The sequence below is a fragment of the Burkholderia stabilis genome (assembly GCF_001742165.1).
GTDB classification, from domain to species: domain Bacteria; phylum Pseudomonadota; class Gammaproteobacteria; order Burkholderiales; family Burkholderiaceae; genus Burkholderia; species Burkholderia stabilis.
The window spans coordinates 572836-802617 of the sequence record NZ_CP016444.1; the positions used below are offsets into that span (position 1 = coordinate 572836).

The window sequence follows — 229782 nt, forward strand, 5'->3', positions numbered from 1 at the left end:
ACCGCATAACGGTCGTCGTGCGTGCGCAAGCCGTGATCGCCGACGTTCTTCGCGCCGCTTTCCAGGTAGGACGTGACGATGTTCCAGGCGAGCCGGCCCTTGGTGTGATGGTCGGCGGTCGACAGGCGGCGCGCGAACGTGTACGGGTGCTCGAACGTCGTCGACGCGGTGATGCCGATGCCGAGATGCTCGGTCGCCATCGCGATCGGCGCGGCGAGCTGCAGCGGGTCGTTGACCGGGATCTGCGCGGCCTGGTGCAGCGCGTGGTAGTTGCTGCCCTTGTAGACGTCGTAATAGCCGATCACGTCCGCGATGAAGATCGCGTCGAAGATCCCGCGCTCGAGTATGCGCGCGAGATCGGTCCAGTAGTCGAGATCCTTGTACTGCCACGAACGGTCGCGCGGGTGCGCCCACAGGCCGGGCGACTGGTGGCCGACGCAGTTCATCTCGAACGCATTGAAGCGGATGGCCTTGCTCATTGCGCGACTCCCGGTTCCGTGTTCGCGTGCGTGGCGCCGCCGACGCGCCAGACGAACGGCGGCGTACGGCCGTTGATGATCCAGTCGCCGACGATCCGCGCCTTGTAGACCAGCGGATTATGCGACGACACCGTGCGCGCGTTGCGCCAGTGGCGGTCGAGCGCGGTCGTGCTGCGCGTGGCGGATGCGCCGAGTGCGTCGAACAGGCGCGTCGCGGCGCGCAGCACGAGTTCGGACACGACGAGCTGGCTCTGGGCGGATTCGATTTCCGCCGCGACGTTCGCCGCATGTTCGGCCGCTTCGTCGCCGCCGAAGCGCGCTGCGTAGGCAAGCTGCAGCGGCTGCGCGGCGCGCAGCGCGAGCGCGTCGGCCGCGTAGGCCCACGACGCGATCTCGCCGATCACCTGCTGCAGTTGCGCGTCGTCGCCGGCGCGCTGCGCGTTGCCGTGGCTGTACACGCGCGTGCGGTTGCGCACGAGCTCGCCCGCGTCGCGCACGATCGCGTGACCGATGCCGGCCAGCGTCGCGACGTGGAACAGCTGGTAGAACGCAGTCTGGTACTTGAAGCGGCGCGCGAAGTCGATCACGTTGTCGGCGTCGACCGCCGCATTCTCGAACCGCGTCGTGCCGCTGCCGGTCGTCGTCTGGCCGAAGCCGTCCCAGTCGTCGTCGCGGATCACGCCGGGCTGCGCGGTCGCGACGGCGACGATCACGTCGCTGCCGTCGTGCGCGCGCTGCGCGAATACGTCGATCCAGTCGGCGAAGAGGCTGCCGGTGCTGTAGAACTTGCGGCCGTTCAGCACGAGTTGCCCGTTGTGCTCCGACACCTTCGTGACGGTCTGGCCGAGCGGCACGTCGCCGGCCTCCGACCATGCGTTGCCGACGAGCTGGCCGCTTGCGAAGCGGTCGAACCAGGCCGTGTGTTGCGGCCCGGGCGGCGCGTTCAGCCAGTCCTCGACGAACGCGAAGTGTCCGCGCAGCGCCTGCGGCAGATTGGAATCGGCGGCGGCGAGCTCGATCAGCAACCGGAACAGCTGCGGCAGCGATGCGCCGGCGCCGCCGTCGCGTACCGGCAGCCGTATCGCGCCGAAGCCGGCTGCCTTCAACCAGCCGATCGCTTCGTGCGGCAGCTCGCGGCGGCGCTCGCGTTCGGCGGTGCCCGCGGCGATACGGTCGAATATCGGCCGGAACCGGGCCGCGAGCGTGTCGTAGTCGGTGCCGGTGGAAAGGTCGGGGTCTGCGTGCGATGAAGTCATGCGGTTTTCCTCGAAGGGCGGGGCCGTTTACCGGGCAGGCCAGTATAGGAAGCGCGACGCGGGTGTTCCAATAATCGATTCGCAGATCGTTATCGTCGATGGGCATTACGCGGACAGGCCGGGGACACATCGACGCCCGGGCATCGATTGCGACGCCGAAGCGCACGCTCGCCGAGCGGGAATCACGATGTCATTTGTTATCCGAAGGAATATCGTTACGAGAATCGCTCGGTTTGACGGCCTGCGATGCGCTGCTAGATTGAATGCTTTCGCCATTCGACAGGAGAGCCCGATGCCAGAGACGAGCACCACGATTCAGGAGCGGCCGGCCGATGCGAAACCGCAGGTGGCCCGGGTGATCGCCGACGACGCGCAGGCGATCGCCGCCGCGCGCGGGCTTGCGAAGCGGCTCGCGGAAGGCGCGGCCGAGCGGGATCGGGAGCGCCGGTTGCCGCGCGACGAGATCGAATGGTTCTCGCAGTCGGGGCTCTGGGCGATCACGGTGCCGAAGGCATACGGCGGCGCGGGCGTGTCGCATGTGACGCTCACGGAGGTGGTCAGGATCATCGCGGCCGCCGATCCGTCGCTCGGCCAGTTGCCGCAAAATCATTTCGGGCTGGTCGACGTGATCGCGCTGACCGGCACCGATGCGCAGAAGCGCCATTTCTTCGCGGAAGTGCTGAGCGGCAAGCGGTTCGGCAACGGCTTCTCGGAGAAGGGCACGAAGCACGTGCTCGATCTGAAGACGCGCGTGCGGCGCGACGGCGGCGACTACGTCGTCGACGGCACGAAGTTCTACTCGACGGGCGCGCTGTTCGCGCATTACGTGCCGGTGCTCGGCCTCGACGACGCGCAGCAGGCGTGGCTGGCGTACGTGCCGCAACCGACGCCGGGGCTGACCGTGATCGACGACTGGTCCGGGTTCGGTCAGCGCACGACCGCGAGCGGCACGGTGGTGCTCGACGGCGTGCGCGTGCCCGCGTCGCATGTGCTGCCCGCGCAGCGCGTGTCGGACGAGCCGACGCTCAACGGCCCGCTGTCGCAGATCATCCAGGCGGCGATCGATGCCGGTATTGCCGAGGCGGCCATCGACGATACGCTTGCGTTCGTGCGCACCCGTACGCGGCCATGGGTCGACAGCGGCGTCGAGCGGGCGGCCGACGATCCGCTGATCGTCCGCGAGATCGGCCTGCTGCACATCCGGCTTCATGCGGCGCAAGCGCTGCTCGAACGGGCGGCGCGCACGCTCGACGAGATCGGCGCGCGCGGCACGGTGACCGAGGACGATGTGGCGCGTGCGTCCGTCGCGGTTGGCGAAGCGAAGGTGCTGACGACCGAGATCGCATTGCTCGCAAGCGAGAAGCTGTTCGAGCTGGCCGGCACGCAATCGACGCTCGCCGAGCACAACCTCGACCGGCACTGGCGCAATGCGCGCACGCACACGCTGCACGATCCGGTGCGCTGGAAATATCACCTGGTCGGCAACTACTACCTGAACGGCGTGCGTCCGGCGCGCCATGCGTGGAATTGAATCGCTCGCGCGTGCGCGCGATGTCTGGCATGCGGCATACGATGCGGGGCACGGTGCGGAGGATTTCACTTCGATCCTGACGATCGTCGCGGAGCAAGGCGGCGCCCGCGTGCGCGGGCGGACCGCTTGAATTCGCGGTAGCGCGCGCACCGGCCAATCCGCACGCATGCCGTCACGGTTCGTAGCGAAACTCACGAAGCAGAATCTCCAGATCGAGTGCGGCCTGCTTGAGTGCCGGCACGATGCGCCGCCTGACGGCGCCGATATCCGGATCGAACCGGACCGCGCCGCAGCTCAGCGACATCGGTGTTGCGGCGCGGCCGACGCTGACCGGCAACGCAATGCCGTATGCGTCGCGCTGGAACTCGCCGAACGACATGCAAACGCCGTTCGAGCGGAGATCGTCGAATGCGCTGTCGATTCCGGCTCGCATCGCGTCGCGCTGCGGGCCGGCGGCGTCCAGCAAGCGCGCGACGTGCTGCTGCCGTTCGGGTTCAGGCAACGTCCAGAGCCACGCGCGCCCGATCGCCGTCAGGCCCATCGGCAGCAACGAACCCACGCCGAGCCGCAGCGTCGCGATGCGCGCACTCGTCCGATGCGCGATATACAGCATGTCGAGCCCGTCGGGCGCGGCGAGCGCGACGGACACGTCCAGCTGGTCGGCGAGCCGCTGCATCAGCGGGTTGGCGAGTCGCGTGACCGGATTGGTTTCGAGGTAGGCGTACCCGATGTCGAACACGCTCGTCGCCAGCTCGAATTGCGCGCCGCCGGCGACACGGCGGATGTACCCGAGATGAATCAGCGTCGACGTCAGGCGGGAAACGGCCGATCTGGACATCCCCGTGCGATGCGCCAGTTCGCCGTTGGTCAGCGGCGCGCGTTCGGCGTGGAATGCGCGCAGTATCTGAAGGCCGCGATCGAGCGTCAGCGTGACCTGAGTGGGTTCGGGCATCGTGAGGCCGGATTGATCGGGTTGCCTTGCCATGGTGATCCCGCGCGTTCAGGCACGGGGCGGCACGCGCTCGCGCAGCGTCTGTGCGATCGCGACGAGCCGGGGGCCGAGTTCCCGTTCGAGGCGGGCCTGTGCGAGGCGGGCCGTGCGCCCGACGCAGCCGAGCACCAGTGGCGGTCGATCGGGAAGCGGCACGGGCGCGGCGACACACGCGAGCTCCGGCTCCCAGTCTCCGTGCAACATGCCGAACCCGAGTTCGCGCACCTGTGCGACCTTCTCGACCATGCGGCGCCCGATGGTCGGCCAGTTGTCGTCGGCTCGCCGCTCGAGCTCGCCTTGCAGGTAGCTGCGTTCCGATTCGGGCAGGACGGCCAGCAATGCCCACCCCATCAGCGAATACGCGATATGCATGCGCATGCCGGGCCGCAACCGCAGATCGAGCACCGTGCGGCTGCCGATCTGGGTATCCAGGATCAGGATGTCGAGGCGGTCGCGCGTGCCGAGCAGGACGTAGGTATCGGTCGCCTCGGCCAGTTTCCGCATTTCGATGCTGGCGAGCCGTTGAAGGTCGGGATCGGCGACGGCCGCGTAGCCGAGCGCCAGCGACGCGGACGCGAGCGCGTATTTCCGGCTGCCCTTGTCGTGGTGCAGGTAGCCGAGCGCGACCAGCGAGCGTAGCAGCCGCAGCGCGGTGGGAGGGGGAATGCCGGTCGCTTGCGCGATTTCCAGATTGCCGAGCCAGCCCTTGTCGGGACCGAATGCAGACAGGATCGACAGCCCGCGCGCGAGTGGCGTCACCATCGCGCTGCTCGGTGCGCGTTCACCGCGAGGCAGTTTCGGCCACGCGGTGTCGACGCCATGCGGGCCATTGCCGGACCTCGCGTCGACGTGTGTCGGCAAGGATCTACCGGGTTGCATGCGTGTCTCCGTCTGTTTCTTCGATGGCGGACCGTGTTCGGGGCCGGCGCGCGTGCGCATGCCCACGCGGATCGTACTACCGTCGCGCCGATCATGCAGTCGGGACGTGCCCGAGATCGGGCGGCATGGCGCAACGTCGCAGATCAGTGCGGCGCACGCGCGACGAGGCTGCGGAGCCGGTCACAGATGAAGCCCAGGCCGGTGCGGCTTCCGGGCAGAATGCCAATCATCATGAGAAAGCCGTGCATCTGACCCTGTGCGCGCAGATGATGAACCGGCACCCCGGCTTGCTCGAGGCGCAGCGCGTAGGCTTCCCCTTCGTCGCGCAACACGTCGTGCTCGGCGGTGACGACGATCGCCTCCGGCAGACACGAAAGGTCGGTTTCCCGCAACGGCGATGCGAGGCTCGAGCGCCGGGCGTCGTCGGTCGGCACATAGTGGGTCCAGTACCACATCATCGCGTCGCGATTGGTCAGGAGCTGATTGTCGGGCGCTACGTACGAAGGCCGATCGAATACGCAGTCGGTCACCGGATAGACGAGCAACTGGCCGGCGAGCGATACGGTTTGCTCGTGTCGGGCGAGCATCGTCACCGCGATCGCGAGGTTCGCGCCCGCGCTGTCCCCGCCGACGAACAAGGGCAGTGTCGTGCCGAGCAGGGCGGGCTGCTGCGCGACGAGCCACTGCGTGGCCTGCCATGCGTCGATGACCGGCCCCGGAAACGGATGTTCCGGTGCCTTCCGGTATTCGACGAGCGCAACCGCGACACCGGCGCCGACGGCGATTTCGCGGCAAAGCGGCGTGAATTCGTCGATTCCGCCGACGACCCAGCCGCCGCCGTGAAAATACACGAGCAGCGCTTGCGGACGTTCGTCCGGTACGAACAGGCGCGCGCGGAGCGTGCCGCCGTCAACGGGGATGTCGAGGGGAATGGTGGCGCGCACGTCGGCGCCCGCGGACAGGATCGTGCTGATGCGTGCGAACGCGGCGCGCGCCTCGTCCGGCGTCATCAGATGACGGGGTTTCGACGCCGTCGCGGCGAGCGTGTCCATGAAGGCGCGGGTTTCGATATCGAGGCTCATGATGGCGACTTTTCAGCGGTGCGATGCAGTGTGGCGCAGTGATGCGTAATGGGGCGAACGCTCGACGCAGTCGAGCGGTGCATGGAACGTGTCGGTGAATTCGTCTGCCGAATGCACTGCCTGCCTGCGAAAACGGCCGGCAGCGCGCCCGGCGTGTCAGCTCAAGCCGATTTCAGCCCGCAGCGCGAACACCGGATCGTGCTGATCGCGGCGGCCGAGCGTCCAGGCCGGGTTCAGCGTGTTGTCGGCCGCATCGACGAGGTGCGACTGGATGGCGTCGAACACGGTTCGGCGACGCGCGACCCGCCATTCGCCGTTGCGCTTCTCGAAGCGGTCGACATAGCGTCCGAACACTTCGACCCGGCTGTTGTGCGTGCTGCCGGCATGTTTCGCGTCCAGCATCGACCGGTGTTCGCTGGCCTGTGGCGCGAGTTCCAGCCGTGCGACGAAATACGTTTCGACTGCGGCGACGCTATCGGACGCGAATTCCACGAGGCAGTTGCCGAGGAAGTGCGTGGACGTCAGCAGGCTCGGGGCATCGTGCCGCTCCCTGACCCACGCGATGAATTCGTCCCGTGTGCCCTTGAAGTCGGCATGGTCGTCATGGCAATCCTCGAAGAACGTGGCGCGGACGCATTCCCAGTCGCGCCGGTCGACGCCGCGCGCGTAGCGAAGCATCGCGTCGCGAATCAGGTCCTTGTCGATCAAGCGCTGCATGGCGGCAGACATGGCACGGCATTCCTTTCGTTTTCCTGTCTCAACGATGAAGAATCGGCATGGACTACGTCAACTCGCGCGATACGAGTGTGCCGTACTTTGGAATTTCGACCGGTCGTGCGAAGCGGTGACCGATACGGCCGGACGCGCAGCGCGCCGGTCCGGCCCGTTGATGGCAGGTGTCGGGCAGGCATGACGGCGATCCCGACATCGGCCCGCATGCGCCGCGAGCCGATTTCAATGTACGGGAAGGCGGCGCTGTCGCCATTGATGCGGACCGGCACGCGATCATTCAATAGATTCCTGAGAAACATAAATTTCCAGGAGACAACCCAAATGAACCAACATCCAGACGTGCTGGACGCCGTCATCGTCGGCGCCGGCTTTGGCGGGCTGTATGCGATCAAGCGGCTCGACGATGCGGGATTTCGTATCCAGGCGTTCGAGTCCGGCGAGGGTGTCGGCGGAACGTGGTACTGGAATCGCTACCCGGGCGCACGCGTGGATCTCGAGTGCTGGGACTACTCGTATTCGTTCTCTCCCGAACTCCAGGACGAGTGGGACTGGCCGGAGCGCTATCCGACGTCCGCGGAGCTGATGCGGTATCTGAATCACGTGGCCGATCGCTTCGATCTGCGTCGGCACGTCCGCTTCAATACGCGGGTCGAATCCGCCGTGTTCGATGAGAAACAGAATCTCTGGAGCGTGACGACGTCCGACGGGAAAGTCACGCGCGCCCGCTTCTTCGTGCCGGCGACGGGGGTCCTGTCGGTGCCGAAGCCGCCCGAGATCGCCGGGATCGAGACGTTCGCGGGTGAAAGTCATCACACCGGCCGCTGGCCGCATCACGAAGTCGATTTCAGCAACAAGCGGGTCGGCGTGATCGGCACCGGCTCATCGGGTATCCAGGTGATTCAGGCGCTTGCCGGCAAGTGCAAGCACCTGACCGTGTTCCAGCGCACGGCAGTCTACGTCGTGCCCGCGAAGAATCATCCGTTGACGCCTGACATGCGCACACGTGTGCGGGCGACTTACGCGGAGCGGCGCGAGATCAGCCGCCTCACGCGCTTCGGCATCGCGGTGCCGTTCCCGGTCGAGTCCGCGCTCGACGCCACGCCGGACGAGCGCAGCCGGAAGTATGAGAACGCGTGGGAAAACAGCCAGTTGCTCGGCTTTCGCATGTGCTACGGCGACATCCTGTCGAACGACGCCGCCAACGAGACGGTGTCCGAGTTCATTCGCGGCAAGATCCGCGAGACGGTGAAGGACCCGGCCGTTGCCGAGAAACTGATGCCGCGCGGGTTTCCGTTCGGCACGAAACGCCCGTGTCTCGGCGATACCTACTACGGCGTCTACAACCGGGACGATGTCACGCTCGTCGACCTGAAGGCGACGCCGATCGATCGCGTGGTGCCGGAGGGGATCGTGACAAGCGACGGCCTGCACGAACTCGACGTGCTGATCTACGCAACCGGTTACGACGCGCTGACGGGCGCACTCACGCATATCGACGTGCGCGGCGTGGGCGGCCTCAGGCTGAACGACAAGTGGGCGGCCGGCGCGAAGACATACATCGGCCTGATGACGAGCGGCTTTCCGAACCTGTTCACCGTGACGGGGCCCGGCAGCCCGGGGCCGCTCGCGAACATGTCGATGAGCATCGAGCAGCACGTCGACTGGATCGCGCGATGCATGGCCGATCTGCGCGAAGCGGGCGTCGACCGGATCGACGCCGAACCGCAGGCGGAAGAGGACTGGATGCAGCACGTTCAGGACGTCGTGTCGAAGACGCTCTATCTGAAGGCGAAGTCCTGGTATGTCGGCGCGAACGTGCCGGGCAAGCCGCAGGTGTTCCTGCCGTATCTGGGCGGGCACGGCACGTATCGCAAGAAATGCGACGACGTCGCGGCGTCCGGCTATACGGGTTTTGTGCTGACGGGCGTCGGCGATCGCAAGACCGCATCGCTGAACGCAACGGTCGAAGACGAAGCATGAGCGACATCACCGGGTGAGTGGTCGGAAAGGCTGCCTGCATCACAGGCGCAGGCAGCCCTTCGACGACTACGGACTCGACGACATATCGATGATGTCTTGCGCGACATGCGTGTGCGCGATCGAGGCGGCCGTCGGGATCAGTGGCCCGACGGGAATCATAATTAACTGCATGAAGGAGACATGAAATGGGCAGGCTGGACGGCAAGGTCGCGTTCGTGACCGGAGCGGGGGGCGGCATCGGCGCCGCCATCTGCAAGCAATTCATTGCAGAAGGCGCGCGCGTACTGGCGGGCGATATCCATCCGGATCTCGCCGAGGCGGCCGCCGAAGCCAGCGGCGGCGGGGAACGGATCATTCCGCTCAGGCTCGACGTCACCGACAAGGAGGATGTCTGCGCCGGTCTGGCGCATGCCGCGGATGCCTTCGGAAAGATCGACGTCCTGTGCAATACCGCTGGCGGGTCGACGCCGGATGACGCGCGCGTGACCGACGCGACGGAGGAGGAATTCTGGCGGGCGATCAAACTGGATCTGTTCGGCACGTTCCTCGTATGCAAATACGGCATCCCCTATCTGCAAAGCGCGGGTGGCGGCTCGGTCATCAACTTCTCGTCGATGGTTGCGTTGATGGCGTTGACCGATCGCGATTGCTATACGGCGGCGAAGGGCGGCGTTCATGCGCTGACGCGTTCGATGGCGCCGGAGTACGCGCCTGATCGCATCCGCGTGAATGCGATCGCGCCGGGGCTGACACTTTCGGAGCGGGTGCGCCATCTGGTCGATGAACGGGCAGAACTGCGCAAGCTGGCGGACCAGTGCCTGCTGGGACCCTGCGAGCCCATCGACATGGCGCATGTGGCGGTCTATCTGGCATCGGACGAATCACGGCATACGACGGGGCAGATCATTCCCGTCGACAGCGGGGTCACGGTTTATTGACCGGATCGACGGCAACGCAAGCGGTTCTGGCAGGTGTGATCTCCCTATCCTTCGGAGACCTGCTGAAAGCCATTCGCGAGCACAAATCTCGCACGATGCCGTGCAAGAACGCCATCAACGTAAAAACAACCTGGTTTCAACCATGGAGGAGAAACGATGCTGATCGGAAACAAGACGGCAGTGGTGACCGGCGCTGCGTCCGGGATCGGCGCCGCCATCGCCGAGCGTCTGGCCGAAGAAGGCGCGCATGTGATCCTGACCGACGTGGATGACCCGCGCGGCAACGAACTGACAACGAGACTGATCAGGCGCGGACTGAAGGCCAGCTACGTCCATTGCGACAGCAGCAACCTCGAATCGATCTCCACGATGACGGCCAGGGCCATTGCGCAGAATGGCCGGGTCGACGTGCTGGTGAACAACGCAGGCGTGACCCGGAAGATCAAGCTGCTCGACTTGACGCCGGAGGATTGGGACTGGATCCAGAACATCAATACGCGCGGCCTGTTCTTCACCATGCAGGCTTTCGCGCGTCACATGGCGGAGGCGGGCGGTGGCGCGGTCGTCAACATCGCATCGATTGCGGGCAAGGGTGCGAGGGGCACCTCGAACGCGTGTTATGCGGCCTCCAAGGCCGCAGCCATCGTGATGTCGCGTGTGGCCGCGACCGAACTGGGCGGCAGCGGCATACGGGTGAACGCGGTCTGCCCCGGCGCAACGCGTACCCGGTTGCTGGACGATCTGGAAAAGGCCAATCCGGTCGGCTTTCGGAAGATGCTGGATGACACCGCGCTCGGCCGTTTCGCCCGCCCGCGCGACATCGCCGACGCAGTTCTGTTTCTGGCCTCGGATTTGTCGAGCAGCATGACCGGTCAGTCGATCAACGTCGACAACGGCTTGATGTGGGACTGACCGGTGATGCGTCATTCGCCGGGGCGGCTTGCGATGTGCGTGGCTGCGTCACGCAACCGGTCCGGTTGCAGGCGTGCATGTCGGTTACCTCGTGCCGGCCGGATATTTCAAAGTACGGAAGGCCGATCGGGAATGCGTTGCACGGGATTCGGTCGGCCGCTACGGTGTCCGGAATTCGTGATGACTCGAACCCGCCTGACGGCCGGCCGGAAACAGGCCGTGGCAGCTGCGGGTGGCTGCGTTGCTTCGATTCGGCTCGCGAGGAACGGCAACCCGGCGGATGATCGATCGGAAAAGTGGTGGTCCCGACGGGCGCCGCGTCGGGAATCGCGCCGCGCACGTTGCTCACATTCGGTGGAATAGGCAACGTTTTCCCATTTTCGAGTATTGCCGGCGCTGGCGGCGCGGACTTATATTTTTCACGTTACCGCCAGCCTCCCCATGCAGGCGTTCGCCATTGCGAGCGCGTGTATCGATGCATCGCGCACGACAGCGCACCGGCCTCACTCGTGCATGTCAGTCGCGACACGACGCCCGCGGCAAGTCGAGCGCGGCGTTCGTGCGTGACACAGCCGGTCGTCCAACCGGGCACCCCACACAAGAGATCGAACAGAATGACAGACATCACCATAAACGGTCAGCGACATCAGTTCGCTGGCGATCCCGACATGCCGTTGCTTTGGTACCTGCGCGACGAACTCGACATGACGGGCACGAAATTCGGTTGTGGCATGGCGCTGTGCGGGGCCTGCACGGTTCACGTCGATGGTCAGCCGGTACGCGCGTGCGTGACGCCGGTCGGCACGCTTGCCGGCCGCAGCGTCACGACGATCGAGGCGGCGCATGAGGCAAAGATCGGCCAGGCCGTGCAAAAAGCCTGGATCGACGAGCAGGTGCCTCAATGCGGCTACTGTCAATCCGGTCAGGTGATGTCGGCGGTCGCGCTGTTGACGACGAAACCCGATCCGACGGATAGCGACATCGATGCCGCGATGAGCGGGAACATTTGCCGATGTGCGACCTATCAGCGGATTCGTGTCGCGATCCACAAAGCCGCGGAGAGCCTGAAAGCATGAGACATTCTGCTCGCTCCCCGCAGTCGGCGGACCTGCCCGAATCCGCTGACGACGTCGCATCGCCGTCGCGTCGAAGCTTCCTCGGCAACCTGGCCGCGCTGACGCTCGCGGTCGGATTCGGCGGCGAGATCGCCGTCGCCGCGTCGGTCAACCCGGCGACGGCGCGCGTGCCGTTCGAGGTGAACGCGTTCATCCGGATCGGCGCGGACGGTATCGTCAGCGTCGTGTCCGAGTACCTCGAAATGGGCCAGGGCACCTTCACCGGTGTCGCGACACTCGCGGCGGAAGAACTCGACATCGGGCTCGACAAGGTCCGCGTCGTGCCCGCGCCCGCCGATGTGAAGCGCTACGCGAACCCGATGTTCGCGAAGATGGGCTGGAAGATCCAGGCCACGGGCGGCAGCACCGCGATGACCGGCTCGTGGACCGTGATGCGCGAAGCGGCCGCGTCGGCGCGTGCGATGTTGCTGTCGGCGGCCGCCAGGAAGTGGAAGGTCGATCCGTCATCGCTGCGCGTCGAGGATGGCACGATCATCCACGCGGCCTCGGGCCGTCGCGCCGGCTACGGCCAGTTCGCTGCCGATGCCGCGCGCGAGCCGGTGCCGTCGAAGGTTGCCGTCAAGCAGCGCGCCGATTTCAGGCTGATCGGCAAGCGTTACACCCGACGTGTCGATATTCCCGCGAAAGTCGATGGTTCCGCGATCTATACGCAGGACGTGAAGCTGCCCGGGATGCTGGTCGCGGTGATCGCGCATCCGCCGCGGATGTGGGGCAAGGTCCGTCATGTCGACGCCAGCAAGGCGAAGGCGATTCCGGGTGTGGTCGCGGTCGTTCAGGTGCCGGGCGACGACAACCTGCAGGGCGGCGTCGCGGTGCTGGCGCGCAACACCTGGGTTGCCCGTCAGGGGCGCGATGCGCTGAAGATCACATGGGATGAGACGCATGCGCTCGCGGTCGGCTCGGCCGAGATCGCGCAGCGGTACCGCGCGGCGCTCGACAAGCCGGGCGTGATCGCGCTGACGCGTGGCGAGGTCGCGAGCGAAGCGCCGTCCGGCGGCAAGTTCATCGACGCGGTCTACGAACAGCCCTATCTGTCGCACGCGCCGATGGAGCCGCTGAATTGCGTCGTGCACCTGCACGCGGACCGCTGCGAAATCTGGAACGGCGAGCAGTGGCATACCGGCGATCAGGTCATCGTCGCGAAGGAAGTCGGCCTCAAGCCGGAACAGGTGACGATCAACCAGCTCTACGCGGGCGGCAGCTTCGGCCGCCGCGCGAATCCGGTCAGCGATTACGTGTGCGAGGCGGCACGGATTGCCCGCCTGGCGCGTGCGCAAGGTATCGATGCGCCGATCAAGCTCGTGTGGATGCGCGAGGACGACATGCGTGCCGGCTTCTACCGGCCGGCGACCGTTCACCGGGTTCGGCTCGCGGTCGACAAGTCGGGGAACCTGGTGTCGTGGAACCAGAATGTGGTCGGGCAGAGCTTCTTCGCGCCGCTGCCGTCGGGCGTCGATCCGACGCTTGTCGAAGGGTCCGCCGATATTCCTTACGACATCCCGAACGTCAAGGTGACGCAGCATATACAAAAGCTCGCCGTGAAGACGCAATGGATGCGTTCCGTCGGCCATACGCACGCGGCGTTCGTCGGCGAGACGATGATGGACGAGGCAGCGCGTGCGGCCGGCAAGGATCCGTACACGTTCCGCCGCGCGTTGCTCGCGAAGCAGTTGCGTCATCGCGGCGTCCTCGATCTGGTCGCGCAGAAGGCCGGCTGGTCGACGCCGTTGCGTGACGGTGCGCCCGGCACGAAGCGCGGACGCGGGATCGCGCTGCAGTTCGCATTCGGCACGTACGTCGCGCAGGTCGCGGAAGTGACGGTGCTGCAGGACGGCACGTTCACCGTCGATCGGATTGTCTGCGCGGTCGATTGCGGCTCCGTCGTGAATCCCGACATCGTTGCGTCACAGGTGGAGGGCGGGATCGGCTTCGGCCTGACGTTCCTGCGCGCGGCGATCACGCTGGAGAACGGGCGCGTGCAGCAAGGGAACTTCAATGACTACCCGGTGCTGCGGATGAACGGGATGCCACGCGTCGAAGTGCACACGGTGCCGTCGCAGGAAGCGCCAAGCGGCATCGGGGAACCCGGCGTGCCGCCGGCCGCGCCCGCGGTGGCGAATGCGCTGACGGCCGCCACCGGGACCACGTTCCGGTCGCTGCCGATGCGCGGCACGCTGCGCCCGGCCTGACTTTCCGCTTCCACCCAGTTTCAGAGAACAATCCATCGTGAAAATTCGTCGAGTCATCGGCTATGCCGTCGCGGCCGTCGTTGTGGTCGCAGCCGGTGCGGCTGGCCGCGCGTGGCTGACGCCGGGCGGCGCCGAACCCCAACCGCCCGTCGCCGGCACGCCGGCCGATCTGCTGGCAACCGTCGCGCGCGGCGAGTATCTGGCGAAGGCTGCCGATTGCATCGCATGCCATACGTCCGTGGGCGGTACGCCATATGCAGGCGGTCGGCCGTTCAAGCTTCCGTTCGGACAACTGTATTCCACCAACATCACGCCGGACAAGGAAACCGGCATCGGCAACTGGTCGGACGATGCGTTCGTGCGCGCGGTACGCGAGGGCGTCGGATCGCACGGCAATCTGTATCCGGCGATGCCCTATACGTCGTACGCGGAAATGAGTCGCGACGACGTCATTGCGATCAAGCAGTACCTGATGACGCTCGAACCGGTGCATCAGGCGCCGCTCGAGAACGACCTGTCGTTCCCGTTCAACCAGCGCTGGGGGCTCGCCGCATGGAACGCGGTGTTCTTCCGCGGGCAGCGTTTTGCGCCGGACCCGAAGCAGAGCGTCGAATGGAATCGCGGCGCGTATCTGGCCGGCGCGCTCGGACACTGCGGCGAATGCCACACGCCGCGCAACGTCGGCTTCGCGATGAAGTCGCGCGACTATCTGTCGGGCGCCGAAATCGAAGGCTGGAAGGCGTACAACACGACATCGGATCAGGCATACGGCCTCGGGTCGTGGACCGACGAGCAAATCTCGCAGTATCTGTCGCGCGGACATGCGCCGGGGCGCAGCTCGGCGTCCGGCCCGATGGCGGACGTGGTCGAGCACAGCCTGCAGTACCTGACGCCGCACGACATTGCGTCGATGGTCGTCTATCTGCGCGGCGTGAGTCCGGCCTCGGGCGAACAGGCGGGCCGGATCGATCTCGAGCCCTCCGCAGCACGTGCATCAAACGCGGTACTGCCAGGCGCGGCATCGCTGCCGCAGGCGCTCGAGCGCGGTCAGCGGCTGTTCGCCGGGGACTGCGCGGGCTGCCACCAGTGGAACGGCGTTGGTCGACAGAGCGAATATGCGTCGCTCGTCGGCGCACATGCGGTCAACGATCCGTCCGGCGCTGCGCTCGTGCAGGTGCTGCTGCACGGCACCAGCCTGACGGTCGGCGGTCGCACGCAACAGATGCCGGGTTTCGGCGCTGCGTATGGTGATGCCGATATCGCCGCGGTCGCGAACTTCGTATTGAGCCATTTCGGCTCGAAACAGGGTGGGGTAACCGCCGAGCAGGTCAGCAAGGCACGGGCCCAGTAACACCTCGAATGCCTGCGCGATCGTTGAAACGGATAGCGATGCGGTTCAGGTGATGCCGTCGGGCACGCGTGCGTTCGACGCCCTGACGGTACTGGCCGCGACCGCTGCCGGATTCGACACGACATCCGGCGATGACCGCTCCGGAATCGCGATCGCGCGGTGCATCGTTGCCGTCGCCGGAGGCCGTTGTCGCGATCAGCGCAGGCAGTGCGCGGCCCACCCGCATGCAACCCGTGACACGGAGAACAGGAGGAGACACGATGGATATGGGAATCGCAGGGCAAAGCGTACTGATTACCGGCGCCGCGCAAGGCATCGGCGAAGGGCTGGCGAGATCGTTTGCCCGGGAAGGCTGCAACGTGTTGCTGGTTTCGCGGTCGGCCGAGAAGCTGGACGCGCTGGCCGGCGAACTGCGATCCGCGCACGGTGTGGATGCGGGCGTGCTGGCACTCGACATGACGCAAACGGGCGCGATTGCCGACATCGTTTCGTTCGCGGGCCATGCCGACATCCTGGTGAACAACGCGGGCGCGATTCCGGGCGGCACACTGTGGGATGTCGACGAGGACGCGTGGCGCAAGGGCTGGGAGCTGAAGGTGTTCGGCTATATCAACCTGACGCGCGCGATGTACACGAAAATGAAGGCGCGCGGGCACGGCGTCATCCTGAACAACATCGGCAACGGCGGGCAAAACTTCGACTTCAACTACATCGCGGGTTCGACGGGCAATGCCGCGCTCATGGCTTTCACCTGCGCGCTGGGCGGGCGTAGCCTGGAAGACGGAATCCGCGTGCTGGGCGTCAATCCCGGGCCGGTGGGAACGGAGCGTATTGCCAAAGTCCTCCGGAATCACGCGTCGCGGTTGCTGGGTGACGAAACGCGCGCCGATGAACTCATGGCGGGTTATCCGTTGGGCCGCGCCGCGACCGTGGCGGAAGTCGCCGACCTGTTCGTCTTTCTGGCGTCGCCTCGCTCGAGTTACACCAGCGGCACGATCGTCACGGTGGACGGCGGCATCACATCGAAACGATCGGTGGCCTGAGTATGGGCGAGCGTGCTTTCCCGCCAACCCGGATTGGCGCGCTCGCGATTTCCAGCCGTATCGTGCGTACGGCGCAGGCCGCGCGCATCGCCAATCTTCGCCCGATTACCTGATCTGCCGCTGCACCAGTGCGATCACACCGCCTGCGAGCGCGAGCCCCACGATCATCTCGAAGCCGTCCAGCACGCTCAGGAAACTGGCCTGGTGGGCGGCCATACCCGCCAGTTGACCCAGCGACAGGCCGCGTGCCGCGCCTTCGCCCAGACCTTGCGCCTCGAACGCGTGCGTCATCGTTTCAAGCGCGCTCTGGAACACCGGGTTATACGGGCTCGCGAATTCGACGAGACGTGTGTGATGCACGGCCGTGCGATGCTGATCCACGATGATGAACGTCGCGGTGGACAGCGAGTAGGCCATCTGCTTGACGACATTCTTGAAGCGGTAGCCGTGCGTGAATTCGTCGTTCGAGAAGATCTGAAACGCGGCGCTCGCCGTCGGCAGCGCGATGAACATCAGCAGGAAGCCGCGCAACATCAGCGGCGGCAGCAGCCAGCCCATGCTGGCGTCGGGCGGCAGGTTGAGCATCCAGATGCCGATCGTGGCCGCCATGATGAAGCCCGGGACGATCAGCCATTTGCGCTTGATGAAACGTGAGTACTTGAAATACGCGATCGCCATCGGAATTGCCGCGAGCGAAGTGAACCCGACGATGCGCCCGGCATTTTCCACCGGGTAGCCCAGCCCGCTTTCCAGTAGTCGAGATACCAGAAAGCCGATCCCATTGCTGATGAAGTAATAGAACGCATAGAGCACGATCCCTTGCCGGAAAGGCCCCTCGCGCAGCGCATTCAGACGCACCAGCGGGCGTGGATCATGCCACTGATGCCAGGCGAACCAGCCGATCACGGTCAGCCCCGCAACGGTGGCCAGCGGCATCAGGGGCGTCGTGCTGAACACTTCGAAGCGCAGTTGCTGCGCGACGATCTGCAACGCTCCGAGGGCAATGGCGAACACCAGATAGGGCCACAGGTGAGCTGCGCTGCGCCGCTCGACCGGGCGCCTGCCGATGTGCGGCACCACGACGAATGCAAACGCCGATAGCGCGGCCCCGCCCACCGTCGAGCACAGGAACAGCGCGCGCCAGTCGAAGCACGCAACGAGATAACCGCCCGCCATCGGCGCGAGCGCGCTTGCGAGCAGGATCATGATCAGGAAGATGCGCGTGGCCGGCGCGCGATCCTGCGGCGTGAAGCCGGTTTGCAGCATGATGCGGCAGGTGCCGAGCATCGGTCCGATGAAATAGCCCTGAAAACCGCGCGCCATCGCGAGCGAAAGCGACGATTCACTGAGAGACGCGGCCAGCGATCCCGCCGCGAACATCAGCAGGCAGCCGCTCAGGTAGCGCCGGAAGCCGAGACGCTCGATCAGCCACTGCTGTTGCACGATGCCGAGCACGGAAGCGGTCGCATAGGCCGTCGACGACCACACCAGCTCGTCCGGCGATGCATTGATGCCGCCCGCGATATAGCTCGTGAAGAACGAAAAGATCGTGTTGTCGAAGTAGTCGATACCGACCGCCAGCGCGATCGCCCACGGCAGCAGATCGCTGCGTAAATGTCTGAGCGTGAACAGGCGGGCGCGGGCGGGCGTGATTTTCATGATGCCGCCACTTCGGGCACGCGCGTCGACGGCATTGGCCGGCGCGGGAATCCGGCTGGAGGAAGGGCGCGCACACGGAACGTGGCACCGGTGCGAACGTGACGAAACACCTGGACTCCGGAATGAATCGGATGAGAAACCCGGGCTGGAACAGCAGACGGAACGAACCTTGAGGACGCCGCCAGTTGAAGGTGCAGGTGGCGATCCTCATGAACGCAGCACCGCCGGTTGCTTCCGGAAGCAATGACCCGGGCGTGCAGGAGCGCAACACGAACAAGGTTCGAGTCGGCGCAACACGACGGCTGAGCGGCTGGCGGCCGGTTATCGCGGCCGCCGTGGCTTCGGCGAAAGTCACCGTGGCTGAAATAGTGGCCGCAAAGTGTCATCGACTACCGATCGTCCGGGGCATCCTCGCCGAGAGACGACGAAGGCGCGAGCAGCGCATGTGAAGGGATTGCAGCCCTCGCAGTTCATTCCGCGAGGGGCAGTGTCACGGACGATTATTCCGGGCGTCGCGGGTCGACATCAAGGGTTAACACGCATGTATTCCGTGCTTTGAAATTAGCGCGTGAAGTCTCCTGGCGGTGTCGTCGAAGTTGTGGGTTCACCGAGACCGTGCCGGACATGCGATCGGGGGCCTCGAACCGGTCAGCCCGGCAAATCAATGCGCGCCCGACGCCGCATCGGATGATTCGCCTTTCATCGGCCGCGTGATCCAGATCAGCGGGATGATGCAGATGAAAATGAATGTCGACAGATAGAAGAAGTCGTCGAGGCCCAGAATGGCCGCCTGGGCGTTGACGATCGTATCGAACAACGCGTGTGCCGACGGCGTATCGAGGTTCAGCAGCGAGTGCATCGTGCTGATCTGTTCGGTGAAGACGGGATTGTTCACGCTCGCCTGCTCGGTCAGGTGTGCGTGGTGCATGATGGTCCGGTTGTTCCATATCGTGCCGGCGATGGATGTGCCGGCGGCGCCGCAGAAGATCCGGACGAAATTCGACAGGCCGGCGGCCGCGGGAATGCGTTCCGGCGGCAGGCCCGACAGGATGATCGCGATCAGCGGCACGAACCACAGTACGGCCGGGATGCCCTGCAGCAAAGTCGGCATGACGAGATGCCACGTGTCGATTTCGGTGATGTACTGCGTGCGCATGAAGAACACGCCCGCGAAGCCGACGAATGACAGTGTTGCGATGATGCGCGCATCGATCGCCCGCAGCAAACGGCCCATGAACGGGGAAAGCAGCACCGTGAAAATGCCGACCGGCGCGGTGACGAGCCCGGCGTCGAACGCCCGGTAGCCGAGATCCTCCTGCATCCATTGCGGCAGCAGCACGAGATTGCCGAAGTAGAGCGCATACGAAACCGAAATCGCAATCGTGCCGCCCAGGAAATTGCGCTGGGTGAACAGCCGCAGGTCGACGATCGGATTGTCTTCGGTCAGCTCCCAGATGAGGAACAGCGCGAAACAGATCAGCGCCGCGATGGTCAGCCCGATGATGACGGGTGACGAAAACCAGTCGAGGTCCCGGCCTTTGTCGAGCATGATCTGCAAGGTTCCGACCCACGCGATCAGCAAGACGAGCCCGACGATGTCGATCGGCATCTTCTTCGTCGGCGTTTCGCGGTTGCGGTAGATCACCCAGATGACGCTCGCGGCGAGCAGGCCGACCGGGATGTTCACGTAGAAAATCCACGACCAGCTGTAGCTGTCGGTGATCCAGCCGCCGAGCAGCGGGCCGGCGATCGGGCCGACCGTGGCGGTCATCGCCCACAGAGACAGCGCGGTGCCGGATTTTTCCTTCGGATACGAACTGAGCAGGACCGCCTGGGACAGCGGGATCAACGGGCCCGCCACGATCCCTTGCAGGATCCGTGCGGCCAGCAGAAACGGCAGCGTCGGCGCGATCCCGCACAGCCACGACGCGAACACGAACATCAGGATGGCGCCGACGAAGAGCTTGATCTGGCCGATGCGCTGCGTGAGCCAGCCTGTCAGCGGAATCGACACGGCGTTGGCCGCGGCGAACATCGTGATGACCCACGTGCCTTCATCGACGGAAACGCCGAGATTGCCGGAGAGGTTCGGGATCGCCACGTTGGCGATCGACGTGTCGAGTACGGTCATGAAGGTGGCGAGTGCCACGACGAAGGTAGCGACAACGAGCTGGCCCCCTCTGAGAGGAGGATGCTGGATGGATGTCTGAGTCATAAGGAAACTGTATTGCGGGCGTCTTGTGGACGGAATCGATCTTGCCGGGAGGATGTTGGTGCTGGTGGGTACGTCGTTTTTTGGGGCGTTAATAAATAAATTCGTTAGGAAACTATCAATTTGAACGTAGCGAGTGACCGAGAATTTTCTGCATTGTGCCCGTAGTTTTCCGATGGTGCAGCGAAGCGACGTGCTGCGTGATGCCGCTGGAGAATCGGGCAATGCCGGTCGCCTCGTCCGGCCCGGAAGGGGGCGGTTCCGTACGCATGCAGGGCCGGTCGGGCAGCTGGCGGGGGGATGTGTGAGGGCGGCTACGGCGCGCCGTATCGCGATGACACGATCATCGATTCCGTACCTCGGAAGTCATGCGGGGCAGGTGAAATCGGTCATGTGGCCGGGGGAGCGTACGCGGCGCGCAAAAGGCACGGCGCGACCATTCCAAAGTACGGGACAACAGCCGGTTCGACATTGACGCGTTTCCGTGCGCCGCACACGATTGACGTTGATATCGATCGCGTCCTGCCACACCGTCCGTGGCGTCGTCCCGCGAGTTCAACAGAGAGTGGAGCGTCATGTCAGAAAGCCGGCAGGAAGAAGTCGTCTATGCGTCGTATTCGAGTCTCGCGTTCGATTGGCCTGCGAAAGGCGTCTTGCGCATCACGCTGAATCGGCCGGAGCGACTCAACGCACTCGACGCGCGAGGGCACGATGAACTGGCCCGGGTGTGGCGTGACGTCGACGAGGATCCGCGTGTCGCGGCCGTGATTCTGTGCGGCGCCGGCAAGGCGTTCTCTGCCGGCGGTGATTTCGACATGGTCGAGGAAATGATCGATTCCTTCGACGCGCGCGTGCGTGTATGGCGCGAATCCAAGGATCTCGTCTACAACATCATCAATTGCTCGAAGCCGATCGTGTCTGCCATCCACGGCTCGGCAGTGGGGGCGGGGCTGGTTGCCGCGCTGCTCGCGGACATATCGGTTGCCGGCCGCTCTGCACGGCTCGTCGACGGTCATACGCGGCTTGGCGTCGCGGCAGGAGATCACGCGGCGATCGTCTGGCCGCTGCTGTGCGGCATGGCGAAGGCCAAGTATCACTTGATGCTGTGCGAACCGGTGAACGGCGAGAAGGCCGAGCAGATCGGCCTCGTTTCCGTTGCCGTGGACGATGCGGACGTGCAGCAGACGGCGCTGTCGATCGCAATCCGGCTTGTGAACGGCGCGCCGTCTGCGACGCGCTGGACCAAGTATGCGCTCAACAACTGGCTGCGCCAGGCGGGGCCGACGTTCGATGCTTCGCTGGCGCTGGAGATGCTTGGGTTCGGCGGAGAGGAAGTGCGCGAAGGCGTGAAATCGTTCAGGGAAAAACGCGCGCCGGAGTTTCCCATCGATACGCCGGTGTCTCCAACACGACGCAAGTGAGTGGAGATCACGCCTGATCGAACCCGGCAGCCCGGGTCCGGAAGCCCTCGTGCACATCGAGCCGTGTCGACGTTCGCGTACCGCCCCCGCCGACTGCCGGAGGTATGAGCGATTGGCGGAGACCGGACGGCGTCATCCGGGGAAGCAATACGTCGTAGTCGTCGACGGTCTTTGCCAGCGGGTGACGCTGGAGCAGCCAGACGAGGTATCGGTACGGCTCGATACCGTCAGCCTTGCAGGTCTCGACCAAGGTAGGGAGGCTGCGCCAGTGAGGAATCAACTGAAGTGATGGCTGAGTTCGAGCCACAGCGTGCGGCCATACGGCATGTAGTAGCCGACGGTGTAGTACGGCCAGCCGACGGAATCGTCGTGTTTGATCGTGTTGAACACGTTGTTCATCACGAAGGTCAGCGACGTGTCGCGCGAGAACTGGTGCGAGATGCTCAGGTTCGCGAGCGTCGTCGGTGTCAGATACGCGGTCTGGGCGGCGTTCGGCACCTTGCCGTAGCGCTCGAGCTGCACCGTCGAGGTCCACTTCGGGACCGACCACGTCAGGCTCAGCATGAGCTTGTCCGGCCATTCCGGGTTGCCTGTCGGGTTGGCGAGCGAATGCAGGAGGTCCTGTACCGGGCTATTCGCGTACTGCTGGTACTTGTGGCTCAGGACCTTCGTGAAGTTGGCGCTCAGCAGGAACGTGCCGGCGCGGCCGAGGCGAAAGCGCCATTTGCCGCCGAGATCGAAGCCCGTCGTCTTTTCCATCGCGGCGTTGATCGGATTCACGAGGATCGTGTTGATCGCGCCGGGGTCGAGCACGGCCGTCAGCGGGTTGCGGATCACTCGACTCAGCGCGTCCACGCAGTTGGGCGAACTGGCGCCCAGTTGCCCGGCACGGCATGCGGCTTCGGTGCGCAGCAGATTGTCCGGGTCGATGGTCGTGACGAGATTGTCGATGCGGATGTTGTAGTAGTCGGCGGACAGGTCGATGTCCGGTGTGGGTGCAAGCACGAAGCCGGCGCCCCACGATTTGCCGTTTTCCGGCTTCAGGTTCGCATTGCCCTTCTGAATGAAGTTCGAACCCGGCGACACGTTCGCGTATTCGCACGATGCGAGCGATTTCCCCGACTGGTTGCAGCGGAAGTAGTCGGTGGTCGATTCGAAATAGCCCTTCGACTGGCTCATGAAGATGTAATTCATGTCCGGCGCGCGGAAGCTCGTGCCGTAATTGCCGCGAAGCAACAGCTCGCGCAGCGGCCTGTATTCGAGCCCCAGGTCGTAAGTGAGTTTGTTGTTGCGGGTGCCGGCGAACGAGTAGTCGTCATAGCGCGTGGCGACGTTTGCGGTCAATTGGCTCAGGATCGGGATGCGTAGTTCGACCGCGGCCGCGTAGCGCTTGCGATTGCCGCTCGCACCGGTCGCGCCGGCGGAGTTGTAGTACACGCCCTGGTTGAGCGCGGGATCGATCGAATTGCTGAAGCCCTGCGTGCCGTATTCGATCACGCCGGCGGCCCGCACGGGGCCGGCCGGTAGCGAGAGCAGGTTGCCGTTGGCGGCGAGGCTGAAGGTCTGCGTCCACGTGGCGTTCCTGCTGGTCGATTCGCCATACATCGACGCGAACTGGTTCGGCGTGAGCGGGGTTGCGAAGCGTGCGGCGTTGGGTGCGTAGATCGGCGCACCGTCGGTGGCGGTGCCGAGCTGCGGGCCGAGGTAGTAGCGGTCGACGTTCGACAACAGGCGCGGCACCGTCGCGCGGCTCTGGTAGCCGGATGCGCTGTACGTGAGCTCGTAGTTCCAGCTGCTGTCTGGCAGCTTGCCGCGCAGGCCGGTGATCAGGTTGCCCGCGACGTCGTCCCAGCGCTTGTTCCATACCGATGCGCCGCCGATCTCCTGCGGCGCGATGCGCTTGGTCCACGCCTCGTTTGCGCCCGTTTCCTGATTGAAGAAATAGCCGGTCGTCGCCGCGGCCGATGTCCAGCTCGGGCCGCGCGTGTTGTTCTCGGTCTGGTTCCAGGCGGTCGACACGGAGCCGAACAGCGTGACGAGATCGCTCAGCCGGTATTCGACCCCGCCGTACAGGTTCTCGCTGACGTTGTTCGTTTGCGTCGTCCAGTACGACGGCTGCGCGCCGCCGCTGCCGCAGTACGCGCCATTGCGGGAGTTGACGGTAGCGGTGCCGCCGAATGCGCCGATGCCGGCGAGCGCGCCGCACGCGCCGGCGGCGCCGACGTAGCGTCCGGTGTCGAGATTCTGGCGTGCCCAGGTCTTGGTCGGCGGCTCGCCTTCGAGCGTCGACGATGACATGAAGTCGCGCTGTCCGGACCAGACCGGATTGGTCTTGCCGATCTCGAGGCCGAACACCGTGCTCAGCGCGCCGAACGTCTTGCCGCCCGACACCTGCAACCGGCCGTTGCCGCCGCCGCCGTCCCAGGTGCGGCCGCCCTTGACGTTGACCTCGATGCCGTCGATGTGCTTCTTCATGATGATGTTGACGACACCCGCGATTGCGTCCGAGCCGTATACGGCGGAGGCCGCGCCGTTCAGGATTTCGATGCGGTCGATCATCGCCGACGGAATGTTGGCCAGATTGACGAAGTTGACGTTGCCGTCGTACGCGATCGGGTAGTCGGCCACGCGCCGGCCGTCGACGAGGACGAGCGTGTGGTTCGGGCCGAGGCCGCGCAGGCTGAGCGCATTCGCGGCCGGCGTGAACGTGTTGCCGTAGTCGGCGCCTTGCGTGAAGCCGGTGTTCTGGGTTTGCGACTGGAGCGCGTCGAAAACGTTTCGGTACCCTTTCGATTCGAGATCCTGACCGGTAATGACGGTGACGGGCGTCGCGCCTTCCTTCTCGGAGCGAGGAATGCGCGATCCCGTCACGACGAACGTCTTCAGCGATGCGGCGGCGCTGGCCGCATTGGGCGGCGCGGTGACGGTGGCGGTGCTCGATGCGGCTTCCTGAGCCGCGGCGGGCATCCACGATGTCGCCAGGCCGGACAGGCAGAGCGCGATCGCGCTCCCTCTCTTGATATAGAGCGACGTGTTTTGCATCTTCAAGTTGTGTTGACGAGCAAGTTAAATGGCTGGCCGTTGCCGGGCATCCATGCCGTTTGTTGCGGCATATCAACTCGCAACGCCCTGTCGTTCGCGCAATTCCAGTGTCCGATTCAAGTACTCGGAATGACGAGTGCGGTCTGAAAATCCGGTAGGCGGATCGATTTTTCTTTCAGTTGCCGTAACCGGTACTAATGGCTGGCCGTGTGGCGGGAGACTTTATCGATCGCCTTTGGGTTGGGCAAATGATAGTTACGTATATTGATGTGGTAGGCGGAAGGAAATGGAAATCTCCTGCTAATTCTATTTGTCATTCTTGATAATGGGAAAGGCATCAAGCTCTATGTGGCGCGTGGTGTCGCGGCAGGTCATTGGCTTCGGGGTCGCCCCAATCGGGCTGCATTTCGCAATCGCCGATCATGCGCCTGAAACCTGTGCGACGACGACCGGATCGGTCGATTGCTTCGATCGCCAACCTGCGATCCGTCCGAATCTACGACGCGTGCAGTACTCGGGGGCGAATGGATGCCGGCTCCGTTCGAGTGGATTCTTGTTTCATGAAGTATCGCTTCGTGGCGAATAAAATAATGTGAAAGTTTGATGTGATCAAACTTTTATGGATTATTCAATGCACTTGAGGCGGCGATGTTTGATGCAATTAAACTTTTAAATTCTTGTGGTCTATTCATTAAGTTTGATGCAGTCAAACTTTTGGTTTTTCATCAAAAAAAGTTTGACGCTCAAAATTTTTTCTTGATATCTTCCGTAATCAAGTGATGCCGATTTTTTGAGGTATTCATTTCTTTACGAATGTCTTTCGCCTGGATCCGCGTGATTACGATTGGATCGCGGCTCCGCCGACCGTTGTTCTGGCGGACGGGCATCCGTTTTATTTTCCGGAATCTAATCAATTTCGATAAGAAGGTATTTTCCCGCGTCGAGCAATCGGCGGGCGGGCATTTTATTTTCGGGAATAAGTAATTCGGGTTTTATGGATATTGAATCAAACACTGCCGTCATACGGGCCGTGGGGCATCGTGCATCGGCGACATTCACGTTGGGGGACTGAAGGTGGGTATCAAGATCGAGGACGGCGTGTTCGCGTCCGGCGGCGGGCCGGCGAGGCCCGGACGCCCGCGGCAGTTCGGCGGGAAACAGCGGAACCCGGTGCGCCGGTTCGGTGGCATCGCGGCCGTGTTGCTGCTGCATGTGTTGTTGGTCTATGCGCTCCTCAATGGCCTCGCGACCAAGGTCGTGCAGGTTATTCAGCATCCGATCGAAACCCGCATCATCGAGCCGGTGAAGCCGCCGCCGCCTCCGCCGCCTTTGCCGGTGGTCAAGCTGCCGCCGCCGAAGGCGACGCTGCCGCCGCCACCGTTCGTACCGCCTGCGGAGGTGCCGGTCCAGGCGCCTCCCCAGGCGACGATCACGCATCAGGCCGCACCCGTGCCGTCCGCGCCGGCCGTGCAGGCGCCGGTCGTCGCGCCGCCGGCGCCGGCGGCGAAGCCGGTCAGCCACGAGGTGGGGGTGGTCTGCCCGAATTCCGAGCAGATGCGAGCATCGATGCAGTATCCGAAGGAAGCGCAGGAAAACAACATCACCGGCGACGTCACGATCGAATTCGTCGTCGATGCCGACGGCAACATCACCAACGTGCGCGTGGCGCAGTCGGCCGATCCGGTCCTCGATCGCGCTGCCTACAACACGGTCAAGCGATTCAGGTGCGTGGCGCAAGGGCAGCCGGTGCGCGTCCAGGTTCCGTTCTCGTTCAACCTGAACTGACCTGGCGCCGGGCCGGCTGGCCTGGAATTTCAATCGATCAGTTTAACGAAACAACTGGAGTAGGTATGGCAAAGCGTTCACTGGCTGCACTGGCGGCTTGCATGTTGATTTCCACCGTCGCGCTCGATGCGCTCGTCGTGCCGCAGCCGGCGTTTGCCGAGGCGAGCGGGCCGGTGGCCGTGGCCGCGACAGCGTCCGCGCCGCAGGCGGCCGCGGACGAACCTTCGCCGCCGCCCGCGCCGGCGGCGACCAAGGCCGTCGAGAATCCGTACGGGCTCGGCGCGCTGTGGAAGAACGGCGATTTCGTCGCGCGATTCGTGCTGATTCTGCTCGTGATCATGTCGATGGGAAGCTGGTACATCATGATCGCCAAGTTCCTCGAGCAGTTCCGCGCGAACCGCCGCGCGAAACTCGCCGACGAGCAACTCTGGTCGGCCCCGTCGCTGTCGGCCGGCGCGAGCCTGCTCGATGAGGCGTCGCCGTTCCGCTTCATCGCGGAGACCGCGATCGAGGCCGGCGAGCATCACGACGAGGCGCTGCTCGAGGCGGTCGATCGCAACACGTGGATCGACGTCTCGGTCGAGCGCGCGATCACCAACGTGTCGAACCGGCTGCAGGATGGCCTTGCGTTCCTCGCGACGGTCGGCTCGACCGCGCCGTTCGTCGGGCTATTCGGCACCGTGTGGGGCATCTATCACGCGCTGACGGCAATCGGTATCGCCGGGCAGGCGTCGATCGACAAGGTCGCGGGCCCGGTCGGCGAAGCACTGATCATGACGGCGATCGGGTTGGCGGTCGCCGTGCCGGCCGTGCTCGGTTACAACTTCCTGGTCCGCCGCAACAAGTCGGTGATGGAGCGGGTGCGCAACTTCGGCGCGCAGTTGCATACGGTGCTGCTCGCGGGCAGCAAGCGTCCGGTGCGGGCCGCCGGTGCGCCGACCGCGTCGCTCGTGCACTGACGCAGACGGGGGGCGAGATGGCCATGAACGTCGGGCAGGACGACAACGACGATGTGATCGCCAATATCAACACGACGCCGCTCGTCGACGTGATGCTGGTGTTGCTGATCATTTTCCTGATCACGATTCCGGTCGTGACTCATACGATTCCGCTGGAGCTGCCGAAGGAAACGGTGCAGCCGCTGGAGACGGCGCCGAAAAGCGTCGAGATCGCGGTGAATCGCGACGGGCAATTCTTTTGGGGCGAAACGCTTGTAGACGGCCCGACGCTGCTCGTCAAGCTGAAGGGCATCTCGCAGATGTCACCGCAGCCCGACGTGCACGTGCGCGGCGACGAGAACACGCGCTACGAATTCATCGGGCGCGTGGTCACTGCGTGCGAGCGGTCGGGCATCGCGAAGGTTTCTTTCATCACCGAGCCGCCGGCGCGCGGCGGATAGGAGTCGACGATGGGCATGAACGTATCTTCGGGCGGCGGCGAGCCGGACGTGATGGTCGACATCAATACCACGCCGCTGATCGACGTGATGCTGGTGCTGCTGATCATGTTGATCATCACGATCCCGATCCAGATGCACTCGGTCCGGATGGACCTGCCGGTCGGCAATCCGCCGCCGCCGGCGACACCGCCGGAAGCCGTGCAGATCGACATCGCGGCCGACGGCGCGACGACCTGGAACGGCGCGCGCGTGCTGGATCGCACGACGCTCGAGCAGAAGCTCGCACGCGTCGCCGCGGAGCCCGTGCAGGCGGAAATCCGTTTGCGTCCGGACAAACTCGCGCCGTACCGGGCCGTCGCCGGCGTGCTGACGAGCGCGCAGCGCGTCGGTGCGACCAGGATCGGCCTGATCGGCAACGAGCAGTACATGCCGTGAGGCAGGCAGCGGGGCTGGCGTCAGGCACCTCGCGTGGCTCGGCGAACATGTGACAGACGGGTCGATCCGGCGCGAGAAACGGGATTTCATATTGATCTGTAGTGCGAACAGGTGGAGGCGATGTGAAAAACGGGAAAGCCGTAACATCGAACGTTCACCGCGCGACCACGGTTTCCGCCGGTACGCAGTCGTGCTGAAAGCGCGCTGCGATCGCGTTGACCGGAGGGCGCTTTCATCAAACAGTTTCGACTACGGGTTCGTGTCTCACTATGGTTTCGCCTTCCGATGAATCGATGCTTGTTGCCACCTCGATGGGAAACAGGATTCGCCTGCTGCGCCGGCAGCTCAAGCTCACGCTGGACGTGACCGCCGCCGCGGCCGGCATTTCCAAGCCGTTTCTGTCGCAGATCGAACGCGGACGCGCGATGCCGTCGATCGTGACGCTCGTCGGAATCGCGAAGGCGCTGGGCGTCACGATCGACCGCTTCGTCGGCGCACCGCCCGACACGCCACCGGCGTGCCAGTGCGACTCGCTGCAGCACTTCGGCATCGAGTCGCTCGCGAACGCGTTTGCGCAGCTTTCGCACCTGGCGAGCGGAACAAGGCTGGATGCGCGGTTGTTCCGGATTCCGGGCGGCCAGGCCGCGCCGGAAGGGGCGTCTTACGCGGGTGAGGCGTTTCTTTACGTGATGAACGGCGAGCTCGAGCTGACGCTGGACGACCGCACCGTTGTGCTGAAAGCGGGCGATACCGCGCATTACGAGTCGACCCCGGCCCAGGTCTGGAGCAACGCCGCGAACGAAGAAGCGGTGATCGTCTGGGTCGGCGCGCCGACTGGAACCTGAGAGAAAACAAAAGCGCATCCGTTTGACCGGGCGCTTACATAAGCATTACTGATCGTTGATCGAAGGAACGTGCGAGGCGCCCGGTCGGGATAGCTACGCAGGGGCGGAAAGACGAGAACAAGTACTCGCACGGTCTTTCCGCACGCCGTTCCGGTTGGCAACGCCGAACGACGGGGCCGGCAGCGCGGGGCACGGGTGCCGTGCAGGTCGCGTTGCCGGCGGGTTCGAGGCAGTGCAGGTGGCAGGTCGGCAATAACGGGGACCGGTATGCAGACGCCCGGAAGCGGGCGGGGATTCACGAGATCCCGGGCAAAACCGGCGGGTTCTTATTGATGAACGAGTGGGGCAAGATGAAGCAGAGAGCTTTGGCGTTGGCTATCAAGAGGATGATCTGGGCGGAAATGGCGTTGACGGCGACGCTGGCGGCGCCGGCATTCGCGCAGAGTCAGCCGTCGCCCGGGGGGCAGCGGTTGCGACGGCAGTCGCGCAGGATGCGCCAGCGGCGGCCGGGCAGTCGGGCCCGGACGCCGCGACGGGCGCCGGTGCGCCGACCGGTGGCGCACCGGCGCAGGGCAAGAGCAAGGTCGCGCAGATCAAGCGCTTCGAGGTGACGGGTTCGCTGATCCGCAGCGCGGACAAGGTCGGTTTCAACCAGGTCCAGACCGTCACGGCCAAGGACATCGAGAACAGCGGCTACACGACGGTATCGGATTTCCTGCGCGGTGTGTCGGCCAACTCGTCGAGCAGCTGGGGCGAAGGCTCGGGCGCACAGGGCAGCTTCGCGCCAGGCGGAGCGGGCATCGCATTGCGCGGCCTCAGCGAAAAGTACACGCTGGTGCTGGTGGACGGGCAGCGCGTGGCGCCCTACGCGTTCGCGGTCAACGGTACCGACCAGTTCTTCGACCTGAACACGCTGCCGATCAACATCATCGACCGCATCGAGATCGTCAAGACCGGCGCCGTGTCGCAGTATGGCTCGGACGCAATCGCGGGCGTCGTGAACATCATCACGAAGAAGAACTTCCAGGGGCTCGAGCTTGGCGGCAGCTACGGCGGCGCGACGCAGGGCGGCGGCGGCGCGGGCACGACCCAGTTCAGCATCCTGGGCGGCATCGGCGACCTGAACTCGGATCGCTTCAACGTGACCGCGGCGCTCAGCTACTACAAGTCGAACGGGATTCTGGCGTCCGATCGCGACATGTCGCAGAACCAGAACTTCTCGAATTTCCCCGGTGGCCTGAACAACGAATCGCTGTCGTACTGGCGGCGCAACGGCAGCAACATTCCGCTCGGCCCATGCCCGAACGGCGGCCGGGCGGTTCCGTCGAATTCGACCTCGCAGGCATTCGGCGCGGGCGGTACCGTGTGCGGCAACAACACCGCGTACGCGTCGTCGATCTCGCCGTGGGCCGAGCGCCTGAGCGCGAAGGTCCACGCCGACTTCAAGATCAACGACGCGATGCAGGCGTTCGCCGATCTGTGGGAAAGCAACAATACGACGGTCACGAACACCGGCGTCGGTCGCCTGGGCGCCAACACGCAGACGTACGATCCGTCGACGGGCGGCGTCAGATTGATTTCGAACGTCATGCCGGGCAGCAACCCGTACAACCCGTTCGGCGCACCGACGCAGCTGCGCTATGCGTTCTCGGACGCGCAGTCTGTCCACACGAGCGCGAATTTCTGGCGCGCGGCGACCGGCGTGAAGGGCACGTTCTCGACCCCGAAGGTCGGCGATTGGGACTGGTCGGCCGCGTATTCACACTCGCAGAGCGAGGTGTCGAACAACTTCTCGAACCGGATCAACGCATCGGTGCTCGGCAACCTGATCCAGAACGGCGGGTTCGACTTCGCGAACCCGTCGGCCACGCCGAACGGGCTGAGCGGGCTGTACGGCAACACGGAGACGCAGGCGATCACGAAGCTCGACTCGATCGACGCAACGATCGCGACGCCGAACCTTTTCACGTTGCCGACCGGCAACGTCGGCCTGGGACTCGGGGCGCAGTTCCTGCACGAAACCCAGTACATCGGCACCGGCCTCGGCTGGGCCAACGGTACGTTCATCACGCCGGCGATGCAATCGGTCAACGGTCAGCGCAACGTCGCGGCGATCTATTATCAGATCGACGTTCCGATCCTGAAAAACCTCACCTTCAGCCAGTCGGGGCGCTACGACCACTACAGCGACTTCGGTGGCGCGTTCTCGCCGCGCTTTGCGCTGCGCTTTCAGCCCGTCCGTGAATTCACGACGTACGCATCGTATACGCGCGGCTTCCGCGCGCCTACTCTGATCGAGAACACATCGTCGCGTACCTTCTCGTCGCAGGGCGTGATCGACCGGCACGACCCGAACAACCCGGGCGCATACGGTCTGACGGAAGAAATCCAGGCGGGCAACCAGAACCTGCAACCCGAGCGCACGAAGAATTACAACATCGGCTTCCAGCTGTCGCCGACGCGCACGACCGACATCGGCTTCGACTGGTACAAGATCCACGTCGACAACGTGATCGGTACCGACGACGTGCAGGGCGTGGTCGACGCGAACGATCCGTCCCGCGTGGTGCGCAACCCGAACGGATCGATCGCGTACGTGGTGATGCCGTACAAGAACCTGTCGCATCTCGATACGGACGGCTTCGAGACGACGTTCCGCCAGTCGATGAAGACGGCGATCGGCACGTTCACGCTGTCGGGCGACTGGGCGTACGTATGGCACTTCAAGATGCCGGTGGGCGGTGTCGATACCGACTTCGCGGGCAACAACGGTTCGGTAAACCAACCGTTCGGCGGCAGCTTTCCGCGCTGGAAGGGCAATACGGACCTGAACTGGAACTACCGGAAGTGGAACACGACGCTGACGTGGATCTACGTGGGCCCGTACAGCCAGGCGATCCTGCCGGCCGGGAACTACCCGAACATGCAGGACAGCGTCGCGTCGTACAGCCAGTTCAACATGACCGTCAGCTATACCGGGTTCAAGCACTGGACGCTGTATGCGGGAATCAACAACATTTTCAACCGCAAGCCGCCGTTCGATCCCGTGTACATGAATGCGGCCTACCAGACTGGTTACGACACGTCGCTGTACACGTATGTCGGCCGCTTTGCGCAGGCCGGCGCGACCTACCGGTTCTGACGGCTTGAACCCGCGCATGCGGCCGGCTGTCGCAACGGCCGGTCGCATGCCTTCCCGCATTTCGAATCGACATTGCATCGGCCGCGCGCCGGTGCGACCACACGAAAACCGATGATGACAGTGTTGATGTTGCATGCGCGGCGCGCGCGGGAGACCGTGGCCCGGGGCGCGCGTGGTGCGTGCGCGGCCATGCTCGTGTACTGCGCCGCGACCGCGTGCGCCGCAGCCGCGCCGGCGATCGCGCAGTTCGGCCAGCCGAAGTATCCCGCGGGATTCACGCATTTCGCGTACGCGGCCCCCGACGCGCCGGACGACGGCACGCTCGATTTCCAGAACTACAGCGAGGCGCAGAGCTACGATTCGCTGAATCCGTTCCTCGTGAGAGGCTCCCCCGCGCCGGACATCCTGCATTTGATGTTCGACACACTGATGCAGCGCAGCTGGGACGAGCTCGCGACCGAGTACGCGTTGATCGCCGATGACGTGCAGGTTGCGCCCGACGGGATGTCGGCCACGTTCCACATCGATCCGGCCGCACGTTTTTCGAACGGCGACCCGATCACGCCGGCCGACGTCAAATACTCGTTCGACACGCTGTCGGGCGCGCAGGCGTCGCCGCTCTTTAACGCGCAGTTCGCGGTGATCCGGCGCGCGGTTGTCGTGGATGCACAGTCGGTTCGCTTCGACTTCCGGCGCCCGGCGCGCGACGCCGCGCTGATCGCGGGCGACCTGCCGGTGTTCTCGCCGAAGTGGGGCATGCGGGCCGACGGCACGCGGCCGCCGTTCGATCAGATCGCGACCGCACCGCCGATCGCGAGCGGCCCGTACCTGATCGAGCAGCGCAAGAACGACAAGCAGATCGTCTACGTGCGCAACCCGCGCTACTGGGCGGCGAACCTGCCGTCGCGGCGCGGGATGTACCGCTTCGCGCGCGTGTCGTTCAAGCTGTATCTCGACCAGTACACGATGCTCGAGGCGTTCAAGGCCGGCGACATCGATGCACGGGTGGAGTACAGCGCGACGCAATGGGCACGCCGCTACGTCGGCCGTAATTTCCGCAACGGGATGCTGAAGCAGGGCGAATTCCCGGATGGACCCGCGCAGATGCAGGGCTTTTTGATCAACCTGCGCAAACCGCAGTTCGCCGACGTGCGCGTGCGTCATGCGTTGACGCTCGCGTTCGACTACGACTGGATGAACCGGATGATGTTCTACGGGCAGTACCGCCGCACGGACAGCTTCTGGGCGGCGAGCCCGTTCGGTGCGAAGGGCATGCCTGGCGAGCGCGAGCTGGCGTTGCTCGCGCCGTATCGCACGGAGCTGCCGCCCGAGGTGTTCGGCCCGATGGTCCGACAGCCGTCGACGCTGCCGCCCGGCTCGCTGCGCGAGAACCTGAAGCAGGCGCGCGACCTGCTCGCGCAGGCCGGCTGGCACTTCCGGGACGGCGCGCTGCGTGATGCGGACGGCACGCCGATGACGATCGAGATCATCGACGACCAGCCGGGCATGGACCGGCTGATCCTGCCGTACATCCAGGCGCTCGGCACGCTGGGCATCCGCGCATCGCTGCACGAGCTCGACAGCGCGCTGTACCAGCGGCGCCTGGACAACTTCCAGTACGACATGACGTCCTTCATCTATCCGCCCGTCACGATTCCGGGCGTGGAGCTCGCACGCCGCTTCGGCAGCGCGGCGGCGCTCGAAGTCGGAGCCGAAAACTATCCAGGCGTGCGCTCGAAGGCAGTCGATGCGCTGATTCGTGCGGCCTTCGCGGCCACGACGCTGGACGATCTCGAAACGGCGATGCATGCGCTCGATCGCGTGCTGATCAACCTGTACATCCTCGTGCCGCACTACTACCTGCCGAACGCGCGGATCGCGTACAAGGCGACTTACGGGCATCCGGCGGTCGTCCCGGATTCCTACTCGTATGAGGACTGGATCATTAGCTACTGGTACCGGAAGAAGCCCGCGGGCGACGCGCTGGTTTCCGGCACATGACGGGGAGCGCAACGATGATTGCCTACATATTCCGGCGGCTGCTGATGATGATCCCGACGCTGATCGGCGTCGTGACGATCACGTTCGCCGTCACGCAATTCGTGCCGGGCGGCCCGGTCGAGCAGGTCCTCACGCAACTGCGCCACGGCAGCGCGCACGGCGGCGAGGCGGGCGGCGGCGGGGGCGGCTATCACGGCAGCCAGGGGATCGATCCGCAGCAGATCGAGCAGATCCGCAAGCAGTTCGGCTTCGACAAGCCGCCTCTCACACGCTACTGGATGATGCTGAAAGGGTACGCGCGCTTCGATCTCGGCCAGTCGTACTTCGTGCATGCGCGGGTGTGGGACGTGATCCGCGCGAAGCTGCCGGTGTCGATCACGCTCGGGATGTGGACGGTGTTCCTCACGTACCTGGTTTCCGTGCCGCTCGGCATCGCGAAGGCGGTACGCAATGGGTCGCACTTCGATACCGCGACGAGCGTGCTCGTACTTGCGGGCTACGCGATCCCGGGCTTCGTGCTCGGCGTGCTGTTGCTGATGCTGTTCGGCGGCGGCACGTTCTGGCAGCTGTTCCCGATGCGCGGCCTCACGTCCGACGACTTCGACAGGATGACGCTCGCCGGCAAGGCGCTCGACTACCTGTGGCACATCGTGCTCCCCGTTACGGCTGCGGTGATCGGCAACTTCGCGATCGTCACGATCCTGACGAAGAACACGTTCCTCGACGAAATCGGCCGGCAGTACGTGCTGACCGCGCGCGCGAAGGGCGTACCCGAGCGCGACGTGCTGTGGAAGCACGTGCTGCGCAATGCCGCGATTCCGCTGCTGACCGGGCTGCCCGCCGCGTTCGTCGGTGCGTTCCTGAATGGCAACCTGCTGATCGAGACACTGTTCTCGCTCGACGGCATGGGGCAGCTCTCTTACGACTCGGTGATCCGCCGCGACTATCCGGTCGTGCTCGGCTCGCTGTTCCTGTTCACGCTCATCGGTCTTCTGACCAAACTCATCGCTGACGTCTGCTATGTCCTCGTCGACCCCCGCATCCAATTCAACCGTCTGGACCGCTGAGCGCGCCCGCGCCGGCCAATTGACGTCGCCGTGGCGGCGCACGTGGCGGCGGTTTCGCGCGCAGCCGCTCGGCTACTGGAGCTTCGTGATCTTCGTCGCGTTGTTCGCGATCAGCCTGTTCGCCGACGTGCTGTCGAACGACCGGCCGCTCGTGCTGCGCTACGACGGGCACTACGCGTTCCCGATCGTGAAGGATTATCCGGAAACGCGTTTCGGCGGCGATTTCCCCGCGAAGACGAATTATCTCGACCCGGCCATTCGCGCGAATCTCGACGCGCACGGCAATTTCGCGATCTTCCCGCCGAACCGCTACCGCTACGACACGATCGACTATTTCGCGTCGCGTCCGTATCCGGCGCCGCCATCGGCCAGCAACTGGCTAGGCACCGATCAGTTCGGCCGCGACGTGCTCGCGCGACTGCTCTACGGCTTTCGGCTGTCCGTGCTGATGGCATTCGCGCTGACCGCATCGGGAATGCTGATCGGCGTGCTGGCGGGCGCCGTGCAGGGCTTCTACGGCGGGCGCATCGACCTGATCGGCCAGCGGCTGATCGAGATCTGGAGTGCGCTGCCCGACCTGTACCTGTTGATCATTTTCGCGTCGATCTTCGAGCCTTCGCTGGGGCTGCTGTTCGTGCTGCTGTCGATGTTCGGCTGGCTTCTGCTGTCCGACTACGTGCGAGCCGAATTCCTGCGCAACCGCGGGCTCGACTACGTGAAGGCCGCGCGCACGATGGGCCTGTCGAACCTGCAGATCATGTGGCGGCACGTGCTGCCGAACAGCCTGACGCCGGTGATCACGTTCCTGCCGTTCCGGATGAGCGCGGCGATCCTGTCGCTGACGAGCCTCGACTTTCTCGGGCTCGGCGTGCCGCCGCCGACGCCGAGCCTCGGCGAGCTGTTGAAGCAGGGCAAGAACAATCTCGATGCGTGGTGGATCTCTCTGTCGGCGTTCGCGGCGCTGGTCGTCACGCTGCTGCTGCTGACCTTCATCGGCGATGCGCTGCGCAACGCGCTCGATGCGCGCACGAGCGGGTCTGCATTCGGCGGAGGCCCGCGATGACGACACCGTTGCTGGAAATCGACGGCTTTTCCGCGCGGTTCGGCGACCGGACCGTCGTGCGCGAACTGAGCCTGTCGGTCGCGCGCGGCGAGCGGGTCGCGCTTGTCGGCGAATCGGGCTCCGGCAAGAGCGTGACGGCGCTGTCGATCCTGCGGCTGGTGCGGCAGGCGAGTCTGTCGGGGCGCATTCTGTTCGACGGCCAGGATCTGCTGTCGAAGAGCGAGCAGCAGATGCGCGGGATTCGCGGCGCGGACATCGCGATGGTGTTCCAGGAGCCGATGACGGCGCTCAATCCGTTGTATACGATCGGTCGACAGATCGCGGAGAGCCTGCGGCTGCACGAAGGGCTGCGGCCCGGTGCGGCGCGAGCGCGCGGCATCGAGCTATTGCACCGCACCGGGATTCCGGAGCCCGAGCGCCGCATCGACAGCTTTCCGCACCAGTTGTCAGGCGGGCAGCGACAGCGCGCGATGATCGCTATGGCGCTCGCGTGCCGGCCGCGCCTGCTGCTCGCCGACGAGCCGACCACGGCGCTCGACGTGACCGTGCGCCAGCAGATCGTCGACCTGCTGCTCGACCTGCAGGCGCAGGAGGCGGGCGGGCGCGGCATGGCCGTGCTGCTGATCACGCACGACCTGAACCTCGTGCGCCGCTTTGCGCAGCGCGTCGCCGTGATGGAGCATGGTGTGCTCGTCGAGGCCAACGAAACCGGCGCGCTGTTCGACACGCCGCAGCACCCCTATACGCGGCGCCTGCTTGACAGTGCGCCGCGTCGTGCGATCGAACCCGTCGCGACCGACGCGCGGACGATCCTCGACGTGCGTGCGCTCGCGGTCGACTACCGGACCACCCCGAAAGGCTGGCGCGCGATGTTCGGGCAGACCGCGTTCCGCGCGGTGCACGACGTACAACTGCGCTTGCGCCGCGGCGAAACCATCGGTATCGTCGGCGAGTCGGGCTCGGGCAAGTCGACGCTCGCGGCTGCGGTGCTGGGCTTGCAGCAGCCGGCGGCCGGCGAGATCGGGATCGACGGGATGCCGCTTGCGGCGTTGCGCGCGAGAGCGGGGCGCCGCGCGTTGTACGGGCGGCTGCAGGTCGTATTTCAGGACCCGTTCGGTTCGCTGTCGCCGCGCATGACCATCGAGCAGATCGTCGGCGAAGGGCTCGCGCTGCATCGGCCGGAATTGGCGGGTGCCGCGCGGCGCGCGCGGGTCGCGGCGCTGCTGGAAGAAGTCGGGCTGCCGGCCGACGCGATGCCACGCTACCCGCATGAATTCTCCGGCGGGCAGCGGCAGCGCATCGCGATCGCGCGCGCGCTGGCCGTGGAGCCCGAGCTTCTCGTGCTCGACGAGCCGACCAGCGCCCTCGACGTATCGATTCAGAAGCAGGTGCTGGCGTTGCTGACGAGCCTGCAGGCCCGGTATCGGCTCAGCTACCTGTTCATCACGCACGATCTGGCCGTGATGCGCGCGATGGCGCATCGCGTGATCGTGATGAAAGCGGGGCGCGTGGTCGAGGAGGGCGAGACGCTCGACGTGCTGCACGCACCGTCCCATCCGTATACGCAGGCACTGCTCGCGTCGTCGATGCTGACGCCGGAGCGCGGCTCGCAGCAAAGGCAAGAGGGAACCGATGATTGACGAGAACCGGGCGCCGGGCGCCCGAGCCATGCAGGTCGCGCAGGCGCTGCGCAGCGGCGCCGATTTCTGGTCGCTGCGCATCGTCGACGAGACGATCGACGAACATGCGGTGCGCAACGACATCGCGCAACCGTTTTCTCGCGCGCGCGAGCGCGGTGCGATGCTGACGGCCTGGGTTGGCGCGGGTGCGGGCTATGCGGCCACGCCCGACCTGTCCCTGGCCGGGCTGCAGGCTGCGCTCGACATCGCAACCGCCCGAGCGCGAGCGAGCGCGCCGTGGGCGCTGGTCGATCATCGCCAGGCCGAGCGTCCGCAGGCGAGCGGCACGTATGCGTCGCCGCATGTCGATGCGGCGCTGCCGTCGCGCGGCGAATGGATCGCGCGTCTCGCACACGAATGCGCGGCGGCGAACCTCGGCGCGCGTATCGTCGAGCGCGTGGCGAGCGTGATGATCGTGCACATCGAGCAGGGTTACGTGACGAGCGACGGGGTGCGGATCGACCAGCGGTTCCGCTTCCTGATGCCCGAACTGCGCGCCGTCGCCCACGGCGACGGCGACACGCAGATGCGCTCGCTCGGCCAATCGGGCACGCTGGCGCAAGGTGGCATCGACGTGCTGGCGCGCTACGGGTTCGACGGTGCCGGCGCGCGCGTCGCCGACGAGGCGCTGCAGTTGCTCGCCGCGCCGAACTGCCCGACCGGCCGACGCGACTTGCTGCTGATGCCGGACCAGATGATGCTGCAGATCCACGAATCGATCGGCCATCCGCTCGAACTCGACCGGATTCTCGGCGACGAACGAAACTTCGCCGGATCGAGCTTCGTCGTGCCGGAGATGGTCGGCAGCTATCAGTACGGCTCGCCGCTGCTGAACGTCACGTTCGATCCCGAACCGGCCGCCGAGGCCGCGTCATACGCGTTCGACGACGATGGCACGCCGGCGCGCAAGCAGTACCTGATTCGCAACGGCGTGCTCGAACGGCTGCTCGGCGGGGCGCTGTCGCAGCAGCGCGCGAGCTTGCCGGGTGTCGCCAACTCGCGCGCGTCCAGCTGGAATCGCGCGCCGATCGACCGGATGGCGAACCTGAACGTCGAGCCCGGCGACCAGTCGCTCGATGCGCTGATCGCGGGTACCGAACACGGAATCCTGATGCGTACCAACACGTCCTGGTCGATCGACGACCACCGCAACAAATTCCAGTTCGGCTGCGAATTCGGCCAACTGATCGAGAACGGCCGGCTCACGCAGGTCGTCAAGCGCCCGAACTACCGCGGCATCTCCGCACAGTTCTGGCGCAGCCTGCGCGCGGTAGGCGATGCGAGCACGTTCGGCATCTACGGCACGCCTTACTGCGGGAAGGGCGAACCTGCGCAGATCATCCGCGTTGGCCATGCAGCGCCGGCTTGCGTGTTCGCTGGCGTCGACGTATTCGGAGGAATGTGATGACGGGATTCGATCCGATGGTGCGCCGCGCCGGAATCGACTGGCGCGAGCATTTCACCCGGCTCGCCGACGACGCGCAACGTCTGACGGCGTCGGCGGAAACCGTATTGCTCGGCTTCTCCGGCGAAACGTCCGACTTCATCCGCTTCAATGGCGGCAGGATTCGCCAGACCGGGCGTGTCACGCAGGGGCGGCTGTCCGTGCGGCTCATCGACGGGGCGCGGCAGGCGCACTCGTCGCTGACCATCTGCGGCGATCCGGCGGCCGACCTGCCCGAACTGGCGGCCGCGTTGGCCGTGCTGCGTGACGGCCTGCGCGATGCGCCGGACGACCCGCATCTGCTGTTCGATACCTCGTCATGGGTACAGGAAACGCGCCGCACCGGGCGCCTGCCGGATGCGGACGGGCTCGCGCAGGTCGTGGCCGAATGCGCGCGCGGGCTCGACTTCGTCGGCTTTTACGCGGGTGGCACGCAGGCGCGAGGTTTCGCGTCGTCGACCGGCAGCCGCGGCTGGTACGAGGTCGAGAATTTCGACTTCAGCTGGTCGCTGTACGATCCGAGCGGCCGTGCGATCAAGACCGTCTATGCGGGCGACGACTGGAGCGATGCGGCGTTCGCGGCCAGGGTGGACGCGGCCGCCGCGCGTTTGCCCGTGCTCGGCCGCACGCCGAAGGCGCTTTCTCCCGGGCGCTACCGGACTTATTTCGCACCGGACGCCGTCAACGAGATGACGGCCCTGCTCGGCTGGAGCGGCTTTTCCGCGCGCGCGCTGGCGAGTGCCCGCAGCCCGCTGCATCGCCTGTACGCCGGCGAGGTGGCGCTCGATCCACGCGTGTCGATCACCGAGGATTTTTCGCTGGGCATCGCGCCGGCGTTCAATACGGACGGCTACCGACGCGACAGCGTGCCCCTCGTCGTCGAAGGGCGTGGCGCGGGGCAGCTCGTGTGCGCACGCACTTCACGCGAGCATGGGCGCGCCCCGAACGGCTCGGACGATGGAGAGTCGCCGCAATCGCTGACGATGACGGGTGGCACGCTCGCCGATGCCGACGTGCTCGCCGCGCTCGACACGGGGCTTTACGTCGGTAACCTCTGGTACCTGAACTTCTCGGACCCGATCGCATGCCGGATGACGGGGATGACGCGGTTCGCGACGTTCTGGGTCGAAAGCGGGCGAATCGTCGCGCCGGTCGACGCAATGCGGTTCGACGACAGCGTCTACCGGCTGTTTGGCTCGGAACTCGAGCAGCTCGGCGCGACACCGGCGTTGCTCGTGAACGACAGCACGTACGGCGAGCGGGCCACCGGCGGCGCGAAGCTGCCGGGGCTGCTCGCGCGCTCGTTCGAACTCACGCTGTAGCCCGTTCGCCGGCACACGCCGATCCATCTGGAAGCGGGACATTCCGGCATGATGTTGTCGTCGAGACCACGAGGTCATGCCGTGAATGACGAGCGCGGTAAAGCACTTCACTCGGGAGATAGTCCGGATAACTACCGGTTTGAGTGTATTTCGTCAGCGAATGAGGGTGCCTGACGTGGTTCTTCCCCGCGTGGCACCGATCATCCAATTTCCAGTTCTGGAAAAGATGCGTTGATCTCGTCGGGGGAGCACTCTCGTCCGCTGACCACTCGCGGCCTGAATTTCGCGCCCTCGGTCCCGCTTCGCTGCAAATCGGCCGCGAATGCAATATATTCCGCGGTGATCGTGGCGCGCGGCAATCGAGTCCCTTCATCGTGGAAACGTATCGCCTTCACCACTACCGACCGACACCTGAAATAAATCAGGCTCAACCATATCAGCGACTTATGTTCTCGAAGACATTCCGGACCCTCGGCGTGGTTGCCGCAATTTTCGCGCTCCATGCGCAAGCACAATCCACCGAACCGACGACGGTTCCCGAACAACTCCCGTATGACATCCCCTACGGTCCGCCCATCAAGCTGGCGCAGGCACGCACCATCATTTCGGCAGCCGAAGCAGAGGCGCGACGTCGAAACTGGAAATATGCTGTTGCCGTCGTCGATAGCGGCGGGAATCTGGTTTCGTGCGACAAAATGGACGGCACACAACTCGCATCTGTTGAAATCGCGGAAGCAAAGGCGCGAGCGTCGGTGCGTTTTCGAAGACAGACCCGGGATATGCAGAACGCAATCAACCACGGGGCGACCGGCAACCTCAGCATTCCAGGCATTCTTGCCGGAGAAGGGGGTATCCCGATCGTGATCGACGGGCAGCTGATCGGCGCCATCGGGACCAGCGGCGGTGCGGGTGTGCAGGATAGCGTCATCGCGGCCGCGGGCGCTGCGGCAATCAGGTGAGTCGCAGCGTCATTCGCCCTCGATCGCCATGCAGTGTCGCTGCCGGTTATCGTGACAGGCATGGTGTCGATTCCGCGAGAATTCTTTCAAATAAATAATAGAAATCTGACGTTTTTATTTCGATCGGTTTTTCGCTTGCTCGATGCCGATGACGGTCCGATGGATTCGGCGTTCGAACTCATCGCGAAAATACGCGAATCGGTCGATCTCGATACACTGCTGCCTTCTCGATGAAAATTCAAGCGAGTACTGGACGCACAAATGGAACCGGTTCCATAATCCGATACCCGTGCCATGTTCAGCTTGAAAGAACAAATCCGATTTACACGACGTATGCAATACTTTGCTCAACCGGCAACGGTCGTTTGACGGTGCGTCTGGATGGGCGGAGCAGTGCCGTGGAGGGGGCAGGTCGGCTGTTGCGGCCCGAAGCGACTCCCGTCGCGGAACATTCGGAAGAATGAAAGCATGCGAGCAACCTCTCGCGAAAAAGACGAAAACCACATGCCCTCACACGATCATGAAAGGCGCGTCACTGCGCGCGCCGGCGTTACCCGGAGAGCGGCCCTGAAGGTCATGGCGGCGGCGCTGACGCAAGTCGGGCTGTTCACCTCTGCGCCCGAATATGCATTCGCGCAGCAGCCGTCGCTCGACGGCAAGACCTTTCTTGCGCTATCGCAAGCGCTGACCGGCCACGCGAATCTCGACCCGGCGACGGCTTTGCGCCTCGTCGACGCATTCCATCGCACGGACGCCGGTTTTGCCGCGCGTGCGGCCGCGCTGGCGCAACGCGTCCGCGCCGGCCAGACTCCCGCGCAACTGCTGGCCGATGCCGACGGCGCCGGTCTGCACGACACGGCGCTCGCGATCGTCGCTGCGTGGTACACGGGCACCGTCGGGCATGGCCAGAAGGCCGTGATGGTCACGTATGCCGAGGCGCTGATGTACGACACCGTCCACGACGGCATGAGCGCGCCGACCTATTGTTCGAACGGACCGCTGTGGTGGACCGCCGAACCGCCGCCGGCCGATGTCGCGCCGCCCCGTAAAACGGTTGCGTCAGCAACCAACCCGCACCTGCAAAAGCGCGTCTGATTCCCATGAGAACTCCCGTATTTGAATCCAGCGGCGACGTGTCTGCCGACGTCGTGATCGTGGGGTCCGGCGTAGTTGGCGGCCTGATCGCCGACCAGTTGGTCAGCCAGGGCCATTCGGTGCTGATCCTCGAATCCGGCCTGCGCATCGAGCGCGGGCAGGCGGTCGAGAACTGGCGCAACATGCCGTTCGACAATCGCGTCGGCTCGGACTTCCAGGGGCTCTATCCGCAGGCGCCGAATGCGCCGGCCCCGCTGTATTTCCCGAAGAACAACTACGTCGGCCTGAGCGGTCGTGACGGGCAGAGCTTCCAGCAGGGCTATCTGCGCACCGTCGGCGGCACGACGTGGCACTGGGCTGCTTCGAGCTGGCGGCATCTGCCGGTTGATTTCCGGATGAAGTCGACGTATGGCGTCGGCCGCGACTGGCCGATCTCCTATGACGATCTCGAGCCGTACTACTGCCGTGCAGAAGAGGAAATGGGTGTCGCCGGGCCGAGCGATCCGACCATGCAGTCGCCGTCGCAGCGCAGCCGCCCGTATCCGATGGACATGGTGCCGTGGGGGCATGGTGACCGGCGCTTTGCCGAAATCGTCAATGCGCACGGTTATCGGTCGATCCCGATTCCGCAGGCGCGCAGCACGCGGCCATGGCATGGTCGTCCGACCTGTTGCGGCAACAACAACTGCCAGCCGATCTGCCCGATCGGTGCGATGTACAACGGCATCCATCATATCGAGCGCGCGGAACGCAAGGGCGCGAAGGTGCTCGCCGAATCGGTCGTCTACAAGATCGACACCGATGCGAACAACCGCGTGACGGCCGTGCACTGGTACGACGCGTCGCACAAGTCGCACAAGGCGAGCGGCAAGATGTTCGTGCTCGCGTGCAACGGCATCGAGACGCCGCGCCTGTTGCTGCTCGCCGCGAACGAGCGCAATCCGCACGGCATCGCGAACGGCTCGGACCAGGTCGGCCGCAACATGATGGATCACTCGGGTTTCCACTGCACGTTCCTTGCGAACGAGCCGATGTGGCTCGGCCGCGGCCCCGCACAGAGCAGTTGCATCGTCGGCCCGCGCGACGGCGATTTCCGCGGGCAGTATTCGGCGAACAAGATGATCCTGAACAATATCTCGCGTGTCGGGCCGGCCACGCAGCAGGCGCTGAAGCTCGGCCTGGTCGGTCAGGCGCTCGACGAGGAAATCCGGCGCCGCGCGATATACGGCGTCGACCTGTCGATCAGCCTCGAACCGCTGCCGGATCCGAACAACCGCCTGACGCTCAGCAAGACGCGCGTCGACCCGCTCGGCCTCGCATGCCCGGACATCCACTACGACGTGGGTGACTACGTGCGGGACGGCTACGCCGCCGCATGCAAGCAACTCACGCACATCGGTCGCCTGTTCGATGCAGTCGAGTTCAACATCACGACGACGCTGAACGCGAACAATCACATCATGGGCGGCACCATCATGGGCTCCGATCCGAAGAATTCGGTCGTCGACGGAGACTGCCGCACGCACGATCACGCGAACCTGTGGCTGCCGGGCGGCGGCGCGATGCCGTCGGCATCCGTCGTCAACACGACGCTGTCGATGGCGGCGCTCGGCCTGAAGGCCGCGGATTCGATTTCCGCAAGCCTCACGAAGGGTTGATTCGATGAAACACACGATTCAACGACAACTTCGGCTGCTGCGCAGCGCTGGCTATCGCACGGCCGTCGCACTCGGACTGTTCGGCATCGTTTGCGGGTCACCCGCGTTTGCGCAGGAGGCCGCGGCCGGTACGACATCGGCCGACGCCGCGCTGATCGACAAGGGCCGTCAGATCGCGGTCGCGGCGGACTGCATGGCATGCCATACGGCGCTCGACGGCGGCAAGCCGTTCGCGGGCGGGTACGGCATTGCGTCGCCGATGGGGCAGATCTATTCGAGCAACATCACACCGTCGAAAACAGCCGGCATCGGCAATTACACGGAGGCGCAGTTCGCGCGCGCGCTGCGCGAAGGCGTGCGCGCGGACGGCGCACACCTGTATCCTGCGATGCCGTATACGTCCTACAGCGGCCTCAGCGACGACGACGTGCACGCACTTTACGGCTACTTCATGCATGCCGTGAAGCCGGTCGACGAACCCGCGCCGGTCACGAACCTGCCGTTCCCGTTCGGCATGCGCGTGGCGATGGCGGGCTGGAACATGCTGTTCCTGTCGAACAAGCGCTTCGAACCCGATCCGGCTCACGACGCGCAGTGGAACCGCGGCGCCTACCTGACCAACGTGCTCGCGCACTGCAGCGCGTGCCACACGCCGCGCAACGCGCTGATGGCCGAAGACTTCGGCCGTAACCTGGGCGGTGCGCAGCTCGGTGCGTGGTATGCGCCGAACATCACGTCGGACCCGGTGAGCGGAATCGGCGCGTGGACCGACGACGAGCTGGTGTCGTACCTGAAGACTGGCCGCGCACCCGGCAAGAACCAGGCGGCCGGTCCGATGGCGGAAGCCGTGCAGAACAGCCTGCAGTATCTGTCGGACGCGGACCTGCAATCGATCGTCACGTATCTGCGCAGCACGAAGCCGATCCGCGACGCGCGCGAATCCGTACCGGCATTCGAGCATGGCCGCGCGGTCAGCAGCGAAGGGACGCTGCGCGGCACGTCCGCGCTGAATGCGAACGGCACGCTGTCGACGGGTGCGGCGCTGTTCAGCGGCTATTGCGCGAGCTGTCACCGGGTCGACGGCAAGGGCAGCCCGAGCCAGGCCTATCCGTCGCTGTCGAACAATACCGCCACGGGCTCGCGCAATCCGTCGAACCTGATTGCGGCGATCCTGTATGGCGTCGATCGCGAGGCGGGTGGCCAGCATGTGCTGATGCCTTCTTTCGGCGAGGATTCCTACGTCCAGCCGCTGAAGGATGATCAGATCGCCGCGATCGCGAACTACGTGCTCGCGCAGTACGGTAATGCCGACGTGACCGTGACGCAGGAAGACGTTGCCGTCGCGCGCAACGGCGGCCCGGTTCCGCTGCTCGTGCGGGCGCGTCCGTTGATGCTGGCGGCGCCGGTCGTTGTCGTGCTGCTGATCCTCTTCGGCATCATGTTCCGGCGACACCGGGCAAGTCGCGCTGTCCGCACCGGCATCTCGCCTGACAACGCGGCTGGTCGCAGGTGACGATCGGAGCGTCGGAGATTGATTCGACATCCTGCCCGATTTGCCTGAAAGTGTTTGAAGCCCGCCGGATTGTCGTTGACGGCGAATCGCATGCCTGGCGCGAAAGCTGGGCCGAGAACAGTATCGATCGCGGCCAGGCGATGATGACGGACGGGCACGGGCTATCCAACCCGCCTGGGTTCCCGCTGTCATACTTTCCTCATCCGGCGGCAGCGGTTGCTGCCGGAGCACGACAGCGCATCGAGGATCATGTCCGACCTGTTTCACACTGACCCGCGCCGGCCGCTCGCCGAGGCGCTGCGGCCGACGACGCTTGCCGACGTGATCGGTCAGTCACACCTGCTCGGCGAGGGTAAGCCGCTATGGCGTGCGTTCGAATCGGGCAAACCTCACTCGATGATCCTGTGGGGGCCGCCAGGTGTGGGCAAGACCACGCTTGCGCGGCTCACCGCGCAGGCGTTCGATTGCGAGTTCATCGCGCTGTCCGCGGTACTGGGCAGCATGAAGGACATCCGCGCCGCGATGGCGCGTGCGCAGGATGCACTCGAGCGCAACGGCCGCCGTACGATCCTCTTCGTCGACGAGATCCATCGCTTCAACAAGGGCCAACAGGAAGCGCTACTGCCATTCGTCAAATCAGGGCTCATGACGTTGATCGGCGCGACTACGGAGAACCCGAGCTTCGAAGTGAGCCGGGCCTTGCTGTCGCACGCGCAGGTCCACGTACTGACACCGTTGACCGACGATGAATTGCGTCGCCTGTTCGAGCGTGCGCGCGGCACCGTACCTGGCGAGCTGGCGTTCGACGGCCAGGCGGTCGACACGCTGATCAGCTACGCGGACGGCGACGCGCGACGCCTGCTGAACCTGCTCGAGCAAGCCTGGTCGGCTGCGACGGCGGCAGGTGTGACTACGATCGACGCGGCTTTTGTCACCGGGGCATTGACGGTCGGCGCCCGGCGATTCGACAAGGGCGGCGAGAACTTCTACGACCAGATTTCAGCGTTGCACAAATCGGTGCGTGGCTCGAATCCGGACGCGGCGCTCTATTGGCTGTGCCGGATGCTGGACGGTGGCTGCGATCGCAAATACCTCGCGCGTCGGATCGTCGCGATCGCATGGGACGACATCGGGCTTGCCGATCCTCGCGGGCCCAGGATGGCGAACGCCGCGGTCGAAGCCTGCGAACGGCTTGGTGCGCCGGACGGCGACCTGGCGCTCGCGCAGGCGGTGCTTTACCTCGCGTGCGCGGCGAAGAGCAACGCCGGCGGCATGGCGTTCATGCAGGCGAGGGCGTTTGTTCGGCAAGACCTACCGCGCGACGTGCCGCAGCATTTGCGGGACGCGCCGGCGCAGGTGCTGCGCGCGCTCGGCCACACGTATCGCGATCCGCATGATGAACCGCATGGGTACGCGGCGGGAGAAACCTATTTGCCGGACGGAATGTACGAGCCGCATTGGTACCAGCCAGTGCCGCGTGGGGTCGAGGCGAGGATCGCCGAACGGCTTGCCTGGTTAGGCACGCTCGACCGGGGCGCAGGCAGGCGGGACTGACGCGGAGCTGCAATTAGTCAAGCGGTGTCCGGATGATTGCGTGTGAACGATGCGTTCGATTCGCGGTGTGGGTATCTGGGCGGCAGGGCGCGCACCGTGTTTCGGGACAGGCCCGTGCGCCGCGCAATCTCGCACGGCGGGACCTTCTCGCGGAAATACATCCGCCTGATCCTGGCCTGCATGCCCATCGTGATCGCCCCTGTATCCGCTGCTCAACGATTGAGCCGGGCATTCAATCACGTGGGTCGAAATTCAATGAAAACCACGAGCCCGGACGAGTCCATTACGGGTGCACGTCAACACTTGCCCCCTCACGCCTCGATCTCGACAACCCGCGCCAGCACCCGATCCAGCAACCCCTGCGCAAACGCGTACGCCGGCGTCTCAGTCGCGAACAGGATCCGGTAGACCAGCGGCGCGATGAGATAGTCCATCAAGGTCTGGCAAGTCGGTGGGGTTTCCCCGCGCGCCAGCGCCTGTTCGCGCATGAGGTCAAGCTGTTCCTCGATACAGTGCGCGCATTGCCCCGCATTGAGCGGATCGGTGCTGTTCAGCACATCACGAAGCAGCGTCCGGCCGACCTCGGACGACATCTCCTCGAGATACTGGGCCAGCCAGTTCTCCATGTCCTGTCGAAACGAGCCGGTGTCCGGCGGAAGACTGTCGGGCAGGAGATTCTCGATCGCCACGTCGGAAAGCAACTGCGGCAGGTCGCCCCAGCGCCGATAGATGGTCGACGGCGTCACGCCGGCGCGCGCCGCGATGGCCGGCACGGTCAGGCCGTCCCGGCCGTTTTCCTGCTGGAGGCCGCGGACTGCGCGATGCACGGCCTCCTGTACGCGCGCGCTGCGACCACCTGGCCGCAATCCCTTTCTCGTCGTCATGGTCGATTCAATTCCTTCATGCAACACATCGAACAACGAACGCCACTAAAGCAAAATATTTGCATTTGCGCGCGGCCGTCGTTATATTAAAGCACATTCTTTGCGTTAGTGGATCGGCCGACCTCATGTCGAATGTCACCCAAACCGAAGCACCCGCCGGCGCGGCGCCTGCTGCGACCGCATCCGCGCTGACGACCCACACGATCACGCTGGTGGGTTATCTCGCCGCGTCGAGCGTGCCGACGCCGCTTTATCGGCTCTATCAGGCGCAATGGCATTTCTCGCCGATGCTGCTGACGCTGATCTTCGGCGTGTATGCGCTGTCGCTGCTGTCCGCGCTGATCGTGGCGGGGGCGCTTTCCGATTATATCGGCCGGCGCCCGGTGATCAGCGCGGCGCTCGTTCTCGAAATGGGCGCGATGGGGCTGTTTCTGGCGGCGGTCGGCCCAGGCTGGCTCATCGCGGCGCGCGTGCTGCAAGGCGTGGCGACCGGGCTCGCGGCCGCGTCCGTGGGGGCGGCCCTCATCGATCTCGACAGGGAGCGGGGCGCGCTGATCAACGGGTTGGCGCCGATGGGCGGCATGTCGCTCGGGGCGCTCGGCTCGACCGCGCTGGCGCAGTTGGCGCCCGCGCCGCTACATCTCGTATTCGTTCTGCTGCTGGCGCTCTTCGCTTTCCAGCTGTTCCAGACGTGGCGCACGCCGGAAACGTCGGGCGGCCGGCCCGGCGCGCTGAAGTCGTTGCGGCCGAGCATTTCGGTGCCACCGGGCGCCAGGGCCGAGCTGCTGGCGATCACGCCGATCAACGTCGCAGTGTGGGCGCTCGGTGGTTTCTATCTGTCGTTGATGCCGTCGCTGATCGGCAAGGTGACCGGCGCGGCATCGGTCTGGCTCGGCGGGTTGAGCGTCGCGGCGCTGACGTTGAGCGGTGGCGTGGCCATCCTGGTCGTGCGCCTGCGCAAACCGCTCCCGGTGCTGATCGTCGGTGCGGTGGCGCTGCTCATCGGCATTCCCGCGATCCTCGCAGGCGCGGATCTGGGCGTGACGGCGATCCTGCTCGTCGGCTCGGTGATCGCCGGGATCGGATTCGGGTCAGGATTTCTCGGCGCGGTGCGCAGCGTGATGCCGCTCGCGCAACCGCACGAACGAGCGGGGCTGATGGCGGCCTTCTATGTCGAAAGCTATCTCGCGAACAGCCTGCCGGCGATTCTCGCGGGCTACATGACGCCGCGGTTCGGATTGCTGAAGGTCGCCAATTTCTATGGTGGCGCATTGATTCTGCTGGTGCTGACGGGATTGGCGTTCACGATCGCACGACATCGGAGCGATCGCGGTGTGGCCGGGTCGGCCGCGCATTGAGCTGGCACGGGATCCCGGCGTCGAGCCGGAACCGGGTTTCTGAACAGTCGAGGGGAGGAAGGTGATGGATACGCTCAGCGCACGGGGCTTCACGACGGCTGCTGCCGCTCGTTCGACGGCAGAAGTCGCATCGTTTCAGGCAGCGCCGGCCGTTTCGCCGCGTGATGCAGCGTTACTCGGCCTCGGGGCGGCCGAGGCCGTCGCCGCGATGCAGCGTGGCGATTTCACCGCGGAGCGGTACGCGACGACGCTCCTCGAGCAGGTGGACCGCTGGAGCGCCCTCAATGCGTTCCGCACGCTGGATCGCGATGCGGTGCTGCAGGCGGCCCGCTCGGCGGACGCACATCGCAGCCGGGGCGGCGTGCTCGGCCGGCTCCACGGCCTGCCGATTCCGGTGAAGGACAGCGTCAACACGCGTACGCTTCCGACGTCGAACGGCACGTTGTCGCTGACGGGCTTCAGGCCATCTGCGGACGCCGGTGTGATCGGCCTGCTTGACGAGGAAGGGGCGATCGTCATGGGCAAGACCAATCTGCACGAACTGTCGTTCGGCTGGACCAGCAACAACGAAACCTTCGGCGCGGTTCGCAATCCATACGATTTCGCGCGCAGCCCCGGCGGCAGCAGCGGCGGTTCGGCAGCCGCGGTGTCCGCCGGGATGGCGCCGCTCGCCGTGGCCGAGGACACCTGGGGGTCGATTCGTCTGCCGGCGTCTTTTTGCGGGCTCGCGGGCTTTCGTCCGAGCTGCGGACGCTACCCGGACGACGGCATCATGCCGTTGAGCAGGCGCTTCGATCAGGTCGGCCCGCTTGCCCGCCGCGTCGACGATCTTGTGCTGTTCGACCAGATTGCCGCGCGCGACGCGCGGCCGATCGAGCCGCGCGCCACGAACGGGATTCGCATCGCGATGCCGGCGGCGTTTTGGGCGGACCTCGATCCCGAAGTCGAACGGGTCGCGCGACGTGCGTTGGGGCGCCTGCGCGAAGCGGGCATATCGGTCGTGGAAATCGCCGCGTCGCTGAACGATGTGGCGCGTGCGCCCGGCGTCGTCGGGACGATCGTGGCTTACGAGTTGCGAAGCAGTGTCGCGGATTTTCTCCGACGGCACGAAACAGGCGTCTCGTTCGACGATCTGTATGCGGCGCTCGCATCGAATACGAAGAATCTGATGGATTCGATGATCCTGCCGCCGCGCGCGCCTTCGCGCGAAGCGTATGAGGCGGCGTTGCGCGAACGGAGCACGATCGCGTCGATCGTTGCTGCTCGCATGCGGATGCACCGCGTGCACGCGCTGGCATTTCCGGTTGCCACGGTGCGTGCGCCATGGATCGGTGAGGAAACCGAAGTGACGATCGACGGCGGGCGCACGGTCGACGCATTCGATGCGCTGGGCCGCAACGTCGCGCTCGGCAGTTGCGTCGGCATGGCAAGCATCGTGCTACCTGCGGGACTTGCGGGCGACGGCATGCCGGTCGGGATCGAGTTCGCCGGATTGCCGGGCGGCGACCGGGACATGCTCGCGCTCGGACTCGCGCTGGAACGGATTCTCGGCGGCGCCGAGCCGCCGGTGGCCCGGAGTTGACCGAAGGGGCGGCGCGGCGACAGGCGATTCGTTACTGCTGCGCATCGTGACTCATGAACCAACCATTCCTGAATTGAATAGCGAGGAGAATGCATCCACACGATGAGCATTGACTCCGCACGTGCCGTCGTCCGAGCGGCGGCACGTGCACGGGGAGCCGCCCCGGCTGGCTACCATGCGTAGCGGCGAGCGCAGCCGATCCGGAAGAGAGCCGGATATTCAGATCAATCCAATTCATTCAAACATTGCTTAACGCTATGGTTCGCCATTCAGGTTTTGGAAGCGCACGCCGCCTGCGGGCCGCGGGCATGCTGGTGTCGTGGGCAGGCATGCTGGTTTTGCTGGCGGGTTGTCACGGGGAAGCGCACGATGCGGCGCCGCCTGCGCCCGAGGTCGGCGTCGAGACGATCGCGCCGCGCACGGTTCACGTCACCGACGAATTCAATGGTCGCGTCGAAGCGGTCGATGCGGTCGAACTCAGGCCGCGTGTCAGCGGCTATCTCGATCGCGTCGCCTACAAGGAAGGCGATCGCGTCGCGCAAGGCGCGGTGCTGTTCGTCATTGATCAACGTCCTTACCTGATCGCGCTCGATCGAGCGAACGCGCAGCTGCAGCGCGCACGCGCGACGGCGAACCTCGCGCAGCTGCAGTACAAACGTGCGCAGACCCTGATCGCGTCGCACGCGACCTCGCAGGAAGAACTGGACAACACGCGCGCCGCCGATGCGCAGGCGCGCGCGGATCTGAGCGCAGCGGAGGCGGCCGTCGCGGACGCGAAGCTCAATCTCGGCTTTACCGAAGTGCGCGCGCCGATCGCAGGGCGGGTCGGCCGTGCGCTCGTGACGGCGGGCAATCTCGCCCGCGCGGACCAGACGCTGCTGACGACGATCGTGTCCCAGGATCCGGTGTACGTCTATTTCGACTGCGACGAGCAGAGCTATCTGCGCTACGGTGCGCAGCGCACCGATCCGCGCGGCCGCGCGATCGGCGCGAACCCGGTCAGCGTCGGGCTCGCGAACGAGACCGGCTTCCCGCACGCGGGCACCGTCGATTTTCTCGATAACCGGCTCGATCCGGCGACGGGGACGATCCGTGCGCGCGTGCGTCTCGCGAATCCGGACCACGTGTTTACGCCGGGGCTGTATGCGCGCGTGCAGCTGACGAGCGGACGCGACGATCGCGCGCTGGTGATCGACGACAAGGCGGTGCTGACCGACCAGGACCGCAAGTACGTCTACGTGATCGGTCCGGGCGACAAAGCGCTCCGTCGCGACGTGACGATCGGCCGCCAGCTCGACGGCCGGCGCATCATCGAAAGCGGGTTGAAGTCCGGCGATCGCGTGGTCGTCGAGGGCCTGCAGCGGATCTTTTATCCGGGCGCATCGGTGAAGCCGAAGGCGCTGGCCGTGCAGACCGCCGATGATTCGGCGGCGCGCGCGATTACCCGCTGACGATCGGAGGCGTGATGGATTTCTCGAAATTCTTCATCGACCGGCCGATCTTCGCGGTCGTGCTGTCGATCATCATCTTCGCGATCGGCCTGATCGCAATCCCGATGCTGCCGACGGGCGAGTACCCGGAAGTCGTGCCGCCGAGCGTCGTGGTGCGCGCGACGTATCCGGGTGCAAACCCGAAGGAGATCGCCGAGTCGGTCGCCGAGCCGCTCGAGGAAGCGATCAACGGCGTCGAAGGCATCATGTACATGAAGTCGGTTGCGGGCTCGGACGGCAGCCTGCAGGTCGTCGTCACGTTCATGCCGAGCGTGGATGCGGACACGGCCGCGGTGCGCGTGCAGAACCGCGTGAGCCAGGCGCTGTCGCGCTTGCCCGACGAGGTGCGGCAGTACGGCGTGACGACGCAGAAGCAGTCGCCGACGCCGCTGATGTATATCGGCCTGATCTCGCCGGACGGTAGCCGCGATCCGCTGTACCTGCGCAACTACCTGACGCTGCACGTGAAAGACGAACTGTCGCGCATTCCCGGCATCGGCGATGTCAGCCTGCACGGTTCCGGCGATTACGCGATGCGGATCTGGCTCGATCCGAACCGGCTCGCGTCGCGCGGGCTGACTGCGGGCGACGTGATCGCCGCGGTGCGTGAGCAGAACGTCCAGGTGTCGGCGGGCCAGCTCGGCGCGGAGCCGTCGCCGAAGGCCACCGATTTCCTCATGTCGATCAACGTCCGCGGCCGGCTGCGCACGACCCAGGAGTTCGGCGACATCGTGCTGAAGAACGGCGCAGACGGCCAGGTGGTCAAGCTGTCCGACGTCGCGCGCATCGAACTGGGCGCCGGCGACTACACGCTGCGCGCGCACCTGGATCAATCCGACGCCGCGACGGTCGGCATCTTCCTGGCGCCGGGCGCGAATGCGCTCGCGGTCGCGAAGGCGGTGTACGCGAAACTCGACGAACTGGCGAAGCGGTTTCCGCCGGGGCTGACCTACAAGCCAATGTGGGACCCAACGGTGTTCGTGCGCGAATCGATCCGCGCGGTGCAGCACACGCTGATCGAGGCCGTCGTGCTTGTCGTGCTGGTCGTGATCCTGTTCCTGCAGACCTGGCGCGCGTCGATCATTCCGCTCGTCGCGGTACCGGTGTCGGTGGTCGGCACGTTCGCATGGCTGCTGCTGCTCGGCTATTCGATCAACACGCTGACGCTGTTCGGGCTCGTGCTCGCGATCGGGATCGTCGTCGACGACGCGATCGTCGTCGTCGAGAACGTGGAGCGCAACATCGAACAGGGGCTGAGCCCGCGCGATGCCGCCCATCAGGCGATGAAGGAAGTGTCGGGGCCGATCATCGCGATCGCGCTGGTGCTGTGCGCGGTGTTCGTGCCGATGGCGTTCCTGTCGGGCGTCACGGGCCAGTTCTACAAGCAGTTCGCGGTGACGATCGCGATCTCGACGGTGATCTCCGCGATCAACTCGCTGACGCTGTCGCCCGCGCTCGCCGCGAAGCTGCTGCGGCCGCACGATGCGCCGCCGGACGCGCTGTCGCGCGTGCTCGAACGCCTGTTCGGCCGCCTGTTCCGGGGGTTCAACCGCTTCTTCCTGCGCAGCTCGGATCGCTATCACGGCGTGGTCGGGCGCACCTTCCAGCAGCGCGGCGCGGTGTTCGTCGTCTACGTCGGCCTGCTCGCGGCGACGGCGCTGCTGTTCAAGACGGTGCCGGGCGGCTTCATCCCGATCCAGGACAAGCTGTACCTGTTCGCCGGCGCGAAGCTGCCGGAAGGCGCGTCGCTGTCGCGCACCGATGCGGTGGTGCGGCAGATGGTGAAGATCGCGCACGAGACGGAGGGCGTCGAGATGATGCCCGCGTTCGCCGGCATGAATGCGCTGCAGGTCGTGAACACGCCGAACATCACGAGCTCGTACATCCTGCTGAAGCCGTTCGACCAGCGCAAGCGCAGCGCCGCGCAGATCAATGCCGACCTGAACGCACGCTTTGCCGGCATCAAGGGCGGCTTCGCGTACGCACTGATGCCACCGCCGATCCAGGGGCTCGGCAACGGCTCCGGCTACGCGCTTTATCTGGAGGATCGCGCGGGGCTCGGCTACGGCGTGCTGCAGAACGCGGTCAACGCGTTCCAGGTCGCGGTTGCGAAGACACCCGGCATGCATTATCCGGTGAGCACCTATCAATCGAACATCCCGCAGCTCGAGGTGAAGGTCGACCGGCTGAAGGCGAAGGCGCAGGGCGTCGCGCTGACCGACCTGTTCGAGGCGCTGCAGGTCTATCTGGGATCCGTCTACGTGAACGACTTCAACGTGTTCGGCCGCGTCTACCGCGTGATGGCGCAGGCCGACGCAGCGCACCGCCAGAGCGTCGAGGACATTGCAAATCTGCGCGTGCGCAACGCGAACGGCGAGATGGTGCCGATCGGCTCGATGGTGACCGTGACGCCGACCTTCGGACCCGATCCGGTCGTGCGCTACAACGGCTATCCGGCGGCCGGCCTGATCGGCGAAGCAGACCCGGCCGTGTTGTCGTCCGCGCAGGCGATCGCGAAGCTCCAGCAGATCGCGAAGGACGTGTTGCCGCCCGGCATCACGCTCGAATGGACCGACCTCAGCTACCAGCAGGTCACGCAGAGCAACGCGGCGATCGTCGTGTTCCCGCTCGCGGTGATGCTGGTGTTCCTGGTGCTGGCGGCGCTGTACGAGAGCTGGACGCTGCCGCTTGCGGTGATCCTGATCGTGCCGGTCTGCATGGCCGCGGCGCTGTTCGGCGTGTGGCTGTCGGGCGGCGACAACAACGTGTTCGTGCAGGTCGGGCTCGTCGTGCTGATGGGCCTTGCGTGCAAGAACGCGATCCTGATCGTCGAGTTCGCGCGCGAGCTCGAGATCCACGGCAAGGGCATCGTCGAGGCCGCGCTCGAAGCGTGCCGGTTGCGGCTGCGCCCGATCGTGATGACGTCGGTCGCGTTCATTGCCGGGTCGGTGCCGCTGATGATCGGCTCGGGCGCCGGCAGCGAAGTGCGCGCGGCCACCGGCGTCACGGTGTTTGCGGGGATGCTTGGCGTGACGCTGTTCGGTCTGTTCCTGACGCCGGTGTTCTATGTCGTGATCCGCACGCTGGCGGGAGGCAGGCAATCGACCGCCTGGGTCGAGCAGCCGGTGACGCTCGAAGGGGAACTCCAATGAGCGTACTGATGCGATTCCCGATGATTGCCGCCGCAATGGCGCTGGCCGCATGCGCGGTCGGGCCGGACTACGAACGGCCCGCGACGCCGGCAGCGTCGCGCTTCGTGCGTGACGAGCGGCTGGCGTCGGCCCGGCAGGAGCCGGCCACCGCATCGGCCGATGCCGACGCGGCGTTCTGGCGCGGGTTCGGCGATCCCGTGCTGGGCCACCTGATCGATCAGGCGCTGGCGGCGAACCAGGACCTGCGATTCGCGATCGCGCGCTACGACGCCGCGAACGCGTTGCTCGCGCATGCGAAGTTCGACCGCTTTCCGACGATTACCGCGAGCGGGCAGATCGGCCACCAGTTGCTGAGCAAGGATCAGGCGTTCGGCGCGCCGCGCAGCCAGCGCGATAATCCGACGTCCAGCATCGGGATCAATGCCGCGTGGGAGCTCGACCTGTTCGGCCGCGTGCGGCGCTCGATCGAATCGCAGCGCGCGGAAACGGCGGCGAGTGCGGCGGACGTGCGCGCGGTGCGCGTCGCGATCGCCGGCGAGGTGGCAAGTACCTACGTCGATCTGCGCGGCTCGCAGGAGCGGTTGCGGATTGCGCGCGACAACGCCGACAACCAGAAGCAGACGCTCGCGCTGATCAATGCGCGCGTCGGCGCGGGGCGCGGGTCCGAACTCGACGCGGCGCGCGCGCGGGCGCAATACGAATCGACGACGTCGCGGATCGCCGTGTACGAAGCGGCGATCGGCGTCGACGAGCATCGGCTCGCCGTGCTGACCGGGCAGACGCCGGATGCGCTGATCGGCCGTTTCGACTGGCCGAAGGCGGCCGTATCGCCGGGCACGCCCGTGCCGATGCCGACGCTTGCCGCCGACATCGATCCCGGCACGCCGGGCGACTTGCTGCGCAGGCGCCCCGATATCGCGGCAGCCGAAGCGCGGTTGCACGCGGCGACCGCGCGCGTCGGTGTCGCGACGGCCGACCTGTTTCCGCGCTTCACGCTGTCGGGGTTGCTCGGCAGCGCGACGAGCAGCTACGGGTTCTTCCGCGCAGGCAGCGATACGAACCTGATCGCGCTCGGCATCGACTGGTCGTTCCTCGACATCGGCCGCGTGCGCGCGCGCATCGCGGAGAGCCGCGCCGACGCCGCGGGGCAGCTTGCGCAGTATCAGCAGACGGTGCTGCTCGCGCTGGAGGACACGGAGAATGCGCTGCTGCGCGCGGCGCGCACGCGTGACGAAACCACGCATCTGGAACGTGCGGCGACGGACAGCGCACGCGCCGCGCAGCTCGCGCAGACGCGCTTCGCGGCCGGCGCGATCGATTACTACGAGGTGCTCGACGCGCAGCGCACGCTGTTGCAGGCGCAGGATGCGGCGGCAGACGGCCGGATCCGTAGCGCGGCAGCGACCGTCGCGCTGTACAAGGCGCTGGCGGGCGGATGGCAGTCGACGCCGGCGGCAGGATGAGCGCGCTTTCGGCCGGCGTATACCGCACCGTCGCGAAAGCGTGCGGGAAGACGCGTGGCCAGGTGTCGGGCTGCGGGCCGGGGCCGCGTGCTCACGCGATGCGACATGCACTGCGCGCGGCGCACGACTCGTCGTCAGGTATGCAGGAGTTCGGTGCGGGCTTGCGCGATCGGCGCAAACGCCGCGGCGTGTTCGGGATCGATGATGGGCGTCTCGCGTTGCACCGGAGCAGGGCGGGACGCGCGATGTTCCCGATAGGTCGCGGCGAGCGTGCGCAGCGCTTCGCGGGAGCGCTGGTCCGACAGCGTCGAATGCAGGACGATTCTCGATGGCGGCAACTCGGGGAGGCCGAAGCGCTCGCTGACCTCGATCGTGTCCGGCGGTGCGAGTCGGCACGAGAAGGCCGCTACCGCCAGGCCGGCCGACACGGCGGCCATGACCGCTGCGTGTCCGCCGCCGAGAAATACCTCGGTCCAGCTGATGCCCGCGTCGTTGAGGGCGCGCATCGCGATGTCGCGCACGCCGCAGCAGGGTGCCAGCGCCGCGAGCCGGAGCGGTTCGCCGGGGCGGTGAGTGAAGCCGGGCGCGGCGAACCAGCCGAAATTCTCCGGGCCGAGGTCGCTGCCGTCGCGGCGGTCGTCTCCCTGGCGGACGATCACGGCGTCGAGATCGCCGTTGTCGAAGGCATCGAGCAAGGTGCGGGAATTCATGAGACGCACCTCGATCGTCAACGCCGGGTCGCGTTCGTACAGGCGCGCAAGCAACACCGGAATTTCCGGCCCGGCCACGTGCTCGGCGATGCCGAGCCTGAAGTGGCGGCGCTCGGCGGACAGTTCAGCGACCGCGCGGTCATGGGCGGCGAGGAATTCGCGCGCGGCGTTGAGGAACAGCGCGCCCTGGGCGGACAGCCGCACGACGCGCGGAGTGCGTTCGATCAGCTTGTGGCCGAGGCGTTGTTCCAGACGTTTCAGCTTCACGCTGATCGCGCCTTGCTGCGTGCCGAGCGCTTCCGCCGCCTTCGTGAAGCTCTGGAATTCCGCGATGGTCACGAATGCCTGAATGGCGTCGACGTCCAAGATCAATTTGCTCATGATCTATAAAGAATTGCTGTCATTGTTATCTTCGATCATAGCATTGTCTGATGACGGCTCTGTTTCGTAACATGGACAACTCGACCGTCACCCGGGCGTTGTGTCGGGGCGGCGAGCCGTCGTTTATCCGTGTCGTGTTGGGGCGTAGCAGGACCTCGATGCGCGGCCGGATGAAAATTCCAAAAAGGAGAGAGTGTGAAGATCGGAATCATTGGCGCCGGCCGTATGGCGCAGTCGGTCGCATGGCTGGCCACGCGCGCCGGTTACCAGGTCATGTTGAGCAATTCGCGCGGGCCGGAAACCATTCAGGGGCTGCGCAAGTCGCTCGGCTGCGAAGTCGGGCAGGTGGAGGAGGCCGCCGCTTACGGCGATATCGTGTTCGCGGCGCTTCCGCTGCAGGCCTTTCGCGCGGTGCCGGCAGCGCCGCTCGAAGGCAAGATCGTGCTCAACCCGCAGAACTATTTCCCGTATTTCGGTCTCCTGCCCGAGCTCGAGAACGGGGCGATGACAACCGCCGACGTGCTTGCGCATCATCTGCCGAAATCGCGCGTCGTCAAGGCGTTCAATGCCATCCTGGTGGAGGAAGTGGTGCCGGACGCGCGGCCCGCCGGTGCGCCGGACCGCCGCGCGCTGCCGATCGCTGGCGACGACCCCGACGCGCGCAGCACGACGATCACGCTGATGGATCGCCTTGGCTACGACGCGGTCGATGCCGGGCCGCTGACGGAGGGATGGCGTTTCGAGCGGCGGCGGCCGGCGTACTGCGTTCCGCTCGACAAGGCAATGCTGGCGCAGGTGCTGGCCGAGACCACACGCGACTCGGTGATGCCGGAAGCGCATTGGCAGACGCATCGCGGGATGCGTGCCTGACGTTGCCGGGCACGACGTCCACATAACCTGCTCGCCGTTTCGTCGCATCGCGTTCGCGAACGGGCGGGCAGGTTCCAGATCTTCAGCGGCGCAGCCGCGACCGGCGGATTCCCGGCTGCCGGATTCCATTCCCGAGCGCATTTGTCGCGACACGCGCTGCTCGCTCTTCCGTTTGATGCCGGCGGGCTTCCGCACCGATCCGTACGCGGGCCAGCCCGGCTCAATCGCCAACTGTGGCGCGTTCCTTCACTTCCCCTTGAATTCCGATTAACCGTGCCGTGGGTGGCTGTAATGCTTTTATAAGCCAGCGATCTTTGCCAGGAGAACTATTGCATTTTTATTACTGGGTTAACCGGTGCGGACGTGAAGAAAGTCAATTAATCGCAGTGGCGAACTGTCGAATTTACGAGGTGAAAATATGGATGGCGATTATAAGCTTATTTTTTATGGTCTATTAGGTTTTGTTATCGCAGAAATTTTTATTTGTCAGATTGAAATGTTGAAACTCACTGTTATTATCCGGTTCGTTAAAGTTATGGAGTCGATATAAAATGTCCGTCGACGTATCGTTGAAAAACAAGATTGCACTTGCGGCGATTTGCTTGTCGGCAGTCATGCTGGGACTGGAAATTACCAGCGTCCCTTCTATTCTTCCGACACTGGAGCATGTATTGCCGGCTGATTTTAAGCAGCTTCAGTGGATCATGAATGCCTATACGATCGCGATGTGCTCGTCGCTCGTGGCGATGGGCGCATTGGCGGATCGTTTCGGACGCAAGCGCGTTTTCACGATCGGCATCGTGGTCTTCGGCATCGCGTCGCTGATTTGCGGATTGGCGTCCAGCGCGCCGCTGCTGATCGCAGCCAGATTCCTGCAGGGCGTGAGCGCTGCGGCGATGCTGTCGTGCCAGGTCGCGGTGCTGTCCCATCAATTCCAGAGCGGCCCGGAGCGTGGTGTGGCATTCGCGTGGTGGGGCGTCGTGTTCGGGCTCGGGCTGGGCTTCGGGCCGATCGTCGGCGGCCTGATCGCGAGCTTCGCCAACTGGGAATGGGTATTCCTGATTCACGTGCTGATCGCCGTGCTGGCCGTGTCGCTCGCCCGCGCCGGCGTGGTCGAGTCGTCCGATCCGCATGCGCTCAAGATCGATATCGGCGGGATGGCGACCCTGTCGCTTTCCGTGTTCTGCCTGGTGTATCTGATCACTCAGGGGCAGAAGCCCGAGGTCGGCAATCCGGTCGGCATGGGTGCACTCGCGATCGCCGTAGTCAGCTTCATCCTGTTCGTCGTCGTCGAGAACCGGGTTGCGCGGCCGATGTTCGACTTCAAGGCGTTTCGCGTCCGCAATTTCTCGGGTGCGCTGCTCGGCGCGTGCGGGATGAATTTCAGTTTCTGGCCGTTCGTCATCTACTTCCCGATCTATCTGCAGGCGGTGCTCGGCTACAGCAGTGTCGCCGCGGGCCTGACGGTGCTGGCGTACACGCTGCCGACGGTCGTCGTGCCGCCGGTGGCCGAGCGGCTGCTGCTCAAGCGCGGACCGAACTTCGTGATTCCCGTCGGGCTGTTCACGATCGCGGCCGGCTTCCTGCTGATCCACCTGGTCGCGACGGCCGGGCACGCAAGCTGGATCACGCTGCTGCCGGGTTGCCTGGTGGCGGGCATCGGTCTCGGGCTGACCAACACGCCAGTGACGAATACCGCCACCGGGTCGCTGCCGCCGGAGCGGGCGGGCATGGCGTCCGGCATGGAGTTCAGCGCGCGAATGATTTCGCTGGCGATCAACATCGCGATCATGGGCTTCGTGCTGGTGAAGGGCGTGTCGGCGGGTGTGGCTGATGCGCTGCCGGCGCTCGCGCAGAGCCGTCACCTGGTCGACGCGGTTTCGGCGGGCAACTTCGTGGCGGCCGATGCCGGCGGCATTCCCGTCGCCGTGGGACGCGCCGCGCTGACGCGGGGCTTCGGCTGGGTCACGCTCTACGGAACCATCGCGCCGCTGCTGCTCGGGTTTGCCGCCGCTATCGTATTCGGCCGTAAAAAGCCGGCGCCCGTCGCAACAGAACGTTCCGGCGTGGACGACAAGCAGCCGGCGCTGACCTCGATCGACTGAAAACCGGTGCCGGGATATTCCCGGCCCAACGAACGGAGCATCGACGAGGGTAGCGACGTGTAGCCAGCAATATCCAAATATTATTCAAGAGAGGGCATTGCCATGCAGTTGAATTTCGAGAACCTGAGACCCCAAATTGCAAAAGCGCTGGATATCGATCCCGCTGACCTCGAGCCGGCCACGATTTTGAGCGGTAATGAAAAGTGGGATTCTTTCGCCGTTTTGTCGGTGGTGGCGCTGGTAACCGAGCACACGGGGAAACAACTGACCCTGCCGGATGTGGCAAAGCTGGGCGCTGTTTCCGATCTCGTCGACCTGGTCCGGAAACTGAAAGGGAGTTGAACATGGCTTCCAGGACGATTTCCGGCATTTCGGTCAAGGCGATCACCGCGGCGTTGCCGTCCGGCACGATCGGCGAGGCGGAGTTCGCGGCGATCTATGGGGAACGCGAGGTCGCGCGGATCGTGCGCGGGACAGGCATCAGCTCGATCCGCACGGCGGCCGGCATGACGACGAGCGACCTGGTCGTCGCGGCCGCGGCGCACCTGATGCACGGCTGGGGAATCGACGCGGGCGAGATCGACGGGCTGATCGTCGTGACGCAGACGCCGGACGACTGGAGCCCGGGTTGCGCATACGCGGTGCATCACCGGCTCGAGCTCCCGACCGACTGCTTCGTCGTCGACGTCAACGCCGGCTGTGCGGGTTACGTGAGCGGTCTGGTCCAGGCTGCTTCGCTCGTCGCGTCGGGGGCGTGCCGGAACGTGCTGCTGTGTACCGGCGACATCAATACGCGGCTGGTCGACGATCAGGATCATCAGGTCCGCATGTTGTTCGGCGACGCGGCGTCGGCCACGCTGATCACGGCGGGCGACGAGACGCTGCATTTTGTGTCCGGCGCGGACGGCAGCGGCCGGAGCCTGCTCGGCGTGAACCTTCAGTACGAGAAGACAGGGGAGCGCACCGGCACGATCCGCTGCCTGAAGATGGACGGCGCCGCGGTCATGAGCTTCGCGCTGCGCCGCGTGCCCGAAGTGATCGATACGCTGCTCGGGAGCCAGGGCAAGCGCCTCGAAGACGTCGATCTGTTCGCGTTGCACCAGCCGAACCGGTTCATCCTGGATTACATCCGCAACCGGCTCGGCGTCACACCCGAGCGGCTGCCCGTCGACGTCGACGGCATCGGCAACACGAATTCGACGTCCATTCCGCTGCTCCTGTCCCGTCGTCACGAGGAGGACGACGAGGCGCGCCGCAGTGTCGTGATGTGCGGATTCGGCGTGGGACTGGCGTGGGGCGCGCTGCTGGCGGACCTGTCGAAGACCCGGGTGCTGGCGCCGGTGGAAGTGGCATTGGAAGTCGCGTAGCAACAGTCGCAGGCGGTCGCGTTTCGCGAGGACGAAACGGGATGGCGAAGCAGGAACATGAAGCGGTAGAGAGCACGAATAATACTTAGATTAACTAAATTATGGGGCGAATATGTGCGGCATTGCCGGCTGGATCGATTTCAAACGAAATTTTCCCGAACCGAGTCGCCTCATCGAGGCGATGACGGATTCGCTCGTGCATCGCGGTCCTGATGCGCACGGCACGTGGCTCGACGGGCACGTCGCGCTCGGCCATCGGCGGCTCGCGATCATTGACCTCGCCTATGGCGCGCAGCCGATGCATGCCATCGATCGCGCAGGGCAGAAGGCGGTGGTGTCCTTCTGCGGCGAGATCTTCAACTTCAAGGATCTGCGCGCCGAACTGCAGCGCGCCGGTTATACGTTCGAGACCAACAGCGATACCGAGGTGCTGCTGAAGGGCTATCTGCACTGGAAGGAGGACGTCGCGCGTCACCTGAACGGCATGTTCGCCGTCGCGATCTGGGACAGCCAGCGCGAGCGCCTGATCCTGATCCGCGATCGTCTGGGGGTGAAGCCGCTCTATTACTTCCCGACCGACGGCGGGCTCGTGTTCGCGTCGGAGCCGAAGGCGCTGTTCCAGCATCCGCTCGTGAAGCCGCGCGTGACGGCGAACGGCTTCCGGGAGCTGCTGGACATGATCAAGACGCCGGAGCTGACCGTCTACGACGGCCTGTTCGAGGTCCGCCCGGGCGACCTGGTGATCCTCGACCGCAGCGGGCTCAGGAAGGAGACCTACTGGCGCCTCGAGGCCAACGAGCATCGCGACGACCAGCAGACGACGATCGCGACCGTGCGCGACATCCTGTCGGACACGATCCAGCGCCAGATCGTGTCCGACGTGCCGATCTGCACGCTGCTCTCCGGCGGTCTCGATTCGTCGGCGGTGACCGCGATCGCGGCGCGGCAGATGGCCGACGGCGCGCTGGCGTCGTACTCGGTCGACTTCCAGCACAACGTCGACGCGTTCACGGCCGACGGCGTGCGGGGTTCGCCCGACGCGCCGTTCGCGCGAGATCTCGCTGCGCACGCGAGCACGCGCCACACGGAACTGCTGCTGCGCAGCGACCAGATGCTCGATGCATCGGTCCGCGGCAGCATCCTGAACGCGGTGGATGCGCCGCCCGCGTACTGGGGCGACATGTGGCCGTCGCTGTATCTGCTGTTTCGCGAGCTGTCCGAGCATTCGACGGTGGCGCTGTCGGGCGAGGCGGCGGACGAGGTGTTCGGCGGCTATCAGTGGTTCCGGAATCCGGCCGCGCTGAAGGCGGAGACGTTCCCGTGGCTGACCGCCGGTTCGTCGCGCTATTTCGGCGGCATCCAGCTGCTCGCGCCCGACTTCGTGGCGTCTCTCGATCGCGATACCTATCGGGCAGATCGCTATCAGGACGCGCTGCGCGAAGTGCCGGTGCTCGACGGCGAATCCGAGCAGGACCGCCGGATGCGGGAAGTGTCGTATCTCGCGCTGACGCGTTTCCTGCAGACACTGCTGGATCGAAACGACCGGATGAGCATGGCGGTCGGGCTGGAAGTGCGCGTGCCGTTCTGCGACCACCGGCTGATCGAGTACGTGTTCAATGTGCCGTGGCACATGAAGACGTTCGACGGGCGGGAGAAGAGCCTGCTGCGCGAGGCCGTCCGTCCGCTGCTGCCGGACAGCGTCCTCAACCGGGTGAAGACGCCGTACCCGGCGACGCAGGACGGCGCGTACGAGCAGGGGCTGCGCGCCGAGCTGGCCGACGTGCTCGACGATCCGGCCGCGCCGATTCTCGACCTGATCGATCGCGCGAAGGTACGCGCACTGCTGGAGCGCGCACCCGCCGAAATCAGTCAGCCGTATAACCGCGGCGGTCTGGAGATGGCGCTGTGGATGAATCGCTGGATCAAGGAATACAACGTTGAAATCGCACTGTAGAGCAGAAAGATGACCAGCACGACGACAATCTCTCCGAAGCTCCTTCACAAGAATTCGACCAACGACGTCCTGTTGACGCGTCCGCGCAAGGTCTTGCCGTCGCGACTGGTGTCGCCGGCGGCGCGCGAACACCCGGACGGCGACGTGGCCGCGCTCGAACGCCTCTACGAATCCGATGGCGCCGGCGGGCGCATCCTGCGTGCGGCGCCGGAGCGCGGATTCGCGACCGGGCAGCCGTTCGCCGATGTCGCGAAGGAAGACGTCATTCGCGGCGTGCCGCACCAGGTGATCGACAGCCTGCGCACGCACGCGGACGTACCGGTCGGCGACGATGCGATCGAAGGGTTCCTGACGCACCACGGCGTGTCGGCGCGCTCGACGAGCTTCGAATTCGTCAATCTCGCGGATCACTACTTCTTCTACCGGAAGCCGCACGAGCACGTGCCCGGCATCATGCTGCTGGAAGCGGCGCGGCAGGCGATCTATTACCAGCTGTACACGTACTCGAAGCATGCGCTCGGCAAGGTGACCGTGAGCCTCAGCGAGCTCAACGCGAAATTCCTTGCGTACGCGGAGCTGATGTATTCGATCGAGATCGTGATCGACGACCTGACCGGTACGGACGACCTGCAGCCGCACGAGGTGCGCTACTCGTCGTCGTTCTATCAGCGCGGCGCGCTGATCGCACGGATCGATTCGGTGGCGCCCGTCATCGGGCTCGACAAGTTCAAGCTCGCGCGCAATGCGTGCCTGTTCGACGCCGAGCATTTCGCGCCGCTGCCGAGCGCGCCGGTCATCTCGCTGCTCACGTCGGACGGGCTGGGACAGTCGATCGTCGCGCTCAGGAAGATCGGCAAGCAGTCGTGCGTGACCAGCGCCGCCAAATTCGGCGACGCGTCCAATGCGCTCCTGACGGTCATCTATGACGGCGACATCTGCTTCAAGGCACCCGTCACGCGCGCAGGCCAGGACGAGGACGGCATCACGTGGGATTTCGGTCACGTCGAGTACGCGGAGCTGGAGCGCCTGAAGGAAATGATCAAGCGCGGCTTCGCGGTGCGTTGAACGGATGGTCGAGCACGCTGCCATGCCAATGAGTCATTTTGAGAACCTGACGATGCCGCTCGCGATCGGGTCCGGCCTGATCGTACCGAACCGGATGTACTTCTCGTCCGTCGGTTTCGACGTGTGCGATCCGACGGGGCGTCCGCTGCCCGAATTCTTCGACATCTACGCGTCGATCATGCAGGGCGGATGCGGCTTCGGATTCCTCGGCAATTCGTCGGTCGATCCGGATTCGCAGTACACGGACCGGAGCCTGAAGCTGACGTCCCCGTCGCACGCCGACGATCTGCGTCCGGTCTTCGAGGCCGCGCGGCGCCTCGGCTTTCCGCTGGGCGTCCAGCTTCAGCATTACGGCGTTCACGCGCCCGCGACCGGCGACGGTGGGCACGCGGTGGAAGGCGACGTCACGTCGGTGGGCGACGAACAGATCGGCCAGTACATCGACCACTTTTGCGAGGCGGCTCGCCAGGCGCTGTCGATCGGCGCGCCGGTGCTGCAGATCCACGCAGCCAACGGTTATCTGCTGAGCAGCTTCCTGTCGCCGCGAACGAATCGTCGCACCGACCGATGGGGCGGGTCGCCCATTGGCCGCGCGCGGATTCTGCTGGAAATCGTGCAACGCGTGCGTGCGCTGGCCGCCGATCGCGCAGCGATCTTCGTGCGCCTGCAGATCGACGACGGCTTTGGCGAGGCCGGGTTGCAGGTCGAGCAGCTGGGCGACGTGGTCGCGGCGCTCGAGGAGGCGGGCGCCGACGCGATCACCTGCGCGACCGGCGTGGCCGGAACGTTCGGGAAGTTTCTCGCGGACCGCGACTACTCGCTGGCGCTGTCACGCCATGCGGTGCGATTCCTGAAGCGGACGACGCGGCTGCCCATCGGCTTCGCGGCCAACCTCGACAGCCTTGCGACGGCCGAGGCGATTGTCGCGAGCGGCGATGCCGACTTCATCGGCTTCGGGCGCGCGATCGTTGCGGATCACCATTTCGTGTGGAAGGAATTGTCGGGGCGCGCGGCCGAAGTCGATCGCTGCCGGTGGGATTCGTATTGTCTGCGAGACAAGAAGGAGCCGCTGGCGGATCGGGTCTTCTGCTGCGTCAACCCTCGCTATCTTCGGCCTCAAATCATTCAGATGAAATACCAGGAGAACTGAACATGACATTTAACGGAAAAGTTGCACTGATTTCGGGCGGCACGCGTGGCATCGGCCTGAGCGCCGCGCAGTCGCTGGTCGACGCGGGCGCGTTCTGCTACGTGACCGGACGCAACGAGGACGACGGCCGTCGTGCGCAGGAACTGCTCGGCGAGAACGGACGCTACGTGGCAACCGACGTCACCGACGAGAACGCGGTTGCCGGCCTCTTCGACCTGATCGAATCCCGCCATGGCCGCCTCGATCTCGCGGTCAACAACGCCGGCGTGACGACCAAGCGCGCCGCGGTTCGCGAGCTGGACCTGAAGGAATGGAAGCGCGTGCTGGACATCAACCTGGTCGGCCCGCTGTTGCTGATGTCGCATGAAATCCGCCTGATGGCGCGGCACGAGCGCGCGTCGATCGTCAACGTGTCGTCCTGTGGCGGTGTGCTCGGCCAGCCGCGTCAAAGCGCGTATTCGACCAGCAAGGCGGCGCTGAACATGCTGACCCAGGTTGCCGCGATCGAGAGCGCGAATCCGACGGAAGGCCAGAACGTGGTGCGCGTGAATGCCGTGTGTCCCGGCCCGACGCTCGGCGGCATGAATACCGAGGAGCGGCTGCGCGCGAACCCGGAATCGACGCAGGAGAAGATCCAGTCGACCGCGATGAAGCGCTTCGCGAACCCGGAGGAAATCACGGCCGCGATTCTGTGGCTGCTGAGCGAACAGGCTTCGTACGTGACGGGCACGCTGTTATCCGTCGACGGCGGATTCGTGGCGGGCAAGTTTTGAGCACGATCGCTCAGGGGCGGGATGGCAGGCATCGGAACGACGGAGGGTGACGTGGCGAGCGTTTTCATTTCCGGCGTCAGCGACGGGATCGGGCACGCGCTGGCCGCGCACTATCTGGATCGAGGCTGGACCGTGTACGGGCTTGCCCGGCGTCGACCCGATGCTTTGCTGGCGCACGCAAGGATGGTTTTCAGGCAGTGCGACCTGCAGACGCTCGACGAGACGACGGACTTGTTCGACGGGGCGTTCGCACCCATCGCGCAAGACGGTGTGTCCGTCGTCTACCTGAATGCGGGCGTGTCCGGGGCGGCGCCCCGGCGCGCTCGTGAATGTTCGCTCGACGAGATTCAACGGACGCTGACCGTGAACACGGTGGCGAACAAGCTGCTGCTCGATGCGTTCATGGCGCTGCCGGTGCGTCCCGGGGTAGTGGTTGCGTCCGCATCGATCGCGGGGGTGCGGTTTCGCGCCGGGATGCTGCCGTACAGCGTATCGAAGGCCGCGTTGCTGGCGTTGTGCGGGGTCTACGCCGAGGAGTATCCCGACGTGTTTTTCGCGGTGCTGGGCATGTGCAACGTCGATACCGCGCTATCGCGCGAGATCGTGTTCAGCCCGCGCATCGCGGAGTTTCCGGAGCATGCCCGATTGAACGAGCGATTCCGCACGCCGGGCTATGCGGTATCGCCGGAGCGGCGTGCGGCAGATGTGTTCGACCTCATTCATCCGGCGCCGGATGAACGCCTGACGAGCGGCCGGTTCGTCGAGATTCGGGCGCTGCTCGCTCCGCACGGATCGGAGCAACGTGTCGCCGGGTAATCTTTTTCCAAAATTTGAACGTAAGGAGCACGACCATGCAGGATCAACTGAATGCAATGCTGACCGAGGCGATCAAGAGCCAGGACCCGTATCTCGAGCACCCGGTCGATCTGTCTCTGGGGCGCGACGCGAAGCTGTACGCGGAAGCGGGGCAGCTCGACTCGCTGAGTCTCGTGACGATCATCGCCGATCTCGAAGAGGCGATCTTCAAGAGCCTGGGCGTGCGCCTGCAACTTGCCAACGAGCGCGACCTGGCCGTCGAGAACTCGCCGTTCAACACGTTCGGGCGGATGATCGACTATATCGAGGAGCGAGTCCGCGAAGCGTTGCAGAAGGCCACCGAGGCCGCGTGAGCGTCACGGGGGCGCGTGCGATGCAGACGCACGGCACAGGTTCGGTATGGCCCGAGCCGGGCTGCCCGCCGCTGTGGGATACAGCCCGGGCGGGGACTGTGCTGGTGCGTTACGCTGACGCGCGCCCGTTGACGGTGACGTGGGCCAATCTGGCTGGCGCGCCCGCCGGCGACGAGCGGGTGCTGTCGGATGCGGAATGGGCCCGTGCGCGGGACATCGACGACGACGGCCGCCGCGCGCGCTTCGTCGCCGGGCGAGCGTTCGTGCGTCGCGCGCTCGGGGGCTGCATCGACGGCGAGCCTTATGGCGGCGAGTTCGTCGCGGGCAAGTTCGGGAAACCCGGTTTGCCGTCGCCTCATTCGTCGCTTGGCTTCAACGTGTCGCATGCCGGCGACCTGATCGTCGCGGCGATCAGGCCGGGGGGCGCGATCGGCGTGGACATCGAGCGGCGCGACCGCGCGATCCCGCCGAAGCTGACGGATATCGTCTTCAACCGCGACGAACAGGACTGCCTGTCGCGATGCGGCGACTGGCGTGTCGCTTTCCTGCTCGGTTGGACATGCAAGGAAGCGGTGCTCAAGTGCGTGGGCTGCGGACTGCTTCGCGATCCGAAGCGCATCAAGGTATTCGTCGACGACGACGGCGTGCGGGATGCGATTGCGTACGAGTATTCCGAACAGGGCGAGCTGGTCGGAACTTACCGGATCATTCCGCTGCCTTGGGTGCGGGACATGCTGGGGGTGATGGCGATTCGATGCGAGTGACGCGCGGGCGCGGTCACGGGTCAAGCCGGTTCGCGTCAGCCGCGCTCCATGCGGTATCGCATCGCTGACGAGGCCTCCGTCAGTGAGTTACAGCCTCCCGACGAATTCCCGATAACGCCAGTCAACGCGACGACGCCGTCTCGGTAAAGTTCTCGGCGGGCATCGGCCGCCCGAGCAGATAGCCCTGTAGCGAATCGCAGCCGAGTTCCGTCAGGAATTTCTGCTGTGCAACGGTCTCGACGCCCTCGGCAACGATCGTCAGGTTGAGCGTTCGGCCCAGCGCGATGATCGCGGACACGATCGCAGCGTCCTCGGTATCGTGCGTGAGGTCCCTGACGAAGCCGCGATCGATCTTCAGTTCGCTGGCCGGTAGTCGTTTGAGATAGAGCAGGCTCGAATAACCGGTCCCGAAATCGTCGATCGAAATCCGCACGCCCATGCCTTGAAGCTGCTGCAGAATGCACAAGCTCGCGTCGGCGTTGCGCATCGCGGTCGATTCGGTGATTTCCAGCGTCAGACAACCCGGTTCCAGCGCGTGGCGTTCGAGCGCTTCACGGACGGTTTGCACGAGCCGCTCGTGGTTGAACTGCAGCGCGGACAGGTTGACCGCGACATTCCAGCCCGTGCGCCCCGCATCGCGCCATTCGCGCATCTGTCGGCATGCTTCGTCAAGTACCCACGTGCCGATCGGCACGATCAGCCCCGTCCTTTCCGCGAGCGGAATGAACTGCGCCGGCGAGATCAGCCCGCGAGCCGGATGCATCCAGCGCAGGAGTGCCTCGACGCCGACGATCGGGCCATCCGGCGCCTCGAACTTGGGCTGGTAATGGAGCACCAGCTCGCGGCGCTCGAGCGCGAAACGCAAATCCTGAACGAGTTGCAACTGCTCGTGCACGTTCGCGTTCATCGATGCTTCGAAGAGGCAATACGCATTGCGACCGCTTGCCTTCGCGTGATACATCGCGGCGTCGGCATTGGTCAGGAGGTCGTGTTGCCTGGTACCGTTGAACGGGTAGAACGCAATGCCGATGCTGGTCGACACGCGCAGTGCGTGATTCGCGATGTCGAACGGCTGCTGGATCGCCCAGATGAGCTTCTCCGCGACCACGGCGGCGTCAGCCGGGTCGCCGACGTTCACGATCACGACGAATTCGTCGCCGCCGACGCGCGCGACGGTGTCCTGTGCACGAACGGTCTCCTCGATGCGCCGTGCGACCTGAACCAGCAGCAGATCGCCGACGTGGTGGCCGTATGCATCGTTGACGGCCTTGAATCCGTCGAGATCCATGAACATCAGCGCAAAGCTCGCGTTCGAGCGATTGGCAACCTGGATCGCCTGATCGATACGGTCTTCCAGCAGCATCCGGTTGGGGAGCCGGGTCAGGTTGTCGTGCAGCGCCAGGTAGGTCAGGTTCCGGTTGGCTTCGGCAAGCGAATGCGCGAGCACCGAAGTTCGTTCCTCGAGCCGCAGATTCAACACCGAGGTCAGCAGTGCGATGGCGAGCACCGCCAGCGTCACGATAACGATCAGAATTGCCAACCAGTTGTTGTTTACACTGTTTCGTATCGCGCCACACACGCTGCCGGCCGGAAATTGCGCGGCAGCCATGCCCGTGTAGTGCAGGCCGACGATCGCAGTCGCCATGACGATCGCGGCGGCCATCCGAAAGATCCACGCCATCGACGCGTGGCGACGCAGCGTGAGCGTAATCCATAGCGCCGTACCCGACGCAACGATCGCGATCAGGATCGACAGGCAGAAGACGGCGGGAACGTATCGAATGCCGGGCGACATGTCCATTGCGGCCATACCGGTGTAGTGCACGCCTGCCACGCCGAATCCCATGAGCAACGCACCGCCACAGAGGCGCGGCCGCGTCAGCGTATCCCGGGTGATCAACCATAGCGCGAGCCCGGATAACGCGATCGCAATCAGCAGCGACAGCAACGTAACGGCCGGGTCGTAACCGAGCGGAATCGGCAACGTGAAGGCCAGCATGCCGATGAAGTGTGTCGACCAGATGCCGATGCCCATCACGAACGTACCGCCGGCGAACCACCAGTGCGCCGCGCGCCCTCTGGCGGTACCGATCCTGCCCGCTATGTCCAGCCCGGTATACGAGCAGAGAATGGCGATCAGTACCGATAACAGGACGAGTAGAGGGTTGTGGCTGCCGTGGAGCATCGGGTGATTTGTTTCATTCTTGAGTCGGCGGTTCTGCCGGACATGAATCGGGCGAGCAGCGCAGCGTCAACGTGTCGAGAAGCATTCGAATGCTGCCATATCGGCAACTTTTCGTGCAACTTTACTCGCGCCGGATTGATTGGCGACGCGCGCCACGCGCTCGCCGACGACCGGCGATCGGGTCTGCAGTTTTGCTCGCGGCGGTACGGGAGCACAGTCCGCGGGTGTCATGGCGCATTCGGGGCAAGGCAGTACAGTTCACCGGCGATGACAGGTAGTCGCTCCTGAAAGATCGCCATGATTCGTATCGGCAATTGCCCGATTCGTCGGCATGGCCGCCGCTGGCGACCTGTCACCGGTAGCATTTGAACGAGCTACGCGCTCGTGGTGAACTTCACGGCTCTGGAAGAGCGAGGACGCTAGTCGACGCTGCGCGGGAACACAAGCCGCCAGGTCATCGCGTTCCGTAAAATGAAACGACCCGGTTGGGCACGCAGGCACAGCCCGCTTGAGCGCGGCCGCGATCTGCTCCACCGAGTATTGCTTGCGCTTCATCGCCAACTTCCCGTTCCTGCCGGGAAAACTGCCTTCGCAACACCGACACTCATTTGCGTCCAGGATTTCGAGCGCAGATCAGTCCATCGACCACGAGGTCTTTCAGACTGTCGTGACCGCGATGCTCTTCGAGCGCGAATGGCTTGTCCGGTATCGACCGGATCGAATTATTTCGGCGCCGGGTAACGTGCTCGGCGGTTGCATGCCAATCAAGTGAAGCGGGTAAAGAAATGAAGCGATTGGCCGTTAACAACAATCGTTGACGGCGTAATAACGCATGGCGAGTGTGCGTCGAGCAGCGAGCGTTCGGCTTTCAACCAGGCTCGAAGTACTCGCAAAAACCGTTGGCGAGCTCCAACCAGAACGAAGAGACAATATGACGCGACTCAGTACGGCAACGGGGAAAAAGCAGTTTGAATACCGGGGAAACGCAGAAACCGGCGTTGAACTCTTTTACGGAGACGGGTTGAAGACTTCCGGGCGCGTAAGCGCGGAAACAATCCGTGCGCTCCTCGTCGAGTTTGCATCGAGGCCCGGGCCGGTTCATGTCGGAACCAGCTTCAACGACCCGCGACTTGGCAGCATTGGTGACTGGTTGCTTAACCGCGAAAGGCAGAATCTCGCATGCTATCTGGTTCCGACGCTGGAGCATCTCGGCCTGGGCGCGTATGACGCCACTCGCCGGCGGTTCTCGTTCGTCGAGCATAGCGGCAATGGAAGTGCAGACACGTCGGACGCACGGACATCGTTGATGCCGACCGAGAGTTTCGACGGCGGGTCGCTGGCAACAGAGGCCGGAAAAATGATGTCGCGTATTGCCGAAGAGGTGAGCAGGCTTGCGCTGCCTCCCGTCCGGCGGATCGAGTGTTCGCTGTCCGACTTCGCCGATGCCGAGGCATTGCGTTTGCGCTTGAATGACTGGAACCTTCCTGAAAGCGGCGAGTTCGTCGTATACCGTTTCCAGACCGAGGCGCCGGAGGCATTCCACGCTGCGTTCCCTGACAGGACGGCTTGCTCGTACAAGCTCAGCCGCAAGAATGAACTGACGGATGATGGCGTCACGCTCTATGTCGGAAGTTCAAGAAGCTTCGCAAGCAGGCTGCAGCAGCATTTCGGCTTCGGTCCCGAGGGAACCTATTCGCTCCACCTGAAGCGTTGGGTTCCGGAAACGCTGTGCCGTACGCCGCTGGTGCTCGAGTATTGGACCGTGCTTGACGGCAAGCAGACGCGGCCTATTGTGCTCCAGGCGCTGGAAGATTATCTCTGGGACCACAGCCAGCCTGTATTCGGCCGGCGCGGCTCGAAATAGTGATGTCCGATAGCGGCGCGCCCGTCATAGAGTCCCGAGACATTTCGCCGTAAGGTAGACGTCTTTCCTGGGCACCGATGCGGCCAGAGCGAACTCGGCGGCGCAGGCAGCCTGACGGAACCTGCTGCCTGCCAACGGCCACGAGACTCAAGGTGACTACACACGCGACACCCGACTCATGGCCAAGCGCCCCGACACACTGAATACGACCATTCTCGCGATTGAATTGCTACGACGCATTCCGAGGAACAGGAAGGTCACGGCCGCCGAACTACATGAACAGCTACAGCATGCCGGACTTGACCGCGACCTCAGAACAATTCAGCGCCAACTCGAAACGCTTTGTGAACATTTCGACATTGAGTGTGATGACCGAAGCAAGCCGTACGGGTATTGCTGGAAGTCTCAATCGAGCGGGCTGTCACTGCCTGTACTCAGCGAGCAGGAGGCATTGCTCCTGCTGTTGGCGCAGGCGTACCTGAACCGTTTGCTGCCGGCCGGCGTCATGAAGTCCATGGACGGGTTCTTCGAGCAGGCGCGGAGGAACGTCGGCCCCGCCGTCGCGGAAAGACCCAGTCAGCAGTGGCTGCAGAAGGTTCGGGTCGTCAGCCCGACGCAGCCGACATTGCCGCCAAGAATCGAGGATGGCGTGTTTGACGCCGTCAGCAACGCGCTCTACGCCAATCTCTGGCTCGAGGTGACGTATCAGAACGCGGCAGGCAAGTCGAAGTCTGCCGAAGTGATGCCGCTCGGATTGGCTCAACAAGGCGTGCGTCTTTATCTCGTGTGCCGCTACAAAGGGTATGCCGAGGAGCGCATTCTGGCCTTGCACCGCATCGTCACGGCCAGTGCGACCACACGACCGTTCGAGCGACCCGCCGACTTCAACCTGGAGCAGTACGAGGCCGACGGCAAGTTTGGCTTCGGCAGCGGAAAGCGAGTGCGGTTGCGTTTCTGTATCGAACGGGAGACCGGTCTTCAATTGCTCGAGTCGCCTCTGACGCCTGACCAGGAGGTCAGCACCTTCGACGACAGACTGGAAATAACCGCCGTGGTGGTAGAGACGGTGCAGTTACATCGATGGTTGCTTGGCTTCGGGGAAAAGGTCTGGGGCGTGAAACTCGACGACGCCGACGACGGGCACGCCGAAGACGGGGAGCGGGACGCGCTGCGACACATCTTGTCGTCGCCGTGAATAGTATCCACCCATGGGTTGTCACTGCCGATGGCATTGACCGATTTCAACAGCCTGAGAAAAGGATCGTCCATGGGTAGGTTGATTGTTTTCCTGATACTTGGATTCGTTGCTTATAGCGTGCTCAAACAATCGCAGAAAGTCGCACGCGTCTTCGAGCCGCCGCAGCGACGGGCGTGTCGGCCCGAGCCTGAGACGCTGGACGTGGTAACGACAGAGGGGCCGGCGCGACAAGCGACGAATGCTCAAGACTGGGCCGACGAGGTGAAACGGTCATACGATCTTTTCAAAGCCGGAGCCCTCACGAAAGAAGAGTTCGAGCAAGTGAAAACGCAATTGCTCGCAAAAGTAGGCGCTGAAGCCTGATTTGACGTAATCGGCGGGTTTGCCGCGAGAGACCATGGAAAATAAAGAAAATTTGCCCGAGAGCGTCCAGGATGCACACGCTCACGACAAGGCGAAACAGCAAACCGGAACGAGCAAGGATATTTTTCGTGCGGGCATCTCGCTCGCGTCCGACGAAACGGTGCGCCGATACGGCAGCGCCGGCGCGGAATTCGTCAAAGGCTATCGTGGTGTCGACAACGAAACCGGGCAGAAATTCGCCAAGGGTCTTGCCGACATCGCGAAGCACAAGGTCAACAGCGACCCGCTCGAAGCCGCGAAGAACATCAAGCAGCAGGCGGGTTTCTCGGCAGAGGTGGCGGCGACCAGCCGCGACAACGCCGAGGCCGTCATTTCCGGGTCCGGGGTTCGCACGACACGTAGTGACGACCTGGCAGCCTTTGGTCGAAACCACAATGTGGTGGACCGCGTCCAGCTTCTCGATGGGCAAATCATCGAGGGCTCGCAGGCCCAGATGAAATTCGTGGGCGATCGCAACGATCTCTTTTCCAAAATTGCCCGAGAGGACGGCAAGTTCGCTCGCTATCGCGGCGTGAAGCTGGAACTGCCGTCCGAGCAGTACGACGGCGCGCAAGCGTATTGCCAGAAACGGGCCGAACAGTTGCGCAACAACGCACAGGCGGCCGAAGCGAAGGGAAAGCCGGACGTTGCCGCGAAACTGCGTCGCGAGGCAGAGAACTACGAAACACTGGGCGAGAACGTACGCGATAGCGGCTTGACGACGGAGCAGGCCATTTTCTACCGCGAGCATCCCGAGCTCGCGACGATTCTCGATATTGCCCGCACCAGCCATCGTGCCGGCATGGAAGGCGCGAAGTATGGCGCCGTCATCGGCGGGACCATTTCCGTGCTCAAGAACACCTTTGCCGTGGCGCAGAAGAGGGCATCGCTCGGGGACGCCGCACTCGAAGTGGCCAAGGATGTCGGCAAGGCAGGGGCGCTGGGTTATGGCACGGCCTTTGTCGGCGCGGCGACGAAGTCGGTCATGCAGCAATCGGGTCACGCAGGCGTGCGTGCGCTGGCGAATACCAGTGTTCCGACATTGGCGGTCACCGCTTGCCTGTCGCTGGGCGTGTCGATAAAGCGCTACGTGCACGGCGAAATCAGCGAATCGGAGTTCCTCGTCGAAGTGGGCGAGAAGGGCGCCGGCATGCTGTCGAGCGGTATGTTTGCCGCGCTGGGACAGATTGCCATTCCCATTCCGTTCGTCGGTGCCGCCGTCGGCGGCATGGTGGGTTACACCCTGTCGTCGATGTTCTACCAGAGCGCGGTCGAGGCCTCCAGGGCGGCCGAGCTGTCGCGCAAGAATCTCGCGCGCACGCGTGAAATTGCCGCAAGGGCCCATGCTTGCCTTGCGCAAGAGCGCATTGCGCTGGAGACCTTCTATGCCGAGGAAATGCCTCGGTTGCTTGAAGAAACGCGTGGGCTGATTCGAGCGGTCGATGCCGGCCATGAAAGCGCCGATGAGCTGGCTGCTGCCGTCAATCGATTCGCGGAGTTGTTGGGCAGGGAGTTGCCGTACGCGTCGCAGCAGGAATTCGATTCATTCATGGCATCCGATATGCCACTGAAACTGTAATGCCACCGTATAACCAAGTGAGGACCAACCGGGGATAGTCATGCTGTTGAAACAACTTTCAGACGAAGATGCGCGCGTCTTTCTGTGCGTGGCCGAGCTTTTGAGCTTGTCCGATAAGCCGATTCTTTGGGACGGCAAGCAACGGAGCGAGATTGCGGCCAAGGATATCGGGAGCGCAAAAATTTCGCTCAAGCGCAGCGAACAGCAAATCGAGGCGATGAAGGCGCTGGTGGAAGCGACGTCCGGGACGGGGGTGGCGGCGCTCGGCGCGATACTGGGTGATGTTTTGGCGAATGAGTTGTCTCGCTCGCAGGTTGAAAGCCGCCTGATTCAGCGTCTTGAATCATTGCCGCTTGATTCCATGGATGACCAGGCTATCCGGGTAAGCATCGTCCGTGAACTGATGAGCCTGGCGCTGCGGGGCAAAAAAGCGGCGACGCCATTCGTGCCGAAGCTGATGCTCTTTGAATTGATGCTGTTCGTGCTTGGCGACGGCGGAATTTCCGGGATTCAATGGAATCTGCTGGAGGAATTCAGCCATCACTATCGGATCGATGATTACATCGTCCAGGATTTGCTCGAGCGTGCCGAAATCACGCACCAGGAAGCGCAAAAAACCATCGCCATCATTCTCGAATAAGGAAAAATCATGGTTCCGATTCTCATCGGGGGCGCAGTCGTCACCGGGTTGTATGGGGTTGTCAAGGGCGCACTGGGCGCGAAGGATCACAGTAAGGCATCCGAGCTGAACGACAGTGCAACGTCGATCGTCGATGTGGCAAATCGCGGTGTCGAAGAGCAACGCAAAGCGACGAATGCGATGCTGCAGGATTACGGTGCACGGAAGCTGCGTGCATTCAACGGCACCATTGCCGATTTTCTGGAAGCGTTTGGCCGCCTGAAGAATGTCGAGCTGGTGGGTACGCCGGAGCTGGACAGGCTCAACGATGGCGATTTTTCGACCACGACGCTGCAAGGCCTTCGCGACGACTACGCGCTGCTCAAGAGCTCGGGCCTCGGGCTGGGTTCGGGGCTGACGGGCGGTGCGGCGATGGCGTTCGGGGCATACAACGGCACGATGCTGTTGGCCACTGCGAGTACCGGCACGGCGATTTCGACGCTGAGCGGCGCAGCCGCGACGAACGCCACGCTGGCCTGGCTGGGCGGCGGTTCCCTGGCGGCCGGCGGCGGCGGTATGGCGATGGGTGCGATGGTTTTGGGCGGGCTCGTGGCGGGCCCGGCGCTCGCGATTTTCGGCCACATCGTCGGCAACAAGGGCGAAGAGGCTTTGAACAATGCTCGCAGCAACATGGAGCAGGCGAAGGTCGTCAAGGAGCAAGCCGCCGTCATGTGCGGCAAGCTCGAGGCCGTTGAACGCGTGACGTCCCTTGCCAATACGACGTTCTCGAAAATCAGCTCGAAACTTCGCCACGGCGTTCGCGATCTGAATGGCGTCATCGGCAGCAGCGGCGAGGACTACGCGATGTATTCCGATGAAGCGAAAGCAGTGGTCTTTCGGTCCGTCAAGTTTGCGCAGCTTCTGAAAGCCATGATCGACACGCCGATTCTCGACAAAGAGGGCAACCTGGTGCTGTCGACCGAGAAGCGGGTTGAAGAGATCGTTGGCCTGATGGCCTGAACGCCCGGACTTGTCAGCGAAAAGCCCCGACTTGCCGCCGCATCGGTGCGGTGCGGGACGGGGCTCGTCCCGAGCTCATTCGAATCGCCTATGACCGAAGTTCGTCGCCCGTTTCCCTGTACCGGTTGCGGCGCTTGCTGCAGACGCGTCGGCCTGGTGGCTGAAACCCGATATCTCGATCGGGGAGACGGCGCTTGCCGGCATTACGACGATGCCCGGAAATCCTGCGGGATTTACGAGCATCGTCCGCTCGTCTGTCGCGTCGAGCAGTATTACGACGCACACTTTACCCAGAACTACAGCTGGGATGAATTCGTCGCGCTGAATCTGGCGGTTTGCACGCAGTTGGCGGCCGAGGACGGCGTTCTTCCCGCCCACCCGTGAAGCGGCCCGTATCGCGTTGCGCTACTGCGGCGCCTTCTTGCGTCGCGCAGCCGGCGGCCCGCCGGCCGGCGCCGCGTCGAACGTCCACATCAACCGCATTTGCGCGCGCATCGCGGGCTCGTCGGCGGGGACGATGCAGTATGCGAGCCCGATGCGGCTGATCAGCGCGATGATGTCGTCCAGCGCCGGCGCCTCGCGGCCGAGCGAGGCCGCGTATTGAACGTAGGGCCTTTCCAGCACGCTGCGCCACATCGGCGCGATGTTCTCGACGATATAGCCGAACACCTCCGTGGACGCGCTCGTCGCCAGGTAGTTGTGATGGAAGCCGCCGTGGTGGCGATCGCGGTAACGCACCGCGAAGCACACGCATTCTGTGCAGTACGCGGCGAAGTCGTGTTCGAACGCGACGAGGCTGCGTTGCATCTCGTCGAAGAACGCGGCGTTCTCGACGCTGATCACGGCCTGAATCAGCTCCTTCTTCGTACCGAAGTACCGGTACAGCGTGCGCCGTGAAATGTTCGCGCGCTGCGCGACATCGTCGATCGCAAGGCCGTCGATCCCGTGCTCGATCATGGCGTCGAGGGCCGCGCGCAGGATCGCGTTTCGCCCGTCATCGACGCTGTCCATTCTGCTGGCGTCTCCCCAGCGCAGTTGCCGCTCCATACCCGTCCTCGATGCCGCGCGCCGCGCGGCGTGTCCCGATCCATCGATCGCATTCGTCAACGGCGGATTTTCTCACAAGTTGGCACACAACCAGAATTTGTGCCATTATGCGTCACAAATAGCGATGTTTGTGACATAGTGCGCAGGCCAGAACCGTCCCGGTCTGGCGCGTTCCCGGGCGGCGTCCGGCGATGCCGAACCTTGCCCGCCTTGACTGGAGGAGACGAGCGATGAGCGATTTCACCGTGCCGGCAGGCAGACACCCCATTCACCGGATTCACGCTGCACCGATCGAGTCGCGCTATGCGCGCGGCTGGCACTGTCTCGGGCTGGCCGACGACTATCGCGACGGCAAGGCACACGGCCTGTCGATCTTCGGCACGCACGTGGTCGTGTTCCAGGGCGGCGACGGGCAACTGCACGTGCTCGACGGCTATTGCCCGCACATGGGCGCCGACCTCGCCCACGGGCGGATCGACGGCGATACGCTGGTGTGTCCGTTTCACGGCTGGACCTGGGCGGGAGACGGAACCTGCGCGGCGATCCCGTATTCGCAGCGCATCCCGCCCAAGGCGCGCATCAAGTCGTGGCCGGTGACGGAGCAGAACCGCCTGCTGTTCGTGTGGAACGATCCGGAAGGCCATGCGCCCGATCCGTCGCTCGCGATTCCGCGCATCAATGCGTGCTTCTCCGATGCATGGAGCGACTGGGCGATCGCCAAGTGGGTGATCGACACGAACTGCCGCGAGCTGATCGACAACCAGTCCGACATGGCGCACTTCGGCCCGGTGCACGGCGCGCCGATCGACTACTTCTGCAACACGTTCGCCGGCCCCGTCGCGTACCAGAAACTGCGTGGCGGAAGCTCGCGGCTCGCGGCGAGTGGAGGCCTGACGGCGGATTCCGCGTACTTCGGCCCGGCGTACCACGTCACGCTGATGACGGGCGAAGCGCAGGGGCAGCCGATCAATTCGATCCTGCTCAACAGCCACGTGCCGATCGACACGAACAGTTTCGAGCTGCGCTTCGGCGTGATGGTCCAGAAGAACCCGGCGCTGACGGAGGAACAGAACCGCGAGATGGTGGACGGCTACGTAGAGGCCGCGCAGTCGGCGTTCCGCGAGGATGTGGCGATCTGGGATCACAAGACGCGCGTCGACAACCCGCTGCTCTGCGAAGGCGACGGGCCGATCTACCGGCTGCGTCAGTGGTATCAGCAGTTCTACACCGACGTGGCCGCGCTGCCCGCGCAGCATGCGGCCGTCGAGGTGCACGAGTACCGCGGGGACGATACGGGCTGGCGCAAGCTCGCCGACGTGCCGGCCGATGCGGCGAGCCGCCTTTCGACGATCTGACGCGAGGGGCGACATGCACGACGAACGACACGATCGGGGCGAGCACGCGACATACGACGTGGTGGTGGTCGGCTCGGGTGCGGGCGCGATGACCGCGGCGCTGCGCGCGCACGACCAGGGCCTGTCGGTCCTGGTCGTCGAAAAGAGCGCCGTCTATGGCGGCACGACGGCCGTATCGGGCGGCGGCATCTGGATTCCGTGCAACGACCAGATCGCCGCGCTCGGCGGCAGCGATTCGCATGACGAAGCAGTGACGTATTTGCGCGATGTCGTCGGCGAGGACTTCGACCCGCAGCGGATCGACGCGTATCTCGAGAACGGGCCGCAGATGGTCGCGTATCTCGCGAAGCACGCGCAGACCCGCTTTCACGCGGTGCCGCGCTATCCCGACTACTACCCGGACCGCAAGGGCGGCAAGCCCGGCTACCGGACGATGGAGCCGGCCGCGTTCGACGCCGCGCGCCTGGGCGAACACTTCGACACGCTGCGCGCACCGTCGCCGTCGACGCTGATCGGCGGGCGCATCGCGATGACGCAGATCGAAGCGCACACGATCGTCACCAAGGAACGCGGCTGGCTACGACTCACCGCGAGGCTGATGCTGCGTTACGCGACCGATTTCAAATGGCGACGCCGTACGTCGCGCGACCGCCGGCTCACGCTCGGCAATGCGCTCGTCGCGAGCCTGCGCGCGGCGCTCGCACAGCGCGGCATCGCACTGTGGCTCGATACGCCGATGCGTTCGCTGCAGGTCGAAGGCGAACGCGTGAGCGGCGTGATCGTCGAGCGGAACGGGCAGCGTGTCGTCGTGCGCGCGACGCATGGCGTCGTGCTCGCGTGCGGCGGGTTCGAAGCGAACCAGGCGATGCGCGAGCAGTACCTGCCGAAACCGACGCGCGCCGAGTGGAGCGCGGCGCCGCCGATCAACACCGGCGACGGCATTCGCGCGGGGCTTGCGCTCGGCGCGGATGTCGCGCTGATGGATTTCGTGTGGGGCGTACCGACGGTCCGCGTACCGGGCGAAGAGAAGCAGCGCGGGTTGTTCGTCGAGCGTTCCGCGCCGCGCTGCGTGATGGTCAATCGGCTCGGGCGACGCTTCGTCAACGAATCCGCGCCGTACCCGGACGTGATTCACGCGATGTATGCCGATCATGAGCGCACGCAGGCGAACGTGCCCGCATGGTTCATCTTCGATGCCGAGTATCGCAAGCGCTATCCGTGCGGCGTGCTCTTGCCCGGCAGCGTGCAGCCGGACAGCAGGATTCCGGCCGGCTGGCTCGATTCGGTCATCTATCGCGCCGATACGCTCGCGGCTCTGGCCGCGAAGATCGGCGTGAACGCGGACGGGCTCGCGCAGACGATCGTGAAGATGAACGGCTATGCGGCGACCGGCGTCGATACCGAATTCGGCAAGGGCAACAACGTGTTCGATCGCTACTACGGCGACGCGTCGTCGAAACCGAACCCGTGCCTCGGGCCGATCGAGCGCGCGCCGTTCTATGCGATACGCATCGATCCGGGCGAGATCGGCACGAAGGGCGGATTGCGCACCGACGCGCACGCGCGTGTGCTGCGGCCCGACGGCTCGGTGATCGCCGGCCTCTATGCGCTCGGCAACACGTCGGCGGCGGTGATGGGCAAGACCTATCCGGGGCCCGGTTCGACGATCGGGCCGGCGATGACGTTCGGTTATGTCGCGGCCAACCATATCGCGGCCGAACGGCACGCAGTCGAGGCCGTGACGCCGTAGACGACGAACGGCGCGGCGGCGTGAAGCAGTGCGGCGGAAGGCGCGCTTTCGTCGCCGTGCGGGGCGGTACGCGAGCTGCGCACCCCAAGACAGACTTCGGGGTTCCAGTTGGCATGCTTTCCGCCGATGTTTGCCGGCGAGCGAATGCCTTGCCAGGGATGTGTAGCCACTTTCAGCGCAGCGCGAACAACGTCCTCAGCTTCGCGAGATCCCCGTTCAGCCACGCGATCACGTCCGTCTGCCGGCTGCGCAAGCTCCACAGCAGGTCGACCGCTTTCAGGAACGCGGAGCGCTGATACTCGTGCGGCAGCACGCACAGATCCCGGTTGCCCGCGTCCGCGAGCAGGTGCTCGGGAATGAATGCCCAGCCGAGCCCCTTCTTCACGAGATCGACGAGCTGCGTCTGGTTCTCGATGTGCCACATGATTTCCGTATACCGCCCGAACACCGAACCGCTCTCCGCGTCGCGATCGGCTGCGCGCAACTGGCGCACCTGCGCCAGATCGCGATTGCTGACGGCCTTCAGCGCCGCGAGCGGGTGGCTGCGCGCGGCGACCGGCACGAACTGCACATGGCCGAGCGTCGTCGCGCCGAATTCGACCGGCGTCGATTCGACGGTCGCCGCGATGCAGATGTCGAGTGCGCCGTGCTTGAGCAGTGCGGCCGCGTCCGCGCTGTTCGGCTGCAGCAGCTCGAGCTGAAGCTCCGGGAAGCGCTGTTCGAGTTCGAGGCACAGCAGATGGACGGCCGCCTGCGGCAGGATCGGATCGATGCCGAGCCGCAGCCGGTGCCCGCGCCCGCCCGCGAGGCTGTATGCCTTGCGCTCGAGCGTCGCGGCTGCGTTCAGCGTGGCTTGCGCGAAGCCGAGCAGCACCTCGCCCTCGGTCGTCAACGACACCTGGTGAAGATCCCGATCGAACAGGCGCACGCCGAGGTCGGCCTCGAGGTTCGCGAGCGCCGTGCTGACCGTCGATTGCGCCTTGCCGAGCCGGCGCGCAGCGGCCGACAGCCCGCCGTGCTTGGCGATCGCGATGAAGATCGCGAGATGATCGAGCGTCATGTTGGTTATCGATAAATTCGATTACGGTCAATTATGCCATTCGATGGGGCAGCCGTAGCATGTCGTCGCGAAAAGCGATTCGATAACCAAGGAAGGAGACGATATGCGCGCAACCAAGCGGTCGGTATTCGACTGGATCGACAGCCATGCGGCCGAGCTGTCCGACTGGCACCAGGTGATCTGGCATTTCGCGGAGCCGGCGTTCCGCGAATACAAGTCCAGCGCGTGGTACGTCGAGCAACTGCGGGCCACCGGCTTCGACGTCGAGGCCGGCAGCGGCGGGATGCCCACCGCGTTCGTGGCGACGTTCCGGCAGGGCGACGGCCCGACGGTCGCGACCTACGCGGAATACGACGCGGTGCCCGGCAACTGCTAGGCCGCGTCGACGCGACGCGAGCCGCGCGGCCACCTGTCGCGTTTTGCGCCGGGCCACACCGATCCGCATTCGGCGCTCGGCATCAGCGCGTTCGGCGGCCTGCTGGCCGCGAAGGACGCGATGGTCCGCCACGGGCTGCAGGGCACGCTGAAATTCTTCGGCGAGCCGGCGGAGAAGCTGCGCGCGTCGAAGCCGATCCACGCGGCGAAGGGTTACTACGACGGCCTCGACGCGGCGGTCAGCTTTCATCCGACCTACCTGCTGCCGCTGTGCAATACGACGGTGTGGGATACGCACTGCGGCGTCGGCTACAACTACATCTACACGTTCACCTGCGACGATCCGGAGAACTGGATCGCGTCGGACAAGCTAAGCCCGATTCCGCAGAATCACCTGGCCGCGCGCGCGCCCGGCGCCAACGACGCGCTGATCCATTTCTACCAGCTCAACGAAGGGCTGCGCCGCTCGATGCTGCCGGCGACCGGCCTGTGGAGCTTCAACGAGGCGATCCTCGTCGCGGGGCAGGCGACCGCCGACAACCTGCCGCCGCACATCGCGCAGATCAACTTCATGGTGCGCACCGATTCGGTCGAGCAGGCCGAGACGATCAGCCAGATCATGGACCAGAACGCCGCCGCCGCCGCGCAGGCGACCCATTGCAAATGGAAGAAGACGTGGGTCAGCAAGTCGCGCGGCGGCCTGCCGAACCATGCGCTCGCGCGTGCGACCTACGAGAACCTCGAACTCGCCGGCGCGCCGAGCTGGAACGGTGAAGCGATTCGCATCGCGCAGGAAATCCAGCGCAACCTTGGCCTCGATGCGATGAGCGAGCCGTTCCTGCCGGTGACCGAGCAGCTCATCGATCCGGAGGCGTGCGAGGCGGCGCTGCGCAAGCAGATGCCGTCGTGGCAGAAGTACATGACGTCGGACGATTACACGGAATACACGTGGCATTGCCCGACGGTGCGCCTCTACGTGGCGCGGCCGATGCTGAAGGCACCGCCGGGCTTCGTGTATCCGGACTGGGTCGCGAATGCGCTCGGCGGCATTCGCGAGACGATCGATCCGATGATCGTCAGCGCGTCGAAGACGATCGGCGCGACGCTCGTCGATCTGCTGGAGAACGGCGACCTGCTGCGCGCCGCGCGTGACGAATTCGCGCAGCGCACGGACGGCGGCGTCGGCGGCGGCGCGTGGGCACCGCCGATGCTCGAAGCGGACTTCCGCGTGCCGCACCAGTATCGCTGGCCCGAATACGTGACGACCGTGCGCGGCGAGGAGTGGACCATTCCGTACCGCGACGACGAGTAACGCGTCGCACGGTTCGATCCGTCCGCACATTCATTCGAACGATTCCAATGACCCGACCGGCCGGGCTGCACCCGGCCGTCGCAGGAGACAAGACATGGAACATGTCGCCCAAGCGTCGCATTCGTCGGCCATCGAAGGCCGCTCGATCGACTATGTGCCGAAGCACGAGCGGAGCGCGAAGCTCCGTCACCAGGGACCATTCTGGTTCGTCGGCAATTTTCACTTCCTGACCGTATCGATCGGCTTCGTCGGCCCCGCGATGGGGCTCTCGGCCGTCTGGACCACGCTCGCCGGCGCGCTCGGCATCATGTTCGGCACCGTGTTCATGGCGTTCCACGGTTCGCAGGGGCCGGAGATGGGGTTGCCCCAGATGATCCAGTCGCGCGCGCAGTTCGGCTATCGCGGAGTCGTGCTCGCGCTGGTCGCGGCGCTGTTCGTGTTCTTCGGGATCAACGTCGTCAACGTCGCGCTGATCGTGGAGGGCGTGCGCAACATCCTCGGCTTCGATTCGAAATCGGTCGGCCTCGCCGCGATCGCGATTGGCGCGGTGCTCGCGATCTACGGGCACGACGCGATGCATCGCGCATTCAAGTGGTCGCTGTATGCGACGCTGCCCGTCTACGTGATCGTCACGCTGCTCGCGATCACGCATGCGGGCGGCGCAACCGCCGGCACGCCGATGGCGAACCTCGGGTTCAACTGGGTCGCGTTTCTCACGCAGTTCGCGGTGTCCGCGAGCTACAACATCGGCTACGCGCCGTACGTATCCGACTACACGCGCTATCTGCCGGCCGATACGCGCCGCAAGCCGCTGATTGCGGCCGTATTCGTCGGCGCGTCGCTGTCGGGCGCGTGGATGATCGCACTCGGTGCGGCGCTCGCGCAGTCGCTGTCCGCGACGAACGTGCTGACCGCGATCTACGGCCTCGGCAATGCAACGGTGCCGGGCCTCGGCGCGCTGCTCGTGATCGTGGCGGTCGTCGGGTTCGTGCCGATCATCGCGCTGAACACGTACAGCGCGACGCTGACCGTGCTCACGGGCGTCGACAGCCTGCAGTCGCTGACGCCGGGCCGCCGCGCGCGCGTGACGACGATCGTCGCGATCAGCGTGCTGCTCGGTGCGTGCATGCTGTTGCTGAAGGGCAGCGGGCTGAACCTGTTGAACCTGTTCCTGACGACGCTGCTGTATTTCCTCGTGCCGTGGACCGCCGTCAATCTGGTCGACTATTTCTTCGTGCGCAAGGGCCATTACGTGATCCCGCATTTCTTCCGGCCCGACGGCATCTACGGCACGTGGCAGGCGACGGGGATCGCCGCCTACCTGATCGGATTCGCGGCGATGATTCCGTTCTTCAGCATCTTCGATCCGTCGACCGGTAAAGCAGTGTTCGTCGGCTTCGTCGCACAGCGGCTGCACGAGATCGACATCGCGTGGCTCGTCGGGCTGATCGTGTCGGGCGGTGTCTATTACCGGCTGTCGCGGCGTCTCGATCTCGCTGCGGAAAGGGCGCTGATCCGCGTGCATGAAGCGACGTAACGGGCGGCGCGCCGGTACGTGAAGCCCGAGCTGGCGAACGATCCGACCACCTATCCGCCGGAAGCCGTGAAGAAGACGCTGTTTGCGCTCAAGCCGTTGCCGCCGGAGATCCAGCGGCTCGTGCACCGGATGTGGACGGCGTTCAAGTCGGGGCGGTGAGGGTTGCGATCGCTGCCGGGGCATGCAGCGGAAAGCCTTGCGGGCACTGGATCGTGGTGCGGGCGCCACAGAAAGATAAATAAAATGTGATCACTTCCCGCCGCAAAATTTTGCACAATGGCGGCAGCGCGGCATTGCGCCGCGATTCGCCCCCGGCAACCGGCGAACCGGCGAACCGGACCGGGGCCGGCCCGAACCGGCCGCCGCCGCCCCGATAACCGCCACCGAACCCGACTCCGACGTGCCGCCGCCCACCGCCATGGACCATCCGAAACGCATCCTGATCGTCGAAGACGACGCCGATATCGCCGACGTGCTGAGCCTGCATCTGCGCGACGAGCGCTACGAGGTCGTGCACAGCGCGGACGGCGCCGAAGGGCTGCGCCTGCTCGAACAGGGCAACTGGGATGCGCTGATCCTCGACCTGATGCTGCCGGGCGTCGACGGCCTCGAAATCTGCCGGCGCGCCCGCGCGATGACGCGCTATACGCCGATCATCATCACGAGCGCGCGCTCGAGCGAGGTGCACCGCATCCTCGGCCTCGAACTCGGCGCCGACGACTACCTGGCCAAGCCGTTCTCGGTGCTCGAACTCGTCGCGCGCGTGAAGGCGCTGCTGCGGCGCGTCGATGCGCTCGCGCGCGATTCGCGGATCGACGCCGGCACGCTCGACGTCGAGGGGCTGTCGATCGACCCGATCGCGCGCGAGGCAAGCGTCGACGGTGCACGCATCGACCTCACGCCGCGCGAATTCGACCTGCTGTATTTCTTCGCGCGGCACCCGGGCAAGGTGTTCTCGCGGATGGATCTGCTCAATGCCGTGTGGGGCTATCAGCACGAAGGCTACGAGCACACGGTCAACACCCACATCAACCGGCTGCGCGCGAAGATCGAGTCCGATCCGGCCGAACCCGTACGCATCCTCACGGTGTGGGGGCGCGGCTACAAGCTCGCCGCGCCGGGCCAGCGGGACGCATGATGAAACTCACGCTCACCCAGCGGCTGTCGCTCGTGTTCTCGATCCTGCTGCTCGCCTGCTCGGGCGCGTCCGCATGGCTGCAGATCCGCGCGAACGACATGCGCGAGAAGGAAGTCGTGCAGGCGCTGTCGCGCGACCTGGCCGCGAACATCGCCAACAGCGCGCCGCTGATGGACGCGAACGGGCTGCGCCCCGACGCCGTGCGCACGCTGTTCAGCCAGCTGATGGGCGTGAACCCGAGCGTCGAGGTGTATCTGCTCGACAACGCGGGCCGCATCAAGGGCGACGATGCGCCGCCGGGCCACGTGAAGCGCGACCGCGTCGATCTCGCGCCCGTGCAGCGTTTCATCGCGGGCGAGCCGCTGCCGATCCTCGGCGACGATCCGCGCAGCCCCGACGCGCGCAAGGTGTTCAGCGCCGCGCCGCTGCAGCGCGCGGGGCAGCCGCCGTCGGGCTACATCTACGTGGTGCTGCTCGGCGAGGCGCACGACCGGCTGGCCGCGCGCGTCGATGCCGGCAACGTGCTGCGCACGACGCTGTGGTCGATGGCGGTCGTCGCGCTGCTCGGCCTGCTCGCGGGCCTGACCGCGTTCAGCTTCATCACGCGCCCGCTGCGCCGGCTGACGGATGCGATGCGCCGTTTCGACGCGAATGGCGCGCCCGACACGCAGCCGCCGGTGCCGCGCTCGCCGGGCCGGCGCGGCGACGACATCGTGGTGCTCGAATCCGCGTTCGCGCAGATGGCCGACCGGATCGGCGAGCAGTGGCGCGCGCTGACGCACCAGGATCAGCAGCGGCGCGAGCTGATCGCGAACATCTCGCACGACTTGCGCACGCCGCTCACGTCGCTGCATGGCTATCTGGAGACGCTGTCGCTGAAGGCCGACACGCTCGCCGAGCTCGAACGGCGGCGCTACCTGTCGATCGCGCTCGCACAGAGCGCGAAGGTCGGCCGGCTCGCGCAGGCGCTGTTCGAGCTCGCGCGGCTCGAATCCGGCGGCGTGCAGCCCGAGCGCGAGCCGTTCTCGCTCGTCGATCTCGTGCAGGACGTGTTCCAGAAATTCGAGTTGGCCGCGCAGGCGCGCGATGTCGCGCTGCATGCGCGGATTCCGCCGCGCGTGCCGGCCGTGTCGGCCGATCTCGGGATGATCGAGCGCGTGCTGACCAACCTGCTCGACAACGCGCTGCGGCATACGCCTTCGCACGGCGAGGTCGAAGTCGCGCTCGAGCCGCGCGGCGACCGCGTGGTCGTGACGGTTTCGGATACCGGCACGGGGATTCCGGCGGCGCGGCGCGAAGGGTTGTTCCAGCGTCCGCAGCGGCCGATGAGCGGCGGCACGTCGACGAGCGGCGGGCTCGGCCTGCTGATCGTGCACCGGATGCTGGTGCTCAACGGCAGCAGCATCCGGCTCGTCGACCGGCCCGGGCGCGGCGCGGTGTTCGAGTTTGCGCTGGCGGTCGCGTCGCCGGCGGCGGGCGACGCGCACTGAATCGGGTCGATGGCGTGCGCGCCGGCGCGGCTTATCCGCCGCGCTTGCGCCGCACGTCGCTCGGCGTGGTGCCGGTCCAGCGCTTGAACGCGTGGCGAAAGCCGACGGCGTCGCTGAAGCCGAGCGTCTGCGCGATGTCCTCGATGCTGAGCGTGGTCGTGCCGAGGTAGTCGATCGCGAGCGCCTTGCGCACGCTCGTCAGCAGTTCGCTGTATGACGTGCCTTCGGCTTCGAGCTTGCGGCGCAGCGTGCGCGACGTCATGCAGAGCATGTCCGCGATCGCGTCGATGTCCGGGAATTGCCCCGGCGTGCGCGTGAGTTCCTGCATCACGCGCCGCGTGATGCCCGACTGGCTGCGCAGTTCGTCGAGCAACTGCGCGCAGTGCGACGATACCTGCGCGGCCGTGATCGGGTTCGCGAGCTGCGGCGCGCGCGTCAGCCACGCGGCCGGGTAACTGAGCGCATGATGCGGCTGATCGAACGCGATCGGGCATTCGAGCGTGTCGGACAGCAGCGTCGCGTGCGGCGGCCGCGGCTGCGCGAACTGCGCGCGCGCCGGCACGCACCACGCCCCCATCACGTCCTTGATGATCGTCACGTGCAGCGAGAACTGCATGTCGATCAGGAAGCGGTACAGCGGTTCGTCGAGATCGGGCAGCGCGACTTCGTGCCGGTCCGGAAACAGCCACGACGCGGTGTCGCCCTGTTCGACCCAGCGGATCGCGAGCATGCCGTTCGCGAGCCGGTGATATTTGACGGCCGAATCGAACGCCTGCGCGAGCGATTCCGAGCACAGCATCGCGTAGCCGTACATGCCGTAGCTCGACGCATGCAGCCGGCGGCCGACCCGCACGCCGAAATCGGTGCCGTCGTAGCGGCGGATCGCGTTGCGTGCGGCGTCGATGAACTGCAGCGTCGACGTCAGCGTGAACGGGTCCGCGACGGCGGCCGGCGTGAGGCCGGTGCCGTCGAGCACCGCGGCCGGATCGAGGCCGGCGTCCGCGGCCACGTCGAGCAGCACGGCCAGCTTGGCCGGCGAGAAGCGCGCCTCGCGCAACGCGTGGGCGGGCGTGGCGTCCGGCAGGCGGTCTGCACGGGCGGCGGTCGGGTTCAAGGGCGCACTGCGCGGCATGAGGGAGTCCTGCGTCCGAATCGATATCGTTGACGGCACGCAATTCTGATCGGGAACGGTCCCATGCGCCATAGGGTTCACCCTGACAGGCCGGCCTGCCCCCCGGTCCGGGGGGGCTTCAGGCAACCTCAAACGGCTTCAGGTGCGGCGTCAGCCGGCCTGGAACACGCCGGCCTGCCACGCGAAGGGCTTCGCGAGGCGGTTCCATGTGTTGATCTGCGCGACGATCAGCGTGAGCGTCGCGAGTTCGTCGCGATCGAAGTGTTCGCGCGTCGCATCGACGAGTTCGTCGCCGATCGCGTGCTCGCTGATGAGCGTGAGCGCTTCGGCCCAGCGCAGCGCGGCCTGCTCCTTCGCGCTGTAGAGGTGGGGGGCTTCATGCCACACGGGCAGCAGGTTGTAGCGCAGCGGGTCTTCGCCCGCGTGAACGCCTTCCTTGATATGGCGGTCGAGACAGTATGCGCAGCCGTTCAGCTGCGACACGCGTGCGCGCACCAGTTCGACGAGCCTGAAGTCGTGGCCGGTATTGTTGGCGTATTCCTCGACGTTGAGCACGACGTCGAGCAGCCGGGCGGGGAGTTGTCCAAACGAGATGCGTTCTGGCATGGCGACTGACCTTTGAGCGGATGGAACAGGATCGTTGCAGGAATGGGTCGTGTTTCCGCTCCCGATTCGGCATGCTGCCGCGATCGGCGGCAGGTATGCAGTCATCCTGATTAAACGGCGATTGGATCCACCGGTGCGATCGTGCGGTGCGGCGGGCGTGATCCGTTGTGCGGATACGCCGGCGCGACGGGCGGCGGTGCGCGGCACGTTCGGCCGCGGCGAACCGGAAGCGAAGCGATCCTATCAGGCGACGCCGGCGGCCGGAATGACCGAATCCCGCATGTTGTTCATGCTGCCGCGACGATAGTCGGCATGCCGCGAACCGGTTCGCGGCGCGGCGATCAGCCGTGCGGGTCCGGACGGCCGCGCAGGATCGCGTCGGCGAACTCGACGAAGCCGCTGCCGCCCGGGCCGTTCGTGATCCAGCGCGGCGGGACGGGCAACTGCGGCAGATAGTCGACCACCGTGCTCATGCCGGCCGTGTGCGTGAAGTAGCCGAACATCGGCGCGTCGTTGGTGGAATCGCCGGAATAGGCGACGCAATCGGGCGCCGCGCCGGCGTCGACGCCGAACGTATCGGACAACACGCGCAACGACATCGACAGCTTGTCGTATCCGCCGACCCACCCGAGGATCCACAGGTTGTTGACGGTCGCGTCCGCGCCGGCCGCGACGAGCGCGTCGAGTATCCGGTTGTCCTGCTCGCCGCCGGTGCGCGCATAGGCGAGCGACGTCAGCCGGAAAGCCTGGTCGTCGGCCTGGCGCGCGGCGGGCACGGCTGCTTCGACGCGCCGTGCAATGCGCCGGAGTGCGTCGCGCGCGCCGTCGAGCGCATCGCCTGCGTGCCAGTCACGGCGGTCGACGCCGTGCCCGTCCGGGCTGCGGCGGAGGAAGAGCCCGCCGTTTTCCGCGATCACGCCGTCGACCGGCCACATGCGCGCCATCTGGTCGCACCAGCCGGCCGGCGCGGCGGTGACGGGAATCACGGCGATGCCGTGCGCCTGCAGGCGTTCGAGCGCCGCGTAGGTGCGGGCGGCGAGGCGGCCCCGATGGGTCAGGGTCTCGTCCATGTCGGTCAGCAGGAAGCGCACGGACGAGAAGGCTTCGGCCGGGGCCAGGGAGAGCGGCTGCATCGTCTCGACGGATGAATGAAGAGCGCCGATTATGAAGAACGGCGCCGGGCAGCGCTATGCCGCTTGGTGCTTAGCAATTCGCGCGACGGAATATGCGGCGCGGCGGGGGCGGACGAAGTTGCCTGGACAGGCGCGCGCACGCGCGTGTCCGTTTCGATCATCTTTTCGGCCGCCCGGATCATTTTCAAAGCGCGCCGCGCGGGCGATAGTCGCCGATCAGGCGACGGCCCGCGTCCTTCCGGCGTGCAGGCCGCCGTGCGAACGGCGCGCGGCCTGCGCGCCGTCCCCCGTGGAGTGAGACATGACGAACAGACACTGGACCGGGTCGTATGGCTCGATCCCCGCCGAGATCGACGCCGATCGCTTTCCCTCCGTCAGCGCGTTGCTGGACGACGCGATGCGCCGCTTTGCCGATCGTCCCGCCTTCCGCGCGTTCGGCCGCACGCTCACCTATGCCGAGGTCGACCGCCTGTCGACCTCGCTGGCCGCGTACCTGCAGCAGGTCGTCGGGGTGCGCAAGGGCGATCGCGTGGCCGTGATGCTGCCCAACGTGCTCGCGTTTCCGGTCGTGTTCGTCGCCGTCGCGAAGATCGGCGCGATCCAGGTCAACGTGAACCCGCACTACACCGCACGCGAACTCGAGCATCAGCTCAACGACGCGGGCGTCGAGGTGGCCGTCGTGTGCGGCGGGTCGATGGGCACGTTCGCCGACGTGGTCGGCGGCACGCGCGTGCGCACCGTGCTGAGCGTGGGGCGCGGCGATCTCGGCGTCGTCGATGCGCCGGCCGGCGCGTGCGACGCGCTGCCGCCCGGTTCGATCCCGCTCGCGGACGCCATTGCCGCTGGCGCGACGCGCGCGTTCGAACCGGTCGAGCTGGGCGGCGCGGACCTGCTGCTGCTGCAATACACGGGCGGCACGACCGGATTGTCGAAGGGCGCGGCGCTGTCGCACCGCAACCTCGTCGCGAACATCGAACAGTTCGGGGCGATCGTGCCGGCCGCGCGCGCGCCGGGCGAGGAGGTCGTCGTCACGGCGATCCCGCTGTACCACATCTTCGCGCTGACGGTGAACTTCCTGTCCTACTTCGCGATCGGCGCCGAGAACTGGCTCGTCGCGAACCCGCGCGACATGGATGCGTTCATCGACGTGCTGAAGGCGGCGCGGCCGACGGTGTTCGTCGGCGTGAACACGCTGTACGCGGGGCTTGCCGGCCATCCGGCTCTGAAGGAAGTCGATTGGTCGCGGCTGAAGCTGTCGGCCGGCGGCGGCGCGGCGGTGATCGACGTGATCTCGTCGCGCTGGAAGGCCGTGACGGGCAACTTCATCCGCGAAGGGTACGGGCTGTCGGAAACGTCGCCAGTCGTGTCGTTCAATCCGCAATCCATCGATACGTTCACGGGCACCACGGGCCTGCCGCTGCCGTCGACCGACGTGAAGCTGCTCGACGACCAGGATCGCGAGGCGGCGATCGGCGAGGCGGGCGAGATCTGCGTGAAGGGGCCGCAGGTGATGACCGGCTACTGGCAGAAGCCGGAAGCGAACGCGGCCGCGTTCACCGCGGACGGTTATTTCCGCACCGGCGACGTCGGCGTGTTCGACGAAGCCGGCTTCCTGCGGATCGTCGACCGCAAGAAGGACATGATCATCGTGTCGGGCTTCAACGTGTACCCGAACGAGGTGGAAGCGGTCGCGACCGCGCTGCCGGGCGTCGCCGAATGCGCGTGCATCGGCGCGCCGGACGCGCGCACGGGCGAGGCCGTCAAGCTGTTCGTGGTGCTGGCGCCGGATGCGGAGGTGACGGAAGCGCAACTCGTCGCGCATTGCCGCGAGAGCCTCGCGGCCTACAAGGTGCCGAAGATCGTCCGCTTCGTCGACCGGCTGCCGAAGTCGACGGTCGGCAAGATCCTGCGCCGGGAACTCAGCCGCACCGACTGATGGCGCCGACGCGCCGCGCTGCCGTTGCCGCGCGGCCCGGCGCGCCGAAGGCCCCGAAGGTGACGCTCAAGTACAATGCGAGCGGTTCGATCGACGGGGACGCGATGACCGGTTCAGATTCACCTTCCGCCCAGCCCGGGCGTGCGCTGCCGTCGCCGAGCGCGACGGTGCCGATCTCGCTCGTCAACGGCTTCCTCGCGAGCGCGGGCGTGCAGCGCGACGTGGTCGAACGCTACCTGCGCGGGGCCGGCATTCCGATCGAGCTGCTCGGCGAGCCGCATGCGCGCGTGACGGAGGAGCAGTTCTCGACGCTGTACCGCACGCTCGCGATCGACCTCGACGACGAGATGCCCGGCATCTTCTCGCGCCCGCTGCGCGGCGGCACGCTGAAGTACCTGTGCCTGAGCCTGCTCGATGCGCGCAACCTCGAAACGGCGCAGCATCGTTTCGGCCAGTTCTTCCATATCCTGCTCGACGATTTCTTCGTCGAATCGAAGCGCGACGGGCTCGTCGCGCAGGTGCTGCTGCGCCCGAACGACGCGATCGGCCCGATCGGCGCGCTCGGCCAGGAGCTGATGCTCAAGCTCGTGCACGGCGTGTGCTCCTGGCTGATCGGGCAGAAAATTCCGCTGCTGCAGATCGAGTTCGCATGCCCGCGGCCGCGTCACGCGGTCGACCACCTGTACTTCTTCACCGGCTCCGTACGGTTCGATTGCGAGCGCACGCTGATGCGCTTCAGCGCGGACTATCTCGACGCGCCGATCCGGCAGAGCAAGCGCAACCTGCGCAAGTTTCTCGCGCGGGCGCCGGGCGACTGGATCTTCGAATCGTTCAGCGAGCAGCTCGTGTGCCATCGCGTGCGGCAATACCTGTCGGGGGCGCTGCCCGACCTGCCGGCGATCGATCAGGCGGCCGAGCACCTGCATTGTTCGGTGCGCACGTTGAGCCGCCATCTGGCCGCCGAAGGGACGACGTTCCAGGTGCTGAAGGACGAGCTGCGGCGCGACATCGCGATCCAGCGGCTCACCGACACGCCCGACACGATCGCGGCGATCGGCGCCGATATCGGCTTCGACGATCCGAGCGCGTTTCATCGCGCGTTCCGGCACTGGACGGGCAGTACGCCGGGGACTTACCGGCGGCGCGCCTGACGCGCCGCACGGACGGTTCCCATAACCGGCTCCCTTCGCCGGTTCCCATGGATGGCTTCCTTCACCGGTTCCCATGGCCGGCTCCCGTTGGCGGGTCCGTGGAGGGAACGAAGCGTGCCGTCAAGCGCGGGCACGAGCCGGGTGGTTATCCGGCCGCAACGGATTCCGGCACGTTCAACGAGCCTGCCGTTCGCGCGCGCTGCTTGCCGACGGTCGGCCAGTCTCCGCGCTCGCCGCGCCAACCCACCGCATGGACCCGCGCGATGTGGCGGGCGGCAACGGTCGCCGCGCAGGCCGGGCCGGACAGCGGGATATCCAGCAGGCACCAGTTGCCGGCATACGGCGTGACGACTTCGCGGAACGGCTCCGCTGACAGTTCCAGCGATCGAGGCGTCGCGCCGTGTCCGATCCCGCACGCATCCGTGAGGCTGTCCAGCCGAAGCCGGTTGCGGGCCAGCGGATCGGCGAACGCGCTGTCCTGGGCCATGCCCAGTCCGACGGGGCCTTCGGCGATCGCGATGACGATCCAGATACCCGCATAGCCGACCACGACGTCGATCCCGTCCAGCCGGTCGCAATCCGCGACCGCGACATGGCCGGAATCGCGTTCGATCAGTTTCAACGCGTTGGCGGCGCGGCCGGCCAGCGTCCCGAGAATGGCGCGCAGGGCCGCGCGGCCGATCGCGAACCGCCGGCCGTGCGCGCGATTGGGATGCATCCGCGCGCGCCTGAGTTCGGCCTTCGACAGGCACAGATGGCCTTGCTCGCTGGTCATCATTTGCCATTCGCCGCGCAGTCGCCACAGCAGGAGCTCGCCCGGGCGAGGGCGCCGCGACGGACAGGACGCCAGCGCGAGCGAGCGCGTGATCGTCAGCGCGGGCGTCATGCGCCGGGGCCGGACGTCGCGGTTTCCGGACGCTGCCGCGTGAGCCGGGCAGCGAGCGAAACGGCCTGTCCGAACGACGCCACCGCGTGATGAGGAATCCCGAAAGCCTTCACCGCGATCTCACCTTGCGCGGCCACTTCCGCGCGCCGGCCGGGATCGGGCTCGACGCTGACGAGCGCCTTGCAGACGGCGCCGAGCGCTTCCTTGTTCTGCTTCAGCCACACCGCGCGATGCTTGCGGTCGTCGTGGGTCTCGTCGGCATCGAGCTCGACGTACACGACGACGAACGGCTCGCCGTGACGCATCAACGCGTCGATTTCGCCTTCCCAGCGAGGTGCGTAGCCCGGTGTCGCGTGTTCGGGGCGAAACACGCAGACCGGAAAGAGCTGGATGTCGTGTAACGCGAAATCATTCGGATTGAGAGCAGGCATCGAGGGTTCTCCGGTGGATGAGCGACGCCGAAGCGTCGGGAAGGCGGCAGGGTGGCGTTCAATGCGTGCTCGCCGGTGTCGCATCGGTTTGCGCGACCGGCGGTTCGTCCCGCCAGCCGACGCCGAGCGACTTGTAGAGGGCGATCGCGCCTTGCACCTGTGCCAGCCGGCTGAGCGCGAGCGCATCGCGGGCGCGGTACGTCGCGCGCTGTGCCGTGAGCACCGACAGGTATTCGCCGAGGCCGTTGCGGTACAGCCGCGTCGCGCGCGACTGCGCGTCCTGGCTGCTGTCGACCGCCGCGGCGAGCGCGGCCTGCCGGTCGCGTGCGGCGCCGATCGCGGCCAGTGCGTCCTCCACGTCGCGAAACGCGACGCGGATGCGCTGCTCGTACGCGAGTTGCGCGGCCGCGGCGGCGGCTCGCGCGGCGTCGACGCCGGCCTTCGCGCGGCCGCCGTCGTACAGCGTCTGCGTGCCGTCGAGTGCGACCGACCACGCGACGCTCGCGCCGGTGAACAGATCCTGCACGAGGCTCGCCGTCGTGCCGAGGCTCAGCGGAATCGCGAAATGCGGAAACTGCTCGGCGCGCGCGACGCCGATCCGTGCGGTCGCGGCGGCCAGCCGCCGTTCGGCGGCGCGAATGTCGGGGCGCTCGCGGATCACGTCCGACGGCAGCGTGACGGGCAACGTCGGTGCGACCGGCAACGTCGCGCCGGGCGCGCTCAGCGCGTCGCGCAGCGTTCCCGGAAAACCGCCGACGAGCACGCCGATCGCATACGCGAGCCGCGCGACGTCCTGGTGCAGCGGCGGCAATGCGGCCTGCGCAAGCTGCAGCTCGGCACGGGCCTGCGCGACCGCGAACGACGTGCCGAGGCCGCGCCGGTTCGAGCGCTCGGTCAGCCGCCGCGTGGCGTCGAGGCTCGCGACGTTGTCCGTCGCGATCCGCAGCCGTTCCTGGGTTGCGCGCAGCGCCGCGTAATCCGACGCGAGTTCGGCCAGCAGGCTCACGAGGATCGCGTGGCGATCGTCGTCGAGCGCGTCGACCTGCGCATCGGCCGATTCGACCGCGCGGCGCGTGCCGCCGAACAGGTCGAGTTCCCACGACGCGTCGAGGCCGATCCGGTAGGTGCGCGACTGGCCGATCCCGGGGGGCCAGTCGAGCGCGCGCGACGAGCGTAGCGCATCGGCGTTCCCGCCCGCGCTCACGGTCGGACCGAGCCGGCTCGCGATCTGGTCGCGTTCGGCGCGCGCCTGCAGCAGCCGCTCGCGCGCGATCGCGAGATCCTGGTTGTGCGCGATCGCCTGCGCGACCAGCGCGTCGAGCTGCGCATCGCCGAACGAGCGCCACCAGTTCTGCAGTCGTGCGGGGTCGGCCTGCATCGTGTCGCGCGGCGCGATCCAGCCGAACGGGTGCACGGGCTGCGGCGCCGTATAGTCGGGGCCGACCGTCGTGCACGCGGCCAGCGCGCACGCGCATGCCGCGACGAGGACGGTCGCGCGCCGCGTCGCGCGCAGCGGAGGGAACGGGCATCGCATCGTCGCCTCCCTCACATCCACGCGTGCAGCCACGACGCGAGCCGGCCGCGTGGCGTGCGCGCCTGCCCGCGCTCGCCGACCTCGACGCTGCACGTCATGCCGGCGGCCAGCAGCACGCCGGCCGGCACCTGGTCGATCTCGATGCGCACCGGAATTCGCTGCGCGAGCCGCACCCAGCTGAAGGTCGGGTTGACGGCCGGCAGGCCGAGTTCGTCCAACGTGCCGTTCTCGTCGGCGATGCCGCGGCCGATGCTCGTGACATGCCCGCCGAGCAACGGCTCGAAACCCATCAGCCGGATCGTCGCGGGCGCGCCCGTCGCGATGCGGCGCAGCTTGGTTTCCTCGAAATAACCGGTGATCCAGAAGCTGTGCGCGTCGAGCACCGAGATGCCGGGCTTGCCCTCGACCGCGTAGTCGCCGTGACGCAGGCGCAGTTGCGTCACGTAGCCGTCGACCGGCGAGCGCAGCGTCGTGCGGGCGAGATCGAGCTTCGCGACATCGAGCGCGGCGAGCGCCTTCCGGTATTCGGCCTGCGCGATCGCCACCGCGCGGTTCGAGCGCTGGATGTCCTCGCGCGGCACGAGATCGTCGAGGCCGGTGCGCCGCTGCGCTTCGTCGCGTTTCTGGCGCATGGTCTCGGCGGTCGCCGCGACCTGCGCCTCGGCCTGTTCGACCGCGAGCGCGAAGCGCTGCGGATCGATCCGGTACAGCACGTCGCCTTTCGCGACGCGCTGGTTGTCGATCACGGCGACTTCGACGACGGTGCCCGACACTTCGGGCGCGATCCGCACGACGTGCGCGCTCACGCGCGCATCGCGCGTCCACGGCGCGAGGACGTATGCATGCCACAGCGCGGCGACCAGCACGATCGCGACGGCCACCGTGGCAAGCGTCAGCAGGGAACGGGTGAGGGGTTTGAGCGGCATGACGCGGGACGTTTCGACGAGAGGCTAGAAATAGAGAATCAGCGTGGCGACGAGCACGAGCGAAATCGCGAACTCGAAGAGCGCCGGATGCCACACGCGGCGCAGCACGCCGAGCCGGGCGAGCAGCGCGCGCACGGCCATGTAGAGCGGCACGGTGGCGCACGCATAGACGAAGAACGGCGGCAGGTAGATGCCGGCCACCGGGAATTCACTGAGCATCGCGGGCGGGCTCCGGAACGGCGGTGAAATAGGCGGCGTACGTGTGCAGCAGCACGTGGACGTCGGCGAACGCGGCCATCAGCCGCTTCAGTTCGGGGTTGCCCGATTGCGCGGCGGCGAGGCCGGCGAGCGTGTGCGCGGCCCGTCGCGCATGCCGGGCCGCGCGCGCGGGGGCAGCCGCGTGCCGCGCGAGGCCGGCGAGCCCCGCGCGCGCGCATTGCTTGGCAACGTCGGGCAGGCCGTCGCGCGCCGTGCCACGGCGGATCCGCAGCAGCTCCTTGCCGACGTGCAGCGCCGCAAGCGCCTCGATGCTCGCCTGCGTCATCGCCGCCGGCTGGCCGGCGAGCAGCGCGCCGAGCTGGGCGATGCGGTGCTGCTGGCGCTGTTGCCAGCCTGCCGCCGTGGCGCGCTTGCCGGCCACGAGCGCGAGCGCGTCGTCGCGGATCGTGCGGCGCAGCCGCGCGGCGTCGGTGGCCAGGTTGCGCGGCAGGATCAATCGGAACGAGAGCAGCGTGAGGAAGGTGGCGAGCACCCACGCGACCGACTGGTTGAGGAACAGCGCGACGTCGGGGTGCCACGGGTTGGTCGCGGCGGTCAGCGTGTTGAACGCGACGAGATACGCGAGCCCCGCGAGCGCGGTCCTCGGCACGCTCGTCGCGTAGATGCCGGGCATCCAGAACAGCGCGAGCGCGACGACGAGCAGCGGAAAGCCTTCGAGGTGCGGCAGGATGCCGAACGCGCACACGAACGCGGCCGGCACGGCCAGGATCGTGCCCTTGATGAACGCCTGCGCGCCGGCGGCCGGGTTGCCGGCGGTCGCGAGCAGCGCGCAGTACGGCGCGACGACGAGCAGCATCATGTCGCCCTGGTCCCAGCCGGTGGCGAGCCAGAACGCGCCCGAGATCACGATCGCGCAGGCCGAGCGCACACCGTTGCGCACGGCAGCGCCCGTGTCGCGATGAAAGCGCACCGGTGCGGGCCGGCTACGCGGCCGCGGGCGCTGCAACTCGACGAGGCCGTCCAGTGCCGCGCGGTAGTCGTCGATCTGTTCGATCAGCCGCTCGCCGGCGATCAGCAGCGCCGCGTCGTCACGCGGATCGCCGAGCGCGATGCCGTCGAGCGCATCGCGTAAATGGTCGCGCGCGTCGCCCAGCAGCCCGAACGCCTGCGTTGCACCGCCGCGGCCGTCGCGCAATGCGTCGGCCGCGGCCTCCCACGCCGCCGCGAGACGCGGTTGCAGCGGGGCGATCGCGCGTGCGCCGGGGCTGTCGGCCGGCAGCGGCGGCATGCCGCCCGCGAGCGCGCCGAACAGCGACACCATGCCGTGCCGCACGGCGGCCGCGCGCTGCGCGAGATCTTCCGATTCGGCCTTGCCGAGCGCGAGGAGATCGTCGATGCCGTAGATGCCGGCGAACAGCGCGTGCCGTTTGTCGTCGCCGGGCGCCGCCGCGAGGCCGTTGCGCTGCGCGGCGATCACTCGCGCGACGTCGGCCGTCACGCGCGTAACCAGCGCTTCGAGCTTCGCGTGCACGTCGCGCGTGCCGAGCAGCATCGACACGAGGCTCAGGCACAGCACGCCGACCGCGACCGTCGAGCCGCGCCCGATCACGTGCTCGAAGGTCAGCTCGGGGTGCTGCATCGCGCCGTAGGTCGCGAGACCGATCGTGTAGCCGGCCACCACGGTGCCCGACGCGCGGAAGTGCCGCAGCAGCGTCATGCCCGCGACGCATGTGCCGAGCCAGAAGGCGAAACCGAGGATGAACAGCAGCGGCTTCTGCGCGAAGCAGCCCATCAGCACGAACGCGACGACCATCCCCGCGACGGTGCCGACCACGCGCCACACGCCCTTGCCGATCACGGCGCCCTGCACCGGATTGATCACGAGCAGCACCGTCGACGCCGCCGAGTATGGGGTTTCCAGTTCGAGCAGGTACGCCACGCCGAGCGCGAGCGCGGCGGCGATGACCGAGCGCGCGACATACGCGCCGCGCGGCGTGAAGATGTCGATGCGCGCGAGCAGCGCGGTCGCCGCGCGACTCAGGCGGCCGGGCGATGCCGCGACGGTGCTCGTCTGATCTGCTGCGTCATGCACTGCACGCGCTCCATGAGAAAGGACGAAGCCAGTCTACGGTCGACCCATGCGTGCGGAACAGTGACGTCTTTGCACTCGACGAGTGCGTGCGCCGCATGCGTCATGCGTGCGCCGGATGCAGCGCCGGCTGGCCGGTGCACAGCCCGCGCACGACACGCCGCAGCCACTGGTGCGCGGGGTCGCTCTGGAAGCGCGGATGCCACGCCTGTGTGATCAGCACGGTTTCGAGCGGCACCGGCAATTCGAATGCGCGCACGCCGAGCCCGGCCCGTACCGCGGTGCGCGCGAGATGCTCGGGCAGCGGCAGGATCAGGTCCGACGCCTGCAGCGCGAAGATCGCCGCGTACGGGGTCGGCACGACGAGCAGCACGTGCCGTGCGAGCCCGCGCGCGGCGAGTGCGTCGTCGATCGGCCCCGCCGACTTGCCGCGCCGCGACACGCCGATATGCGGCCAGCGGGCGAACCGTTCGGGCGTGATGTCGTCGTCGAAGATCGGGTGGTCGCGGCGCGCGAGGCCGACGAAGGTCGTCGTGAACAGCGGCTGCACGCGGATCTCCGGGCCAAGGCGGCGCGACGCGCTGATGAACAGGTCGATGCGGCCGCTGCGCAGCGCGTCGTCGTCGATGTCGTCCTCCTCGGGCATGAAGCGCAGCATCGCGCGCGGCATCCCGCGCGCCATCTCCTCGAGCAGGCGGCTGCTGTGCAGGCCGACGAAGATGTCGTTCGCGCGCACGTTGAACTGCTTGTCGAGCGTGCCGAGATCGATTTCCGCGCACGGCGCGAGCAACTGCGATGCCCGTTCCACCGCCTCGCGGACGACCCCGCGCAGTTCGAGCGCGCGCGGCGTCGGCACCATCTTGCGGCCGGCCTGCACGAAGATCGGATCGCCGACCGTCTCGCGGATGCGCGCGAGCGTGCGGCTCATCGCGGGCGGGCTGAGGTTCATGCGGCGCGCGGCGCCGACGACGCTGCCTTCTTCGAGCAGCGCATCGAGCGAAACCAGCAGGTTCAGGTCGGGTGCCATCGGCTTCTCCGTTTCATCGCGTGCATGCCGCGCAATGGTAGTGCGTGATGCGCTCGCGCAGCGTGACTGCAGCGCACGCATCGATTGCGCGCGACATCACGCGTGACGCACGCACCGGTGTGCCTATCGCCCGGCATCGGCATCGGACGGCAACGAGCGAACGGCGGCGAATGTGCCGTTCACGTACATCAGCGGGTTCACGTCGTCGGACATCGCGACGCGCGTCACGCGCCCGACCAGGATCGAATGCGAGCCGACCTCGACCTGCTCGAGCGTGTCGCAGAAGAACGACGTCTGCGCGTTCTCGAGATAGGGCAGGCCGGTGGCCGCGTCGGTGCGCCACGCGTCGTGCGCGAAGCGCGCGTCGGAGCCCGTCGTGCTGCACGCGAGTGCGAGCGGCACGTGGCAACTTCGCAGCGCGTTCACGCAGAAGCGCCGGTGGCCGGTGATCGACGCGTGGATGCTGGCGCGCCGGTTGATGCACACCAGGACGGTGGGCGGATCGAGCGCGACCGACGTGAACGAGCTGGCGGTCAGCGCGCACGGCGCGGCGGCCGCGCCGTCGCCGCCGGTCGTGACGATGGTGACGGTGGCGGCGACGCCGCGCATCGCCTGTTTCAGTTGCTGCGCTATGTCGACGGTATTCGGCATGGTGCGGTCCTGTCGCGATGGGCCCCGGTGCCGCGCGCGGGTCGCGCCGCGCGGCGCCGGGGCGGGCGTCAAAGCTGGTACGCGTCGGCCCAGGTCCAGTGGTAGGACTTGAAGTCGGCGCGGCGCGACTTGAGCTCGGCGTCGCGCGCCTGCTGTTCGGGGCCGTCGGGCAGGTGGAACACGCCGCCGTTGCCGGCCGAGGCAAGCTGGATCTTCGCGCTGCGGTCGATCCTCAATCGCTGGTACTCGAGAAGCGCGGTACCCAGCGCGTCCTTCGATGCGAGGCCGGTCACGCACCGGCCGAGCACGACCGCGTCTTCCAGCGCCTGCGCGGCGCCCTGCGACTGGTACGGCAGCATCGGATGACGCGCGTCGCCGAGCAGGCATACGCTGTCCCACACCCAGCGCGCGAGCGGCTGGCGGTCGTGCAGCGACCAGCGGCTCAGGTCGGATGCGCAGCGGATCAGCCCGACGAGGCGCGGGTCCCAGCCGTCGAGCTCGGCCTCGAGCGTCGCGCGGTCGCCCTTGCTGCTCCACGATTCGCGCGTGCTGCCGTCGCCCGGCACGATCACGACGAGGTTCAGCAGCCGGCGATCGCGCACCCAGTAATGAATCGCGTGCCGCTTCGGCCCGAGCCAGATCGTGACCTGCGGCTCGGCGACGATCTCGAACACGGGCGAGCGCGGATCGATCGCGTCGGCGTCGATCAGCGCGCGATACGCATCGTCGCCGCTGTAGTGCGGCGCGTCGTCGCCGAGCAGCGCGTGGCGCAGCGTCGAATGGATGCCGTCGGCCGCGACGACGAGATCCGCGCGCCAGCGCGTGCCGGCCGCATCGACGAGCGTCGCGCCGCCGGGTCCGCACGCATCGAGGCCGCGCACCGCGACGCCGCCGCGCACGTCGACGGGCGGGCCGGCCGTGAGCGGGTCGCGCACGGCGTCGAGCAGTGCGGCGTGCAGGTCGGCGCGATGCGCGTTCCAGTACGGCGCGTTGAAGGCGGCTTCGACGTCGTCGCCGAGCGGGAAGGTGCCGAGCAGGCTGCCGTCCTGCCAGCGGCGGCGGATCGTCGCGGTCGGTGCGACGGCCGCCAGCCGCTGCCGGTCGAGTACGCCGAGCGCGCGCAGCGCGCGCGTGGCGTTCGGCACGACCTGCAGGCCGGCGCCGACTTCCCGGAACGTGCGGCTTTGCTCGAGGACGGTGACCCGATGGCCGGCGCGGCGCAGCGCGAGCGCGGCGGCAAGGCCGCCGATGCCGGCGCCGACGACGATCGTGTCGAGGGAAAGGGACGGTGTCATGGACGGGTTCGCGGTGGGTCCGGAATGGATCGGCATGGCGTCACAGGCCCGGCAGCACGTCGCGGGCGAACACCTCCAGGTTGTTGCGCATCAGCTCGTACGGCTGTGCGCCGTAGTCGATGTGCCACAGGATCGCGTCGAGACCGAGATCGGCCTCGAGCGCGCGAATCCGCTGGCGCACGGTGTCGGGCGTGCCGAGCACGGCGGTCGCGTCGAGGTCGGCCGTGTCCATGCCGCCCATCTTGTTCTTCATTGCTTCGTTGTAGCCCTGGTAGGCCGGCGACTGCACCTGCTCCCACGATTTCGCGGCATCCGCGAAATAGCGCCAGTGATGGCGCAGGCGCGGCTCCGCGAGCGCCAGCGCGTGCGCGTCCGACGTGCCGATCATCAGCGGGATGCTGATCGCGACCTGCGGCTTGCGGCCGGTGTGGCCGTGATGGCGCTCGAACGTATTGCGATAGAGCGCCACCATCTCCTGCGTCTTCGCGAGCGCGGCCTTGCGCGGCGGCGCGGCCATCAGCAGGTTGAAGCCGCGCTCGCCGATCCACTCGAAGCTGGACGGCGTGAGCAGCGCCGCGACCCAGACCGGCGGGCGCGGCTGCTGCGTCGGGCGCGGCAGCGATCGCGCGTCGCGATAGCGGAAGAACGGCGTGTCCTCGCTGGCCGATTCCTCGGCGAGGAGCCGCACCGTCGCGTCGATCGTCTGCTGGAAGCGCGCCTTGCTCGAATCGAGGTCGATGCCGAACGCGTCGAATTCGTACGGCAGGAACGCGCGCGCGAAACCCAGCTCGAGCCGCCCGTTCGAGATCGCGTCGAGCTGCGCGGCTTCGGCGGCGAGCTGGATCGGGTGATGGAACGACGCCTGGATGCCGCCCGTCATCAGGCGGATCGACTCCGTCTGCGCGGCCACGGCCGCGAGGAACATCAGCGGCGACGGGCTGTAGCCGCCGTACGGCTTCAGGTAGTGCTCGGTCATCTTCACGTACGAGTAGCCGAGCCGTTCCGACAGCGCGCTGAGCTTGAGCGCCTGCGCGTAATAGTCGGCGGCCGGGCGGTCGGCCGGGCCGGTATCGGGCAGAAAGGACACGCCGAACTTCATAGACACCTCACAGGTTGATGTGCTGCCGTTGTCTGCAAAGGGGAAGCGATGCCGCGACGAATGCGTCCCCTGGGGCGGGAAACAGGATCGCTCGCAATGTACTTGCAAGGATGATCCAATCATAGGATGATTGGGTCTATGCAAGTCTTACACGTCGCAAGATTTGCTGCAAGCGTTGCTCGGTTGTTGCTCCAGTTCCGCCCGCAAGCGGGCACCCCGAGGGCAGGCTGAAGTGAACGGGCCGGCCTCTCCATTTCTGGCGAGGAATCACGGATGGACTCTCTTCTATCGGTTTCTGGCAAGGCGCTGAGGATGCGGCGGGTCGTGCGCGCCGCATCGGGCAAGTGTTTGATGGTGCCGCTCGACCATTCGCTCGCGGACGGTCCGATCGCCCATCCGCAGCAGTTGCGGCAGCTCGTCGGCGACATCGCCGCGCACGGTGGCGATGCGATCGTCGTGCATCGCGGCCGTGCGCGTTTCCTGTCTCCCGACGTGCTGAACGATCTCGCGCTCGTCGTGCACCTGAACGGCTGCACGCGCTACGCGGAGGACGCGAACGCGAAGACGCTGTTCGCGAGCGTCGAGGACGCGTTGTCGAGCGGCGCGGACGCGGTCAGCGTGCACGTGAATCTCGGCTCCAAGACGGAATCCCAGCAGTTGCTCGACCTGAGCCGCATCGCGACCGAGTGCGCGCGCTGGTCGCTGCCGCTGCTCGCGATGATCTATCCGCGCGGCCCGGGCCTCGGCGATCGTCCGCAGGCCGAACTGATCGCCCATGCGGCGAACGTCGCGGCGGATCTCGGCGCCGACATCGTCAAGCTGCCCTACAGCGGCGATGCCGCGAGCATGGCCGACATCATCGCCGGCTCGTCGCTGCCGGTGCTGGTCGCCGGCGGCGCGAAGCTGCCGGAGGACGAGTTCGTCGCGTTCACCGCGCGCGTGATGAACGCGGGTGCGCTCGGCATCGCGGCCGGCCGCAACGTGTTCGCCGCGCCGAAGGCCGCGCCGCTGATCCGCCGTCTGTCCGATGCCGTACACGGCGTCGGGCGGCGCGCCGCGCACCTGGCCGCCTGATCCGGTACGCCGGGCCGCCGTGCCCGGTTTCTTCCGACCATCGAGGGTTTCCATGCATCGCTATCCGTGGATCGACCTGCGCGCGCTCGGCGCGCAGGCAGGCGCCGTCGCGGCCGACGCGGCGAGAGCCGGCGTGCGCCGTTTCGTGGTGGCCGACGCCGATCGCGATACGTGCGCGGCCGGCGCGGCGACGCAACTGGCCGTTTCGCCGGCGGGTGTCGCGACCCTGGCCGACGACGCACAGGCGCCGCTGGCTGGCGTGTGCGTGCGGATCGCCGGCGCGGATGATTTCGACGCCGCGCGCACCGCGCTCGCGCGTCACGCGCTCGTCGTGCTCGATTACGCGCTCGCCACCACGGTGCCGCTCGAGCGGTTGCTCGCGGGTGCGCACGAGGACGTGTGCCGCATCGTCGTCTCGCTGGCCGATCCGCACGGCGCGGCGTACCTCGCGCGCAAATATGCGCAGTCGCCGGTCGACATCGCGTTCGCGCCGCGCGATGCGGCGGCGTTGCGCGGCGTGCTGGCCGCGTGCGGCGAGCTGCGTCCGCGCGAGCCGCTGAAGCTGAAAACGTTCGAGGTGCAGCGCGTCGAGCCGCTCGGCGTCGGGCTGCATGCGGTGATCGACGGCTGTTCGCAGCTCGACGGCGACGAATGCGTACTGGCCGGCGCGAGCGCGACCAGCATGCTGCTCGTCGCGGCCGGCGCCGCGCGCATGCCGGGCCGTCCGCTCGCGTTCGGCATCGACGCGGGCTCGGCCGAATCGTTCGTGTTCTGCGGCGGCGACCGCGCGCGCCAGCCTTCACTGCTGCGTTCCGGCGAGCGAATCCTGACGGTCGGCGCGGCGGGCGACACGCGCGCGATCGTGGTCGGCCGCGTGCGGATCGAATCCGCTCCGCTCGTCGCATTGCACGCCCGCAGCGCATCCGGCGCGAGCGCGCGCATCGTGATGCGCGGCGACGGTGCGGTACGGCTGCGGACCGACGGCGGCGCGCGCGTCGGTCTCGCCGATGTGTCGCCCGGCATCCGGCTCGCGGGCTACGAGCCGGGCGTCGGCTGGGTCGATTGCCGGATGCGGGCTGCCGCGTCGCGTTCGGCCGTCTCCGTCAGCCGCTAGTTTCATCCTGTCGTTCAACCAACCAACCCGCTTCATCCCCTTCGAAGGAGATTGGCCTTGAAGAAGCTTTCCTGGATTGACCTGCGCAACATCGGCGAGCTCGCGGACGAGATCACCGAGGAAGCGCTGCATGTCGGCGTGTCCGCATTCGTCGTGAAGGATTCGGAGCAGGCCGGGCGGTTGCCGCCGAGCGCGTGCAAGGTCGCGGTGCTCGACCGGCAGCCGGCCGATCCCGCGCTGCTCGAGCAGGTGCAGATCGTGCTCGTGAAGGACGGCCTGCCGGTCGATTTCGCGGTGCCGGACGGTGTCGAGCTCGGTGTGTTCATCGAGGTGACGGGCGAGGCGACGCTCACACGCGCGTGCGAACTGTCGACTTCCACGCCCTGGCTGCTCGTCGAATTCCTGCAGGACCCGAGCAAGATCCCGCTCGAGATCCTGCTGGCGGCCGCCGATCGCGCGGCGGGCGAACTGATCACCGTCGTGGCCGATCTGGAGGATGCCGAAGTGACGCTGAACGTGCTGCAGCGCGGCCCCGAGGGCGTGCTGCTCACGCCGACGCAGGTCGGGCAGGCCACGCAGCTCGTGTCGATCTGCAGCGACACGGTCGAGGATCTGCAGCTCGAGGAAATCGAGATCGTCGGGCTCACGCATCTCGGGCCGGGCGAGCGCGTGTGCGTCGACACGTGCTCGCGCTTCGAGCAGGACGAGGGCATCCTGGTCGGCTCGTATTCGACCGGCATGATCCTCATCAGCAGCGAGACCCACCCGCTGCCGTACATGCCGACGCGCCCGTTCCGCGTGAACGCGGCCGCGCTCCATTCGTACGTCGTCGCGCCGGACAACCGGACCCGCTATCTCGCCGAGCTCGAATCGGGCGCGGAAATCCTCGCCGTCAACGCGCAGGGCAAGGCGCGCCGCGTCGTGGTCGGGCGCGCGAAGGTCGAGACGCGCCCGCTGCTGCTGATCGAGGCGAAGAACGCCGCCAACCGCGCGATCAACATCATCGCGCAGGACGACTGGCACGTGCGCGTGCTCGGGCCGAAAGGCAGCGTGCACAACATCACGGAACTCAAGCGCGGCGACCGCATCCTCGGCTACACGCTCGATGCGCAGCGCCACGTCGGCTACCCGATCCGCGAGTTCCTGCACGAGCAGTGATTCGCATGTTTCGTTGACGATTGCGATTCGCGCGGCGCGTCATGCGCCCGCGCGATCCGTTCATGCTCGGGAGGACTTGATGGAACAGGCGGCAAAGCAGGTGCTGGATACGCTGTTCGGGCGGTGGCGCAGCCGCATCCTGTATGCAGGTACGCGGCTCGGCGTATTCGACGCGGTGACGACGGACGCGCCGGCTTCGTCGGCCGCGCTCGCAGTGGCGCTCGGCGTCGACGAGCCGTTGCTGTACCGGCTGTTGCGCGCGCTCGCGTCGCTCGGCCTGCTCGACGAGGATGCGCACCGCGGCTTCAGGGCCACCGCGTCGGGCGCGCTGCTGCACGCGGACGCCGCGAGCACGTTGCGCGATTTCGTGCTGCTGCAGGAGGGCCCGGAGCATTACGCGATCTGGGAACACCTGCCCGACATGGTGCGCGACGGCCGGCAGAACGGCTTCGTGCGCGAATTCGGCGCGATGGCGTTCGACTATGCGAAGGATCACGCGCGCTACCGGACCGACTTCAAGCGCGCGATGTCGAGCTTCTCGACCGTGCAGTCGGAGCAGGTCGTCGACGCGCTGCGCGATGTCGCGTTCGCGCCGGGCACGCACGCGTGCGACATCGGCGGCGGCCAGGGGCACATGATGTGCAGCCTGCTCAGGCGGTTCGAATCGCTGACCGGCACCGTGTTCGACCTGCCCGAAGTGATCGACGGCGACGCGGAGGGATGGGCGCAGCGCATGGGCGTGAGTGCGCGCTGCAACAAGGCGGCCGGCAACATGTTCGACGCGGTGCCGGCGGCCGACGTCTACCTGCTGAAGCTGATCCTGCACGACTGGAACGACGACGAATGCGTGACGATCCTCAAGCGTGCGCGTGAAAGCGCGCGGGACGGGGCGCGCGCGTTCGTGATCGAACGTGTCGTGCCGGCGCCGGGCGTCGCGCATTTCTCGAAGCTCTACGACATCCACATGATGTGCTGGGGCAGCGGCCGTGAGCGCACGCGGGAGGAATACGACGCGCTGCTCGACGCCGCCGGCTGGCGGCCCGCCGGGGCGAGGCCGGCGCCGGACGGGCAGATCGACGTGATCGAGGCCGTCGCCGCATAGCGCGCCGGGTTCGTCAGGCGGCGGGCGGCTCGCGCGTTTCGAGCCAGGTCATCTGCGGTTTCAGGATCGCGAGGGTCGCACGCACCGCCTTGTTCTCGTCGCGCTGCTCGATCGCGTCGAGCACGGCCTGATGCGCCTGCATGTCGGGTTCGGGAATCTCGGCCTCGTCGAGCTCGACGAGGATGTCTTCGACGTTCGCGAGGATCGACCCCGAAAAGTAGCGATACAGCGCCTCGAGCGCGTGATTGTGCGACGCGGTGGCCACGGCGATGTGAAACGCGCGGTCGCGTTCGACGAACTTCTTCACGTCGCGCGCCGCTTCGCGCTCGCCGCGCGCCTTCAGCAGCTTGCGCAGCGTCGCGAGATCCTCGTCGGTGCGCCGGCGCGCCGCGTAGCGCGCGCATTCCGTCTCGAGCATGCACTGCAGCTCGAGATGATCGCCGCGTGCGGCGCGATCGACGTTGCGCATCGTTTCGGCCGGATCGACGTTGCGCCGCACGTAGGTGCCGTCGCCCTGGCGCACTTCGAGCACGCCGGAATACGCGAGCGTGCGAACCGCTTCGCGCACCGTGTTGCGCCCGACCTCGAGCTGCTTCGCGAGATCGAGCTCGGTCGGGATGCGATGACCGACGCGCCAGATGCCGGAAGTGATGTTGGATTTGAGGATTTCGATCGCCGAATCGACGAGCGAGTGTCGGGTGGCCGGGGGCAGGCTTGACATACGTGTGTCGCTTGAAACTTGAGAGTGTCGCTATCCTATCATCCGATCATTCATTTAGTCGTTCAGAATAACGACATTCATCCGTGACAAATTGTTAACGTCAGACGAATAGCGTGCAGCGTGATCGGTGCGCGCCGCGCAATCGACGATTGCGCTTGCCGGCATTTACCCGCGTCGTGCCGGAATGAATGATTCCCATTTGCAAATCAGTCGCGGCCGCCGTTGCACGGGCGGTCCGTCTCGGTACCCGAGGGCACGGTGATTCCACCGGCGCCCGTCCCCGATCTCCGGATAAATCGACATGATTCGACCACACACCGGCCGCCGTGCGCGGCCTGGATTCCCGTTGCCGTGCGCGGCGTCATGGCGCGTGCCGGGCTGGGCGGCCGCGCTGGCCTGCGCGGCTGCGATGCCGGTTGCCGCGGCGGCGCAGGACGCGGCGGAGCCCGCGGATGCGCCGATGCTCGCACCGATCGCCGTCGACGGGCGGCGCGAGACGGGCGTCGGCCCGGTGCGCGGCATCGCGGCTGACGTGTCGCGCGCGGGCACCAAGACCGACACGCCGATCGTCGAAGTGCCGCAGGGGCTGTCGGTCGTCACGCGCGAACAGATGGACCGGCAGGATGTGCACAGCGTCGGCGACAGCCTGCGCTACACGCCCGGCGCATACGCGGATTCGCGCCCCGGCGGCGTGCTCGAAAGCGTGTTCCTGCGCGGCTTCGGCGGCTTCGCGGCGGCGGCGATCAATCCGCAGATGCTCGACGGCCTGCCGCTGCCGAAAGGCGTGAACTGGGCTGCGAGCGTCGTCGATCCGTGGACGCTCGAACGCATCGACGTGCTGCGCGGCCCGGCGTCGGTGCTGTACGGGCAGGCGAGCCCCGGCGGCATCGTCGACATGGTCAGCAAGCGGCCGACGCGCGAGGCCCAGCGTCTGCTCGCCGTGCAGACCGGCAACCGCGACCGCGCGCAGCTTGCGTTCGACTTCAGCGGGCCTGCCACGCAGGACGGCACGTGGCGCTACCGGATCGACGGTCTCGCGCGGCGCGCGGACGAACAGATCGACTATTCGAAGCAGCAGCGCATCGTCGTCGCGCCGTCGCTGACGTGGCAGCCGAACGCCGACACGAGTCTCACGCTGCTGGGTTCGTTCCAGCGCGATCCGCACAACAACTTCGCGGGCTGGCTGCCGGCGCTCGGTACGCTGTGGCCCGATGCCGGCCGTCGGTTGCCGACGCATTTCTTTGCGGGGCTGCCCGGCTTCGACACGTACGACCGCACGCAGGCGATGATCGGCTATGCGTTCGAGCATCGTTTCGATGCGACGTGGAAGGTTCGGCAGAACGTGCGCTATACGCATCTCGACGTCGACTTCGCGGGCGCGGCCGTCAATTTCGTCGCACCGTATGCGGCGCCCGGCGTGCTGAACCGTTCGCTGTCGTGGTCGCGCGAGCACGTGAACCATCTCGCGCTCGACAACCAGGTCGAAATGCGTGCGATGACGGGGCCGGTCGAGCATACGGTGCTGGCCGGGCTGTCGTACGAACATGCGGTGGCGAACCTCGTCGGGTCGGGTTTCGGTGCGGCGCCGCCGCTCGATACGCGCGCACCCGACTACGGGCAGCCGTTCGTCGTGCCGCCCGTCGCGCAGCAGACGCGCCAGACACCCGACCGGATCGGCGTCTACCTGCAGGACCAGGTGCGCTGGGATCGCTGGGTGTTCACGCTCGGCGGGCGCGAGGAATGGTCGCGCACGACCACCGACGACCTGCTGCGCTCGACGAGCGTGCGGCAGAGCGCGCGCGCATTCACGGGCCGTGCCGGGGCGGTCTACCTGTTCGACAGCGGTTTCGCACCGTACCTGAGCTATTCGACGTCGTTCGAGCCGGCGCTCGGCACGCGTTTCGACGGCCAGCCGTTCACGCCGACGAAGGCGAAGCAGTTCGAGCTCGGGCTGCGCTACCAGTCGCCGGACCAACTGCGCAGCGCGTCGATCGCCGCGTTCGACATTCGCCAGCGCAACGTGCTGAGCGCCGACCCCGAGCATCCGTTCTTCAACGTGCAGACGGGCGAGGTGCGCTCGCGCGGCATCGAGCTGGAAGGGCGCGCGCGCGTCTGGAAGCAGCTGGACGTGATCGCGGCCTACACCTATCTCGACACGACGGTGCGGGCCGATACCGATCCGGCCGTCGTCGGCAAGCGCGTGGCGGCCGTGCCGCGCCATCTCGCGTCGCTGTGGCTCGATTACGCACTCGGCTGGCACGGGCTGCGCGGGTTGAACGTCGGCGGCGGCGTGCGCTACGTCGGGCGCAGCGCGGGCGACAACGTCAATACGTTCGACGTGCCGGCGGTCGTGCTCGTCGATCTGGGGCTGTCCTACGACCTCGGCGTCGAACGGCCCGCGTGGAAGGGATGGCGCGTCGCCGCGCACGTGAACAACCTGTTCGACCGGACCTACGTGTCGTCGTGTTTTTCCGCGGGCGGGTGCTTTTATGGCACGCGGCTGACGGTGACGGGCGACATCAGCTATCGGTGGTGACGCGGCAGGTTTTTGTCGGCTGCGCGCGAACCGGTGCCGACAGTGGGCCTTCGACGACAACCGGACGAGGCGACGTCGTGAAGCCGGCCGTCGAACTCGCCGCTTTGCGTCGGTGACGGGCGGCATCCGCTATCGGTGGTGACACGGCAGGCGCCCGCCGGTTGCGCGCGAACCGGCACCGGCAGCGGGTCTTTGACCACGCCTGCACCTGGACGTCGTCGTGAAGCCGGGTGTCAAATTCGCCGTCTGGCGTCGAGCGCGGCAGATTCCGCCCCTGACGTCGTGCCGTGCCTGCAAGGGCTGCGCGAAGCAGGGATGCTGGCATCAGCATCCCGGGCAATCATCAAGGCCATCCCGACCCGGGGTGACCGCTGTGACAAACGGTGTTTTCCCGCTTCGGACCCGAAGCCGCCCGCTCGAACTGCTGTCGCGGGTTCCGGGGCGCGCCCGCAACGCGGCGAAGCCGTATTTGTTCCCATAACCGGCTTCCTTTTGCCATATCTCGCGGTCGGCGCATCCGGTTAGCGTACCGATTGCCCGCCGTTTTCACCAAAACCGGCTCGGGCCAAACCCTTGTCCAACCAGCCATTTCCGGTACCACCCGCACATCGCGTGGCCGATTTTGTCACCATGTGGGCCGGATATGACAATCGGAATCGGCCGTTGCGGGCTTACGATGGGCCACGCCGTCGCCTGGGGCTGGCCGGTTTTGCCGCATCGGCCCCGTAGCGCGCCTCACTCACCGCCTGATTGGAACATCGACCATGAGCTATAACGCCCCCGTCAAGGACATGCTGTTCGTGCTGAAGGAACTCGCGGGCATCGACACCGTTGCGCAGCTGCCGGGCTTCGAGGATGCCGGTTACGACACGGCGCAGGCCGTGCTGGAGGAATCCGCGAAGTTCTGCGGCGAGGTGCTGGCGCCGCTGAACGTCGAAGGCGACCGCAACCCGAGCAGCTTGAAGGACGGTGTCGTGACCGCGACGCCGGGCTTCGCGCAAGCGTTCCGCCAGTTCGTTGAAGGCGGCTGGCAGGGGCTGCAGCATCCGACCGAGTACGACGGCCAGGGGCTGCCGAAGCTGATCGCGACGCCGTGCATCGAGATGCTGAACGCGTCGAACCTGTCGTTCGCGCTGTGCCCGCTGCTGACCGACGGCGCGATCGAGGCGCTGCTGACGGCCGGCACCGACGAGCAGAAGCAGCGCTACGTGCCGAAGCTGATCTCCGGCGAATGGACCGGCACGATGAACCTGACCGAGCCGCAGGCCGGCTCCGATCTCGCGCTGGTGCGCTCGCGCGCCGAGCCGCAGGGCGACGGCACGTACAAGGTGTTCGGCACGAAGATCTTCATCACGTGGGGCGAGCACGACATGGCGGACAACATCGTCCACCTGGTGCTGGCGCGCACGCCGAACGCACCGGAAGGCGTGAAGGGCATTTCGCTGTTCATCGTGCCGAAGTTCCTGGTGAACGAGGACGGCTCGCTTGGCGCGCGCAACGACGTGCACTGCGTGTCGATCGAGCACAAGCTGGGGATCAAGGCGAGCCCGACGGCGGGGCTGCAATACGGCGACCACGGCGGCGCGATCGGCTACCTGGTGGGCGAGGAGAACCGCGGCCTCGAATACATGTTCATCATGATGAACGCGGCGCGCTTCGGCGTCGGGATGCAGGGGATCGGCGTGGCCGACCGCGCGTACCAGAAGGCGGCGGAATTCGCGAAGGAACGGGTGCAGAGCCGCCCGGTGGACGGGTCGGCGAAGCAGTCGGTGACGATCATTCACCACCCGGATGTGCGGCGGATGCTCGGCACGATGCGTGCACTGACCGAAGGCGCGCGTTCGCTGGCCTATGTGGCAGCGGCGCACAGCGACATTGCCCACCGCCATTCGGACGAGGCGACACGAGCGCGTCATCAGGCAATCTACGAGTATCTGGTGCCGGTGGTAAAGGGCTGGAGCACGGAGATGGTGAACGATGTGGCGAGCCTGGGTGTGCAAGTGCACGGCGGGATGGGCTTCATCGAGGAGACGGGCGCGGCGCAGTATTACCGCGATGCGCGGATCCTGGCGATCTACGAAGGGACGACGGCGATCCAGGCGAACGACCTGGTGGGCCGCAAGACGATGCGCGACGGCGGCGCGGTGGCGAAGGCGTTGATTGCGGAGATCGGCGAGACGGTGGCGGCGCTGGGCAAGCTGGACGGCGCGGCGGCCGCGTCGATGAAGGCGCAGCTGGAGAAGGGTGCGCGCGCGTTGTCGTCGGTGGTGGATTACGTGGTGGCGAACGTGAAGCAGGACCCGAACGCGGTGTTCGCGGGCAGCGTGCCGTACCTGAAGCTGGCGGGCGTGGTGCTGTGCGGGTGGCAGATGGCGCGCGCGCTGCTGGCGGCGCAGGCGCAGCGTGCGAGCGACCCGGCGTTCTTCGACGCGAAGATCGCGATCGCGCAATGCTACGCGGAGCACATTCTGGTGCAGGCGGGCGGGCTCGAAGCGTCGATCGTCGGCACGAAGGGCAACGAGAGCGTGCTCGCGTTGACGGAAGATCAGTTCTGATCGATTGACGGTCGGGACGCAGGAGGAGACAGGATTTTGACCACACAGGACTTGCTCGCGCAATACGGCCCGCGCGAATCGATGGAATACGACGTCGTGATCGTCGGCGGCGGCCCCGCCGGGCTGTCGGCGGCGATCCGGCTCAAGCAGCTGGCCGCCGAGAAAGGCACCGAGATCGGCGTGTGCGTGCTCGAGAAGGGTTCCGAGATCGGCGCGCATATCCTGTCGGGCGCGGTGATGGACCCGCGTGCGATCAACGAACTGTTCCCCGACTGGAAGGAGCGCGGCGCGCCGCTCGACGTCGAGGTGACGGAAGACCGCTTCCTGTTCCTGTCCGAAAAGAGCGCAGTTACGACGCCGATCTGGGCGCTGCCCGCCAACTTCCAGAACCACGGCAACTACGTGATTTCGCTGGGCAACGTGACGCGCTGGCTTGGGGCACAGGCGGAAGCGCTGGGCGTCGAGATTTTCCCCGGCTTCCCGGCCGCCGAGATTCTCTACAACGACGACGGCTCGGTAAAAGGCGTCGCGACCGGCAACATGGGCGTGGGCAAGGACGGCGAACCGACCGAGAACTTCCAGCTCGGCATGGAGCTGCACGCGAAGTACACGCTGTTCGCCGAAGGCTGCCGCGGCCACCTGGGCCGTCAACTGATCTCGAAGTTCAAGCTCGACGCGAACGCCGACCCGCAAGCGTACGGGATCGGCATCAAGGAACTGTGGGAAATCGATCCGGCCAAGCACAAGCCGGGCCTCGTGATCCACACGGCCGGCTGGCCGCTGAAGTCCGATACCTACGGCGGCTCGTTCCTGTATCACATGGACAACAACCAGGTCGTGGTCGGTTTCGTGGTCGGCCTCGGCTACACGAACCCGTACCTGTCGCCGTTCGAGGAATTCCAGCGCTACAAGACGCATCCGTCGATCCGCGCATTCCTCGAAGGCGGCAAGCGCGTGTCGTACGGCGCGCGTGCGATCACCGCGGGCGGGCTGCTGTCGCTGCCGAAGACGGTGTTCCCGGGCGGCGCGCTGATCGGCGACGACGCGGGCTTCCTGAACGCATCGCGGATCAAGGGCAGCCACGCGGCGATCAAGACCGGGATGCTGGCGGCGGACGCCGCGTTCGACGCGGTGCAGGCCGGCCGCCAGTCGGACGAGCTCAACGCATACCCGGACGCCTTCAAGCAATCGTGGCTGTACACGGAGCTGTACCGCGCGCGCAACTTCAAGCAGTGGATGGCCAAGGGCCTGTATCTCGGCACGCTGATGGTCGGGCTCGAGCAGAAGGTGATGGGCGGCAACGTGCCGTGGACGCTGCGCCACAAGCATGCGGACCACGAGATGCTGAAGCCGGCGTCGCAGTGCGAGCCGATCGAGTATCCGAAGCCGGACGGCAAGCTGACGTTCGACCGGCTGTCGTCGGTGTTCATCTCGAACACGAACCATGAAGAGAACCAACCGGCGCATTTGACACTGAAAGATGCGAACGTGCCGGTGAACGTGAACCTGCACACGTACGCGGGGCCGGAGGGGCGCTTCTGCCCGGCGGCGGTGTACGAGTTCGTGAAGAACGACGACGGCAGCGACCGGCTGGTGATCAACGCGCAGAACTGCGTGCACTGCAAGACCTGCGATATCAAGGACCCGACGCAGAACATCGTGTGGGTCACGCCGGAAGGCGGCGGCGGGCCGAATTACCCGAACATGTAACGCATCAACGCGCCTGCGTGCGCGAACGAACCGGAGCAGACGATGAGCAATGCAGCGAAAGAAGTCGTGGTGGTGAGCGGTGTCCGTACCGCGATCGGTGATTTCGGCGGCAGCCTGAAGGATTTCTCGCCGACCGACCTCGGTGCGAAAGTCGTGCGCGAAGTGCTGTCGCGCGCAAACGTGCCGGGCGACGCGGTCGGGCACGTCGTGTTCGGCCACGTCGTGAACACCGAGCCGAAGGACATGTATCTCGCGCGGGTCGCGGCGATCGACGGCGGCGTTGCGCAGCACGCGCCCGCGCTGACCGTGAACCGCCTGTGCGGCTCGGGCCTGCAGGCGATCGTGTCGGCCGCGCAGACGATCATGCTCGGCGATGCCGACGTCGCGATCGGCGGCGGGTCGGAGAACATGAGCCGCGCGCCGTACACCGTGCCGGCCGCACGCTTCGGCCAGCGCATGGGCGACGGCAAGCTCGTCGACATGATGCTCGGCGCGTTGCACGACCCGTTCCAGACGATCCACATGGGCGTGACGGCCGAGAACGTCGCACGCAAGTACGACATCTCGCGCGAGAAGCAGGATGCGCTCGCGCTCGAATCGCATCGTCGCGCGGCGCGCGCGATCGCGGAAGGGCGCTTCAAGGATCAGATCCTGCCGGTTTCGATCCGCACGAAGAAGGGCGAAGTCGCGTTCGACACCGACGAGCACGTGCGTCACGACGCGAGCGAGGACGATTTCACGAAGCTGCGCCCGGTGTTCGCGAAGGAGAACGGCACGGTGACGGCCGGCAACGCGTCGGGCATCAACGATGCGGCCGCGGCCGTGCTGATGATGAGCGCGGATGCCGCGCGCGCGCAGGGCGTGAAGCCGCTCGCGCGTCTGGTCGCGTATGCGCACGCGGGTGTCGATCCGGCCTACATGGGCATCGGCCCGGTGCCGGCCACGCAGAAGGCGCTGGAGCGCGCGGGCCTGAAGATCACCGATCTCGACGTGATCGAGGCGAACGAGGCGTTCGCGGCGCAGGCCTGCGCGGTCACGCAGGAGCTCGGCCTCGATCCCGCGAAGGTCAACCCGAACGGGTCGGGCATCTCGCTCGGTCACCCGATCGGCGCGACCGGCGCGCTGATCACGGTCAAGGCGCTGTACGAGCTGAAGCGCATCGGCGGGCGTTATGCGCTCGTGACGATGTGTATCGGCGGCGGCCAGGGGATTGCTGCGATCTTCGAGAACATCTGATAATCGAACGCTCAGCACCCGAACACACAGGAAATTTCATGGCCATCGAAATCGTCGGCGTCGTGGGCGCCGGAACCATGGGCAACGGCATTGCGCAAACCGCCGCCGTTGCGGGACTCAACGTCGTGATGATCGACGTCAGCGACGCGGCGCTCGACAAGGGTATCGCGACGCTGAAGGGCAGCCTCGAGCGGCTCGTGTCGAAGGACAAGCTCGACGCGGCTGCACGCGACGCGGCGCTGGCGCGCATCACGACGTCGACCGACTACGCGAAGCTCGCGTCGGCCGACATCGTGATCGAAGCCGCAACCGAGAACGTCGAGCTGAAGGGCCGCATCCTGAAGCAGATCGAGGCCGTTGCACGGCCGGACGCGATCATCGCGACCAACACGTCGTCGATCTCGATCACCGCGCTCGCGGCGCCGCTCGCCGATCCGTCGCGCTTCGTCGGCATGCACTTCTTCAACCCGGTGCCGCTGATGCCGCTCGTCGAGATCATCCGCGGGCTGCAGACGAGCGATGAAACCGCATCGGCCGTGCGCGCGCTGACCGAGCGTTTCGACAAGTCGCCGATCGGCGTGCGCAATGCGCCGGGCTTCGTCGTGAACCGGATTCTCGTGCCGATGATCAACGAAGCGTTCTTCGTGCTGGCCGAAGGCATCGCGTCGGCCGAGGAGATCGACGCGGGGATGAAGCTCGGCGCGAACCACCCGATCGGGCCGCTCGCGTTGGCCGATCTCGTCGGCCTCGACGTGTGCCTCGCGGTGATGGACGTGTTCGTGAAGGATTTCGGCGATCCGAAGTATCGCGCGTGCCCGTTGCTGCGCGAGATGGTGTCGGCCGGGCGGCTCGGGCGCAAGACGGGGCGCGGGGTGTACGACTACAGCAAGTAAGCGGCGCGTCGGTGCCACTTCGCGCGGCCGCCTTCGGGCGGCCGCGTGCATTGCGCGGTGCGACTACGCGTCGAACACCGCCAGATCCCGCGGCAGCATCCGCTTGAACATCGCAAGCATCTGCCGCGCCACCTTCGGCGGCAGCGTGATCGCATGGCGCACGGCCGCCGCGATCTGGATCATCATCAACTCGGCGAACGCGCTGCGTTGCGCGCGGGTCGTGCCGGGCGCCACCTCGCCCAGCGCATCCGCCAGCAGCCCGGCCAGGAACTCGCCGTCCTCCCGGTCCAGTTCCTGCAGCGCGCGGTCGGCCTGCGTGGCGCGCCAGATGTCGCGCATCAGCGGCTCGTCGACGAACATCCGGTAGTAGCTGTCCGTGATGCGGGCGAGCGTGCCGTGCAGGTCGCCGAGCGTCTTCATCGTGGCGAGATCGCGCCGCACGCAGTCGTGCCCGACCGCGTTGTAGCGCTCCGCGAGCGTGCCGATCACGGCCGCCTTGTCCGGGAAATACTGATACAGCGAACCGAACGAGATGCCCGTGCGCTCGACGATGTCGCTCATCCGGAGCGCATCGCACCCTTTCTCGATCATCACGTCCGACGCGCACGCAAGAATGCGCTCGAACCGCTCGCGGCTGCGCTGCTGTGTCGGCACGAGCCGCGCGCGGGCCGGCGCGTCCGCTGCCGCCGCTTCCGGCTCGTCGTTCTGCCCCGATTTCTGTCGGCTCATGCCGCCTCCGGAAAAACTTGACGTTGCTAATGCGAGAGTCTATCGTGTTTTCAAAACGCGAGACAGTCTCGCATTTCTGAGTGAAAAGGAGACGCACATGTCGGCACTTCCCATCCTCATCGTCGGCGGTTCGGGCAAGACGGGCGCCCGCGTCGATGCACGGCTGCGCGCGCGCGGCATCGCCACGCGGCCGGTGTCGCGCACGTCGGCCGTCCGCTTCGACTGGACCGAGCCCGCGACGTGGCCCGCGGCGCTCGACGGCGTATCGGCCGCGTATGTGACCTATCAGCCCGACCTCTCCGTCGACGGCGCGGTGGACGCGATCGCCGCATTCGCGCGGCTCGCGCGGGAAAACGGTGTCGAGCGCGTGGTGCTGCTGTCGGGGCGCGGCGAGCCCGGCGCGCAGGCCGCCGAGGCGGCGCTGCAGGCTTCGGGCGTGGGCTGGGGCGTGGTGCGCGCGAGCTGGTTCAACCAGAATTTCTCGGAAGGCTATCTGATCGACGGCGTGCTGGCCGGCGAGGTCGCGCTGCCGGCCGGTGCGGTGCGCGAGCCGTTCGTCGATGCGGACGATATCGCGGACGTCGCCGTGGCCGTGCTCACCGACGCGCGGTTCGCGAACCGCGTGATCGAGGTCACGGGCCCGCGCGCGCTGACGTTTGCGGAAGTCGTCGGCGAAATCGCGCGGGCCGCCGGCCGGCCGGTCGCCTATCGCGAGATTCCGCCCGATGCGTTCGTCGCGGGGTTGCGCGAGGTCGGTGTGCCGGAGCCGGTCATCGCGTTGCTCGACGACCTGTTCCGCGTGGTGCTCGACGGGCGCAACAGCGCGGTGACGCACGGCATCGAGGACACGATCGGCCGGCCCGCGCGCGATTTCGCCGACTATGCGCGCGCGACGGCCGCGGCCGGCGTGTGGAGCGCATGACCATGATCGCGCTCGTGACTTCGGCATTGCTGTGGGGTTCGGCGATCGGCTGCGGGCTGATGGCCGGCGTGTACTTCGCGTTCTCGACGTTCGTGATGACGTCGCTCGCGCGGATCGCGCCGCACGCGGGCGTGGCCGCGATGAACGCGATCAACGTCGACATCGTGCGCTCGCCGTTCATGCCGCTGTTCCTCGGCACGACGCTGATAGCGCTCGCACTGGTCGCGATCGCGCTGTTCGATCGCGACCAGCCGGGCGCGATGGCGGCGGTCGCGGGCGGCGTGCTCTACGTGTTCGGCATGTTCGCGGTGACGATGGCCGTCAACGTGCCGCTCAACGATGCGCTGGCCGCGGCCGATCCGGCGACCGCGCACGGCATGGCGCTGTGGACGCGCTACGTGCACGACTGGACGATGTGGAATCACGTGCGCACGGTGGCGTCGGCGGCTGCGTGCGTGTTTTTCGTCGTGGCGATCGCGGCGCGGTAGCGGCGCCCGCACCGCGCACGGGGCACGAGGCCGGCACGATCGCACGCTACGCATAAAACGCCGACGGCGACACGCCGAAATGCCGCTTGAACATCGCGGAGAACGCGCTCTGGCTGCTGTAGCCGTGATCCATCGCGACGGTCAGCACCTTCTCGCCGTGCGCGAGGCGCTTGAGCGCGAGCAGCAGCCGCGCCTGTTCGCGCCAGCGGCGGAAGCTGAGCCCCGTCTCGCGCCGGAACGCGCGATGCAGCGTGCGGACCGACAGGCCGAGCAGGTCGGCCCACTCGGCGATCGTGCGCAGATCGTCGGGCGCGGCGACGAGCGTGTCGCAGATCGTCCGCAGCCGCGCATCGTGCGGCCAGGGCAGGTACAGCGGCAGCAGCGGCGCGACCGTCACCTCGGCGAGCAGCAGGTGCATCAGGTGATCGTGGCGCGAGCCCGGTGCGTAATCGAGCGGCACGTCGACCGCGGCGAGGATCAGCTCGCGCAGCAGCGGATGCACTTCGACGACGCAGCTTCGCGCGGGCAGGTGCTCGACCGCGCCCGGTTCGACGAACACGGTGCGCATCTGCACGTCGCCGCTCATCTGCACCGTATGGTCGAGGCCGGCTTCGAGCCAGACGCCGCGCGTTGGCGGCACGACCCACGACGCGCCTTCGGACTCCACGTGCATCACGCCCTCGATCGCATAGAGCAGCTGCGCGCGGCGATGGCTGTGCGGCGCGATCGACGTGCCGTGCGCGTAGGTCGCGGCCATCGCCGACACGGGCATCGGCGTCGATTCGTAGCGCAGGTGCGCCAGGGGCGGGGTGGACTCGATTGTCCGATTCGCGACAAGTCGTGACATTTTGGCGTGAGACAGGCAGTTGGGCGGGCGGGCACGATGGCGTTCCGGTTCAAGCCAGCACCCTGTCACGATATTAATCCGTCAAACGCGATGAACAAGTCTCCTTTTCTGTTTCCTTTCTGCGCGATTGCGCTGTGGGCCGGCAATGTCGTCGTGTCGAAGCTGTCGGCATCGACGATCGACCCTTCGGCGATCACCTTCTACCGGCTGCTGCTCGCCGTCGCGCTGATGAGCGTGTTCACGCTGCGTCCGGCGTGGCGCAACCGCGCGGCGCTCGCCGCGCACCTGCCGAAGCTCGCGGTGCTCGGCTTTCTCGCAATGGCGCTGTTCCAGAGCCTGTCCTACGAAGCCGCGAAAACGACGAGCGCGACCAACATGGCGATCATCACCGCGCTCGTGCCGCTGATGACGATGACGCTCAGCTCGCTGCTGCTCGGCGATCCGCCGGGCGCGGGCATGGTGGTCGGCGGGATGCTGTCGCTCGCGGGCGTCGTGTACCTGATCGCCGAAGGGCACCCGGCGACGATCGCCGCGCACGGCGTGCATGCCGGCGACCTGCTGATGCTGGCCGCGTCGGCTGCGTATGCGCTCTACGGCGTGCTGCTCAAGCGCTGGCGCATCGGCGCGCTGCCGGCGTGGCAGTCGACCTACGTGCAGGCGCTCGCCGCGCTCGTGTTCATGGTGCCGATGCTGCTGCGGCTGCCCGCGCAAGCGGTGTGGCCGACGCGCGCGAGCGTGCCGCTGATCCTGTATGCCGGTGTGCTGGCGTCGGTGGTGCTGCCGTATCTGTGGATGCAGGGCGTGCGGTTGCTCGGCCCGAGCCGGTGCGCGATGTTCATGAACCTGCTCCCGGTGATGACGGCCGGCGGCGCGATCGTGCTGCTCGGCGAGTCGCTGCGGCTTTATCACCTGATCGGCGGCGGCATTGCGTTGCTCGGCGTGGCGATCGCGCAGCGGTTTCCGTTCCATACGGGCGCCGCGCAAGGAGTCCGTCAATGAGCGCCGATCGCGAAATGCACGACCTGATTGCCGTGCTGCAGGAAGGGCGCGCACCTGCCGCCGCACCGGCGCTCGCGCGCCAGCTCGAACGGATCGCGAACGCGCTCGAAACGATCGCGGGCACAGGGCAGTCGGCCCCGGTCGATTTCGACGCGGCCGTGGCGTTCCGCTGGCGCGGCTTCGACGGAAGTCATCGCGCGGCGCCGCTCGAGCCGATCGCAACGCCTGCGCTTACCGCATTCGACGCACTGCGCAACGTCGGGCGGCAGGCGGCGATCGTCGAACGCAACACGCGGCAGTTCGTGCGCGGCTTCGCGGCCAATCACGTGCTGCTGACCGGCGCGCGCGGCACCGGCAAGTCGTCGATCGTGAAGGCGTGCCTGCACGCGTTCGCGGCGCACGGGCTACGGCTGATCGAGGTCAGCAAGGAAGGGCTGAACGATCTGCCGGCGATTGTCGAGATGGTGCGCGGGCGGCCCGAGCGCTACATCGTGTTTTGCGACGATCTGTCGTTCGAGGCCGGCGAGACCGGCTACAAGGGGCTCAAGACGGTGCTCGACGGATCGGTCGCGAGCGACCTGTCGAACGTGCTGGTGTACGCGACGTCCAATCGCCGCCACCTGATGCCCGAGCAGGCGAGCGACAACGCGAACGTGTCCCGCGCGGAAAATGGCGAGCTGCATCCGGGCGACGCGGTCGAGGAGCGAATCTCGCTGTCCGAGCGCTTCGGGATCTGGGTGACGTTCTACGGTTTCACGCAGGACGAGTACCTGGCCGTGGTCGAAAGTCGTCTCGGTGCGGCCGGTTTCGATGCCGCGCAGATTCGTGCGGCGCGCGAGCCCGCGCTGCAATGGGCGCTCGAACGTGGCGCGCGTTCGGGCCGCATCGCGGTGCAGTTCGCGCGCGACTATGCCGGGCGGTTGGCGGCAGAAGACGATGCGGATGAATGCGCGCCCGCACGCCGGACAGGTTGAGCGCGGCGCGACAGCAGCCGCTCGGACAGCACGCGGAACGATGTCAGGCGCGACGCAGCACAACGGTCCGGTGCCGCCCCGGCCGGGTCAGAGCGTGCGGGTGGCCCGGGCGACGAACGCGGCGCTCGCCGTGTCGTTGCGTGCGACGTAGATCCACGGGCCGAGGCGTACCACTGCGGCCGCGTCCATGAACCCGTCCGTGGCTCGCGCTGTCAGTACGCGCCGTTACTCGGCTGCTGATCGGTGACGATCGCCCCCCCGAGCTCGTGCCGAGCCGCGTCGCGCCGGCTTCGAGCATCGCGAGCGCGGCCGCGCGGTCGCGCACGCCGCCCGACGCCTTCACGCCCAGCTCCGGCCCGACCGTGCGGCGCATCAGCGCGACATCCGCGAGCGTCGCGCCGCCGTGGCCGAAACCCGTCGACGTCTTCACGAACGCGACGCCGAGATCGCGGCACATCTCGCACACGCGCACCTTCTCGTCGTCGCTCAGCAGCCCCGTCTCGAGGATCACCTTGAGCGGCACCGCGCCGCACGCGTGCTGCACGGCCGCGATGTCGGCCTTCACGTCGTCGGCGCGGCCGCTCTTCAGCGCGCCGAGGTTGATCACCATGTCGATCTCGCCGGCGCCCGCCGCGATCGCGGCCGACGCCTCGAATGCCTTCGCGGCCGACAGCGCCGCGCCGAGCGGAAAGCCGACCACCGCGCAGACGAGCACGCCGGTGCCGGTCAGCTCGCGCGCGGCGAGCGGCACGTTCGCCGAATTCACGCAGACCGAGTAAAAGCGATGCTCGGCCGCCTGGCGGCAGAGTTCGCGGATCTGCGCATCGCTCGCGTCGGGCGCGAGCAGCGTGTGATCGATGGTTTGGGCGAGTTGGGCGTTGGAAAGCGGCATGTTTCAAGACTCCACGGATCATGTGCCGGAAAAGCACACGGAAAGTTGATGTTTTCACATCGGTTTGTTACAAATACGACATTCCGGCCGGGCCCGCGCGCCCGGCACGACAGGCGATGGACGCGACGGGCAGGCAGGATACTGGCATGGAAACAAAGAAGGGCGAACGGATCAAGACGCTGATGAACGTGCTGCAAGGGCAGAACGCGATTCATCTGAGGGAAGTCGCCGAGCTGTTCGGCGTGTCCGAGATGACGATCCGCCGCGATCTCGCGGACAACCCGCACGGCCTCAGCCTGATCGGCGGCTACGTGACGCGCCATTTCGCCGCGCAGCGCAGCGACATCGGCGAGTACCTGATCAGCGCCGAGAACAACCGGCAGACCGAGGAAAAGCGCCGCATCGGCAAGCTCGCCGCGCAGTTCGTGACGACCGGCGACACGATCTTCGTCGACTGCGGCTCGACCACGCCGTTCATCGTCGACTTCATTCCGGACGACCTCGAATTCACGGCCGTCTGCAATTCGCTGAACGTGTTCGCGAAGCTGCAGCAGAAGCCGCATTGCAGCGTGATCCTGTGCGGTGGCGTGTACCACCGCAACAACATGGTGTTCGATTCGGTCGCCGAGACGGGCATCCTCGACACGGTGCGCGTGTCGAAGGCGTTCATCTCGGCCGCCGGCGTGAGCGACCGCTGCGGCGTCACGTGCTTCAATTTCCACGAAGTCGATGCGAAGAAGAAGGTGATGGCGCGCGCGCAGAACCGCTTCCTGCTCGTCGATCACACGAAGTTCGACGAAGTGCGCGCGGCTTATTTCGCCGATCTGACCGACTTCAACTACGTGATCTCCGACGGGCAGTTGAGCCGCCGGTACGAAACGGCGATCCGCGAGCACGGGATCGCGCTCGTGACCTGACCCGACGCGGCCGCGCATCGCGTTACGCATCGCGCGCTTCCGCTGCGCTCAGGTAGCCGGTGAGCACTTCGAACCTGCGCGTCGCGCCCGGCGCGAGCGTCGCGACGTTGCCCTTGCGGCGCTCGGCTTCATACCCTTCCGGCTCGCATGTCGACGGCAGTGCGAACGCGGCGACCTGCTGGTCCGCGTTGTGCAGGAGCCAGCGCGTCGCATGCGGGAACTGCTCGGGGCGATACGCGGTGTGGAAGGCGCCGCCGTCCGGATGCGCGAGCAGGAAATGCGCGACGCCGTCCGCATCCGTTTCCACGTCGTTCATGAAGAACACGATCTCGGGGTCGTACAGCGCGGGCGCATCGAGCGTCGCGAGCCGCTCCGGTTCGCGCGCGAGCGTGGCCGTGTAGTCGCGCCACGCGGCAGTCGGCTTCACGTGCGCGGGCACGCTGTCGCGCAGCCGCAAACCGCCGCGCGGCAGCGACTGCACGAAGCGGCTGCCCGGCACATATGCGTAGTTCAGGTGCGCCATGTACATCAGGTCCATCGGTGTGCGGCCGAGATTGGTCACGTCCATCGCGATCGTCATCCGCGCATCGTGCTCCGCGAGCCGCACCGACGGACGCGCCACATAGTGGCTGCCGAAACCCTGCACGTATTCGTATTCGCCGGTCACCTCGACCGTTGCGCCGCGCGCATCCGTACCGACGATCAGGCTCGCGCGATCCATCGGCGCGCACGGCATCTCGCCGTGCAGCGCGTGCGTGTCGCCGGGCCCCGGGCAGCCGTTGCGCAGCAGCCCGCTGTGGAACATGAAACAGCCGTACGTATCGATGATCGACGTCGCGCGTTTCGGCTGGCGGAACATGTGCTTCATCGTCAGGTCGCGGCCGTCGAACGCGGCGGCCCAGATCATCTGCCCGAGATACGGCAGCACGACGAGGTGGCCGCGCCGGTTCTCGAGCTTCAGCGCCTCGACGCCGGACGGATACGCGAACGCGGTGACGGTGAGGCCGTCGGTGCGGTACAGCGTGCGCGGCGTGTCGCGGAAGTCGTCGCGCCGCAGTTCGATCTCGCCTCGCATGCTCATGCTCCCGACGTGTTGCGCGTCGCGGCGTAGCGTGCGGTTGCGTTGCCGTTGGCCGCCGCATCGGGCGTTGCGGCCGGCAGGTGGCGCAGGCAGTAGAAGCCGTAGTAGACGATCACGACGAAGCATGCGAGCGGCACGACGAACGCGAGCTGCATGTTGCCGCCCGTGTGATCGGAGATCAGCCCCTGGATCAGCGGCACGACCGCGCCGCCGACGATGCTCATCACGAGGATCGAGCCGCCGTACTCGGTGTCCTTGCCGAGGCCGTCGATCGTGAGGCCGTAGATCGTCGGCCAGCACGGGCCGAGGAACACGCTCACGCCCACCGCCGCATAGACGGCCGTGATGTTGTGCACGCTGATCGTGTACGCGAGCAGCGCGATGCACAGCACGCCGTAGACGATCAGCACCTTGGCCGGGCCTACGCGTTTCATCACGAGCGTCGCGATCAGCTTGCCGACGAAGAACGCGAAGAATGTCGCGAGCAGGTAGTGCGATGCGCCGCGCTCGGTGAGGCCGCCGATCTGCATCGCGAGCCGGATCGTGAAGCTCCACACGCCGACCTGCGCGCCGACATACAGGAACTGCGCGACGACGCCCGCGACGAAGCGCCGGTTGCCGAACAGGCGCGCGAGCGTGCCGCGCGCGTCGATCCGGTGCGTGGCCGCCCCCGGCCCGTTGCCCTTGCAGGCGGGGTACGGCGTGAGCGCGAACACGATGAACACGGCGACGAGCACGACAATCAGCCATTTGTACGGCTCGAGCGTGGCCTGGATCATCGCGAGCTGGTGCACGTGCGCGTCGGCGGCCGACATCGCCGCGAGCTGCGCATGCGACGCATCGCCTTCCTTGAAGATCAGCAAGCTGCCCATGTACACGCCGGCCATCGCGCCGAACGGGTAGAACGTCTGCGAGATGTTCAGCCGCCGCGTGCTGGTGTCGCGCGGGCCCATCAGCGTCGAATACGAGTTCGACGCCGTTTCGAGGAACGACAGGCCCGCGGCGATCACGAACAGCGCGACGAGGAACATCCCGTACTTCGCCATCGAGGCGGCCGGGAAGAACAGCAGGCAGCCGGTCGTGTAGAGCAGCAGGCCGACGAGGATCGTCGTCTTGTAGCTGAACTTCTTCACGACGGTCGCGGCGGGAATCGCGAGGAAGAAGTAGCCGAGATAGAACGCGGACTGCACGAATGCCGATTCGAAATCGGACAGGAAGAACGATTTCTTGAACTGCGCGATCAGCACGTCGTTCAGGTTCGCGGCGGTGCCCCACAGCGCGAACAGGCAGCACAGCAGCGTGAACGCGAACAGCGGCGTGCGGGTCAGGTAATAACCGTCGGGTGTGTGTTCGATCCTGGCTCGGCTCATGGGTGTCTCCTTCCCAAGTGGTCTCGTCGATGAAGGCGCCGCTCAGAGGCCGGCGTCGCGGAGGAAGCATTCGAACGTCGCGGCGTCGGCGTACGACTTCTGCGTGCCGAGGCCCGTGACCGAATGCGCGGCGTAGGCGGACGCGTAGCGCATCGCATCCACCGCGTCGCGCGACGCGGCATAGCAGCGCGCGAAGCAGCCGATGTACGCATCGCCCGCGCCCGTCGTGTCGCGCGCGTCGACCGGCACGCCCGGCACATGCCGCGCGCCGTCGCGCGAGACGAGCAGCGAGCCCTTGTCGCCGAGCGTGACGAGCACGTGCTTCAGGCCGCGTGCGACCAGCGATTCGGCGGCGCGCGTCGCGGTGTCGCGCGAATCGACCGGCATGCCCGATACGATCGCGAGCTCGGTTTCGTTCGGCACGAAGAATTCGACGGAGCGGATGCGCTCGAAATCGAGATCGGCCACCGCGGGGGCGGGGTTCAGCAGCACGGGAATGCCGTGCCGCGCGCCGAACGCGATCGCGTGATAGACCGTGTCGAGTTCGATCTCGAGCTGCAGCACGATCAACGCGCATTCGGCGAGCATCGGCGCGGCTGCGTCGATATCGGCCGGTTTCAGGTGGCGGTTCGCGCCCTTGACGATCAGGATGCTGTTGCTCGAATCGGGTTCGACGAAGATCGGCGCGACGCCGCTCGGCACGCCGGCGACCTTGCGCACGTGCGTGGTGTCGATTCCTTCACGCTCGAAGTTGCGGATCGTGTTGTCAGCGAACACGTCGTCGCCGACCTTCGTCACCATCACGACGCGCGCGCCGAGGCGCGCGGCCGCGACGGCCTGGTTCGCGCCCTTGCCGCCGCAGCCGAGTTCGAAGTTCGGCGCTTCCAGCGTTTCGCCCCGGGCGGGCATGCGCGCGACATAGGTCACGAGGTCGACCATGTTGCTGCCGATGACGGCGATTGTCTCCATCTGCGTCTCTTCCTTGGTATGGGGTGCGGCCGCATCGGTGGTGGGAAGCGGCCTGCAACGAGTGATAATAAAATCACAAACAATGTGAGAATGCAATCTTCATATGTGAAATATGTCACTTTTTGTGGGTGGGCGCGTTTTCGCAGGGGCAGCGAGCGCCCCGTACCCGGTCCGCCGGTTCCTCCATTCCGAACAGGATGATCGAACGAGGCACCGTATCCCTCTTGACCGACATCCGCCGCATGATTGATTCGGCGCGCGCCCGGGCGGCCGGGCGGCCGCGGTCGTCAACGCGGAACCGCTCCTTTTTTGGGGCAGGGTGGTCGCATTCGAGATGACGTGCTGGGCGGTGAGCGCGCGGGTGACGGACAACAGATCCTCCCTGCGCTCGCACGGCAGCTGAGAGGCGAGTACGGCCCGGGTTGGAGCGAGCAGCAATTGCGCCACTGCATCCGTGCGGCCGAGGTGTTTCCTGGCGAGCAAATTCTCTCCACGCTGCGGAGAGAATCGAGCTGGACCCAATTGAAGATGCCGATATACGTCGAAGACCCGCTCAAGCGCGACTGCTACTTTGAACGGTGTCGCCCGGAGCGCTGGTTGTCGCGGCAGTTGCGGGAGTGGGGCTCGCCGTTGGTGCCGCCGTTATGTCAAGCAGTACGAAACCACCAATGTTGCACGTCGTCGCCAGCGCGGCGCGACTTTGCACATGGGGACTGGCAATTGCGATCGGATTGCCTGTTTGGCGGTGGATTCTGGGCGCCCATCAGGCGCGGAAACGACCTGGTCTGTGTATTGCGTCCGAATCGCGCCCGGTTGCGCGCAGCGAGGTGGCCTGTCTTCAACTTTCGGTGTTCTGGTGTGCAGTGACGTTCGCGCTTGCGGGTTGGTCGCTGATACTGTTTCTCGTGGCTGTTGTTCTTGCTGCATATGCTGTACAGGGTTAAACGGCAGAGAAACGAACCTGGTTGCAAAACGTGCGTGCGTGTCGCGCGTTCCTGACGGGCTGGTGCGCCCGGCCACGGCACATAACATCGCGCTAGAAAGATTAGGCTGCCTTATCATCCTGTTCGCTCGACACACGGGGCGATTGGGGCAGCGTGGCACACGGCTGCGACAACTGCTCGACCAGTGCGTCGATTGTGACGCGAAGACGGGCCGTCATGCGCGTGGTCTTCGACCAAAGTAGATGAATGGGTAGCGCATCGGGTTGCGCGCCAGGCAGTACCTCGACCAATCGCCCCGCACGGATATCGTCTTCGACGAACCAGCCGGGAAGTTGAGCGAGCCCGAGTCCCGCCAGCGTCGCATCCTTCACGGCCGCGACGTCACTCAGGCGAAGGCGCGCCTGGGCCGGCTGACGCGTGCCCCGGCCCGCATCGCCGGCGAACTGCCACACCTCCTCAGCCTCGCGGCGTAGCAGCGCAATGCGATGGTGGCCGTCGATCGCTTCCCGGGATGACGGCGTGCCGTGTCGATCGAGATAGCCGGGCGCAGCACACAACTGCAACGCCTGATCGCCGAGCCGGCGCGCGACATGCGACGCACTGTCCTCGAGCTTGCCGATGCGAACTGCCAGGTCGATGTTTTGCTCGACCAGATCGACAGTGCGATTGGAAAACAGAATGTCCAGATCGAGGGCCGGGTGACGTTCGGCTAGCACGTTCAGCACGGGCAGCACGCGAACGCGCCCGTAGAGCACCGGCAGTGCGATGCGGACTCGACCGGTCGGCATCAGATGTCGCTCGGCCAGCGAGGATTCCGCCTGATCCAGCTCGGCCAGCGCACGCAGGCACCGCTCGTGATATGCCGCGCCCTCGTCGGTCAGCGTCATGCGTCGTGTCGTGCGCTTGAACAGCCGCACACCCAGACGATCTTCCAGCCGCGCCACGGCCTTGCCGACACTGGAAGGTGATTGCCCCATCTGGCGTGAGGCCACGCTGAAGCTTCCGCACTCGACGGCCTGGACGAACGCGAGGATGCCCCGAAAACGGTCGGTTGGCGGGATCGGCAATTTGATCGTTCCTGTCTTTTATGTTGATAAAGATTCTATCAATTACGTCTTTGGAGTCTCCCATATCATTTTCTCCTTCCGCATGGGCCGTGTCGCCGTGCTTATGAAAGGAGAGCCGTACCGTGCATCGTTCACCACGCCGCGCGCGCTGGCTGGCATTGGCCGGTGTCGCTATCGCCAGCTTCCTGGGCTGCATCGACTTCACCATCGTCAACACCGTGATTCCGGACATCCGTTCGGCCTTCGATGTCGGCATCGATCAAGTGCAGTGGGTCGTCACGGCGTTCGTCATCGCGCTGTCCAGTTGCACCATTCCGGTCGGACAACTGGCGGACCGCCACGGCCGTCGCCGGGTGATGCTCGCCAGCATGGCGGTGTTCGGCAGTGCGTCGCTCGGGGCCGGGCTGGCGTCGGGGCTGGTCGCGCTGGTGCTGTGGAGAGTCGTACAGGGCATTGCTTGCGCAGGGCTGTACACGGCCTCGGCAGCGCTGGTCGCGACGATGTTCCCTGAAAGCGAGCGCGGCAAGGCGCTCGGGCTGCTGTTCAGCGTCAACGGCCTGGGGCTCGCGCTTGGCCCTGTCGCGGGCGGGCTGCTGGTCGATGCGCTCGGCTGGCGCTGGATCTTCCTCGTCAACGTGCCGTTGATCGTCACGAGTTTTCTGCTCTGCGCGGGCCGGTTGACGCAGGACGCGGCCGCGCCGATGCAGAGGCGGGCGCGCTTCGATTGGCCTGGTGTCGCGTTGCTGTTGACGATCCTTCCCTGCGGTCTCGTCGCAGTGGTGCGCGGCGGCGAATGGGGCTGGACTTCGCCGGCCACGCTGGGGTTGCTGCTCGTCGCATTGCTGTCGGCGGCCGCGTTGACTCGGGTCGAGCGGCATGCTGCGGCGCCATTGCTGCAACTCGCGTTGTTCCGGCAGCGGCCATTCGTGCTCGCCGTGTGCGCGACGGCCGGACTTGCTTTCTTCTATTGCGCGGCGTTCCTGTTCATGCCGTTGTATCTCGGGGAACTGCGCGGGCAGGATAGCGCCGCGACAGGCTGGCTGTTGTTGCCCACGACTGCCGTCATGGCGATGGTTTCGCCGCCGGCCGGCCGCGGATATGACCGCTTCGGCGCAGTGGCGATCATGGCGATCGGGTTCGTCGCGCTGCTGGTTTCGGCGTTGATGCAGGCCACGTTCGGTGCGACCACCGCGTGGTGGTGGGTACTGGCTGGTTTCGCCTGCATGGGGTTCGGCTGGGGTTGCGTACTGGGACCGTCGCTGACGGCAGCGTTGGCTGCGGTGCCGGAAGCGTTGGCCGGCACTGCGCTCGGCATGGCGACGATGGTGCATAACGTCGGCGGTTCGATGGGTCTTGCAGCCGCGACCGTGTTGTACCGATTCTCGGCGACGCCCGACGGCGGGTTCATCACGGGTTACCGTTCGGTCATGCTGATGCTGGTCATCGTGTGCATCGTGGTGTTGTGGATATTGGCGGTGGAACATCGCCGCGACCTTCGAGCGCGCTAGGACCCAAAACAGAAACCCTCTCTACATGGGTGGCGGATTTCCTTCTCGCAATCCGCTTCCGGTTCGTGCGTGGCTCCAGACCTGGCACCGCGACGCTGCGCCCGGCTGCCCGCCACCCGCACCTGGCCGCCATCTCGTGGCCGCTGCCACCGGTCACGCCGACCAGTGCCGCGGCTGCCGACCTCGCGCTTCTGCAGCAGCACCGTGATCTCGCCCGACACGTCGACGGAGTCAACTCGCATCTCGAGCACGCGGCTGGCGGCGCAGGAAGCGCTGGGACATCAGTTATTGCCTGATGCACCGGTACAACGGGATACGATCGCATCAGTTCAATGACGTACTTGCACCGGCTGTCGCGGAAGAAAAACCTGACGCAGCGTCCGGAATGAGTCGATCACTACAGCCGACTCGACACAGTTACTATTTTCGATGTGCAACCACGCGCACCGTCCCCATCATCCCGCTGTCCTCATGATCTAGAAGATGGCAGTGGTAGACAAATGTGCCAACTGCATGAGGATTGCGGAAGTCCATGCGCAACCGTACGTGGGGTAGCTCAGCATTGTGTTCTTGTAGTACGGCACGTTGACCGTATCTCGCAGGAAGGGTGGCTTCGGCGCGATTTCCGAATTCAACCGGTCTTTTCGGATGCTCGCAAGGCGACTGCCGCGGATGAATCGCGAAGTGGCGAATGACTACGCAAGTCGGACGTGACGACATCATCCCGCCTGCTCTGACATCGGAACGAATCGACGTGCGCGCCGAACGCCGCGAACCGTTCCGAAAATTGTGTCCGAAAACTTCTCGGAGTATGGCTTGACGTCGTGCCCCCTCCATCGCTTCATGCGTCGCGTCGCGCACAAACATGGCTTGATTTCAGATTGTCGGCTTGCAGTGTCGGTTATGTCTGCCAGTTTGGCGCTTTTCGGCTAGATCCCGGTCCCCATTTGCGTACGCGAATTCGATACGATGCGCAGAAACGCTGTTGCCACGATGCCCGCACGCGAAGCACACGATGCGGTCACACCGATAATCGTCTTTGACCGGGGATCCGTCGTCCATGCAGGGAATGTTGGAGCATCTTCTTGAGCGCCATGTGTCGGTCCAGTGGCGCGGATTCCTCGAGGCATTGGCCGGTGAATTCAACGATCAGCTCGATCGAGACGAGTTGAGGCAGTTGATGGCACGCGTCGGCATGCGCTTCGCAGCCGCGCATCCGATTGGCCCCTGCGAGTCGACCAACGATCTCGCGGATGCGTTGAATGCCCGCTGGCGCGATGCCCAGTGGGGTTACGCCGAACTGACCGACGAACACGATTTCCTGCGCATCGTCCATTACGCCGCGCCGTTGCGCGCGCTCGGCGACGGCCATGTCACGTGGTCCTCCGCCTTCCTGGAGGGCGCATATCAGGGCTGGTTCGACAGTGTCGGCGCGACCGGCTTGCGCGTGATGCAGGACGTCACGGCGCTGGACGATGCGCGGATCGAACTGCGAATTGCGCGGGCAATGGACTGAGCGGCCCGGTTGACCTGCAATTCCGCGATAACAGAATGGGCTCTCGCCATGTCGACTTCACACGATATCGAATCGCTGTTCACGCGTTTTGGCGGCGACGCCGAACGCTACCATGAAGTACGTGCCGAAGCGGACGCCGAAGTGGCCCGCGCGCGTTGGCCGCTGCTCTGTGGTGTCGAGTTGCGCACGAACGTGTCGCACGGGCAGCCGGGCTCGAGGTCGCAGGATGGCGGGAATAGCCTGCGCAAAATCGTGGCGGCCGACATACGTGCGTTGCCTGCGCCGGAGGTCGGCAGGCGGAATCAAACACCCGGCCCGCTGAAGAAACTGGTTAGCAGACCACCGGCATCGGATCGTACGGATGCACAAGATCCGTCGCAGCCGCTGGTGCGGTTGTTCGAGCGGCTGCGAGCGGAGGCGACGGGGGCGGGGTTGCAGAAGCCATCGGTGTGGACGGGTCGTTCATGAAAATCGTCGTGATCGCGTCGGCAAAGGGCGGCGTCGGAAAAACGACACTGGCGGCGAACCTCGCCGCCGTGATGGCCGCGTTGCACCGGCGGCGAGTGAGCGTGGTGGATCTCGATCCGCAGAATGCGCTGAAGCTGCATTTCGGCATGCCGCTCGAACTGACCGACGGGCTTGCCCATGCCGCGCTCAACGGACTGGACTGGCCGGCTGCGGTCGTCGATGGGATGACGGTATTGCCATTCGGCGTGGTAAGCGAAACGGATCAGCGCCGCTTCGAGCGACTGCTGGACCGCGATCCGTCGTGGCTCGCACGCGGGCTTGCGGCGCTCGGGCTCGGTGACGACGACATCGTGATCATCGATACGCCGCCGGGCACCTCGGTATACATGCGAACCGCGCTGACGGCCGCGCATTTCGTGCTCAATGTAGTGCTCGCGGATGCCGCATCATATGCGTCGATTCCGCAGATGCGGCGGATGCTCGACGCCTATGCCGCGACCCGTGCGGATTTCGCGGGCGACGGCTATGTAGTCAATCAGGTCGATCAGTCGCGCGAACTGGGCCGCGATGTGCTGCGCGTGCTCTGCGACAGTCTCGGCGCGACACGGTTCGGTGGCGTGATCCACGCGGATCAAGGCGTCGCTGAATCGCTGGCCTGCCGGACGACCGTGAATCGCTACGACGCGCATTCGCAGGCCGCTGCGGACTTGAGCGCGTGCGGCGCATGGCTCGAGCGCACGCTCGATCGGCACGACCTGTTGCGGAGCATCGCTTGAGCGCCCGCGGGGAAGTCGTGCGACCCTCGGCGGTCGACCGGTTCGTCGACGCGCTGCCCGGGAGCCGCCGGGTCGTCGTGCTGCCGGTGGCGGCATGCACGCTGCTGGCGCTGTACTTCGTGTGTACCGTGCCGCTCGACAATCCCGGGCAACTCGTGTTCGCCATCTGCTGCATCGCCTGTTCGCTGCTGGTCCGGCGCATGGGCGGCCGCTATGCGACGCTCGTCATGATCATGCTGTCGGTCGCTGCCACCGGCCGGTACATGTACTGGAGACTGACCGACACGCTGGTGTGGCTGCATCCGCTCGACGCGATATGGGGCGCGCTGCTCGCGGCATCCGAAGTCTATGCGGCGGCGGTGCTGCTCCTCGGCTACTTCCAGACCGCATGGCCGCTCGGGCGCAAGCCGCAGCCGTTGCCGGTGTCGCGCGCGGACTGGCCCAGCGTCGACATTTTCATTCCGACGTACAACGAACCGTTGAGTGTCGTCAAGCCGACCATCTACGCAGCGCTCGCGCTGGATTACCCGGCCGACAAGCTGTCGATCCACGTGCTCGATGACGGGCGTCGCCCGGAGTTCCGCGCATTCTGCGCGTCCGTCGGCGTGCACTGGACGATTCGGGATCACAATCGTGATGCGAAAGCCGGCAACCTCAACGAGGGATTGAAGATCACGGACGGCGAATACGTGGCGATCTTCGATTGCGATCATGTGCCGACACGTTCGTTCCTGCAGATCGGTCTCGGCTGGTTCATTCGGGATCCGAATCTGTCCATGTTGCAGACGCCGCATCACTTCTTCTCGCCGGACCCGTTGGAGCGCAACCTCGGCATTTTCAGGGAAGTGCCGAACGAAGGCGAATTGTTCTACGGGCTGGTTCAGGACGGCAACGACCTCTGGAACGCAACGTTTTTCTGCGGATCGTGCGCGCTGCTGCGCCGCTCGATGGTAGAGGAGATCGGCGGCATCGCGACGGAGACGGTGACTGAAGATGCGCACACCGCACTCAAGCTGCATCGTCGCGGCTATACGACCGCGTATCTTGCGATACCGCAGGCGGCGGGGCTCGCTACCGAGACCCTGACCGCGCACATCGGTCAGCGAATCCGCTGGGCGCGCGGCATGACGCAGATATTCCGGATCGACAACCCGTTGTTCGGGCGCGGACTGACGGTGGGCCAGAGGCTGTGCTACCTGAACGCGATGATGCATTTTTTTTACGGCGTTCCGCGGCTCGTGTTCCTGACTGCACCGTTGTCGTTCCTGTTGTTCGGCGCGCACGTGATCCATGCGCCCGCGACGATGCTTGCGCTCTATGCGCTGCCCCACGTCATTCATGCGAACGTGACGAATTCGCGGATGCAGAGCCGGTTCCGGCATTCGTTCTGGGCCGAAGTCTACGAGGCGGTTCTTGCGTCGTACATCACGTTGCCGACGTTGCTCGCGCTGATCAGTCCTCGTCTGGGCAAGTTCAACGTAACGGCCAAGGGCGGGCGAATCGACCGCGGCTACTTCGATTGGGCCGTGTCGAAGCCGTACCTGACTCTGGTGATCGTCAACGTGATCGGTTTCGCGATGGGCGTGCTGTATCTCTCGCTCAACCGTCATGCGGGCAGCGAAGTCCAAACGACTGCATTCAACCTGACGTGGACGGCCTACAACATCCTGATTCTGGGCCTGGCCGTCGCGGCGGCGAACGAACACCGGCAGGCGCGTGTGTTCCATCGCGTCGCGGCCCGGATTCCGGTCATGCTGCGGTTTGCGAATGGCCGGACACTGGCGTGCGAAACGCGTGACTACTCGGAGGGCGGCATCGGCGTGGCCGTCCCCGACGATGCGCGCATTCCGGCTGGCGAAGCGGTGACCGTGTCGTTGTTTCGCGGTGTCGACGAGTACGCGTTTCCCGCGACGATCGAATATGTCGGGCCGGGACGTCTCGGCATCCGGTTCGAGAACTTGTCGCAACAGCAGGAGTTCGATCTCGTCAGTTCGACCTTTGCCCGCGCTGACGCATGGATCGACTGGACCGACGGCCGGCAGCCCGATTCGCCGCCGCGTGCGTTCCTGCATCTCGTGAAGGTCGGCATGCACGGTTTCCTTCGCGTGATCGCACGCCTGTATGCGGACATACGCGTGCTCGGGCGCGGCGCTCGAAACAACGACAAGAAATAACGTGAGGGCGGAAAGAATGACGTGTGCGACGCGACAGCGCGGCAGCGCGCGCCGCAAGGCGTGCATTTCGCAGGGCGCGGTTGTAGCGAAACCTGTACGTGTTGGCCGGGATAGGCGGGTGTCGCGCACGATGGTGTCGCTGCTGCTCTGGGCAATGGCAATGGCGGCTGACATCGCAGCGGTCAACCGGGCATCGGCGGCCACCGAGGTTCAGGCGTCTGCCGCGGCGCCGGCGGCGGATGGCGCGAGGTCGGCGGGCGACGGGGTGCCGCCGTCGCAGGCCGTACCCGTCGGGCTCGCAACGGCGCGCCCTCCGCTGCTCGCCGAGCCGGTTCCGGCCGCCGATGCCGCGCGTCGCCGCTTCGGCACGCTGCCGACCACGGCCGAGCCCGGCACGCTCGTGCCCGGCGGCCGCCGCCAGGCATTGACGTTCGCGGATCTCGGGGCACGGGCCCCCCTCCAGCTGCGGGGCACGGACGGCCAGAACGGCATCGCGTTCTCGGTCCGTCGCGACGAGGTCGTCACGGGCGCGGCGCTGCATCTGGTTTACAGCTACTCGCCCGCGCTGCTGCCGGACCTGTCTCAGCTCAAGGTGCTCGTCAACGGCGAAGTGGCGGCGACGCTGCCGTTGCCGGCCGCTCAGGCCGGCATGACGGTTGCGCGCGACGTGTTGATCGATCCGCGCTTCGTCACCGAATACAACCATCTGAATGTTCAACTGATCGGTCATTACACGAAAGACTGCGAGAACCCCGCCAGTTCCTCGTTGTGGGCAACGGTGAGCAATGCGAGCCGGCTCGACCTGACCTATGCGGCACTGCCCGAGCGGCCGGAGCTTGGCATGCTGCCCGCGCCGTTCTTCGATTCGCGGGACGTACGGCGGCTCGAGTTGCCTTTTGCATTCGCCGCACGACCGTCGCGGGAGGCGCTGGAAGCGGCGGGCATCGTCGCTTCGTGGTTCGGCGCGCTGGCCTCGTATCGCGGCGCGCGGTTTCCGGCCAGACTCGGCAGCCTGCCCGAATCGCGCAATGCCGTGGTGTTCGCGACGACCGACGATCATCCGGACGGCGTGACGCTGCCGGCCATCGACGGACCGATGCTCGCCATCGCCGAGCGGCCGGCGCCTGCCGAAGGTCAGCTATTGCTGGTGCTCGGTCGAACGCCGGACGAAGTGAAGACTGCCGCGCTCGGGCTCGCGCTCGGCAGCAAGGCACTCGCGGGCACGCACGCCGCGGTGAACCGACTTGCGAACGTCGCGCCGCGCGTGCCGTACGACGCGCCGAACTGGCTGTCGTCGACCCGCCCGGTGCGGCTCGGCGAACTCGCCGATGGCCGCGCGCTCAGCGTGTCCGGATACGATGCGGGCGCCGTGCGGATCGACATGCGCGTGGCCCCCGATCTGTTCACGTGGAATACCGGCGGTGCGCCGATCGACCTGCGTTATCGATACACGCCGATGCTGCGCACCGACCGTTCGTCGCTCAACCTGAGTGTCAGCGACACGTTCGTGAAGGCGCTGCCGATCCCGGCGCGGGAAATGTCCCGCTGGAGCCTGAGCCGATACCTGCCATTCGTCGGCAGTGGTATCGACCGCGCGACGCTGCACGTGCCGCCGTTGCTGCTCGCGCCGCGCACGCAATTGCAGTTGCACTTCTTCTACGAGATCCCGGATAGGGGCAAATGCACGGGGCGGCCGTTGCAGAATGTCGCTGGTTCGATCGACCCGGATTCGACGATCGACGTGTCGTCGTTCCCGCATTACAAAGCGCTGCCCGACCTCGCCGCGTTTGCCAACAGCGGATTTCCGTTCACGCGGATGGCCGACCTGTCGGACACGGCTGTCGTGCTTCCGGCCGAGCCGACCTCTGACGTTTACGGCCTGTACCTGCTCGCGATGGGTCGCATGGGCGCGTCGACGGGCTATCCGGTCAGTGGCGTGAGGGTGACGGACGCGGGCGGTGTCGGCGCGTTCGCGTCCAGGGATCTGCTGATTCTCGGTGCGCCGAACACCCAGCCCCTGCTGACCCGTTGGGCGGCGCGCATGCCATTCGCCGCAGATCGCAGCGGCGGGATCTTCGACAGCATCGATGCGGAGCCTGCGCCCGGCGACGAGCGCGAACGCGTGCGTACCGGCCTCTCGATCGTCTCGGACGGCGCGAGCGGGCTGATTGCCGGCTTCGAGTCGCCGTTGCGCAAGACGCGCAGCGCCGTCGCGTTGATCAGCGCGACAGGGCATGCGGACGAGGTGCTCGGCCGCGCACTGCTCGACGAAGACATGCTTGCATCGATCCAGGGGGCGATGGTCGTGATTCGCGATCGCACCGTCACGACGACATCGAACGGAACGTCGTATCACGTCGGTTCGCTGCCGCCGATCACCTACCTGCGCTGGGCCCTGTCGGGCCATCCGCTGCTGCTTGCGCTGTTCAGCGTGCTAACCGCGTTCATGGCTGCGGCGCTCTTTTACCGTTTGCTGCGTGCGCGTGCGGCGCGCCGGCTGAAGGAGTGACATGCGCGACAGACGGTTACGCGGGTTCGGCGCACGCGCGGGCTGCGCTGCGAGTCTCTTGCTCGCGCTTGCACTGCCGCACGCGGCTATCGCCGGCAACGAAGTGCTGAAGGTACTCGTCGATCAGGGCCGCTACTGGCAGGCGCATGGTCGCGGCGACCTCGCTGCGCAGGCCTGGAAGAAGGTGCTGGGCGTCGATCCGAATCATCCCGATGCGCTGTTCGGCATGGGCATGGTGCTCGCCGATCGCAAAGACGTCGACGGTGCTCGCCGCTACCTGGAACAGCTGCGCCGTATCGCCCCCGGCTTTGCGCGGATCGACGAGCTTGGCCTGCGTCTTGGCGACGCGAGCGTGCGCGACGGCGAGATCGGCGACGCCCGCCGCCTTGCGCAAACGGGGCAGAGCGCACTGGCCGCGCAACAGTATCAACGGGCGCTGCAAGGTGCGCCGTCGTCGCCGGCGTTGCAGCTGGAGTACTTCCAGGCGCTTGCGGCGACGCCGAGCGGATGGGCCGAAGCGCGGCGCGGCCTGGAACGTCTCGCGCGTGACAACTCCGACGATCCGCGCTACGCACTCGCGTATGCGCAACACCTGACCTATCGCGACGCGACGCGGCGCGATGGCATCGCGCGGCTCGAGCAGTTGTCCACCGACGGGAAAGTCGGGAAAGAGGCGCGCCAGGGCTGGCGCCAGGCGCTGCTCTGGTTGGCGGCAAGGCCGTCGGATCAGGCGCGCTATCTCGCCTATCTGACGGTGGTGCCCAACGATCCGCCGGTCAAGGCACGCTACGACAGCATGGTGCGACAGGATCAAACCGGGCGCGAAGGCGATCAGCGGGATGCGTCGAACGAAGCGCGCGGCCACGCGATCGAGGATGGTTTCGCGGCACTCGAGCGCGGCGATCTGGACGCGGCGCGGGCTCGCTTCGATGCCGTGCTCGACAGGTCGCCGAACGACAGCGACGCGCTGGGCGGTCGCGGCATCGTCGAACTGAAGCAGGAGCGTTTTGCGCAGGCGCGAAGCGATCTGGAACGCGCGTCACGAGGCGGGAATGCGGCGCGCTGGCGCTCGGCGCTCGGCAGTGCGACATACTGGTTCTATACCAGCGAGGCGCTCGGTGCACAAAGCAACGGCGATTTCGCGCGAGCGAAAGCGCTGTTCGAGCGCGCGATTCTTGCCGATTCGTCGAACGTCACCGCGCAGGTGCTGCTGGGCGACGCGCTGCTGGAGAATCGCGATGCGCGCGGCGCCGAGCAGGCCTACCGGATGGCGCTGCGGCGTCAATCCGACAACCCGGACGCGATACGCGGCCTGGTCGGCGCGCTGGCCGCGCAGGGACGCGGCGACGAAGCGTTGCAGTTCGCGACGCAACTGAGCGCCGAGCAGCAGTCGAAGGCCGGCGGCCTCGACCGGTTGCGCCGTACGGCAGAAGCGGCGCAGGCACGGCAGGCTGAAGCGCGCGGTGATCTGGGCGCGGCGCGCAGCCTGTTCGAGGATGCACTCGCAGGCAGCCCGGACGATCCTTGGTTGAGGCTGGATCTGGCGCGCGTGTACGTGCGACAAGGTGCGATCGCGTCGGCACGCAGCATGATGGACGGATTGCTGGCAGAGCGGCCGGACTTGCCCGACGCACTTTATGCCGGTGCGCTGCTGGCCGAGCAGACGCAAGACTGGAGCATCGGGCTGCAGCGGCTGGAGCGCATCCCGCCCGGGCAACGCACGGCGGCGATGACGACGTTGCAGCACCGCCTCTGGGTTGGCCAGCAGGTTGCGCTCGCGACACGGATGGTGCGCGAGGGCCGCCGTGCGCAGGCGCTCGACGTGTTGCACGATGCGGAGGGTATCGGTCTGTCGGTGCCGGCACTCGCGGCGCAACTGTCGGCGGGTTATGCCGCAGCCAGCGATTTGTCGCGTGCGCTCTGGATCGTGCAGCGTGCACTGGCCCGGAAGCCGGACAGCGCCGACCTGCTGCTGCAATATGCGCGGATGCAGACGACCGTGCGCGACGATGCGCTTCTCGACGACGCGATGCGCCGGCTCTCCGCGATGCCGCTGTCGCCCGCGCAGCGCGGCGACTTCGAACGCCTGAACGTCGAGATCATCGTGCGCCGGGCCGATACGGTACGCCAGACCGGCGACCTTGCCGGCGGCTACGCCGTCATCGCGCCGTGGCTGGCCGCGATGCCCGACAGTCCTGAATTCCAGGCCGCGCTTGCGCGGCTGTATACGTCGGCCGGCGATGCGTCGAATGCACTGAAGTGCTATCGGGTCGCGCTGGCCCGACGGCCCGACGATACGGGATTGCTGGTAGCCGCGCTCTATGCGGCGAGCAGCGCGAAGGCCTGGCGCGACGGCGAAGCGTTCGCGGTCGCCGCGCTGCGTATTGCGCCCGATGACCCGGGGGTGCTTGCCGCGACCGGCCGGCTGTATCGCGCGGAGGGGAATCTGTCGCTCGCCGCGCAGTATCTGCAACGTGCGCTGCTGGCTGCCAATACGCCGCCTCCGAGCATCAAGCCGGCGCAGTCGAACGTTCCGCGCGGCTGGGAAGACGCGATGCGGCGCATCGGCGCGAACCCGCTGCCCGGTACCAATCCGTTCGAAGGCAAGACCGCCGTCGATGTCGTTCATCCGTCGACCGGCTTCGGCGCCGCGGTACCGCCGCCGCCGGGCATCCCTTCCTGGTCCACCCCGTCTTCTTCTGCTCCGACCGTGCCTTATACGATACCTGCTGCGCCGCCCGCGACCTACGCCACACCGTCCGCCGTGCCGGCAGCGCGCATGGTGTCGCCCGATATGCCACTGCAGGCAGTCGAGCGCGACACCGCCGGTTACGGCCAGGACGCCACCGGCGCTGGCGAATCGGGTGGGCCCGCAACCGCACGGCGCTATCGAACTTATCGGGAGCCTGCGGTTGACGTACCGCCGGCGGGGGCGTCCACCGGATGCGTGTCGCAGGTTGATGCAGACGACGATTGTGCCGGCTACGTCGCCACGCCGTGGCCGATGTCGCCCGCGTCGAGGGCCGCGGCGACGCCTGGTTTGCCGGCGAACTCGGCTGACGCCAGGGCGAGCCGGCTGGCACGCGGCGGGGCGAAGACCGCCGCTGTGCGGCCGTCCTCCGTTCTGTCATCGACATACGGGCAGCCCTATGCGTCGCCGCGCTATATCCCGCAGCCAACGGCCGGCTATGCGGGAAGCGAGGTCGCGGCCCGGCCGCAGCAGCAGGATGCGGGCGCGAACGCCAGCGGACAGATGCTCGACGTCGCGTCGGAGCTTGCCCAGATCAACAGCGAACAGGCCAGCACGGCGACCGGCGGTCTCGTGTTCCGAAACCGTACGGGTGAAGCGGGGCTGTCCGGCCTTACCGACATCGCGGCGCCGCTGGAAGGCCGAATCAAGGCGGGCAACGGCCACGTTGTCGTGACCGCCACGCCCGTCATGCTCGACGGCGGCAACCCGGCCACCGACGTGCCGACCCTCGCCCGGTTCGGGGCGGGCCTCTCGAGGTCGGCCGGCGGCGGCTCGCCGGGTTCCGGGACGGCGAGCGGCGTCGGCCTCGACATCAGCTACGAAGGCAAGCAATTGAAGGCCGACGTCGGCGCGACGCCGGTCGGGTTTCCGTACCAGGATGTGGTCGGCGGCGTGCGCTACAACGGCGCGATCACCGATCGGGCGGCCTACTTGCTGGCCGTCACGCGTCGTGCGGTGACCGACAGCCTGCTTTCGTTCTCGGGCGCGCGCGATGCGAGTGCCGGCCTCAAGTGGGGCGGCGTGACGCGCAGCGGCGCGCGCGGCGCGCTGAGCTGGGACGACGGCACCAGCGGCGTATACGTTGCGGGCGCGTTCGACTACTACGACGGCCATCACGTGGAACGCAACTTCGCCGGCAAGGGGAGCGGCGGTGCCTATACGCGCCTGTTGAGCGACGCCGACCGTAGGCTCACCGTGGGTGTCAATGCGACGTGGATGCGCTTCAGCAAGAACCAGTCGTATTTCACATACGGTCAAGGCGGCTATTTCAGTCCTCAGCAATATGTGATCCTGAATATACCGGTCGAGTACGCGGGGCGAACGGGTGCGTTTTCCTACGATCTGAATGGTTCGTTCGGCGTGCAGCATTACCGGCAAAGCGCGGTGCCGTATTTCCCGCTCGATCCCGGCATGCAGTCGCAAGCGGCAGCGAACGCTGCCGCCAGTCAAGCTGTGGGGCTGGATCCGGGCGCCGTCTACCCGGGGCACAGCAAGACCGGCATCGCCTATTCGCTCGCGGCGCGCGGCGAATACCGGGTTGCCCCGCAGCTTGCCGTCGGCGCGACTGCTTCTTTCGGCAACGCATATCAGTATCGCGAGTGGACGGCGGCCGTTTATCTCCGCTACAGCTTCACGCCGCAGGGTGGCGTGCCGGCGTTCCCGCCGCGTGTGTTCATGTCACCGTTTCTGGCGGATGCCGACTGAAGGGATGCGATGTCGTCATGGCGCTTCGAAAAATGCGGGCGTTGCCGATCTCGAGCGATACGCCGGGCAAAAGGACCGGCTCAGAACGTCGTTTGCCGGCGGCGCTACTCGATACGCGAACCTGCGACGAGCGCAGGACGCCCGCCTGCTGGATGGATGGCGGCTAGTCGGGAAGACCGGGGCCGCGCCCGGGCCATACCGGTACCGGCCCACGCTCAGAGGAAATCCCGGATCAGCATCGCGACCCAGCGCCAGGCGCCACCGCAGCCGGCGGCCCGGCAGCGCGCACCGGTATCCGCCACCAGACGGCGATTGGCGTCGCTCACCGGGCTCGAGTTGTGCAGGTAGTACGCCACGCTGTCCCGCAGCGGATCGATCCCGTCCTCGGGAATATCCATCCACAGGCCGTTTTCGGTATTGGAGCGGGCCGACAGCGGATCGAAATTGAAGCTGCCGAGATAGTACCTATGGCCGTCGATGAGGATCAGCTTCGCGTGCATCATGCGGTTGTCCCGGTCGGCATACTCGCGCACCTCGATCCCGGCATGCACCAGGCCGGCCAGATCGTCGGCATAGGCGCGACCGACTGCGGGGAATTCCTGCGTGGTGCTCGCCAGCGAGGCGCTCACGACGGTCACGCGGACGCCTTCGCGCTGCTTGCGTTCAAGCGCCGCGCGCAGTTCCGGCACCAGGATCAGGTAGGGCGTGACGATCAGGATCTCGTGCTGCGCCGTATCGAACGCGTCGAGCATGTCCTGCAGCGTGCCGGGCGAGCGCTTGTCGGGCCAGTCGTGGACATAGCGCAAGCGATCGCAGGCGATCGGCGTCCAGCCCGGGTCGACATCCGCTCCCGACGCGGGCGCAGCGCCGGGGCCGTCAGCCGTATCGGAAGCGGCCGCTGCCGGGGCTGCACCGTCGAGCGGCGCCAGCAGCCGTTCGCGCCAATAGCGGATGCGCGCCGGGTCCAGCGTCGCGTAACCCTGCGAGACGCGATAGGGGCTGGCGATGTCGAGGAATTTCTCCGGCTCGGGGCGAACCGCCGCCGCGCTGTTCCAGAACAGGTCGAAATGCTGGTGCATGGCGTGCAGCGCGGACGCGTCCTGGTTGGCGTCGCCTGCCACCATCAGGTCGCGTTCGCTGAGCCAGTTGCGAAAGCTCGGATCCCAGATCGAGGTACTGCCGATCACGGCCGTGTCGCCAACCAGGAACAGCTTGTCGTGCATGCGATGCGCAATCTCGGCGAGATGCGAGCGCGGATGGAAGATCTTCAGTTCGATGCCGGGCGCCACCTCGTGCAGGGCGACGATGAGCTCGTCCTCGAAGGGGAAGTGCGGCTCGGGGCCGATGCCGTCGATCAGCAGCTTGACGGGCACGCCGCGGCGCGCGGCCGCGACCAGATGATGCAGCATCCGGCCGCCGGTCTGATCGGTTTCGAAGATGTACGCGAGGATGCTGATCTGCTCGGCGGGCGTGGCATGGTCGACCAGCGCGATTCGCGACTGCATCAGTTGGCCGTCGTCGAGATTGGCGACCAGGTCGACGCACTGGGCGCGGCCGTGCAGGGAAAAGGCAAGCAAACATGCCGGAATGAGCGCCAGGCTTCTTCTTGTTGTTGCGGTCATGATGCGGTGAACGGGTTCGATGTGTTTCGCGGATTGAAAGGGTCGCGGTGTCTCGTCGTTCCGCTACCGTTCAATCGTGCCGATGCAGGTGCGGTCAGGTGGACGGGTTCACATGCTCACATGCGCTTACGCGTACGCGTCGATCAGCACATCGAGATTGCGTTGCGCGAGCGGCGTGAGCGGCACGAACTCCGCCGATTGAAACAGCGGGGCCTGTCCGCGCAGATGTTCGAGCGCCTGCTTGCGGCCTGCGCGAAAAGCGGCCGACGGCGCATCGGGGTCCTGCGCCCATTCGCGCGCGATCGCGCGGTCGTATTCGCGCAGCCGGTCGGGCGCGGCGGCGAGGATCGCGAGATCGGCGTCGAGAAAAAGCCGCCCGGCGCGTTGCAAGTCTGCGTCGGATGCGAGCGCATCGGGCAGCCGGTGCGACTTCGTTGCAAGCACGAGCGCGTGCGCGACTGACACATGCGCGGCATGGGCATGCAACCAGGATTCGCTGCAGCGTTCGTTCGTGATCTGCACGAGCCATTGCGCGCTGCGCGCTTCGTTGTCCGCGTAGTCCGGCAGCGTCGTCGCGTAGACGAAATCGTGTGCCCATACGGCGAGCTCGATGGACGGCCACAGCGGTTCCGTGCGATACGGCGCGAGATGCGCGAACAGTTCGGCCAGATGCGCGAGCGTATGGTAAAAGCGCTGCGGCTCGCTGTACGCACGTTCGACGAGCGGCCAGACCGCGGCCGTGCCGAAGCAGGCGTCGCAGGAGGTGTGCAGCGCGAGGGAGAGGTCGGGAGCGAGGTCGTTCATGTCGGCGATCGGCTCGGGCGGGCGATGCGCGCAGCATAACAAACGCCGTTGCTTACACGTCGATCACGCCGCGCCCGATTTCGATCACGCGGCCGCCGACGCCGATTGCGCCGCTTGCACCGACCGACAGCCGCAGCAGACAAGGCCGCCCGACGGCTGCACCCTGTTCGACCTGAAACGCGGCGGGCAGCGCGTGGTTGTGCGCCAGCAGCCAGCCGCCGAGATTCGCGCAGGCCGACCCGGTGCCCGGGTCTTCCGATATGCCGCCGCCCTGCTTCACGAAGAAGTAGCGTGACACCACCGTGCCCGGGCGTTCGGCGTCGAACGCGAACACGTACGCCGTCTTACGGCCGAGACTGCTTGTCGGCCAGATGTCGATGCATGCGCTGTCGGGCTGCGCACGCCGCACGGCCGCGGTGCTCTTGAGCGCGACCAGCAGTTGATCGGCGCCGGTATCGACCCAGACCGGCGGCGCGAGCAGATCGTCTTCCGTCAGCCCCAGCAGGGCGGCCGTCTGCGCGCCGGACAATTCGCACGCGGCAGTTTTCGACATGCCCGCGTGCGGCGCGGTGAACGTCCACACGTCGTCCCGAGCATTGACGTCGACCACCCCGGCCTTGAATTCGAGGGCGAGCGCGTCGCCGGTTTTCGACAGGTCGCGCACGACATGCGCGGTGCCGAGCGTCGGATGGCCCGCAAAGGCCATCTCGTAGCCCGGCGTGAAGATGCGCACCCGCGCGTGCGCGCGCGCCGACGGCAGCACGAAGGTCGTTTCGGACAGGTTGAACTGCACGGCCAGCGCCTGCATGGTCGCGTCGTCCATGCCGCGTGCATCTTCGAATACGCAAAGCGGGTTGCCGCCGAACGTCGATTCGGCGAATACGTTCAGCAGGCGGAAGGCATACGTGGTCATGTGAATCTCGCGTGGATGGTGGCATGAGCGGCGCGCCGCGTGTACCGGCGGCCGGGCGCAGTCGCGTGAGTCAGGCTTTGCCGTCGGGCGGCGCGAGCATCGCCTGCATGTCCGGATGCTTCAGGACTTTCCGGTATTCCGCCGGGCCCAGTGCGTCGATCAGCACGCGCCCGCTGACGTCCGCCTTGATGTACTCGACGGCGAGCAGCGCAATGACCGGGTTGGTTGTCAGCGTTGCCTGATCGGGCGACTGGTCGCCGAATTCCGCGACCACCGCCTCGGTGTCGTCCGCCACCGCGACGGCGAGCCGGCGTCCGGAAAGCCGGAGCCTCGCACTGGCGCCGCATTTGGCCATGTCGTACTGACGCGGCCCGTTGAGCGTGCGGTTGCCGTAAATCGCGACGTGGGTGTCGACGCCCCGTGCCGCAGCCGCTTCGAGCAGCGGCCCCAGGTCGTCGATTTCCTCGTCCCAGACGCCCGCGAAGATCTGCGTCTTCGCACTGACGATGACGCGCGCGAATGCGCTCGTGATCGCTTCCGGCCCGCTCAGCGACCAGACCAGCCCCGGCTCCTGCCGGACCGGCAACCGGTCGAGCGCGCCGGCGGCCAGGTCGAGATCCGCGTTGAAGCGCGTGCGCAGGTCTTCCAGCAACGACCGGTGAGGCACGGCCGCATAACGGACGGGCTCCGACCGGTTGATGAGCACCGCACCGCGCGCTTCCAGGCGATTCAGGGTTTCGTAGATCTTCGACGGCGGCATGCCGGCGCGCCGGCCGACTTCCGCGCCCGTCAGCGCGGCTTGCCCGACGAGCGCCGCGTAGGCCTGCGCCTCGTACTGGGTAAATCCAAGCCGGATCAGCGACGTGATCAGCTCCGCGTTTTCGTTCATGTGTGTTGGCTCCGGCTCCGCTCCTACCGCGATCGGCATGGGATGTCTTGATTAACTACCGGAGTAGTATACAATCCGCCAAACTTACTACCCAAGTAGTAAGTCATGTTCCTGAACCTTATCGGAGGGATCTTCAAGATGCGCCAAAGGATCAGTACCGGCTCCCCGTGGGAGCCCAGGGTGGGCTATTCGCGCGCGGTCGTCGTCGACGACACCATCTACATTTCGGGAACGGCCGGCAAAGGCGCCGACGTGTACGCACAGACGCGCGATGCGCTGGCGACGATCGAAAAAGTGCTCACGGACAGCGGCTTCTCGTTGTCCGACGTGGTCCAGAGCCGGCTGGTGGTCGCGGATTTCGACCACTGGGAAGACGCGGCGCGCGCGCATGGCGAGATCTACGGCGAGATCCGGCCGGCGTTTTCGCTGGTGCATGCGCTTCCGTTCGTCGACCCGGAGATCCTGGTCGAGGTCGAGGCGATCGCGGTCAGGACCGCCGCATGACGGACGCCGGTCAGCGCGCGCATCTGTCCCGCGCCGCAATCGCGGCGCTGGCGCTGGCGGCGGGCGTGGCGATCGCCAACGGCTATGCGTTGCAGCCGTCGCTGTCGGTCATCGCGAGCGACTTCGGCGTGCCCGTCGCGCGGATGGCGGCGCTCGCGTCCGTGACGATGCTCGGTTATCTGGCCGGCCTCGCGCTGCTGGTTCCGCTGGCGGACCGGTTCAGTCCGCGCACGCTCATCCCGATGCAAATGGGCCTGCTCGCGGTGTTGCTCGCATGCGCGTCGCGCTCGTCGGGGCCGGTCGCGCTCGACATCGTCTTTTTCCTGGTCGGCGCGGCGACGACGGTCGCGGCGCAATGCAGCGCCGTCGTCGGAAAGCATGCGCAACCGCAGCAGCGCGGCGCGGCGATGGGCGTCGTGTCGGCGGGCATTTCCGCCGGCATCCTGCTGAGCCGCTTCGTCGGTGGCGTGCTGTCGCAATGGTGCGGGTGGCGCGGCGCGCTGCTGGCGCTGGCGGGATGCGTTGCGCTGGTCGCCATCGGCGGCGCGTCGCTGTTGCCCGGCGGCCGGCCGGCGCGGCGGCCTTCCGGTTATGCGGCCACGATCGGCGCGATTCCGCAGTTGCTGCGCGACAGCGTTCAACTGAGGCGTCGCAGCTGCGCCGGCATGCTGTGGTTCTTCGCGTTCAATCTGGTCTGGGTGGGGCTCGCGATCCGCCTGGCCGAACCGCCCTATGGAATGAGTGCGGCGGCGATCGGCGCGTACAGTCTTGCTGGCGTGCTCGGCCTGGGCGTCACGCGTGTCGCCGGAAAATTCACCGACCGATTCGGCGATCGTGCGGTGATCCGGTGCGGGCTCGTTGTGTCGGCGCTGTCGGCCTTGCTGCTTGGCGCCGTGCTCGGCAGTCCCGGGTGGACGGGCGTCGCGCTGGCGATGTTCGACGCAGGTTGTTTTGCTGCGCAGGTTGCGAACCAGTCGCGGGTCGTCGCGATTCAGCCCGCGCGGGCCGGCGCGTTGAGCGCGGCCTATCTCACGCTCTACTACGCGGCCGGCGCCGGCGGCGCGGTAGCGGCGGGGTGGCTCAACGAGCGGATCGGGTGGGGCGCGATGATGATCGTCACGGCGGTGGCCATCACTGCGGCCGGGTGGGTCGGCACCGTACCTGAAATCCGTTCGACGACTTAGTGTTGCGACGACTGGTTGAGTTCGCGGGGTTTGCGCGCGATGACCGGCAATCGCTTAGCATCTTTCGGACGGAGCCGATCTTGCTGCGAGGATGTTGGCGCCGGTAGGCACACTGGCTGTTACCGTACAGGGGTAACGTAATTAGTTAGCAAGCTATTGATTTGCGCTTGTTTTCGGAGGAATAGGCGCGGCGCTCACAATGTGGAGCCCGGTCGATAACTCAAACTGGCTGCCACTCGGCGCTGATGGGTAGCCTATTTTTTTTTGGCGGCTACCCTCCGGAGCGGGTTCCATTTCCGGCAAGAGCGGCTGCCACGTCGCTCGAAACCTGCCGCCGATCTTCACTCGCGCCACGACACATGGCAGCGCTCGCCTGCCGTGCGACTATGAGAGGGTCTTATTCGCGACTTTTATGCAGAAGCCTTTCTTATTGAAAGGTAATGCTTCATGCACAGGGTCGTGGATTCTCGGAAATTGATCTGGTCGATATTGAATTTTGAAATCAAATTTCAATCGATGAAACAATTTTCCTCGTCGGATTGGTGAGAATCATATTATGTGATCGATTGAAATCGGTCGTGGTCGGCATTGATTCGGCACGAATGAATATCGATCCTTTGGTCAGCGTTGCCAGAGCGAAGCTCCCCAAGGCGACACATATTCGAGAGGCCACCCCGGGATCGGCTCCATCAAGCTTGCGGCCGTGAATTCCCCATCGGTTGCTCACATGCCTGTAGATCTCATCCGCCACCAGGCTGGTTGCGAGGCGTGGACGCACCGGGATGGATCGTGCACCGCTCAACCTTCCGAGCGAAGGTTGCAATCAACCGCAATGACGTCGATTCGACTCATTGAACGCCATTTTTGAAAGCGATGAAAGAATTCGATTTGGTGATTTAATGATGTAAATGAATCTAATAACGATATTTGAATTGATTGTTTAGAGTTGTTTGTGGGTGACAGTATCGTTAACAAATGGTTAACCATTCCCGGTGATTGCGAACGAAAAACGCACTCGCTATGGAGTGGTCGAGGATCGTATCTGTCTGGATCAATTGATGTTCAGTGAAAGTGGCGTTTGTACAAATCCAAATAAGCGCCATCGTCATGCTGCATCGACGATCGCGCAGTCGATTTCCGAAGCGTCAGGCGATAAGTACGCTGCCTGATATACCGCTGCCGTTTGCCAGGGATTCCCGTGAACTGCGCGCATCTCCACGCGGGCTCGACCCGGCGCGGAGGTGAGCGGGGCCGGCGCCATCGTCGATCGACCGCGCTCACGGCAGCGTTTCATGTGTTCTTCATTTCGAGCCGCACTATCCGCCATGTCCTTCTCTCGTATTGCAGGCAAGCTGTTCGTGATTTGCGTCGCCAGCATCGCGTCGTTTTCCTTCGCGGTCACGCTCGACCTCAGTTCGCAACAGTCGACTCGTCCGCGTGCGGCACCCGTTGCCGACGCGATCCATGCGATTCCGTCGAACACGCGCTTTGTCGACAAGAAGGCGCTTACGGTCGGCATCGTCGCGAGCATGCTGCCGCTCAGCGCCTATGCGAACGATGTCAAGACGGTCGTCGGCTTCGATCCGGACATCGCGCAGTTGCTGGCGGATAGCCTGGGACGCCGCCTCGACATCGTGGCAATCGCGTGGCCGGACTGGCCGCTGGCGCTGGAATCCGGCAGGGTCGATGCGGTGATCTCGAACGTCACCGTGACCGAGCAGCGCAAGGAGAAATTCGATTTCTCGACTTATCGCCAGGACGTGCTCGGCTTCTACGTGAAGAACGGCAGCCGGATCAAGGCGATCAACGCACCGGCAGATATCGCGGGGCTGCGCATCGTCAGTGATTCCGGCACCAATCAGGAGAAGATCCTGCTCGAGTGGGACAAGGAAAACGTCGCGCATGGACTGAGGCCGATTCAGGTCCAGTACTACGACGACGAGGCCGTGCGCGCCGTGGCGCTGCAATCGGGGCGTGCGGATGCGTTGTTCAGCGTCAACGCGGTCTTTGCGTACCAGGCGGCACAACAGAAGAACATCCATCTCGTCGGCGTTGTCAACGGCGGGTGGCCGAGAGCCGCTGAAATCGCGGTCGCGACACGCAAGGGCAGCGGTCTGGCCGAACCGCTGACCGTTGCGATCAATGCCGCGATCAAGGACGGGCAATACGCGAAAGTCCTGACGCGCTGGAATCTCGGCGCCGAGGCGATCGAGCGCGCGGCGACCAACCCGCCGGGCTTGCCGAAGATGTGATGCAACGGGCATGGGTCGGATGGATCGCCGGTCGTGCTTCAAACAATCTGAATTTCGTGGAAACAGAAGGAGAGCTTCATGTCGGACTCGACGGCGACCGCGGCGAAGTGGTTGGAGCGCCCGCGACAATACGGGGCGAACAGGCAGGGAACGGCACGCCGCTATGCCGGTATCGTCGTCGTACTGCTGTTGCACGTCGTGTTCGTCTACGCGTTGCTCAACGGCCTTGCGAGCAAGGTGGTGCAGGCGATCCAGAATCCGGTGGAGGTGCATATCCTGAAGCCGGTCAAACCGCCGCCGCCGCCGCCGATTCCGATCGTCAAGCTGGCGCCGCCGACGCCGGCGGCGCCGCCCAAGCGTGTGGCGCCTTACGTGCCGAAGCCCGAGGTGCCCGTAGTGGCGCAGCCCGTACGGACCATCGAGCACCAGGCCGAGCAGCCGGCACCGGTGGCGCCCCCTGCACCTCCCGCGCCGATCGCGCCGCCTGCAGCGGCCGTCGCGAAGCCGGTGAGTCACGAGGCCGGCGTTGTGTGCCCGAACTCCGACAAGGTGCGTGCCGCAATGGTGTATCCGGAAGAGGCGCAGAACAACAACATTACGGGCGACGTCCTGATTTCGTTCGTGGTCGATCCGCAGGGCCGCGTCACGGAAGAGAAAGTCGAGCGGTCCGCCGATCCGTTGCTCGACCGAGCGGCTTTCAACGCCGTCAAGAAATTCAACTGCGTAGCGCAGGGCCAACCCGTGCGAGTGCAGGTACCGTTTTCGTTCAACCTGAATTGACCGTCATTTCCGGAGCAATCATGAAGAAGCAGACTTTTGCCGCGCGCACAGCCGGCACGATCGCGGCGGCTGGCGCCGTTGCACTCCTTGCGCCACCGTTCGCATGGGCGCAGGAAGCGACCCGCGCCGCGCAAGCGGCCAACCCGTACGGTCTGGGGGCGTTGTGGGCCAACGGCGATTTCGTCGCCCGTTTCGTGCTGCTCGTGCTGGTCGTGATGTCGATGGGCAGCTGGTACATCATGATTACCAAGTTCGTCGAGCAGGCTCGGGCCGGCCGCCGCGCCACGTCGGCCGACGCCCGGCTATGGAGCGCACCGTCGCTCGCGGTCGGCGTAACCGAGCTCGACGACAATTCGCCGTTCCGCTTCATCGCGGAGACGGGGCTCGAGGCTGCCGACCATCACGACGAAGCGCTGCTCGAGGAAGTGGACCGCAACACCTGGATCCAGGTGTCGATCGATCGCGCGAGCACCAACGTTTCGAACCGCTTGCAGGACGGCCTCGCGTTTCTCGCCACGGTGGGTTCCACCGCGCCGTTCGTCGGCCTGTTCGGCACGGTCTGGGGTATCTATCATGCGCTGACGGCCATCGGCATTGCGGGTCAGGCGTCGATCGACAAGGTCGCGGGCCCGGTCGGCGAGGCGCTCATCATGACCGCCATCGGCCTTGCCGTCGCCGTGCCCGCCGTGCTCGGCTACAACTTCCTTGTACGTCGCAACAAGTCGCTGATGGAGCGCGTACGCAACTTTGGGGCGCAACTGCATACGGTGCTGCTCGCCGGCGGCCGGAAGCGCTCGATGCGCGCCGTCGTCAACGCGAACTGAGCGCGACCCGCCATGGCCATGAACGTAACGCAGGACGACAGCGACGACGAAGTCATCGCCGCCATCAACACGACCCCGCTGGTGGATGTGATGCTGGTCTTGCTGATCATCTTTCTCATCACGATCCCGGTGGTCACGCATACCGTGCCGGTGCAGTTGCCGAAGGAAACGGTCAATCCGCTTCAGAGCAAGCCCGACAGCATCGAGGTTGCCGTGAACAAGGACGGCGTGCTGTTCTGGAATGAGACGCGCGTGGACGCTCAGACGTTGTCCGCGCAACTGAAAGGCATCTCGGGGCGTGATCCACAGCCCGAGATTCATGTGCGCGGCGATCAGACCACACGCTACGAGTTCATCGCCCGCGTGGTGAATGCGTGCGAGCGAGCAGGAATCTCGAAGGTGTCGTTCATCACCCAGCCGCCAGCGCGCGGCGATTGAACAAACGAGTAAAGGAGCCCAAACGATGGCGATGAACGTTCCATCGGGTAGCGACGAGCCGGACGTGCTGGTGGACATCAACACGACACCGCTCATCGACGTGATGCTGGTGCTGCTGATCATGCTCATCATCACGATCCCGATACAGATGCATGCAGTCAAGATGAACCTGCCGGTAGACAGCCCGTCGCCGCCGGCTACGCCGCCGCAGGTCGTGCGGATCGACATCGACTCCGGCGGGGCGCTCAAATGGAACGGTGCGCCGCTCGCGGCAGGCGCCGATCTCGAACGCCATATGGCCGAAATCGCGATCCAGCCGGACCAGCCGGAGATCCATCTTTCCCCGGACAAGCTCGCACCGTACAGTGCCGTGGCGCAGGTGATGGCGGCGGCGCAGCGCGAAGGCGCAACGAAGATCGGTCTGGTTGCCGCCGAACCTTGACCAGGCAGCCGGGAGAAGCAGGCGGGGCCCGGATCTAGCTGGATGCAGGGGAGTGATCAAGTGCGGAACAGGTTTTCTACAAATTATTAAGATATCCGTATGAATAATATTGAATGGCGCAGCGCTTCAGGCTTTTCATTTCGCGGAACGGCCGCGCGCAAAAGGAAATCGTCGGATGGGCGACCCGCACCGCGCGTGCGGGTGACGACACTGTCGATCGCGGTATTAGCATCATGCGGCAGCGCAGTGGCATGGGCTCAGGAAGCCGGGGCGCCTGCGATTGCCACCAGCGGTGTCGCAGCGACCGGCACGGTGCAGCAGGACACGGTCGTAGTCACCGGCAGCCGCACGGAAACCAAAGCGAGCAAGAGCCTCACGCCGGTCGACGTCATCAGCGGAACGCAACTCCGCGCGACGGGGCAAACCAACCTGCGCGACGCACTGGTTCAGCTTTCCCCGTCGATTGGCCACGAGACCTACGCCGGCGACACGGCGATGCTGACCAACACACTCTCGCTGCACGGCCTGAGCCCCGACCACGTGCTCGTGCTCGTCAACGGAAAGCGACGCCATACCACGGCGAATATCTCGCTCGACGGCGGGCTGAACCAGGGCGCGACCGGTGTGGATGTGGACATGATTCCCATCGCGCTCATCGACCATGTCGAGATATTGCGCGACGGTGCAGCCGCGCAATACGGCTCGGACGCGATTGCGGGGGTCATCAACATCATTCTGAAGCGCGCGTCGCGCGGCGGCGAAGTGACGTCGACGACGGGACAGACCTATGCCGGCGACGGGCTGAAGAACGCCGAATCGGCGAATATCGGTTTCAACCTCGGCGGCAGGGGCTTTGTCGATCTGAGCGCCGAATACGCCCGACAAAACCATACGGTTCGCACCGGCCCGGACGACTATTTCGGTCGTTTTCCCGCGGGGCAGGGCTACTACAATCGGATGCTGGGCGATCCGTCCGCCACCCGAGAATCGGTGGGCTTCAACGCGGGTTATTATCTGGGCGATAACGTCGAACTCTACGGCTTTGGTACCTATGCGCATCGCAAAGCAAGCGCGTATCAGAACTTTCGTCCGTCGTCGGTGCTGCCGGCTGTCTATCCGGACGGCTTCACGCCGCAGGAAACGGTCGACGAAAACGACTACTCGATCACGGCTGGTGTAAAGGGCGACAATCTGTTTGGCTGGTCGTGGGATCTGAGCACGACCTACGGCGGCGATCACGACAGCATCGGCATGGTCGATTCGGCCAACACGGGGCTCTATGCGGCGGCGGGATTCACGCCCACGACGTTTCGGCTTGCCACGTTGAGCAACACGCAGTTCACCAACAATCTGGATTTCTCTCGTGCATTCAGCCTGCCGCTGCTGGCCGGGCCGTTGCACGTGTCGTTCGGTGTGGAGGAGCGTCGCGAGACCTATACCGTGCGTGCGGGCGATCCCTATTCGTATGTCTATGGCGGCGCACAGGCGCTGCCTGGCCTGGCGCCGGTCAGCGCGAGCGACAACTCGCGCAACGTGTTCGGCACCTATATCGATCTGTCGACAAAGCTCACACAGCAATGGCAGATCGATCTGTCCGGTCGTTATGAGCATTACAACGACGTGGGCGATACCACCAACGGAAAGATTTCCACGCGCTACGACTTCACACCGCGCTTCGCCGTTCGCGGCAGCCTCAGCACGGGCTTTCGCGCGCCATCGCTTGCCACGGAATACTATACGAACATCAACGTCTCGCCGGCCTCGGCGCAGGGCTTGCTCGCCGCGAATTCCGCAGCGGCAAGGCTGCTCGGCGCGCAGTCGCTCAAGCCGGAGGAGTCGACCAACTATAACGTCGGCTTCGTGTTGCAACCGGTCGACATTCTGCATCTCACGCTCGATGCCTACCAGATCGACATCCGCAATCGCATCGTGATGGGCGGCACGGCATCGGGGGCCGATGCGATCGCGGCCATGCAGGGGGCAGGGCTGTCGCTACCGGATTCGATTCCGGCGTCGGCGGTGTCGGCCAGCTATTTCACCAATGGCGCCAGGACGCGCACGCGCGGCATCGATCTCACCGGCACGTATCACACGGGCCTCGGTCGTTTCGGCCAGGTGGACTGGGACCTGGGCGTGAACCTCAATACCACGTCGGTCCGCGAACTGGCCAAGGGCGCCAACGGCGCGCCGACGCTCAATGCGCAGCAGATCGGCTGGCTTACGACGTCGACGCCGAAGAACAAGATCATCGTCGGCGGGACCTGGCGTCGCGATAAATGGGCGGTGAGCCTGCATGAAACACGTTACGGCTCCACGTCGAGCGAAATGACCTATATCGTCGGACCGAACGCGTTTTCCACCACGCAGTTCCAGCATGTCGATAACGCCGCGCGCTACGTCACCGACGTGGAGGTGCGTTACGACGTGACGAAGAAATTCCAGATTGCCGTCGGCGCGAACAATCTGTTCGACGTTTATCCGTCGAAGGTTCCTTACGTGGCTCAACTGGAAGGCGTTCAATACGATACCTATGCGTCGAATGTCGGCGTGAACGGCGGTTTTTATTACCTGCGCGCGCGTTACCAGTTCTAACGAGGCGGGGCGAACCGCCACGCATTGCAGAAATCGTTCGTGCGCGATCGTGCGTCGTATCGACAGGCTGCCCCGATTCCCGGCGAGCGATCATCCTGCTCGCCGACTTCCAACCATTTGACTCATGTGCCGTCGGCATATGGGGAAGGCGTGACATGACCCGGTCCCTTTCCATTCTCTACAAGAACCCGATCGCCGAGGGGCCAAGTGTGCACGCCGCATGGCGCTTCACGATTCGGCTGGCGCAACGCCATGGCTTTCCCGAGGTGCACTGATGGCGCACGAATCGGTCATCTATGTTTCGGTGCGCGACCCACGCGCACGGCCTTTGTTCGAGGGGCTTGCAGACGAATATCGCCGCCGCTATCTCGACGTGGTCGCCGCGGAGGATATCGAGCGCGAGCTGACGCGTTATCCCGACGAGGATTTCGTGCAGCCACGCGGCGCGTTCCTGCTGCTGTTGCGCGATGGCGTGGCGGTGGCGGGTGGCGCCTTCATGCCTCACGTGGATGCCGGCACGGCGGAGCTCAAGCGGATCTGGGCAAGCCGCGATACGCGTCGGCAGGGTCTCGCGCGCCGTGTGCTGACGGAACTGGAAGCGCAGGCGGCGCGCCAGGGCTATACGCGCGTTTTTCTCGGTACCGGCCCACGCCAGCCCGAAGCCGTGGGGCTCTACACCGCGAGCGGCTATACGCTGCTGTCGGCGCATGATTTTGGTGACGTGCACCCGCCCGGTTATCACTTCGAGAAACATCTTCCCGCGCTGAACGGCTCCTCGCTCGGTACCGTGAGCGAACGTACCTCGAGGCGAGTTTCGACGGACCGGTGCAGCCAGCGTTCGTAACGGGGCAACGCATGGCCGGTCATTAGTCCCGCGAGCGTATCGGCGCCGTTCTCGCTGGGCGGCTATGTCAGCGCCATGCACGTGCAGAAGTTGCTGGAGCAGGAATTCGCGGCAGACGGCACGGCCATCTCCTGGCAATTTTTTGCCGGGGAGGGGCCGGCCGTCAACGAGGCTCTGGCGCAGGGGGCGCTCGATTTTGCCTGGCAGGGCGATTTGCCGGAAATCGTGGCGCGTTCGCGCGGCCTCGCCACAAGGCAATTGCTGGTCGCAGGTAACCGCATGCCGGTGCTGCTTGCTGCCAACAAGCGCGCCGGCATCACCGGCATCGCGTCCCTCAAGGGTAAGAGCGTCGCGAATTTCCGGGGCACCAACCTGCAGCTCAGTGTAGACCGCATCCTTGCCAGCGCGGGGCTCAGCGAGCGTGACGTGCACATCGTCAATCTCGACCAGACGACGGCGGCGCAGGCTGTCGCGCAAGGGCAGATCGACGCGACCTTTGCCGGCCTCGCATTGCCGCAACGCATTGCCGCGCGGCTCGATACGGTATTCGTCACGGGGCCGCGGACGCCCGCTTTCACGGCACAGAATTCGTTTATCGTCACGGAACAATTTGCGGCCGCCCATCCGGACGCAGTCGATCGCGTCGTACGGGTCGCGGTACAGGCCGCGCATTGGGCCTCGCAAGAGAAGAACCGCACTGCGCTGTACGAGATATTCGACAAGAGCGGTTACCCGGCCGATTTCATCCGGACCGCGTTCGACACGCTGGATCTCAAGATCTGGAACTCGCCGCTTTGGGATGGCTTTGCCGCCGCACAGCTCTCCCGCTCGACGGTCGACAGCTTCACATACGGGTTGGTGCGAACCCCGGTTTCCGTGGCGGGCTGGATCGATGCCGGGCCGCTGCGCCGGGCGTTGGCGGCGACTGGCCTGACGGGCTTCTGGCCCAGCTTCTCGCCGGACGGCCTGACGAGGCTGAGCTGATGCCTGGCATCGCGATACGGCAGTTCGTGCGCGGGCGCGGTGCGGCCGAGGCGCTGGGCGCCGTGCGGCGGCGGGGCACGGGTGGCATCGTGCCGATCGCGCTGCTGGCACTGTGGCAGCTCGCGGCGATGCGCGGCTGGGTGGCGGCGCTCGTGTTGCCCTCGCCCGCGCAAGTGGGCCAGGCGCTCGCCGCCGCCGCCGAATCGGGCGTTCTCGCCGCCGGGATGGCGGTCAGCTTGCGTCGCGTAGCGGTGGGTTACCTCCTCGGCGTGACCATCGGCCTGCCGCTCGGCATCCTGATGACGCTTTCGCCGGTGGCGCGCAAGCTCGTCGCCCCGGGCTTCTATTTCATCGTGCGTGTTCCACTGCTCGCCTGGGTGCCGTTTCTCATGGTGCTGTTCGGTATCGGCGAGACGCTGAAGCTGGTCATCATTGCCAAATCGGTGCTCGCGCCGGTCACCCTGAATACCGAGCGGGCGATGAAGTCGCTGCCGCCGGCCTGGACCGAGCTGGGACGGGCGCTGAGCCTGAACCGCCGGCAGACGCTGCGCTGCATCCTGTTCCCGGCCACGGTTCTGCCGGTTTTCGTGGGCCTGCGGCTCGGGCTCGTACAGGGCTGGGCGGCGCTGGTGGGCGTGGAGCTCCTCGCTTCGACCAATGGCATCGGCTACCAGCTCACCATGTCGCGCCAACTGTTCCAGCTGGATACGATGATGGCGCTGATGCTCGTGATCGGCGCGGTCGGCCTGTTGCTCGATCGTGGGCTGGCGCGCACCGAGCGGTCTCTCGCCCGCCGTTACGGAGGTGCACCGTGACCGTTCGGGCATGGCATGCGTCGCGCGTGGCCACCCTGGCGTTGGGTCTGGTCCTGCCTTGCGCGCTGGCCGTCATCTGGCAGCTTGCCGTCGACATCGGCGTGGTCGATGCCGGCGTCTGGGCCTCGCCCGCGCTGGTTGCCCGGGCCGTCGCCACGCAAGCGATCGACCCGCAATTCCACACGGATATGCTCGCCAGCCTGCGACGCGATGCGCTGGGCACCGTGCTCGGTATTCTGGTCGGGCTACCTGCCGGGCTCGCGCTCGGCCGCTTCCGTACGGCGCAGGCGCTGTTCTCGCCAACCCTCGACGCGGCGAAATCCGTGCCGATCTTCGCGTTCGTCCCGCTGTTGTCCGTCTGGGTGGGTTCTGGCGAGGCCGGCAAGGTCACCTTCATCGCACTGGTCGCCGCGTTGCCGGTGGTGTTCAACGCAGCCGAGGGCGCCGCGTCGCTGGCGGCCGGGCACGATGAGCTGGCGCGGCTCTACCGGTTGCGTCCGCTTGACCGGCTGCGCCGCGTGCTGTTGCCTGCGTCGCTGCCCGGCATCCTGCGCGGCGTGCATCTCGCGCTGCTTTACGGCTGGCTGGCGACCATCGGCGCCGAGTTCCTGTTCGAGGCAGGCAGCGGTCTCGGTACCAACATCATGGGCGCGCGCGAAATGTATGCGCTCGATTTCGTTACTGCCGACATGCTGGCGATCGGTTTGATCGGTATTGTGCTCGACCTCGGTTTTGCCCGCGCCGAGGCGTATCTGTTGCGCTGGCGGGGGGAGCAGGATTCATGACCAGACCACTTTTGCAACTCGCCGGCGTCGGCAAGCACTTCACGCTGGATGGACGCGCAGTGCCGGTGCTGCGCGACATCAACCTCGAATTGCAGCCCGGCGGCTTTACCGCCATCGTCGGGGCCAGCGGTTGCGGAAAATCCACGCTGCTGAGGCTCATTGCCGGGCTCGATCGGCCGGATACCGGCAGCATCCTGCTCGATGGCGCGCCTGTCGGCGCACCTTCTTCCGACTGCGGCATGATCTTCCAGGATCACCGGTTGCTGCCCTGGCTTACCGTGGCGCAGAACGTGGCGCTGGCGCTGGCCAACGCGTCGCTCTCGGCCCTCGCACGGCGGGAGAGAGTCGAGGCGTGTCTGGAACTTGTCGGGCTGGCGCGCTTTGCCAACGCATTTCCGCGCCAGCTTTCCGGCGGCATGGCGCAGCGCGTTGCGATCGCCCGTGGCCTGGCGCCGCGTCCCCGGCTGCTACTGCTGGACGAGCCCTTCAGCGCACTCGACTCCTTGACCCGCACGCGGTTGCAGACGGAATTGCGACATATCTGGGAGCGCGAGAATACCGCGATGATACTGGTGACGCATGATGTGGAAGAAGCCGTGTATCTCGCGTCGCACGTGCTGGTTCTGGCGCCCAACCCCGGCCGGATTGCAGTGGGCCATCCGGTCGGGCTGCCGCATCCGCGTTTGCGTGAAACCAGCGGGTTCGCTGCACTGAAGGCGGGCATCCTGCAGGTGCTGGAGCGGCACATCGTGCAGGACGCTGTCGCGTAACGCGGGATGACCTCGATTTTCGAGCAATTTCCCGGGCGCGAGCATCGGTTTTGGACTCTTCATTTAGCCCGTCGGTAATCGCTGGATAGGGCTGGATAGGGCTGGATGGGGCTGGACGAAATGGAACGCATTGATGAGGTAAGCTGCTTTGTTGGGAGATACTCTGATTTAGATGGATGTTCCTGGATATCAATCTGGCAGAAGACATGGAACCCGACAAAATCATTCCGAACACCGGCAGCGGGCTTGCGAGCGCGCACGCGGATGCCGGCCCGCTGCAGGCTGTCCTGGAAACGATCGTCCGTGGTGTGGAAGCTTTCCACATTCCTGCCGGAACGGATTGGCGCGACGCGAAGCGGTACCTCGCGGACGACGATGGACAGTGGAAATTCTCGGCTGTCCTGGTGGCGATCGTCGAGCGGCGCGAGCCGACGATCCTGCTGACCAAGCGCTCGTCGGGGCTCAGCGAATATTCGTCGCACGTGAGTTTCCCCGGCGGGCGTCCGGCGGAATCCGACGGCAATATCGGCGCGACGGCGCTGCGCGAGGCTTTCGAAGAAATCCGGTTGGCGCCCGGCGTCATCCGGGTGGTCGGATGCCTGCCGATTCATAAAACCCGAAAGCGCAATCACGCCATTTTTCCCGTTGTCGGCATCGTGCCGGACACCGCCGAATGGGAAGCGGCGCCGGCCGAAGTCGAGGAGATCTTCGAGTTCCCGTTCTCGACGCTGCTGAATCCCGCTCTGCCGCGGCAATACAGTGAAGGCGAGCGGGCAGGTTCGTGGTACTGGGCGGATCAGGCGCAGGACGTCTGGGGCGTGACGGCCGTCATACTGAAATCGCTGGCAGCGCTCGCGCTCGATGCTGCGCGCGATGCGCGCGGGCGGCGCGACTAGGTTCACGCATCGGGCGTTCTTCCGGCAAAGGGCACGCATGCAGATTGCAGAAACGTTCGGCGACGAAGGCTTCGACGTGCCGCGGCGCTATTTTGCAGCCGTCGCGATCCTGGTCGGCGTATTCATGTCCGCGCTGGACAGCGCGATCGTCAATATTGCGCTGCCGACCATCTCGGCCGACCTGCGGGTGAGCGCGGCGTCGGTCATCTGGGTGGCGAACGGGTATCAGGTGGCGAGCGCGGCGACCATGCTGACGTGCGCGTCTCTCGGTTCGAGAATCGGCGAGCGGCGTTTCTACACGATCGGGCTGGTGCTGTTCACGATCTCGTCGCTCGGCTGCGGACTGTCGACCACGTTCGGCGCGCTGGTCGCGATGCGGATACTTCAGGGCGTCAGCTACGCGATGTTGATCAGCGTCGGCTACGGCCTCTACAGGGTGATCTTTCCGTCCGGCTCGCTCGGAACGGTCTTCGGCATCAATGCGCTGGTGTTCGCCGTGGGAACGGCGGTCGGGCCTGCGCTGGGCGGCCTGATCGTGTCGTGGGCATCGTGGCCCTGGCTGTTCTACATCAACGTTCCGTTCGGGATGGCCGCCATCGCCTTCTCGATCACGGCGCTCGGGAAAGACACGCATCGGGAGCGGGGCTTCGACGTGCCGGGCGCGGTGACGTCCGCCGCGGCATTCGGCCTGTTCGCGCTCGCCGTCGATCAGATCGGGCGGTGGAGCGATCGCACCGTGCTCGTTCTTGGCGCGGCATCGCTCGTGCTGATGGTGTCGTTTTGTGTCGGGCAGGCGAGGGCAGCGTATCCGCTGTTGCCGCTGGATATCTTCAGGTCGCGCCGGTACACGTTCGCGGTGCTGACGTCGGTCACGATGTTCGTATCGCAGGGCATGGCATTGGTTGCGCTGCCGTTCGTCATGCAGCACACGTACGCGTACGGCGTATTGAAATCGGCGCTGGTCTTTACGCCGTGGCCGATCGCGGTCGCGCTGTGCGCGCCGTTCGCCGGGCGGCTGGCGAATCGCATCAACGCGACTCAACTGTCGAGCAGCGGCGTGCTGATCTTCTGTATCGGGATGGGTTCGCTGATGTGGTTGCCTGCGCAACCAACGGCAGGAGACTTCATGTGGCGCGTCGCGCTATGCGGCGTGGGGTACGGATTCTTCCTGCCGCCCAACAACAAGGAGATGTTCGCGAACGCGGCCAGGAACCGCACGGCGACCGCCTCCGGCGTGCTGTCGACAGCGAGAACGACGGGCCAGTCCATCGGTGCGGCGCTGGTTGCGGTGGTGATCGCACTCGTCGGCGGCGCAAGCGGGGGCGATGGCGGGCGGCAATTCCCCGTGTACGTCTTTGCGCTCGCCTGCGCGATTTCCGGGCTGTCGCTCGTCGCCAGCATCGCGCGCGTCTACCGGCAGCGCGGCTAGCGGCTGACGATGCGAGTCGGCATGCCGGCTCGTCGCCGCGCTCATCTCAATGCGACGACACGAACGTCGCATCCTCGAATGCCTCCGGAATCGCGAAACTTTCGCGCATGCGCTGCGTCTCCTTCGCCGGCGTCAGGCCGAACAGGCGCTTGAACTCCCGGCTGAACTGCGACGGGCTCGTATAACCGACCGCGTAGCCGGCCGCCTCGGCCGTCAGATCCTGACGCACCATCAACAGGCGAGCCTGATGCAGCCGCGTCGACTTCAGATACTGCATCGGCGACACCTGCGTGATCGCCTTGAAGTGACTGTGAAAGCTCGGCACGCTCATGCCGGCCTCGCCGGCCAGCAGCGGCACGTCGAGCGGCTGCGCGTAATCGGCATGGATGACGCGCAGCGACCGGCCGATCCGGCCGAATTGCCCGCGCATCGCGAGCGCGCTTCTCATCGCGCTGCCCTGCGCGCCGGTGAGCACGCGGAAATACAGCTCGCGCAGCAAGGCCGGGCCGAGCACCGCGGCTTCGAGCGGCTGCCGCATCGCCTCGACGAAACGCAGTACCGACGCGTGCATCGCTTCATCCATCGGCGTCGACATCATGCTTCTCGGCGCCTGTACGTGTTCCGCGGCGCCTTCGCGGTCGATCTGCGCCGCGAGCTCGGCGGCCATCGTGAAATCGAGGTGCAGATACAGCGCGAGAAGCGGGCGCTCGGGCGTCGCGTCGGTTTCCATGCTGAACGGGACGGGCACGGACACGGCCAGGTAGTGATGTTCGTCGTACAGGTAACGTTCGCCGCCGAAGTAGCCGCGCTTGCATCCCTGGCACACGATCACGATGCCGGGGTCGTACAGCACCGGCGTGCGCGACAGCGCGCGATTCGAACGCAGGATGCGCACGCTCGGAAGCGCCGTCAGGTTGTAGCCCTCGTCGGGCGCCAGTGCGCGCAGGAGCGCCACCAGGCGTTTCCGGTTGCGCGGCGACAGCGACGGAGGCGGGGCGGCGGGCGGTTCGATGCTCATAGCTTTGTGCAAGAAAATCAGCGGAATCCGGCTTTTTCGGTGCGGTTCGTCAGACTAGTATGCACGCATCGACCCACACTCAGGAGAAACGGACATGGCATCCGGCAACATCATGCTCATCACCGGCGTCAGCAGCGGCTTCGGTCGCGCGCTCGCCCAGGAGGCGCTGGCCGCCGGTTATACGGTGGTCGGCACCGTCAGAAGCGCGCAGGCGGCGCGGGATTTCGAAGCGCTGTCCGCGCACGCCGCGTTCGCGCGCGTGCTCGACGTGACCGACTTCGAGCGCATCGACGGCCTCGTCGCGGAAATCGAGGCGAACGTCGGGCCCGTCGACGTGCTGGTGAACAACGCAGGCTACGGGCACGAAGGGATCATGGAGGAAGCGCCGCTCGCGGAGATGCGCCGGCAGTTCGACGTGAACGTATTCGGCGCGGTCGCGATGATGAAGGCCGTCGTGCCGTCCATGCGCGCGCGCCGGCGCGGCCGCATCCTGAACATCACGTCGATGGGCGGCCACGTCACGATGCCGGGCATCGCCTATTACTGCGGCAGCAAATTCGCGCTGGAAGGTATTTCCGAAACCCTCGGCAAGGAGCTCGCGCCGTTCGGCGTTGCCGTGACCGCGGTGGCGCCGGGGTCGTTCCGCACCGACTGGGCCGGCCGTTCGATGGCGCGCACGCCGCGCTCGATCGCCGACTACGACGCACTCTTCGACCCGATTCGCCAGGCGCGCGAGGAGAAGAGCGGCAAGCAACTCGGCGATCCTGCGAAGGCCGCCCGCGCTATGCTTGCGGCGATCGCGGCCGAGCATCCGCCCGCGCATTTGTTGCTCGGCAGCGATGCGCTGCGGCTGGTGCGGAACAAGTTGTCGGCGCTGGAAGAGGAGATTCGCGCGTGGGAGGACGTGACGGTGTCGACGGACGGCTGATCGTCGGCCCGGGGGATTGCCCGAATCCGGACGCCCCGTTTCATGCAGGCGTCGTTGATGCGATGCAGCACGGCAAGCCGGCGCGTGGATCGACGGTCTGTCCGACCCGCCGTACAGCGTGTTCGGGCACGCGGGCGCTGTTCGCATTCGAGGCGTTCATTCGCCATCAGCGGAAAGGCGGCAGTCGCGTCGCACCGTGGCATCGCGGTTTCACAATAAAGGCTGATAATGGCTTCCGGCCAGCGGGCCGTGTTCATCCACCTTCAAGGAGTCATTCGCGATGCCATACGTCACTACGAAGGATAACGTCGAGATCTTCTACAAGGACTGGGGCCCGAAGGACGCGCAGCCCATCGTGTTCCATCATGGCTGGCCGTTGTCCGGCGACGACTGGGACGCGCAGATGCTCTTCTTCGTTCAGAAGGGTTATCGCGTGATCGCGCACGACCGGCGCGGCCACGGCCGGTCGGCGCAGGTCTCGGACGGCCACGACATGGACCATTACGCGGCGGACGCGTTCGCGGTCGTCGAAGCACTCGACCTGCGTAACGCGGTGCATATCGGTCATTCGACCGGCGGCGGCGAAGTGGCCCGCTACGTCGCGAAGCACGGCCAGCCGGCCGGGCGTGTCGCGAAGGCGGTGCTGGTGAGCGCGGTGCCGCCGTTGATGGTGAAAACCGAATCGAACCCCGAAGGCTTGCCGATCGAAGTGTTCGACGGCTTCCGGAAAGCGCTCGCCGACAATCGCGCGCAGTTCTTCCTCGACGTGCCGAGCGGCCCGTTCTACGGGTTCAACCGGGCCGGCGCGACCGTGCATCAGGGCGTCATCCGGAACTGGTGGCGGCAGGGGATGGAAGGGAGCGCGAAGGCGCATTACGAAGGCATCAAGGCCTTTTCGGAAACGGATCAGACCGAAGATCTGAAGTCGATCAGCGTGCCGACGCTCGTGCTGCACGGCGAAGACGACCAGATCGTGCCGATCGCGGATTCGGCGCTGAAGTCGGTCAAGCTGCTGCAGAACGGCACGCTCAAGACGTATCCCGGCTACTCGCACGGGATGCTGACGGTCAACGCGGACGTCCTCAACGCCGACCTGCTGGCATTCGTGCAGGCGTAACGGCGCCGGCGCAGGCCCGCTTCGGCGGGCCGCGCCGTTTGCCGCGCTTCGCGGGACTCAATACGAACCTTTGAAGCGGATACCCGGATACGCCAGGCGCGGCATCCGGCTCTCCAGGAACGCGTGCAGTTCGCGCACCTGCGCCGCCTTGCCCGATTCTTCCGGCCAGACGAGGTAGTACGCGTCGCCGGTGCTGACGGCCGTCTTGAACGGCAGCACGAGCTGCTTTTCGTCGATCGCGCCGGCACACAGCGCCAGGTCGCCGATCGAGAGCCCGTGGCCGGCGATCGCCGCCGCGATGCCCTGTTCGAGCATGTCGAACACCTGGCCGCGCGTGATGTCCACGTCCAGATCATGGCCGCTGCCCTTGAGCCAGCGGCGCCAGTCGCGCCGGTCGGGCGACGGATGGATCAGCTCGCACGCGGCGGGATTCGCGCGCGCGATTGCCGCGGTCGCACGCGAGCACACCGGAATCAGCCATTCGTCGAACAGCTTCACGCACTGCGTGTCCTCGCCGAACTTGCCTGCGCCGAGCAGGATCGCGCAATCGTAGGATTCGCTGAAAAAATCGACGGTGTCGACATCCATCCACACGCTCGCGATCTGCACCTCGAAGCCCGGCTGCGTCGCGCGAAATGCGGCGAGCGCGTCGAGCAGCCAGCGCATCGTGAGCGTGGAAGGCGCCTTGAGCCGCAGCACGTCGCGTTGCGTGCGGAACAGCATGCACGCCTCCTCGATCTGCCGGAAGCCGCGCCTGAGGCCTGACGCGAAACGGTGCCCTTCCTCCGTTACGGTCATCCTGGGGCCGTGACGGACGAACGGCTTCCGGCCGAAGTAGGCCTCGAGCGTCTTCACGTGCTTGCTGACCGCGCTTTGCGTCAGGCTCAGCTCTTCGGCGGCCAGCGTAAACGAGCCGGTGCGTGCGGCGCTCTCGAATGCGCGCAAAGCATAGACAGGAGGGAGCGGTTTGGCCTTCATGGGTTTCGATTGTGAATAAAACTCATGTCATGCGACAGGATTTTCCGTTTTCCCGTGGCAGCCCGGGCACGCAATACTGCGGAAAACGGTGCAATTCGCGGCGTTGGGCCTCCATGATGCCACCGTGACAGGCACGCACATCACATCATCGAACAACTTTTATTCATGTCACTTCACTACCCGCTGCTGTTCGCCTATCTTGCCGCGATCGTGCTGCTCATCGCGACGCCCGGCCCGGTCGTCATGCTCGTGGTCGGCACCGTGGCGCGGCGTGGCTTGCGTCAGGGCGTGCTGACCGCAGTCGGCGCGAATGCCGCGAGCCTCGTGATGATCGCGGCGGCGATGCTGATGGTGTTCGGCGTCGTGCTCGTCAGCGAGCGCATGCTCACCGGGTTGCACGTGATCGGTTGTGTATTCATCGCGGTGCTGGCAATCCGCACGCTGCTCGGCGAATGGCGTGCCGGCCGCGCGCCCGGCGGCAATGGCGAGGGCGAAGGCGAACCGGCATCGCGCGCGCGGCGCTTGCCCGGCGTCGTGCGCGGCTTTCTCGTCGGCATCGCGAATCCGAAGGATTTGCTGTTCTTCGTCGCGTTCTTTCCGCAGTTCGTCGGCATCACGCCGGATTCGCGCGTGAGCCTGGCCATCCTGGCCGCGCTGTGGATCGCGGTCGATTTCGCGATCCTGACCGGCTACATGGCCGCGATCAACCACCCGCTGATTCATCGCAAGCAGCGATGGATCACGGCGTCGTCTGCCAGCGTGCTGCTCGTGATCGCGCTCGCCGGGCTCGGCGGCGCGATCGCGGGCCTCGCGTAGCACGCCGGCGATCTGCGTTACGCTTCCCGTGTCCTGATTCTTGTCCCGAGCTCGATCATGTCCAGTACCGACCCGACTTTCTCCGAATCCCTTTTCTCCTACGGCACGCTGCAACTCGAACAGGTGCAACTCGCGACGTTCGGCCGCAAGCTCGACGGTCGCGCGGACGCGATGCCCGGCTACGCGATGACGATGCTGAAGATCGACGATCCGGCCGTGGTCGCGACGAGCGGGAAGACGCATCATCCCGTGGTGGGCTATACCGGCCAATCCGGCGACCGCGTCACGGGCACCGTGTTCGCGATCACGCGCGAAGAGCTCGCGCACGCGGACGACTACGAAGTCGACGCGTATCGGCGCGACCGCGTGGTACTCGAATCGGGTGTCGCGGCCTGGGTGTACGTGGACGCCAGTTCGCCGCGCGCGGGCTGAACCCCGTTCGCGCGCGGCGCCTGTCCGCCCGCTAGCGGTTGCGCAGGAACACGACGTAGCCGCGGAACCACGGGTTCGCCGCGAGGTAGCGTGGCGCGTCCCATTCGCCGCCCTGGATCACGCCGATGCGAAACGGCAGCTGCAGCCGCGCGACACGCGGCAGATACGCCGCGTAGTCGGGGATCGTGCTGCGGCCCTGGTAAGTCTGCACGACCACTTCGTCGACGATGCCGCGCAGCTGGTTGACCTGATCGGTATCGATGCGGCTGCTCCAGTCGAGCAGCCCCGTGATGCTCAACCGGCAATCGGCGGGCAAGCTCGCGCGCAGCGTCCGCAGGAATGCGAGGTAATCCTGCAGATGGCGCGTGCCCGCGTCGAAGTCGATCTGGATGCCGGTGATCGTGCGGCCCGATGCGCGCCAGCGCTCGAGCTGCGCGAGCATGATCTGCGTGACGCGCGGCGTCCAGCGCAGCGTATGCGCGCGATAGACGAGCCACACGCGCGCGTCGGGCGCGGGCGGCAGCGCCACGCCCTGCGCGATGACGCGCACCTGCGACTCGTCACGCGGCGCCGCCTCGATCTGCCCTTGCAGCACGTAGACGGTGCGGGCGCTATGGACGACCGCCTGCGGCTTCACGCCCGCCCATAGCCAGAACGCGTCGTACTGCGCGGCATCGACCGTACCGGCCAGCGCCGCGCGCGCGGCCAGCAGCAGCGCGACGGACACGATGCGCTTCATGCCGCGCTTACCAGTAGTAGCGGAGCTTCTGCGCCCACGGGCTGCCGGGATAGGTGGCCTTCAGCGTGTCGAACCAGCGCTTGCGCGTGTTCTTCGGCACGTCCTTGCCGCCGCAATCGTTGTTGCCCGACGGCGCATAGCACTTGATCGCGCGGTAGAACGCATACGCGCGGTCGTTCGGGTTCGCCTGCGCATCGGCCATCACCGTCACGTAGCTCGACATCCGCTCGTACGGCTTGCCCGCGAACTGCGACGGCGTGCTGCCGAGCGTCGGCGGCATGCGCGTGGCGGTTGCCGCTGCCGCGTTGCGGATCCACGGCGGCACCGGATCGCTTTCGAGCCCGGGCGCGGGCGGATTGACGCGCACGAAATCGGCGAGGCAGTTCAGCGCTTTCGGGTCGGCCGGATTCTGCTGGAGCGCCGTGGCGATATCGTGCGCGGACAAACACGCATAGCCGTCTTCGTTTTTGGCGCCGGCGGCGGTGAACGGCTTCAGCGCATCGGAAGGCGTGCCGGACACCAGCGCGGCATCGGCGATGAAGTCGGCGTAGTGCGAGCGCGTGAGCTCCTTGTACAGCAGCGTGTACAGCGCGGTATCGCGCAGTGCGCCGCCGGTCGCCTGGTTCTGCGCCTGGGCGCGCAGCAGGCCCGCGTTGGCCGTGCGTTGCAGCAGGACGGCGCGGATCGCGGCGTTCTGCACGGGCGAATCGTCGGCGAACACGTCGTTGACGAGCCCGGCCTGTTCCAGGTTGATCGCGAGCGCGAGTTCCAGCGCCTCGCGCTGGAAACGCAGCTTCGCGAGCGGGATCAGGTCGCGCCACAGCTGGCGCGCCTTGTCGGTCTGGCCGCTATCTTCCAGCGCGAACGCGCGCAGCGCCTGCTGGCTCAGGCCGAAGTAGTCGAGCGGCACGGCGGGCGCTTGCGGCAGCAATTCGAGCGCCGCGTCGGGCTTGTGCCCGACGTACACGTACCAGGTCGCGAGCAGATAGTCGTAGAGCGCGGGCGTGCTCGCGAAGCGGGGCTTCTGCGCCTGCAGATCGTCCAGCGTCATCGGCTTGCTGCGGCTCGAATCGCTGCTGTCCGACGTGCGCATGCGCAGCAGGTCGACGGTCGCGAGCACGGCCGGCGACTGGATCTGGCGCGCATCGAATTCCGGCCCGAACAGCAGCTTGCTGTCGAGTTCGTTCGCCAGTTGCATCAGCGGCACGTTCGAGGTCGCGGGCGACCAGCGCGCGAGCGCGTTGCCGTAGAGGTCGGCCTGCTGCGTGACGTTCCCGCCGAGCCATGCGACGCGCCGCAGCAACCCCGACGCGGACACCGCATAGCGTCCCTGCGGATACACCTTCAGGTAGGCGCGAAACACGGTGTTCGCGGCGTCGAGCGAGACTTTCGTCACGCGCGTGCGCGTCGGCGTCGGGCTGTCGTTGTCGAAGGCATTGGCCTGCGCGGCGTTCAACTGCGCGCGCCCGGCCATGTAGAGCCCGGTTTCCTTCAGCCACGGGTTCGCGCTGTGCGATGCGCTCGAGAAAGCCCGGGTCGCGCCGAGGAAATCGGCGCGGTAGAACGCATTCGCGCCGTCGAGGTAGGTGGCGAACTGCTGGCCGACCGGCGATTTGACCGCAGGCTTCGTCCATGCGGCGCTCGCACCGCCCGCCGCGCAGGTCTTCTGCGCGATGTCGGCGCGCGCCGCGCGCAGGCGCGCGGCTTCGTCGGCAGGAATGCCGCCCGCGGCGTTCAGCGCATCGCCGAACGCGTCGGCGCCCGCACTCATGCTGCGGCAGATGCTGCCTTCGCCGTCGGCGTACCGGTTCGACGGCGCACCGGCATCCGATGCGCTGCCGGCCGTGTCGGCCTGATCCTGGCCGATGTAGATCCACCCGGAAAAGTCGAGCGGGAACGGCACGATGATCTGGTTGATCCGGTCTTTCGCCGGAATGCGCTTCGGGTCCGGGAACACCTGCGCGACCTTGCCGCTGTCGACCATCAGCAGCATCGCGTTGATGCGCGTGTCGTTGGCGGGGCTCAGCATCGGCAGGTTGCCGCATGAGTAGCCGCTCTGCCGGAGCGTGGCCGGCGCGTAGCAGCCGTCGTCCCCGCTGGCATGGGCGGCGGGCGTCCAGAGCAGGCCGGCCGCCAGCGCGGCGAGCAGGTGTCGGTGCAGCAATGTGATTCTTGGCATTTTCTTGTGCTGGTGTGAGGCCGCGATGGCCGGTTCTCTCAGGGGGCGGCGTGCCCCGGCGCGTATCGTACCTCAGGGCCGAGCGCGTATCGCCGGGACGCGATTGTCTCGATCGCCGGCCCGCGAAATGGAAGTCCACTCAGTGTGGACGTAACCCCACCTTGATTCCGGACCGCCTGAATTAAGATTCAGCCGGCAGTGACGGACACCCGGCGATGGACGCTGCATCGCCGCCATCGTTGTCCGACAGGGACGTTTGCCGGAAGCGGCGTTCGCGTCGTTGCGCACGATCGAATCGATCGTGACGGAGATTCGCCGAGACGCCGCTTTCCATGCCTGTTGAATGGTATTCCTGATTAATTTGAAAATCGACGACGCCCGTCGTTGCATCGAACGGCGAGCCCGCGTGCGCCGGCAATTAAAAACAAGAGGATTCCGATGAAACCCATTACATGGATGGTCATGGCAGCCGCTCTCGCGCTGACCGCATGCGGCGGCGACGACGTCGGCACGGACGGCGGCTCGTCGTTGTCCACGCCGAACAACCCGGGGTCGCCTTCCGGTCCGTCGGCGCCCGGCGGCGGTTCGAGCGGGGGCCCGACCGGCGGCACCACGCAGCCGAAGGCCGGCTGGTCAAATGCCGCCGTCGTGGACGGCAAGGGGCCGGAGGGCCTGCCCAGCGTGACCATCGATGCGCGCGGCAACGCGCTCGCCACCTGGATGACCAACGGCCCGGCTGGCGGAACCGGCAACGAGATGTGGGGCGCGCGTTATGTACCGGGCTCGGGCTGGGGAAGCGCGACGCGGCTCGACACGGGCGACGGTACGCATTCGATGACGGGGCTGAGCACGGTCGAGCCGGAAGTGATCGGGAACGCGAGCGGGCAAGCCGTCGCGTTCTGGGCCGAATGGATGCCGGGCCCGAACACCTACGCGCTGTGGGCGCGACCGTACGACCCGAATACCGGATGGGCCGCGGCGTTCGAGCTGGTGCCGGATGTGACGGGTTCGACCTACACGGCCGGGATCGACAGCCAGGGCAACGCACTCGTCGCATGGACCCAGTCGAGCGGCGCGCTCAATACGCGCATCGCGTGGACCCGCCACACGCCGGACGGGCAGTGGTCGTCGCCCGCGTTGATCCAGATGCCGGTGCAGACCGGCCCGGGCGCCGTGACCGGCGACACCGACAACGTGAGGCCGATGGTTTCGGTGCTGTCGTCCGGTCGCGCGGTGCTGGCGTGGCGGCAGACCAACCACACGAAATCGGCGCTGTGGACGGCCACGTACGACGCGGCCAACGGCTGGACCAACGTCAATCAGGCCGTGTCGAACACGAGCCTGTTCACGACGATCATCTCGCCGGTGGCCGGCATGGACGCGAAGGGCAACGTCACGCTGGTCTGGGGGCAGCTCGACGTGACGAACCAGCAGCTCCTCACCACGACGATGTCGCAGCGCTATGCGGCCGGGGCCGGTTGGCAGCCCGCGCAGCCCGTGGCGCCCGAGATCGCGGAGCCGACGGGTTTCATCGCGACGCCGATGCTGATCGTCAACGAGAACGGCGTGGCCGCCGTGATGTGGGCGCAAGGGGGCGCGGTCCTGCAGGCGAGCGTGTCCGATGCCAGCGGAAAGTGGGGGCCGCTGCAACGGCTGACCGAACACCTGAACGGCGCGGCCGTGCAGTACCCGCCGCTGGTGATCGACGCGGCCGGCAACGCGACGGCCGCCTGGCAGGACACGGGCTTGCCCGGCGGGTCGGCCGTCATCGCGGCCAGCTACCGGAACGGCGCGTGGAGCGCGTCGACGCTGGCGGCGCAGAGCGCGTCGTGGCCGGCGCTGGCCGTCAACGCGACGGGGGCGATGGCGCTCGTCTGGCAATCGTATGTCCCGAGCATCGGTAGCCAGCTGCAGGCCAGTTTCTATAGCCCGGGCTCGTAATCGTTCCGCATCGGGAAAAACGGAGAAACAACCATGAATAAGCACTTGCTTTACCCCGTCCGGACCGCGCTGGGCATCGCGGTTGCCGGCCTGGTGTTGTCCGCGTGCGGCTCGACGCAGATGAACATGGTCGACGTGCAGACGTCCACTTCAAAGACGCTCGGGCTGGCGTCGTCGGACGAGATCACGATCGCCAACGTGCAGTACGGGAAGAAGGACGGGCTGGGCGGCCAGAAGGTGAGTTACGACGCGACGACCGGCAAGGGGCGGCGTTTCGGCTGTACGGTGTTCATGATTCCGGGGCTCACGCCGATCGATCGGCCGACGTACAACAACTGGGAATGCCATCCGCAACGCTGATGGCCGCGATGACGACGGCGCCCCGTCGCGGGGCGCCGGTCGACCGTTTTTGTGGACGATATGCCGCGCGGGCCTTGCGCCGGCGCATTTTGGTCCGATAATCGACGAACCGATTCATCCTCTCTTGTCGGTTCGATAAAAAAACTGCCATGGATCAAGCGGCATTCGTCCCTGTTTTCAAGTTTCGCACGATCGATTACCCCGAGCCGGACCGGTTCCACGTCTGGGTCAAGGACATGCTGTGCGACTACCGGCTGGATGACGACGGCGGCCACGGTGCGTTCGACGCGGAAGCGAGCGGCGCGGCGCTCGGCCCGTTGATCCTGTCGGGCCGGCACTGGCGATCGCGCGCGCCGACCTATACGGTCCGCCGGACCCCACGTCGAATCCGGCTCGACGGACAGGACTCGATCCGCTTCACGCTGCTGCTCGGCGGGCGGCTCGCGAGCCATACCGGCGGGCCCGAGCTGGTCAAGCGCGCCGGCGACCTGTTCGTGTACGACGTCGCGCAGATCAACGACTGCAAGGTCGACGCGGGCGACGTGATCAGCCTGGTCGTGCCGAGATACCTGTTGCCGGGCCATGCGGCGCACGCACACGGCCAGACGCTGACGAGCGGCGTGGGCCGCCTGCTCGGCGACCAGTTGCTGTCGCTGTTCCGCAATCTGCCGAACCTGCGCATGCACGAGATCCCGAGCATCGTGCAATCGATGTTGCTGCTGCTGGCCGCGGCGGTCGCGCCGACCGCGCAGGCGTTGCACGACGCGCGCGGCCCGATCGACAACGCGCTGGCCGAGCGGGTCCGGCGCTACGTCGACACGCATCTGCTGGAGCCCGACCTGACGCCCGAGCGGATTTGCCGGGACATCGGCGTATCGCGCGCGCGGCTGTACCAGTTGTTCAAGGAGGAGGGCGGCGTGATGCGGCAAATCACGCGCAGGCGGTTGCGTCACGCCTACCACGTGCTGGGCGATCCGCAGCGGCGCCATCAGCGCATCGCGGAGATCGCATGGGCGCACGGCTTTCCCGACGAGAAGTATTTCCACCGGCTGTTCAAGGCGGAGTTCGGCCATACGCCGAAGGAAACGCTCGAATGCGCGGCGGCGCCGGTCCTGCTGCCGTGCGATGCGGCCGCGGATCGATGGGCCGACGGCAGCCGGCTGTCGGGATGGACGCTGCCGTTCGGCGTGCTCAACAACTGAGCCGGCGGCGCGCGGCCGTCGCGCGCTGCCTGGGTGCGCGCATCACGCGCACGCGCTGCTTGCGACGCCGCCGTCGGCTGCATCGCCGATCGCGGCCCGCAAGTCGTCGATCGCCACCATCAGTTCGCGGACCTGCCGCAACGACGGATATTGATGCAGCACGGCATGCCATTGCGGCAGCGTCAGCAGTGCGTGCCAGATGACGCCGAGGCCGTCCGGATCGGCGTCCGGCTGCTGCGCGAGCGCGCTCGCGTAAGCGAGGCTCGCCTGCGCCGACAGCAACTGCATCCGGCTTGCGGCGCCCAGCAGGCGCGGCGTCGCATCCGCGGACGCATCGCAGCAATAGAGCACCTCCCGTTGCAGTGCGGCGTCGTCGGTCGTCAGCGCGCGCAGCGATGCGCCGCGCACCCGCACCGTGCCCTGGTGCGTCTCGAACGAATAGACCGTGTCCGGGTCGGCCTGCGCGAGCAGGGTCAGGCCGCGCAGCAGCCGCGACAGATCGGTCGTCGCGGCGTCCGCCGAGGCTTTCGCTTCGACGAGGAAGCGGACGTTCCAGGCAGGCGCCCGTTCGTCGCCACGCGTTCGTTCGAGCAGGACCGCGTCCCATTCGGTTTTCGCGCGATCGTGCCGCCCCGGTATCGACGACGGCACGCGCATCGATGTGACGACACGGTACGTGCGCCGCTCGTCCACCGCTTCGAGCCTGCTGGCCAGTGCGTCGAGCGCCTGCGCGGCCAGCGCCTCGACGGCCGCGCCGCGCTGCTGCGATGCGACGCCCTGCGCGACGGCGACCGTGCTGCCTTCGAGCGGGCCCTGGCGTACCCAGAGCGCGCGATACCGGCGGACGTGCTCGTCGGACGCCAGCGTGTCGAGCCGCAGCATGCGTTCGAGCGCGGGGCTGTCTTTCAGCTTGACGATGTCTTGTTCGAAAGCCGCGTCGCCGGCCATTTCAGGCAGCGCGAGCAGGTGCCGCAGCGTGGCATGAAGATCGGCCCATGACGCGGCGGTTGCGGCCGCATGCAGCCGGACGAGCCCCTCGCGTTGCCACGCCTGTGCGTTGCGCTCGAGTTTGGCCGGATGCGCGATGGAATTGACGGCCGAGTGCAGCGCGCGCCGGTCCTGATCGGCGTGCGCGGACAGCGATGCATATTCGCGCACGCTCGCTGCATCGTGCCGCAGCACCGAAGCCTGGAAGGCCGGGTCGCCGGATTGCGGGTCCATCGCGTCGCGGATCATCCGCGCGAGCGCATCGATGAAGCGCTGCCGGAGTTCGGCGCCGGGCGAGCGGCCGTCGCCATGCATCCTGCGCGCTTCGTCGATCACGAGCGCCAGGATGGTGGCCGGGTGCGTGGCTTCGTCCAGCGAAGACGCGCGCTCCAGCGGCGGCAGCCGGTAACGGCGGGCGACGGTGCGCAGTATTTCGTCGAGCAAGGCGGGAAGCGGTGTCAGCGACATGGCGGGTAGGGGCGTGAAAGCGGTTCGCGTGTTCGGTGTGCGGGGCAGTGAGCGCGATGATGTGCAACGTTAGCACGCCGGGCGGAACGTGCAGCAGGCATCGTCGAGCCGATGCAGTTCGGATGCCCCCGCCTTCGATATCGGCAATCCACATTTCGCGTCACGCTGAATCGTTCGTGCGCTGCCGTCCGCATAATCTGCCCGTACGATCCGCACCGAACGTGCCGATCCCAACCCCGTCACGGACCACGACCGCGAGCCCCCGACATGCCGCCAGCGATGACCCGCAGCCAACCCGCCGTCGTGGATCTGCTGCTGCTCCTGACGCTCTCGACGTTATGGGGCGCGTCCTACACGTTCATCCGGGTCGGCGTCGAGACGATTCCGCCGCTGACGCTGATCGCCGCGAGAACCCTGATCGCGGGTTCGGTCCTGCTGTTGTGGATGCGTTTGCGGTGCATCCCGATGCCGCGCGATCTCGCGGTCTGGCGTCGCTTCTTCGTGCAGGCGCTGCTGAACAGCGTCGTGCCCTTCACGCTGATCGCATGGGCGGAACGTTCGGTGGAAGCCGGCCTCGCGACGATCCTCAATTCGGCGTCGCCCGTTCTTGCCTTCGCCGGCACCTGGTTGATCACGCGCCATGAACAGGTGACGCCGCGCAAGCTGTTCGGCGTCGTCGCGGGGCTCGCGGGTATCTCGCTGGTCGTCGGCGTCGGTGCGTTCGAAGGACTGGGGCGGCAGCTCGTGCCGCAACTGGCGATCGTCGCGGCGACCGTCTGCTACGCGGGCGCGGCGATCTACGGGCGGTCCTTCAAGGGGTTGTCGCCCGAGGCGCCTGCCGCCGGTTCCCTGATCGTCGGCGCGATCGTGCTGGTGCCTGCCAGCGTGGTGGTCGATCGTCCGTGGACGCTGCATCCTTCGCCGCATTCGCTGATGGCGCTGGCGGCACTCGCGGTTTTCTCGACGGCGCTGGCGTTCGTCATTTACTTCCGGCTCGTGCAGACGCTCGGCTCGGTCGGTACGACCGCGCAGGCTTATCTGCGCGTGCCGATCGGCGTCGGCATCAGCATCGTGCTGCTTGGAGAGTCGCTGTCGGCATCGGCATGGCTGGGGCTCGCGTGCGTCGTCGCGGGCGTGGCCGCGATGACGCTGCCGTCACGGAAAGCCGCGCAGCAGCGTACCTGAGGACGGCAAGGAAGCGTTCATCGCGTCCATCGCACGGCAGCAAGCGGGCGGCTCGAATCGAGCCCGCCCGCGTGCCGCGCGCATCACGCCGTCAGCGTGACCGACAGGCTGCCGAGCTCGCCGAAGCGGACCGTCAACGCGTCGCCGAGCGGCACGTCGATCGCGCCCGCGTACGAGCCGGTCGTCACGATCTGGCCGGCACGCACCGCATCGCCGCGCGACGCGAGGAAATTGACGAGCCACACCAGCGGTTTCAACGGATCGCCGTCCGGGTGACGGCCGTCGATCGCGCGGTTCAGCGCGCCTTCGAACGACAGCGCCAGCGTCTCGAGCGGTACATTCAGCCCGTCGTGCACGACCGGGCCGACGCACAGCCCCTGGTTGAACTGCCCGTCGGCCAGCAGCTCGAACTTCGACGCGCGCGCCGGCTCCGCATAGCGGCAGCCGAGCACCTCGAGCACGATCCGCACTTCGCGGATCGCATCACGCACGTCGTGGTCGCTGTACGGTTGCTCGCGCGCCGGCAGGTCGCGATCGAGCACGAACGCGATTTCCGGTTCGATCCGCACGATCGGGCCGCCAACGACGCGGTACGGCGCATCGGCTTCGCGGATCGTCGACGCGAAGATCGGCGCGAGGATCACGCGGTCGGGCGGCGGCAGCGCGCATTTCCATCCGCCGACGGGTTCGCCGAGCAGGTCGGCGACGCGCTGCTGGATCGCCAGCGCGGTTTCGACGTCGTCGGGACGCAGCGCATCGGGCAGCAGCGGGCCGGGCGAGCCGGCATGGCGGGCGGCGACGAGATGCTGGGCGGCGCCGTCCACGCGTTCGGTAGTCGTTGTCATGTCGGTTGAGCGAGTTGAAAGTGAGCCGGCAAAAAAGGGCCGGACGAAAGTCGCACATCCGATGATAGCGCCTTCGGCGCGCCGACCGCTCGGTCGGGCGGCGTGCGGCCGCCCCGGCGGGCCCCCGGGATATCCCCTAGACGATCGGCGTTCCCCGGTACTTGCAAGTCGGGCGGGTTGTCGACACAATGCGGGAAAGCGCTTTCCCAAATCAATCGGACGACGGGAAACGCGGGCTTCCTGCACAACGATTCGACAACAACGTGGAGACGGCAGATGTTCAACAGGCTTCGGGCGGCAACTTTCGCAGTCCTTTCAGTGCTGGCGGCGCAGGTGTGCGCCGCGCCGGTCACGCTCGACGTGACGGGCTGGAAGGGCGGCGGCGCCGAGCCCGCCAACATGGCGGCGCTGATCGCAAAGTTCGAGAAGGAAAACCCCGACATCAAGGTCAAGTTCGAGTACATGTCGCGCAACGACACGACGACGGTCGTGTCATCGCGGCTGCAGGGCGGCAACGGGCCCGACGTGCTGATGGTCGACCGCGAACTGATGCGGCAGTGGCAGGGCGCGCATCAACTGCTGGACCTGAGCGGCGAGAAGTGGGTGCCGACGATCTGGCGCGGCGTGCGCGGCCATACGCAGATCGGCGGGAAGACCTACATGCTGCCGATGGAGCTCGTCGGCATCGGCCTGTTCGCGAACCTCGACCTGCTCAAGCGCGCGGGCGTCGCGACGGTGCCGACCGACGTCGACCAGTTGAAGGCCGCATGCGGGAAGCTCGCGGCGGCCGGCATCACGCCGATGCTGCTGCCAGCGAAGGAAGGCTGGGCGCCCGCGGCGCTCGTGATCGCCTCCGGGCTGTCGGCCGGCGGCGGCGACACGGATGCGCGCGCCGCGTCGTTCGTCGGCGCGGGCAGCGCGCGCTTCGCGGCCGATCCCGCGTTTCGCCAGTCGGTCGCCGCGCTGAAAGTGCTCGCGGATGCGAAGTGCTTCGCACCGCGCCTGAACGACGGCGTGAGCGCGTGGAGCACGGGGCTGACCGAGTTCCAGGCCGGGCGCGTCGCGATGATGCCGCAGGGCGCGTGGAATATCGCGAAGTTCAGCGCGACAAAGGGGCTCACGTTCCAGTTCGCGCCGCTGCCGGCGCTCGTGCCCGGCAACGGGCCCGTCGCGCTCGACATGCTCGGCACCGCGTGGGCGATCAACGCGGCGTCACACCAGGCCGACGCCGCGAAGAAGTGGCTCGCGTTCTGGGCGCGCTCAGACAACGACCGTCAGTTCCTCGACGCGGAAGCCGCGTTCAGCCCGTTCGAAGGCGGCACCGATGCGATGCCGACGCAGGCGCAACCGTATGCGGCCGCGCAGAAGAACGGGCACGTCGTGCTGTATCCGAAGGGCGTGTGGACCGGCACGCTGTTCACGGCGATCTGGAATTCGATGTCCGCGTATTTCCTCGACATCGGGCAGGACCCGGCGAAGCTGCTCGCCCGCTGGGATGCGGCCGCGCGATGAACCGTCCGTCCGCTGACATTTCCCGTGCCGCGCGGCGTCGCGCGGCGCGGTTCGACGAAGGAGGCGCACGATGAAGCGCAACCGGACCTTGTTGTGGTGCGCCGCGCCGGCGCTCGCGCTGTACGCGCTGCTGAGCCTGTATCCGCTGTTCAAGGCCGCGCGGATGAGCCTGACCGATTTCACCGGCGTGGGCGACGCGCACTGGATCGGGCTCGCGAATTACGCGGCGGCGTTTCGCGATCCCGCGAGCCTGCATACGCTCGCCGTCACGTTCGCGTACGCGGCGATCGTCGTGATCGTGCAGAACGGGCTCGGGCTGCTGTTCGCGGCGCTGCTGTTCTCGCTGCCGCGGTTGCGCGGCGCGTTGCGCGTCGGGCTGCTCGTGCCGAGCATGTTCTCGGCGGTGATCGCCGGGTTCGTGTGGGAATACCTGTATTCGCCGCTCGGCGGCGGCATCAACGAGCTGCTGCATCTCGTGCATCTCGACGCGCTGCAGCAGGTATGGCTCGGCGATCCGTCGGTCACGCTGCCGGCCGTCACGGCCGTGCACGTGTGGATGTACGTCGGGTATTCGACGGCGATCTTCCTCGCCGGCTACCTGAACATCCCGTCGGAACTGCACGACGCGGCGAAGCTCGACGGCGCGAACGCATGGGTGCGCTTCACGCGCATCGACCTGCCGCTGCTCGCGCCCGCCTTCACCGTGAACATCACGCTGAGCACGATCGGCGCGCTGAAGACTTTCGAGCTGCCGCTCGTGCTGACCAACGGCGGGCCGGACGGCGCGACGACCACGCTCGGGCTGCAGATCTTCCACAGCCTGTTCAACGACTACAAGTTCGGCTTCGCGAGCGCGCTGTCGATGATCATGCTCGCGATCGTCGTCGTGGTCGCGACCACGCAGAACACGATCCTGCGCCGCCGGGAGGACAACCTGTGAACGTCATCCGTCAACGCTTTCATGCGGACCGCGCAGTTGCCGGCACGTCGGGCGGCGGGCAACGCGCGGGCACGCTGCTGCGCCGCGTGCCGGGCTTCGCGCGGCTCGTCGCGGCGATCGCGATCGTCGCGATCGTGCTGTTGCCGACGATCTACATGGTGCTGATGTCGCTGCGCACCGGCGACGACATCATCGCGCGCCCGCTCGGGCTGCCCGACCATGTGTTCTTCGGCAACTACGCGGCCGTGTTCACGCAGATGAACTACTGGCGCAGCGTCGCGAACACGATCGGCATCACGCTCGCGGTCACGCTGCTCGTCGCGCTGCTGTCGTCGCTCGCCGCCTATCCGCTCGCACGCGTGAAGGGCCGGCTGTCGACCGCGGTCTACATCGTGCTGACGCTCGGCCTGACGATCCCGATGTTCGTCAGCCTGACGCCGCTCTACGTGCTGTTCCGCGATCTGCATCTGCTCAACACGTACCTGGGCGTCGTGCTCGCGTACACCGTGCAGAGCCTGCCGCTCGGCGTGTTCTTCTACACGAGCTTCCTGAAGCGGATTCCGCTCGAACTCGAAGAAGCCGCCGTGATGGACGGCTGCAGCCCGCTGCAGGTGTACTGGTACATCGTGCTGCCGCTGCTGCGGCCGATCACCGGCACGCTCGCGATGTTCGTCACGCTGTCGGTGTGGAACGACCTCGTCTATCCGCTGCTGTTCCTGACCGACTCGTCGAAGTTCACGATCACGGTCGCGGTGTTCCGCTTCATCGGCACCAACGACATCGATCCGACCAAGCTGTTCCCGGCGGCCGTGATGGGCACGCTGCCGCTTCTCGTGCTGTTCTTCCTGCTCCAGCGCAGGATCGTCGCGGGCATTACGGCCGGCGCGGTCAAGGGGTGAAACCATGAATCCATTCGAATCGCTCGACGGCCGCGTGGTCGTCGTCACGGGCGGCGGCGACGGCATCGGCCTCGGCATCGTCGAAGTGCTCGCGCAATGCGGCGCGCAGGTGGTCGTCGCGGAGAAGAACGCCGCGCGCGCCGACGCCGTGCGCGAACGCCTCGGCGGGCGCGATGCACTGTTCGTCGAAACCGACGTCGCGGAACCGGCGAGCGTGGCCGCGCTGTTCGAGCGCGTCGATGCGTACCACGGCCGGCTCGACGGGCTCGTGAACAACGCGGGCATCACGCTGCACGGTCCGTTCGACGCGTTCTCGCTCGACGATTGCGACCGCCTGTACCGCACCAACCTGCGTTCGATGTTCCAGTGCGCGCAGCTCGCGGCGCCGCGCATCGCGCGCGCGGGCGGCGGCGCGATCGTCAACATCGCGTCGAATCACGCAGGCGCGAGCGTGCCGGGCTTCGAGATGTACGCGGCGACCAAGGGCGGCATCGTCGCGATGTCGCGCGCGATGGCGACGAGCCTCGCGCCGCAGCGCATCCGCGTCAATACGCTGAGCCCCGGCTTCACGCTGAACGCGCCGATCGGCGCGGCGCTCGAGCGCGATCCCGCGCTGCTCGACGCGTATCGCGCGCTGCATCCCGCGCAGCGCATCAACGAGCCGGCCGATATCGGCCGCATCGCCGCGTTCCTGCTGTCGGACGCGGCGGCCGGCATCGCCGGCGCGGATCTCGTCGCCGACAACGGCATGTCGGCGCTGCTGTTCAACCGCACCCGTTCATCCACATGAAGATCACCGAAATCGAAACATTCGCGGTCGCGCCGCGCTGGCAGTTCGTCAAGGTCAGTACCGACGAGGGCCTCGCCGGCTGGGGCGAGCCGATCGTCGAAGGGCGCGCGGCCACGACCGCGGCCGCCGTGCACGAACTCGCCGACTACCTGATCGGCCGCGATCCGCGGCATATCGAGGACCTGTTCCAGGTCATGTATCGCGGCGGTTTCTATCGCGGCGGCCCGATCCTGACGAGCGCGATCTCGGGTATCGAGCAGGCGCTGTGGGACATCAAGGCGCGCGCGCTCGGCGTGCCCGTCTACGACCTGCTCGGCGGCCCGGTGCGCGAGAAGGCACGCGTCTATGCGCACGTGAAGGGCGACACGCCGGAAGAGATGGCCGCGAACGCGCGGCAGCTCGTCGAGGCCGGGTATACGGCGCTGAAGATGGGCGTCGTCAACGCGACCGACTGGATCGAGTCGCCGGCGGCGATCGATCGCGCGGTCGCGCGCTTCGGCACGGTGCGCGACGCGATCGGCAAGGAGGTCGGGCTCGGCATCGACTTCCACGGCCGCGTGCGCCGCCCGGTGGCGAAGGCGCTCGCGAAAGCGCTCGCGCCGTTCGACCCGATGTTCTACGAGGAGCTGCTGCTGCCCGAGCACAACGATGCGCTGCGCGAAGTCGCGCGCGATTGCGCGGTGCCGCTCGCGACGGGCGAACGGCTGTTTACGCGCTGGCAGTTCAAGGAGCTGCTGCAGGAAGGCGTCGTCGACATCGTGCAGCCCGACGTGAGCCATACGGGCGGCATCTGGGAGCTGCGCAAGATCGCGGCGATGGCCGAAGCGTACGACGTCGCGGTCGCGCCGCATTGCCCGCTCGGGCCCCTGACGCTCGCGGCGTCGTTGCAGATCGATTTCTGTACGCCGAACGCGTTCATCCAGGAGCAGTCGACCAACGTCGCCTATCACGACGACAACGCGATGTACGCATATACGCGCGGCATTCCATTCGCGTTCGACGGCGGCTACGTCATGCGCCCCGACGCGCCGGGGCTCGGCGTCGAGATCGACGAGGAGAAGGTGCGGACGGCCGCCGCGACGGGGCACCGCTGGCGCAACCCGGTGTGGCGCCGCGAGGATGGCTCGGTCGCCGAATGGTGAGCGACGGGAACGGACGAGGAGAAACCCAATCATGGCAAGTGTGTCGCTCAAACAGATCCGCAAGCGCTACGACGACGGCGCGGACGTGATCAAGGACGTCAGTCTCGACATCGAGGACGGCGAATTCATGGTGTTCGTCGGCCCGTCGGGCTGCGGCAAGTCGACGATGTTGCGGATGCTGGCGGGGCTCGAGGAGATCACGTCGGGCGACCTGCTGATCGACGGCCGCCGCGTCAACGACGTGCCGGCCGCGAAGCGCGGGCTCGCGATGGTGTTCCAGAACTACGCGCTGTATCCGCACATGACGGTGTTCGAGAACATGGCGTTCGGGCTGAAGCTCGCGGGCGTCGACGCGGCCGAGACACGCACGCGCGTCGGGCAGGCGGCCGAGGCGCTACGGCTGTCCGCGCTGCTCGAGCGCAAGCCGAAGGCGCTGTCGGGTGGCCAGCGGCAGCGCGTCGCGATCGGCCGCGCGATCGTGCGCAAGCCGGGCGTGTTCCTGTTCGACGAGCCGTTGTCGAATCTCGACGCGGCGTTGCGCGGCGGCATGCGGCTCGAACTCGCGCGGCTGCATCGCGAGCTCGGCAGCACGATGATCTACGTGACGCACGACCAGGTCGAGGCGATGACGCTCGGCGACCGCATCGCGGTGTTCAACGGCGGGCGCATCGAGCAGGTCGGCTCGCCGCTGTCGCTGTACGAGCAACCGGCGAATCATTTCGTCGCGTCGTTTCTCGGCTCGCCGTCGATGAACTTCCTGCCGTGCCGCGCGCACGGCGGCGCCGACCCGATGCGCTTCGACGTGCCGGGCGGCTCGCTCGCCGCGACGCCGGACGCTTCGCGCGCATGGCCGTCGGGTTCGCTGCAGCTCGGCATCCGGCCCGAGAACGTCGCGGTCGGCGCGCCAGGCACTGGGCTCGATGGCCGCGTCACGCACGCCGAGCATCTGGGCGACGCGACGATCGTCTATGTCGAACTCGCCGGCCACGACCGGCCGCTGTCGGTGCGGCAGAACCGCGACGCGTACACGGTCGCAGCGGGGCAGCCGGTCGGCGTGCGTTTCGACATGCGGCACGCGCACTTCTTCGACGACGCGGGCCGCGCACTCTGAGTCCGGCCTGGCCGGCAGGTTCCGCCCGCCGTATCGGCGGGCGGCCGAACGCATGCATAAAACAGAAATTCGATGACGACAGTAAAACTGGTACAGGGCGCGAATGCGATCCTGGGTGAGGGCCCGCTCTGGTGCGAACGCTCGGCGTCGCTCTACTGGATCGACATCAAGCGCACCGCGCTCTACCGCTACACGCCCGGCCACGGGCAGACGGGTTTCTGGCTGCTGCCGGAGCTGGCCGGCTGCGTTGCGAGTGTCGACGACGGGCGGCTGCTCGTCGCGCTGAAAAGCGGCCTGCACCTGTTCGATCCCGGGCACGGCACGCTCGAACGGCTGGCCGACGCCGCGCACGCGCGGCCGTCGCTGCGCTACAACGACGGCGCGGTCGATGCGCGCGGCCGCTTCTGGGTCGGCACGATGGCCGACGACGGCGACGGTCCCGGCGATCTCCATTGCTTCGAGCAGGCGCGCGCGTCGCGCGTCGCGGTGGCCGGCTTTGCGTGCGCGAACGGGATGGGCTGGAGCCCGGACGGCACGACGATGTATGTGACGGATTCCGGCCGCCGCACGATCTTCGCGTACGACTTCGACGTCGAGGCCGCGCGCCTGTCGAACGCGCGGCCGTTCGTGACGTTCGGCGATGCGCGCGGCGTGCCGGACGGGCTCGCGGTCGATGCGGAAGGCGGCGTGTGGTCGGCGGTCTGGGACGGCTGGCGGCTGCATCGCCATGCGCCGGACGGCGCGCTCGACGCCGTCGTCGAGATGCCGGTGCAGCGGCCGACGAGCATCGCGTTCGGCGGCGCCGATCGCGCGACGCTGTTCGTCACGTCCGCATCGGTCAACGTCAGCGCGGACGGGCTGCTGCGCGGGCCGCTCGCGGGCAGCCTGTTCGAGGTGCGCCCGGGCGTTGCCGGGCTCGAACAGCATTGCGTCGCGCGCGCGTGGCTGGGTGAGGCGGCCGAGGCCGCGCCGCGTTGAGCGGGCGGGCGGTCAGCGGCGGCGCGTGTCGCGCGGCCGCACCGTCGATTCACGCACGACGAGCCGCGCCTCGAGCATCGTATGCGGGTCGGGCGACTTGCCGGCGAGCGCGTCGAGCAGCGTCGTCATCGCGACTTCGCCCGCGCGCTCGGTTTCTGTGTCGATCGACGTCAGTGTGGGCGACGTGAGCTTGCCGAGTTCGAGGTTGTCGAAGCCGCACACGGCGACGTCGTGCGGGATCGCGATGCCGAGCCGTTCGGCTTCCTTGATGAAGCCGGCCGCGATCATGTCGTTGTAGCAGATCACCGCGTCGGGCGGCTCGGCGGACAGCATCACCGACGCGCACACGCGCTCGCCGTCGGCGACGGTCGCGCGCGGCACGCTGAACGTGCGCAGCGGCAGGCCGGCGCGCGCCAGCACCTGCTCGGCGCCCGCGCGCCGCTCGTCGTCGCCGCGCGCGTTCGGCAGGCTGATGTACGCGAAGCGCTGGTACTTTTCCATCAGCAGGTGCTGCGCGAGCATCTCGCCCGCGCGGTTCGGATCGGAGTACAGCGTGAGCAGGCCGTCGCGCGGCGCGGAGCCGACCGCGACGACCGGCTTGCCGAGGCTCGCGGTCCAGCGCAGGTCGTCGTCGGGCATGCTGGTGTTCAGGATCAGCCCGTCGACGCGCCGGCTCAGTTTCGTCAGCGCCGGACGTTCGCCCTTGCGGTTTTCGTCGGCATCGACGATCAGGACGACGAAGTCGTTGCGCTGCGCGATCCGGTTCACACCCTTGACCATCGCGGTGAAGTACGGGTTGAGAATGTCCTGGATCACGACGCCGACCGCGCCCGTCTGGCCGGTGGCCATCGAGCGCGCGAGCGGGTTCGACTCGTAGCCGAGCTGCGCGATCGCTTCGGCGATGCGGCGCTCGACGTCCGGCGAAAAGCGCTTCGTCTTGTTGATGAACTTCGAGACGGTTCCGATGGAGACGCCCGCGGCGGCGGCGACTTCGTTGATCTTGGCCACGATGAAAGTGAGTGTCAGTGCATTTTGCCGGCGAGCATAGCATGCGCGCCGGCCACGGCGATCGCGCGGCGGCATCGCATGCGTGCCGCGCGATCGGACTCGGTACTATCCCTTGGAGGACCAGAATTTTCTTGAAAAAGCGCAATCGCGCATCGACAATGAAAACGCTTTCCCTTTTCGCGAGCATAGCACGCGCGCCTTCCGTTCAGAATTCATCGGAAAACGTCGCACGCCAACCGCCGCGAAATTTTTTTGCCATGATGGGAAAGCGTTTTCCCAATCAGACGAGACGTGAACGAAAAGAAGGGGGAGATCTTGATGCGACAGTATGGGTGGATCGCGGCGCTCGCCCTGGCGGTGCCGGCGGTGGCGCAGGCCGAATCGAGCGTCACGGTGTGGGGGCGCGTCGGCGGCGACGTGCAGTACCTGAGCGGCGTGCAGAACGGCCCGCATTCGACGGGGTCGCGCTTTTCGGAAGGCAACGACTGGGGGACGAGCATCCTGGGCTTCACGGGCAAGGAAGATCTTGGCGGCGGCAACCAGGCCATCTTCTGGCTCGAGTCCGCGATCAACGCGGCGAACGGCAACTACGGCGGTGGCGTGCTGTTCCAGCGCGGCGCGTGGATCGGGTTGAAGAACGAACGCTACGGCTTCCTGCGGCTCGGTCAGGGCTCGTTCATCAACAGCTACATCTGGTCGTACGATCCGCTGCTCGAGGAAAACTATTCGGTCGAATCGCTGACGTCTTACCGGAACGGGCCGAAGCTGTCGAACGGGATCCGCTACGAATCGCCGAAGTTCGGCGGCTTCTCGTTCGCGCTGCAGGCGAACCTCGGCAACAGCTCGAACGGCTGGCTGCGCGGCTCGCCGAACAACGTGAACGCAACAGGTTTGTCCGACGGTGCGACGGTCGCGTATACGCACGGCGACTTCGAAGTGCGCGCCATCTGGAACGAGATCCGCAACCAGAATGGCCGCGAGGACAACCTGTTCACCGCGTCTCAGGAAGCGTTCGTCGGCGTGCGCGACCGCTTCGGCCCGGCGTTGGTGCAACTCGGCTATACGCGCTACAGCGCGCCCGACACGCCGGCCGGCCTCGCGCGCACCGCGAACTACTACTGGGGCGGCGTGACGTACGACGCGACGCCGTTCCTGCATCTGCAGGGCGCGGTTTATTCGATGAAGATCGACGCGGGCCAGTGGACCGCCGATCACAGCGGCGAAGGGCGCTCGACGATCATCGGCCTCGGCACGATGTACGACCTGTCCAAGCGCACGTTCCTGTATGCGACGGCCGCGCACGTGTTCAACAGCGCGAACGCGAACCTGGGCGTGAACCCGCAGTCGCCGGGGCTCGGAAACGGTAACGGGCTCGGTGCGTCGCCGATGCCGGGGCATGGTCAGACGGGCGTCTACGCGGGGATCGAGACGCTCTTCTGATCGATACCCGACGACGCGGAAAATCGCACACGTCTAACAAAGGAATCCTATGCAAGATGCAACATCACGGCACGGCGGACGAACGCCGTCGCCGCGCCTGATCGCGCTCGACTGGGGCACCACTTCGCTGCGCGCGTACCTGATGGCTGACGCGGAAACCGTGCTCGACGAGCGCGCCGCGCCGAAGGGCGTGATGCAGCTCGGCGGCGCGGGCGTCGCGATCGCGGATGCCTGCGATGCGGCCTTCGAGGACGTGTGCGGCGCGTGGCTCGATGCGTGGCCCGCGCTGCCGGTCGTCGCGGCCGGCATGGTCGGCAGCGCGCAGGGCTGGCGCGAAGCGCCGTATGCGGACGTGCCGATCGATGCCGACCGGCTCGGCGCATCGCTGCAACCGGTGCGCGTGCGGCGTGGCGCGACCGTGTACATCGTGCCGGGGCTGATCCAGCGCGGCGAGCTGACGAACGTGATGCGCGGCGAGGAGACGCAGATCGTCGGCGCGCTGCATGCGGGCGGGGGGGGTGCACGCATCGGCGTTGCCGCGCTGGATCGGGCTGCCGGGCACGCACTCGAAATGGGTCGCCGTGCGCGGCTCGCGCATCGAGCGCTTCCGCACGTTCATGACGGGCGAGTTGTACGCGCTGTTGTGCACGCACAGCCTGCTCGGCCGCACGATGCGGCCGTCGGCCGGGTTCGCTCAGGCGGCGTTCGATCGTGGCGTACGTGCCGCGCAGGCAGGCCATGCAACGGGGCTGCTCGCGACGATCTTCGGCAGCCGCGCGCGGTTGCTGGCCGGCGAACTGCGGCCCGACGAGCAGGCTGATTACCTGTCCGGCGTGCTGATCGGTCACGAACTCGCGGGGCTGGCTGCCGAAGGCGACGGGCCGGCCGGCGCGTCGGGCACAGAGGCGCCGCGACCGATGCTGATCGGCGACGGCGCGTTGTGCGCGCGTTACCGGCACGCGGCTTCGCTGTTCGGCTGGCCGCCCGTCGACACGATCGACGGTGCAGCGGCCGCCGGCCTGTGGGTGCTGGCCGAGCGGGCAGGGCTGCTGGCGGCTCCGGCGGCGGCCACGGCCGGCGCTTTACGAAATGCATCCGAATCCGTTCCCGCAGCCGGCGGTGCAATGGCGCCAGCCGGCGCGTTCACGCAATCCGGGCCGACGGCCCGGCAACAGGAGGAGACAGCACGATGAACACACGCAATCTGGTGGCATGCGTATCGGTCGCACTTGCTGCATGCGGCGGTGACGGCGGAGGCGGCATACCCGCGGTGGGCATGGCCAGCGCAAGAGCGGCCGCGCCGATTCCGGGCGGCTCGTCGATCTATGTCGACTGCTCGCAATCGAACGACGGAACGGGTTCGCAGGCATCGCCGTTCAACCGGCTCGCCGATCTCGCGACCACGATCGGCGCAGGTACGCACCTGTACTTCAAGCGCGGCGCGACCTGCGCGGGCCAGTTCGTATCGCAGGGCTCGGGTACCGCAGCGGCGCCGATCGTCGTCGCTGCCTACGGCACGGGCACCGCGCGGCCGGTGATCGCCGGCAACGTGGCGGGGCACGGCGCGGCCGGTGCAGCCGTCGCGCTGACGAACCAGGAGTATTGGGAAATCCACGATCTGGAGATCACCAACACGGCCGCGCAGCGCGCGGAGCGCAACGGGATACTCGTGCTGCTCCAGGGTTTCCAGAACGGCACCGATGCGGGCGGGAATCCGGTCGGCGTGGGTCATCACTACCTGATCGACAACGTCTACGTGCACGACGTATACGGCAACAACGACGACCGCAACGATCAGAATGCGACGCCGGGCGTGACGGGCAACAAGTGGAGCAACGGTATCCAGTTCCGCGTGACGGGCACGGCGATCCCGAACCGCTTCGATGGTGTGACCGTGCAGAACAGCGAAATCGCGACAGTCGACCGTGAAGGGCTCACGACGTGGTCGGATCAGAACTGCCGCACGCAGTTCGGCTGCACGGGCACGCAGAACTGGCTCGCGTCGACGAACGTCGTCTTCAAGGGCAATACGATTCACGACATCGGCGGCGACGGCATCGTGATTCGCGCATCGCAGAACGCGCAGGTGTACGGCAATCTCGGTTACGACATCGCGATGCGCGCGCTCAATTCGAACGCCGGATTCTGGACGATCAACAGCGACGGCACGGATTTCCAGTACAACGAGGTGCATCATGTCCGGCGCGGCACGGGCAACAACGACGGCGAAGCATTCGACGCCGACTACGGCAACAATAATCCGATCTTTCGCCACAACTACAGCCACGACAACGCAGGCGGTTTCCTGCTGCTGTGCGGCGGCTGCGGCGGAAGCGCCTATACGCAGGGGGTCGTCGCGCGTTACAACCTGAGCGTGAACGATGCGCGCGAGATCGTGATGGCCGACGGCTCGGGCAAGTTCAACAGCGACGGCAGCGTGACGGGGCCGCTCCAGTTCTACAACAACACGATCTACCTGCCTGCCGGATCGACGGCTGCGATCACGGCGACGCAGAATTCGGGGTACAAAACGGCGATCCAGTTCTCGAACAACATCGTCGACAACCTCGGTACGGGCGGGTATCTGGCGGCGAGTGCCAACTTCGTGCCGACGTGGCGCAACAACCTGTTCTTCGGCTCGAATCACACGGGCGATCCGTCCGATGCCACCGAAGTGGCCGGCGATCCGTTGTTCGCCGGCCCGCTGACGGATGCGGGCGGCAATGCGCCGACCGGCTTCGCGGGCGCCACGTACGACAATTACGCTGCGCTCGCGGGATTCAGGATCTCCGCGGAGTCGCCTGCGGCGAGCAAGGGCAGCATGATCGAGCTGCCGAGCACGGTCGACCTGTTCCAGAACCCGCTGCCGACGAAGTGCGCGCCCGACATCGGTGCGCATCAGGTGACGCTGGTGCCGGCGTCGTGCGCGTCTTGACCGCAATGCCGCGAGCGAAGGCAGGGACGACGCTGCCGGCGCGTCGCTTTGCCGCACGGCGGGCGTTCGGCGGCGTTTGATCGCCGTCAACATCCGCAACGGCTGCGAGCCGATGATGGTGACATGGCCGTGCGCGATGGGGCGCGCGGCCGTTCACCCAACGAGGTTCGCATGTACGAGAAGATCATGGTGGCCGTCGACGGCAGCGCTTCGTCGAAGCAGGCGCTGGCCGAGGCCGTGAAGGTGGCGCTGGCGGGCGACGCGCACGTCAGCGTCGTGTATGTGGTGGACAAGTCGGTGCTGTTCACCTACGCGGGCCGAATCGACCCGCATGCGCTCGTCGAGGAAATCCGCGACGACGGGCGCAAGGTGCTGCGCGAAGCCGGGCAGCACCTTGCGCTGGCCGGCGCGAAAGGCGAGGCCGAGCTCATCGAGACCGAGAGCATCGGCGAGGACATCGCAGAACGCCTGCAGCGCTACGTGAAGGAACGCGGGATCGATCTCGCGGTGGTCGGCACGCACGGGCGGCGCGGCATCCGGCGCGTGCTGCTGGGCAGCGTCGCCGAGCGTTTCGTGCGCGGTTCGAAGTGCCCGGTGCTGCTGATTCGCGGCGACGACGCCGACGAACCGGCTGCCGCTGCGGCAGCGTAACGCGGCGCGCGCGATGATACGCCGCCAGTACCGGATCGTCGTCGCGGCGATCGCCGTGTTCGTGTCGCTCGCGGGGATGATGGCCGTCGTGACGGGGCTGCTGTTCGATGAAACGATGGCGCTGCGCGGCGGCGCCATCGCGATGATCGTCGGCGTGGCCGGCTTCGTCGTGATGTTGAACCCGGGCGCGAAAGGCGAGGAGTGACGCGGGAAATCGCATCTCTTCTTGAAGAAACGCAGGCTGGCACTATAGTGCTCGAAGAACGACAACAACAACGAGAGCACGACAACAATGAAAACGAGGGACCTTGCGGCCGCCGCTGTCATCGCGGGCGTGGCCGCGCTGCCTGTATCGTCTTGGGCCGACACCGCGACATCGCCGTTCGACACCGCTTCGCATCCGGTGCCGGACAGACCGGCGGCGAACGCTTCCGGCTCGCCGGCGCATCGTGCAACGGCGAACGTTGAAGACGATTACCTGACGGATTTCACGGATACGATCGGCGGCATCGACTCGGATGGCGACGGCGTCCGCGACGATGTCCGGAAGTACATCGACGATCAATACCCGGACCCGATACAACGCGCGGCGATGCTGCGTTATGCGGCCGCGCAGCGCGATTTCATGATGCGAGGCGAATTGCGTGCAAGTGCGGTCGACGGCCTGACACGCATTCCGTTCGCTCGAGTGCCTCAGGCAGTTGATGGGGCAGTGGGGCAGCGACCAGTCGAAAATCGTCTTCGCCATGATGCTGAACACGAAAGAACGCTGGATCGCCAACGGACATGCGATGGTGAACGCGTCCGGGCACGTCTATATGCAGTCCCGCGACGATCCCTGCGCGCAATGACCGGCGTTGCCTCGCCGACCACTGCGCGCCATGTGGGCGTGCTTACGTGCCGGTAGTGCCGGACGACACCGCACCGTCCGCCCCGGCTCGTACATCCAGCCGCTTCAACGTCTCCTCCAGCTCCGCGTTCTTCGGCTCGACCTTGCGCGCCTGCGCGAACGCATCGCGCGCTTCATCCTGGCGGCCCAGCTTCCACAGCACCTCGCCCTTGTGCGTCAGGCCGGTCGCATAGGCCGTGTGCGCGTCGCTGTCGTCGTCCTTCGAGAAGATCGCGATCGACCGGTCGAACCACGTGAGCGCTTCCTCGTTGCGGCCGAGGCGATACAGCGCCCAGCCCTTGCTGTCGAGCGCATACGCATCGTCCGGCGATTGCGCGAGATGGGCGTCGATCATCGCGAGCCCGCGATCGACGTCGATACCTGCATCGGCCAGCCGATAACCGATGTCGTTCAGGCGATCGTCGGGGATCTTGCCGAGATCGAGCACGGCGGCGATGCGGCCCGTGTCGCGTTCGGCGATCGCGAGCGCCAGCAGCTTGGTGACGATCTGCTGCCGCAATTCGTCGCTGAGCCGGTTGCCGTTCGCGACCAGGCTGCCGAGGTATTGCGTGTACAGGTCCGGCGCGCCGGGATCGCCCGCGCTGTTCGCGATGGCCGCGCCCGGGCCCGCGCACCAGTCGGTATCGTCGGGCGCGGTGAGGATGCCCGTGTACAGACTGACGTTGCGCGGCGTGCGTGATTGTGTGTAGTACGTGTAGCCGTTCGCATCCGAGTACCCGCACGCCAGATATTCGTTCTCCACGTCCAGCACATACGGAAAGCTGCCGAGCGATGCCTTGCCGGACGGGCTGACGAGACGGAACGATTCGCCCAGGTCGCCTTCGCCGATGATCGGGTTGAACACCCACTGCTTCTGCGGATGGAATTTCGGCAGCCGGATTCTGACGGTGCGCCCGGCGGCGTCGGTCGTGCCGAAGATCACGCTGTCGTGTTCGTCCGGCTTGACGGGCAAGCCCGCGATGACCTGCCCGGGCAGGAACAACCGGTATCGCGCATTCGGCAGCGGCTGGTGCGTGACGGGGTCGCGCAGCACGAACTGGTGAACGTAGGCGCCTTTACCGAACGACGCGGCAGGCGCGACATAGGTGCGGGCGTGGGCGGCGGGCAGCGCGCCGCAGCCGAGTGCGGCGGCCACGAGCGTGGCGAGAAGACGGGATGTCATGGAATGGCGGTGCTTGTCTGTAAAGGTGTTATTGACCGACGGGCGGAAATGCACCGGACATCCGGCGCGGCGCTTCGATAAACGATGCGCCGCGAATCGCCGGATGGCCCGATGCAATTCGATGCGGATTCCGCTCACGGCCAGGTGGTTCTCGGAGGTGAACGAAGCGGAACACGCGGAAATGCAGTGCGCAGCATAACAGGCCGTGCCGCGCGGTTACGCGGGCGTTCGAAACGCCGTTCATGACGTATCCGCCCGCGCGCGCTTCTGTCAAACTGGCGGCCATGAAACCGCGCCTTACCTCACCGCCTTCCCCCGATTCCGCGCCTGCACCCGCAGGCTTTCCCGACGCCGACGAACTGGCCGCGCTGCGCGCGTGGTACGCAGGCATGACCGTGCGCCAGGCCGTCGAACGCTACCTGCCCGATCGCCTCGGCGACGGGCGGTCGGCGCGCGGTGTGATCGGCGGCATTCGGCGCGGCCTCGTGCGTGTCGCGCGGCAGGTCGGCCGGCCCGATCTCGCGGAACGGTTCGGCCATCCCGACGGTGAGCGCGTGCGGGAGGCGAAGGCGGTTGCCGAAGCGATCGGCATGCTGCGTCATGCGCGTGCGCCGGTCCCGCAGATCAGCGACGACGTCGGCCTCTGGCTGCCTGCGCGCACGGTCGTCGCGCTGCGCGCGCACGGGATCGCGACGCTGGCCGATCTCACCGTGCGAATTCCGCGCCGGCGCCAGTGGTGGACCGCGATCGCGGGGCTCGGCATGGCCGGCGCGCGGCGCATCGAGGCGTTCTTCGCCGCGCATCCCGACCTGACCGAGCGGGCGCGCGCGTTGATCGCCGCGACGCCGCGCAGCAGCATCGTGCCGTGGGAGCAGTTGAAGCTGCCGCACGAGGTGGATGGGTCGGCCGGCACGTTTCGCGCGCCGCGCGCGACCAGCACGCTCGACGCGGACAACGATTACGCCGCCGTGCACGCGTGGCTGTCGCTGCACGAATCGGCCGCGACGCGGCGCGCGTACCGGAAGGAGGCCGAGCGGCTGATCCTGTGGGCGATCGTCGAGCGCGGCCGCGCGCTGTCGTCGCTGACGACCGAGGACGCGGTCGCGTATCGCGCGTTCCTGCGCCGCCCGACGCCGCACGAGCGCTGGGTCGGGCCCGTGCGGCCGCGTGGCGCGCCCGACTGGCGGCCGTTCTCGGGCGGGCTGTCCGCGCGTTCGGCGGCGTACACGCTGTCGGTGCTCGGCGCGCTGTTCCGCTGGCTGATCGAGCAGCGCTACCTGCTCGCGAATCCGTTCGCGGGCGTCAAGGTGCGCGACACGCGCGGCGCGAACGTGCTCGACACGTCGCACGCGTTTACCGAAGGCGAGTGGCTGCTGGTGCGCACGATCGCCGACGGGCTCGAATTCCGCAAGGACGTGTCGTCCGGGTGGACGCCGGCGGCTGCGCAACGGCTGCGCTTCATCCTCGATTTCGGCTACGCGACGGGGCTGCGCGCGAGCGAACTGGTCGGCGCGACGCTCGGCGACATCGAGACGGACGCGCACGGCGACGCGTGGCTGAAGGTGATCGGCAAGGGGCGCAAGGCCGCCCGCGTCGCGATGCCGCCGCTGGCGCGCACGGCGCTCGATCGTCATCTGGTCGCGCGCCGGTTGCCGGTCACGCCGGCGCGCTGGCGGCCCGACACGCCGCTGATTCCGAGCCTCGCGGAAGACGGCACGGCCGCGATCACGAGCGTGCGGCTGTGGAAGGTGATGCAGCGCTTCTTCGCGCAGACGGCCGATGTCGTCGATGCCGATAATCCGGCGCTCGCGCAGAAGCTGCGGCAGGCGAGCCCGCACTGGATGCGTCATACGCATGCGACGCACGCGCTCGCGCGCGGGGCGGAGCTGACGACCGTGCGCGACAACCTGCGGCATGCGTCGATCTCGACGACGTCGATCTACCTGCATGGCGACGACGTGAAGCGGGCGCGGCAGATGTCGAGTGCGTTCGCGGCGGACAAGTAGGCGCGTCGTGCCGCGTGTCGGCGCCTGCCGGGCTGTGGGAGATGTCGTGCCGCACATGGCGATCGAGCAAGGTTTCGACGATGCGGAAAACACGCGGCGCAGCTTCCGGCGATGGCCGCGCGTCGCGCCGTCGGCGATTCGCCCGTAGATGGGTCCGTCGCGATCGGCGTCGCAGCGCAATGCGTCTATTCGCCTTGACCGGGCGGGTCGCCGCATTCCTCGGCCACGCTCGCGAGCCACGCCGCATAACTCGTGGCGACGCGCTCACGCAGCGCGTCGTCATGCCACACCCGGATCACTTGCCCGGCCACCCCGCCTTCCGCGGGATCGAGGTCGACGCACAGATGATTGCCGCTGCCGTCGTGCGTGAACGGAATCCACTTGAGGTTGTACCAGTCGTCGCGGATGCCGGCATCCGGCTCGGACGTCATGTCGTCGAAATCGCCGCCGGCAACGAGCTTTTGCCAGATCGACCATTGCGCGACGATTTCCTGTGCGCCGAGCAATGCGTCGCTGTCGGCGAAGATCGCATCCGGATCGGTTTGGCCGTCGTGAAGCCGGAGGCTTTCGAGCAAGCCGTCCGGCAGCGTCGAACCCAGCGCGGCATGCAACGCGGCGATCGCCCGCTCGTCGGCGGGCCCGTTGAGCCCGCCCGGCAAGCGTGCCGGGTCCGTGGCGATCAGGCGCTCGATGCGTGTCCATGCTTGCGGAACGTCGATGACGGTTGAGTCCGCAACGGATGCGGAGGCAGCGGCGGCCGTCGCCGCTTGCGGCGGTTGCGTTCGAACGTCCGCGCTATTGGCCGGCGCGTCGGCGGGCGCACGCGTGCGATCGAGCCTCAGGAACAGAACCGGCGTGCCGGCCGGCAGCACCGTTTCACCGGCGGGTATCGCGACGAGCACGTCGGCTTCGGCCACGCCGCGAAGCGGGCCGTCCCCCTGGAACGGCAGCAGGCTGACCCGCGATTCGCCGCGCTCGGTTCGATGCAGGGTGCCCCAGCGCATCCCGTTGAATGCGACGTCCGTTTCGACGTCGTGCGTGATCGACGCGGCTTCCCAGTGCGGCCCGGGCGTCGCAACGTACTCCAGCGCGTCGAGCATGTGCGGGACGATCGCGTGCATGAGCGCCGCGACGCTGCTGGTATGCCCCGGCAGATTGACCAGCACGGCCTGGTCGTAGCTGACCAGGTGATGCGTGCCGCACGGCGTGCCGTCCGGTCTCGTGATCGGCACGACCCACTTCGTCGGCGGCGAGCGATCTTCGCTTCGGCCGAAATTGAAGCGGCCGGCCGGCGTTTGCCGGATATCGACGACCCATTGCTCGTTCGGATACATCGGGCGCGCATTGAGCCCGCGCGACTGAAACGGGTGCACCACCGGCAACCCGGCGCCGACGATCAGGTCGTAACGCTGCGCCAGTTCGGCAAGCTTTACCTTGAATGCGTAGGCGTGCTGCTGCGAGTCGACCGACGGCGGCACGCTGTCGGGCGGATCGAGATATTCGGCCGGCGGCACGTCATATCCCCAGCGTTGCAGGGTGGCGCGGATATACGGCCCGCTCGTGTCCGGTCGTTGCCAGGGCGCGCGGGCGGCATGCGGCGGCGTGTGATCGTAGCCGACGATGACGACACCGATGCGCGGCCGCTTCGTCACGGCTATTTCGCGCACGCCCGCTGCAATCAGTGCGATCTGGCGCTCGGCGTTCACCCGTTCGCCTTTCGCCAGCAATACGTCGCCTTTCCTGTATTCGCTGCCGGGTGCGATCACGTGGTCGCCGCGCGCGATCGGCGCCTTCAGCCGCAGGACGGACCGGGCGCCCTGGCTGGCGAGCGGATGACCGGATTTCGGTGCGATCGCGTCGGCGTTGTTCGGCAACGGGAAATACGCGGGGATATCGACGGTGCACCGCGCGTTGATCGCACGATCTACCGAACCGCCCGGGGGCGACGTGAGCATGCGCCAGCCGAGTGAGGCGTCGAGCTCGACGGGCGTACGCTGCGTTGCAGCGGCCGTATCGGACGCGCACAGCGCATAACCTTCCGATGCGGCGAGCGCAATGGCGGGGACGTTGTCGGGCGCAATCACGTCGGCCGCGGCGACGCGTGATACGGCATCGTCGATCGAGACGATTTCGCTTTGCATCGCACCCGGGGCGGCGCGTCGACACTGCTCATAGGCTTGCCTGAGCCACGCGGGATAGCGGGCGGGTATGCTCATCGAATTCCTTGTCGTGACGCTTCGGGGCGCACTGTCGTCAGACGCTGGCGGCCCGCGCCGCTCTCCCGGCGCGTCGTCGAAGCCAACTGTTTTGCGAAGCGGTATTGGACGATTCATCGGGCCGTGGCGTAACTGTCAGGTGTGTCAGGAGATTGTTGGCCGGGAACGCGCATCCACCCGCGTCTGAGCGGACTTTCCGCCGACGATTGGATGACGCGAGGCAACGGATGTGCCGGTCGAACGGAACGGTCGCCCGATACGGCAGTCATAAATTTTTTCGCAAGGAGCGGTGGATGGCATCGAGTCAGACTACGGTCGATTTCCTCGTCGAGCAGATGGCGGCGGCCGGCACGGTATCGGCCCGCAAGATGTTCGGCGAATACGGTATTTATTGCGACGGCAGGATGGTCGCGCTCGTGTGCGACGATCGCCTGTTCGTCAAGCCGACGCCGGAAGGCCGAGCGTTTCTCGGCGCGTGCGAAGAAGGCCCGCCGTATCCGGCGGCGAAGCCGCACTTCGTCATCGCCGGCGATCGCTGGGACGACCGCGAATGGCTGTCGGCGCTGATCCGGATCACCGCCGCGCAGCTGCCGGTGCCGGTGAAGCGGAGCCGATAGCGCCGATGCGGCTCATGCAACGTCGCGTCACGCCGCGCAGGGCGCAGGCGTATTCTGTGACACATGCGCGCGACCATCGCGGGCCTGGCGGGAGCACAAGAATGGAGACATCCGGACATCCGCGCGGTACGGGGCGTACCCGTCGCGCCTGGCACGCGCTCGTCGCGGCCCTTTGTGTCGGCTGGAGTGCGCTGTCGTTCGGTGCGGAAGGCGCGGGCGGGGCGGCCGCGCTGCTCGACCGCTACCGCAGCCTCGGCGCGCAACTGAAGGACAACGCGTTTCACCGGCCGCTCTATCTCGAGTCGGCCGAGGCGTCGTCGTCGCTGAAGGGCGACATCTATGCGGTGGTCGACTATCCGTTCGCGGTCGTGAGCGGCCAGCTCAACGATGCCGCGCAAGGCCCCGCGAACTGGTGCGCGGTGCTGATCCTGCACCTGAACACGAAGTATTGTCACGCGTCGAGCAGCGGCAACGGCCCGGTGCTCGACGTGAACCTCGGCCGCAAGATCCAGCAGAAGCTGTCGGACACCTATCGCGTGCAGTTCCGCTACCGCGTGGCCGCCGCGACACCCGACTACTTCCAGGTCGACCTGACCGCCGACAGCGGCCCGATGGGCACGAAGGACTACCGGATCGCGCTGGAGGCCGTGCCGGTCGGCGCATCGCGCACGTTCCTGCACCTCACGTATTCGTACGGCTTCGGCACGGTCGGGCGCATGGCGATGAAGACCTACCTCGCGACGGTCGGCAGCGACAAGGTCGGGTTTACGTCCGCGAGCGGCGCATCGGCCGCGCAGCCGCAGTACATCGGCGGCGTGCGCGGGCTGCTGGAGCGCAACACGATGCGCTATTACCTCGCGATCGACACGTATCTCGCGACGCTCGACAAGCCGCTCGACCAGCGCCTCGCGCGCTGGTTCGACGCCACCGAGCAGTATCCGCAGCAACTGCACGAAGTGGAAAAGAGCGCGTATCTGCAGATGAAAACGCAGGAGGTCCAGCGGCAGCAGGCGGCGCGATAGGCTGCGCCGTTCGCTGTTTTGCCGCTCAGTTCGACGCGCCGCCGACCGTGCGGATGCTGTGCCACTGCCCCTGCTCGACGCGGAACAGCGTATAGGGCGGCTTGATCAGGTCGCCGCGCTCGTCGAACGAGATCTTCCCGGTCACGCCGGTGACCGACACGCCGGGCAGGCTCGCGACGATCTTGCCGCGATCGAGCGAATCGGCCTTGCGGACGGCGGCGATCATCGCGAGCGCCGCGTCGTACGCGAACGGCGCATAGAGCTCGACATCCTGGTTGAAGCGCGCCTTGTAGCGCTGCGCGAACGCCACGGCCGACGGCAGCTTGTCGAGCGCCGGCCCCGGCTCGAGATCCTGCGTGCCTTCGCCCGCGTTGCCGGCGATCTTCAGGAATGCGTTGCTTTTCAGCGCGCCGGCCCCGAACAGCTGCGCGCGGATGCCGAGCGAGCGCATCTGCTTCACGAGCATCGCGCCCTGTTCGTCGAGCCCGCCGAAGAACAGCAGGTCGACGTTGTTGCTCTTCATCGTCGTCAGGATCGCGCGGAAATCGACGGCCTTGTCGTTCGTGTATTCGCGGCTGACGATGCTGCCGTGCGCGTCCTTCACGCCTTTCTCGAACGCGTCGGCGAGGCCCTGGCCGAAGGCGGTGCGATCGTCGATGATGCCGATCCGCTTCGCCTTCAGCTGCTCGACCGCGAAGCGGCCGGCCACCACGCCGCCGACGCCGTCGTGCCCCATCGTGCGGAACACGTTCTTGAAGCCCTGCATCGTCAGTTGCGGATTGGTCGAGCCCGGCGTGATCATCGCGACGTTCGCCTGCTTGTAGACGGCCGACGCGGGAATGCTGCAGCCCGAGTTGTAATGGCCGACCACGCCGACCACGCCGTCGTCGACGAGCTTCTGCGCGACCTGGATCGCGATGCGCGGATCGGCCTGGTCGTCCTGAACGTCGAGCACGAAACGCACGGGCTTGCCGCCGATGGTCGGGTGCTTCGCGTTCTCCTCGTCGAGCGCGAGCTGCGCACCGTATTGCAGATCCTTGCCGACCCGCGCGACGGGCCCCGTCAGCGGGCCGGCGAAGCCGATCTTGACGGTTTCCGGGTCCGCGGCCTGCGCGGATGCGGCAACCGCGCCGATCGAGCAGACGGTCAGCCATACGAGCCAGTTACGACGATTCATGGTGCCTCTCCTTGCAGTGGTTGAAGTTGCGGTGCGCGTCAGAATCGCGCGGCCCGGTATGGCGTGAGGTCCAGCGGCGGTGCGCGCTGGGCGACGAGGTCGGCGACGATCCGCCCGGTGATGCCGGCGAGCGTCACGCCGAGATGCTGATGACCGAATGCGTGGATCACGCGTGTGCTGTGCTGCGCGCGGCCGATGACGGGCACGCCGTCCGGCAGCGTCGGCCGGAAGCCGAGCCAGCTGCGTGTCGGCTCGCCGAGCGACGGCAGCGCTTCGCGCGCCGAGCGCGTGAGCAGCGCGACGAGCGAGCGGTTCATCGGGGCGTCGAAGCCGCCGAGTTCGACGGTGCCGGCCGCGCGTAACCCTTCGTCGAGCGGCGTCATGTAAAAGCCGCGCTCGGCCCAGCCGACCGGGCGCGTGACGACCTGTTCGCGCGCGTCGAACTGCACGTGATAGCCGCGCTCGGTGTCGAGCGGCACTGCATCGCCGCAGGCGGCCGCGAATTCCCGCGAGCGGGCGCCCGCGGCAATGACGACGTGATCGAAGGGCCGTGCCGCGCCGCCCGCATGCACGTTCACGCCCAGGTTGACCGGCTCGATCCGCTCGACGCGCTCGCGTTCGAGCGTCGCGCCGCCGGTGGCCAGATGCGCGAACAGTTCGGCGAGGAACCCGTGCGGATCGGAGAAATGCCAGCTGCCGTCGAACAGCACGCCGCGCGAGAAGATCGGCGCGAGCGCGGGTTCGAGCCGGCGGATCGCGCTCGCGTCGAGCGTCTCGAACGGCACGCCGAGCCGGCGGCGCAGCGCGAGCGACGGCTGCGCGGCATCGAACGACGCCTGCCGCGCATACAGGTACAGGCATTCGCGCGGCCGCACGAACGCCGCGAGCCGCGTGGTGGCGAGCAGCGGCGCGTAGCCGTCGGCGGCGCGCGACAGCAGCGCGGCCAGCGCGCTCGCGCTGCGTGCGTGGCGCGCGGGCGTCGAGTCGAGCAGGAAGCGCGCGAGCCACGGCGCGCCGCGCAGCAGGTACGGCCAGCGGATGCGCAGCGGGCTGTCGGCGGCGAACAGGAAGTGCGGCATGTCGCGGAACACGGACGGGCCGTTCACTGGCACGCAGCCGTACGGCGCGAACGTCGCGGCATTGCCGAACGACGCGCCCTGGCCGACGCCGGCCGGATCGAACAGCGTCACGCGATGCCCGTCGCGCTGCAGCCACGCCGCCGCGCCGAGCCCGATGAAGCCTGCACCCACGATGGCGACGTTCGCCATGACGCATCCCCTCCGGCACACATGATTCACACAAAGTTGAGATAAAGAATCACACAGTAAATTTTTGTGTGCAATCAAAATGAGATTGTGTGGCGCTAGTGTTTACCCGATTTCAACCGCCTGATTCCATAGACTTTTCGGCTGACGTTTGACGGGGAGGGGATGTCATATACAATCGCTGGGCAAGCCAAAATGGCAGACAAACGCTTTTTGTGTGGTCACAGGCGACAAATGGCATCAGACAAACTTTCCGGCGAACGCGACAGCGGTGCGCCGGTGCAGGCGAAGCGGCCGACTTATGTCGAGGTATCGAGCTCGATCGAGGAGGAGATCCGCAACGGCACGTATCCGCCGGGCAGCCGCCTGCCGCCTCAGCGCCAGCTCGCGACCGAGCTCGGCATCAACGTGTCGACCGTATCGCGCGCCTACAAGGAACTGCAGCTGCGCGGCCTCGTGATCGGCAGCAAGCGCCGCGGCTCGCTCGTCACCGGCGGCGCGATGCCGAGCATCGAGCCGGCCCGCGCGTCGCTCGCGGCCGGCAACGGCGTGATCGACCTGACCGTGAACCGCCCGGCGACCGGCGAATTTCTCGCATGCCTCGCGCAGACGTTCGGCACGCTGCCGAACGACCCGCGTTTTGCCGCGTTGCAGGAATACCAGCCGCCGCAGGGGCCCGACTGGGCGCGCGCGGCCGGCGCGCAGTGGCTCGCCGCGCCCGGCTTCGCGCCGTCGCGCGACCAGGTGGTCGTCACGAGCGGCGCGCAGCACGGGCTGTACGCGGTGCTGAACAGCCTGATCGGCACCGACGGCGTGATCGTCGCCGATCGCCTCACGTATTACGGGCTCAAGGCGCTTGCGCCGGTGTTCCAGTTCGAGATCGTCAGCGCGCCGGCCGACGACGACGGCCTGCTGCCCGACGAGATCGAGCGGATCTGCCAGCGCATGCCGGTCAAGGCGATCTTCGTCGTGCCGAACCTGCAGAACCCGACCGTCACGACGATGAGCCTCGCGCGCCGGATGGCGCTCGTCGACATCGCGCGGCGCCATCACGTGACGATCATCGAGGACGACGTGTACGGCCCGCTCGTGCGCGACCGGCTGCCGGCGATCGCGGGGCTGTGCCCCGAGCTGACGTTCCATATCGGCGCGACGTCGAAGATCCTTGCGCCGGGGCTGCGCCTCGGCTACCTGAGCTGCCCGCGCGACAGCGTGGCGTTGTGCGCGGAAGCGGTGCGCACGACTGCATGGATGCCGGCGCCGACGTCGATGCTGATCGCGACGGTATGGATCGAGGACGGCACCGCCGAGCGGATCATGAGCGCGCAACTCGCGGAGATCCGCGCGCGCGTCGATCTCGCGCGGAACTGCTGCCGGCCGGGCAACTGAAATCCGACCCGGCCTGCATGTTCGTGTGGCTGCGGCTGCCGCCGCCGTGGCGCGCGGACGATTTCGCTGCGAACGCGAAGGCGCGCGGCGTGATCGTGATGCCGTCGTCGACGTTCGCGGTCGATCGCGCGGAGATCGAGCACGGCGTGCGCATCAACCTCGCGTGCCCGGCCACGCGCGACGAGCTCGTCAACGGGCTGCGGATTCTGTCCGGCACGCTGAAGGACCGGCCGCGCGCGCTGTTCGGTTCGATCTGACGGCGGCCGCTCAGTCGAGCAAACCGGCGACGACGTCGACGATCCGCTGCAGCAGCGCTTCGTCGTAAGGCAGCCACGGCACCGCGCGCAGCGGCGACGGCGGTGGCTCGATCGCGGCATCGACGGGTTCGCCGTCGCGCGTCACGCGGCCGGTCGCGCAATGCACCGACCACGCGCCGACGCGCACGTGGCGTTCGTCGATCGTCAGCTTCCCTTGGGCGATCGGCTCGGCGAACACGAGCGACAGCACGTGCTTGCGATGCCGCGCCATCACGCCCAGCGGTAAATCGGACAAACGGTTCAGGCGCTGCCAGCGTTCGGTTTCGACTTCATGCCGGCGCACCGGGTCGGCCGACAGCGCGCCGTTCGCCGCGCGCGTCGCATCGTCGTCGAGCGCGAACGCGGACACGCTGACGAGGAGATCCACCGCGCGCGCCACTTCCGAGAACACGACGCGATCGATCTCGCCGATCGGCAGCGGCACCCAGCGCCGTTCGCGGCGGCGTTCGAAGTGCAGGCGGCGCGACGTGCCGTGGGTTTCCGAACCGGGATAGAGGCGTGCATCGACGAGGAAGGTCGCACACACGTCGCCGAACTCGCGCACGAGCCCGTCGTCGTACGCGCGGATCGACCAGCCTTCGCGGCGCGCGACGCCGAGCAACGGCCGGCTCGACAGCACGTGGCCTTCGAACATCGCGGAATCGCTCGCCACCGCGTCGCTTTCCGCCGGCACGTAGAACTCCCGGAATGCCTGCCGGACCGGTTGCCGGAGCGCGCGGCCGACGATTGCGCGCTGCCATGCGAGCCGCTCGTCCGCGTCGGCCAGCAGCGGGTGCCATAGCCGGATTTCGCTGTCGTCGGCGATGTCGCACGCGCGCCCGGCTGCATCGCGCAGCACGACCTTGCCTTTCGCGATGTCCGGCATGAACGACTGCACCGATCCATCGCTGCCGCGCGCGTGCCAGATCATCCGCGCGGAGAACGCGGCGCCGGCCGGCGCATCGACGAGCCGCTCGCGCCATTCGACACGGGCGAGCGTCATCGGCCGCCAGAAGCCGGATTCCATGCACGCGGCGAGCGTGGCGAGCTGCTTCTTGTCGGGTTTCGCGTCGAGCGTCATGCGCAGCGCGGTGTGCGGACGCTCGCCGAGCGCGCGTTCGGCCGGTTTCAGGTTGCGCGCGAGCTTCTTCTGCACGCCGGCATGGCGCACGGCGGCCAGCGCGTCGCGCAGCGCGCGCACGCTCTCGGGCGTGGGGATCGTTTCGACCGCGTGGCCGAGCGCGATCGCGAGCGATTGCGACGGCGCCGTCTTCGCGGCCGTCGGCGCGACGCACACGCCGGTCAGCAGCGGCCCGATCAGCGGACGCAGCCATGCTTCGTCGCGATAGGCGGCCACGCGCGCCGCGCGCGCGACGACCTGCGCGTCGTCGGTCGTGAACGCGCGATCGGCCTCGTACGGAACGGCGCCGGCATGGAGCGCCGCGATCTGCCGCGCGGCCTCGGCCAGCGCGTCGCGTGCGAAGTCGACATACGCGGCGTCTTCCGCGAGCGTGGCCGCCGGATCGCTGAAGTCGATCCACAGCCGCTTCGGCGCGAAATAGCCGTCGTTCGTCGCGGCCAGCGCGAGCAGCGCGGCCGGCCCGAGCTCGGGCAGCACGTCGAGTTCGCGCACGCGAAACGGCGAATCCGCGAGTGCTTTTGCATATGCCGCGTGCCGCGCCGAGAAGTCGCGGCGGCCGGCGAACCAGTCCAGCGCATAGGCGCCGTAGGCGGACGCGGCGCGCATGCCGCCCTCCCCGGGTTCCCCGGCGATGCGGGCGAGCTCGGCCTGCAGCGCCGGCGACGGCAGCGCGTCGAGACAGGGCAGTTCTTCCAGCGCGCGCGTCCATTCGCCGGGCGGGATGTCGCGGAACAGTTCGAGCGCGGCATCGGCGTCGACGAGCGGCGCGGGGCCGAGCGCATCGATCTGCCCGCGCAGCCAGCGCGCGAATTCGGCGCGCGGATCGTCGTACGCAAAATCGGGCAGCCTGATCGTGTACTCGGTGCGCCGCAGCGCCGGCCAGACCGCGCCGAGCGCATGTGCGTCGAGCGTCGACAGGTCGATCGGCGAGGCGGACGACGGCGAGCGATCGGCAACGCCGGTCAGCCGCGCGATGAGCAGGGCGGCGAGCGCGCGGTCAGTCATGCGGCGTCTCCCGGTTCGCGCCGCGCCCGGCCGTGGCCGCGCACGGGCCGCCAGCGCGGCCGGCCGCTTCGGTCTGGCGCGATTTCCGTACTTTTCGGGCGGCGCGGATGGTGCCGCCGAGGGCGAATGCCCGTTCGATCCTGTGCTGCATGGGCTGACTCCGGAAGTGAAAACCGTGCGGTCGCACAGTATTGCACCCCGATCAAAACAGTCTGGAGAAAGGCTTCCAGCCGCACAGCCATTTCATAAGACGTACAGTTTTCCCGCCATGCGCGATGCGCGCCGAACTGTACTCTTGTTCGCATGATCGATGTGTGTACTCTGCGCCAACTGTTCTGCTTTTAAGATTCCATCATCAAGTGCACAGTGCCGCAGATCCAGCCGTTCCGGAACCCTGCCGGCGCATCTTCAAGAGAGAGCCAGTGCGATGGAAAAGGCAAAACCGGAGGGAAAAATCAGGAATCACGACGGCCCGGCCGGCGGGCGAAACACGTGCGTATCGGACGCACGAGACATGGCGGCGCGGCTGCGCGCGCTGGCGGGAGGCGCACAATGAAACTCTATGAAAAACTCGCGGACGATATCGAGCGCCTGATCCGCCAGGGCGTGTACCGGCACGGCGACCGGATTCCGTCGGTGCGCCAGGCCAGCCAGCAACACCGGATCAGCATCACGACCGTGCTGCATGCGTACCTGCTGCTCGAAAGCCGCGGTCTGCTCGAAAGCCGGCCGCAGTCGGGCTATTTCGTGAACCTGCGGCGCGACGACGGCCATGCGCCGGTGCGCGAACTGCGGCCGTCGAAGCCGATCGCGATTTCGTCGTCGGTGGACGTGAGCCGGCTCGTGCTGTCGACGCTGCGCTCGATCGGCACGGACGACGCGGTGCCGCTCGGCTCGCCGTATCCGGACCCGAGCCTGTTCCCGTTCGAGAAGCTGAACCGGTACGCGTACGCGGCCGGGCGGGACAAGTCGCTGTGGGGCGTGACGGACGGGCTGCCGCCCGGCCATCCGCGGCTGATCCGGCAGATCGCGCGCCGCTACCTGGAAAACGGGATGTCGGTGGACCCAAACGAGATCATCGTGACGGTTGGCGCGACGGAGGCGATCAACCTGTGTCTGCAGGCGGTCGCGAAGCCGGGCGACACGATCGCGGTGGAATCGCCGACGTTCTACGCGATGCTGCACGCGATCGAGCGGATGGGGATGAAGGCGATCGAGGTCGCGACGCATCCGGAATACGGGATCGACATCGCGGCGCTGGCGGCGATCGCGAAGTCGCAGCCGATCGCCGCGTGCATGGTGATGCCGAACTTCCAGAACCCGCTCGGTTTCCAGATGCCCGACGAGCGCAAGCGCGAACTGGTTGAGTTCGCAACGAAGGCCGGCATGCCGGTCATCGAGAACGGCGTGTACAACGAGCTGTATTTCGGCGATACGCATCCGAGCTCGCTGAAGTCGTATGACCGGAACGGGATCGTGCTGCATTGTTCGTCGTTCTCGAAGAGCCTGACCGCCGCGTACCGGATCGGCTGGGCATTGCCGGGCCGCTATCGCGATCAGGTCGAGAAGCTGAAATTCCTGAATACGCTCGCGACGCCGTCGTTGCCGCAGCTCGCGATCGCGGAGTTTCTCGAGCGCGATGGTTACGAGCATCACCTGCGGCGCTTGCGCAAGGCGTATGCGCAACAGGCGAACCTGATGCGTGCGATGGTGTCGCGGTTCTTTCCGGAGGGCACGCGCATTTCGAGCCCGGCGGGCGGGTACGTGCTGTGGGTCGAACTGCCTGCGCAGGTCGATGCGATGCGGTTGTATCAGCTCGCGCTGGAGCAGGGGATCACGATCGGCCCCGGCTACATGTTCTCGATTACCGAGAGCTACCGGAACTTCATCCGGCTGAACTACAGCAGCCCGTGGTCGCCGGAGATCGAGCAGGCTGTGATTACGGTCGGGAAACTGGCCGCGGCGTGCATGAAGTGACGGAGGGGTGTCGCTGCTTGCGGGTCAATGACGAAGCCGGCCTCGGGCCGGCTTTGTTTTTGGGTTTTCAGGGGCAGGGGAGGCCCGAGACCGTTTGTTCGCGTCCGGCCAGTTACAGTCCTGCCGCACAGAAGCGGTCATGGCGGGTCATATGCGCCGTTTGGCCACGTCTGCGTCAGCAGCCCATGCTCTACGGATGGAAGGTTTCGCCGCGGTTCAGCATGTCGACGAATTCCTTGATTTTACGCGCCCTCGTTTCCGGCTTTTTGGCATTCTGTACCCGGTACAGGATGGCATAGCGGTTGCGGCTGTTCAGTGTCGCAAAGAACTTCCTGGCTCGCGGATTGGCGTCCAGAGCCGCTTGCAGGTCGTCCGGCACTGTCGAATTGCTGGCCGACGTGTAAGCCGCCGCCCAGCGGCCATCCTTTTTGGCCTTCTCGATTTCGCCCATGCCGGGCGGGCGCATTCTGCCTGCGGCGATCAGCGCTTCAGCCCTGTCCGTGTTGAGTTTGGACCAGATGCTTTTGGCCGAGCGTGGCGTGAAGCGTTGTAACCAGTATTGCTCGCTCTCGGCCTTTTTTTGACCATCGATCCAGCCATGGCAGAGGGCGCTTTCCAGGGCCTGTACGTAGGTTATGGTTCGCTGTTCGGTGCCTTTTTTCGCCAGTCGCAGCCATGCTTCGGTCGAGGTGTTGCCGTTTTGCTCCAACCAGTTTTCCCATTCGGCCTGACTGGTCAAGGTGAGAGCGCATTCGGTCATGTCGCTATCCTGAATGGTCGAGTACATGTGCGGGGAAGGCGTCGGCAGTCTAACAGCGTTCATACGGGCATCCACGTCCGTGCTGCGACCGTCGTCGGTCGATCCGTCGATTCGACAGGGTCCGATCTATCGTCGACAATCTGTACGAGGTTGAGCCGCAATCTTCTTACCCGCGTATTGCTGGAACGTTCCGCCGTTTGCCGAAATCGTCGAACCCGTTCATCGGAAACCGCCATGCAGCGTCCGAAAACTTCTTTCATTCTGTCGGCTGTCGATCCGGATCTACTGTACCCGTGGCTCGAGGTGCGTTTCGAAACCGACGACCTCGATACGCTGCGCCATATCCTCGAACTCGATGCGGCCAGGGACGCGGATTTCGAACGCGTGTATCTCCTGACACCGGCAGAGGTTGCCGTCGTGTGTCATGCCTTCGGGATCGGGTTCGAACACGGTTCGCGTGAAGCCTTTCTCTTCAAACATGTCGATACCGGGGTTCGCATCCCGTACCTTGTTCATACCGGCTACGAGCTGGCTTTGATGGTGCAGGGACGGAAGCCTTTCGGGTTCATCGACTTCGACAGCGACAGTCCGCGTTCAGTCAAACTGAAGGAGAAATTCGACGCATATGTCGCTCAGGGCGTCCTGCATTCGCAGGAATTCATCTTCGATGCCGCCGCGCGCCCGGGCCGTCGTATCGGGCAAATCCTCTATACGCGCAAAGGCGAGGAATGGCGCCTCCCTGCGCTGGAATTCATCCGGCAGAACATCAACCGGCACGGTGACGGCTGCGAGAACATGGAGCGCCTGGAAGGCGCGTTGCTCGGTTACGAGAAATGGCAGAACGATTGGTGGATCGACCACCTCGCGCAAAGCGGTATCAGCCTGTACGGCGCATCCAGTATCGTCAAGGTGGACAGGACGCAATACGACTGGCTCGTTCATGCGGGGTTCCGGGCGCTTCCTCCTGTCGATGCGCCGACATTCACGCTCCATTCGTCGCAGTGGTTCGATGAGGAAGCGATGCAGGCGGCCATGCGGGACGACCCGACGATCGAAGCGTTCGTTCAGTTCAACGTCGGGCTGGTTCACATCATGCACGCGGCCGATTTTCGGACCGGGGGGCCTTACGAGATCCCGGCGTCGCTGATTCCGACGATCAACCGCCATCTCTTGCGCGCGGTGCGGGTCTTGATTCAACGAGGCGACGGCTCGGCACCTGTTGCTCGACAAGGATGAGTCAAGCCGCGCCAGTGTGCCGACGCATCGTCACGATCGACATGGAAGCGACTGTTGAGGCAATGCATCGGGATGCGGCAGGGTTTCCGGGCTTGGTGTTGTAAGGCGAGTCGCAGGTACCGCAACATTACTGGCGTTCCGTGTTCAGGTTGATGTTTGTATCGTCCTCGTCGCTTCCTGGTTCTTCTACCCGGAAGCGTGCAGAAAAATAGATTGCAGATCCCAACCGCTGCTGAAGGGAGGCAACCCGATGAAACTTCAAGCGGGCTACAAACGAACGTTTCAGTACGTGCAAAACAACGCGCATGGCCTCACGTACGACGTTGGATTTCACGTGTATCAGCGGAACGACGGGACATTCATACTCGGCTACGAAGTCGTACAAGCGGCGACCCATTGTCGATTCGGAAGCGGGGCCAGCAGGCTGGACTTCGAGGGAACACACGAAGAAGCGTACGTCTACGCGCGCGCGTGGCTGGAACAGATGATCGATAACCGGCCGGACGTGCACGGTGCGGCCCGGGGCAGCGTCATGCGAACGGGCGAACGTGCCGGCTATCGGATTGTCGAATGGGCTGACGGCACGGACGGGGATCTCGAGAACCTGGTTCTGCGTTGTCCCGAACTCGTGGTCGGGCGGCATGTTGCAATCGCGAGCTGTGACAGCGGCCCGTATACGCCGACCGTTGAGGAGCTTGCGGCGGGTTGGTCACGAATCGGCAATCTCGCGGTCAGCCCGTTGGTCGAGACGACATCGCAACTTCCCATGCCCGGTTTTGACGAGTGGTATGTGTACGACAGGCCTGACAGCTTCGAGCCCCACGCAAACTTCGTGAATCGCCTGGGCTTCAGTCCGCTCAACGTCGACGATGCGTACACGGATGCGTTCTGGCGGCAGGTCGTCAAGCTGGCGCCGCTGCACGTGCTCGGGGCGGGCACACCCGGTTTGTTCCTGGTTACGCGCGACCCTGCGCTTTTCCAGGCCGCGCTTCAAGATGTCCGGCCCTGATGGCGACGCCTGCCAAGGCTCGGCCATGGTTACGCTGCCTTTGGCCGTGCCGGGGTTGGGGGAACAAGCAACCATTCATGCGCGAGGGCCGCGTGCGGTAACGGGTCCAGGGGGTTAATCAAAATAAGGCTCCAATACCCCCTCGATCCAGTCCATGAAAGCCCGGACCCGTGGTGACAGATTTCGCCGATGGGCGACGACGAGCGATGCGGTGAGCGGCTCGGGACGCAGGTCGGGCAGCACCTCCACGAGCGCACCGCTTGCGACGTGATGCGCGAGCGTCGGATATCCCGCCTGGATCAACCCGAGGCCCGCAAGCCCGGCGGCATGATAGGTCTGCACACTGTTGACTTGTATCGCGCTTGGCAACGGCAGCGATGCATAACCGTCGCCGTCCGGATATTCCCATCCGGCATGCCTGGCGCCGAGTGTCAGCGAGTAGTGGACCATCCGGTGTCCTTGCGTGCGCAGATCGTCGAGCGTGCGCGGTATGCCGTGCCGCGCCAGGTAGCTCGGGCTCGCCGCATTGGTCATGCGCAGTTTTCCGAGCGGCCGGGCGATCAGCGTCTCGTCGACGATCGGCCCCAGCCGGATCACGCAATCGAATCCTTCCTGGACGAGATCGACGCGCCGATCGTTGCTGGACAGTTCCAGCTCCAGCTCGGGATACGCGGCCATCAGTTGCGGCAGGGCGGGAATCACGACGCTTCGCGCCAGTTCGGTCGGCATGTCGACGCGCAACCTTCCCCGCAGCGGTGTGCCGTTACCCGAGAACATCGATTGCAATTCCTGCACTTCGGCGAGCAGGTCGCGTGCGCGCGAATAAAAGGCGCGTCCGTCTTCGGTCAGCTGCACACGCCTCGTGGTCCGGTGCAGGAGCGCAACCCCCACGTCCCGCTCAAGTTCACGGATCACCATTGACACACGTCCCTTCTGAATGCCGAGGCTTTCGGCCGCGCGGGTGAAGCTCGTCATTTCGGCGACACGGGCAAAGATCAAAAGTGCGTCAAGGTTTTGCATTGTTCACCCAGGGAGTAACAGAACGTTCAATTTGTCATCGTTTATAACCCAGTTGTGGGTCGGTAGAGTGGCTTCCCATGTCGTCCGCAGCGGACGACCTGAACGAAAGGGCCACCCATGACACTGCACACCTCTCCGATCAACACGGTCGTCGTCTACCACTCCGGCCATGGGCATACCGCGCGTATGGCAAGCGCCGTCGCCGAAGGCGCCGACGCCGTACTCGTCGCAATCGACGCCGACGGAAACATTGCAGCGGATGCCTGGGATACGCTCGCCGGCGCGGATGCGATCCTGCTCGGCTCGCCGACCTACATGGGCGGCCCGAGCTGGCAGTTCAAGAAGTTTGCCGACGCTTCGTCGAAGGCCTGGTTCGAAGGCGGATGGCGGAACAAGATCTTTGGCGGCTTCACCAACAGCGCAAGTATCAACGGCGACAAGCTCAACACGCTCGAATACTTCTTCCTGCTCGCCGGCCAGCACGGCGGCATCTGGGTCAGCATGGACATCAAGCCGGCGAACGTGAAAGCCTCGGTGCGCGACGACCTGAATCGCATGGGCTCCTATATCGCGCCGATGGCGCAAACGCCGGCCGATGCGTCGCCGGAAGAAATGTCGCCAGGGGACCTCGAAACGGCACGCCGCTACGGCGCGCGTGTCGCGATGATCGCGGGGCAGTTTCGATCGGGAAAATCTCGAAGCAGCTGAAATGCTGACGCGCGGGACGCCACGAACCGGGCACGACCGCATTCATCCGGTCAATTCAGAAGGGAACTGCCATGAAATACAAGCAACTTGGCCGCACCGGCCTGTACGTCTCCGAGTTGTGCCTCGGCACGATGACGCTGGGCGGCAATGCCGACGCCGGCATGTGGAAGGCGATCGGCGCGGTCGGTCAGGACGAGGCGAACCAGCTGATCGCCCGCGCGCTTGCCGACGGAATCAATTTCATCGATACCGCCGACGTTTACTCCTTTGGCCAGTCTGAACGGCTCGTCGGGCAGGCGCTCAGAGACATCGGCGTACCGCGCAGCGAGATCGTGCTGGCGACCAAGACGGCCGGTGCGATGGGCCCGAACCCCAACGACCAGGGTGCGTCGCGCGGCCACATCATGGATTCGGTGCAGAGAAGCCTGGAACGGCTCCAGGTCGACCATATCGACCTGTACCAGATTCACGCCAGCGATCCTGTCACGCCGATCGAAGAGACGCTGCGCGCCCTCGACGATCTCACGCGGCAGGGGCTGGTCCGTCACGTCGGCGTTTCGAATTGGCGCGCTGGCAAGATCGGCAAGGCGCTCGGGCTGAGTGCGGCGCTTCACGCGACGCGCTTCGAGACGCTCCAGGCCTACTATTCGATCGCCGGACGCGACGTCGAGCGCGAACTGGTGCCGCTCGTTGTCGAGGAGCAGATGGGGCTGCTCGTCTGGTCGCCGCTCGCCGGCGGATTGCTGTCGGGGAAGTTTGGTCCCGGTACGTCGACCGACGACGGTTCGCGGCGCAGCCATTTCGATTTTCCGCCGGTCGATCTCGATCGAGCCTGGCCGTGCGTTGCAGAGATGCGCACGATCGCCGATGCGCACGATGTGTCGGTTGCCCGGATCGCGCTCGCGTGGTTACTCGCCAAGCCGCACGTCACGAGCGTCATCGTCGGCGCCAAACGGGTCGAACAGCTCGAAGACAATCTCGGCGCGGTCGATGTCGTCCTGACCGAGAACGAGCTTGCGCGTCTGGATGCCGTGAGTGCTTTGCTCGCTAGCTACCCAGGCTGGATGATCGCGCGTCAGGAGGCTGGCAGGCGCCCGCAACCTTTCCGGCGCGTCGCGTCGGAATAGAACCGGCTACCGCACGTCGATCCTGCCGAAGAGGGTCGTTGAAAATCACCGCCCCGCGTTGCATTGCGTGTGCCCGCTACGAAAGAGAGATCGATATGCCAAAAGGTTATCTGGTCGCACATGTCAGCGTTTCCGACCCCATCGCCTATGCCGCCTATGCAAAAGCCGCGGGTGATGCAATCCAGGCTTTCGGCCCCAGGGTCATGGCGGCCTGGGGCAGTATGAGAACCTCGAAGGCGAGGCCCATGAGCGGCATGTGGTCCTCGAGTTTGATTCGTTCGCCGAGGCCAGGAGGTTCTATGGGAGCCCCGAATACCAGACGGCCAAGGCGCTCCGCGCCGGGGCGGCGACCGGGACCTTCGTCATTCTCGAGGGCGCGTCATGACGCCGACCGCGGCGCGCTCGAACGCGTGACCCGTCGCTTCGATCTCGCGCCGGGCGTTTTCACGCATCGCGGTCGTCCTTGGTCGGCGGCGACGCAGTTTGCGAAAGCGGGCATCCGGGTTGGTCGATACATGCTTGCGGTGCTCGACTACTCGGTCGAACGTTCCGGCCCATGCGGCCGGGCGAGCGACGGTTTGACGATGATCTTGCCGATAACCTGGCCAGTTTCCTGAGCCTGATGGGCTTCAACGATGGCGTCGAGCGCGACTTGCATGCCGATGGTCGGGACATAGGCGCCGTCCTCGAGACATTGGCCAATCGCTGAAACGGCTGCGGATTTTGCGGCCGCCGGGACGGTGTAGATATAGACGAACCGGAATGTGCAGCCTGCGATCATGGCCTCGAGCAGGGGAAGCGACACGTGATCCGCAGCGGTTCCGACGGCATAGGAACTGATGATGCCGCCGTTAGCCAGGCAACGCATATCGATTTCGAGGTTGTCCTGCAGGCTGACGTCCACGATACGATCGACTCCCCGCTGCTGCGTTGCCGACATCACGATCGCCGCCACATCCTGCAACCGTCGATTGATCACGAGGTCGGCGCCCGCGCGCCGCGCCGCGTCTGCCTGCCCGGGCGTTGAAACGGTCGTCGCGACCCACGCGCCGGCCCATTTGGCCAGCAGGATGGCTGCGGTTCCGACTGCGCCCGCGCCCCCCTGGACGAGTATCGCGCGACCCTTGATGTCGCCGTCCGCGAAGAGGCTGCGATGCGCCGTCAGTGCCGGAATGCCCAGGCAGGCGCCGACCTCGAACGAAACGTTGTCGGGCAGCAGAACGGCCTGTGCTTCCGGCACGACGGCATATTCCGCAGCCGTGCCGAAGGGGCGGCGATACTGCGCTTCGAACAGCCATACCCGTTCGCCGATTCGTGCGGGCGCAACGCCGGCGCCGACCGCGTCAATCACGCCGGCGCCGTCTTGATGCGGAATGACCATGGGGAATGCGGAGGGGCCGGAGAAGCCGGTACGCGCCTTGATATCGCTGGGATTCAGGCCGGACGCGTGAATTCGCACCCGGACTTCACCGGGGCCCGGTTGCGGAACCGGAAAATCGCCGAGCTTCAACACTTCCGCAGCGCTGCCCTGGCGTTCGTAATATGCGGCCTTCATCGATTGGATCCCTTGAGCAAGTCGGGTCGTCGGGTATCGACGACCGGTGCAGCCGAGTCGGGACTATCGAGGGTCGACCGTTTTTGCACAAGAAGGCACGTCTTTGATATATAGGGATAAAAAGTATCCTATTGGGAGTCGGCATGACATCTTCGGTGAGTACCTATCCGTGCTCGGTCGCCGCGACGGTCGACGTCGCGGGTGGAAAATGGAAACCCCTGGTCGTCCACTATCTGATGAGCGGCACCAAACGGTTCGGCGAATTGCGCCGCTTGATCGGAACGGTGACACAGCGTTCGTTGACGCTGCAGCTTCGCGAACTGGAGTCGGACGGCATCGTGACCCGCACGGTTTTCGCCGAGGTTCCGCCCCGTGTCGAATACTCGTTGACCGAATTCGGAAGAACGCTCGCCCCGGTGCTCGAGGCGATGAAGCAATGGGGCGACGCCTACATCGCGCGGCGCGAGCAATCCGCGTGTCGCTGACCGCGACCATGGACGTCCCGTCGTGGCGCACGCGGCTGTCCGTCAAGCGGCGTTAGCCGGCAGATATTTCCGGAAATCCGCGACGCGCCTGGTTTTTCCTCGCGGCCACATCAACCGCACCGCTCGAGATACTCGCAAAGAAAATCGATGAACACGCGCACCTTCGCCGACAGGTTCAACCGCTCCGGATAGACCGCGTAGATGTCCGACGGCGGCAACGACCAGTCCGCGAGCACTCTCGTCAGCGCGCCGGAATCGATGAACGGCTGCGCGTCCCACTCGGAGCGGACGAGCACGCCATGCCCGTCGATCGCCCAGCGCAGCGTCGCTTCGCCGTCGTTGCTGCTCATCACGCCATGCACCTTGACGAGTTCATGGCGCTTGCCCTTCGTGAAGTGCCACGTGCCGTACGCGGTGTCGTTCTCGCGCAGCACGATGCAGCGGTGGCTGCGCAGGTCGCCGGGCGCCTGGGGCACGCCGTGCGCTTTCAGATAAGCCGGCGCTGCGCAAACGAAGCGTCGGTTCGACGCCAGCTTGCGGCCCACCACGCGCTGATCGGGCAACTCGCCGAACCGGATGCCCACGTCGTATGCGAGTTCGGCCAGGCTCATCGGACGGTCGGTGAGTTCGAGCTGGATCTCGACCTCCGGGTGGCGATCGCGAAACGCGGACAGCGCCGGCACGATGTGGCGGCGCCCGAAGCCGAAGGTCGCGTTGACCTTCAGCAGGCCCTGCGGCTGGTTGCGGCTGCTCGACACCGTCCGTTCGAGTTCGTGCACCTGCTCCAGCAGCTTCGAACCGGTCGCGAGATACACCTCGCCCTCGTTGGTCATCGCCAGCCGCCGCGTGGTGCGGTTCAGCAGCTTCACGCCGAGGCGCCGCTCGATCTGGTTGAGCCGCGCGCTGACGGCGGGCGGCGTCACGCCGAGATCGCGCGCCAGCGCCGACAGGCTGCCGTGCGTCACGAGCCGCGCGAAGAATTCCAGGTCTGCGATCGGGTCCATCTTAAAGTTTTATTTAATAATGGGTTAAGCCAGCACGCATTTTAAGGCGTCACCCTCCAAATTACACTTGCCGAAACGTCCGGACCAGGGCGTTTCGCAAGAAAACCGGAGGAACGATGGGACAGACGCTTTACCGGAAGATCGTGGAGAGCCACACGGTTTTTCGCGTCGACGAGCAGCATGTCGTGCTCTACGCCGACCTGCACATCATGAACGAGTACACGAGCCCGCAGGCGTTCGCGGGGCTCGCGGAGAAGAACCTGCCGGTGCGCTGCCCGGAAAAGCAGATGGGCATCGTCGATCACGTGATCCCGACGCATCCCGTTCCGGTCGGCAAGCGCACGATCGTCATCGATGCGGCGGCCAGCCAGGCGGCGAACTTCACGCGCAATTGCCGCCAGCACGGCATTCACCTGTTCGACGTGCAGGATGCCGGGCAGGGCATCGAGCACGTCGTCGCGCCGGAGATCGGGCTGATCCGGCCCGGCATGGTCGTGCTGTGCGGCGACAGCCACACGACGACCTACGGCGCGCTGGGCGCGCTCGGTTTCGGGATCGGCACGTCGGAAGTCGAGCATGTGCTCGCGACGCAAACGCTGGTGTATCGCGTCGCGCGCGACATGCGCATCCGCGTCGACGGTACGCTGCCCGCCGGCACGACATCGAAGGATCTCGTCCTTTACATCATCTCGAAGATCGGCGCGCAGGGCGCGCGCGGCTTCGTCGTCGAATACGACGGGCCGGCGATCGATGCGCTGAGCGCCGAAGCGCGTATGACCCTGTGCAACATGACCGTGGAAGCCGGCGCGCGCGGCGCGCTGATCGCGCCCGACGACACGACGGTCGCATACGTGCGCGACCGCATCCGGGGCTTGCCCGCCGACACGATTGCCGAAGCAGCCGCGCAGTGGACGCAGCTGAAATCCGACGACGATGCGCGCTTCGACGTCACGCATCGCTTCGATGCCGCGGACGTCGCGCCATTCGTGACCTGGGGCACGAGCCCCGATCAGGCGATCGCGATCGATGCGCGCATTCCGGCGCTGTCGGCCGAGCCGCTCGAACGCGACAACGCGCGCAAGGCGCTCGACTACATGGGGCTCGACGCGGGGCAGGCGATCGATGGCCTCGCCGTCGACCACGTGTTCATCGGCTCGTGCACGAATGCGCGCATCGAGGACCTGCGCGCAGTGGCGAACATCGTGCGCGGCCGCACGGTCGCGCGCTCGGTGCGCGCGATGGTCGTGCCGGGGTCGGTCGCGGTGCGCGAGCAGGCCGAGCGCGAAGGCATCGCGCGCACGCTGATCGACGCGGGCTTCGAATGGCGTCAGCCCGGCTGCTCGATGTGTCTCGCGATGAACGACGACATCCTCGCGCCGGGCCAGCGCTGCGCATCGACGACGAACCGCAATTTCGAGGGCCGCCAGGGCCGCGGCGCCCGCACCCACCTGATGAGTCCGGCGATGGCCGCCGCCGCCGCGCTGGCCGGCCGCATCGTCGACGTACGCAAGGAGAACGATCATGTCTGAGCACGCCTGCGTGACCGGCATCGCCGCGCCGCTGCCGCTGAACAATCTCGATACCGACCAGATCATGCCGAAGCAGTTCCTGTTCGGCATCGACAAGTCGGGGCTCGCACGCGGCGTGCTGTACGACCTCCGCCACGACGGCTCGGGCGCGCCGCGCCCGGATTTCGTGCTGAATCGCCGCGAGTATCAGGGGGCGCGCATTCTCGTCGCCGGCGCGAATTTCGGATGCGGGTCCAGTCGCGAGCACGCGGTGTGGGGCCTGCAGCAGGCGGGCTTCGACGCGGTGATCGCGCCGAGCTTCGGCGAGATCTTCTATTTCAATGCACTGAACAACCGGCTGTTGCTCGTGATGCTCGACCCCGCCGTCGTATCGACGCTCGTCGAACGGGCCGGCGATCCGGCCACGAGCACGCTGACGATCGACGTGCTGCGCCAGGTCGTCAGGACCACGGACGGACACGAATATCCGTTCGACTTGCCGGCGCGGCAGAAGCACATGTTCGTCGAAGGGCTGGACATGATCGGCATGACGCTCGCCGACAGCGATGCGATCGCCGCATTCGAGGCGCGCCACGAAGCCGAGTATCCGTGGATGAAGATCGATCTGCCGAAGCAGCAGCGCGCAGCGTGACAGCGGCGCATTGATGGCTGCAATACAGCGCCGGACGCGCGCCACGCGCCGCGCGGTTGCGTCCGGCCCTGCCGAAGTGCGAACGACACACAAAAAATGGAGACATGAAATGGAAGCTTCCCCCGTGCAGACGAGCCTGCCGCCGTCCTCGCGCCTGTCGTCGCTGGTCAACCTGAAGATCGGCGGGATGCCGCTGCCGATGTTCGTGGCGATCGCGATCGTCACGGCGGTGGCGGCGCTCACGAAACGCTTGCCGAACGACATGATCGGCGGCTTCGCGGTACTGATGCTGTCCGGGCTGCTGCTCGGCGAGATCGGCCGGCGAATTCCGGTGTTCAGGCATATCGGCGGCCCCGCGATCCTGTGCCTGTTCGTGCCGTCGGCGCTGCTCGGCTACGGGCTGATGGACGACACGACGCTCAAGGCGATCACGGTGACGATGAAGACGGCCAATCTTCAGTATCTCTACATTGCGTGCCTCGTCGCCGGGAGCGTGCTCGGGATGAACCGGACGATCCTGATCCAGGGCTTTCTCAAGATGTTCGCGCCGCTGCTGGTCGGCACCGTGGCCGCGATCGCAGCCGGTATCGCCGTCGGCTTCGCGTTCGGCTACGACCCGAAGCACACGTTCTTCTACATCGTGATGCCGATCCTCGGCGGCGGCATCGGCGAAGGCATCCTGCCGCTGTCGATCGGCTATTCGGAGATCACGGGTGCGGCGCAAGGGCATCTGATCGCGATGATGGTGCCGGCCGCGCTGATCGGCAACGTCGTCGCGATTCTCGCGAGCGGCGTGCTGAAGCGCTTCGGCGAGAAGCATCGCGCGTACAGCGGCAACGGCATGCTGGTGAAGACCGGCGAGGATCAGGCACTGCTCGACGCGCAAAAGGCCGAGGCCGAACTGGATCTGCGGCTGATGGGGTTCGGCCTGCTGCTCGCGTGCACGCTGTTCATCCTCGGCGGGTTGCTGGCGCCGCTCACGGGCATCCCCGGCCCGGTGCTGATGATCGTCGCCGCGGCGCTGCTGAAGGTGTGCCGCGCCATTCCGGAATCGATGGAGATCGGCGCGTACCAGATGTACAAGTTCATGTCGACGAACCTGACGTTCGCGATCCTCGTCGGGCTTGGCACGCTGTTCGTGTCATGGGACAAGCTCGTCGGCGCGTTCTCGCCCGGGTACTTCGTGATCTGCGCGTCGATCGTGATCGCGATGGTCGTGTCGGGCTTTTTCGTCGGCGCCGCGCTGAAGATGTATCCGGTGGAGTCCGCGATCATCACGGCATGCCACAGCGGGCTCGGCGGCACCGGCGACGTGGCGATCCTGTCGTCGTCGAATCGGATGGGGCTGATGCCGTTCGCGCAGATCTCGACGCGTATCGGCGGCGCCGCGATGGTCGTGTTCGCCACGATCGCGATGAAGTGGCTGCATTGAAGCCCGTGGCCGCGTGATCCGTCAATCGCGCGGCGGTTCATCGGAGCGGCGCAATACGAACCCGTCGGGGCGGATCAGCACGTGGCCGTCGTCGGGCAGTGCGGTCAGCGCGTGCCAGCCGGCCGTTGCGTCGACGAAGTCGAAGTCCTTGCCGGCGGCCAGCACGGCCGGCGTGGCGCGGTTCAGGCTCGAACGGCTCGACGATGCGACCGGCGCGGTCGGGCCGGCGAGCAGCACGTAGCCGTCGCCGAACAGGTCGAGCGTCGATATCTGCCGGCCATCGCGCCGGATCCACGCATGCGGGAAACGCGTGCCGGTTTGCGCGCGCAACTGCGCAACGGAATCGGGCGGCGTGTCGCAGGCCGGCTCGCGGGCATCGGGGTAGCGGTGACGCAGCAGCACGTCGCCGGTGTCGAGCAGCCCGGCGAAGAACGGGCGGTTGGCATCGGTCTCGATGCCGAAGCGCGCGTCGAAGTCGGTGCGCAGCAGCGCTTGCTGCCCGTTGCGCGCGGCGAGGGGCCGCCGCTCGATCTCGTAGCTGTCGAGCAGCGCCGGATCCGCATCGCCGCGCAGCGTCGCGGCGATCTTCCATGCAAGATTGTGCGCGTCCGCGATGCCGGTGGTCGCGTTGAATCCGCCCCACGGCGGCATCACGTGCGCGGCGTCGCCGCACAGGAACGCGCGGCCCGACCGGTAGCGCGCCGCCACGCGCACGCCCGTATTCCACGTGCCGTGGCTTTGAATCCGGATGCCGATGTCGTCGAGCCCGATCGCGGCGCGCACGAGCCCGGGCAGCGCATCGTCGGCCGGCGGACCTTGCGCCGGATCGTACTCGAGATGGAAGGACCACTTGTCCGCGTTGTCCATCGCGAGGAACAGGCCGCGTACGGTCTCGTTCGCGATCTCGCACTGGCTGAACGTGCGGCCCTGCACGGTCGGGCCGAGATCGGCATGGAAGAAGATGTTGACGAAGTACTGCGGTGCCGGCGTATCGGCCGTGCCGATGCCGAGTTGCCTGCGTACGAAGCTGCCGCCGCCGTCGGCGCCGACGAGCCACGCGGCCTCGATCGCCGTTTCCTGCCCGCCGGGGCCGCGCACGGTGGCGGTGACGGCATCATCCGCCGCGGCGAACGACACGAGTTCATGGCCGAAGCGGACGTCGCCGCCGCGTGCTTCGACGTGCCGGCGCAGCACGGGCTCGATCAGCGTTTGCGGGCAGGCGGCGAAGCTCGACGGCGACGGCGCGATCGCCGCCATCTTCGACCGCATGGCAGCGATGTCGACGACCGGCTGTGCGTCGACCAGCGTGCGGCCGCGCCGCGCGCCGCCGAATGCACCCTGTCGCCACGCGCCGGCCGCCGCATCCTTGACCGCGTCCTCCACGCCGGCCTGACGGAACAGCTCCATCGTCCGGAGGTGCAGGCCGCGTGCGCGCGGCAGCGGCGACACCCCCGCGCTTTTCTCGACGAGGACGAACGGGACATCGAGGCGCTGCAGGAACAACGCGGCGGACAGGCCGACGAGCCCGCCGCCCGCGATCAGGACCGGCGTGGTGGTGACAGGGGTAGGCATCGGGCACACCTTCGCGTAAAATTTATCACTGTTAAGTTTATCTATCACTGATAGTGAAATCAAGCATGGCGAAGATACGACGTGATGAAATCGTGGATGCGGCGCTCGAACTGCTCGACGAACAGGGGCTCGACGCGCTGACGACGCGGCGGCTCGCGCAGCGCCTCGGCGTCGAGTCGGCGGCGCTGTACTGGCATTACCGCGACAAGTCGGTGCTGCTGGCGGAGATGGCGGCCGTTGCGCTGGCGCGGCACCACACGCTCGACGTGCCGGCCGATATCGCGGAGTGGGACGCCTGGTTTGCGGACAACGCGCGCAGCTTCCGTCGCGCATTGCTCGCGTATCGGGACGGTGCGCGCCTGCATGCGGGCTCGACGCCCGACCCGGATGCGATCGAGCGGATCAAGCCGAAAATCGCGTACCTGGTGCGGGCGGGCCTGACGGAGCAGGAGGCCGGGATGGCGATGCTGGCCGCCGGCCAGTTCACGATCGGCTGCGTGCTGGAGCAGCAGGCAGCGCAGGGCGGAGATGCGGACGAAGCGGCGCGCTCGCGCGACGCCGACGACGGGCGGACGATGCGCGCGACGACGCTGGCGCCGATCGATCCGGGCGTGGCGTTCGAATTCGGGCTCGGCCTGATCGTCGACGGCTTGCGGCGGCGGGTGGGGCGCGCGTAGCCGGGTGCACGCGGCTACGCGCGTGCTGCGTTACCCGCCGGTCACCGGTGGGAAAAACGCGACTTCGCTGTCCTCCCGCACGACGAAGCCGCCCGTCACCATCTCGAGATTGACGGCCGCCCGCACGGGGCGGTCCATCCGCAGCGCTTCCGCGCTGCGCGCGTCGCGCGCGGACAGCGTGGCGCGCAGCGCGTCGATGGTGAGTTCGCGCGCGTCGATCTCGACGACTTCTTCGTCGAGATCGAGCTGTTCGCGAATGCTTGCAAAGTATTTGATCGTCAGTTTCATCGCGATGTCTTGAACGGAATCGGCGGAATCGGAATCGGAGAACGCGACGCGCGGTCAGCCCCAGCGCCGCATCGCCTGGTCGTCGTGCGCTTTCGCCTCGACCCAGCCGGATGCGCCGTCGTGCCGGATCTCCTTCTTCCAGAACGGCGCATGGGTCTTCAGGAAGTCCATCAGGAATTCGCACGCGTCGAACGCGGACGCGCGATGCGCGGCGGCCACCACCACCAGCACGACCGCCTGGCCGAGCGGAATGCGCCCGACGCGGTGCACGATCTTGACTGCTTCGAGCCGCCAGCGTGCGCTGGCTTCCTCGACGATGCTCCACAGTGCCTGTTCGGTCATCGTCGGGTAGTGCTCGACTTCGAGCGCGACCACGTCGTCGGTGTCGCCTTCCTTGCGCACGACGCCGAGGAAATTCACGACCGCGCCGACATTCGGATTGCGAACGATCGGCGCGAGCTCCGCGCCCGCGTCGATCGGCGCGTACTGCACGCGCACTTCGAAACCGGCGGCGATCGACGGCGGCGGCTCGGTATGCGGGTCGGCCGGATCGGCGGGATGGCCGTGGCTGCCGGCGTGCGTCGGGTCGTCCGGCAGCCCGGCGCGGGATTCGGTGAAAGTCGTCATGACGGTTCTCCTGTAGGCGGTGCGTCGTACGGCGCGCGGGCGGCCCGTCAGCCGCCGACGAGCGACATGCGCACGGTCGGATAGGTCTTGCCCGGCGCACGGGCCGGCCGCGCGGCCCGGCGCTCGGAATAGCGGTCGTCGCGCTGCGTCCAGCGATCGCGCACGGCGGCTGCGAGCGCGTCGACCGGGGCCGCCTCGTCGAGCCACGGCCGCAGGTCGGTGCCTTGCGTGGCAAACAGGCATGTATAAAGCTTTCCGTCGGCCGACACGCGGGCGCGCGAGCACGTGCCGCAGAACGGATGCGATACGCTCGCGATGAAGCCGACTTCGCCCGCGCCGTCGATGTGCGTGCAACGGATCGCGGTCGCGTCGTGCCCGGGTTCGCCGACGAGCACGAGCGGATAGTGCGCGTCGATCAGCTCGCGCATCCGCGCGGCCGGCACGACCTTGTCGCCGGACCAGAAGCTCGCACCGCCGACGTCCATGTATTCGATGAAGCGCACGGCCACGCCCGTATGGCGGAAGTGGCGCACGAGCGGCAGGATCTGGTCGTCGTTCGCACCGCGTTCGATCACCGCGTTGACCTTGACGGGTGCGAGCCCGGCCGCCTGCGCGGCCTCGATGCCGGCCAGCACGCGCGACACGGGCACGTCGGCGTCGCTCATCCGGCGGAACACGGCGTCGTCGAGCGCATCGAGGCTCACGGTCACGCGCGACAGGCCCGCGTCGCGCAGCGTGCGTGCCTTCGCGGCGAGCAGCGAGCCGTTGGTCGTCAGCGCGATTTCGACGGGCTTGCCGTCGACGGTCGTCAGTGCGGCAAGCCGCTCGATCAGCGTTTCGAGGTTGCGGCGCAGCAGCGGCTCGCCGCCCGTGATGCGGATTTTTTCGACGCCGAGCGACACGAACGCGCGCGCGATTTTCTCGAGTTGCGCGAATGACAGCCGCTCGGACGACGGCATGAACGCATAACCGGCGCCGAAGCTTTCACGCGGCATGCAGTAGCCGCAGCGGAAATTGCACTGGTCGATGACGGACAGGCGCAGGTCGCGCAGCGGGCGGCCGAGCGTGTCGGACGTGCGGGGAAAGGCGCCGGGCGATACGCCGCCCGATGAAGCGGCGGCGGCCGGCGCGGCGGAGACGATGGCATTCACGATCGGGTCGTCGGCCTGCATGAAGTAAGCGGGTGGGCGTCGCCGGCCGGCCGTGCGTGTGCCGACGTGTCGGCGCACGGGTCGTGACGAGCCTCATCGTGAGCATAGTCGGCCGGACTTCTCCGGCAGAGGCACAATCGCGCACGAATGACAGGAATACAGTTCGCCGTGCGGCATGCGCGGCGCACGCGTGGAATCGGGCGAGTGTCGGGCGTCTCGATCATGCGAGCCATTGCGCGAATTCGTAATACGGCACCGTGTCGCCGCGCGCGATGCGCCGCCCGGCCGGCAGCCGCGCGAGCCCGCTCGCCTGCACGAGCGACTGCAGCGTGCCGGCGCCTTGCTGCCGCAGCGTGTCGAGCACGGGGGCGCCGCCCGGGCCGATGGCGCAGCGCACGCGCACGAAGCGTTCGCGCTGTGCATCCGGCTCGAAGTCCGTGTCGATCGGCAGCGACGGCACGGCGGGCAGGCGCGCGTCGCGCCCTTGCAGGCAACGGATCAGCGGCGCGACGAACAGCGCGAACGCCGTCATGGCCGCGCCCGGGTTGCCGGGCAGCAGCACGACCGGCCGCGCGTCGAGCCGCGCGAGCGCGACGGGCTTGCCGGGTTTCATGCGCACGCCCGCGACGACGAACGACGCGCCGAGCGCATCCAGCGCAGGGCGCAGCAGATCCTTGTCGCCGACCGACGCGCCGCCGACGCAGATCACCAGGTCGCAGCCCGCGTGCAACGCGCGCAGTGCGCGATCGACGGCGGGCGCCGTGTCGGCCGCATGCATGCTCATCGCGACGCTGGCGCCGGTTCCCGATACCAGCGCGGCGAGCATCGGCGCGTTGCTGTTGTAGATCTGCTGCGGTGCACGCGGCTGGCCGCACGCGACGAGCTCGTCGCCGGTCGTCAGGATGCCGACGCGCAGCGCGGGGCGCACGTCGATGCGCGCGAAGCCTTGCGCGGCGGCCACGCCGATGTGCATCGCGCCCATACGCACACCCGCCGGCACCAGCAGGTCGCCCGCCCGCACTTCCTCGCCGCGGCGACGGATGTGCGACCCGTTGCGCTGCGGTGCATCGAACGTGACCCAGCCATCCTGTTCGCGCGCGTGCTCCTGCATCACGACGGTGTCGGCGCCGGGCGGAATCAGGCTGCCGGTGAAGATGCGCGCGGCCGTGCGCGCGGCCAGCGGCGCCGGCATGTCGCCCGCGTAGCAGCGCTGCGCGACGCGCAGCGGCTCGCCGTGAGCGAGATCCGCGTGACGCACGGCGTAGCCGTCCATCGCGCTCTGGTCGGCCGGCGGCTGGTCGAGCACGGCGGCCAGCGGCGCGGCCAGCACATGGCCGGCCGCATCCGCGACCGGCAGGGAGGCGGACGCGTCGGGCGGCGCGAACGCGCCGGCGAAATGCTGCTGTGCCGTATCGAAATCGATCAGTGGTTTCATGAAGAGAGGGCCGGATGCGCTGGCGCGAGCGCCGGTTGGTCGGGATGCCCGGCATCGGGCGACACGTATTCGACGAAGCCGTCGTTGCGGCAGAAGCCGAGCAGCCGCACGCCGGCTTCGCGGGCGACGTCGATCGCGAGCGACGTCGGCGCGGAGATCGTCGCGATCATCGGGATGCCGACCCGCGCGGCCTTGCGCACCAGTTCGTAGCTCGCGCGGCTCGACAGGAACACGAAACCCGCTTGAAGGTCGGCGCGGCGCCGCGCGAGCCGGCCGATCAGCTTGTCGAGCGCGTTGTGGCGGCCGACGTCCTCGAACACGTCGAGCACGGCGCCGTCGCGGTCGCACCACGCGGCCGCGTGGATGCCGCCGGTTTCGCGCATCAGCGTCTGGTGGGCCGGCAAGGCGCGCGCGGCGCGTGCGATGGCCTCGGCGCCGATGCCGGCAGCCGCGCCGGCCGCGGCGATGCGCGCCGGGTGCAGGTCGAGCTGCGCAATGCTTTCGATGCCGCAGATGCCGCAGCCCGTGCGGCCGGCCAGCGCGCGCCGGTGCGCCTTCAGCGCCATGAAAGCCTGTTGCGACACCGTGAGCCGCACTTCGGCGCTGCCGGGCCGGCATTCGCTTTCGATGTCGAAGACGTCGGACGCGCGCTCGACGATGCCTTCGCTCAGCGCGAAGCCGAGGCCGAATGCGTCGAGGTCGATCGGCGTCGCCATCATGACCGTGTGCGAGATGCCGTTGAACACGAGTGCAACCGGCGTTTCGTCGACGACGCGATCGACGGTGCCGCGCGCTTCGCCGGCACGATGACGCGTCACGTGACACGCGGTGCTGCCGGTCGGATCGTCGCGGCGGGTGCAGGACTCCATGCGTTTTTCTCCAGGCGGATCGGCCGGGGTGCCGGCCGGGCTCGGCGCGTGCGCCGAACGACGGAAACGGGGGCCGCCGGGCCGGCGCCGAAGGGCGCGCCGTTGCCTCGGGCAGGCGTTGCATCACATGTTAAGTGGGGTGAACAGTGCGCCGGATGCACAGCGCTGCAATGCGGAAAGCAGTACAGCTGACCATCCCGCGGGCACGAAATGTGTTTTCCGTACACACATCTTTGGCGACGGAACCAGCACAGTTTCCGCGCGCGTTCGAGTGATTGCGAGTATCGTGGCAAACGCGATATCGTCATTCACGCTTCGATGCCATGCGAGTGAC

At 66.4% G+C, this 229782-nt stretch carries 196 protein-coding genes and 7 pseudogenes (1 of these 203 only partly in view); 136 read left to right on the plus strand and 67 right to left on the minus strand.

Annotation, left to right across the window (positions count from 1 at the left end; genetic code table 11):
• Together BBJ41_RS35110 and BBJ41_RS35115 are read right to left on the minus strand one after the other, a co-directional pair.
• A protein-coding gene (locus BBJ41_RS35110) for an LLM class flavin-dependent oxidoreductase (protein ID WP_069750909.1) crosses the window boundary here: on the minus strand, positions 1-479 show its 5' portion. Its footprint begins 922 nt before the window's first position; only the first 479 of its 1401 coding nucleotides appear in the window; it begins with the start codon at positions 477-479; its stop codon lies off the left edge, out of view.
• Positions 476-1735 (minus strand): acyl-CoA dehydrogenase family protein, encoded by a 1260-nt coding sequence (locus tag BBJ41_RS35115; RefSeq protein ID WP_069750910.1) that lies wholly within the window; start codon positions 1733-1735, stop codon positions 476-478. The genes BBJ41_RS35110 and BBJ41_RS35115 overlap by 4 nt, the downstream gene beginning before the upstream one ends.
• Positions 1736-2027: 292 nt before the next feature.
• Between BBJ41_RS35115 and BBJ41_RS35120 the strand changes: the two genes are divergently transcribed.
• Positions 2028-3266 carry an SfnB family sulfur acquisition oxidoreductase gene (locus BBJ41_RS35120; RefSeq protein ID WP_069750911.1) on the plus strand — a complete coding sequence of 413 codons (1239 nt, stop codon included), beginning with the start codon at positions 2028-2030 and terminating at the stop codon, positions 3264-3266.
• 172 nt (positions 3267-3438) lie between these two features.
• On the opposite strand, the gene BBJ41_RS35125 is transcribed toward BBJ41_RS35120, so the two are convergent.
• From BBJ41_RS35125 to BBJ41_RS35140, 4 genes are all read right to left on the minus strand, one after another.
• Positions 3439-4218, minus strand: coding sequence for an IclR family transcriptional regulator (locus tag BBJ41_RS35125; protein ID WP_069750912.1), 780 nt, complete (start codon positions 4216-4218; stop codon positions 3439-3441).
• A 48-nt stretch (positions 4219-4266) separates the two neighbouring features.
• Complete coding sequence (locus BBJ41_RS35130; protein WP_236872208.1) at positions 4267-5019, minus strand: IclR family transcriptional regulator; 753 nt, start codon at positions 5017-5019, stop codon at positions 4267-4269.
• A 260-nt stretch (positions 5020-5279) separates the two neighbouring features.
• Positions 5280-6218: an alpha/beta hydrolase gene (locus tag BBJ41_RS35135; RefSeq protein WP_069750913.1), complete on the minus strand. Its 939-nt coding sequence runs from the start codon at positions 6216-6218 to the stop codon at positions 5280-5282.
• Positions 6219-6374: 156 nt separating this feature from the next.
• Positions 6375-6947, minus strand: a complete 573-nt coding sequence (locus tag BBJ41_RS35140) for a nuclear transport factor 2 family protein (protein WP_069750914.1) — start codon at positions 6945-6947, stop codon at positions 6375-6377.
• 324 nt (positions 6948-7271) lie between these two features.
• On the opposite strand from BBJ41_RS35140, the gene BBJ41_RS35145 reads away from it, so the two are divergent.
• The 7 genes from BBJ41_RS35145 (at position 7272) to BBJ41_RS35175 (ending at position 16499) form a co-directional block, all read left to right on the plus strand.
• Entirely contained in the window at positions 7272-8930 is a 1659-nt protein-coding gene (locus tag BBJ41_RS35145; RefSeq protein ID WP_069750915.1) for a flavin-containing monooxygenase, read from the plus strand.
• A 185-nt stretch (positions 8931-9115) separates the two neighbouring features.
• Positions 9116-9868: an SDR family NAD(P)-dependent oxidoreductase gene (locus tag BBJ41_RS35150; protein ID WP_069750916.1), complete on the plus strand. Its 753-nt coding sequence runs from the start codon at positions 9116-9118 to the stop codon at positions 9866-9868.
• Between the two features lie 156 nt (positions 9869-10024).
• Entirely contained in the window at positions 10025-10780 is a 756-nt protein-coding gene (locus BBJ41_RS35155; RefSeq protein ID WP_069750917.1) for an SDR family NAD(P)-dependent oxidoreductase, read from the plus strand.
• A gap of 614 nt (positions 10781-11394) precedes the next feature.
• Positions 11395-11856 carry a (2Fe-2S)-binding protein gene (locus BBJ41_RS35160; protein ID WP_069750918.1) on the plus strand — a complete coding sequence of 154 codons (462 nt, stop codon included), beginning with the start codon at positions 11395-11397 and terminating at the stop codon, positions 11854-11856.
• Positions 11853-14105, plus strand: coding sequence for a xanthine dehydrogenase family protein molybdopterin-binding subunit (locus tag BBJ41_RS35165; protein WP_069750919.1), 2253 nt, complete (start codon positions 11853-11855; stop codon positions 14103-14105). Before BBJ41_RS35160 ends, BBJ41_RS35165 begins: the two co-directional genes overlap by 4 nt.
• Positions 14106-14142: 37 nt before the next feature.
• On the plus strand, positions 14143-15456 hold the full coding sequence (locus BBJ41_RS35170; protein ID WP_069750920.1) for a c-type cytochrome: 1314 nt from the start codon (positions 14143-14145) through the stop codon (positions 15454-15456).
• Between the two features lie 260 nt (positions 15457-15716).
• A complete protein-coding gene (locus BBJ41_RS35175) occupies positions 15717-16499 on the plus strand; it encodes an SDR family oxidoreductase (RefSeq protein ID WP_069750921.1) in 783 nt (260 codons plus the stop codon).
• Positions 16500-16604: 105 nt separating this feature from the next.
• Here BBJ41_RS35175 and BBJ41_RS35180 read toward each other — a convergent pair whose 3' ends face one another.
• Positions 16605-18158, minus strand: a complete 1554-nt coding sequence (locus BBJ41_RS35180) for an MFS transporter (protein ID WP_069750922.1) — start codon at positions 18156-18158, stop codon at positions 16605-16607.
• Positions 18159-18343: 185 nt separating this feature from the next.
• Between BBJ41_RS35180 and BBJ41_RS40885 the strand changes: the two genes are divergently transcribed.
• The gene (locus BBJ41_RS40885) at positions 18344-18607 is read left to right on the plus strand and encodes a hypothetical protein (RefSeq protein WP_156814973.1); all 264 of its coding nucleotides are present in this window, start codon (positions 18344-18346) and stop codon (positions 18605-18607) included.
• A gap of 212 nt (positions 18608-18819) precedes the next feature.
• Here BBJ41_RS40885 and BBJ41_RS35185 read toward each other — a convergent pair whose 3' ends face one another.
• Complete coding sequence (locus tag BBJ41_RS35185) at positions 18820-20373, minus strand: DHA2 family efflux MFS transporter permease subunit (RefSeq protein WP_069750923.1); 1554 nt, start codon at positions 20371-20373, stop codon at positions 18820-18822.
• 572 nt (positions 20374-20945) lie between these two features.
• Here BBJ41_RS35185 and BBJ41_RS35190 point away from each other — a divergent pair.
• Positions 20946-21791 carry an enoyl-CoA hydratase/isomerase family protein gene (locus BBJ41_RS35190; protein ID WP_069750924.1) on the plus strand — a complete coding sequence of 282 codons (846 nt, stop codon included), beginning with the start codon at positions 20946-20948 and terminating at the stop codon, positions 21789-21791.
• 115 nt (positions 21792-21906) lie between these two features.
• Here BBJ41_RS35190 and BBJ41_RS42210 read toward each other — a convergent pair.
• From BBJ41_RS42210 to BBJ41_RS41780, 3 genes and pseudogenes are all read right to left on the minus strand, one after another.
• A pseudogene (locus BBJ41_RS42210) lies at positions 21907-22053 on the minus strand (transposase domain-containing protein); the annotation flags it as partial.
• Between the two features lie 14 nt (positions 22054-22067).
• The gene (locus tag BBJ41_RS35200; RefSeq protein ID WP_069751461.1) at positions 22068-24833 is read right to left on the minus strand and encodes a TonB-dependent receptor domain-containing protein; all 2766 of its coding nucleotides are present in this window, start codon (positions 24831-24833) and stop codon (positions 22068-22070) included.
• Between the two features lie 906 nt (positions 24834-25739).
• Entirely contained in the window at positions 25740-26045 is a 306-nt protein-coding gene (locus BBJ41_RS41780) for a hypothetical protein (RefSeq protein ID WP_236872223.1), read from the minus strand.
• Here BBJ41_RS41780 and BBJ41_RS35205 point away from each other — a divergent pair.
• The 17 genes and pseudogenes from BBJ41_RS35205 to BBJ41_RS35285 all read left to right on the plus strand — a co-directional run bounded on the left by BBJ41_RS35205 (position 25932) and on the right by BBJ41_RS35285 (position 47794).
• Positions 25932-26618 carry an energy transducer TonB gene (locus BBJ41_RS35205; protein WP_236872211.1) on the plus strand — a complete coding sequence of 229 codons (687 nt, stop codon included), beginning with the start codon at positions 25932-25934 and terminating at the stop codon, positions 26616-26618. The genes BBJ41_RS41780 and BBJ41_RS35205 overlap by 114 nt on opposite strands.
• Positions 26619-26683: 65 nt before the next feature.
• A complete protein-coding gene (locus tag BBJ41_RS35210; protein WP_069750926.1) occupies positions 26684-27577 on the plus strand; it encodes a MotA/TolQ/ExbB proton channel family protein in 894 nt (297 codons plus the stop codon).
• A gap of 17 nt (positions 27578-27594) precedes the next feature.
• Entirely contained in the window at positions 27595-28017 is a 423-nt protein-coding gene (locus BBJ41_RS35215) for an ExbD/TolR family protein (RefSeq protein WP_069750927.1), read from the plus strand.
• Positions 28018-28026: 9 nt separating this feature from the next.
• On the plus strand, positions 28027-28452 hold the full coding sequence (locus BBJ41_RS35220) for an ExbD/TolR family protein (RefSeq protein ID WP_069750928.1): 426 nt from the start codon (positions 28027-28029) through the stop codon (positions 28450-28452).
• A gap of 269 nt (positions 28453-28721) precedes the next feature.
• Positions 28722-29297: a helix-turn-helix domain-containing protein gene (locus BBJ41_RS35225; RefSeq protein WP_069750929.1), complete on the plus strand. Its 576-nt coding sequence runs from the start codon at positions 28722-28724 to the stop codon at positions 29295-29297.
• A 350-nt stretch (positions 29298-29647) separates the two neighbouring features.
• Positions 29648-32439, plus strand: a pseudogene (locus tag BBJ41_RS35230) (TonB-dependent receptor domain-containing protein).
• Positions 32440-32553: 114 nt separating this feature from the next.
• Complete coding sequence (locus BBJ41_RS35235; protein ID WP_083282169.1) at positions 32554-34440, plus strand: extracellular solute-binding protein; 1887 nt, start codon at positions 32554-32556, stop codon at positions 34438-34440.
• A gap of 14 nt (positions 34441-34454) precedes the next feature.
• The gene (locus BBJ41_RS35240) at positions 34455-35507 is read left to right on the plus strand and encodes a microcin C ABC transporter permease YejB (RefSeq protein WP_069751464.1); all 1053 of its coding nucleotides are present in this window, start codon (positions 34455-34457) and stop codon (positions 35505-35507) included.
• The gene (locus tag BBJ41_RS35245; protein ID WP_069750930.1) at positions 35461-36570 is read left to right on the plus strand and encodes an ABC transporter permease; all 1110 of its coding nucleotides are present in this window, start codon (positions 35461-35463) and stop codon (positions 36568-36570) included. Before BBJ41_RS35240 ends, BBJ41_RS35245 begins: the two co-directional genes overlap by 47 nt.
• Positions 36567-38210 carry an ABC transporter ATP-binding protein gene (locus BBJ41_RS35250; RefSeq protein WP_069750931.1) on the plus strand — a complete coding sequence of 548 codons (1644 nt, stop codon included), beginning with the start codon at positions 36567-36569 and terminating at the stop codon, positions 38208-38210. Before BBJ41_RS35245 ends, BBJ41_RS35250 begins: the two co-directional genes overlap by 4 nt.
• Positions 38203-39654, plus strand: a complete 1452-nt coding sequence (locus BBJ41_RS35255) for a TldD/PmbA family protein (protein ID WP_069750932.1) — start codon at positions 38203-38205, stop codon at positions 39652-39654. Before BBJ41_RS35250 ends, BBJ41_RS35255 begins: the two co-directional genes overlap by 8 nt.
• On the plus strand, positions 39654-41015 hold the full coding sequence (locus BBJ41_RS35260) for a metallopeptidase TldD-related protein (protein WP_069750933.1): 1362 nt from the start codon (positions 39654-39656) through the stop codon (positions 41013-41015). The genes BBJ41_RS35255 and BBJ41_RS35260 overlap by 1 nt, the downstream gene beginning before the upstream one ends.
• Before the next feature lie 446 nt (positions 41016-41461).
• Positions 41462-41974, plus strand: coding sequence for a GlcG/HbpS family heme-binding protein (locus BBJ41_RS35265; RefSeq protein ID WP_069750934.1), 513 nt, complete (start codon positions 41462-41464; stop codon positions 41972-41974).
• A gap of 381 nt (positions 41975-42355) precedes the next feature.
• Positions 42356-43069: a sugar dehydrogenase complex small subunit gene (locus tag BBJ41_RS35270; RefSeq protein WP_069750935.1), complete on the plus strand. Its 714-nt coding sequence runs from the start codon at positions 42356-42358 to the stop codon at positions 43067-43069.
• Positions 43070-43074: 5 nt separating this feature from the next.
• Positions 43075-44727 carry a GMC family oxidoreductase gene (locus tag BBJ41_RS35275; protein ID WP_069750936.1) on the plus strand — a complete coding sequence of 551 codons (1653 nt, stop codon included), beginning with the start codon at positions 43075-43077 and terminating at the stop codon, positions 44725-44727.
• Between the two features lie 4 nt (positions 44728-44731).
• Positions 44732-46240 (plus strand): cytochrome c, encoded by a 1509-nt coding sequence (locus BBJ41_RS35280; protein WP_069750937.1) that lies wholly within the window; start codon positions 44732-44734, stop codon positions 46238-46240.
• A gap of 249 nt (positions 46241-46489) precedes the next feature.
• Positions 46490-47794: a replication-associated recombination protein A gene (locus BBJ41_RS35285; RefSeq protein WP_069751465.1), complete on the plus strand. Its 1305-nt coding sequence runs from the start codon at positions 46490-46492 to the stop codon at positions 47792-47794.
• Between the two features lie 311 nt (positions 47795-48105).
• Here the strand turns inward: BBJ41_RS35285 and BBJ41_RS35290 are convergent, their stop codons facing one another.
• Complete coding sequence (locus tag BBJ41_RS35290; RefSeq protein WP_069750938.1) at positions 48106-48678, minus strand: TetR/AcrR family transcriptional regulator; 573 nt, start codon at positions 48676-48678, stop codon at positions 48106-48108.
• A gap of 59 nt (positions 48679-48737) precedes the next feature.
• Here BBJ41_RS35290 and BBJ41_RS35295 point away from each other — a divergent pair, with 59 nt between their 5' ends.
• The 5 genes from BBJ41_RS35295 (at position 48738) to BBJ41_RS35315 (ending at position 57723) form a co-directional block, all read left to right on the plus strand.
• The gene (locus tag BBJ41_RS35295; RefSeq protein WP_197680920.1) at positions 48738-50036 is read left to right on the plus strand and encodes an MFS transporter; all 1299 of its coding nucleotides are present in this window, start codon (positions 48738-48740) and stop codon (positions 50034-50036) included.
• Between the two features lie 64 nt (positions 50037-50100).
• Positions 50101-51618 (plus strand): amidase family protein, encoded by a 1518-nt coding sequence (locus tag BBJ41_RS35300; RefSeq protein ID WP_069750940.1) that lies wholly within the window; start codon positions 50101-50103, stop codon positions 51616-51618.
• A gap of 257 nt (positions 51619-51875) precedes the next feature.
• Positions 51876-53069: an efflux RND transporter periplasmic adaptor subunit gene (locus tag BBJ41_RS35305; protein WP_069750941.1), complete on the plus strand. Its 1194-nt coding sequence runs from the start codon at positions 51876-51878 to the stop codon at positions 53067-53069.
• Between the two features lie 14 nt (positions 53070-53083).
• On the plus strand, positions 53084-56260 hold the full coding sequence (locus BBJ41_RS35310) for an efflux RND transporter permease subunit (protein WP_069750942.1): 3177 nt from the start codon (positions 53084-53086) through the stop codon (positions 56258-56260).
• Positions 56257-57723, plus strand: a complete 1467-nt coding sequence (locus BBJ41_RS35315; RefSeq protein ID WP_069750943.1) for an efflux transporter outer membrane subunit — start codon at positions 56257-56259, stop codon at positions 57721-57723. Before BBJ41_RS35310 ends, BBJ41_RS35315 begins: the two co-directional genes overlap by 4 nt.
• 134 nt (positions 57724-57857) lie before the next feature.
• Here the strand turns inward: BBJ41_RS35315 and BBJ41_RS35320 are convergent, their stop codons facing one another.
• Positions 57858-58814: a LysR substrate-binding domain-containing protein gene (locus tag BBJ41_RS35320; RefSeq protein ID WP_083282112.1), complete on the minus strand. Its 957-nt coding sequence runs from the start codon at positions 58812-58814 to the stop codon at positions 57858-57860.
• A gap of 195 nt (positions 58815-59009) precedes the next feature.
• On the opposite strand from BBJ41_RS35320, the gene BBJ41_RS35325 reads away from it, so the two are divergent.
• From BBJ41_RS35325 to BBJ41_RS35375, 11 genes are all read left to right on the plus strand, one after another.
• Positions 59010-59684 carry an NADPH-dependent F420 reductase gene (locus BBJ41_RS35325; RefSeq protein ID WP_069750944.1) on the plus strand — a complete coding sequence of 225 codons (675 nt, stop codon included), beginning with the start codon at positions 59010-59012 and terminating at the stop codon, positions 59682-59684.
• Between the two features lie 551 nt (positions 59685-60235).
• Complete coding sequence (locus tag BBJ41_RS35330; protein WP_069750945.1) at positions 60236-61789, plus strand: MFS transporter; 1554 nt, start codon at positions 60236-60238, stop codon at positions 61787-61789.
• A 102-nt stretch (positions 61790-61891) separates the two neighbouring features.
• The gene (locus BBJ41_RS35335) at positions 61892-62131 is read left to right on the plus strand and encodes an acyl carrier protein (protein WP_069750946.1); all 240 of its coding nucleotides are present in this window, start codon (positions 61892-61894) and stop codon (positions 62129-62131) included.
• 2 nt (positions 62132-62133) lie between these two features.
• Positions 62134-63156 (plus strand): 3-oxoacyl-ACP synthase III family protein, encoded by a 1023-nt coding sequence (locus BBJ41_RS35340; protein ID WP_069750947.1) that lies wholly within the window; start codon positions 62134-62136, stop codon positions 63154-63156.
• 112 nt (positions 63157-63268) lie between these two features.
• Entirely contained in the window at positions 63269-65110 is a 1842-nt protein-coding gene (gene asnB, locus BBJ41_RS35345; protein WP_069750948.1) for an asparagine synthase (glutamine-hydrolyzing), read from the plus strand.
• A gap of 9 nt (positions 65111-65119) precedes the next feature.
• On the plus strand, positions 65120-66175 hold the full coding sequence (locus BBJ41_RS35350) for an AfsA-related hotdog domain-containing protein (RefSeq protein ID WP_069750949.1): 1056 nt from the start codon (positions 65120-65122) through the stop codon (positions 66173-66175).
• A gap of 22 nt (positions 66176-66197) precedes the next feature.
• Positions 66198-67325, plus strand: coding sequence for an oxidoreductase (locus BBJ41_RS35355; RefSeq protein ID WP_069751466.1), 1128 nt, complete (start codon positions 66198-66200; stop codon positions 67323-67325).
• 2 nt (positions 67326-67327) lie between these two features.
• On the plus strand, positions 67328-68098 hold the full coding sequence (locus tag BBJ41_RS35360) for an SDR family NAD(P)-dependent oxidoreductase (protein WP_069750950.1): 771 nt from the start codon (positions 67328-67330) through the stop codon (positions 68096-68098).
• A 51-nt stretch (positions 68099-68149) separates the two neighbouring features.
• Positions 68150-68914, plus strand: coding sequence for an SDR family NAD(P)-dependent oxidoreductase (locus tag BBJ41_RS35365; RefSeq protein WP_197680921.1), 765 nt, complete (start codon positions 68150-68152; stop codon positions 68912-68914).
• Positions 68915-68949: 35 nt separating this feature from the next.
• Positions 68950-69267 carry a hypothetical protein gene (locus BBJ41_RS35370; protein WP_069750952.1) on the plus strand — a complete coding sequence of 106 codons (318 nt, stop codon included), beginning with the start codon at positions 68950-68952 and terminating at the stop codon, positions 69265-69267.
• A gap of 20 nt (positions 69268-69287) precedes the next feature.
• On the plus strand, positions 69288-70031 hold the full coding sequence (locus BBJ41_RS35375) for a 4'-phosphopantetheinyl transferase family protein (protein ID WP_156814976.1): 744 nt from the start codon (positions 69288-69290) through the stop codon (positions 70029-70031).
• Positions 70032-70152: 121 nt separating this feature from the next.
• On the opposite strand, the gene BBJ41_RS35380 is transcribed toward BBJ41_RS35375, so the two are convergent.
• Complete coding sequence (locus BBJ41_RS35380) at positions 70153-72216, minus strand: putative bifunctional diguanylate cyclase/phosphodiesterase (protein ID WP_069750954.1); 2064 nt, start codon at positions 72214-72216, stop codon at positions 70153-70155.
• A gap of 544 nt (positions 72217-72760) precedes the next feature.
• On the opposite strand from BBJ41_RS35380, the gene BBJ41_RS35385 reads away from it, so the two are divergent.
• The 8 genes from BBJ41_RS35385 (at position 72761) to BBJ41_RS39990 (ending at position 79282) form a co-directional block, all read left to right on the plus strand.
• Positions 72761-72988 carry a hypothetical protein gene (locus tag BBJ41_RS35385; RefSeq protein ID WP_156814977.1) on the plus strand — a complete coding sequence of 76 codons (228 nt, stop codon included), beginning with the start codon at positions 72761-72763 and terminating at the stop codon, positions 72986-72988.
• A 159-nt stretch (positions 72989-73147) separates the two neighbouring features.
• Positions 73148-74080, plus strand: a complete 933-nt coding sequence (locus BBJ41_RS35390; RefSeq protein ID WP_069750956.1) for a hypothetical protein — start codon at positions 73148-73150, stop codon at positions 74078-74080.
• Between the two features lie 178 nt (positions 74081-74258).
• Entirely contained in the window at positions 74259-75275 is a 1017-nt protein-coding gene (locus BBJ41_RS35395; RefSeq protein ID WP_069750957.1) for a helix-turn-helix transcriptional regulator, read from the plus strand.
• Between the two features lie 30 nt (positions 75276-75305).
• Positions 75306-75641: an SHOCT domain-containing protein gene (locus tag BBJ41_RS35400; RefSeq protein ID WP_069750958.1), complete on the plus strand. Its 336-nt coding sequence runs from the start codon at positions 75306-75308 to the stop codon at positions 75639-75641.
• A 34-nt stretch (positions 75642-75675) separates the two neighbouring features.
• Positions 75676-77259, plus strand: a complete 1584-nt coding sequence (locus BBJ41_RS35405; protein WP_083282114.1) for a hypothetical protein — start codon at positions 75676-75678, stop codon at positions 77257-77259.
• Positions 77260-77299: 40 nt separating this feature from the next.
• Positions 77300-77899: a hypothetical protein gene (locus BBJ41_RS35410; RefSeq protein ID WP_069750959.1), complete on the plus strand. Its 600-nt coding sequence runs from the start codon at positions 77300-77302 to the stop codon at positions 77897-77899.
• A 9-nt stretch (positions 77900-77908) separates the two neighbouring features.
• Positions 77909-78898 carry a hypothetical protein gene (locus tag BBJ41_RS35415; RefSeq protein ID WP_236872210.1) on the plus strand — a complete coding sequence of 330 codons (990 nt, stop codon included), beginning with the start codon at positions 77909-77911 and terminating at the stop codon, positions 78896-78898.
• A gap of 90 nt (positions 78899-78988) precedes the next feature.
• A complete protein-coding gene (locus tag BBJ41_RS39990) occupies positions 78989-79282 on the plus strand; it encodes a YkgJ family cysteine cluster protein (protein ID WP_083282115.1) in 294 nt (97 codons plus the stop codon).
• Positions 79283-79303: 21 nt separating this feature from the next.
• Here BBJ41_RS39990 and BBJ41_RS35420 read toward each other — a convergent pair whose 3' ends face one another.
• Positions 79304-79909: a TetR/AcrR family transcriptional regulator gene (locus tag BBJ41_RS35420; RefSeq protein ID WP_069750961.1), complete on the minus strand. Its 606-nt coding sequence runs from the start codon at positions 79907-79909 to the stop codon at positions 79304-79306.
• 266 nt (positions 79910-80175) lie between these two features.
• On the opposite strand from BBJ41_RS35420, the gene BBJ41_RS35425 reads away from it, so the two are divergent.
• Positions 80176-81300, plus strand: a complete 1125-nt coding sequence (locus BBJ41_RS35425; protein ID WP_083282117.1) for a Rieske 2Fe-2S domain-containing protein — start codon at positions 80176-80178, stop codon at positions 81298-81300.
• Positions 81301-81313: 13 nt separating this feature from the next.
• Positions 81314-83050 carry an FAD-binding protein gene (locus BBJ41_RS35430; RefSeq protein ID WP_069750962.1) on the plus strand — a complete coding sequence of 579 codons (1737 nt, stop codon included), beginning with the start codon at positions 81314-81316 and terminating at the stop codon, positions 83048-83050.
• Between the two features lie 172 nt (positions 83051-83222).
• On the opposite strand, the gene BBJ41_RS35435 is transcribed toward BBJ41_RS35430, so the two are convergent.
• Entirely contained in the window at positions 83223-84110 is an 888-nt protein-coding gene (locus BBJ41_RS35435; protein WP_069750963.1) for a LysR family transcriptional regulator, read from the minus strand.
• Between the two features lie 103 nt (positions 84111-84213).
• Between BBJ41_RS35435 and BBJ41_RS41430 the strand changes: the two genes are divergently transcribed.
• The 6 genes and pseudogenes from BBJ41_RS41430 (at position 84214) to BBJ41_RS35455 (ending at position 89962) form a co-directional block, all read left to right on the plus strand.
• The gene (locus tag BBJ41_RS41430) at positions 84214-84486 is read left to right on the plus strand and encodes a hypothetical protein (protein ID WP_197680922.1); all 273 of its coding nucleotides are present in this window, start codon (positions 84214-84216) and stop codon (positions 84484-84486) included.
• Between the two features lie 120 nt (positions 84487-84606).
• Entirely contained in the window at positions 84607-85797 is a 1191-nt protein-coding gene (locus BBJ41_RS35440) for a zinc-binding metallopeptidase family protein (RefSeq protein WP_197680923.1), read from the plus strand.
• A 94-nt stretch (positions 85798-85891) separates the two neighbouring features.
• Positions 85892-87334: a purine-cytosine permease family protein gene (locus tag BBJ41_RS35445; RefSeq protein WP_069750964.1), complete on the plus strand. Its 1443-nt coding sequence runs from the start codon at positions 85892-85894 to the stop codon at positions 87332-87334.
• Positions 87335-87340: 6 nt separating this feature from the next.
• Positions 87341-87493, plus strand: a pseudogene (locus tag BBJ41_RS40895) (polyamine ABC transporter substrate-binding protein); the annotation flags it as partial.
• Between the two features lie 259 nt (positions 87494-87752).
• Positions 87753-88472, plus strand: a complete 720-nt coding sequence (locus tag BBJ41_RS35450; RefSeq protein WP_069750965.1) for a response regulator transcription factor — start codon at positions 87753-87755, stop codon at positions 88470-88472.
• Entirely contained in the window at positions 88472-89962 is a 1491-nt protein-coding gene (locus BBJ41_RS35455) for a sensor histidine kinase (protein ID WP_069751469.1), read from the plus strand. Before BBJ41_RS35450 ends, BBJ41_RS35455 begins: the two co-directional genes overlap by 1 nt.
• 31 nt (positions 89963-89993) lie before the next feature.
• Here the strand turns inward: BBJ41_RS35455 and BBJ41_RS35460 are convergent, their stop codons facing one another.
• Positions 89994-91094, minus strand: a complete 1101-nt coding sequence (locus BBJ41_RS35460; protein WP_069750966.1) for an AraC family transcriptional regulator — start codon at positions 91092-91094, stop codon at positions 89994-89996.
• Between the two features lie 150 nt (positions 91095-91244).
• Positions 91245-91700, minus strand: a complete 456-nt coding sequence (locus tag BBJ41_RS35465; protein ID WP_069750967.1) for a carboxymuconolactone decarboxylase family protein — start codon at positions 91698-91700, stop codon at positions 91245-91247.
• Positions 91701-91749: 49 nt separating this feature from the next.
• On the opposite strand from BBJ41_RS35465, the gene BBJ41_RS41350 reads away from it, so the two are divergent.
• A complete protein-coding gene (locus tag BBJ41_RS41350; RefSeq protein WP_167362248.1) occupies positions 91750-92007 on the plus strand; it encodes a hypothetical protein in 258 nt (85 codons plus the stop codon).
• A 34-nt stretch (positions 92008-92041) separates the two neighbouring features.
• Here BBJ41_RS41350 and BBJ41_RS35475 read toward each other — a convergent pair whose 3' ends face one another.
• Entirely contained in the window at positions 92042-92833 is a 792-nt protein-coding gene (locus BBJ41_RS35475; protein WP_069750969.1) for an HAD-IIB family hydrolase, read from the minus strand.
• A gap of 301 nt (positions 92834-93134) precedes the next feature.
• Here BBJ41_RS35475 and BBJ41_RS35480 point away from each other — a divergent pair, with 301 nt between their 5' ends.
• Complete coding sequence (locus BBJ41_RS35480; protein WP_069750970.1) at positions 93135-94769, plus strand: AMP-binding protein; 1635 nt, start codon at positions 93135-93137, stop codon at positions 94767-94769.
• On the plus strand, positions 94769-95920 hold the full coding sequence (locus BBJ41_RS35485) for an AraC family transcriptional regulator (protein WP_069750971.1): 1152 nt from the start codon (positions 94769-94771) through the stop codon (positions 95918-95920). Before BBJ41_RS35480 ends, BBJ41_RS35485 begins: the two co-directional genes overlap by 1 nt.
• 145 nt (positions 95921-96065) lie before the next feature.
• Here BBJ41_RS35485 and BBJ41_RS35490 read toward each other — a convergent pair whose 3' ends face one another.
• From BBJ41_RS35490 to BBJ41_RS35535, 10 genes are all read right to left on the minus strand, one after another.
• The gene (locus BBJ41_RS35490) at positions 96066-96806 is read right to left on the minus strand and encodes a 4'-phosphopantetheinyl transferase family protein (RefSeq protein ID WP_069750972.1); all 741 of its coding nucleotides are present in this window, start codon (positions 96804-96806) and stop codon (positions 96066-96068) included.
• Positions 96803-97237, minus strand: coding sequence for a hypothetical protein (locus BBJ41_RS35495; RefSeq protein WP_069750973.1), 435 nt, complete (start codon positions 97235-97237; stop codon positions 96803-96805). Before BBJ41_RS35495 ends, BBJ41_RS35490 begins: the two co-directional genes overlap by 4 nt.
• Before the next feature lie 58 nt (positions 97238-97295).
• Positions 97296-98771 carry an efflux transporter outer membrane subunit gene (locus BBJ41_RS35500; protein ID WP_069750974.1) on the minus strand — a complete coding sequence of 492 codons (1476 nt, stop codon included), beginning with the start codon at positions 98769-98771 and terminating at the stop codon, positions 97296-97298.
• A gap of 11 nt (positions 98772-98782) precedes the next feature.
• Complete coding sequence (locus BBJ41_RS35505) at positions 98783-99697, minus strand: HlyD family secretion protein (protein WP_069750975.1); 915 nt, start codon at positions 99695-99697, stop codon at positions 98783-98785.
• Between the two features lie 24 nt (positions 99698-99721).
• On the minus strand, positions 99722-99916 hold the full coding sequence (locus BBJ41_RS35510) for a DUF1656 domain-containing protein (protein WP_069750976.1): 195 nt from the start codon (positions 99914-99916) through the stop codon (positions 99722-99724).
• A complete protein-coding gene (locus tag BBJ41_RS35515; protein ID WP_069750977.1) occupies positions 99906-102008 on the minus strand; it encodes an FUSC family protein in 2103 nt (700 codons plus the stop codon). The genes BBJ41_RS35510 and BBJ41_RS35515 overlap by 11 nt, the downstream gene beginning before the upstream one ends.
• Before the next feature lie 100 nt (positions 102009-102108).
• On the minus strand, positions 102109-103032 hold the full coding sequence (locus BBJ41_RS35520; protein WP_069750978.1) for a LysR family transcriptional regulator: 924 nt from the start codon (positions 103030-103032) through the stop codon (positions 102109-102111).
• Positions 103033-103155: 123 nt separating this feature from the next.
• A complete protein-coding gene (locus tag BBJ41_RS35525; protein WP_069750979.1) occupies positions 103156-103683 on the minus strand; it encodes a flavin reductase family protein in 528 nt (175 codons plus the stop codon).
• Positions 103684-103751: 68 nt separating this feature from the next.
• The gene (locus BBJ41_RS35530) at positions 103752-104978 is read right to left on the minus strand and encodes an FAD-dependent monooxygenase (RefSeq protein ID WP_069750980.1); all 1227 of its coding nucleotides are present in this window, start codon (positions 104976-104978) and stop codon (positions 103752-103754) included.
• Positions 104979-105018: 40 nt separating this feature from the next.
• The gene (locus tag BBJ41_RS35535) at positions 105019-106065 is read right to left on the minus strand and encodes an LLM class flavin-dependent oxidoreductase (RefSeq protein WP_232036310.1); all 1047 of its coding nucleotides are present in this window, start codon (positions 106063-106065) and stop codon (positions 105019-105021) included.
• Positions 106066-106350: 285 nt separating this feature from the next.
• Here BBJ41_RS35535 and BBJ41_RS35540 point away from each other — a divergent pair, with 285 nt between their 5' ends.
• The 4 genes from BBJ41_RS35540 to BBJ41_RS35555 all read left to right on the plus strand — a co-directional run bounded on the left by BBJ41_RS35540 (position 106351) and on the right by BBJ41_RS35555 (position 110525).
• A complete protein-coding gene (locus BBJ41_RS35540) occupies positions 106351-107151 on the plus strand; it encodes a 2-amino-3,7-dideoxy-D-threo-hept-6-ulosonate synthase (protein ID WP_069750982.1) in 801 nt (266 codons plus the stop codon).
• A 52-nt stretch (positions 107152-107203) separates the two neighbouring features.
• A complete protein-coding gene (locus tag BBJ41_RS35545) occupies positions 107204-108265 on the plus strand; it encodes a 3-dehydroquinate synthase II domain-containing protein (RefSeq protein ID WP_069750983.1) in 1062 nt (353 codons plus the stop codon).
• 57 nt (positions 108266-108322) lie between these two features.
• Entirely contained in the window at positions 108323-109423 is a 1101-nt protein-coding gene (locus tag BBJ41_RS35550; protein WP_069750984.1) for a 3-dehydroquinate synthase II family protein, read from the plus strand.
• A gap of 79 nt (positions 109424-109502) precedes the next feature.
• Positions 109503-110525, plus strand: a complete 1023-nt coding sequence (locus BBJ41_RS35555) for a methyltransferase (protein WP_069750985.1) — start codon at positions 109503-109505, stop codon at positions 110523-110525.
• 13 nt (positions 110526-110538) lie between these two features.
• Here the strand turns inward: BBJ41_RS35555 and BBJ41_RS35560 are convergent, their stop codons facing one another.
• A complete protein-coding gene (locus BBJ41_RS35560; RefSeq protein ID WP_069750986.1) occupies positions 110539-111246 on the minus strand; it encodes a FadR/GntR family transcriptional regulator in 708 nt (235 codons plus the stop codon).
• 301 nt (positions 111247-111547) lie between these two features.
• On the opposite strand from BBJ41_RS35560, the gene BBJ41_RS35565 reads away from it, so the two are divergent.
• The 5 genes from BBJ41_RS35565 to BBJ41_RS35585 all read left to right on the plus strand — a co-directional run bounded on the left by BBJ41_RS35565 (position 111548) and on the right by BBJ41_RS35585 (position 120176).
• Entirely contained in the window at positions 111548-113782 is a 2235-nt protein-coding gene (locus tag BBJ41_RS35565) for a TonB-dependent siderophore receptor (RefSeq protein WP_236872157.1), read from the plus strand.
• Between the two features lie 764 nt (positions 113783-114546).
• Positions 114547-116337 (plus strand): acyl-CoA dehydrogenase, encoded by a 1791-nt coding sequence (locus BBJ41_RS35570; RefSeq protein WP_069750988.1) that lies wholly within the window; start codon positions 114547-114549, stop codon positions 116335-116337.
• Positions 116338-116418: 81 nt separating this feature from the next.
• A complete protein-coding gene (locus BBJ41_RS35575) occupies positions 116419-118047 on the plus strand; it encodes an electron transfer flavoprotein-ubiquinone oxidoreductase (protein ID WP_418222336.1) in 1629 nt (542 codons plus the stop codon).
• A 42-nt stretch (positions 118048-118089) separates the two neighbouring features.
• Positions 118090-119283: a beta-ketothiolase BktB gene (bktB, locus tag BBJ41_RS35580; protein WP_069750990.1), complete on the plus strand. Its 1194-nt coding sequence runs from the start codon at positions 118090-118092 to the stop codon at positions 119281-119283.
• 38 nt (positions 119284-119321) lie between these two features.
• Entirely contained in the window at positions 119322-120176 is an 855-nt protein-coding gene (locus tag BBJ41_RS35585; protein ID WP_069750991.1) for a 3-hydroxybutyryl-CoA dehydrogenase, read from the plus strand.
• 63 nt (positions 120177-120239) lie between these two features.
• Here BBJ41_RS35585 and BBJ41_RS35590 read toward each other — a convergent pair whose 3' ends face one another.
• Positions 120240-120905, minus strand: coding sequence for a TetR/AcrR family transcriptional regulator (locus tag BBJ41_RS35590; protein ID WP_069750992.1), 666 nt, complete (start codon positions 120903-120905; stop codon positions 120240-120242).
• 97 nt (positions 120906-121002) lie between these two features.
• On the opposite strand from BBJ41_RS35590, the gene BBJ41_RS35595 reads away from it, so the two are divergent.
• Both BBJ41_RS35595 and BBJ41_RS35600 read left to right on the plus strand, forming a co-directional pair.
• Entirely contained in the window at positions 121003-121827 is an 825-nt protein-coding gene (locus BBJ41_RS35595; protein WP_069750993.1) for an NmrA family NAD(P)-binding protein, read from the plus strand.
• 2 nt (positions 121828-121829) lie between these two features.
• On the plus strand, positions 121830-122315 hold the full coding sequence (locus tag BBJ41_RS35600; protein WP_069751470.1) for an anthrone oxygenase family protein: 486 nt from the start codon (positions 121830-121832) through the stop codon (positions 122313-122315).
• A 46-nt stretch (positions 122316-122361) separates the two neighbouring features.
• Here BBJ41_RS35600 and BBJ41_RS35605 read toward each other — a convergent pair whose 3' ends face one another.
• Positions 122362-123162: an AraC family transcriptional regulator gene (locus BBJ41_RS35605; RefSeq protein ID WP_069750994.1), complete on the minus strand. Its 801-nt coding sequence runs from the start codon at positions 123160-123162 to the stop codon at positions 122362-122364.
• Positions 123163-123252: 90 nt separating this feature from the next.
• On the opposite strand from BBJ41_RS35605, the gene BBJ41_RS35610 reads away from it, so the two are divergent.
• Both BBJ41_RS35610 and BBJ41_RS35615 read left to right on the plus strand, forming a co-directional pair.
• A complete protein-coding gene (locus BBJ41_RS35610; protein ID WP_069750995.1) occupies positions 123253-124161 on the plus strand; it encodes a DMT family transporter in 909 nt (302 codons plus the stop codon).
• Positions 124158-125135, plus strand: coding sequence for an ATP-binding protein (locus BBJ41_RS35615; protein WP_083282119.1), 978 nt, complete (start codon positions 124158-124160; stop codon positions 125133-125135). The genes BBJ41_RS35610 and BBJ41_RS35615 overlap by 4 nt, the downstream gene beginning before the upstream one ends.
• A 212-nt stretch (positions 125136-125347) precedes the next feature.
• On the opposite strand, the pseudogene deoC reads toward BBJ41_RS35615, so the two are convergent.
• Positions 125348-126027, minus strand: a pseudogene (gene deoC, locus BBJ41_RS35620) (deoxyribose-phosphate aldolase).
• Positions 126028-126173: 146 nt separating this feature from the next.
• Between deoC and deoR the strand changes: the two are divergent.
• Positions 126174-126944 carry a DNA-binding transcriptional repressor DeoR gene (gene deoR / locus BBJ41_RS35625; protein WP_069751472.1) on the plus strand — a complete coding sequence of 257 codons (771 nt, stop codon included), beginning with the start codon at positions 126174-126176 and terminating at the stop codon, positions 126942-126944.
• 22 nt (positions 126945-126966) lie between these two features.
• On the opposite strand, the gene BBJ41_RS35630 is transcribed toward deoR, so the two are convergent.
• The 3 genes from BBJ41_RS35630 to rbsK are packed head-to-tail and all read right to left on the minus strand — an operon-like array spanning position 126967 to position 130364.
• The gene (locus tag BBJ41_RS35630; RefSeq protein ID WP_069750996.1) at positions 126967-128019 is read right to left on the minus strand and encodes an aldose 1-epimerase family protein; all 1053 of its coding nucleotides are present in this window, start codon (positions 128017-128019) and stop codon (positions 126967-126969) included.
• Positions 128020-128021: 2 nt separating this feature from the next.
• Positions 128022-129395 carry an L-fucose:H+ symporter permease gene (gene fucP, locus BBJ41_RS35635; RefSeq protein WP_069750997.1) on the minus strand — a complete coding sequence of 458 codons (1374 nt, stop codon included), beginning with the start codon at positions 129393-129395 and terminating at the stop codon, positions 128022-128024.
• Between the two features lie 42 nt (positions 129396-129437).
• Positions 129438-130364, minus strand: a complete 927-nt coding sequence (gene rbsK, locus BBJ41_RS35640; RefSeq protein ID WP_069750998.1) for a ribokinase — start codon at positions 130362-130364, stop codon at positions 129438-129440.
• 339 nt (positions 130365-130703) lie between these two features.
• Between rbsK and BBJ41_RS41785 the strand changes: the two genes are divergently transcribed.
• A complete protein-coding gene (locus BBJ41_RS41785) occupies positions 130704-131231 on the plus strand; it encodes a DUF1016 N-terminal domain-containing protein (RefSeq protein ID WP_083282120.1) in 528 nt (175 codons plus the stop codon).
• A 178-nt stretch (positions 131232-131409) separates the two neighbouring features.
• Here BBJ41_RS41785 and BBJ41_RS35645 read toward each other — a convergent pair whose 3' ends face one another.
• On the minus strand, positions 131410-132375 hold the full coding sequence (locus BBJ41_RS35645) for a LysR family transcriptional regulator (protein ID WP_197680905.1): 966 nt from the start codon (positions 132373-132375) through the stop codon (positions 131410-131412).
• A gap of 122 nt (positions 132376-132497) precedes the next feature.
• Between BBJ41_RS35645 and BBJ41_RS35650 the strand changes: the two genes are divergently transcribed.
• Positions 132498-133883 carry an MFS transporter gene (locus tag BBJ41_RS35650; RefSeq protein WP_069750999.1) on the plus strand — a complete coding sequence of 462 codons (1386 nt, stop codon included), beginning with the start codon at positions 132498-132500 and terminating at the stop codon, positions 133881-133883.
• A 420-nt stretch (positions 133884-134303) separates the two neighbouring features.
• On the opposite strand, the gene BBJ41_RS42040 is transcribed toward BBJ41_RS35650, so the two are convergent.
• Positions 134304-134750, minus strand: coding sequence for a multicopper oxidase domain-containing protein (locus BBJ41_RS42040; protein WP_335650799.1), 447 nt, complete (start codon positions 134748-134750; stop codon positions 134304-134306).
• A 172-nt stretch (positions 134751-134922) separates the two neighbouring features.
• Between BBJ41_RS42040 and bcsD the strand changes: the two genes are divergently transcribed.
• The 6 genes from bcsD to BBJ41_RS35675 are packed head-to-tail and all read left to right on the plus strand — an operon-like array spanning position 134923 to position 145782.
• On the plus strand, positions 134923-135399 hold the full coding sequence (gene bcsD, locus BBJ41_RS35655) for a cellulose biosynthesis protein BcsD (protein ID WP_418222326.1): 477 nt from the start codon (positions 134923-134925) through the stop codon (positions 135397-135399).
• A gap of 48 nt (positions 135400-135447) precedes the next feature.
• A complete protein-coding gene (gene bcsP / locus BBJ41_RS40005) occupies positions 135448-135867 on the plus strand; it encodes a cellulose biosynthesis protein BcsP (RefSeq protein ID WP_083282121.1) in 420 nt (139 codons plus the stop codon).
• Positions 135864-136643: a cellulose biosynthesis protein BcsQ gene (gene bcsQ, locus BBJ41_RS35660; protein ID WP_069751474.1), complete on the plus strand. Its 780-nt coding sequence runs from the start codon at positions 135864-135866 to the stop codon at positions 136641-136643. The genes bcsP and bcsQ overlap by 4 nt, the downstream gene beginning before the upstream one ends.
• Positions 136592-138817, plus strand: coding sequence for a UDP-forming cellulose synthase catalytic subunit (gene bcsA / locus BBJ41_RS35665; RefSeq protein WP_069751001.1), 2226 nt, complete (start codon positions 136592-136594; stop codon positions 138815-138817). Before bcsQ ends, bcsA begins: the two co-directional genes overlap by 52 nt.
• A complete protein-coding gene (bcsB, locus tag BBJ41_RS35670; RefSeq protein ID WP_236872159.1) occupies positions 138765-141326 on the plus strand; it encodes a cellulose biosynthesis cyclic di-GMP-binding regulatory protein BcsB in 2562 nt (853 codons plus the stop codon). The genes bcsA and bcsB overlap by 53 nt, the downstream gene beginning before the upstream one ends.
• Before the next feature lies 1 nt (position 141327).
• Positions 141328-145782: a cellulose biosynthesis protein BcsC gene (locus BBJ41_RS35675; protein ID WP_069751002.1), complete on the plus strand. Its 4455-nt coding sequence runs from the start codon at positions 141328-141330 to the stop codon at positions 145780-145782.
• Between the two features lie 215 nt (positions 145783-145997).
• On the opposite strand, the gene BBJ41_RS35680 is transcribed toward BBJ41_RS35675, so the two are convergent.
• The 4 genes from BBJ41_RS35680 to BBJ41_RS35695 form a co-directional block, all read right to left on the minus strand.
• Positions 145998-147404, minus strand: a complete 1407-nt coding sequence (locus tag BBJ41_RS35680; RefSeq protein WP_069751003.1) for a phospholipase D-like domain-containing protein — start codon at positions 147402-147404, stop codon at positions 145998-146000.
• 126 nt (positions 147405-147530) lie between these two features.
• Positions 147531-148208, minus strand: coding sequence for a hypothetical protein (locus BBJ41_RS35685; RefSeq protein ID WP_156814978.1), 678 nt, complete (start codon positions 148206-148208; stop codon positions 147531-147533).
• A gap of 52 nt (positions 148209-148260) precedes the next feature.
• A complete protein-coding gene (locus BBJ41_RS35690; protein ID WP_069751005.1) occupies positions 148261-149121 on the minus strand; it encodes a PhzF family phenazine biosynthesis protein in 861 nt (286 codons plus the stop codon).
• Positions 149122-149191: 70 nt separating this feature from the next.
• Positions 149192-150010 carry a TrmB family transcriptional regulator gene (locus BBJ41_RS35695; RefSeq protein ID WP_069751006.1) on the minus strand — a complete coding sequence of 273 codons (819 nt, stop codon included), beginning with the start codon at positions 150008-150010 and terminating at the stop codon, positions 149192-149194.
• Between the two features lie 138 nt (positions 150011-150148).
• Between BBJ41_RS35695 and BBJ41_RS35700 the strand changes: the two genes are divergently transcribed.
• Positions 150149-150514: a RidA family protein gene (locus BBJ41_RS35700; RefSeq protein WP_069751476.1), complete on the plus strand. Its 366-nt coding sequence runs from the start codon at positions 150149-150151 to the stop codon at positions 150512-150514.
• Positions 150511-151698 (plus strand): MFS transporter, encoded by a 1188-nt coding sequence (locus BBJ41_RS35705; RefSeq protein ID WP_069751007.1) that lies wholly within the window; start codon positions 150511-150513, stop codon positions 151696-151698. The genes BBJ41_RS35700 and BBJ41_RS35705 overlap by 4 nt, the downstream gene beginning before the upstream one ends.
• Positions 151699-152200: 502 nt before the next feature.
• On the opposite strand, the gene BBJ41_RS40905 is transcribed toward BBJ41_RS35705, so the two are convergent.
• Positions 152201-152476, minus strand: coding sequence for a hypothetical protein (locus BBJ41_RS40905; protein ID WP_156814979.1), 276 nt, complete (start codon positions 152474-152476; stop codon positions 152201-152203).
• Positions 152477-153023: 547 nt separating this feature from the next.
• Here BBJ41_RS40905 and BBJ41_RS35710 point away from each other — a divergent pair.
• From BBJ41_RS35710 to BBJ41_RS35770, 13 genes are all read left to right on the plus strand, one after another.
• Entirely contained in the window at positions 153024-153950 is a 927-nt protein-coding gene (locus tag BBJ41_RS35710; RefSeq protein ID WP_069751008.1) for an ABC transporter substrate-binding protein, read from the plus strand.
• A 78-nt stretch (positions 153951-154028) separates the two neighbouring features.
• Positions 154029-154730: an energy transducer TonB gene (locus tag BBJ41_RS35715; protein WP_069751009.1), complete on the plus strand. Its 702-nt coding sequence runs from the start codon at positions 154029-154031 to the stop codon at positions 154728-154730.
• 20 nt (positions 154731-154750) lie between these two features.
• The gene (locus BBJ41_RS35720; protein ID WP_069751010.1) at positions 154751-155554 is read left to right on the plus strand and encodes a MotA/TolQ/ExbB proton channel family protein; all 804 of its coding nucleotides are present in this window, start codon (positions 154751-154753) and stop codon (positions 155552-155554) included.
• A gap of 12 nt (positions 155555-155566) precedes the next feature.
• Entirely contained in the window at positions 155567-155992 is a 426-nt protein-coding gene (locus tag BBJ41_RS35725) for an ExbD/TolR family protein (protein WP_069751011.1), read from the plus strand.
• A gap of 25 nt (positions 155993-156017) precedes the next feature.
• Positions 156018-156434: an ExbD/TolR family protein gene (locus tag BBJ41_RS35730; RefSeq protein ID WP_069751012.1), complete on the plus strand. Its 417-nt coding sequence runs from the start codon at positions 156018-156020 to the stop codon at positions 156432-156434.
• Between the two features lie 99 nt (positions 156435-156533).
• Complete coding sequence (locus BBJ41_RS35735; RefSeq protein ID WP_083282123.1) at positions 156534-159026, plus strand: TonB-dependent receptor plug domain-containing protein; 2493 nt, start codon at positions 156534-156536, stop codon at positions 159024-159026.
• 274 nt (positions 159027-159300) lie between these two features.
• Complete coding sequence (locus BBJ41_RS35740) at positions 159301-159870, plus strand: GNAT family N-acetyltransferase (protein ID WP_156814980.1); 570 nt, start codon at positions 159301-159303, stop codon at positions 159868-159870.
• Positions 159871-159945: 75 nt separating this feature from the next.
• Entirely contained in the window at positions 159946-160854 is a 909-nt protein-coding gene (locus BBJ41_RS35745; RefSeq protein ID WP_069751014.1) for an ABC transporter substrate-binding protein, read from the plus strand.
• The gene (locus BBJ41_RS35750) at positions 160854-161669 is read left to right on the plus strand and encodes an ABC transporter permease (protein ID WP_069751015.1); all 816 of its coding nucleotides are present in this window, start codon (positions 160854-160856) and stop codon (positions 161667-161669) included. The genes BBJ41_RS35745 and BBJ41_RS35750 overlap by 1 nt, the downstream gene beginning before the upstream one ends.
• Complete coding sequence (locus BBJ41_RS35755; protein WP_156814981.1) at positions 161666-162454, plus strand: ABC transporter permease; 789 nt, start codon at positions 161666-161668, stop codon at positions 162452-162454. The genes BBJ41_RS35750 and BBJ41_RS35755 overlap by 4 nt, the downstream gene beginning before the upstream one ends.
• The gene (locus tag BBJ41_RS35760) at positions 162451-163224 is read left to right on the plus strand and encodes an ABC transporter ATP-binding protein (protein ID WP_069751016.1); all 774 of its coding nucleotides are present in this window, start codon (positions 162451-162453) and stop codon (positions 163222-163224) included. The genes BBJ41_RS35755 and BBJ41_RS35760 overlap by 4 nt, the downstream gene beginning before the upstream one ends.
• A 176-nt stretch (positions 163225-163400) precedes the next feature.
• A complete protein-coding gene (locus BBJ41_RS35765; RefSeq protein ID WP_069751017.1) occupies positions 163401-164120 on the plus strand; it encodes an NUDIX hydrolase in 720 nt (239 codons plus the stop codon).
• Entirely contained in the window at positions 164086-165549 is a 1464-nt protein-coding gene (locus BBJ41_RS35770) for an MFS transporter (RefSeq protein ID WP_236872160.1), read from the plus strand. Before BBJ41_RS35765 ends, BBJ41_RS35770 begins: the two co-directional genes overlap by 35 nt.
• Positions 165550-165595: 46 nt before the next feature.
• On the opposite strand, the gene BBJ41_RS35775 is transcribed toward BBJ41_RS35770, so the two are convergent.
• Positions 165596-166567, minus strand: coding sequence for an AraC family transcriptional regulator (locus BBJ41_RS35775; RefSeq protein ID WP_069751018.1), 972 nt, complete (start codon positions 166565-166567; stop codon positions 165596-165598).
• A 94-nt stretch (positions 166568-166661) separates the two neighbouring features.
• On the opposite strand from BBJ41_RS35775, the gene BBJ41_RS35780 reads away from it, so the two are divergent.
• Together BBJ41_RS35780 and BBJ41_RS35785 are read left to right on the plus strand one after the other, a co-directional pair.
• Entirely contained in the window at positions 166662-167495 is an 834-nt protein-coding gene (locus tag BBJ41_RS35780) for an oxidoreductase (RefSeq protein WP_069751019.1), read from the plus strand.
• A gap of 280 nt (positions 167496-167775) precedes the next feature.
• Positions 167776-168612: an alpha/beta fold hydrolase gene (locus tag BBJ41_RS35785; protein WP_069751020.1), complete on the plus strand. Its 837-nt coding sequence runs from the start codon at positions 167776-167778 to the stop codon at positions 168610-168612.
• 57 nt (positions 168613-168669) lie between these two features.
• On the opposite strand, the gene BBJ41_RS35790 is transcribed toward BBJ41_RS35785, so the two are convergent.
• Positions 168670-169590 carry a LysR substrate-binding domain-containing protein gene (locus BBJ41_RS35790; RefSeq protein ID WP_069751021.1) on the minus strand — a complete coding sequence of 307 codons (921 nt, stop codon included), beginning with the start codon at positions 169588-169590 and terminating at the stop codon, positions 168670-168672.
• Between the two features lie 165 nt (positions 169591-169755).
• Here BBJ41_RS35790 and BBJ41_RS35795 point away from each other — a divergent pair, with 165 nt between their 5' ends.
• Both BBJ41_RS35795 and BBJ41_RS35800 read left to right on the plus strand, forming a co-directional pair.
• Positions 169756-170406, plus strand: coding sequence for a LysE family translocator (locus BBJ41_RS35795; RefSeq protein ID WP_069751022.1), 651 nt, complete (start codon positions 169756-169758; stop codon positions 170404-170406).
• A gap of 57 nt (positions 170407-170463) precedes the next feature.
• Entirely contained in the window at positions 170464-170838 is a 375-nt protein-coding gene (locus tag BBJ41_RS35800) for a gamma-glutamylcyclotransferase family protein (protein WP_069751023.1), read from the plus strand.
• Between the two features lie 31 nt (positions 170839-170869).
• On the opposite strand, the gene BBJ41_RS35805 is transcribed toward BBJ41_RS35800, so the two are convergent.
• A complete protein-coding gene (locus BBJ41_RS35805) occupies positions 170870-171577 on the minus strand; it encodes a DUF3142 domain-containing protein (protein WP_069751024.1) in 708 nt (235 codons plus the stop codon).
• Positions 171578-171584: 7 nt separating this feature from the next.
• Positions 171585-173756: a PA5441 family protein gene (locus BBJ41_RS35810; RefSeq protein ID WP_069751025.1), complete on the minus strand. Its 2172-nt coding sequence runs from the start codon at positions 173754-173756 to the stop codon at positions 171585-171587.
• Positions 173757-174194: 438 nt separating this feature from the next.
• On the opposite strand from BBJ41_RS35810, the gene BBJ41_RS35815 reads away from it, so the two are divergent.
• The 3 genes from BBJ41_RS35815 (at position 174195) to BBJ41_RS35825 (ending at position 177259) form a co-directional block, all read left to right on the plus strand.
• Positions 174195-175697, plus strand: a complete 1503-nt coding sequence (locus BBJ41_RS35815) for a hypothetical protein (RefSeq protein ID WP_069751026.1) — start codon at positions 174195-174197, stop codon at positions 175695-175697.
• A gap of 33 nt (positions 175698-175730) precedes the next feature.
• On the plus strand, positions 175731-176057 hold the full coding sequence (locus BBJ41_RS35820) for a hypothetical protein (RefSeq protein ID WP_069751027.1): 327 nt from the start codon (positions 175731-175733) through the stop codon (positions 176055-176057).
• A gap of 149 nt (positions 176058-176206) precedes the next feature.
• On the plus strand, positions 176207-177259 hold the full coding sequence (locus BBJ41_RS35825) for an AraC family transcriptional regulator (RefSeq protein WP_069751028.1): 1053 nt from the start codon (positions 176207-176209) through the stop codon (positions 177257-177259).
• A gap of 42 nt (positions 177260-177301) precedes the next feature.
• On the opposite strand, the gene BBJ41_RS35830 is transcribed toward BBJ41_RS35825, so the two are convergent.
• Positions 177302-178714 carry a 3-deoxy-D-arabino-heptulosonate 7-phosphate synthase gene (locus BBJ41_RS35830; protein ID WP_069751029.1) on the minus strand — a complete coding sequence of 471 codons (1413 nt, stop codon included), beginning with the start codon at positions 178712-178714 and terminating at the stop codon, positions 177302-177304.
• A gap of 279 nt (positions 178715-178993) precedes the next feature.
• Here BBJ41_RS35830 and BBJ41_RS35835 point away from each other — a divergent pair, with 279 nt between their 5' ends.
• On the plus strand, positions 178994-179899 hold the full coding sequence (locus BBJ41_RS35835; RefSeq protein ID WP_236872161.1) for a DMT family transporter: 906 nt from the start codon (positions 178994-178996) through the stop codon (positions 179897-179899).
• Between the two features lie 83 nt (positions 179900-179982).
• On the opposite strand, the gene BBJ41_RS35840 is transcribed toward BBJ41_RS35835, so the two are convergent.
• Positions 179983-180744: a 2-keto-4-pentenoate hydratase gene (locus tag BBJ41_RS35840; protein ID WP_069751031.1), complete on the minus strand. Its 762-nt coding sequence runs from the start codon at positions 180742-180744 to the stop codon at positions 179983-179985.
• 276 nt (positions 180745-181020) lie between these two features.
• On the opposite strand from BBJ41_RS35840, the gene BBJ41_RS35845 reads away from it, so the two are divergent.
• The 7 genes from BBJ41_RS35845 (at position 181021) to BBJ41_RS35875 (ending at position 188116) form a co-directional block, all read left to right on the plus strand.
• Positions 181021-182256 carry an ABC transporter substrate-binding protein gene (locus BBJ41_RS35845; RefSeq protein ID WP_083282125.1) on the plus strand — a complete coding sequence of 412 codons (1236 nt, stop codon included), beginning with the start codon at positions 181021-181023 and terminating at the stop codon, positions 182254-182256.
• Between the two features lie 70 nt (positions 182257-182326).
• On the plus strand, positions 182327-183196 hold the full coding sequence (locus tag BBJ41_RS35850; protein ID WP_069751033.1) for a carbohydrate ABC transporter permease: 870 nt from the start codon (positions 182327-182329) through the stop codon (positions 183194-183196).
• Positions 183193-184095: a carbohydrate ABC transporter permease gene (locus tag BBJ41_RS35855; RefSeq protein WP_069751034.1), complete on the plus strand. Its 903-nt coding sequence runs from the start codon at positions 183193-183195 to the stop codon at positions 184093-184095. The genes BBJ41_RS35850 and BBJ41_RS35855 overlap by 4 nt, the downstream gene beginning before the upstream one ends.
• A gap of 4 nt (positions 184096-184099) precedes the next feature.
• Positions 184100-184885, plus strand: coding sequence for an SDR family NAD(P)-dependent oxidoreductase (locus BBJ41_RS35860; protein WP_069751035.1), 786 nt, complete (start codon positions 184100-184102; stop codon positions 184883-184885).
• Entirely contained in the window at positions 184882-186027 is a 1146-nt protein-coding gene (gene dgoD / locus BBJ41_RS35865) for a galactonate dehydratase (RefSeq protein ID WP_069751036.1), read from the plus strand. The genes BBJ41_RS35860 and dgoD overlap by 4 nt, the downstream gene beginning before the upstream one ends.
• A gap of 31 nt (positions 186028-186058) precedes the next feature.
• Positions 186059-187138, plus strand: a complete 1080-nt coding sequence (locus BBJ41_RS35870; protein ID WP_069751037.1) for an ABC transporter ATP-binding protein — start codon at positions 186059-186061, stop codon at positions 187136-187138.
• Positions 187139-187210: 72 nt separating this feature from the next.
• Entirely contained in the window at positions 187211-188116 is a 906-nt protein-coding gene (locus tag BBJ41_RS35875; protein ID WP_069751038.1) for an SMP-30/gluconolactonase/LRE family protein, read from the plus strand.
• Between the two features lie 12 nt (positions 188117-188128).
• Here the strand turns inward: BBJ41_RS35875 and BBJ41_RS35880 are convergent, their stop codons facing one another.
• Positions 188129-189124, minus strand: a complete 996-nt coding sequence (locus tag BBJ41_RS35880) for a LacI family DNA-binding transcriptional regulator (protein WP_232036313.1) — start codon at positions 189122-189124, stop codon at positions 188129-188131.
• Between the two features lie 112 nt (positions 189125-189236).
• On the opposite strand from BBJ41_RS35880, the gene BBJ41_RS40910 reads away from it, so the two are divergent.
• The 7 genes and pseudogenes from BBJ41_RS40910 to BBJ41_RS40915 all read left to right on the plus strand — a co-directional run bounded on the left by BBJ41_RS40910 (position 189237) and on the right by BBJ41_RS40915 (position 195057).
• Positions 189237-189419: a hypothetical protein gene (locus BBJ41_RS40910; protein ID WP_156814982.1), complete on the plus strand. Its 183-nt coding sequence runs from the start codon at positions 189237-189239 to the stop codon at positions 189417-189419.
• 23 nt (positions 189420-189442) lie between these two features.
• On the plus strand, positions 189443-190564 hold the full coding sequence (locus BBJ41_RS35885; protein ID WP_069751480.1) for a porin: 1122 nt from the start codon (positions 189443-189445) through the stop codon (positions 190562-190564).
• 49 nt (positions 190565-190613) lie between these two features.
• Positions 190614-191634: pseudogene (locus BBJ41_RS40010) on the plus strand (2-dehydro-3-deoxygalactonokinase); the annotation flags it as partial.
• Positions 191635-191753: 119 nt separating this feature from the next.
• The gene (locus tag BBJ41_RS35900; protein WP_156814983.1) at positions 191754-193499 is read left to right on the plus strand and encodes a right-handed parallel beta-helix repeat-containing protein; all 1746 of its coding nucleotides are present in this window, start codon (positions 191754-191756) and stop codon (positions 193497-193499) included.
• A gap of 171 nt (positions 193500-193670) precedes the next feature.
• Positions 193671-194150, plus strand: coding sequence for a universal stress protein (locus tag BBJ41_RS35905; RefSeq protein WP_069751042.1), 480 nt, complete (start codon positions 193671-193673; stop codon positions 194148-194150).
• Positions 194151-194163: 13 nt separating this feature from the next.
• Positions 194164-194355, plus strand: a complete 192-nt coding sequence (locus BBJ41_RS35910) for a DUF2964 family protein (protein ID WP_069751043.1) — start codon at positions 194164-194166, stop codon at positions 194353-194355.
• 87 nt (positions 194356-194442) lie between these two features.
• Positions 194443-195057, plus strand: a complete 615-nt coding sequence (locus tag BBJ41_RS40915; protein WP_156814984.1) for a hypothetical protein — start codon at positions 194443-194445, stop codon at positions 195055-195057.
• On the opposite strand, the gene BBJ41_RS35915 is transcribed toward BBJ41_RS40915, so the two are convergent.
• Together BBJ41_RS35915 and BBJ41_RS40920 are read right to left on the minus strand one after the other, a co-directional pair.
• Complete coding sequence (locus tag BBJ41_RS35915; protein WP_069751044.1) at positions 195044-196222, minus strand: tetratricopeptide repeat protein; 1179 nt, start codon at positions 196220-196222, stop codon at positions 195044-195046. The genes BBJ41_RS40915 and BBJ41_RS35915 overlap by 14 nt on opposite strands.
• A gap of 28 nt (positions 196223-196250) precedes the next feature.
• Positions 196251-196508 (minus strand): hypothetical protein, encoded by a 258-nt coding sequence (locus tag BBJ41_RS40920; RefSeq protein WP_156814985.1) that lies wholly within the window; start codon positions 196506-196508, stop codon positions 196251-196253.
• Here BBJ41_RS40920 and BBJ41_RS35920 point away from each other — a divergent pair.
• A complete protein-coding gene (locus tag BBJ41_RS35920) occupies positions 196507-198228 on the plus strand; it encodes a site-specific integrase (protein ID WP_069751481.1) in 1722 nt (573 codons plus the stop codon). The two genes, BBJ41_RS40920 and BBJ41_RS35920, sit on opposite strands and share 2 nt — an antisense overlap.
• 185 nt (positions 198229-198413) lie before the next feature.
• On the opposite strand, the gene BBJ41_RS35925 is transcribed toward BBJ41_RS35920, so the two are convergent.
• Positions 198414-200444, minus strand: a complete 2031-nt coding sequence (locus BBJ41_RS35925; RefSeq protein WP_069751045.1) for an SMI1/KNR4 family protein — start codon at positions 200442-200444, stop codon at positions 198414-198416.
• A gap of 293 nt (positions 200445-200737) precedes the next feature.
• On the opposite strand from BBJ41_RS35925, the gene BBJ41_RS35930 reads away from it, so the two are divergent.
• Complete coding sequence (locus tag BBJ41_RS35930; RefSeq protein WP_069751046.1) at positions 200738-201061, plus strand: TfoX/Sxy family protein; 324 nt, start codon at positions 200738-200740, stop codon at positions 201059-201061.
• A 101-nt stretch (positions 201062-201162) separates the two neighbouring features.
• Positions 201163-202083, plus strand: coding sequence for a hypothetical protein (locus BBJ41_RS35935; protein WP_069751047.1), 921 nt, complete (start codon positions 201163-201165; stop codon positions 202081-202083).
• 25 nt (positions 202084-202108) lie between these two features.
• Here BBJ41_RS35935 and BBJ41_RS35940 read toward each other — a convergent pair whose 3' ends face one another.
• Positions 202109-203260 carry a branched-chain amino acid ABC transporter substrate-binding protein gene (locus BBJ41_RS35940; protein WP_069751048.1) on the minus strand — a complete coding sequence of 384 codons (1152 nt, stop codon included), beginning with the start codon at positions 203258-203260 and terminating at the stop codon, positions 202109-202111.
• A 38-nt stretch (positions 203261-203298) separates the two neighbouring features.
• Complete coding sequence (locus BBJ41_RS35945; RefSeq protein WP_069751049.1) at positions 203299-204528, minus strand: NAD(P)/FAD-dependent oxidoreductase; 1230 nt, start codon at positions 204526-204528, stop codon at positions 203299-203301.
• A 231-nt stretch (positions 204529-204759) separates the two neighbouring features.
• Between BBJ41_RS35945 and BBJ41_RS35950 the strand changes: the two are divergent.
• Positions 204760-206171: pseudogene (locus BBJ41_RS35950) on the plus strand (aminotransferase-like domain-containing protein).
• Positions 206172-206181: 10 nt separating this feature from the next.
• Here BBJ41_RS35950 and BBJ41_RS35955 read toward each other — a convergent pair.
• Both BBJ41_RS35955 and BBJ41_RS40925 read right to left on the minus strand, forming a co-directional pair.
• A complete protein-coding gene (locus BBJ41_RS35955) occupies positions 206182-208356 on the minus strand; it encodes a DUF4132 domain-containing protein (protein WP_069751050.1) in 2175 nt (724 codons plus the stop codon).
• Entirely contained in the window at positions 208349-208507 is a 159-nt protein-coding gene (locus BBJ41_RS40925; RefSeq protein ID WP_156814986.1) for a hypothetical protein, read from the minus strand. The genes BBJ41_RS35955 and BBJ41_RS40925 overlap by 8 nt, the downstream gene beginning before the upstream one ends.
• A 401-nt stretch (positions 208508-208908) precedes the next feature.
• Between BBJ41_RS40925 and BBJ41_RS35960 the strand changes: the two genes are divergently transcribed.
• Positions 208909-210333 carry an aminotransferase-like domain-containing protein gene (locus BBJ41_RS35960; RefSeq protein ID WP_069751051.1) on the plus strand — a complete coding sequence of 475 codons (1425 nt, stop codon included), beginning with the start codon at positions 208909-208911 and terminating at the stop codon, positions 210331-210333.
• A gap of 190 nt (positions 210334-210523) precedes the next feature.
• Here BBJ41_RS35960 and BBJ41_RS35965 read toward each other — a convergent pair whose 3' ends face one another.
• Positions 210524-211093, minus strand: coding sequence for a YdeI/OmpD-associated family protein (locus BBJ41_RS35965; RefSeq protein ID WP_069751482.1), 570 nt, complete (start codon positions 211091-211093; stop codon positions 210524-210526).
• Between the two features lie 234 nt (positions 211094-211327).
• Between BBJ41_RS35965 and BBJ41_RS41790 the strand changes: the two genes are divergently transcribed.
• Together BBJ41_RS41790 and BBJ41_RS41795 are read left to right on the plus strand one after the other, a co-directional pair.
• Positions 211328-212329 (plus strand): hypothetical protein, encoded by a 1002-nt coding sequence (locus BBJ41_RS41790; protein WP_236872162.1) that lies wholly within the window; start codon positions 211328-211330, stop codon positions 212327-212329.
• Between the two features lie 250 nt (positions 212330-212579).
• Positions 212580-213338 carry a hypothetical protein gene (locus tag BBJ41_RS41795; RefSeq protein WP_236872163.1) on the plus strand — a complete coding sequence of 253 codons (759 nt, stop codon included), beginning with the start codon at positions 212580-212582 and terminating at the stop codon, positions 213336-213338.
• A 114-nt stretch (positions 213339-213452) separates the two neighbouring features.
• Here BBJ41_RS41795 and BBJ41_RS35980 read toward each other — a convergent pair whose 3' ends face one another.
• Entirely contained in the window at positions 213453-214358 is a 906-nt protein-coding gene (locus BBJ41_RS35980) for a LysR family transcriptional regulator (protein WP_069751052.1), read from the minus strand.
• A 117-nt stretch (positions 214359-214475) separates the two neighbouring features.
• On the opposite strand from BBJ41_RS35980, the gene BBJ41_RS35985 reads away from it, so the two are divergent.
• The 3 genes and pseudogenes from BBJ41_RS35985 to BBJ41_RS35995 all read left to right on the plus strand — a co-directional run bounded on the left by BBJ41_RS35985 (position 214476) and on the right by BBJ41_RS35995 (position 216578).
• Positions 214476-215066, plus strand: coding sequence for a flavodoxin family protein (locus BBJ41_RS35985; RefSeq protein WP_069751053.1), 591 nt, complete (start codon positions 214476-214478; stop codon positions 215064-215066).
• Between the two features lie 71 nt (positions 215067-215137).
• Positions 215138-216193, plus strand: coding sequence for an aldo/keto reductase (locus BBJ41_RS35990; RefSeq protein WP_069751054.1), 1056 nt, complete (start codon positions 215138-215140; stop codon positions 216191-216193).
• A 95-nt stretch (positions 216194-216288) separates the two neighbouring features.
• A pseudogene (locus BBJ41_RS35995) lies at positions 216289-216578 on the plus strand (DUF1330 domain-containing protein).
• A gap of 147 nt (positions 216579-216725) precedes the next feature.
• Here BBJ41_RS35995 and BBJ41_RS36000 read toward each other — a convergent pair.
• On the minus strand, positions 216726-217748 hold the full coding sequence (locus BBJ41_RS36000; protein WP_069751055.1) for an NADPH:quinone reductase: 1023 nt from the start codon (positions 217746-217748) through the stop codon (positions 216726-216728).
• Between the two features lie 143 nt (positions 217749-217891).
• Here BBJ41_RS36000 and BBJ41_RS36005 point away from each other — a divergent pair, with 143 nt between their 5' ends.
• A complete protein-coding gene (locus tag BBJ41_RS36005; RefSeq protein ID WP_083282127.1) occupies positions 217892-218233 on the plus strand; it encodes a winged helix-turn-helix transcriptional regulator in 342 nt (113 codons plus the stop codon).
• A gap of 110 nt (positions 218234-218343) precedes the next feature.
• Here BBJ41_RS36005 and BBJ41_RS36010 read toward each other — a convergent pair whose 3' ends face one another.
• Positions 218344-219237: a LysR family transcriptional regulator gene (locus tag BBJ41_RS36010; RefSeq protein ID WP_069751056.1), complete on the minus strand. Its 894-nt coding sequence runs from the start codon at positions 219235-219237 to the stop codon at positions 218344-218346.
• 116 nt (positions 219238-219353) lie between these two features.
• Between BBJ41_RS36010 and leuC the strand changes: the two genes are divergently transcribed.
• From leuC to BBJ41_RS36025, 3 genes are all read left to right on the plus strand, one after another.
• Positions 219354-220766, plus strand: coding sequence for a 3-isopropylmalate dehydratase large subunit (gene leuC / locus BBJ41_RS36015; RefSeq protein ID WP_069751057.1), 1413 nt, complete (start codon positions 219354-219356; stop codon positions 220764-220766).
• Complete coding sequence (gene leuD / locus BBJ41_RS36020) at positions 220759-221397, plus strand: 3-isopropylmalate dehydratase small subunit (protein ID WP_069751058.1); 639 nt, start codon at positions 220759-220761, stop codon at positions 221395-221397. Before leuC ends, leuD begins: the two co-directional genes overlap by 8 nt.
• A gap of 109 nt (positions 221398-221506) precedes the next feature.
• Positions 221507-222829 carry a 2-hydroxycarboxylate transporter family protein gene (locus BBJ41_RS36025; RefSeq protein WP_069751059.1) on the plus strand — a complete coding sequence of 441 codons (1323 nt, stop codon included), beginning with the start codon at positions 221507-221509 and terminating at the stop codon, positions 222827-222829.
• Between the two features lie 21 nt (positions 222830-222850).
• Here BBJ41_RS36025 and BBJ41_RS36030 read toward each other — a convergent pair whose 3' ends face one another.
• Entirely contained in the window at positions 222851-224401 is a 1551-nt protein-coding gene (locus BBJ41_RS36030; protein WP_069751060.1) for an FAD-dependent monooxygenase, read from the minus strand.
• A gap of 65 nt (positions 224402-224466) precedes the next feature.
• Here BBJ41_RS36030 and BBJ41_RS36035 point away from each other — a divergent pair, with 65 nt between their 5' ends.
• Positions 224467-225078, plus strand: a complete 612-nt coding sequence (locus BBJ41_RS36035) for a TetR/AcrR family transcriptional regulator C-terminal domain-containing protein (RefSeq protein WP_069751061.1) — start codon at positions 224467-224469, stop codon at positions 225076-225078.
• A gap of 30 nt (positions 225079-225108) precedes the next feature.
• Here the strand turns inward: BBJ41_RS36035 and BBJ41_RS36040 are convergent, their stop codons facing one another.
• The 5 genes from BBJ41_RS36040 to fdhD form a co-directional block, all read right to left on the minus strand.
• On the minus strand, positions 225109-225366 hold the full coding sequence (locus tag BBJ41_RS36040; RefSeq protein ID WP_069751062.1) for a MoaD/ThiS family protein: 258 nt from the start codon (positions 225364-225366) through the stop codon (positions 225109-225111).
• A gap of 54 nt (positions 225367-225420) precedes the next feature.
• A complete protein-coding gene (locus tag BBJ41_RS36045) occupies positions 225421-225993 on the minus strand; it encodes a molybdenum cofactor biosynthesis protein MoaE (protein WP_069751063.1) in 573 nt (190 codons plus the stop codon).
• Positions 225994-226040: 47 nt separating this feature from the next.
• Positions 226041-227165, minus strand: a complete 1125-nt coding sequence (moaA, locus tag BBJ41_RS36050) for a GTP 3',8-cyclase MoaA (RefSeq protein ID WP_069751064.1) — start codon at positions 227163-227165, stop codon at positions 226041-226043.
• 199 nt (positions 227166-227364) lie between these two features.
• Entirely contained in the window at positions 227365-228579 is a 1215-nt protein-coding gene (locus tag BBJ41_RS36055; RefSeq protein ID WP_069751065.1) for a molybdopterin molybdotransferase MoeA, read from the minus strand.
• Entirely contained in the window at positions 228576-229448 is an 873-nt protein-coding gene (gene fdhD / locus BBJ41_RS36060) for a formate dehydrogenase accessory sulfurtransferase FdhD (RefSeq protein WP_069751066.1), read from the minus strand. Before fdhD ends, BBJ41_RS36055 begins: the two co-directional genes overlap by 4 nt.
• Positions 229449-229782 lie beyond the last annotated feature (334 nt).

What these genes read in the sequence shown, in the direction of transcription:
- BBJ41_RS35630 (WP_069750996.1), bottom strand. Translation starts at nt 128,019, where the DNA reads ATGCGAGGCGAGATCGAACTGCGGCGCGACGACTTCCGCGACACGCCG.
- BBJ41_RS35430 (WP_069750962.1), top strand. Translation starts at nt 81,314, where the DNA reads ATGCACGACGAACGACACGATCGGGGCGAGCACGCGACATACGACGTG.
- BBJ41_RS35915 (WP_069751044.1), bottom strand. Translation starts at nt 196,222, where the DNA reads ATGACATCCCGTCTTCTCGCCACGCTCGTGGCCGCCGCACTCGGCTGC.
- BBJ41_RS35150 (WP_069750916.1), top strand. Translation starts at nt 9,116, where the DNA reads ATGGGCAGGCTGGACGGCAAGGTCGCGTTCGTGACCGGAGCGGGGGGC.
- BBJ41_RS35905 (WP_069751042.1), top strand. Translation starts at nt 193,671, where the DNA reads ATGTACGAGAAGATCATGGTGGCCGTCGACGGCAGCGCTTCGTCGAAG.
- BBJ41_RS40915 (WP_156814984.1), top strand. Translation starts at nt 194,443, where the DNA reads ATGAAAACGAGGGACCTTGCGGCCGCCGCTGTCATCGCGGGCGTGGCC.
- BBJ41_RS35255 (WP_069750932.1), top strand. Translation starts at nt 38,203, where the DNA reads ATGATTGACGAGAACCGGGCGCCGGGCGCCCGAGCCATGCAGGTCGCG.
- BBJ41_RS35435 (WP_069750963.1), bottom strand. Translation starts at nt 84,110, where the DNA reads ATGACGCTCGATCATCTCGCGATCTTCATCGCGATCGCCAAGCACGGC.
- BBJ41_RS35545 (WP_069750983.1), top strand. Translation starts at nt 107,204, where the DNA reads ATGCATCGCTATCCGTGGATCGACCTGCGCGCGCTCGGCGCGCAGGCA.
- BBJ41_RS35530 (WP_069750980.1), bottom strand. Translation starts at nt 104,978, where the DNA reads ATGACACCGTCCCTTTCCCTCGACACGATCGTCGTCGGCGCCGGCATC.
- BBJ41_RS35980 (WP_069751052.1), bottom strand. Translation starts at nt 214,358, where the DNA reads ATGCAAAACCTTGACGCACTTTTGATCTTTGCCCGTGTCGCCGAAATG.
- BBJ41_RS35720 (WP_069751010.1), top strand. Translation starts at nt 154,751, where the DNA reads ATGAAGAAGCAGACTTTTGCCGCGCGCACAGCCGGCACGATCGCGGCG.
- BBJ41_RS35260 (WP_069750933.1), top strand. Translation starts at nt 39,654, where the DNA reads ATGACGGGATTCGATCCGATGGTGCGCCGCGCCGGAATCGACTGGCGC.
- BBJ41_RS35785 (WP_069751020.1), top strand. Translation starts at nt 167,776, where the DNA reads ATGCCATACGTCACTACGAAGGATAACGTCGAGATCTTCTACAAGGAC.
- BBJ41_RS35940 (WP_069751048.1), bottom strand. Translation starts at nt 203,260, where the DNA reads ATGAATCGTCGTAACTGGCTCGTATGGCTGACCGTCTGCTCGATCGGC.
- BBJ41_RS35460 (WP_069750966.1), bottom strand. Translation starts at nt 91,094, where the DNA reads ATGCCGCGCAGTGCGCCCTTGAACCCGACCGCCGCCCGTGCAGACCGC.
- BBJ41_RS35480 (WP_069750970.1), top strand. Translation starts at nt 93,135, where the DNA reads ATGACGAACAGACACTGGACCGGGTCGTATGGCTCGATCCCCGCCGAG.
- BBJ41_RS35200 (WP_069751461.1), bottom strand. Translation starts at nt 24,833, where the DNA reads ATGCAAAACACGTCGCTCTATATCAAGAGAGGGAGCGCGATCGCGCTC.
- BBJ41_RS35510 (WP_069750976.1), bottom strand. Translation starts at nt 99,916, where the DNA reads ATGCTCAGTGAATTCCCGGTGGCCGGCATCTACCTGCCGCCGTTCTTC.
- BBJ41_RS35490 (WP_069750972.1), bottom strand. Translation starts at nt 96,806, where the DNA reads ATGACGCCCGCGCTGACGATCACGCGCTCGCTCGCGCTGGCGTCCTGT.
- BBJ41_RS35225 (WP_069750929.1), top strand. Translation starts at nt 28,722, where the DNA reads ATGGTTTCGCCTTCCGATGAATCGATGCTTGTTGCCACCTCGATGGGA.
- BBJ41_RS35525 (WP_069750979.1), bottom strand. Translation starts at nt 103,683, where the DNA reads ATGCCGAATACCGTCGACATAGCGCAGCAACTGAAACAGGCGATGCGC.
- BBJ41_RS35185 (WP_069750923.1), bottom strand. Translation starts at nt 20,373, where the DNA reads ATGACTCAGACATCCATCCAGCATCCTCCTCTCAGAGGGGGCCAGCTC.
- BBJ41_RS36055 (WP_069751065.1), bottom strand. Translation starts at nt 228,579, where the DNA reads ATGAAACCACTGATCGATTTCGATACGGCACAGCAGCATTTCGCCGGC.
- BBJ41_RS35685 (WP_156814978.1), bottom strand. Translation starts at nt 148,208, where the DNA reads ATGAACGACCTCGCTCCCGACCTCTCCCTCGCGCTGCACACCTCCTGC.
- BBJ41_RS35320 (WP_083282112.1), bottom strand. Translation starts at nt 58,814, where the DNA reads ATGAGCAAATTGATCTTGGACGTCGACGCCATTCAGGCATTCGTGACC.
- BBJ41_RS35355 (WP_069751466.1), top strand. Translation starts at nt 66,198, where the DNA reads ATGCCAATGAGTCATTTTGAGAACCTGACGATGCCGCTCGCGATCGGG.
- BBJ41_RS35425 (WP_083282117.1), top strand. Translation starts at nt 80,176, where the DNA reads ATGAGCGATTTCACCGTGCCGGCAGGCAGACACCCCATTCACCGGATT.
- BBJ41_RS35340 (WP_069750947.1), top strand. Translation starts at nt 62,134, where the DNA reads ATGGCTTCCAGGACGATTTCCGGCATTTCGGTCAAGGCGATCACCGCG.
- BBJ41_RS35945 (WP_069751049.1), bottom strand. Translation starts at nt 204,528, where the DNA reads ATGGCGAACGTCGCCATCGTGGGTGCAGGCTTCATCGGGCTCGGCGCG.
- BBJ41_RS35300 (WP_069750940.1), top strand. Translation starts at nt 50,101, where the DNA reads ATGGATACGCTCAGCGCACGGGGCTTCACGACGGCTGCTGCCGCTCGT.
- BBJ41_RS35520 (WP_069750978.1), bottom strand. Translation starts at nt 103,032, where the DNA reads ATGGCACCCGACCTGAACCTGCTGGTTTCGCTCGATGCGCTGCTCGAA.
- bcsQ (WP_069751474.1), top strand. Translation starts at nt 135,864, where the DNA reads ATGAAAATCGTCGTGATCGCGTCGGCAAAGGGCGGCGTCGGAAAAACG.
- bcsP (WP_083282121.1), top strand. Translation starts at nt 135,448, where the DNA reads ATGTCGACTTCACACGATATCGAATCGCTGTTCACGCGTTTTGGCGGC.
- dgoD (WP_069751036.1), top strand. Translation starts at nt 184,882, where the DNA reads ATGAAGATCACCGAAATCGAAACATTCGCGGTCGCGCCGCGCTGGCAG.
- BBJ41_RS35405 (WP_083282114.1), top strand. Translation starts at nt 75,676, where the DNA reads ATGGAAAATAAAGAAAATTTGCCCGAGAGCGTCCAGGATGCACACGCT.
- BBJ41_RS35220 (WP_069750928.1), top strand. Translation starts at nt 28,027, where the DNA reads ATGGGCATGAACGTATCTTCGGGCGGCGGCGAGCCGGACGTGATGGTC.
- BBJ41_RS35570 (WP_069750988.1), top strand. Translation starts at nt 114,547, where the DNA reads ATGAGCTATAACGCCCCCGTCAAGGACATGCTGTTCGTGCTGAAGGAA.
- BBJ41_RS35130 (WP_236872208.1), bottom strand. Translation starts at nt 5,019, where the DNA reads ATGGTGACGCCACTCGCGCGCGGGCTGTCGATCCTGTCTGCATTCGGT.
- BBJ41_RS35610 (WP_069750995.1), top strand. Translation starts at nt 123,253, where the DNA reads ATGAACAAGTCTCCTTTTCTGTTTCCTTTCTGCGCGATTGCGCTGTGG.
- deoR (WP_069751472.1), top strand. Translation starts at nt 126,174, where the DNA reads ATGGAAACAAAGAAGGGCGAACGGATCAAGACGCTGATGAACGTGCTG.
- BBJ41_RS35885 (WP_069751480.1), top strand. Translation starts at nt 189,443, where the DNA reads ATGCGACAGTATGGGTGGATCGCGGCGCTCGCCCTGGCGGTGCCGGCG.
- BBJ41_RS35155 (WP_069750917.1), top strand. Translation starts at nt 10,025, where the DNA reads ATGCTGATCGGAAACAAGACGGCAGTGGTGACCGGCGCTGCGTCCGGG.
- BBJ41_RS35595 (WP_069750993.1), top strand. Translation starts at nt 121,003, where the DNA reads ATGTCGGCACTTCCCATCCTCATCGTCGGCGGTTCGGGCAAGACGGGC.
- asnB (WP_069750948.1), top strand. Translation starts at nt 63,269, where the DNA reads ATGTGCGGCATTGCCGGCTGGATCGATTTCAAACGAAATTTTCCCGAA.
- BBJ41_RS35960 (WP_069751051.1), top strand. Translation starts at nt 208,909, where the DNA reads ATGAAACTCTATGAAAAACTCGCGGACGATATCGAGCGCCTGATCCGC.
- BBJ41_RS35560 (WP_069750986.1), bottom strand. Translation starts at nt 111,246, where the DNA reads ATGTCAAGCCTGCCCCCGGCCACCCGACACTCGCTCGTCGATTCGGCG.
- BBJ41_RS36005 (WP_083282127.1), top strand. Translation starts at nt 217,892, where the DNA reads ATGACATCTTCGGTGAGTACCTATCCGTGCTCGGTCGCCGCGACGGTC.
- BBJ41_RS35270 (WP_069750935.1), top strand. Translation starts at nt 42,356, where the DNA reads ATGGGCGGAGCAGTGCCGTGGAGGGGGCAGGTCGGCTGTTGCGGCCCG.
- BBJ41_RS35740 (WP_156814980.1), top strand. Translation starts at nt 159,301, where the DNA reads ATGGCGCACGAATCGGTCATCTATGTTTCGGTGCGCGACCCACGCGCA.
- BBJ41_RS35910 (WP_069751043.1), top strand. Translation starts at nt 194,164, where the DNA reads ATGATACGCCGCCAGTACCGGATCGTCGTCGCGGCGATCGCCGTGTTC.
- BBJ41_RS35600 (WP_069751470.1), top strand. Translation starts at nt 121,830, where the DNA reads ATGATCGCGCTCGTGACTTCGGCATTGCTGTGGGGTTCGGCGATCGGC.
- BBJ41_RS35210 (WP_069750926.1), top strand. Translation starts at nt 26,684, where the DNA reads ATGGCAAAGCGTTCACTGGCTGCACTGGCGGCTTGCATGTTGATTTCC.
- BBJ41_RS35305 (WP_069750941.1), top strand. Translation starts at nt 51,876, where the DNA reads ATGGTTCGCCATTCAGGTTTTGGAAGCGCACGCCGCCTGCGGGCCGCG.
- BBJ41_RS35335 (WP_069750946.1), top strand. Translation starts at nt 61,892, where the DNA reads ATGCAGTTGAATTTCGAGAACCTGAGACCCCAAATTGCAAAAGCGCTG.
- BBJ41_RS35690 (WP_069751005.1), bottom strand. Translation starts at nt 149,121, where the DNA reads ATGACCACGTATGCCTTCCGCCTGCTGAACGTATTCGCCGAATCGACG.
- bcsA (WP_069751001.1), top strand. Translation starts at nt 136,592, where the DNA reads ATGGCTCGAGCGCACGCTCGATCGGCACGACCTGTTGCGGAGCATCGC.
- BBJ41_RS41790 (WP_236872162.1), top strand. Translation starts at nt 211,328, where the DNA reads ATGCAGCGTCCGAAAACTTCTTTCATTCTGTCGGCTGTCGATCCGGAT.
- BBJ41_RS35410 (WP_069750959.1), top strand. Translation starts at nt 77,300, where the DNA reads ATGCTGTTGAAACAACTTTCAGACGAAGATGCGCGCGTCTTTCTGTGC.
- BBJ41_RS35265 (WP_069750934.1), top strand. Translation starts at nt 41,462, where the DNA reads ATGTTCTCGAAGACATTCCGGACCCTCGGCGTGGTTGCCGCAATTTTC.
- BBJ41_RS35825 (WP_069751028.1), top strand. Translation starts at nt 176,207, where the DNA reads ATGGATCAAGCGGCATTCGTCCCTGTTTTCAAGTTTCGCACGATCGAT.
- BBJ41_RS35800 (WP_069751023.1), top strand. Translation starts at nt 170,464, where the DNA reads ATGTCCAGTACCGACCCGACTTTCTCCGAATCCCTTTTCTCCTACGGC.
- BBJ41_RS36010 (WP_069751056.1), bottom strand. Translation starts at nt 219,237, where the DNA reads ATGGACCCGATCGCAGACCTGGAATTCTTCGCGCGGCTCGTGACGCAC.
- BBJ41_RS35505 (WP_069750975.1), bottom strand. Translation starts at nt 99,697, where the DNA reads ATGCCGCTCAAACCCCTCACCCGTTCCCTGCTGACGCTTGCCACGGTG.
- BBJ41_RS35250 (WP_069750931.1), top strand. Translation starts at nt 36,567, where the DNA reads ATGACGACACCGTTGCTGGAAATCGACGGCTTTTCCGCGCGGTTCGGC.
- BBJ41_RS35965 (WP_069751482.1), bottom strand. Translation starts at nt 211,093, where the DNA reads ATGACCGAATGCGCTCTCACCTTGACCAGTCAGGCCGAATGGGAAAAC.
- BBJ41_RS35900 (WP_156814983.1), top strand. Translation starts at nt 191,754, where the DNA reads ATGAACACACGCAATCTGGTGGCATGCGTATCGGTCGCACTTGCTGCA.
- BBJ41_RS35395 (WP_069750957.1), top strand. Translation starts at nt 74,259, where the DNA reads ATGGCCAAGCGCCCCGACACACTGAATACGACCATTCTCGCGATTGAA.
- BBJ41_RS35145 (WP_069750915.1), top strand. Translation starts at nt 7,272, where the DNA reads ATGAACCAACATCCAGACGTGCTGGACGCCGTCATCGTCGGCGCCGGC.
- BBJ41_RS35920 (WP_069751481.1), top strand. Translation starts at nt 196,507, where the DNA reads ATGAAACCGCGCCTTACCTCACCGCCTTCCCCCGATTCCGCGCCTGCA.
- leuD (WP_069751058.1), top strand. Translation starts at nt 220,759, where the DNA reads ATGTCTGAGCACGCCTGCGTGACCGGCATCGCCGCGCCGCTGCCGCTG.
- BBJ41_RS35765 (WP_069751017.1), top strand. Translation starts at nt 163,401, where the DNA reads ATGTTCCTGGATATCAATCTGGCAGAAGACATGGAACCCGACAAAATC.
- BBJ41_RS35390 (WP_069750956.1), top strand. Translation starts at nt 73,148, where the DNA reads ATGACGCGACTCAGTACGGCAACGGGGAAAAAGCAGTTTGAATACCGG.
- BBJ41_RS35380 (WP_069750954.1), bottom strand. Translation starts at nt 72,216, where the DNA reads ATGCTCCACGGCAGCCACAACCCTCTACTCGTCCTGTTATCGGTACTG.
- bcsB (WP_236872159.1), top strand. Translation starts at nt 138,765, where the DNA reads ATGCGGACATACGCGTGCTCGGGCGCGGCGCTCGAAACAACGACAAGA.
- BBJ41_RS35850 (WP_069751033.1), top strand. Translation starts at nt 182,327, where the DNA reads ATGAAGCGCAACCGGACCTTGTTGTGGTGCGCCGCGCCGGCGCTCGCG.
- BBJ41_RS35815 (WP_069751026.1), top strand. Translation starts at nt 174,195, where the DNA reads ATGAAACCCATTACATGGATGGTCATGGCAGCCGCTCTCGCGCTGACC.
- BBJ41_RS35575 (WP_418222336.1), top strand. Translation starts at nt 116,419, where the DNA reads ATGGAATACGACGTCGTGATCGTCGGCGGCGGCCCCGCCGGGCTGTCG.
- BBJ41_RS35475 (WP_069750969.1), bottom strand. Translation starts at nt 92,833, where the DNA reads ATGCAGCCGCTCTCCCTGGCCCCGGCCGAAGCCTTCTCGTCCGTGCGC.
- BBJ41_RS35465 (WP_069750967.1), bottom strand. Translation starts at nt 91,700, where the DNA reads ATGCCAGAACGCATCTCGTTTGGACAACTCCCCGCCCGGCTGCTCGAC.
- BBJ41_RS35675 (WP_069751002.1), top strand. Translation starts at nt 141,328, where the DNA reads ATGCGCGACAGACGGTTACGCGGGTTCGGCGCACGCGCGGGCTGCGCT.
- BBJ41_RS41430 (WP_197680922.1), top strand. Translation starts at nt 84,214, where the DNA reads ATGCGCGCAACCAAGCGGTCGGTATTCGACTGGATCGACAGCCATGCG.
- BBJ41_RS35215 (WP_069750927.1), top strand. Translation starts at nt 27,595, where the DNA reads ATGGCCATGAACGTCGGGCAGGACGACAACGACGATGTGATCGCCAAT.
- BBJ41_RS35990 (WP_069751054.1), top strand. Translation starts at nt 215,138, where the DNA reads ATGAAATACAAGCAACTTGGCCGCACCGGCCTGTACGTCTCCGAGTTG.
- BBJ41_RS35805 (WP_069751024.1), bottom strand. Translation starts at nt 171,577, where the DNA reads ATGAAGCGCATCGTGTCCGTCGCGCTGCTGCTGGCCGCGCGCGCGGCG.
- BBJ41_RS36040 (WP_069751062.1), bottom strand. Translation starts at nt 225,366, where the DNA reads ATGAAACTGACGATCAAATACTTTGCAAGCATTCGCGAACAGCTCGAT.
- BBJ41_RS35500 (WP_069750974.1), bottom strand. Translation starts at nt 98,771, where the DNA reads ATGCGATGCCCGTTCCCTCCGCTGCGCGCGACGCGGCGCGCGACCGTC.
- BBJ41_RS35730 (WP_069751012.1), top strand. Translation starts at nt 156,018, where the DNA reads ATGGCGATGAACGTTCCATCGGGTAGCGACGAGCCGGACGTGCTGGTG.
- moaA (WP_069751064.1), bottom strand. Translation starts at nt 227,165, where the DNA reads ATGCAGGCCGACGACCCGATCGTGAATGCCATCGTCTCCGCCGCGCCG.
- BBJ41_RS35280 (WP_069750937.1), top strand. Translation starts at nt 44,732, where the DNA reads ATGAAACACACGATTCAACGACAACTTCGGCTGCTGCGCAGCGCTGGC.
- BBJ41_RS35750 (WP_069751015.1), top strand. Translation starts at nt 160,854, where the DNA reads ATGCCTGGCATCGCGATACGGCAGTTCGTGCGCGGGCGCGGTGCGGCC.
- BBJ41_RS40920 (WP_156814985.1), bottom strand. Translation starts at nt 196,508, where the DNA reads ATGGCCGCCAGTTTGACAGAAGCGCGCGCGGGCGGATACGTCATGAAC.
- BBJ41_RS35745 (WP_069751014.1), top strand. Translation starts at nt 159,946, where the DNA reads ATGCACGTGCAGAAGTTGCTGGAGCAGGAATTCGCGGCAGACGGCACG.
- BBJ41_RS35120 (WP_069750911.1), top strand. Translation starts at nt 2,028, where the DNA reads ATGCCAGAGACGAGCACCACGATTCAGGAGCGGCCGGCCGATGCGAAA.
- BBJ41_RS35370 (WP_069750952.1), top strand. Translation starts at nt 68,950, where the DNA reads ATGCAGGATCAACTGAATGCAATGCTGACCGAGGCGATCAAGAGCCAG.
- BBJ41_RS35375 (WP_156814976.1), top strand. Translation starts at nt 69,288, where the DNA reads ATGCAGACGCACGGCACAGGTTCGGTATGGCCCGAGCCGGGCTGCCCG.
- BBJ41_RS35135 (WP_069750913.1), bottom strand. Translation starts at nt 6,218, where the DNA reads ATGAGCCTCGATATCGAAACCCGCGCCTTCATGGACACGCTCGCCGCG.
- BBJ41_RS35555 (WP_069750985.1), top strand. Translation starts at nt 109,503, where the DNA reads ATGGAACAGGCGGCAAAGCAGGTGCTGGATACGCTGTTCGGGCGGTGG.
- BBJ41_RS35125 (WP_069750912.1), bottom strand. Translation starts at nt 4,218, where the DNA reads ATGCCCGAACCCACTCAGGTCACGCTGACGCTCGATCGCGGCCTTCAG.
- leuC (WP_069751057.1), top strand. Translation starts at nt 219,354, where the DNA reads ATGGGACAGACGCTTTACCGGAAGATCGTGGAGAGCCACACGGTTTTT.
- BBJ41_RS35450 (WP_069750965.1), top strand. Translation starts at nt 87,753, where the DNA reads ATGGACCATCCGAAACGCATCCTGATCGTCGAAGACGACGCCGATATC.
- BBJ41_RS35440 (WP_197680923.1), top strand. Translation starts at nt 84,607, where the DNA reads ATGGTCCGCCACGGGCTGCAGGGCACGCTGAAATTCTTCGGCGAGCCG.
- BBJ41_RS36030 (WP_069751060.1), bottom strand. Translation starts at nt 224,401, where the DNA reads ATGCCTACCCCTGTCACCACCACGCCGGTCCTGATCGCGGGCGGCGGG.
- BBJ41_RS35790 (WP_069751021.1), bottom strand. Translation starts at nt 169,590, where the DNA reads ATGAAGGCCAAACCGCTCCCTCCTGTCTATGCTTTGCGCGCATTCGAG.
- BBJ41_RS35930 (WP_069751046.1), top strand. Translation starts at nt 200,738, where the DNA reads ATGGCATCGAGTCAGACTACGGTCGATTTCCTCGTCGAGCAGATGGCG.
- BBJ41_RS35160 (WP_069750918.1), top strand. Translation starts at nt 11,395, where the DNA reads ATGACAGACATCACCATAAACGGTCAGCGACATCAGTTCGCTGGCGAT.
- BBJ41_RS35495 (WP_069750973.1), bottom strand. Translation starts at nt 97,237, where the DNA reads ATGCCTGCTCTCAATCCGAATGATTTCGCGTTACACGACATCCAGCTC.
- BBJ41_RS35235 (WP_083282169.1), top strand. Translation starts at nt 32,554, where the DNA reads ATGACAGTGTTGATGTTGCATGCGCGGCGCGCGCGGGAGACCGTGGCC.
- BBJ41_RS35700 (WP_069751476.1), top strand. Translation starts at nt 150,149, where the DNA reads ATGCGCCAAAGGATCAGTACCGGCTCCCCGTGGGAGCCCAGGGTGGGC.
- BBJ41_RS35710 (WP_069751008.1), top strand. Translation starts at nt 153,024, where the DNA reads ATGTCCTTCTCTCGTATTGCAGGCAAGCTGTTCGTGATTTGCGTCGCC.
- BBJ41_RS35820 (WP_069751027.1), top strand. Translation starts at nt 175,731, where the DNA reads ATGAATAAGCACTTGCTTTACCCCGTCCGGACCGCGCTGGGCATCGCG.
- BBJ41_RS35140 (WP_069750914.1), bottom strand. Translation starts at nt 6,947, where the DNA reads ATGTCTGCCGCCATGCAGCGCTTGATCGACAAGGACCTGATTCGCGAC.
- BBJ41_RS42040 (WP_335650799.1), bottom strand. Translation starts at nt 134,750, where the DNA reads ATGTTTGTGCGCGACGCGACGCATGAAGCGATGGAGGGGGCACGACGT.
- BBJ41_RS35770 (WP_236872160.1), top strand. Translation starts at nt 164,086, where the DNA reads ATGCTGCGCGCGATGCGCGCGGGCGGCGCGACTAGGTTCACGCATCGG.
- BBJ41_RS35760 (WP_069751016.1), top strand. Translation starts at nt 162,451, where the DNA reads ATGACCAGACCACTTTTGCAACTCGCCGGCGTCGGCAAGCACTTCACG.
- BBJ41_RS35795 (WP_069751022.1), top strand. Translation starts at nt 169,756, where the DNA reads ATGTCACTTCACTACCCGCTGCTGTTCGCCTATCTTGCCGCGATCGTG.
- BBJ41_RS35350 (WP_069750949.1), top strand. Translation starts at nt 65,120, where the DNA reads ATGACCAGCACGACGACAATCTCTCCGAAGCTCCTTCACAAGAATTCG.
- fucP (WP_069750997.1), bottom strand. Translation starts at nt 129,395, where the DNA reads ATGAGCCGAGCCAGGATCGAACACACACCCGACGGTTATTACCTGACC.
- BBJ41_RS35245 (WP_069750930.1), top strand. Translation starts at nt 35,461, where the DNA reads ATGTCCTCGTCGACCCCCGCATCCAATTCAACCGTCTGGACCGCTGAG.
- BBJ41_RS35310 (WP_069750942.1), top strand. Translation starts at nt 53,084, where the DNA reads ATGGATTTCTCGAAATTCTTCATCGACCGGCCGATCTTCGCGGTCGTG.
- BBJ41_RS35275 (WP_069750936.1), top strand. Translation starts at nt 43,075, where the DNA reads ATGAGAACTCCCGTATTTGAATCCAGCGGCGACGTGTCTGCCGACGTC.
- BBJ41_RS35180 (WP_069750922.1), bottom strand. Translation starts at nt 18,158, where the DNA reads ATGAAAATCACGCCCGCCCGCGCCCGCCTGTTCACGCTCAGACATTTA.
- BBJ41_RS35925 (WP_069751045.1), bottom strand. Translation starts at nt 200,444, where the DNA reads ATGAGCATACCCGCCCGCTATCCCGCGTGGCTCAGGCAAGCCTATGAG.
- BBJ41_RS39990 (WP_083282115.1), top strand. Translation starts at nt 78,989, where the DNA reads ATGACCGAAGTTCGTCGCCCGTTTCCCTGTACCGGTTGCGGCGCTTGC.
- BBJ41_RS35445 (WP_069750964.1), top strand. Translation starts at nt 85,892, where the DNA reads ATGGAACATGTCGCCCAAGCGTCGCATTCGTCGGCCATCGAAGGCCGC.
- BBJ41_RS35330 (WP_069750945.1), top strand. Translation starts at nt 60,236, where the DNA reads ATGTCCGTCGACGTATCGTTGAAAAACAAGATTGCACTTGCGGCGATT.
- BBJ41_RS35590 (WP_069750992.1), bottom strand. Translation starts at nt 120,905, where the DNA reads ATGAGCCGACAGAAATCGGGGCAGAACGACGAGCCGGAAGCGGCGGCA.
- BBJ41_RS41795 (WP_236872163.1), top strand. Translation starts at nt 212,580, where the DNA reads ATGAAACTTCAAGCGGGCTACAAACGAACGTTTCAGTACGTGCAAAAC.
- BBJ41_RS35985 (WP_069751053.1), top strand. Translation starts at nt 214,476, where the DNA reads ATGACACTGCACACCTCTCCGATCAACACGGTCGTCGTCTACCACTCC.
- BBJ41_RS35400 (WP_069750958.1), top strand. Translation starts at nt 75,306, where the DNA reads ATGGCATTGACCGATTTCAACAGCCTGAGAAAAGGATCGTCCATGGGT.
- BBJ41_RS36000 (WP_069751055.1), bottom strand. Translation starts at nt 217,748, where the DNA reads ATGAAGGCCGCATATTACGAACGCCAGGGCAGCGCTGCGGAAGTGTTG.
- BBJ41_RS40925 (WP_156814986.1), bottom strand. Translation starts at nt 208,507, where the DNA reads ATGCAGCACAGGATCGAACGGGCATTCGCCCTCGGCGGCACCATCCGC.
- BBJ41_RS35175 (WP_069750921.1), top strand. Translation starts at nt 15,717, where the DNA reads ATGGATATGGGAATCGCAGGGCAAAGCGTACTGATTACCGGCGCCGCG.
- BBJ41_RS35830 (WP_069751029.1), bottom strand. Translation starts at nt 178,714, where the DNA reads ATGTCGCTGACACCGCTTCCCGCCTTGCTCGACGAAATACTGCGCACC.
- BBJ41_RS35955 (WP_069751050.1), bottom strand. Translation starts at nt 208,356, where the DNA reads ATGACTGACCGCGCGCTCGCCGCCCTGCTCATCGCGCGGCTGACCGGC.
- BBJ41_RS35165 (WP_069750919.1), top strand. Translation starts at nt 11,853, where the DNA reads ATGAGACATTCTGCTCGCTCCCCGCAGTCGGCGGACCTGCCCGAATCC.
- bktB (WP_069750990.1), top strand. Translation starts at nt 118,090, where the DNA reads ATGAGCAATGCAGCGAAAGAAGTCGTGGTGGTGAGCGGTGTCCGTACC.
- BBJ41_RS36045 (WP_069751063.1), bottom strand. Translation starts at nt 225,993, where the DNA reads ATGACGACTTTCACCGAATCCCGCGCCGGGCTGCCGGACGACCCGACG.
- BBJ41_RS35115 (WP_069750910.1), bottom strand. Translation starts at nt 1,735, where the DNA reads ATGACTTCATCGCACGCAGACCCCGACCTTTCCACCGGCACCGACTAC.
- BBJ41_RS35860 (WP_069751035.1), top strand. Translation starts at nt 184,100, where the DNA reads ATGAATCCATTCGAATCGCTCGACGGCCGCGTGGTCGTCGTCACGGGC.
- BBJ41_RS35845 (WP_083282125.1), top strand. Translation starts at nt 181,021, where the DNA reads ATGTTCAACAGGCTTCGGGCGGCAACTTTCGCAGTCCTTTCAGTGCTG.
- BBJ41_RS35240 (WP_069751464.1), top strand. Translation starts at nt 34,455, where the DNA reads ATGATTGCCTACATATTCCGGCGGCTGCTGATGATGATCCCGACGCTG.
- BBJ41_RS35775 (WP_069751018.1), bottom strand. Translation starts at nt 166,567, where the DNA reads ATGAGCATCGAACCGCCCGCCGCCCCGCCTCCGTCGCTGTCGCCGCGC.
- BBJ41_RS35585 (WP_069750991.1), top strand. Translation starts at nt 119,322, where the DNA reads ATGGCCATCGAAATCGTCGGCGTCGTGGGCGCCGGAACCATGGGCAAC.
- BBJ41_RS36035 (WP_069751061.1), top strand. Translation starts at nt 224,467, where the DNA reads ATGGCGAAGATACGACGTGATGAAATCGTGGATGCGGCGCTCGAACTG.
- BBJ41_RS35835 (WP_236872161.1), top strand. Translation starts at nt 178,994, where the DNA reads ATGACCCGCAGCCAACCCGCCGTCGTGGATCTGCTGCTGCTCCTGACG.
- BBJ41_RS35565 (WP_236872157.1), top strand. Translation starts at nt 111,548, where the DNA reads ATGATTCGACCACACACCGGCCGCCGTGCGCGGCCTGGATTCCCGTTG.
- rbsK (WP_069750998.1), bottom strand. Translation starts at nt 130,364, where the DNA reads ATGGAGACAATCGCCGTCATCGGCAGCAACATGGTCGACCTCGTGACC.
- BBJ41_RS35680 (WP_069751003.1), bottom strand. Translation starts at nt 147,404, where the DNA reads ATGACCGCAACAACAAGAAGAAGCCTGGCGCTCATTCCGGCATGTTTG.
- BBJ41_RS41780 (WP_236872223.1), bottom strand. Translation starts at nt 26,045, where the DNA reads ATGCAGCAGCAACACGGCCGCGATGCCACCGAACCGGCGCACCGGGTT.
- BBJ41_RS35935 (WP_069751047.1), top strand. Translation starts at nt 201,163, where the DNA reads ATGGAGACATCCGGACATCCGCGCGGTACGGGGCGTACCCGTCGCGCC.
- BBJ41_RS35715 (WP_069751009.1), top strand. Translation starts at nt 154,029, where the DNA reads ATGTCGGACTCGACGGCGACCGCGGCGAAGTGGTTGGAGCGCCCGCGA.
- BBJ41_RS35540 (WP_069750982.1), top strand. Translation starts at nt 106,351, where the DNA reads ATGGACTCTCTTCTATCGGTTTCTGGCAAGGCGCTGAGGATGCGGCGG.
- BBJ41_RS35875 (WP_069751038.1), top strand. Translation starts at nt 187,211, where the DNA reads ATGACGACAGTAAAACTGGTACAGGGCGCGAATGCGATCCTGGGTGAG.
- BBJ41_RS35840 (WP_069751031.1), bottom strand. Translation starts at nt 180,744, where the DNA reads ATGACAACGACTACCGAACGCGTGGACGGCGCCGCCCAGCATCTCGTC.
- BBJ41_RS35780 (WP_069751019.1), top strand. Translation starts at nt 166,662, where the DNA reads ATGGCATCCGGCAACATCATGCTCATCACCGGCGTCAGCAGCGGCTTC.
- BBJ41_RS35190 (WP_069750924.1), top strand. Translation starts at nt 20,946, where the DNA reads ATGTCAGAAAGCCGGCAGGAAGAAGTCGTCTATGCGTCGTATTCGAGT.
- BBJ41_RS35415 (WP_236872210.1), top strand. Translation starts at nt 77,909, where the DNA reads ATGGTTCCGATTCTCATCGGGGGCGCAGTCGTCACCGGGTTGTATGGG.
- BBJ41_RS35705 (WP_069751007.1), top strand. Translation starts at nt 150,511, where the DNA reads ATGACGGACGCCGGTCAGCGCGCGCATCTGTCCCGCGCCGCAATCGCG.
- BBJ41_RS35315 (WP_069750943.1), top strand. Translation starts at nt 56,257, where the DNA reads ATGAGCGTACTGATGCGATTCCCGATGATTGCCGCCGCAATGGCGCTG.
- BBJ41_RS35290 (WP_069750938.1), bottom strand. Translation starts at nt 48,678, where the DNA reads ATGACGACGAGAAAGGGATTGCGGCCAGGTGGTCGCAGCGCGCGCGTA.
- BBJ41_RS35360 (WP_069750950.1), top strand. Translation starts at nt 67,328, where the DNA reads ATGACATTTAACGGAAAAGTTGCACTGATTTCGGGCGGCACGCGTGGC.
- BBJ41_RS35870 (WP_069751037.1), top strand. Translation starts at nt 186,059, where the DNA reads ATGGCAAGTGTGTCGCTCAAACAGATCCGCAAGCGCTACGACGACGGC.
- BBJ41_RS35420 (WP_069750961.1), bottom strand. Translation starts at nt 79,909, where the DNA reads ATGGACAGCGTCGATGACGGGCGAAACGCGATCCTGCGCGCGGCCCTC.
- BBJ41_RS35615 (WP_083282119.1), top strand. Translation starts at nt 124,158, where the DNA reads ATGAGCGCCGATCGCGAAATGCACGACCTGATTGCCGTGCTGCAGGAA.
- BBJ41_RS35810 (WP_069751025.1), bottom strand. Translation starts at nt 173,756, where the DNA reads ATGCCAAGAATCACATTGCTGCACCGACACCTGCTCGCCGCGCTGGCG.
- BBJ41_RS36025 (WP_069751059.1), top strand. Translation starts at nt 221,507, where the DNA reads ATGGAAGCTTCCCCCGTGCAGACGAGCCTGCCGCCGTCCTCGCGCCTG.
- BBJ41_RS35725 (WP_069751011.1), top strand. Translation starts at nt 155,567, where the DNA reads ATGGCCATGAACGTAACGCAGGACGACAGCGACGACGAAGTCATCGCC.
- BBJ41_RS35455 (WP_069751469.1), top strand. Translation starts at nt 88,472, where the DNA reads ATGAAACTCACGCTCACCCAGCGGCTGTCGCTCGTGTTCTCGATCCTG.
- BBJ41_RS35735 (WP_083282123.1), top strand. Translation starts at nt 156,534, where the DNA reads ATGAATAATATTGAATGGCGCAGCGCTTCAGGCTTTTCATTTCGCGGA.
- BBJ41_RS35605 (WP_069750994.1), bottom strand. Translation starts at nt 123,162, where the DNA reads ATGTCACGACTTGTCGCGAATCGGACAATCGAGTCCACCCCGCCCCTG.
- BBJ41_RS35485 (WP_069750971.1), top strand. Translation starts at nt 94,769, where the DNA reads ATGGCGCCGACGCGCCGCGCTGCCGTTGCCGCGCGGCCCGGCGCGCCG.
- BBJ41_RS35695 (WP_069751006.1), bottom strand. Translation starts at nt 150,010, where the DNA reads ATGAACGAAAACGCGGAGCTGATCACGTCGCTGATCCGGCTTGGATTT.
- fdhD (WP_069751066.1), bottom strand. Translation starts at nt 229,448, where the DNA reads ATGGAGTCCTGCACCCGCCGCGACGATCCGACCGGCAGCACCGCGTGT.
- BBJ41_RS35285 (WP_069751465.1), top strand. Translation starts at nt 46,490, where the DNA reads ATGTCCGACCTGTTTCACACTGACCCGCGCCGGCCGCTCGCCGAGGCG.